The organism is Paenibacillus sp. FSL P4-0081 (assembly GCF_000758565.1).
Taxonomy (GTDB): Bacteria; Bacillota; Bacilli; order Paenibacillales; family Paenibacillaceae; genus Paenibacillus_AQ; species Paenibacillus_AQ phytohabitans.
In genome coordinates, this window is sequence record NZ_CP009280.1 from 3457617 (window position 1) to 3688302 (window position 230686).

The 230686-nt window shown below is 49.9% G+C and carries 237 protein-coding genes, 1 tRNA gene and 1 other annotated feature (2 of these 239 only partly in view); of the genes, 194 read left to right on the forward strand and 44 right to left on the reverse strand.

What is annotated here, in order from left to right; translation table 11 throughout:
• From P40081_RS14520 to P40081_RS14605, 19 genes are all read left to right on the forward strand, one after another.
• Positions 1–238, forward strand: the 3' portion of a protein-coding gene (locus P40081_RS14520) for a YopX family protein (RefSeq protein ID WP_042136381.1). It extends 134 nt beyond the left edge of the window; the window shows 238 of its 372 coding nt (coding positions 135–372); its start codon lies beyond the left edge, outside the window; it ends in the stop codon at positions 236–238.
• A 15-nt stretch (positions 239–253) separates the two neighbouring features.
• Positions 254–565, forward strand: a complete 312-nt coding sequence (locus P40081_RS38485; RefSeq protein WP_156118612.1) for a zinc-finger domain-containing protein — start codon at positions 254–256, stop codon at positions 563–565.
• A gap of 539 nt (positions 566–1104) precedes the next feature.
• Positions 1105–1320: a hypothetical protein gene (locus P40081_RS14530; RefSeq protein WP_042136384.1), complete on the forward strand. Its 216-nt coding sequence runs from the start codon at positions 1105–1107 to the stop codon at positions 1318–1320.
• Between the two features lie 104 nt (positions 1321–1424).
• Positions 1425–1778 carry a hypothetical protein gene (locus P40081_RS14535; protein ID WP_042136386.1) on the forward strand — a complete coding sequence of 118 codons (354 nt, stop codon included), beginning with the start codon at positions 1425–1427 and terminating at the stop codon, positions 1776–1778.
• Complete coding sequence (locus tag P40081_RS14540; protein ID WP_042136388.1) at positions 1750–2100, forward strand: hypothetical protein; 351 nt, start codon at positions 1750–1752, stop codon at positions 2098–2100. The genes P40081_RS14535 and P40081_RS14540 overlap by 29 nt, the downstream gene beginning before the upstream one ends.
• Positions 2101–2122: 22 nt before the next feature.
• Positions 2123–2284 carry a hypothetical protein gene (locus P40081_RS38490; RefSeq protein WP_156118613.1) on the forward strand — a complete coding sequence of 54 codons (162 nt, stop codon included), beginning with the start codon at positions 2123–2125 and terminating at the stop codon, positions 2282–2284.
• Between the two features lie 24 nt (positions 2285–2308).
• On the forward strand, positions 2309–2962 hold the full coding sequence (locus tag P40081_RS14545) for a hypothetical protein (protein ID WP_052421832.1): 654 nt from the start codon (positions 2309–2311) through the stop codon (positions 2960–2962).
• Positions 2963–3281: 319 nt separating this feature from the next.
• The gene (locus tag P40081_RS36410) at positions 3282–4025 is read left to right on the forward strand and encodes a hypothetical protein (protein ID WP_052421833.1); all 744 of its coding nucleotides are present in this window, start codon (positions 3282–3284) and stop codon (positions 4023–4025) included.
• A gap of 55 nt (positions 4026–4080) precedes the next feature.
• Positions 4081–4308, forward strand: coding sequence for a hypothetical protein (locus tag P40081_RS14555; protein ID WP_042136389.1), 228 nt, complete (start codon positions 4081–4083; stop codon positions 4306–4308).
• A gap of 112 nt (positions 4309–4420) precedes the next feature.
• The gene (locus tag P40081_RS14560; protein ID WP_042136391.1) at positions 4421–4675 is read left to right on the forward strand and encodes a sporulation protein Cse60; all 255 of its coding nucleotides are present in this window, start codon (positions 4421–4423) and stop codon (positions 4673–4675) included.
• 99 nt (positions 4676–4774) lie between these two features.
• Positions 4775–5098, forward strand: a complete 324-nt coding sequence (locus P40081_RS14565) for a hypothetical protein (RefSeq protein ID WP_042136394.1) — start codon at positions 4775–4777, stop codon at positions 5096–5098.
• An 80-nt stretch (positions 5099–5178) separates the two neighbouring features.
• A complete protein-coding gene (locus tag P40081_RS14570) occupies positions 5179–5733 on the forward strand; it encodes a site-specific integrase (RefSeq protein ID WP_042136395.1) in 555 nt (184 codons plus the stop codon).
• Positions 5734–5995: 262 nt separating this feature from the next.
• Positions 5996–6736, forward strand: coding sequence for a phage terminase small subunit (gene terS, locus P40081_RS14575; protein ID WP_042136397.1), 741 nt, complete (start codon positions 5996–5998; stop codon positions 6734–6736).
• 121 nt (positions 6737–6857) lie between these two features.
• Entirely contained in the window at positions 6858–8492 is a 1635-nt protein-coding gene (locus tag P40081_RS14580) for an AAA family ATPase (protein ID WP_042136398.1), read from the forward strand.
• Positions 8489–9403, forward strand: a complete 915-nt coding sequence (locus P40081_RS14585; protein WP_042136400.1) for a hypothetical protein — start codon at positions 8489–8491, stop codon at positions 9401–9403. The genes P40081_RS14580 and P40081_RS14585 overlap by 4 nt, the downstream gene beginning before the upstream one ends.
• Before the next feature lie 154 nt (positions 9404–9557).
• Complete coding sequence (locus P40081_RS14590) at positions 9558–10982, forward strand: DEAD/DEAH box helicase family protein (protein WP_042141090.1); 1425 nt, start codon at positions 9558–9560, stop codon at positions 10980–10982.
• A 145-nt stretch (positions 10983–11127) separates the two neighbouring features.
• Positions 11128–12228, forward strand: coding sequence for a PDZ domain-containing protein (locus tag P40081_RS36415; RefSeq protein WP_052421834.1), 1101 nt, complete (start codon positions 11128–11130; stop codon positions 12226–12228).
• A 146-nt stretch (positions 12229–12374) separates the two neighbouring features.
• Positions 12375–13067: a DUF4145 domain-containing protein gene (locus tag P40081_RS14600; RefSeq protein ID WP_081969958.1), complete on the forward strand. Its 693-nt coding sequence runs from the start codon at positions 12375–12377 to the stop codon at positions 13065–13067.
• Positions 13068–13180: 113 nt separating this feature from the next.
• Complete coding sequence (locus P40081_RS14605) at positions 13181–13942, forward strand: hypothetical protein (protein WP_042136402.1); 762 nt, start codon at positions 13181–13183, stop codon at positions 13940–13942.
• Positions 13943–14104: 162 nt separating this feature from the next.
• Here P40081_RS14605 and P40081_RS14610 read toward each other — a convergent pair whose 3' ends face one another.
• Entirely contained in the window at positions 14105–14284 is a 180-nt protein-coding gene (locus P40081_RS14610; protein WP_042136404.1) for a hypothetical protein, read from the reverse strand.
• A 90-nt stretch (positions 14285–14374) separates the two neighbouring features.
• On the opposite strand from P40081_RS14610, the gene P40081_RS14615 reads away from it, so the two are divergent.
• The 26 genes from P40081_RS14615 to P40081_RS14735 all read left to right on the forward strand — a co-directional run bounded on the left by P40081_RS14615 (position 14375) and on the right by P40081_RS14735 (position 37114).
• Entirely contained in the window at positions 14375–15835 is a 1461-nt protein-coding gene (locus P40081_RS14615; protein ID WP_042136405.1) for a hypothetical protein, read from the forward strand.
• 5 nt (positions 15836–15840) lie between these two features.
• Positions 15841–16053 (forward strand): hypothetical protein, encoded by a 213-nt coding sequence (locus tag P40081_RS37555; RefSeq protein ID WP_042136406.1) that lies wholly within the window; start codon positions 15841–15843, stop codon positions 16051–16053.
• A gap of 72 nt (positions 16054–16125) precedes the next feature.
• The gene (locus tag P40081_RS14625) at positions 16126–17430 is read left to right on the forward strand and encodes a hypothetical protein (protein ID WP_042136407.1); all 1305 of its coding nucleotides are present in this window, start codon (positions 16126–16128) and stop codon (positions 17428–17430) included.
• A gap of 3 nt (positions 17431–17433) precedes the next feature.
• Positions 17434–17814 (forward strand): head decoration protein, encoded by a 381-nt coding sequence (locus tag P40081_RS14630; RefSeq protein WP_042136410.1) that lies wholly within the window; start codon positions 17434–17436, stop codon positions 17812–17814.
• A 14-nt stretch (positions 17815–17828) separates the two neighbouring features.
• Positions 17829–18842, forward strand: coding sequence for a major capsid protein (locus P40081_RS14635; RefSeq protein WP_042136412.1), 1014 nt, complete (start codon positions 17829–17831; stop codon positions 18840–18842).
• Positions 18843–18856: 14 nt separating this feature from the next.
• The gene (locus P40081_RS14640; protein ID WP_042136414.1) at positions 18857–19267 is read left to right on the forward strand and encodes a hypothetical protein; all 411 of its coding nucleotides are present in this window, start codon (positions 18857–18859) and stop codon (positions 19265–19267) included.
• Positions 19257–19694 (forward strand): hypothetical protein, encoded by a 438-nt coding sequence (locus tag P40081_RS14645; RefSeq protein ID WP_042136416.1) that lies wholly within the window; start codon positions 19257–19259, stop codon positions 19692–19694. Before P40081_RS14640 ends, P40081_RS14645 begins: the two co-directional genes overlap by 11 nt.
• The gene (locus P40081_RS14650; protein WP_042136418.1) at positions 19694–20263 is read left to right on the forward strand and encodes a hypothetical protein; all 570 of its coding nucleotides are present in this window, start codon (positions 19694–19696) and stop codon (positions 20261–20263) included. Before P40081_RS14645 ends, P40081_RS14650 begins: the two co-directional genes overlap by 1 nt.
• 47 nt (positions 20264–20310) lie before the next feature.
• Positions 20311–20838, forward strand: coding sequence for a hypothetical protein (locus P40081_RS14655; RefSeq protein ID WP_231575357.1), 528 nt, complete (start codon positions 20311–20313; stop codon positions 20836–20838).
• Positions 20835–21269: a hypothetical protein gene (locus P40081_RS14660; protein WP_042136421.1), complete on the forward strand. Its 435-nt coding sequence runs from the start codon at positions 20835–20837 to the stop codon at positions 21267–21269. Before P40081_RS14655 ends, P40081_RS14660 begins: the two co-directional genes overlap by 4 nt.
• A gap of 69 nt (positions 21270–21338) precedes the next feature.
• Positions 21339–21524, forward strand: coding sequence for a hypothetical protein (locus tag P40081_RS14665; protein ID WP_042136422.1), 186 nt, complete (start codon positions 21339–21341; stop codon positions 21522–21524).
• Between the two features lie 31 nt (positions 21525–21555).
• Positions 21556–22338 carry a hypothetical protein gene (locus P40081_RS14670; RefSeq protein WP_042136425.1) on the forward strand — a complete coding sequence of 261 codons (783 nt, stop codon included), beginning with the start codon at positions 21556–21558 and terminating at the stop codon, positions 22336–22338.
• Between the two features lie 49 nt (positions 22339–22387).
• On the forward strand, positions 22388–22717 hold the full coding sequence (locus P40081_RS14675; RefSeq protein ID WP_042136427.1) for a hypothetical protein: 330 nt from the start codon (positions 22388–22390) through the stop codon (positions 22715–22717).
• Positions 22718–22763: 46 nt separating this feature from the next.
• Entirely contained in the window at positions 22764–22967 is a 204-nt protein-coding gene (locus P40081_RS14680; protein ID WP_042136429.1) for a hypothetical protein, read from the forward strand.
• A 126-nt stretch (positions 22968–23093) separates the two neighbouring features.
• Positions 23094–28514, forward strand: coding sequence for a transglycosylase (locus tag P40081_RS14685; RefSeq protein WP_231575420.1), 5421 nt, complete (start codon positions 23094–23096; stop codon positions 28512–28514).
• Positions 28515–29318 carry a phage tail domain-containing protein gene (locus P40081_RS37560; protein WP_081969959.1) on the forward strand — a complete coding sequence of 268 codons (804 nt, stop codon included), beginning with the start codon at positions 28515–28517 and terminating at the stop codon, positions 29316–29318.
• 14 nt (positions 29319–29332) lie between these two features.
• On the forward strand, positions 29333–30160 hold the full coding sequence (locus tag P40081_RS14695) for a hypothetical protein (protein WP_042136434.1): 828 nt from the start codon (positions 29333–29335) through the stop codon (positions 30158–30160).
• 15 nt (positions 30161–30175) lie between these two features.
• Positions 30176–31216 carry a hyaluronate lyase N-terminal domain-containing protein gene (locus tag P40081_RS36420; protein ID WP_052421837.1) on the forward strand — a complete coding sequence of 347 codons (1041 nt, stop codon included), beginning with the start codon at positions 30176–30178 and terminating at the stop codon, positions 31214–31216.
• Between the two features lie 15 nt (positions 31217–31231).
• Entirely contained in the window at positions 31232–32461 is a 1230-nt protein-coding gene (locus tag P40081_RS14705; RefSeq protein ID WP_042136435.1) for a hyaluronate lyase N-terminal domain-containing protein, read from the forward strand.
• Between the two features lie 20 nt (positions 32462–32481).
• Positions 32482–32994 carry an XkdW family protein gene (locus tag P40081_RS14710; protein ID WP_042136437.1) on the forward strand — a complete coding sequence of 171 codons (513 nt, stop codon included), beginning with the start codon at positions 32482–32484 and terminating at the stop codon, positions 32992–32994.
• The gene (locus P40081_RS39005; RefSeq protein WP_197074358.1) at positions 32994–33101 is read left to right on the forward strand and encodes a CD1375 family protein; all 108 of its coding nucleotides are present in this window, start codon (positions 32994–32996) and stop codon (positions 33099–33101) included. Before P40081_RS14710 ends, P40081_RS39005 begins: the two co-directional genes overlap by 1 nt.
• A 58-nt stretch (positions 33102–33159) precedes the next feature.
• Entirely contained in the window at positions 33160–33300 is a 141-nt protein-coding gene (locus tag P40081_RS37045) for a CD1375 family protein (protein WP_231575358.1), read from the forward strand.
• Positions 33301–33405: 105 nt separating this feature from the next.
• Positions 33406–35649, forward strand: a complete 2244-nt coding sequence (locus P40081_RS14720; protein ID WP_331281720.1) for a phage tail spike protein — start codon at positions 33406–33408, stop codon at positions 35647–35649.
• Positions 35650–35713: 64 nt separating this feature from the next.
• The gene (locus P40081_RS14725; RefSeq protein ID WP_042136441.1) at positions 35714–36271 is read left to right on the forward strand and encodes a hypothetical protein; all 558 of its coding nucleotides are present in this window, start codon (positions 35714–35716) and stop codon (positions 36269–36271) included.
• A 22-nt stretch (positions 36272–36293) separates the two neighbouring features.
• The gene (locus P40081_RS14730; protein ID WP_042136443.1) at positions 36294–36689 is read left to right on the forward strand and encodes a hypothetical protein; all 396 of its coding nucleotides are present in this window, start codon (positions 36294–36296) and stop codon (positions 36687–36689) included.
• 182 nt (positions 36690–36871) lie between these two features.
• The gene (locus tag P40081_RS14735) at positions 36872–37114 is read left to right on the forward strand and encodes a hypothetical protein (protein WP_042136445.1); all 243 of its coding nucleotides are present in this window, start codon (positions 36872–36874) and stop codon (positions 37112–37114) included.
• Here the strand turns inward: P40081_RS14735 and P40081_RS36425 are convergent.
• Positions 37086–37904, reverse strand: coding sequence for a DUF4393 domain-containing protein (locus tag P40081_RS36425; RefSeq protein ID WP_052421838.1), 819 nt, complete (start codon positions 37902–37904; stop codon positions 37086–37088). The genes P40081_RS14735 and P40081_RS36425 overlap by 29 nt on opposite strands.
• 215 nt (positions 37905–38119) lie before the next feature.
• Here P40081_RS36425 and P40081_RS14745 point away from each other — a divergent pair, with 215 nt between their 5' ends.
• From P40081_RS14745 to P40081_RS14790, 9 genes are all read left to right on the forward strand, one after another.
• Positions 38120–38329, forward strand: coding sequence for a hypothetical protein (locus P40081_RS14745; RefSeq protein ID WP_042136447.1), 210 nt, complete (start codon positions 38120–38122; stop codon positions 38327–38329).
• Between the two features lie 18 nt (positions 38330–38347).
• Positions 38348–38647 (forward strand): hypothetical protein, encoded by a 300-nt coding sequence (locus P40081_RS14750; protein WP_042136450.1) that lies wholly within the window; start codon positions 38348–38350, stop codon positions 38645–38647.
• Positions 38648–38832: 185 nt separating this feature from the next.
• The gene (locus tag P40081_RS14760) at positions 38833–39201 is read left to right on the forward strand and encodes a hypothetical protein (RefSeq protein ID WP_042136453.1); all 369 of its coding nucleotides are present in this window, start codon (positions 38833–38835) and stop codon (positions 39199–39201) included.
• Positions 39198–39479 (forward strand): ubiquitination-like system serine protease family protein, encoded by a 282-nt coding sequence (locus P40081_RS14765; RefSeq protein ID WP_042136455.1) that lies wholly within the window; start codon positions 39198–39200, stop codon positions 39477–39479. The genes P40081_RS14760 and P40081_RS14765 overlap by 4 nt, the downstream gene beginning before the upstream one ends.
• The gene (locus P40081_RS14770) at positions 39479–40279 is read left to right on the forward strand and encodes a M15 family metallopeptidase (RefSeq protein WP_052421839.1); all 801 of its coding nucleotides are present in this window, start codon (positions 39479–39481) and stop codon (positions 40277–40279) included. Before P40081_RS14765 ends, P40081_RS14770 begins: the two co-directional genes overlap by 1 nt.
• Before the next feature lie 2 nt (positions 40280–40281).
• Positions 40282–40497, forward strand: a complete 216-nt coding sequence (locus tag P40081_RS14775) for a phage holin (protein ID WP_042136461.1) — start codon at positions 40282–40284, stop codon at positions 40495–40497.
• Between the two features lie 132 nt (positions 40498–40629).
• On the forward strand, positions 40630–43224 hold the full coding sequence (locus P40081_RS14780; protein WP_042136463.1) for a lipase/acyltransferase domain-containing protein: 2595 nt from the start codon (positions 40630–40632) through the stop codon (positions 43222–43224).
• 24 nt (positions 43225–43248) lie between these two features.
• The gene (locus tag P40081_RS14785) at positions 43249–43806 is read left to right on the forward strand and encodes a hypothetical protein (RefSeq protein WP_042136464.1); all 558 of its coding nucleotides are present in this window, start codon (positions 43249–43251) and stop codon (positions 43804–43806) included.
• 651 nt (positions 43807–44457) lie between these two features.
• Complete coding sequence (locus P40081_RS14790; RefSeq protein WP_042136466.1) at positions 44458–44991, forward strand: hypothetical protein; 534 nt, start codon at positions 44458–44460, stop codon at positions 44989–44991.
• 55 nt (positions 44992–45046) lie between these two features.
• Here the strand turns inward: P40081_RS14790 and P40081_RS14795 are convergent, their stop codons facing one another.
• Positions 45047–45274, reverse strand: a complete 228-nt coding sequence (locus P40081_RS14795; protein WP_197074359.1) for a hypothetical protein — start codon at positions 45272–45274, stop codon at positions 45047–45049.
• Positions 45275–45492: 218 nt separating this feature from the next.
• Here P40081_RS14795 and P40081_RS39355 point away from each other — a divergent pair, with 218 nt between their 5' ends.
• Together P40081_RS39355 and P40081_RS14805 are read left to right on the forward strand one after the other, a co-directional pair.
• Positions 45493–46353 (forward strand): hypothetical protein, encoded by an 861-nt coding sequence (locus P40081_RS39355; RefSeq protein WP_231575359.1) that lies wholly within the window; start codon positions 45493–45495, stop codon positions 46351–46353.
• Between the two features lie 254 nt (positions 46354–46607).
• Positions 46608–46826 carry a hypothetical protein gene (locus P40081_RS14805; RefSeq protein WP_042136472.1) on the forward strand — a complete coding sequence of 73 codons (219 nt, stop codon included), beginning with the start codon at positions 46608–46610 and terminating at the stop codon, positions 46824–46826.
• 36 nt (positions 46827–46862) lie between these two features.
• Here the strand turns inward: P40081_RS14805 and P40081_RS38495 are convergent, their stop codons facing one another.
• From P40081_RS38495 to P40081_RS14820, 3 genes are all read right to left on the reverse strand, one after another.
• Positions 46863–48053, reverse strand: coding sequence for a hypothetical protein (locus tag P40081_RS38495; protein WP_156118619.1), 1191 nt, complete (start codon positions 48051–48053; stop codon positions 46863–46865).
• A gap of 170 nt (positions 48054–48223) precedes the next feature.
• Positions 48224–48895, reverse strand: coding sequence for an SOS response-associated peptidase (locus tag P40081_RS14815; protein ID WP_042136476.1), 672 nt, complete (start codon positions 48893–48895; stop codon positions 48224–48226).
• A 36-nt stretch (positions 48896–48931) separates the two neighbouring features.
• Entirely contained in the window at positions 48932–49795 is an 864-nt protein-coding gene (locus P40081_RS14820) for an ATP-dependent DNA ligase (RefSeq protein ID WP_042136478.1), read from the reverse strand.
• A gap of 158 nt (positions 49796–49953) precedes the next feature.
• Here P40081_RS14820 and P40081_RS14825 point away from each other — a divergent pair, with 158 nt between their 5' ends.
• From P40081_RS14825 to P40081_RS14835, 3 genes are all read left to right on the forward strand, one after another.
• Entirely contained in the window at positions 49954–50151 is a 198-nt protein-coding gene (locus P40081_RS14825; protein WP_042136480.1) for a hypothetical protein, read from the forward strand.
• A complete protein-coding gene (locus tag P40081_RS14830; protein ID WP_042136482.1) occupies positions 50148–50366 on the forward strand; it encodes a LexA family protein in 219 nt (72 codons plus the stop codon). The genes P40081_RS14825 and P40081_RS14830 overlap by 4 nt, the downstream gene beginning before the upstream one ends.
• A gap of 306 nt (positions 50367–50672) precedes the next feature.
• Positions 50673–51152, forward strand: a complete 480-nt coding sequence (locus tag P40081_RS14835; RefSeq protein WP_042136484.1) for a YhjD family protein — start codon at positions 50673–50675, stop codon at positions 51150–51152.
• A 16-nt stretch (positions 51153–51168) separates the two neighbouring features.
• On the opposite strand, the gene P40081_RS14840 is transcribed toward P40081_RS14835, so the two are convergent.
• A complete protein-coding gene (locus tag P40081_RS14840) occupies positions 51169–51393 on the reverse strand; it encodes a helix-turn-helix domain-containing protein (protein ID WP_042136487.1) in 225 nt (74 codons plus the stop codon).
• Positions 51394–51521: 128 nt separating this feature from the next.
• Here P40081_RS14840 and P40081_RS38500 point away from each other — a divergent pair, with 128 nt between their 5' ends.
• From P40081_RS38500 to P40081_RS14865, 9 genes are all read left to right on the forward strand, one after another.
• Positions 51522–51692 (forward strand): hypothetical protein, encoded by a 171-nt coding sequence (locus tag P40081_RS38500; protein WP_156118620.1) that lies wholly within the window; start codon positions 51522–51524, stop codon positions 51690–51692.
• Between the two features lie 29 nt (positions 51693–51721).
• A complete protein-coding gene (locus P40081_RS38505) occupies positions 51722–51892 on the forward strand; it encodes a hypothetical protein (protein ID WP_156118621.1) in 171 nt (56 codons plus the stop codon).
• Between the two features lie 36 nt (positions 51893–51928).
• Positions 51929–52096, forward strand: coding sequence for a hypothetical protein (locus P40081_RS39010; protein ID WP_197074360.1), 168 nt, complete (start codon positions 51929–51931; stop codon positions 52094–52096).
• A 137-nt stretch (positions 52097–52233) separates the two neighbouring features.
• Entirely contained in the window at positions 52234–52479 is a 246-nt protein-coding gene (locus P40081_RS14845) for a DUF7667 family protein (protein WP_042136489.1), read from the forward strand.
• Positions 52480–52684: 205 nt separating this feature from the next.
• Positions 52685–53224: a hypothetical protein gene (locus P40081_RS14850; RefSeq protein ID WP_156118622.1), complete on the forward strand. Its 540-nt coding sequence runs from the start codon at positions 52685–52687 to the stop codon at positions 53222–53224.
• Positions 53217–53732, forward strand: a complete 516-nt coding sequence (locus P40081_RS14855) for an accessory gene regulator ArgB-like protein (protein WP_042136492.1) — start codon at positions 53217–53219, stop codon at positions 53730–53732. The genes P40081_RS14850 and P40081_RS14855 overlap by 8 nt, the downstream gene beginning before the upstream one ends.
• A 4-nt stretch (positions 53733–53736) precedes the next feature.
• Positions 53737–53862, forward strand: coding sequence for an AgrD family cyclic lactone autoinducer peptide (locus P40081_RS38510; protein WP_156118623.1), 126 nt, complete (start codon positions 53737–53739; stop codon positions 53860–53862).
• Between the two features lie 9 nt (positions 53863–53871).
• Positions 53872–54264: a LytTR family transcriptional regulator DNA-binding domain-containing protein gene (locus P40081_RS14860; protein WP_042136494.1), complete on the forward strand. Its 393-nt coding sequence runs from the start codon at positions 53872–53874 to the stop codon at positions 54262–54264.
• 565 nt (positions 54265–54829) lie between these two features.
• Positions 54830–55246, forward strand: a complete 417-nt coding sequence (locus P40081_RS14865) for a LytTR family transcriptional regulator DNA-binding domain-containing protein (RefSeq protein WP_042136495.1) — start codon at positions 54830–54832, stop codon at positions 55244–55246.
• A 473-nt stretch (positions 55247–55719) separates the two neighbouring features.
• Here the strand turns inward: P40081_RS14865 and P40081_RS14870 are convergent.
• Positions 55720–55791: transfer RNA gene (locus P40081_RS14870), tRNA-Val, on the reverse strand.
• Between the two features lie 363 nt (positions 55792–56154).
• Here P40081_RS14870 and P40081_RS14875 point away from each other — a divergent pair.
• The 5 genes from P40081_RS14875 (at position 56155) to P40081_RS14895 (ending at position 60137) form a co-directional block, all read left to right on the forward strand.
• A complete protein-coding gene (locus tag P40081_RS14875) occupies positions 56155–56631 on the forward strand; it encodes an NUDIX hydrolase (protein ID WP_042136496.1) in 477 nt (158 codons plus the stop codon).
• 26 nt (positions 56632–56657) lie between these two features.
• Complete coding sequence (locus tag P40081_RS14880; protein ID WP_042136497.1) at positions 56658–57140, forward strand: NUDIX hydrolase; 483 nt, start codon at positions 56658–56660, stop codon at positions 57138–57140.
• Positions 57141–57166: 26 nt separating this feature from the next.
• A complete protein-coding gene (locus tag P40081_RS14885; protein WP_042136498.1) occupies positions 57167–57937 on the forward strand; it encodes a creatininase family protein in 771 nt (256 codons plus the stop codon).
• Positions 57938–58196: 259 nt separating this feature from the next.
• A complete protein-coding gene (locus P40081_RS14890; protein WP_042136499.1) occupies positions 58197–59012 on the forward strand; it encodes a helix-turn-helix transcriptional regulator in 816 nt (271 codons plus the stop codon).
• 174 nt (positions 59013–59186) lie between these two features.
• Positions 59187–60137 carry an aldo/keto reductase gene (locus P40081_RS14895; RefSeq protein WP_042136500.1) on the forward strand — a complete coding sequence of 317 codons (951 nt, stop codon included), beginning with the start codon at positions 59187–59189 and terminating at the stop codon, positions 60135–60137.
• 538 nt (positions 60138–60675) lie between these two features.
• On the opposite strand, the gene metG is transcribed toward P40081_RS14895, so the two are convergent.
• Positions 60676–62337, reverse strand: coding sequence for a methionine--tRNA ligase (gene metG, locus P40081_RS14900; protein WP_042136501.1), 1662 nt, complete (start codon positions 62335–62337; stop codon positions 60676–60678).
• Positions 62338–62453: 116 nt separating this feature from the next.
• Positions 62454–62723, reverse strand: a binding site (T-box leader).
• A 122-nt stretch (positions 62724–62845) separates the two neighbouring features.
• Between metG and P40081_RS14905 the strand changes: the two genes are divergently transcribed.
• The 6 genes from P40081_RS14905 to P40081_RS14925 all read left to right on the forward strand — a co-directional run bounded on the left by P40081_RS14905 (position 62846) and on the right by P40081_RS14925 (position 66270).
• A complete protein-coding gene (locus P40081_RS14905) occupies positions 62846–63883 on the forward strand; it encodes a site-2 protease family protein (protein WP_042136502.1) in 1038 nt (345 codons plus the stop codon).
• 67 nt (positions 63884–63950) lie between these two features.
• On the forward strand, positions 63951–64166 hold the full coding sequence (locus tag P40081_RS38515; RefSeq protein ID WP_144026120.1) for a hypothetical protein: 216 nt from the start codon (positions 63951–63953) through the stop codon (positions 64164–64166).
• 122 nt (positions 64167–64288) lie between these two features.
• Complete coding sequence (locus P40081_RS14910; RefSeq protein ID WP_042136503.1) at positions 64289–64732, forward strand: GNAT family N-acetyltransferase; 444 nt, start codon at positions 64289–64291, stop codon at positions 64730–64732.
• A gap of 92 nt (positions 64733–64824) precedes the next feature.
• Positions 64825–65061 (forward strand): DUF3892 domain-containing protein, encoded by a 237-nt coding sequence (locus tag P40081_RS14915; RefSeq protein WP_039297904.1) that lies wholly within the window; start codon positions 64825–64827, stop codon positions 65059–65061.
• A gap of 246 nt (positions 65062–65307) precedes the next feature.
• A complete protein-coding gene (locus P40081_RS14920) occupies positions 65308–65862 on the forward strand; it encodes a hypothetical protein (protein WP_042136504.1) in 555 nt (184 codons plus the stop codon).
• An 84-nt stretch (positions 65863–65946) separates the two neighbouring features.
• A complete protein-coding gene (locus P40081_RS14925; protein WP_019911532.1) occupies positions 65947–66270 on the forward strand; it encodes a DUF1292 domain-containing protein in 324 nt (107 codons plus the stop codon).
• Between the two features lie 118 nt (positions 66271–66388).
• Here P40081_RS14925 and P40081_RS14930 read toward each other — a convergent pair whose 3' ends face one another.
• Positions 66389–67864 carry an aminotransferase class I/II-fold pyridoxal phosphate-dependent enzyme gene (locus tag P40081_RS14930; RefSeq protein WP_039297911.1) on the reverse strand — a complete coding sequence of 492 codons (1476 nt, stop codon included), beginning with the start codon at positions 67862–67864 and terminating at the stop codon, positions 66389–66391.
• Positions 67865–68053: 189 nt separating this feature from the next.
• On the opposite strand from P40081_RS14930, the gene P40081_RS14935 reads away from it, so the two are divergent.
• The 4 genes from P40081_RS14935 (at position 68054) to P40081_RS14950 (ending at position 72637) form a co-directional block, all read left to right on the forward strand.
• Complete coding sequence (locus P40081_RS14935; protein ID WP_042136506.1) at positions 68054–69343, forward strand: MFS transporter; 1290 nt, start codon at positions 68054–68056, stop codon at positions 69341–69343.
• Between the two features lie 321 nt (positions 69344–69664).
• The gene (locus P40081_RS14940) at positions 69665–70261 is read left to right on the forward strand and encodes a hypothetical protein (protein ID WP_039297913.1); all 597 of its coding nucleotides are present in this window, start codon (positions 69665–69667) and stop codon (positions 70259–70261) included.
• A gap of 267 nt (positions 70262–70528) precedes the next feature.
• Entirely contained in the window at positions 70529–71941 is a 1413-nt protein-coding gene (gene gndA, locus P40081_RS14945) for an NADP-dependent phosphogluconate dehydrogenase (protein WP_042136508.1), read from the forward strand.
• Between the two features lie 147 nt (positions 71942–72088).
• Positions 72089–72637: a shikimate kinase gene (locus P40081_RS14950; protein ID WP_042136510.1), complete on the forward strand. Its 549-nt coding sequence runs from the start codon at positions 72089–72091 to the stop codon at positions 72635–72637.
• Positions 72638–72668: 31 nt separating this feature from the next.
• Here the strand turns inward: P40081_RS14950 and P40081_RS14955 are convergent, their stop codons facing one another.
• The gene (locus P40081_RS14955; RefSeq protein ID WP_042136512.1) at positions 72669–72977 is read right to left on the reverse strand and encodes a rhodanese-like domain-containing protein; all 309 of its coding nucleotides are present in this window, start codon (positions 72975–72977) and stop codon (positions 72669–72671) included.
• A 117-nt stretch (positions 72978–73094) separates the two neighbouring features.
• On the opposite strand from P40081_RS14955, the gene aroA reads away from it, so the two are divergent.
• From aroA to P40081_RS14995, 8 genes are all read left to right on the forward strand, one after another.
• A complete protein-coding gene (aroA, locus tag P40081_RS14960) occupies positions 73095–74387 on the forward strand; it encodes a 3-phosphoshikimate 1-carboxyvinyltransferase (protein WP_042136513.1) in 1293 nt (430 codons plus the stop codon).
• Complete coding sequence (locus P40081_RS14965; protein ID WP_081969962.1) at positions 74375–74926, forward strand: GNAT family N-acetyltransferase; 552 nt, start codon at positions 74375–74377, stop codon at positions 74924–74926. Before aroA ends, P40081_RS14965 begins: the two co-directional genes overlap by 13 nt.
• 167 nt (positions 74927–75093) lie before the next feature.
• Positions 75094–75528 (forward strand): CoA-binding protein, encoded by a 435-nt coding sequence (locus tag P40081_RS14970; protein ID WP_042136517.1) that lies wholly within the window; start codon positions 75094–75096, stop codon positions 75526–75528.
• 234 nt (positions 75529–75762) lie between these two features.
• The gene (locus tag P40081_RS14975; protein WP_042136519.1) at positions 75763–76431 is read left to right on the forward strand and encodes a PDDEXK family nuclease; all 669 of its coding nucleotides are present in this window, start codon (positions 75763–75765) and stop codon (positions 76429–76431) included.
• A 648-nt stretch (positions 76432–77079) separates the two neighbouring features.
• A complete protein-coding gene (locus P40081_RS14980) occupies positions 77080–78966 on the forward strand; it encodes a glucose PTS transporter subunit IIA (RefSeq protein ID WP_042136521.1) in 1887 nt (628 codons plus the stop codon).
• Positions 78963–80729, forward strand: a complete 1767-nt coding sequence (ptsP, locus tag P40081_RS14985) for a phosphoenolpyruvate--protein phosphotransferase (protein ID WP_042136523.1) — start codon at positions 78963–78965, stop codon at positions 80727–80729. The genes P40081_RS14980 and ptsP overlap by 4 nt, the downstream gene beginning before the upstream one ends.
• A gap of 221 nt (positions 80730–80950) precedes the next feature.
• Positions 80951–81475 (forward strand): sigma-70 family RNA polymerase sigma factor, encoded by a 525-nt coding sequence (locus P40081_RS14990; RefSeq protein WP_081969963.1) that lies wholly within the window; start codon positions 80951–80953, stop codon positions 81473–81475.
• Between the two features lies 1 nt (position 81476).
• Positions 81477–82886 (forward strand): hypothetical protein, encoded by a 1410-nt coding sequence (locus P40081_RS14995; RefSeq protein ID WP_042136525.1) that lies wholly within the window; start codon positions 81477–81479, stop codon positions 82884–82886.
• Positions 82887–82988: 102 nt separating this feature from the next.
• Here the strand turns inward: P40081_RS14995 and P40081_RS15000 are convergent, their stop codons facing one another.
• Positions 82989–83513 (reverse strand): type 1 glutamine amidotransferase domain-containing protein, encoded by a 525-nt coding sequence (locus tag P40081_RS15000; RefSeq protein WP_042136527.1) that lies wholly within the window; start codon positions 83511–83513, stop codon positions 82989–82991.
• A gap of 283 nt (positions 83514–83796) precedes the next feature.
• On the opposite strand from P40081_RS15000, the gene P40081_RS15005 reads away from it, so the two are divergent.
• The 3 genes from P40081_RS15005 (at position 83797) to P40081_RS15015 (ending at position 86428) form a co-directional block, all read left to right on the forward strand.
• A complete protein-coding gene (locus tag P40081_RS15005) occupies positions 83797–84252 on the forward strand; it encodes a hypothetical protein (RefSeq protein WP_042136529.1) in 456 nt (151 codons plus the stop codon).
• Between the two features lie 375 nt (positions 84253–84627).
• Complete coding sequence (gene ccpA / locus P40081_RS15010; RefSeq protein ID WP_036695017.1) at positions 84628–85638, forward strand: catabolite control protein A; 1011 nt, start codon at positions 84628–84630, stop codon at positions 85636–85638.
• Positions 85639–85732: 94 nt separating this feature from the next.
• Complete coding sequence (locus P40081_RS15015) at positions 85733–86428, forward strand: 5'-methylthioadenosine/adenosylhomocysteine nucleosidase (protein WP_042136531.1); 696 nt, start codon at positions 85733–85735, stop codon at positions 86426–86428.
• Positions 86429–86453: 25 nt separating this feature from the next.
• On the opposite strand, the gene P40081_RS15020 is transcribed toward P40081_RS15015, so the two are convergent.
• Positions 86454–87086 carry a GNAT family N-acetyltransferase gene (locus P40081_RS15020; protein WP_042136533.1) on the reverse strand — a complete coding sequence of 211 codons (633 nt, stop codon included), beginning with the start codon at positions 87084–87086 and terminating at the stop codon, positions 86454–86456.
• A gap of 160 nt (positions 87087–87246) precedes the next feature.
• On the opposite strand from P40081_RS15020, the gene acsA reads away from it, so the two are divergent.
• Positions 87247–88971, forward strand: coding sequence for an acetate--CoA ligase (acsA, locus tag P40081_RS15025; RefSeq protein ID WP_042136535.1), 1725 nt, complete (start codon positions 87247–87249; stop codon positions 88969–88971).
• Positions 88972–89068: 97 nt separating this feature from the next.
• On the opposite strand, the gene P40081_RS15030 is transcribed toward acsA, so the two are convergent.
• Both P40081_RS15030 and rpsD read right to left on the reverse strand, forming a co-directional pair.
• Positions 89069–91987, reverse strand: coding sequence for a transglycosylase domain-containing protein (locus tag P40081_RS15030; RefSeq protein ID WP_081969964.1), 2919 nt, complete (start codon positions 91985–91987; stop codon positions 89069–89071).
• A gap of 244 nt (positions 91988–92231) precedes the next feature.
• On the reverse strand, positions 92232–92831 hold the full coding sequence (gene rpsD, locus P40081_RS15035; RefSeq protein ID WP_039297946.1) for a 30S ribosomal protein S4: 600 nt from the start codon (positions 92829–92831) through the stop codon (positions 92232–92234).
• A 391-nt stretch (positions 92832–93222) separates the two neighbouring features.
• Here rpsD and P40081_RS15040 point away from each other — a divergent pair, with 391 nt between their 5' ends.
• The 5 genes from P40081_RS15040 to P40081_RS15060 all read left to right on the forward strand — a co-directional run bounded on the left by P40081_RS15040 (position 93223) and on the right by P40081_RS15060 (position 98337).
• Positions 93223–95223: a sensor domain-containing diguanylate cyclase gene (locus P40081_RS15040; RefSeq protein ID WP_042136537.1), complete on the forward strand. Its 2001-nt coding sequence runs from the start codon at positions 93223–93225 to the stop codon at positions 95221–95223.
• A 171-nt stretch (positions 95224–95394) separates the two neighbouring features.
• Positions 95395–96261, forward strand: a complete 867-nt coding sequence (locus P40081_RS15045) for a hypothetical protein (protein ID WP_042136539.1) — start codon at positions 95395–95397, stop codon at positions 96259–96261.
• Between the two features lie 95 nt (positions 96262–96356).
• Positions 96357–97472: an aminopeptidase gene (locus P40081_RS15050; protein WP_042136541.1), complete on the forward strand. Its 1116-nt coding sequence runs from the start codon at positions 96357–96359 to the stop codon at positions 97470–97472.
• A gap of 138 nt (positions 97473–97610) precedes the next feature.
• A complete protein-coding gene (locus P40081_RS15055; protein WP_042136544.1) occupies positions 97611–97856 on the forward strand; it encodes an HPr family phosphocarrier protein in 246 nt (81 codons plus the stop codon).
• 178 nt (positions 97857–98034) lie between these two features.
• On the forward strand, positions 98035–98337 hold the full coding sequence (locus tag P40081_RS15060) for an Fpa/YlaN family protein (RefSeq protein WP_039297956.1): 303 nt from the start codon (positions 98035–98037) through the stop codon (positions 98335–98337).
• Between the two features lie 72 nt (positions 98338–98409).
• Here P40081_RS15060 and cax read toward each other — a convergent pair whose 3' ends face one another.
• Positions 98410–99480, reverse strand: a complete 1071-nt coding sequence (gene cax / locus P40081_RS15065) for a calcium/proton exchanger (RefSeq protein WP_042136546.1) — start codon at positions 99478–99480, stop codon at positions 98410–98412.
• Positions 99481–99634: 154 nt separating this feature from the next.
• On the opposite strand from cax, the gene P40081_RS15070 reads away from it, so the two are divergent.
• Positions 99635–100000: an Asp23/Gls24 family envelope stress response protein gene (locus tag P40081_RS15070; protein WP_019911482.1), complete on the forward strand. Its 366-nt coding sequence runs from the start codon at positions 99635–99637 to the stop codon at positions 99998–100000.
• A 105-nt stretch (positions 100001–100105) separates the two neighbouring features.
• Here the strand turns inward: P40081_RS15070 and ftsW are convergent, their stop codons facing one another.
• On the reverse strand, positions 100106–101374 hold the full coding sequence (gene ftsW / locus P40081_RS15075; RefSeq protein WP_081969965.1) for a putative lipid II flippase FtsW: 1269 nt from the start codon (positions 101372–101374) through the stop codon (positions 100106–100108).
• Positions 101371–101718 carry a YugN family protein gene (locus P40081_RS15080; protein WP_042136549.1) on the reverse strand — a complete coding sequence of 116 codons (348 nt, stop codon included), beginning with the start codon at positions 101716–101718 and terminating at the stop codon, positions 101371–101373. Before P40081_RS15080 ends, ftsW begins: the two co-directional genes overlap by 4 nt.
• Before the next feature lie 239 nt (positions 101719–101957).
• Between P40081_RS15080 and P40081_RS15085 the strand changes: the two genes are divergently transcribed.
• The 14 genes from P40081_RS15085 to P40081_RS15155 all read left to right on the forward strand — a co-directional run bounded on the left by P40081_RS15085 (position 101958) and on the right by P40081_RS15155 (position 117891).
• Complete coding sequence (locus P40081_RS15085) at positions 101958–103130, forward strand: amidohydrolase (protein WP_042136551.1); 1173 nt, start codon at positions 101958–101960, stop codon at positions 103128–103130.
• Positions 103131–103210: 80 nt separating this feature from the next.
• Entirely contained in the window at positions 103211–103642 is a 432-nt protein-coding gene (locus tag P40081_RS15090) for a CBS domain-containing protein (protein ID WP_042136553.1), read from the forward strand.
• A 173-nt stretch (positions 103643–103815) separates the two neighbouring features.
• Complete coding sequence (locus P40081_RS15095; RefSeq protein ID WP_042136555.1) at positions 103816–105528, forward strand: DNA repair helicase XPB; 1713 nt, start codon at positions 103816–103818, stop codon at positions 105526–105528.
• Complete coding sequence (locus P40081_RS15100; protein WP_042136557.1) at positions 105525–107690, forward strand: helicase-associated domain-containing protein; 2166 nt, start codon at positions 105525–105527, stop codon at positions 107688–107690. The genes P40081_RS15095 and P40081_RS15100 overlap by 4 nt, the downstream gene beginning before the upstream one ends.
• 46 nt (positions 107691–107736) lie before the next feature.
• A complete protein-coding gene (locus tag P40081_RS15105; RefSeq protein WP_042136559.1) occupies positions 107737–108174 on the forward strand; it encodes a YlbF/YmcA family competence regulator in 438 nt (145 codons plus the stop codon).
• 42 nt (positions 108175–108216) lie between these two features.
• Positions 108217–108480 carry a YlbG family protein gene (locus P40081_RS15110; RefSeq protein ID WP_020432997.1) on the forward strand — a complete coding sequence of 88 codons (264 nt, stop codon included), beginning with the start codon at positions 108217–108219 and terminating at the stop codon, positions 108478–108480.
• Positions 108481–109270: 790 nt separating this feature from the next.
• Positions 109271–110791, forward strand: coding sequence for an ethanolamine ammonia-lyase reactivating factor EutA (locus P40081_RS15120; RefSeq protein WP_052421840.1), 1521 nt, complete (start codon positions 109271–109273; stop codon positions 110789–110791).
• 21 nt (positions 110792–110812) lie between these two features.
• Positions 110813–112168, forward strand: a complete 1356-nt coding sequence (locus tag P40081_RS15125; RefSeq protein ID WP_042136564.1) for an ethanolamine ammonia-lyase subunit EutB — start codon at positions 110813–110815, stop codon at positions 112166–112168.
• A gap of 20 nt (positions 112169–112188) precedes the next feature.
• Entirely contained in the window at positions 112189–112899 is a 711-nt protein-coding gene (eutC, locus tag P40081_RS15130; protein ID WP_042136565.1) for an ethanolamine ammonia-lyase subunit EutC, read from the forward strand.
• 605 nt (positions 112900–113504) lie between these two features.
• Positions 113505–114413, forward strand: coding sequence for an EAL domain-containing protein (locus P40081_RS15135; protein WP_042136567.1), 909 nt, complete (start codon positions 113505–113507; stop codon positions 114411–114413).
• Positions 114394–115362 carry a GGDEF domain-containing protein gene (locus P40081_RS15140; RefSeq protein ID WP_042136569.1) on the forward strand — a complete coding sequence of 323 codons (969 nt, stop codon included), beginning with the start codon at positions 114394–114396 and terminating at the stop codon, positions 115360–115362. Before P40081_RS15135 ends, P40081_RS15140 begins: the two co-directional genes overlap by 20 nt.
• Positions 115363–115479: 117 nt before the next feature.
• The gene (locus P40081_RS15145; RefSeq protein WP_042136571.1) at positions 115480–115917 is read left to right on the forward strand and encodes a hypothetical protein; all 438 of its coding nucleotides are present in this window, start codon (positions 115480–115482) and stop codon (positions 115915–115917) included.
• Positions 115918–116037: 120 nt separating this feature from the next.
• A complete protein-coding gene (locus tag P40081_RS15150) occupies positions 116038–116937 on the forward strand; it encodes a selenium metabolism-associated LysR family transcriptional regulator (protein WP_042136572.1) in 900 nt (299 codons plus the stop codon).
• Between the two features lie 93 nt (positions 116938–117030).
• Positions 117031–117891 (forward strand): PHP domain-containing protein, encoded by an 861-nt coding sequence (locus tag P40081_RS15155; protein ID WP_042141104.1) that lies wholly within the window; start codon positions 117031–117033, stop codon positions 117889–117891.
• A 152-nt stretch (positions 117892–118043) separates the two neighbouring features.
• Here the strand turns inward: P40081_RS15155 and P40081_RS15160 are convergent, their stop codons facing one another.
• The gene (locus P40081_RS15160) at positions 118044–119930 is read right to left on the reverse strand and encodes an Rqc2 family fibronectin-binding protein (RefSeq protein WP_042136574.1); all 1887 of its coding nucleotides are present in this window, start codon (positions 119928–119930) and stop codon (positions 118044–118046) included.
• A 190-nt stretch (positions 119931–120120) separates the two neighbouring features.
• On the opposite strand from P40081_RS15160, the gene P40081_RS15165 reads away from it, so the two are divergent.
• The 5 genes from P40081_RS15165 (at position 120121) to P40081_RS15185 (ending at position 128548) form a co-directional block, all read left to right on the forward strand.
• Positions 120121–122931 (forward strand): calcium-translocating P-type ATPase, SERCA-type, encoded by a 2811-nt coding sequence (locus P40081_RS15165; protein WP_042136576.1) that lies wholly within the window; start codon positions 120121–120123, stop codon positions 122929–122931.
• A gap of 112 nt (positions 122932–123043) precedes the next feature.
• On the forward strand, positions 123044–123880 hold the full coding sequence (gene dapF / locus P40081_RS15170) for a diaminopimelate epimerase (RefSeq protein ID WP_042136578.1): 837 nt from the start codon (positions 123044–123046) through the stop codon (positions 123878–123880).
• A gap of 527 nt (positions 123881–124407) precedes the next feature.
• Complete coding sequence (locus tag P40081_RS15175) at positions 124408–126231, forward strand: spore germination protein (RefSeq protein ID WP_231575360.1); 1824 nt, start codon at positions 124408–124410, stop codon at positions 126229–126231.
• Complete coding sequence (locus tag P40081_RS15180) at positions 126215–127429, forward strand: Ger(x)C family spore germination protein (RefSeq protein WP_052421841.1); 1215 nt, start codon at positions 126215–126217, stop codon at positions 127427–127429. Before P40081_RS15175 ends, P40081_RS15180 begins: the two co-directional genes overlap by 17 nt.
• An 18-nt stretch (positions 127430–127447) precedes the next feature.
• Positions 127448–128548, forward strand: coding sequence for a GerAB/ArcD/ProY family transporter (locus tag P40081_RS15185; RefSeq protein WP_042136580.1), 1101 nt, complete (start codon positions 127448–127450; stop codon positions 128546–128548).
• On the opposite strand, the gene P40081_RS15190 is transcribed toward P40081_RS15185, so the two are convergent.
• A complete protein-coding gene (locus P40081_RS15190) occupies positions 128521–128778 on the reverse strand; it encodes a hypothetical protein (protein WP_042136582.1) in 258 nt (85 codons plus the stop codon). The genes P40081_RS15185 and P40081_RS15190 overlap by 28 nt on opposite strands.
• A gap of 156 nt (positions 128779–128934) precedes the next feature.
• On the opposite strand from P40081_RS15190, the gene P40081_RS15195 reads away from it, so the two are divergent.
• The 16 genes from P40081_RS15195 to spoVM all read left to right on the forward strand — a co-directional run bounded on the left by P40081_RS15195 (position 128935) and on the right by spoVM (position 146126).
• The gene (locus P40081_RS15195) at positions 128935–130809 is read left to right on the forward strand and encodes a bifunctional homocysteine S-methyltransferase/methylenetetrahydrofolate reductase (RefSeq protein ID WP_042136585.1); all 1875 of its coding nucleotides are present in this window, start codon (positions 128935–128937) and stop codon (positions 130807–130809) included.
• 38 nt (positions 130810–130847) lie between these two features.
• Positions 130848–131744: a YicC/YloC family endoribonuclease gene (locus tag P40081_RS15200; protein WP_042136586.1), complete on the forward strand. Its 897-nt coding sequence runs from the start codon at positions 130848–130850 to the stop codon at positions 131742–131744.
• Between the two features lie 51 nt (positions 131745–131795).
• Complete coding sequence (remA, locus tag P40081_RS15205) at positions 131796–132056, forward strand: extracellular matrix/biofilm regulator RemA (RefSeq protein ID WP_006209218.1); 261 nt, start codon at positions 131796–131798, stop codon at positions 132054–132056.
• An 18-nt stretch (positions 132057–132074) separates the two neighbouring features.
• Entirely contained in the window at positions 132075–132644 is a 570-nt protein-coding gene (gene gmk, locus P40081_RS15210) for a guanylate kinase (RefSeq protein ID WP_039298007.1), read from the forward strand.
• Positions 132645–132698: 54 nt separating this feature from the next.
• Positions 132699–132902 carry a DNA-directed RNA polymerase subunit omega gene (rpoZ, locus tag P40081_RS15215; protein ID WP_042136588.1) on the forward strand — a complete coding sequence of 68 codons (204 nt, stop codon included), beginning with the start codon at positions 132699–132701 and terminating at the stop codon, positions 132900–132902.
• Between the two features lie 312 nt (positions 132903–133214).
• Complete coding sequence (gene coaBC / locus P40081_RS15220; RefSeq protein ID WP_042136590.1) at positions 133215–134447, forward strand: bifunctional phosphopantothenoylcysteine decarboxylase/phosphopantothenate--cysteine ligase CoaBC; 1233 nt, start codon at positions 133215–133217, stop codon at positions 134445–134447.
• Positions 134447–136978, forward strand: a complete 2532-nt coding sequence (priA, locus tag P40081_RS15225; protein WP_042136592.1) for a primosomal protein N' — start codon at positions 134447–134449, stop codon at positions 136976–136978. Before coaBC ends, priA begins: the two co-directional genes overlap by 1 nt.
• 104 nt (positions 136979–137082) lie before the next feature.
• Positions 137083–137568 (forward strand): peptide deformylase, encoded by a 486-nt coding sequence (gene def, locus P40081_RS15230; RefSeq protein ID WP_042136593.1) that lies wholly within the window; start codon positions 137083–137085, stop codon positions 137566–137568.
• Between the two features lie 5 nt (positions 137569–137573).
• Entirely contained in the window at positions 137574–138515 is a 942-nt protein-coding gene (gene fmt, locus P40081_RS15235) for a methionyl-tRNA formyltransferase (protein ID WP_042136595.1), read from the forward strand.
• A 104-nt stretch (positions 138516–138619) separates the two neighbouring features.
• A complete protein-coding gene (rsmB, locus tag P40081_RS15240) occupies positions 138620–139996 on the forward strand; it encodes a 16S rRNA (cytosine(967)-C(5))-methyltransferase RsmB (RefSeq protein WP_042136597.1) in 1377 nt (458 codons plus the stop codon).
• Between the two features lie 151 nt (positions 139997–140147).
• Positions 140148–141188: a dual-specificity RNA methyltransferase RlmN gene (gene rlmN / locus P40081_RS15245; protein WP_042136599.1), complete on the forward strand. Its 1041-nt coding sequence runs from the start codon at positions 140148–140150 to the stop codon at positions 141186–141188.
• A gap of 6 nt (positions 141189–141194) precedes the next feature.
• The gene (locus P40081_RS15250) at positions 141195–141971 is read left to right on the forward strand and encodes a Stp1/IreP family PP2C-type Ser/Thr phosphatase (RefSeq protein WP_039298018.1); all 777 of its coding nucleotides are present in this window, start codon (positions 141195–141197) and stop codon (positions 141969–141971) included.
• A complete protein-coding gene (pknB, locus tag P40081_RS15255) occupies positions 141968–144178 on the forward strand; it encodes a Stk1 family PASTA domain-containing Ser/Thr kinase (RefSeq protein WP_042136600.1) in 2211 nt (736 codons plus the stop codon). Before P40081_RS15250 ends, pknB begins: the two co-directional genes overlap by 4 nt.
• Positions 144179–144295: 117 nt before the next feature.
• Positions 144296–145201: a ribosome small subunit-dependent GTPase A gene (rsgA, locus tag P40081_RS15260; RefSeq protein WP_042136602.1), complete on the forward strand. Its 906-nt coding sequence runs from the start codon at positions 144296–144298 to the stop codon at positions 145199–145201.
• Positions 145202–145205: 4 nt separating this feature from the next.
• The gene (rpe, locus tag P40081_RS15265; RefSeq protein WP_042136604.1) at positions 145206–145874 is read left to right on the forward strand and encodes a ribulose-phosphate 3-epimerase; all 669 of its coding nucleotides are present in this window, start codon (positions 145206–145208) and stop codon (positions 145872–145874) included.
• 171 nt (positions 145875–146045) lie between these two features.
• Positions 146046–146126: a stage V sporulation protein SpoVM gene (gene spoVM, locus P40081_RS15270; protein WP_020431362.1), complete on the forward strand. Its 81-nt coding sequence runs from the start codon at positions 146046–146048 to the stop codon at positions 146124–146126.
• 198 nt (positions 146127–146324) lie between these two features.
• On the opposite strand, the gene rpmB is transcribed toward spoVM, so the two are convergent.
• The gene (rpmB, locus tag P40081_RS15275) at positions 146325–146513 is read right to left on the reverse strand and encodes a 50S ribosomal protein L28 (protein WP_019911441.1); all 189 of its coding nucleotides are present in this window, start codon (positions 146511–146513) and stop codon (positions 146325–146327) included.
• Positions 146514–146704: 191 nt separating this feature from the next.
• Here rpmB and P40081_RS15280 point away from each other — a divergent pair, with 191 nt between their 5' ends.
• The 4 genes from P40081_RS15280 (at position 146705) to P40081_RS15295 (ending at position 151824) form a co-directional block, all read left to right on the forward strand.
• Positions 146705–148483 (forward strand): DAK2 domain-containing protein, encoded by a 1779-nt coding sequence (locus tag P40081_RS15280; protein ID WP_042136606.1) that lies wholly within the window; start codon positions 146705–146707, stop codon positions 148481–148483.
• 60 nt (positions 148484–148543) lie between these two features.
• Positions 148544–149404, forward strand: coding sequence for a DegV family protein (locus tag P40081_RS15285; protein ID WP_042136608.1), 861 nt, complete (start codon positions 148544–148546; stop codon positions 149402–149404).
• Between the two features lie 14 nt (positions 149405–149418).
• A complete protein-coding gene (gene recG, locus P40081_RS15290; protein WP_039298034.1) occupies positions 149419–151470 on the forward strand; it encodes an ATP-dependent DNA helicase RecG in 2052 nt (683 codons plus the stop codon).
• A gap of 66 nt (positions 151471–151536) precedes the next feature.
• Positions 151537–151824, forward strand: a complete 288-nt coding sequence (locus P40081_RS15295) for a stage VI sporulation protein F (RefSeq protein ID WP_039298036.1) — start codon at positions 151537–151539, stop codon at positions 151822–151824.
• A 112-nt stretch (positions 151825–151936) separates the two neighbouring features.
• Here the strand turns inward: P40081_RS15295 and P40081_RS15300 are convergent, their stop codons facing one another.
• The gene (locus P40081_RS15300; RefSeq protein ID WP_042136610.1) at positions 151937–152809 is read right to left on the reverse strand and encodes a YitT family protein; all 873 of its coding nucleotides are present in this window, start codon (positions 152807–152809) and stop codon (positions 151937–151939) included.
• Positions 152810–152901: 92 nt separating this feature from the next.
• Positions 152902–153261, reverse strand: a complete 360-nt coding sequence (locus tag P40081_RS15305) for a hypothetical protein (protein ID WP_197074362.1) — start codon at positions 153259–153261, stop codon at positions 152902–152904.
• 182 nt (positions 153262–153443) lie between these two features.
• Here P40081_RS15305 and P40081_RS15310 point away from each other — a divergent pair, with 182 nt between their 5' ends.
• Together P40081_RS15310 and P40081_RS15315 are read left to right on the forward strand one after the other, a co-directional pair.
• A complete protein-coding gene (locus P40081_RS15310) occupies positions 153444–153857 on the forward strand; it encodes a DUF2500 domain-containing protein (RefSeq protein ID WP_231575361.1) in 414 nt (137 codons plus the stop codon).
• 137 nt (positions 153858–153994) lie between these two features.
• The gene (locus P40081_RS15315) at positions 153995–156703 is read left to right on the forward strand and encodes a calcium-translocating P-type ATPase, SERCA-type (RefSeq protein ID WP_042141108.1); all 2709 of its coding nucleotides are present in this window, start codon (positions 153995–153997) and stop codon (positions 156701–156703) included.
• 100 nt (positions 156704–156803) lie between these two features.
• Here P40081_RS15315 and P40081_RS15320 read toward each other — a convergent pair whose 3' ends face one another.
• Positions 156804–157733, reverse strand: a complete 930-nt coding sequence (locus P40081_RS15320) for a C40 family peptidase (RefSeq protein WP_042136614.1) — start codon at positions 157731–157733, stop codon at positions 156804–156806.
• Positions 157734–158059: 326 nt separating this feature from the next.
• On the opposite strand from P40081_RS15320, the gene P40081_RS15325 reads away from it, so the two are divergent.
• From P40081_RS15325 to P40081_RS15335, 3 genes are all read left to right on the forward strand, one after another.
• Positions 158060–159133 (forward strand): ABC transporter substrate-binding protein, encoded by a 1074-nt coding sequence (locus tag P40081_RS15325; protein WP_042136616.1) that lies wholly within the window; start codon positions 158060–158062, stop codon positions 159131–159133.
• A gap of 67 nt (positions 159134–159200) precedes the next feature.
• Positions 159201–160127, forward strand: a complete 927-nt coding sequence (locus tag P40081_RS15330) for an ABC transporter permease (RefSeq protein ID WP_042136618.1) — start codon at positions 159201–159203, stop codon at positions 160125–160127.
• Positions 160114–160908, forward strand: a complete 795-nt coding sequence (locus P40081_RS15335) for an ABC transporter ATP-binding protein (protein ID WP_042136620.1) — start codon at positions 160114–160116, stop codon at positions 160906–160908. The genes P40081_RS15330 and P40081_RS15335 overlap by 14 nt, the downstream gene beginning before the upstream one ends.
• Before the next feature lie 110 nt (positions 160909–161018).
• On the opposite strand, the gene P40081_RS15340 is transcribed toward P40081_RS15335, so the two are convergent.
• Positions 161019–161504: a DinB family protein gene (locus P40081_RS15340; protein ID WP_197074363.1), complete on the reverse strand. Its 486-nt coding sequence runs from the start codon at positions 161502–161504 to the stop codon at positions 161019–161021.
• A 194-nt stretch (positions 161505–161698) separates the two neighbouring features.
• Here P40081_RS15340 and P40081_RS15345 point away from each other — a divergent pair, with 194 nt between their 5' ends.
• The 4 genes from P40081_RS15345 (at position 161699) to P40081_RS15360 (ending at position 166752) form a co-directional block, all read left to right on the forward strand.
• Entirely contained in the window at positions 161699–162490 is a 792-nt protein-coding gene (locus P40081_RS15345; RefSeq protein WP_042136621.1) for an SDR family oxidoreductase, read from the forward strand.
• Between the two features lie 224 nt (positions 162491–162714).
• Positions 162715–163440, forward strand: coding sequence for an MgtC/SapB family protein (locus P40081_RS15350; protein ID WP_042136622.1), 726 nt, complete (start codon positions 162715–162717; stop codon positions 163438–163440).
• 86 nt (positions 163441–163526) lie between these two features.
• Positions 163527–164516 (forward strand): aldose 1-epimerase, encoded by a 990-nt coding sequence (locus P40081_RS15355; protein WP_042136624.1) that lies wholly within the window; start codon positions 163527–163529, stop codon positions 164514–164516.
• A gap of 424 nt (positions 164517–164940) precedes the next feature.
• A complete protein-coding gene (locus P40081_RS15360; protein WP_042136626.1) occupies positions 164941–166752 on the forward strand; it encodes an LTA synthase family protein in 1812 nt (603 codons plus the stop codon).
• A 15-nt stretch (positions 166753–166767) separates the two neighbouring features.
• On the opposite strand, the gene P40081_RS15365 is transcribed toward P40081_RS15360, so the two are convergent.
• The 4 genes from P40081_RS15365 to P40081_RS15380 form a co-directional block, all read right to left on the reverse strand.
• Complete coding sequence (locus P40081_RS15365) at positions 166768–167754, reverse strand: hypothetical protein (RefSeq protein ID WP_042136628.1); 987 nt, start codon at positions 167752–167754, stop codon at positions 166768–166770.
• On the reverse strand, positions 167751–168743 hold the full coding sequence (locus P40081_RS15370) for a hypothetical protein (RefSeq protein ID WP_231575362.1): 993 nt from the start codon (positions 168741–168743) through the stop codon (positions 167751–167753). The genes P40081_RS15365 and P40081_RS15370 overlap by 4 nt, the downstream gene beginning before the upstream one ends.
• A complete protein-coding gene (locus P40081_RS15375) occupies positions 168733–169653 on the reverse strand; it encodes a helix-turn-helix transcriptional regulator (protein WP_042136631.1) in 921 nt (306 codons plus the stop codon). The genes P40081_RS15370 and P40081_RS15375 overlap by 11 nt, the downstream gene beginning before the upstream one ends.
• 125 nt (positions 169654–169778) lie before the next feature.
• Positions 169779–169967: a hypothetical protein gene (locus tag P40081_RS15380; protein WP_042136633.1), complete on the reverse strand. Its 189-nt coding sequence runs from the start codon at positions 169965–169967 to the stop codon at positions 169779–169781.
• 268 nt (positions 169968–170235) lie between these two features.
• Between P40081_RS15380 and P40081_RS15385 the strand changes: the two genes are divergently transcribed.
• The 10 genes from P40081_RS15385 (at position 170236) to P40081_RS15430 (ending at position 181737) form a co-directional block, all read left to right on the forward strand.
• Positions 170236–171249, forward strand: a complete 1014-nt coding sequence (locus P40081_RS15385) for a substrate-binding domain-containing protein (protein ID WP_042136634.1) — start codon at positions 170236–170238, stop codon at positions 171247–171249.
• Between the two features lie 30 nt (positions 171250–171279).
• Positions 171280–173145 (forward strand): cache domain-containing sensor histidine kinase, encoded by a 1866-nt coding sequence (locus tag P40081_RS15390; RefSeq protein WP_042136636.1) that lies wholly within the window; start codon positions 171280–171282, stop codon positions 173143–173145.
• 21 nt (positions 173146–173166) lie between these two features.
• On the forward strand, positions 173167–174402 hold the full coding sequence (locus P40081_RS15395; RefSeq protein ID WP_042136637.1) for a response regulator: 1236 nt from the start codon (positions 173167–173169) through the stop codon (positions 174400–174402).
• Positions 174403–174438: 36 nt separating this feature from the next.
• Positions 174439–174771, forward strand: coding sequence for a hypothetical protein (locus P40081_RS15400; RefSeq protein WP_042136638.1), 333 nt, complete (start codon positions 174439–174441; stop codon positions 174769–174771).
• A 201-nt stretch (positions 174772–174972) separates the two neighbouring features.
• On the forward strand, positions 174973–176061 hold the full coding sequence (gene chvE, locus P40081_RS15405) for a multiple monosaccharide ABC transporter substrate-binding protein (RefSeq protein WP_042136640.1): 1089 nt from the start codon (positions 174973–174975) through the stop codon (positions 176059–176061).
• A 153-nt stretch (positions 176062–176214) separates the two neighbouring features.
• On the forward strand, positions 176215–177744 hold the full coding sequence (mmsA, locus tag P40081_RS15410) for a multiple monosaccharide ABC transporter ATP-binding protein (RefSeq protein WP_042136642.1): 1530 nt from the start codon (positions 176215–176217) through the stop codon (positions 177742–177744).
• Between the two features lie 6 nt (positions 177745–177750).
• Positions 177751–178914, forward strand: a complete 1164-nt coding sequence (gene mmsB / locus P40081_RS15415; RefSeq protein WP_042136644.1) for a multiple monosaccharide ABC transporter permease — start codon at positions 177751–177753, stop codon at positions 178912–178914.
• Positions 178915–179064: 150 nt separating this feature from the next.
• The gene (locus P40081_RS15420) at positions 179065–179733 is read left to right on the forward strand and encodes a TraX family protein (RefSeq protein WP_042136646.1); all 669 of its coding nucleotides are present in this window, start codon (positions 179065–179067) and stop codon (positions 179731–179733) included.
• 93 nt (positions 179734–179826) lie between these two features.
• On the forward strand, positions 179827–181335 hold the full coding sequence (locus P40081_RS15425) for a copper amine oxidase N-terminal domain-containing protein (protein WP_052421842.1): 1509 nt from the start codon (positions 179827–179829) through the stop codon (positions 181333–181335).
• Positions 181336–181461: 126 nt separating this feature from the next.
• A complete protein-coding gene (locus tag P40081_RS15430) occupies positions 181462–181737 on the forward strand; it encodes a hypothetical protein (RefSeq protein WP_042136647.1) in 276 nt (91 codons plus the stop codon).
• 29 nt (positions 181738–181766) lie between these two features.
• Here P40081_RS15430 and P40081_RS15435 read toward each other — a convergent pair whose 3' ends face one another.
• Positions 181767–182120, reverse strand: a complete 354-nt coding sequence (locus tag P40081_RS15435) for a DoxX family protein (protein ID WP_042136649.1) — start codon at positions 182118–182120, stop codon at positions 181767–181769.
• Positions 182121–182256: 136 nt separating this feature from the next.
• Here P40081_RS15435 and P40081_RS15440 point away from each other — a divergent pair, with 136 nt between their 5' ends.
• From P40081_RS15440 to P40081_RS15455, 4 genes are all read left to right on the forward strand, one after another.
• Complete coding sequence (locus P40081_RS15440) at positions 182257–182601, forward strand: winged helix-turn-helix transcriptional regulator (RefSeq protein ID WP_042136651.1); 345 nt, start codon at positions 182257–182259, stop codon at positions 182599–182601.
• A 76-nt stretch (positions 182602–182677) separates the two neighbouring features.
• Positions 182678–183892 (forward strand): chromate transporter, encoded by a 1215-nt coding sequence (locus P40081_RS15445; protein ID WP_042136652.1) that lies wholly within the window; start codon positions 182678–182680, stop codon positions 183890–183892.
• A 278-nt stretch (positions 183893–184170) separates the two neighbouring features.
• On the forward strand, positions 184171–185100 hold the full coding sequence (locus P40081_RS15450; RefSeq protein WP_042141113.1) for a phosphotransferase: 930 nt from the start codon (positions 184171–184173) through the stop codon (positions 185098–185100).
• Positions 185101–185203: 103 nt separating this feature from the next.
• On the forward strand, positions 185204–185578 hold the full coding sequence (locus P40081_RS15455) for a hypothetical protein (protein ID WP_042136654.1): 375 nt from the start codon (positions 185204–185206) through the stop codon (positions 185576–185578).
• Between the two features lie 337 nt (positions 185579–185915).
• Here the strand turns inward: P40081_RS15455 and P40081_RS15460 are convergent, their stop codons facing one another.
• Together P40081_RS15460 and P40081_RS15465 are read right to left on the reverse strand one after the other, a co-directional pair.
• On the reverse strand, positions 185916–186131 hold the full coding sequence (locus tag P40081_RS15460; protein ID WP_042136656.1) for a helix-hairpin-helix domain-containing protein: 216 nt from the start codon (positions 186129–186131) through the stop codon (positions 185916–185918).
• Positions 186132–186160: 29 nt separating this feature from the next.
• Positions 186161–187537 carry a metallophosphoesterase gene (locus tag P40081_RS15465; RefSeq protein WP_052421843.1) on the reverse strand — a complete coding sequence of 459 codons (1377 nt, stop codon included), beginning with the start codon at positions 187535–187537 and terminating at the stop codon, positions 186161–186163.
• 313 nt (positions 187538–187850) lie between these two features.
• Between P40081_RS15465 and P40081_RS15470 the strand changes: the two genes are divergently transcribed.
• Positions 187851–188450, forward strand: a complete 600-nt coding sequence (locus P40081_RS15470) for a nitroreductase family protein (RefSeq protein ID WP_042136658.1) — start codon at positions 187851–187853, stop codon at positions 188448–188450.
• A gap of 79 nt (positions 188451–188529) precedes the next feature.
• On the forward strand, positions 188530–188724 hold the full coding sequence (locus tag P40081_RS15475; RefSeq protein ID WP_039298089.1) for a DUF2188 domain-containing protein: 195 nt from the start codon (positions 188530–188532) through the stop codon (positions 188722–188724).
• A gap of 97 nt (positions 188725–188821) precedes the next feature.
• Here P40081_RS15475 and P40081_RS15480 read toward each other — a convergent pair whose 3' ends face one another.
• Both P40081_RS15480 and P40081_RS15485 read right to left on the reverse strand, forming a co-directional pair.
• Complete coding sequence (locus P40081_RS15480) at positions 188822–190066, reverse strand: peptidylprolyl isomerase (protein WP_042136659.1); 1245 nt, start codon at positions 190064–190066, stop codon at positions 188822–188824.
• Positions 190067–190319: 253 nt separating this feature from the next.
• Positions 190320–190655 carry a LytTR family transcriptional regulator DNA-binding domain-containing protein gene (locus tag P40081_RS15485; RefSeq protein WP_039298093.1) on the reverse strand — a complete coding sequence of 112 codons (336 nt, stop codon included), beginning with the start codon at positions 190653–190655 and terminating at the stop codon, positions 190320–190322.
• A gap of 199 nt (positions 190656–190854) precedes the next feature.
• Between P40081_RS15485 and P40081_RS15490 the strand changes: the two genes are divergently transcribed.
• Positions 190855–191961, forward strand: coding sequence for a lactonase family protein (locus tag P40081_RS15490; RefSeq protein WP_042136662.1), 1107 nt, complete (start codon positions 190855–190857; stop codon positions 191959–191961).
• Positions 191962–192118: 157 nt separating this feature from the next.
• Here the strand turns inward: P40081_RS15490 and hfq are convergent, their stop codons facing one another.
• The gene (gene hfq, locus P40081_RS15495; protein WP_039298097.1) at positions 192119–192340 is read right to left on the reverse strand and encodes an RNA chaperone Hfq; all 222 of its coding nucleotides are present in this window, start codon (positions 192338–192340) and stop codon (positions 192119–192121) included.
• A gap of 111 nt (positions 192341–192451) precedes the next feature.
• Between hfq and P40081_RS15500 the strand changes: the two genes are divergently transcribed.
• Positions 192452–193132 (forward strand): phosphatase PAP2 family protein, encoded by a 681-nt coding sequence (locus P40081_RS15500; RefSeq protein WP_042136664.1) that lies wholly within the window; start codon positions 192452–192454, stop codon positions 193130–193132.
• A 32-nt stretch (positions 193133–193164) separates the two neighbouring features.
• On the opposite strand, the gene P40081_RS15505 is transcribed toward P40081_RS15500, so the two are convergent.
• On the reverse strand, positions 193165–193665 hold the full coding sequence (locus tag P40081_RS15505; protein WP_042136667.1) for a hypothetical protein: 501 nt from the start codon (positions 193663–193665) through the stop codon (positions 193165–193167).
• Positions 193666–193893: 228 nt separating this feature from the next.
• On the opposite strand from P40081_RS15505, the gene P40081_RS15510 reads away from it, so the two are divergent.
• Positions 193894–194949, forward strand: coding sequence for an FUSC family protein (locus P40081_RS15510; protein WP_042136669.1), 1056 nt, complete (start codon positions 193894–193896; stop codon positions 194947–194949).
• Positions 194950–195186: 237 nt separating this feature from the next.
• A complete protein-coding gene (helD, locus tag P40081_RS15515) occupies positions 195187–197544 on the forward strand; it encodes an RNA polymerase recycling motor HelD (RefSeq protein ID WP_042136671.1) in 2358 nt (785 codons plus the stop codon).
• A 227-nt stretch (positions 197545–197771) separates the two neighbouring features.
• On the opposite strand, the gene P40081_RS15520 is transcribed toward helD, so the two are convergent.
• The 3 genes from P40081_RS15520 to fsa all read right to left on the reverse strand — a co-directional run bounded on the left by P40081_RS15520 (position 197772) and on the right by fsa (position 200229).
• Positions 197772–198983, reverse strand: a complete 1212-nt coding sequence (locus P40081_RS15520; protein WP_042136673.1) for an MFS transporter — start codon at positions 198981–198983, stop codon at positions 197772–197774.
• 12 nt (positions 198984–198995) lie between these two features.
• The gene (locus tag P40081_RS15525; protein ID WP_042136675.1) at positions 198996–199433 is read right to left on the reverse strand and encodes a MarR family winged helix-turn-helix transcriptional regulator; all 438 of its coding nucleotides are present in this window, start codon (positions 199431–199433) and stop codon (positions 198996–198998) included.
• A gap of 148 nt (positions 199434–199581) precedes the next feature.
• A complete protein-coding gene (gene fsa / locus P40081_RS15530) occupies positions 199582–200229 on the reverse strand; it encodes a fructose-6-phosphate aldolase (RefSeq protein ID WP_039298111.1) in 648 nt (215 codons plus the stop codon).
• Between the two features lie 238 nt (positions 200230–200467).
• On the opposite strand from fsa, the gene P40081_RS15535 reads away from it, so the two are divergent.
• A complete protein-coding gene (locus P40081_RS15535) occupies positions 200468–200911 on the forward strand; it encodes a hypothetical protein (RefSeq protein ID WP_042136677.1) in 444 nt (147 codons plus the stop codon).
• Positions 200895–201449 carry a macro domain-containing protein gene (locus P40081_RS15540; RefSeq protein WP_042136679.1) on the forward strand — a complete coding sequence of 185 codons (555 nt, stop codon included), beginning with the start codon at positions 200895–200897 and terminating at the stop codon, positions 201447–201449. The genes P40081_RS15535 and P40081_RS15540 overlap by 17 nt, the downstream gene beginning before the upstream one ends.
• Before the next feature lie 61 nt (positions 201450–201510).
• Here P40081_RS15540 and P40081_RS15545 read toward each other — a convergent pair whose 3' ends face one another.
• Entirely contained in the window at positions 201511–201708 is a 198-nt protein-coding gene (locus tag P40081_RS15545) for a hypothetical protein (RefSeq protein ID WP_042136681.1), read from the reverse strand.
• 72 nt (positions 201709–201780) lie between these two features.
• On the opposite strand from P40081_RS15545, the gene rpiA reads away from it, so the two are divergent.
• The 8 genes from rpiA to P40081_RS15580 all read left to right on the forward strand — a co-directional run bounded on the left by rpiA (position 201781) and on the right by P40081_RS15580 (position 209192).
• Entirely contained in the window at positions 201781–202461 is a 681-nt protein-coding gene (gene rpiA, locus P40081_RS15550; RefSeq protein ID WP_179093556.1) for a ribose-5-phosphate isomerase RpiA, read from the forward strand.
• Positions 202430–202936, forward strand: a complete 507-nt coding sequence (locus tag P40081_RS15555; RefSeq protein WP_052421844.1) for a VanZ family protein — start codon at positions 202430–202432, stop codon at positions 202934–202936. Before rpiA ends, P40081_RS15555 begins: the two co-directional genes overlap by 32 nt.
• Positions 202937–203072: 136 nt before the next feature.
• A complete protein-coding gene (locus tag P40081_RS15560; RefSeq protein WP_039298121.1) occupies positions 203073–203513 on the forward strand; it encodes a GNAT family N-acetyltransferase in 441 nt (146 codons plus the stop codon).
• A gap of 211 nt (positions 203514–203724) precedes the next feature.
• Positions 203725–204177 (forward strand): MarR family winged helix-turn-helix transcriptional regulator, encoded by a 453-nt coding sequence (locus P40081_RS15565; protein WP_042136684.1) that lies wholly within the window; start codon positions 203725–203727, stop codon positions 204175–204177.
• The gene (locus tag P40081_RS15570; RefSeq protein WP_042136685.1) at positions 204174–207332 is read left to right on the forward strand and encodes an MMPL family transporter; all 3159 of its coding nucleotides are present in this window, start codon (positions 204174–204176) and stop codon (positions 207330–207332) included. The genes P40081_RS15565 and P40081_RS15570 overlap by 4 nt, the downstream gene beginning before the upstream one ends.
• 266 nt (positions 207333–207598) lie before the next feature.
• Positions 207599–207937 (forward strand): sigma-70 family RNA polymerase sigma factor, encoded by a 339-nt coding sequence (locus P40081_RS38525; RefSeq protein WP_156118626.1) that lies wholly within the window; start codon positions 207599–207601, stop codon positions 207935–207937.
• A complete protein-coding gene (locus P40081_RS39360; RefSeq protein ID WP_144026122.1) occupies positions 207934–208062 on the forward strand; it encodes a sigma factor-like helix-turn-helix DNA-binding protein in 129 nt (42 codons plus the stop codon). Before P40081_RS38525 ends, P40081_RS39360 begins: the two co-directional genes overlap by 4 nt.
• A complete protein-coding gene (locus P40081_RS15580) occupies positions 208059–209192 on the forward strand; it encodes a DUF4179 domain-containing protein (protein ID WP_042136687.1) in 1134 nt (377 codons plus the stop codon). The genes P40081_RS39360 and P40081_RS15580 overlap by 4 nt, the downstream gene beginning before the upstream one ends.
• Positions 209193–209276: 84 nt before the next feature.
• On the opposite strand, the gene P40081_RS15585 is transcribed toward P40081_RS15580, so the two are convergent.
• A complete protein-coding gene (locus tag P40081_RS15585; RefSeq protein WP_042136688.1) occupies positions 209277–209948 on the reverse strand; it encodes a tetratricopeptide repeat protein in 672 nt (223 codons plus the stop codon).
• A gap of 248 nt (positions 209949–210196) precedes the next feature.
• On the opposite strand from P40081_RS15585, the gene P40081_RS15590 reads away from it, so the two are divergent.
• From P40081_RS15590 to P40081_RS39015, 3 genes are all read left to right on the forward strand, one after another.
• A complete protein-coding gene (locus P40081_RS15590; RefSeq protein ID WP_042136690.1) occupies positions 210197–211198 on the forward strand; it encodes an aldo/keto reductase in 1002 nt (333 codons plus the stop codon).
• Positions 211199–211513: 315 nt separating this feature from the next.
• Positions 211514–211876 (forward strand): hypothetical protein, encoded by a 363-nt coding sequence (locus P40081_RS15595; protein ID WP_042136692.1) that lies wholly within the window; start codon positions 211514–211516, stop codon positions 211874–211876.
• A gap of 292 nt (positions 211877–212168) precedes the next feature.
• Positions 212169–212327 (forward strand): hypothetical protein, encoded by a 159-nt coding sequence (locus P40081_RS39015; RefSeq protein ID WP_179093555.1) that lies wholly within the window; start codon positions 212169–212171, stop codon positions 212325–212327.
• Between the two features lie 151 nt (positions 212328–212478).
• Here P40081_RS39015 and P40081_RS15600 read toward each other — a convergent pair whose 3' ends face one another.
• The 3 genes from P40081_RS15600 to P40081_RS15610 form a co-directional block, all read right to left on the reverse strand.
• Positions 212479–213381 (reverse strand): manganese catalase family protein, encoded by a 903-nt coding sequence (locus P40081_RS15600; protein WP_042136694.1) that lies wholly within the window; start codon positions 213379–213381, stop codon positions 212479–212481.
• A gap of 103 nt (positions 213382–213484) precedes the next feature.
• Positions 213485–213790, reverse strand: a complete 306-nt coding sequence (locus P40081_RS15605; RefSeq protein ID WP_042136695.1) for an HNH endonuclease — start codon at positions 213788–213790, stop codon at positions 213485–213487.
• 3 nt (positions 213791–213793) lie between these two features.
• The gene (locus tag P40081_RS15610; RefSeq protein ID WP_039298136.1) at positions 213794–214006 is read right to left on the reverse strand and encodes a hypothetical protein; all 213 of its coding nucleotides are present in this window, start codon (positions 214004–214006) and stop codon (positions 213794–213796) included.
• A gap of 329 nt (positions 214007–214335) precedes the next feature.
• Between P40081_RS15610 and P40081_RS15615 the strand changes: the two genes are divergently transcribed.
• From P40081_RS15615 to P40081_RS15670, 12 genes are all read left to right on the forward strand, one after another.
• Entirely contained in the window at positions 214336–215697 is a 1362-nt protein-coding gene (locus P40081_RS15615) for an ABC transporter substrate-binding protein (RefSeq protein ID WP_042136697.1), read from the forward strand.
• Positions 215698–215818: 121 nt separating this feature from the next.
• Positions 215819–216772 (forward strand): carbohydrate ABC transporter permease, encoded by a 954-nt coding sequence (locus tag P40081_RS15620; protein ID WP_039298140.1) that lies wholly within the window; start codon positions 215819–215821, stop codon positions 216770–216772.
• On the forward strand, positions 216769–217632 hold the full coding sequence (locus tag P40081_RS15625) for a carbohydrate ABC transporter permease (protein WP_039298142.1): 864 nt from the start codon (positions 216769–216771) through the stop codon (positions 217630–217632). The genes P40081_RS15620 and P40081_RS15625 overlap by 4 nt, the downstream gene beginning before the upstream one ends.
• Positions 217633–217716: 84 nt before the next feature.
• On the forward strand, positions 217717–219444 hold the full coding sequence (locus P40081_RS15630) for a cache domain-containing sensor histidine kinase (RefSeq protein WP_039298143.1): 1728 nt from the start codon (positions 217717–217719) through the stop codon (positions 219442–219444).
• Positions 219445–219458: 14 nt separating this feature from the next.
• Positions 219459–220826, forward strand: a complete 1368-nt coding sequence (locus P40081_RS15635) for an ABC transporter substrate-binding protein (RefSeq protein WP_042136698.1) — start codon at positions 219459–219461, stop codon at positions 220824–220826.
• Positions 220827–220847: 21 nt separating this feature from the next.
• On the forward strand, positions 220848–222443 hold the full coding sequence (locus tag P40081_RS15640; protein ID WP_042136700.1) for a response regulator: 1596 nt from the start codon (positions 220848–220850) through the stop codon (positions 222441–222443).
• A gap of 1491 nt (positions 222444–223934) precedes the next feature.
• Positions 223935–225140: an MFS transporter gene (locus P40081_RS15645; RefSeq protein WP_179093534.1), complete on the forward strand. Its 1206-nt coding sequence runs from the start codon at positions 223935–223937 to the stop codon at positions 225138–225140.
• 121 nt (positions 225141–225261) lie between these two features.
• Positions 225262–226329: a Delta(5) desaturase DesA gene (locus tag P40081_RS15650; RefSeq protein ID WP_042136702.1), complete on the forward strand. Its 1068-nt coding sequence runs from the start codon at positions 225262–225264 to the stop codon at positions 226327–226329.
• Between the two features lie 150 nt (positions 226330–226479).
• A complete protein-coding gene (locus P40081_RS15655) occupies positions 226480–227616 on the forward strand; it encodes a sensor histidine kinase (protein ID WP_042136703.1) in 1137 nt (378 codons plus the stop codon).
• Positions 227616–228218 carry a response regulator transcription factor gene (locus P40081_RS15660; RefSeq protein WP_042136705.1) on the forward strand — a complete coding sequence of 201 codons (603 nt, stop codon included), beginning with the start codon at positions 227616–227618 and terminating at the stop codon, positions 228216–228218. The genes P40081_RS15655 and P40081_RS15660 overlap by 1 nt, the downstream gene beginning before the upstream one ends.
• A 565-nt stretch (positions 228219–228783) precedes the next feature.
• Complete coding sequence (locus P40081_RS15665; protein ID WP_042136707.1) at positions 228784–230229, forward strand: SWIM zinc finger family protein; 1446 nt, start codon at positions 228784–228786, stop codon at positions 230227–230229.
• Positions 230230–230303: 74 nt separating this feature from the next.
• On the forward strand, positions 230304–230686 hold the 5' portion of the coding sequence (locus P40081_RS15670; protein ID WP_042136710.1) for a HEAT repeat domain-containing protein. 1465 nt of this gene lie beyond the right edge of the window; 383 of the gene's 1848 nt are visible here — the first part of the coding sequence; its start codon is at positions 230304–230306; its stop codon lies off the right edge, out of view.

Consider the following 230686-nt stretch of genomic DNA (forward strand, 5'->3'; position numbering starts at 1 on the left):
GAAAACAGTGGGTCAATTCATCGGATTTACAGACAAGAATGGACGAGAGATTTACGGCCGCGATTTGGTAGAAGACGAAAACGGAATCGGGGAAGTTGAATGGGTGCAGGAACACTGCTCTTACCTGGTGTTCACTCGCAACCCTAGCCAATACCATAGACTTGAATCAGATGGACAACTGAGCCGAACAGCGGTAATTGGGAATGCGATAGATAATCCAGAACTACTAGAGGTATAAGGGGGAGAAGAGGATATGAGCCGCAACCCTGAGATTGTCTACGAAATCAGCGACATTCTACAATGCTGTGCGGGCTGCCCGCAGCGTGTGGCGCTTATGAGAGAGTTTGGCAGCACGTTTTCACGGATTGATGGTTACTGTAACCGTGAATGTCCAGTAGGCGGGCTGCTGCAAATGCGAGGTAAAGAGTTAGAAAGGGGCGGGCGCGGTGAAGCGAATCATCTATGTAGCCGGAGTGAACCGGAAGCATCTGGCAGAACAAGCAAGCAGCGTCCCTTACTGGCTCCTGAGTGCTACGCTGCTGCGGAAGTACCCATCATGGCTTGAACCATACCTGAGATTCAGAACTGTAATTTGGGACCCTGGGACGTTCACAGAGGATTGTATCAGTTACCAAGGTTACCGAGCATTCATTGACCGCCATGTGAAATCCAGGCACCAATACATGCAGTATGACGAGATTGGTAACCCAGCGGCTACAGAGTGGTACCTGAAGGACATGCGGAGCCGTGGATATCGACCATTACCCATTCTGCAGCCAGGCGGCGATGAAAAGATGCTTCACACGGAGCCCTTACTCTTTATCGGCGGACTGGTCCCGATGAACGAACTTAGCCGCACGCAGTACCTGGACGGCCTGCTGAGTGGAAGCGTGAGAGCAAAGTTACACTTACTGGGAATGATGCGGCATGAATGGTTTTCACCATATTCAGCAGCAGTGCAGGGCGATAACACTAGTTGGATACCTCGCAGCGAATGGAACCGGCGCAAGACTCCGGCAGAGTGGATGCTTGAATACGGCGAGCAGTGGGTACCACACCAGCCGAACAAGACAGTGCAATTATCACTATTTTAGGAGGATCACAATGAAACTGCTGACTGACCTATACCCTATGGAATCCCTGCAATACAAAATCATTTATATGGCACTTTGCATCATGGCGCTTGAGATTGAAAAAGATGGGGAACAGGCCGGAATGGCTGCGGCTTGGGGAGTTACGGAACAAGAGATAGCGCACGAACTGGAAGAACTGTACACCAATAACCCAGACCCAGATCGAGAAGAAGAGGATGATTTGTAAAGGCCGGAGGCCATCGAAACTCGACCGAATAACCCAGCGCAGCGGGGGCCGGGTGAAGGTTTAATAGCCATCTGGCTCCCCATAAAGAAAGGAACAACAAACCTATGACAAATGAAGAAGCAATCCACGCAATCAAGTGCAACTATCCACATGAGCGTTATACGATGCTGCGGGAAGCATTGGACATAGCAATGGCGCTGCTGGCTGCTGAATCCAAACCAATGATTCCATGGATCAAGTATGACGAATACGACAGGGGCATCGAAAGCCATGTAACGCATTTGGTTGTCGGTGAAACCGGACCACAACTTGCGCAGCATGCTAAATTAATCGACAGACGCGGTTATGGCTGGCACAGATTTGGCGGTAACCGAATATACGGCGTTACACATTGGACGCCTATCAACCTACCAGGAGAGGAAACAGGCAATGCCTACACCAATCCTCCCTCCACTTAAACCCATCCCTAACTATCCGGGATACAGCGTAAGCCGGGACGGAGTGGTGTACAGCAGTCGGAACAGCCGGGACGGGACGCCGAAACTAATCAAAGTGAATTCCCGGGGAAAGGTGAACCTGAACGGGCTAGGCTGGCAGAAGGTCCGAGATCCTATGGAGGTAGCCAGAGAAGTATGGAAAATCAAAGATGAACCGGCAGAAATCAAAGTGAAGAAACCTAAGTATAGACGTATAAGGGTAGCAGCTCTGATCATGGAGGAAAAGGAAGGCATTTCAACCAAACTGATTATCGGCGGAAAAATATACGTATTGCAGACTTAATTAAACTCCCAGGAGGAAAACAATGCTAAAAGATAATCTTGCAGGGATAGATGATTACGACCTGATTGACAAAGACCCAGAGGAATGCAGACGCCGGGGCATGGAAGCCTACGGTATAACTGAAGCCCAATTATCCGTAGTAACTACGCATGAAATCCACTCTATACTAATCGTAAATATGTAAGACAAACGCAAGGAGGTTATGCCGATGATAGAGTTAATACCTGCACCGAATAAAGACTTCACTCCAAGGAATGATCTGGCAGATATAACGAGAGCATATCAGGTTCAGTTCTTCACCAACGCCGACCAAGAAGACATACGTAAAGCACTCTGGCTGTTAAGCAGTTACCGGACCATCAAGGGGCTGGTGGACAGTTATGAATTTGTCCTTAAGCAGCCGCAGGAAAACGGATTAAATGATTTTGATATGGCCGGAGTTGAGGGGGCTGTAAAACGTCTCAGCACAAGCGACCACGTATCCAATTTACCGGCTAACGTACTCATAGCTAAAGAGACACGCCATCTTAACTACATGCTATATAAACGAGTTACAGAAGCTGTAATGCACGCAGCAAATAACATCATTGATCCTCATGAGTACAAGATCGTAGAATTACTGTTCACCGGCGAAAGGAAATTTAGATACAAGGATGCCGTAGAGTATATGAGGCATGAAAGGAAGAAAGGAATATACAGCATCGAGGCCACCACGTTCGCTGAGAAGCGCCGAAAGGTCATTGCTTCCCTTGCTAACACGTTGTTGTTTAACGGTACGCTGGATTATGTAACGATCGATTACGGGCGGGGACGGAACAAAGAAGGTGAAATTGGATTAAGACAACTCAACCGCGAAGGGTAGATACCTGGAGCGGTATTTTTTTGCCCATTAACATAATAAGGCGTTATTTCCGTAGCGTAGCAGCACAACACCCCAAATATAATAAAGATACCGAGGCGAGAGCTTCCGTACTACTCCATATCTGGTTGCGGCAATCTGTGACGGGCATATCACACCGCAGCTCATACCTTCCACCTCCTGGGCAACCGTGATCTCAGCGGCTAAAGATATGGATCGAGAGCGCAACCCCAGCCGCGTAAGTGAGAGCTGGGTATCTTTTGAAGGAAATGCTAAATAAAGTGTCGAATCTCCTGAAAGAACATTTTTAGGGGGATGAAGAATGACGGAAGAAACAGAGGGAAAGAAAAAGAAAAGCGAGAGGGTTTCATTCTGGCCGATGATTGTATTTGTGGTACTTGTACTAGGATTATGGATAGGTAATATGTTCGGGGGATTATACGGGTTTAAACCAGATGAGAAGCTGGGAGTCTGGGGAGATCGAGGCACATTCGGAGATATGTTTGGCGCTGTGAACGCCCTGTTCTCGGGGCTTGCATTTGCCGGACTCATATTTACAATAATCCTTCAACGAAAAGACCTAAAGCTTCAGTTTGGTGAGTTGGCAAGACAAGCCGATGAAGCAGAAAAGATGGCTGCACAACTTGAAATACAACAGCAATTGACAAGTTATCAGTTAGCACAAAGCACAGTGAATGATTTAATAAGAGTTAAAAATATTACAATTGATCAATTTGAATATAGATGGAGAGCTACTGATACAAATCGTAAAGGTGATGGAATGATTGCACTTGAGGGGTTAGCGAAACAAGAACCGCAGATTATAAAGAATGAAACTAATAATAATCAAATCTTATCGCAGTATTGCAGCGTGTTATATTACATACTGGAATATTTAATAGATTCTAATCTAAACGAGCAGCAAAAGAAGGTACTAGCAAAAACACTGCAACTACAACTTACAAGATATGAATTGAAAATAATGCAAATATATGCAGAAAAAGATATGGATAGATTAAAACTTTGGGATTTCTTTAATAAAGCAACAGTAAAATTCAATAATTGATCAAGAGAAGAACCGACCTGATTTTAGCCGGTTTTTTTATTGAGGAGGTGAAAACATGAGCAATTCTAATTTTACTGAAGTATTACAAATAGGCATTCCTTATTCGGGTGAGTCATTACAAAAGTTCTCAGATGAAAAGAATATTCCTATTTCTATTTCTATCAATGGTTATGCATCGTTAAAGGCCGGAGAAACTTATAGGGTTACGGCGATACACCGTAACGATCAAACTATTACAGGCTATCTCGTTGAGCGGGTAAACAAGAGCTTCACAATAACATAGGCACTCTTATAGAAAATTCCACTTACGTCTGGGAGTCGCTGAAAGCGGCTCTTTTACATTTAGGAGGGTTTATCTTCCATATGTCGAATTATGGATATGGGAGGTGAAAAAGATGAAAAAATATATTAAAGGATTTGAGGGAGAGAGTATCTTCGAGCTTGAGGAAGAAGTTAATCTTTTCTTAGGTACCCTGGATGCGGAGCGAGTAATAGATATTCAACATTCTGGGGTTGCCGTTTCACATGACGGGGCAGCAATGAAGCTTTATACTGCAATTGTTACTTATCTGTTCGATGAAGCCCTAAATGACATTCCATTTAAACGGGATGAATTTGAAGAAAAAATAAAGAATAGACCTGTAGTTTAATGAATTAAAAGTTATAAATGAATACATAAAGCCATCCTTTGAACCTGGATGGCTTTTTCTGTTTCAGTTTAAACCAATAATCCTAAGGGAGAGATACTTATGAGATTAAATGAAATACGGCTGGAGTTGACAGACCATGCTCACCAGCAGTTCATGGAGAGGGCAGGACTGGCGACATTTGAAGAAATCAGGGATGCTTGCCGTGAGCAATTGGCAGCAGGGGACTACAAGCGAGACGGTGAGTTTATTAAAATCAATGATGCCTGGTGGATATTCACCATACGCGAAGAAATGATTGTGCTGATCACCTGCTATGGTAACAGTCATTTTGATGTTCCGAGGGCGTTAGCATGGGCAAGAAGACACGATGACCGAATTACCTTGGATAACTTCCTAAACCCGGAAGCACAACAAATTATATAGGCCACAACCGACAGCGCCGATGAAGGGCGTTTTTATTTGCTCAGGAAAGTTTTCCTTAATTCTATATTGGAGGCGATGAAATGAAGTTTGTACAACCCATTAGAGACCCAGTAAAGCTCAATTTAATCCAAAGGTATCTCAGGGACCAAAACCACCGGAACTACATCCTGTTTCAAATCGGAATCAATACCGGATTTCGTATTTCTGATATTTTACCTATCAAAGTGGCTGACGTTAAAGGAACTCACATCACAATTAGAGAGCAGAAGACAGGCAAAGAAAAGAAGGTTCTGATCCGCAAGACACTACGAAAAGACTTGGATGCATATATATCAGGTAAATCAGATGACGAATATCTCTTCCCGAGTCGAAACAAAAAAGGAAGTCGAAAACTTCATCCGATATCTCGAAGCATGGCTTATAAAATCGTCAGAGATGCTGCTGCAGAGTTCGGACTTACCGAGATTGGGACCCACTCCATGAGAAAGACCTTCGGGCACAACTTTTACACCAAAAAGAGAGACATAGTGTTACTAATGGACCTATTCAACCATACAGAGGAAAAAGTGACTTTACGGTATGTAGGCATCCTCCAGGACACCCTAGACGATGCTTTAGAGGATGTAGAACTGTAACGAATTCACCTTAAACAGGTAATGATGAACTCAAAATAGGGAAAAGAAAACAGAATCAATAAAATCAAGGGAAAGCCGCACTTTACGAGTTACACACAATATATATTAAAGTGAATTCAATTAACAAATATTAGTAGAATACAGCAAGTAGCCCAAGCCTGAGTTCAATCTAAGGCTTATTTTCATTAGTAACGTTTGACCAATGTAGACCTTTCAAAAGAGGGTCCAACTCAAATACGTAGTAAGGCCGAGGTGAAGTTAGTTGACAAGGGAGAAAAGCCCGGATCGTGAAAAGGCGCTGAAGATATGGCTGAAGAGTGGAAGGCAGAAGAAACTGAGTGAAATTGCGGCAGAACTTGGACTCAATCCTTCAATGGTTCGCAGATGGAAAAGCGCCGATAAGTGGGATGAGATACCGGCATCCGGCAGACCGAGAGGAGCTAAGAAGGGCAACCAGAACGCAAAGGGAAATAAGGGTGGTAAGGGTGGCCCCGAAGGGAATCAGAAAGCGCTCAAGCACGGATTCTTCAGTAAGTTTATGCCTCAGGACCCTGAGTTCATGGAGATACGCGAGATTGTGGAAACCATGAGTCCAGCAGATATGATCTGGGAGAACGTACTTAGTCTGTATCAACGGCTTATCTGGGGCCGCCGCATCACACATGTCAAGGATAAGGACGATCTTACAAAGGTCCTGAAAAAGAAGAAACCAGGAATGTTCGGAACGGAGCGAGAGTGGGAATATCAACAAGCCTGGGATAAGTACAATAGCGCCATAAAAGCAGAGGCTACTGTTATGAAGGAACTCAGATCAGCAATAAAACAGTTTATTGAGATTGCTCCAGAAAAGGATGAACGAAGATTAAAGCTGAATAAGATGAAGGCGGAGATTGAGAAGACCCGTTTAGAAATAGAGAAACTCAAAAACGGTGTAGGGGATTCTGAAGATGATTTAATTAAGGATTGGGTGAGTGGAGTCACAGAAAATATTCAGGGGTCATAATCAATATGAATTTTTGACTCTTTTACAGAAGTAAACTAATACTTATTTCAAGGCAATATGAAGGAATAAATGGAAAATGTGTCGAAATTCACAATATGAAATTATTTGGAGGTAGAAATAAATGGAATTTAAAGTCCTGTCAAACAATTCAAGTGTAAAGGAGCAACCTGGAGGATTTGTTTATCTTGTCGCTGATAATTGGAATGATTGGTATGAATTCTGGGTGCTGTATCAGGCTTATTATAAAAATGAAAGAGACGTAGTAACATACATTGGCCCAGTAAAGTTCGGTAACATAAATATGGTAAACGGTGTTGTGGATTTACCAAGAGAATTTAGCTCATTAGGCCAAACGTTTTTCTCTCTTGGACAAGATTCATTTTACTATGAAAATTTAAATCGTATTGGAGATAAATTTCGTGATGATTTATTAAGAAATCTAAAAGATGTAGCTCTAGATTTGGAGCTATTTTCAGAAATTCAATCACTTAGAGTAACTTACAAAGCTTTATTAAGAGATTTTAACTCGGACAAAGTTAGAGATACATTTCATTATTTAGCACTCGGAAACTCTTCTCTTACATATTATGATTTTGATTACCTGATCCCTAAGTCGGATGACCCTCAAGATGGTAACTACAAACTTGCCATAAAAGTAGTACCTGATTCCACACCGCCTACTAATATTCACGCAATTATAGGTAGAAATGGCGTCGGGAAAACTCACTTATTAAATCAAATGGCTGCTTCTTTGATGCAGGTCGAAGGTTCGGTAGGTACTTTTAAACACGATAACCCATTCGAAGATGAGGAAATCTTTAACCACATCATATATATATCATTTAGTGCTTTCGACGATGCGAAAATTTTAGAACATAAAAGGAATAATGACAATTCAGTAACCTATTCGTATATAGGATTAAAAGAAATGCGAAAGTTAAACGTTATTACGGATGAAATTACCAAAATGCCTAAACAAAGAGACTTTATTGAAACAAAAAGTACGAAAAGATTAAGAGAAGAATTGGTACAAAGTATATGGAGTTGTCGTGAAACTCCGTCCAAAAGAGCTCGGCTTGAACAAGCGATAGACATGCTTGGAACTGATCCTATTTTTGCTGTTGCAGGTGTACGGGAGTTATTGCATTCCTCAGAAACAGAGGAAAGACTTTTAAACAACGCTGTTGAAGTTAGAAAACAACTCACAAGAGAAGAAAGTGAGAGTATAAGAACTGATTTTTATAATCGTGCCATACTTGTTTTTGAGAAATTTAGTTCTGGACATAGCATTGTACTTTTAACCATTACTAAATTAATAGAAGAACTTAGAGAAAAAACACTTGTATTATTGGATGAGCCCGAATCACATCTACATCCCCCATTATTATCTACATTTACACGAATTCTATCTAGTCTATTGATTAAACAAAATGGTGTAGGATTAATAGCAACACATTCGCCTGTAGTTTTACAAGAAATACCACAAAAATGTGTTTCTATATTTAATAGAAGTGGAAGGAATTTGAAGTTTGAAACACCTTCAATTGAGACTTTTGGTGAAAATATAAATACTCTAACTAAAGAAGTTTTCTCATTTGAAGTAACCAATTCAGGATTCCATAGATTATTACAAGAAGCAGTGGATGCAAGTGAAACATATAAAGACGCATTAAATTTCTTTAATAATGAACTAGGCATGGAGGCTCGCGTGATTTTAAGTAGTTTAATGGATTTAAAGGAGACGAGAGGAGAATGAGATCTTTAGAAAAACCCAAAGAATTAGCGACTGAAGCTTTTGGAACCTGTATCAGTAGAGTTCGAAGCTCTGAATTAAAGGAAAGATTGGAAGAGTGTTATCCGGACATTGAATTGGCTGAGAATAGATTCGAGAAGCTTGTCCAATCAGCTTTATTACACACCTTTAAGGATGATTTATTAAATGTTAGACGAGTTAACCAAGAAGAAATGGAAGCTGTATATACTCAGAGGATGGTGGACGAAGATTCACCAGGGAGAGATATTTATGATCGAATAAAAAACGCACCTTATAATAGTACTTGTCCCATCTGTGGACAACGTAAAGTTACGTGTCTCGATCATCACTTACCTAAATCACTATATCCATCACTTGTTGTCACACCAATAAACTTAGTACCTGCATGTGATGAGTGCAATGAAACCAAAAGAGCAAAAATAGCAAAATCCAGCGAAGATGAAACAATTCATCCATATTTTGATGATTTGGGCGATGTGCGTTATTTATTTGCTCAGGTAGTTAGAAAAGAGGAGGGAAGACCACCGGCTTTTAGTTTCTATTTCAAAGCGGCTCCTGCTTGGAGTGCCCAGTTGACTGCACGTGTTACAAATCATTTTGATTCGTTTAGTTTAAATGAGTTATATAGAATTCATGCAGCAGATGAGATTTCAGGGCAAGTGGGTGATTGGAGTAAATTAGGATACGCTTCCCTAAAAAATAAACTTGATGAGCAATTCTGGACACGATATGAAGAACACCCTAATTCATGGCAAACGGCATTTTATGATGGGGTTCGTAATGATGAATGGTTTTGTAATGGAGGATTTTTGGAATTTTTAAATCCTGTTAGAAAAAAACTTTATGTCGAAAGAATGAAAATTGCTGCCACATTAGAAAAGTTAAGTGAATAGCAAGTGTCACTAGAGTAACTTAATACAAGATAGTAAATTTAGCACTCTTATAAAGAGTGCTTTCTCAGTTTAAATCAGCTTTTAAATAGAAAAGTTATTTTAATAATCTGGAGGGGGATCTATTTTGAATAATAAAGTTAGTGAAAATAAACGAATGGACGTATTTAAAAAGCGAATTACTGTATACCGAAAGAGTCCAAAAACATTCTTCAAAGAGATTCTTAACTTTACTCCGGATCAATGGCAAGAAGAGGTTTCAAATGATATAGCGAACAACAGGTTCGTCACCGTCAGATCAGGCCAAGGAGTTGGTAAGACTGCTCTTGAAGCAGCTATTGCCTTATGGTTCCTCTGTTGCTTCCCATATCCCCGAGTGGTTTGTACAGCACCTACAAGGCAGCAGCTAAACGATGTCCTTTGGGCTGAAATCAGTAAGTGGCAATCCAAGAGTCCGATACTAAAACGAATTCTTAAGTGGACCAAAACCAAGGTATACATGAAGAACCATGAGGAACGTTGGTTCGCCACAGCCCGGACAGCAACAAAGCCAGAGAACATGCAGGGCTTCCATGAGGACTACATGCTTTTCATAGTAGACGAAGCATCAGGGGTAGAGGATCGAATCATGGCTGCAATATTCGGTACGCTATCCGGTGAATATAATAAGCTCTTCATGTGTGGGAACCCAACTAAAACGAGTGGGTTCTTTTTTGATTCTCACAATAGGGACAGAGCTATTTATAAAACGCATCAGGTGTCATGCCTTGATAGTCCGCGCACCAGCAAAGAAAACATTGAAATGCTCAAGCGTAAGTATGGCGAGGGCAGTGACGTTTATCGCGTTCGTGTGCAGGGGCAGTTCCCACGCGGTGAGGCCGGCACATTCATAACGCTTGAAGCTGCGGAGCATGCAGCCAAAGAGGTGCAGATTAAAGCGACTGGAACAACATTGGTTGTCGGGGTAGACGTTGCCCGTTACGGTGATGATGAAACAGCAATGTATGCAGGCATCGGTAAGAAAACTGTTGGACAGCATAGCCACTTCAAAGAAAGCACTATGGTTACTGTAGGAAATGCTATTCTTTTGGCGAAAGATATGCTGCTGCAGCATCCAGAAGTTGAACACGTAAAGTTCAATGTCGATGATACCGGGGTTGGCGGCGGCGTTACAGATCGTCTTATTGAAGTGATTAACGAAGAAGGTTATGGCTGGGAGGTGGTGCCGGTCAACAATGGATCATCATCTTTGGATGAGTATTGCGCTAACCTGGTCACAGAGATGTGGCAGTCTATCAGAACGGACTTGGAAACCAATCTAACCAACTTCATAAACGGAGAACCTGGAGTTATGCAACTACCGGACGATGATACCTTAATTTCACAACTGGCTACTCGCAAATGGCGAATGACCTCGAAAGGGAAGATGATCCTGGAAAGCAAGGATGATATGAAGAAGCGAGGACTCAAATCACCTGATAGAGCCGATGCTTATGTTTTGACATTTGGAGAATTCATGGTTGAAGCACCGGAAAACATTATGCTGCCGACCATTGGTGGTGTAACCATTAGAAGGCATTAAACTTCTAGATACTTCACGGAGTTCAAACTTATAAGCTTTTTATACTAATGCAAATAATGCATCCTGCCGAAAAAAGTAATAGGAAAAGATTGTTAGTTCGACTGTTAGTCTATTTGCTAAAATGAAAAGATGAGGGGTCTGTATAGTGGAATTTACGCTAGCAAAGAAAGAAAAAAAGAAACGCCTTAATAAAGTAACTTGGGTCATGTTATTTATCATGATCATGCTCGTTTTATTTCGCTTTATCCCAGTAGAGCCCTATGCAGCACATGGATTAGGTGATTTAGAAGACACCAGTAAAATAGTTCAAATAAAGGAACTTCATATTCAAGACAGAGGAGCACATTTAGAGCCGTTTTATTATACGACAGTCAGGACAAGATACTTCGATAATCTTCTTGAAAAGATGTACTCATATTCACTAAAACATCGTACTGAGGAGCGTGTTAATCTTCCTACTAAAAATGGTCACGTTCCTCTGGAAACTTTTCCTGGGCTATCTGCAGAGGACGACCTGCAATATTCAATATCATTGAAATGGGATTCAGTTAATAATATCACTTCAATAGCTTTAAAATATGCTGGATATACATCAGCATTTCATGAAAAGGTTGAGATTACCAATGTTTTTGATAATTTCGAGGCTGCAAAGTTTCTTAAATTACACGATGAGATCCTTTCATTTAACCATCAATCAATTAATAGTGTTGAAGACGTTGTGAACGCACCTAAAAATGTTAAATTGGGAGATACTGTTCCAATCACTATCAATAGGGAGGGTAAAAAAGTAGAGTTTGCATTAACATATGCACAAACAGACGAAAGCGGTAAACCAATAATCGGTTTTCAATCCGGTATTATGCGTTATTATGATGATTTTGATATTAATAAACTGGTCGCGTTCCCTGAATCTTTATCAGGAGATTCCGCAGGAATGATGATCAGCCTTCAACTCATTCAATCAATAACCGGAGAAGATCTAACCAAAGGATATAAAATTGGGGGAACTGGTACCATAAATGCTGATGAGACCATTGGTGAAATTGGAAGCATGCCTCTAAAAATTAGAACAGCAGTAGAAGATAAGGCTGATATCTATCTTGTTCCAAAATCAAGTAATAATGATGAACAAAATGAATTTGAAGCTTTGAAAACGAAAGTGGAAATAAAAACTGATCTTAAGATTGTTCCTGTTGAGAATCTTCAAGAAGCTCTTGAGTTTTTACGTTCATTGTCTCCAAAATGAAATAATTTAAAATTCCTACAAAATGATGTAGATGAAAAATAGAAGGCTGGGGTTACCCTACCTTCTATTTTTTGTCTAATCGTTTGATGCTTCCTAGTTTTGGAGGTGTTACAATCAGAGGAGGATAAAATTAACAAGGAGAGAATATGATGACAAAAAAAGTTTCTTATTTAGAAGAAGGATCAAATACATTCAAGTATGCTGAAGTTAATGCTTTCTCTAAGGTATGCCCTTATTGTGATTTAGGTGTTGATGTTGTAAGTAGAGAAGGCTATCTAATTGAAGATACTTTGCAAATATTATTTATTTGTCCACGAAACGAGTGTAGACAAGCGTTTATAGGCGTATATAAAAAAATACTGGTAAAGGACCCCATTAAACCAGTGGATTATGTACTGGTTAGGACTGAACCACAAATAAAGTACATAAAAAAAGACATTGATACGAGAATTATGAGTATATCACCTGTATTCGCTACAATTTTCTCAGAAGCAGGAGAGGCAGAGGCACTTAATTTAGAAAATATTGCTGGTATGGGTTATAGGAAGTCGCTTGAATTTCTAATAAAAGATTACCTGATATCTAAAAATATTGAAGATAGAGAAAATATTGAACGCAAGAGTTTAGGACAATGCATTAATCAGGATATTGATAATCCAAATATAAAGAGTATGGCTGCAAGGGCTGCTTGGTTAGGTAACGATGAAACACATTATTCAAGAAAACATGCATCAATGTCTATAATTGATTTGAAATTATTGATTGAAGCGACTCAGTATTGGATTCTTATGGAACTAATAAAAGATGAATATCAAAGCAAACTTCCTAATGCTAGATAAAAAAATGATATAATGCATTTTTATGAACTTTATAATAACTTGAAAAACTTTATTGATATATGAACAAGCTGGAAATTATTTATAAGATAGTAAAGTATCGGAGGATTTTGGGGGTGTTTTCTATTTATAACGAGCATATTTTAAAGGCTTTTGAAGAATTAAATATTCTAAGCCAAGCTAATGAAATTGTGGATATATTTAACCGACAAGAAAAATTATTTATAGCAAGGACAATCAAAAATGAAGAACATAAAGGATTTTTAGCGGCTATAGGGTACATGTCTCATTTGTATTTGCAGAGTTCTTTATTCAGATCTCAGTGTTATATTTATGGATATATAACTTCCACAAATACGAATAATGTTTTAATGACAGCTCAATCTACGAGAGCTCATTTAGAGATCACTTCTAGTTTGTTGTTTTACTTTTTTAAGTTGAAAAAGTATATAGCTGATCCGACAAATGAAGATTTAAAAAATGAATTAAAAATTACGATCCAGAAATTGATGGCAGGCTCAAAAATAGTAATTACGGAAGACCGCGAAAAAATAGAAGCTATTAATGTTCTAACGATGATATCACATGCTGATAAAGGTATTTTGGAATTTGGTGGGAATAATTCCTTGATGGAATACTATGGACTCCTTTCAGAGTTTTGCCATCCCAATTCATATTCATTAGTAATGGCTTCCAATATTTCTGAAGATAAAGTCATCGATTACAACACTCCATTCAAAACAATAAATTTAGAAGTGATGGCCTTATTTCATGAATCAATTTACTTTACATCTAAGTTGTTTATAGATTTCTTTGAAATGTTAAAAGAAATGTTAGGAAAAGCATTTTTGATACCGACAGTAGACGAAATAAATTAATGAAAATCCGTAGTAACCTAGTATTAAGCCAATGATATTATTAATCCATAGAAGTATGAACGAATACAGAAGGTCAGGAAATTTTTCCTGCCTTCTATTTTTATGTCCAGGATACACAATAAACAAAAAGCCGCCACAATGGCGACTTAATGAGTACGTGACTTATTTCTTGTGTTTTGTAGGGTCTACCAACTTGTAACCTTCTCCAGGCTTTTGGGTTGGAGGCAAAGGATTGCCTTTCGTTGAGGTCACTTCTCTTCCTTTGTCTCCACCTCTAGGACCTACTACGCTATATTGTCCTGATTTAGGGGTAGGAGTGCCTGGTGTGAGTTTATCAGCCATGTCATCACCTCCTTTAGACCTAATTCTTTCGACATAATAACAGTTATTTCCTTCTATTATTTGTGTTTTATTTGGAAAGGTGGTGAAAACTTGAAGTGGTATCATAAAGCCATATATTCATTTGCTAATGCAGTCCTACCGGCATCCGTAAAGCGTCAGATGATGGGTGTAGGCAGATCGACAATACCCAGCAATAACAATGCCTGGGGCATATTCAACTGGCTTCCGAAGAAGTACCAGAGGGCTCACAATATCGATCTGACCAAACTACAGAGCTACACGGCTGAAGAGCTGCTGGAGCTGCTTATTTCCGTTCACCCAGACATTTCTCATGCTTTGTACACCTACTTGCGAATGGGAGATACGCCACTGACTTTCACAGCTAAGAAGAAGACAGGCAGTGACGACAAGGCTGGACAACGGGCTCTGGATGAGATCAAAAGCATGCTTGAGACTCCTTTGCCGTCTCCAGGATATCAGCATGGACGGTCCTTGGATAAGTTGGACACGATTCAGCGCATGATGATCATGGTACGAGGGGCCTGTGCTGGTGAAGTGGTCCTGAATGAACGCTGCAATGATGTGATTGATATCGTGCCAGTAGATCCGGCGTTGATCTGGTTTCGCAGGGAGCCGGTCACGAATAGATTGGTGCCGTGGCAGTATGTCAAGAATCCCGGCAGCAGGCAGACAGGCGAAGAATGGTTCGGGCAGTATAAGAAGATCGACACACCGACATTCATTTATGAAGAGTTTGACCCGATGGTTGATGATCCATATGGCCGGACCCCGTTCCTGCCGGTGCTACAAGTCGTATTCTTTCATCTGCAGGTGCTTCAGGATCTCAAGGCAGTCGTTCACAACCAGGGCTATCCGCGACTGGATATTTCGATGCTGGAAGAAATTATGCTGAAGAATGTTCCGCCCCAGTACAAGAACAATCCTTCAGGTCAACAGGCTTGGCTCAAGGAACGAATGGATGAAATGCTCAACCATTTCAATTCACTCAATCCTGACGATGCCTTAGTCCATTGGGATAGCGTAAAGGTCGAATACCTGAAGGGCGGCAACAGCGGCCCGATGATCGATATCAAGAAGCTGATCGACATCATTGATACGCAAATGGCTACAGGACTAAAGACGCTGCTCACCCTGTTATCCAGGCATCAAGGTTCCACAGAGACATACAGCTCAGTGGATACCCAAATATATATCAAGTCCGTAGAGTCCGCCCGGAGCGTAACCAAACGTTTCTGGAAGCGGGCTTTTTCTATGGCGGTAAGAGTGCGTGGAGTGCAGACACAGGTTGAAGCTGACTATGCTCTGATTGACTTACGTTCTGAAATGGAACGTGAGCGTGATCTACGGGCAAAGCTGAACAACTATGTGTTGGCTGAGAATAACTTCTACATCACTCCAGAAGAAGCAGCCAGTGAAGCTCGTTGGATAATGGGGCTTGACCCGAAAATTCCGGCTGAGTTGTTGCCGAAACTTGAAAAGAAACACGAACCCGAGCCGAACGAACAGATTCCACCGAATGGAGGTGAATAGCCAATATGCAACCAACAGTAGGACGTGTTGTACATTACCAAAGCTACGGTACGCCGGGCGGTGAGTTTAAAAGTGAACCGAGAGCGGCAATCATCACTCAGGTTCACAATGCAACATGCGTTGATTTGTGCGTACTTAACCCAACAGGATTGTTCTTCAACCAAAACGTTGTTCAGGGCCAAGACGGTGGCAAATGGGATTGGCCTGCAAGAGTTTAATCTGAGGCGCCAAGGCGCGAGAGGTGATCCCATATCTAATTTTCATTACGAGAGGGAGGTGAGTATAAGTAAATGGCAAAACCGACAGCTGAGCAATTGGCGAAGATTAATCAGAAAGCCCTAGTATCTCTTACTGATGAACAAGTCAATGTCTTTCAGGCTAGGATTATCGGAACCAAGCGGATAGAGAAGTACATGATGAAGGTAACTCCAAATTTCCTTCGGAAAATGGCCGATCAAGTTAAAGAAGGGGTCGCCTTACTGGTAGATCATCCTTGGCAAAAGTGGGATGCCTTATCATTTCCTTATGGACGGACCTTTGACAGCAAGATTGTTGAAGAAGGCGGCGAACTGGAACTATACGGCGACCACTACATGGCAAAAGGCCTTGAAGCTAACGGTATCTCGACAGACCAACTGGCTATAGGCATTGATGCAGGTACAATCTTTGATACGTCAGCCGGGTTTGTTTCCACGAAACACACTTGCAGTATCTGCGGCGGGGATTATTTCAGAGGTTCGGAATGCTCTCATATGAGAGGCCAAGAGTACGAAGGTAAGGAATGCCTTGTCCTCGCTGATGATGGATACATCATGGAGAACTCTATTGTGTTTGACGGTGGCTATGAGGGAGCTGGGATAACTCGCGGATCTCTATCAACAAAACCTCATGCTGAGGCAGATGATCAACAGCAAACTGAATACGAACCACTTCCCTTAGATGCGAAGTCGCTGAATGGCGATGGACGCGTCTTTTATTTTTTCAGCAACAAAGGCGGCATGAATGCTTTTGTATCCAAACAGCACCAAACATTAGAACAGGCCAAGATACAGGCCGAAGGAGATGACACTGTGACAGAAGAACAAAAGGCTGCTTTAGCAGCAGCGCAAACCCAAGCAACTGCACTGGCGGCTGCAAATGGTGTACTCGGACAAATCCGGGTGGCACTCGGTGTAGAAAACGATGCTGATATCCAGGCGAAGCTTACGGCGCTAAGCGCTCAGGCCGCAGATGGTGCAGCATATAAGGTCAAGGTTACTGAACAAGCCTGCGGAGCCGGTGTCCGGGCATTGGGTGATGCATTCAACGTTGAAGCAATGAAAACAGCGCTGTCCCATCTACCGGTATCTGAGATTGAGAAGATCAACGCTACTTATGAAGCACAGGCACAAGCTGCATTGGGTGGCGGTGGTCGCCACACCGAGGGCGATAATCTTGATCTTCCAGCAGGGGCGGCGAATGGAACACCACCTGCGAATGCACAGGCAAACGGCGCTCAGAAAACACCGGAACAGTTGAGAGAAGCGGCCAAGGCAGAAGCTCGGGCATCACTCTCTAAGACTGGATACGGCGGAATTATGAAGGAGGCGAAATAACGTATGAACGGAACTAATTACGGCGGATATCCCGGCCCAGGACAAATGTTTACACAGGAGTTCACAGAGGTCCTGCTTTCAACGGATCTCCAAGCGAAACTGCCAGGCGGAATCCTTTTGAAACAAGGTCAAGGCATTGTCAAAAAAGGGACAATCATAGGCAGGATTTCAACAGCCGGAGCAGACAAAGACAAAGCGGTGGCTTACAGTTCGGCCGCAACCAATGGATCAGAAGTTGCTCTGTGCATCCTTGATAACGACCAGGATACAACGCTTACTGACATGCCGGCTTCGGCATGGATTGCCGGTATTTTTGATTCAGCAAAATTGACAGGTCTTGATGCTGATGCAAAAGCAGCACTCAAGCTCTGCTACTTCGGTTAAGGGAGGAAAAACAATTGCCAAACGTACTTGATCCATACTACCAAACTGAGGTAGTACAGAATATCCGCACGGATATCAACTCCTTCCGTGGAGCGCAACTGCTTACTGGTGGCGTTGAACTCAAAACGGAAACCAGTCTTACCATTGAATATGACATTGTCAATGACGATACCGGCATGACACCACCTACTCAAATGAATGATCCATCGCCTATCCACTCTGCACCACCGATTGGTCACATGAATTTCACCAACCAGGAATGGCGTGAAAAAGCTATCATTGATCGTGAGAAGATTGCAAAGCTTCGCAAGCCTGGTGGTCCATTGGATGAACTCTGGGGCGAAGAATACATGGTTGAACAACTGGTCAATCTGAATGGCCGTCTGGAAACACGTTTCGAGTGGATGCGATGGAAGCCACTCTCGGGAACTCTTGTAATCCCAGCGACCAAAACTATGCCTTCAAGAACGATTGATTACAAAGTTCCTGCTGCAAACAAACCAACGGCCGCGACTCTTTGGAGCAACTTGGCTGCTGCTGATCCATTGTCTGATTTGGACCTTTGGAAGTTGCTATTCCGTGGAACCGGTGCAAGACCATATGGTTTCTTCGTAAATCAGAAGACAGACAACCTTTTGAAGCAGAATGCAAAAATCCGCGACTTGCTGAGAACACAGTATGGCCGTGATCTTATTGCTGCTGATTCATTGTCGTTCATCATTAAACAGCAGTTGGGCGGCTTGACGTATGAGGTTTATGACAGTGGATACATTGACGATGCCGGTAACTTCCAGCCATTCATTCCGGACGGCGTTGCAATTATGGTAGGTCAAGGCATGACCGGAAACATGATGGACTTGGTAACAAGCCCTAATAACTACGAGGACATTTTCAACGGCCATGTTGGCAAGTTTGCATTGACGAAAGAAATCGGTGATGATCCAAAACAATGGACCATCGTTAATGGTGCTACCGTGCTGCCTCGTATGCGTCATACAAACTGGCATGTTTACGCGACTATCGCGTAAGGAAGGAGGTTAACATGACCATTGTAAGAATACTGAATGGATACGTGGGCGGTTGGGCTCCGGGGGATATCGTAAAAGATGCCCCCGAAGGTCTTATTGAAATTGCTCGGGATGGAGTTAAAAACCTAGCAACTGGTGAACTCATTGCCGAGATTATCGAAGGCGACTCAAATGGTTCAGGAGATACATCGGAGAGAGAACAGCAGCTGCAAATCGAGTTGAACGAATCCAAGAATCGTGAAGCTGAGTTGTTAGCTCAAATTGCCGAACTACAATCCAAGTCTGATAACGGAGAAGCTGACGATGAAGTGAAAGAATTGAAGGCAACGGCTAAGGAGTTGAAAATCCCTGGCTATACCAAAATGGACGCTGAAGAGTTGAAGAAGGCTATCAGCGCTGCCGGTGGTGACGGTGATGGCAAATAAGATCCTCACTACGGAAACGTACCACGAGGAAATAAGAGGGCGTCTAGGAGTCGGTGAGGATGTAATATCCGATGCCGATATAGACGCCCTTTCTGTTTTAACTATTGCCGAAGCTAAGGTGATTGCAGCAGTGCCGGACTACGCCGAGTTGGTTGATGATGATAGGAACTATGTGTATGCAGCGGCTGTAACTATGGTCGCTGCTATGCTGGCTCCATCCATGACGGCCAGAATCGCCAAGTCCAAGAAAGACTTCGATTTCTCTATTGAGAATCAAGTTGTGGACTGGCGTGCATATGGAATCCAACTGGTTGACGATGCTTATGCACTGATTGATCTGATATCTACAGTTACACCGAGCGCTGATGCTCCGATATTCGGCGTTGCTGGTCCAACGCGATTCAAGGAAAGGTGGCGGAACTGCTAATGTTCAAACAATTTGCTCACCGCCATTCACCTTGTACTGTCAATGGATTGCCGGATGTCGTCATACTGTCCAGGGATACCCGAGCAACGACGATTGTCGGTAAGGAATACATGTATAATGGCGTGTTTGCGCCAACTTCCCCAGTGACTCCTGGAGACTTGATTGATAACGGGGACACGTTTCTTGTACAGACACTGCGTTTGACCACAGAGAGGGATAAATACTGTTCTTTAATCAAGACCAATGCAACAATCACCGTACAGCGCTATTCGCAAGAATACGACGATAATGACAATCCTATCGGCGATGAAGAATATAGACCCATTGCCGAGAATGTTATCGCCTTTGCTCAATACGTCACAGCGCGGCTTCGCCAGGATGATCCGGGCTTGCTGCCCTCCACATCATACACGTTGCAGTTACAAACAACGGTTGATATAAAAGATCCGCAAGATGCCATCCACCCCGATCAAGTCATTCTGCATGGCAAGGCATATCAGGTAGATGCCGTTGATGTGGTCAAATACCCCAATCTCCTGCATGTGCAGTTATCGGACAGTGTCCGATGATTACCGGATATGATGCCGTAAGGGCGTCTAAGGACCTCGAAAGCAAGTTGGCAGTTGAGATTACCGGACTCACGAAACTCGTGTTACTGACCGCCAAGGGCGGTATACGGTATTATCCAGCAGTAAGAGACAAGATACAGATGGAAATGTTCGTGCTTGCAAACAAAATGATCGAAGGCGACATCACCGCCGACTATTGGCAGGCATGGCTTGAACAGTTCGGTAAAGGTTCCTTAATGGCCGATACTTCGCAAAACCCTGGGTTGGTTACCTACATGAATTCCGATGCATGGAACCGTCTGAGATCGCGCGGTAGGAAGGTGGTTGTCGGGCGTGGGCAAGGAAATTACAAAAGCATTGATGGAACAATGCGATATTCAGGTGGTGGTTATGCTGGAGTGGACCTGGAGGAACTAGCTGAACGCGGTGATATTGATCCAAAGTTCAAGCCAACACCTCCAACCTATTTCCTGCGTATCGCTATCCAGTCCAACCGAACCCGAATCCTGCAAGGCATCGCAGAGGTAATTGAAAACTTCCCGTACCACCGGTACTTTCTGGAGGACAAGCAATGAGTTTACAACTGATTGACGCTATACAGAACACACACAAGGCTGACGCGGCGTTCATGGCTTTGCTTAAGCTTTTACCTACTGCAAACGGCGAGCAGATGGCGGCGCGATTTACAAAAGGCGTGGAGCCGGAAATTGTGGTCTCCAAGGATACAGTACCTCATATCTGTCAGTACATTATGCCGGGTCAATATGGTAGAAATCATCTTGTTTTTAAAGGGAAGTTTTGTTTGGACTTTTACGGAAAGACGGGATATGAAGCGAAACTGCTGTTCGAAAGATCATTCAAGCTTTTTCATGACGACCATATTATTCAACCGGGATTCAATTCCTTCCGTTGTAGTCTTGCTTATGATGGCGACTTTTCCACTGGCATAGCCGGCGTCAAAGGCTACAAAGGAATTTATGATGTCGATTATATCCGTACGAATTAAGCAGGATAGCAGGATAAACGGCAGTATAAAGTATAAGTGAAGAAATACGAGGAACGGGGTGAACCATTGATGGATAAGCCTGATCTCAAAAAAGATCCGTCTGAAGTTGAGAAGCTGGTGAAAGAAAAAGTTTCCCTAGCTAGAAAACTCGGCATATGGGAATCTTTTAATCCAGTTGAAGATTATCAAAACAAAGAAGAATTTGCTCAGATTACCGAAATTGACAAACGCCTATCCGTAATCATTAACGGCTAGGTTTTTTTAATGTCCTAAGGAGGGATAAGGAATGGGTATTTCACCGAAACAGTGGGTTGTAGATGACATTTCGAATGCAGCCCTGTTTGATCTTGCTACTGGAGATCCAATGGCTTACTTTGAACGGCTCGGAAAGTTAACGCTGACAATTGCCGCACCGCAGCAGCGTGTGTACGGCGGTACAAGCAAATATGCTTTTCACTTGACTGAACAGGACGCGGAATCAAGTGTGCAAATTGAAAACGCCGTCCTGGACCTTAACCAACTTGTCGCAGCGACAGGAGCAGAAATTACAACCGGCAGTACAGTAGTGCCGCGTGTCGAAAAACTCACAGTTTTGACTGGAGCAACCTTCACTTTGTCTAAAGGAGCAACTCTGGTTGCTGGCAGCGACCGAATCATCGTGGCAACAAAAGGTTTGACAAACTCAGGGGTGCAATTAACACGCGTTGCTTCTGCACCTACTGCACTTCAATATTCGATCACAGTAGCCGGTGTTGTAACTTTGGGCGATTCAACATTGGTAGGAAAAGACGTTCGTGCCTTTTACGACTCAACCTCTGCTACTGGTACGGCTACGTCCATCAAGACGGACACTAAAAATAAGGCATATAAATTCGTAGCTTACGGTAAAGCCTTGGATGATGAAACTAACGAATGGTTTGAATGCGTTATTGTCATCTATAAGTCTCAAATGCTGGGATCGTTCGTCATTGATCAGCAACGGAAATCGGCAACCACCAGTTCTATCGAACTTGCGGTGCTCGATCCAAGTCGGGCAGACAAAAAAGCGATTGATATTCTAACGGCCTAATTAATTGGGGGCGAAAGTCCCCATATCCTAATACATGGAGGCAAGCGTAATGGAAGATCAAGAAAAAATGGATTTGATTTTGGGCATTGGACCAAAAGTAACGCTGTCCCCGGATGTCACTAAGACTCTCCGAGTTGGCACGCTCAAGCAAATCAAGGAAGTTGGGGCGTTGTACAAAGACGGGCTTACCCAACTTAAATATGCGGCAGTGTTCCAAGAAGGAGATGAACAGAAAGCCACATACGACAAGTGGTCTGAAATTCTGAACATCGTGTTCATTGAGGGGTTCGACGGGGCAGAAATCGAAGAATATATTCCAGAGGTGTTGGAGGAAGCCGTCGATCGATTTCTCTTCAGTAAGTCAGGGGCCGGAGCGTAAGAGCCGAGGCAAAAGTAAGCCGGGGGAAGAAAGTGAGCCATTAACAATGTACGAACTTTACGGCAGGTTATCTCGCCGTAAACTCTCAAAGCCCTGGTATGATCATAATTGGTACGAAGTGATTGCTATATTTGACGACATGAACGAAGAAATGAAAGAGCAGATTCGTCTGCACGGTGGAGAAATTGAAGAACCCAAACCACTGACAAGAAGTGGCATCGCTGAAATTCTGAGCTTTTTCAACCGATAGATACACATTCCAAAGAGACCTCCGTCACCAAGCGGTAGGTCTCTTTTTCTGTATATACGGATCAAACCGAAGCTAAGGAAAATTTTCCTTATCAAACCCAAGAGGGGTGAAGATACATTGACAGATATGGGCAAGGATGTAGTTGGAGCAAGGCTTAAGCTGGATACATCTAAAATGCTGCCTGCATTTCAGGCGATTGATAGAGGAGCAAAAGGCAACGCCGAAACTTTCAAGGTACTCAATCAAGAAATTAACGTCACTACTAAAAATTATACCGCCTTGGCCGGAGCAGCAGATAAACTCGCGCTGACATCCGAAGATCGGCGAAAGAAGATCATGGCTGAGTCTGATGCTTTGGTTAAGCAGCGTAATGCTCAAACTGCACTGATCAAAGCAAAAAAGAGTCAACTAGATCAGACCAATCAATTGGTAGATGCTAAACTCGCCGCGCAAATGGCAATCGTAGTCAAGAGAGAGAACGCTATTGAGCAGCAAGAGCGGGAACACCTTAAGCGCATGGAGGCCCTTCAAAACCGGGCGAATAAAACTGCGGGGAGCAGTTCAACGGGGACATCAAGCACAGCTGACAGCACTCGGGAGCGCGTGCTAAGAGAAGAACAATCAATTCGGCAGAAGCTTGCTCAGATGGAAGAGAAAGAAGCCCAACTTGCTCGTAAGACTGCTGCAGAACGTGAAGCTGCGGTGCGTTCCCAGGAACAAAAGGAAATCCAGATGCGGGAACGGGTCTTGCAAGAAGAACAGAAGATACGCGCAGCCCTGAAAGCTAGAGAACAACAGGAAGCCAATATCCGGGAACGGATCATCCAGGAGGAGCAGAAGGTTCGCAGAGCGCTTGTGACCCGGGAACAGCAAGAAATCAAAATGCGTGAGCGTATACTCGCTGAAGAGAAGAAGGTATTACAATCCCTTATTTCAACCGAAAATCAAATGAATCACATGGGGAAAAATACGGGTTTTCTAACTCAAATTAAGGATGCAGCCATCCATGCTGCTGTTTTCCATACCGTTTTCCGTTCGATGATGACCGTTCAGGAAGCCATGAAAGAAGGTATCGTGGATATTGAATCCAACATGGCGGGGTACGTGCAGACCAACGAGCACTATTTCTTGGAATACAATCAAGGTACAGGCGAAATGGTAATGAACACAAAACTCCTGAATGCCGAAACCGAAAAGTTCATCCATACCACACATGACCTTGGATCTGAAATCACCGATGTAACCGAATCAGCGCGTCTATGGGGCCGTATGTACAAAGATGCTGGAATAGTTCAGGAAATGGTACGCAAGTCCACCATGCTATCTACAGTCGATCTTGTGAGTCTAGAAGATGCTACAAAGAGCATGGAATCTACACTTGCGCAATACGGGGTGCAGATCAAAGACGCAAATGATGCTGCTGTGCTAGGTGGACGTATCCTAGATTCTTGGTCTAAGGTAGCTCATGATACTATGGCTCCGGCACAGGACTTGGGAGCGGCGTTTGAACGGACGGGTAAAATAGCTGCGGAGACTGGCGTTAGTTTTGATGTAATGAATGGCTTAATCTCTTCCGGTATTCGTAATACTGCGCTATCCGGGGAGAACCTGGGTAACATGTGGAAGACGGTTCTAGGTACGATCCGGACGGATAAAGCGGTGGCTGAAATTGAAAGCCTGGGAGTAGCCACGAAGGAAGTTGTTGACGGTACTGAACAATGGCGCAGAGCGGATGATATCTTACTCGACCTGTCTACTAAAGTAATCGATAAGAACTATGATTTGACGAAGTCCTATGCGGATATTTCGCGCGGTGTCTATCAGTATGCCAAACTGGCAGCGTCCCTTAATGCTGGGGACATCCTCTTAGGCACAGCAGCATCCATCGGTTCTACTGGATCTACACTGGAATACCTGAAAGTTCAGATGGATACGATATCGCGGAAGGCGGCACAAGCAAAAGCTTCCCTTTTGGAGATATTTAATCAAGCTGGGGATGATGGACTACGAGCTGCCATTAAGAAATCTCTGGACGTTATCGATCAATTGCTAATTGGCCTCACCAAGATTCCTAAGGGGGCTTTTGCGGCAACCGCAACGCTTGGTGGGTTGCTGGGGCTATATAAACTAATCGCGCCATTATTGACCCAATGGAGAGCAGCGCAGACCGCACTGAACACAGCCATTGCGATGCATACAACTCTACAAACAGCAGCCACAGCCGAAATGGTTGTGTATACTGCAGCGGCTAAAGTAGCAATGGCTACAACGGCTGCTTGGACTGCCGGCCTTACCTTGTTAGTTGGCGCTATTGCTGTATTTGTATATCAAAGCGGAAAAGCCGAAAAGGCTCAACGTGAGCATGCGCAGGCTATGAAGGATGAAGATGCTGCCAGTCAGCAAATGATTAGTCAACTCCAACGGCAAATCGAATTGCTGCCCAAGCTTGTGAATGCTCATAAATCCTTGGAATCATCTCTACAGTCTGCGAACCTATCTGAGCAGAAACAAACGCAGATCAAGAAACAACTGCACGAAGTTTCTAAGGCGTTGGTCATTACATTGGGTGAAGAAGGGGCGAAGCAACTCGAAACAGCCGGATATACTGACGAGGCCGTACAGATTCAAGTAAAGGCTTTAAACCAACTCATCGAAAAGCAGAATGAAGCAAGAATGAACGTTCTTGCCGACCAGCAAAATCAGGTCAATAAGGACTTAGAAAAAAACCTTGCCGAGATCAATAAAGCCAAAGATAAACTGAATAATCTAAAAACAAGTCTACTTGCCCAGACGGGGCAATTTGTAAAGAATGTATTCACATTTAAGGATCTGGATGATTCCTCGAAATCCGTGAAGGCGTTGGAGGACAAAATAGCCAGTCTTACAGTCAAAAACAATGAGTTAAATGCCTCGTCTGCTGACTTAGGCGTTCAGATGTCATCATTAATTCTTCAAGAAGACCAGTTTGCAGGTAAAGCAGGGACGGCATCGGAATCCGCATCGGATCAAGCGGAAGTGCTTGCTGATTTACGAGAACAAATTGATGGTAACGGCTCTGCCATTAGTGAGATGAACACCCTCCTGAAAGAAATGACCGGAGAGCAGTCCATGAATGCTTCTGCGGCAGCTGAACTGATTTTGAAATATCCGCAGTTAGCCACAGAGATTTATAAAACGGCAGATGGATGGAAATTCGAGAAAGACGCTGTTGAAGTGCTGCGAAAAGCCAAGGTCCAGAAAGCGATTGACGATCTGAAGTCTGAAAAAGCATCCACATTCAACACCAGACTGGCAACTGACGAGCGCCTGAAGGCATACGGCATCGAAGCGGAGGCAATTAAGAGTCTGGCTGATCTGAAAGCGGCCATGAACGGAGTAACGTCTACAACCCTAACTACTGGAGATGATCTTAAGTACTTCAAGCCTTCGTTCAGAGATCAAGGCGGCGCGCTGGACGAGAAGGCCAAACAGGAAGCGGCGGCTAAAAGTGAGCTGGATAAAATATATGACTCCTACGCTAAGGAACAAATTGATTACCAAAACAAAATAAATGCCTTGAGCGGACTATATAAAGATCCGAACTTTGGTGTGAGTGCGGACAGCGATAAGAAAAGCAAGAGCGGAAAAAGCGATGCTGAAAAGGATGCTGAAACAGCTGCTAAAGAAGCCGCGACAGCACGAAAAGAAGCGTATTCTGAAGATTTGGATAACTTCAAATACATTGCCGAGCGGCAGAACTGGACCATCGATCAGCAAGCAGCTGGCTACGAACGATTGAAGAAGCGGCATGCCGCATACCTAGCCGAAGATAAAGATGCTATGAAACAGTGGAGCCGGGATGTTGTTGCTCTCAGCGATGCTCGGTACACCGAAGATGTGGCCAACTTGGAGAAGAAAACAGAACGCATGCGTCAGGCGAACCTTCAAGAAGTCGAAATGGTCAAGGCTTCGCTTGATTTTTACACTAAGGAAGCTAAGAAAACTTATCTGACCGCAGAGCAAAAAGCTGAAGCGGATAAGCAAGGTTATGACCTGACGAAGCAATACAACGAACTGCGTTATACCAACTCCACGAACTGGATAGACAAAGAAGCCAACAAAATGGAGATGGGTGGAAAGAAGAAAGTTGAAATTATCAATATGGAATTACAGGCATATGAACGAATGGCAAAAGATAAAAATCGATCTGCTGAAGAAAATTTAAAACTGGAACAAAACATTTACGAACAGAAGAAAGCCTTAATTGAACAGCAGTTTTCGGACAGTCAGAAAGATATTAGTCACCGAAAGGCCATTGGTGAACTTACTGCGGCTCAGGAATTGCAGGAGTGGCAAAAGATACAGGCAATGTACCGAGTAGGTACTGAGCAGCGTATGGAAGCCGATGAACAGGTATACGCATTACGGCAGAAGTTGATTGAAGATGAAACAAAGTCGGTCGAAACACTAGCATCTTCTTACAAATCCAAAATTGAAGCCACACGTGACGCAGCAGTGAAAGCAATAGAAGCGGAGCGCGATGCATATCTTGCGGGAAAGGACGCTGAGATTCAAGCGATTGATGATCTGCTAAGTAAGCAACAGGAACTTAATGAGGATCAAGATTATGAGAGTGCCTTAGCAGAGAAACAAGCGCGGTTAGCACTGCTGGCTTCGGCGGTTGGCCCGGACGGGATTGCCGAACGAGTGCAGGTCCAGAAGGACATTGAAAAACTGCAATTGGATCATGAACGGGAGTTAGCGAAACGAAGCCTTGAAGAACAGAAGCAAGCCCTCCAGGACGAGAAGGACGCAAAGAAGACAGCCTATGATAAGGATATCGAAACGGCTAAATCTCACTATGAGGATCTGATATCGGCTTTCGAAAGCTTTTCATCTGACACAGCAAACCGTGCTGAGGTTCTGAAGAACATCCAAGTGCTGAAGGAGTCCGAGAAGAACGCGGAGATCCTGAGTCAGTTAGATCAGTTCATTTCAGACTATCAATCCAAGATGAGTGCAATTACCACGCTGTCGCCTACTGTGAGCGGATCTGTGACACTGGCGGCATCAACAGGTGTAAGTCAGAAGGACGCAGACTTAATTGAATACAACTCAAATAAGGATGCCTGGGACGCAGCCAAAGCAGCAAAGAATACAGCCGAAATGGAAAGATTGGCTGCACGTAATGAGGAGTTACGGCAGAAATACGGCGTAATTAAAGACACTGGAAAACTTCAGACATTTCATGATGGTGGCGTAGTCCGAGGAGCGCGGCGCGGTGAAGAAACAACAGTCAATGCAAGAGTCGGAGAGATGTACATCAATGACCGGCAGCAGGACAACCTTTTTAGAATGCTTAACTTTAAAATGCCTTCAATTGATTTCTCTATGCCAAGTTTTTCTATGCCAGCAGCGTCAGGAGGTTCAAATCCGCAGCAGGTAAGCAGCACCAGCGTAACATTCTCAGGAGATACTTATATTACAGACGACGCCGTAGCAAAGGTTTATTGGACTGAAAGGGATAATTTCGTGCGGAGGTCGCAATCCAGATCGGGGGCGAAATAATTGATTACAGCAACAGCAGATGGTGTAACGTTTGAAAGTATCGGACTGGGGCTGAAATCTCACAATATCCCTGTTCTGCCCCCGACAAAGGATAACACAGTAGAACTGGCTGATCGTGACGGTGCCTTAGATTTTGGCAGTACCTACGGACCCAGACCATTCAACCTTGAGTGCATTATAATGGCTGACGATCCGACATTGGATTATCAAAGGAGAGTCGCTCTTGTAGCGGCTCTTTTTAACATTCAAAAAGGCGATATTGTATTTACCTTTGAGGATCATCCGGGAAAGAGATTCATAGGTAGGTACGCAGGCACTATGGATATCACAAAGCTGATATTTGATGGAGAGGTTACAATACCCATCAAAATGAACAATCCATATCCTGAGTCGATCCAGGATACAACCGTCCGAGAATATGGGCAAGGGTTGGAATATGGACAGGGATACTTGTATAGCGATTATGCAAATTGGATATCTGCAAATGGACAGAGCATTGTTATTCGTAATGAAGGCAGTGCCAAAGCTTTCCCTATCATACGAATTAGCGGATCTTTCTCCGATTTGCATCTCTCAGATGGAACTTCGACACTCATACTATATGGCACGAGTAGCGCTTCGGATGTGTGGGAGATTAACTGCGATATGGATGAATGCACCGTTCTCCTCAACGGACAGAACGCTTTTTCAAGAAGCAATGCTGTTTTCTTTAGACTCCAACCCGGGAATACAACATTCACAGTGTCAGGTGGATCATTGGCGGTTAACCTCGCATTTATATTCAGGTACAAATATCTCTATTGAGAGGAGGAATCGTTTTGGCATTTAATCGAAGAACAATCAACAAAGAACTCGACATAGCAAACCTTAATAAGCACAACGACAATTACGCGGATATCGAATCAACATTAGATGCGCATGATATTGCCATTGCAACATCAGCCAGCCATATAGCAGACGGTAACATCCATACTACCGCAGCCGAGAAGACCAAGCTTGCGGGGATCACGGCCGGAGCTGGTGGAGCGAACTCAGCTACGGATTCTGTGATTGGGAGCCGGACGGCAACGGACAGTGTGACACCCAGCCTGACAGGGACAATAACAGCGCTGTTCTCCAGTTTGTTCACCTTGATCAAAGGGATTACGGGCAAGTCCAGCGCTCTTACGGCTCCGGCTACTACGCTTGAGGCGGCCAAGGCTCATATGGATACTGCCAATATCCACACCACGGCAGCCGAAAAGACCAAGCTGGCTGGTATTGCTACCGGGGCAGAGGTTAACCAAAACGCTTTTGCTCAGGTCAATAACATCCCGGCGGCTGCGGAATCGGACGCGCTGACCGTGACGGGCGGCACGGGGATTACCATTACAAATAACCCAACCACCAAGACTCTGACGGTTACAGCAACCGGCACGGCCACCCCAGGGGCGCACGCCTCGTCCCATCTACCGGGCGGCAGTGATCCGATTGCTATTGCAACACCTTCGGCGGCAGGGCTGATGGCTGCTGCGGATAAAGTGGATCTGACAAATGTTAAGACGAAAGTGACGGCATTAGAGGATTTTTTGGGATACATGCCGATTGATGGCGGGGCATTCACGGGCAATCCTACGGGGCCTACTATTGACGGCGGAACTATATAAAGGGGGGATTAGTCCATGGCAGTAACGACAATTAAGATCAGACGGGGGCCAGCTTCTAACCTGGCCGGGCTAAGTTTACAAGAGGGCGAACCGGGGTTTGTAGTAGACACGGGTAAGCTCCTCATCGGGGATGGCCAGGGCAATAATGTCGTAATCAATCCGGACCAGGCGAACGCGACCACGGCAGATAAGCTCAAGACGGGGCGTACTATTGCAATCACAGGGGATGGTACAGGCAGCAGTGCTGCTTTTGATGGATCAGCCAATGCTTCTATTGCATTAGTACTTGCAAATACCGGCACAGCCACAGGTACTTTTACAAAATTCACGGTAGATGCAAAAGGCCGGATTACTTCTGCTGTGCTTCTCACTGCAGCTGATATTCCGACTTTGACTTTGGCCAAAATCAGTGATGCTGGGACAGCGGCAAGCAAAAATACCGGGACTGCCGCAGGTAATGTGCCTGTGCTGGACAGCGGCGGTAAGCTGGATACTGCTGTACTCCCTGCGTTGGCTATCTCGGATACCTTTGTTGTAGCTACTCAGGCGGCAATGCTGGCCTTGACGGCGGAAGTCGGGGATATCGCAGTCCGGACGGATCTCAATAAGACCTTTATCCTCCGGTTAGCAGGTGCGTCTACCCTAGGAAACTGGCAGGAAATCCTATCACCTACGGCAGCAGTATCCAGTGTAGCTGGTAAGACTGGAGCCGTGACGGTAACGGCGTCTGATGTAGGGCTGGGTAACGTGACTAATGAGAGTAAGGCTACAATGTTCGCGAGTCCAACGTTTACCGGTGCTCCTTCAGGACCGACAGCACTGGCAGGGACTAATACTACTCAATTTGCAACAACGGCATTTGTGGAGGCTGTCCGTGCCATCTTGGCTGCGGCTGATGCTCTTAAGGCTCCGTTAGCATCCCCTGCTTTCACAGGCAATCCAACAGTACCCACACAGGCTATCTCTGACAACAGCACAAAGGCTGCAAGTACCGCCTTTGTGCAATCTCAGGGATACCTTAAGGCAACCGACACCATTGACGGCGGTACATTTTAAGGAGGAGAGCGCACTATGGCAAATAAGATACAGTTAAGACGTGGCACTAAGGCACAGCTGGCAACGCTGGGTGCCTTATCAGCAGGGGAGCCGGGTTATACCACGGATAGCAAGGAGCTATTTATAGGTAATGGGGCCGGAGCCAATACACCTGTGGTTACAGCGACCTCTGCAGATATTACTTACTATGTCCGTACAGATGGTAATGATGGGAATACAGGGCTGGCTAATACAGCAGGTGGGGCGTTCAAGACTATAACAAAAGCTGTTTCTATGTTACCTCAGGTTATTAATCATTCATTGACATTGAATATTGCTGCTGGAGCTTACTCGGAAAGTGTGGTAATCACTGGTTTCACAGGTAATGGCCGACTGGATATTGTTGGCGACACTGTTGTAAGTGCAACCCGTACGGTAACGTCAATTGTCGTTACTAATAACACTGCTCCAATTTATATCAAAGGCATTCGAGCGCTTAACACGGCAGGTGCTGGATTTTACGGGGCAAGCAATACTAATTTTGGACTTGAGGTTTGCAGCATTATTGCATCTGCTCCTACACAGCCTGGATTTGATTTTGGCGGAGGAGGGATGGTTAGTTTAAACGGATGTTTGGCAAGCAATCGGAATGCCGCGCTGAATGTAAATGGTGCTGTTATGGTGGTATCGTATACTTGGCAAGCGGGATCAGGAAACTCCTACGGCGTATCCGTCTACTTTGGTAAGGTTGGTAAAGCGGGTACGCAACCAGCAGGGACCACAGCCGAATATGTAGCGGCAGGCGGAGAAATTAGTGATTCTGGTGTTCTTAACCCATGGGGAGATAATACGACCTCCAGCAGACCCGGTGTAAGTGCCACCTCTAACACCTCACAAGCATTAAGCGCAAATGTAGCAACAAAAGTGTTATTTGATGTAGAAAAAAACGATAACACTAATAACTTTACGAATAGCACATTTACAGCTCCAACATCAGGTGATTATCTAATCAATGCGTTTGTATCGATTTTGAGCCTTCAGGCTGGATCATCTGCGGATTTATATATTTATGTCAATGGTGCTATATATCGGCGAATTGGACTATATGTTAACCCGGGAGCTAATGGAGCTAATCATGGTATTGGTGGTTCTGCTGCGGTAAAACTTGTTGCTGGTGATACTGTAGAAGTTTACGCGAAGGCTGGAAACAACGCTAATATTGCCGTTGGAACTGATCGAGGATTTGAATGTGAGAGAATAGCCTAAGGATAAAGGAGGTAATCAAGTTGAATATAGCACAAGCAATCATGTACCTGCATCCGGGCGCTGACCCGATGCGGGATTTTGTTGTGCAAGACAACGGTCCTGAGCCAGTCTTGCGCCCCGGTGCCGAAGACAAAGGTCGTGTCCGGTACGAGATCAAGCTGCCGGACGAGGGCGAGGAGCCGGTTGAGGGCGTACACTATCGTTATGGCATCGACTATAACCTGCTGACAGAGGGCGAGGATTACGACCTTGTAGAGCGTGGGCCGTATATCGCAGTGTGGAAGCTGGACGAGCCGCAGCCCACGGAAGCAGAGCTACAAGCAGCATGGGAAGCATACCAGGAAGCCGAAGCTAACACTCCGCCGAAGCTGACGGAGATCGAGCAGGTCCGCGAGGAACTGGCACAAACTCAAATGGCCCTAACAGATACCTTTGAGCAATTGCTATCCGCCCAGGATGAAGCGACCAGCGCGCAGCTTGCCCTTGTTGATCTGTACGAGCTGGTACTGCCTCTGATTGGGGGTGACGTATAATGCCGCAAGTATATGCAAGCCTGATCCGCAAAGGATTGAAGACGATTGAACAAGTGCCTACTGTGATCCGTGATGAGGTACAGGCGCTCCTGGCTGACAATGCGTAGCTGGTTGGCCCGGCTGCTGGTCTCCGGTGGCCTACGCCTTATGAGGGGAGGTGATACCATGTCTGTTATCTATGCGCTGCTGATTATTAAGGGGCTGAAGAACTTTGCCCAAGTGCCGGTTAAACTGCAGCCGGAAGTAAAGTCATACCTGGCCGCATCTGATCTGGATGAGAGCGGCAATCCATTGCCTATAGAATAGATACTGCTGGCGCCCATAGAGGCGTTTTTATTTTGCCCTCGGAGCTGCTTCGGGGGCTATTTTTTGTTAAGGAAAATTTTCCTTGGCTAATAAGGAGGTTAGAAGTTGGATTTCTTAGAATCTTACGATAAGAATATGGTAGCAATCGGTGCTTTGGTTAAGTCCTATGATGTTACCAGAAAACGCCGCATTAACTCAGATTATGAATTGTCTTTTTTGGTACCCATGAATTCAAGGGACTATCTTGAAAAGATACAAATCAAAGGTCACATTAAAGATGAGCGCGGCCAGTTCTATGTAATTAACAGCCGATCCCGGGTCCGGGAGGATCGAAAGTTGACGGCATCTATCATGTGCACCCACGTAATGTTCAAGCTTACCGATTTCAAGTTTCCATACTCCTCGTACATTGCCGAAGCATATGGAGTGCATATTTCACAACTTACAAATCTAATCTCTGCTGCAACCGGTGGACGGTTTACGTTTTCGATTGATGATACGTTTGATCTTTCTGATGTTAAGGATTTCGGACAAGGAAATTGTCTTCAGGCGCTAAATAAGGTCATTGAAATGTACGGATGCGAGATAGAGGCGGATAACTTTGTCATTCACCTCAAAAAGCAAATCGGTAAAGATGAAGGCATGCAGTACCGAATACAGAAAAACATTGTCTCAGATCAATTTAAAGATGATGCTTCATCGCTTGTGACACGCCTGTTTTGCCAAATGAAGGACGGTAGAACGTGGATAGGTCAACCTGCATCGATCCTCACCAACGAAGAGAGAACACTGCTGGGGGATGTACCAGGGGCAATTGTTAACGGCATTCTGCAAGTCAATTATCTCATCTCTCCATATGCCGCGAGCTGGGGGAGTAATTCGGTTCCGTACTTTGATGGGGAAATAATTGAACAGGATATTGAATCAGTAGCCGATCTCTTAGAGGCCGGGAGAAAGACACTGAGAGAGAAGGAAATCCCAAGCTTTGAAGTTACAGCGGACAGCACAGACCTGTACAAGATTAGAAGCAATGCGGTAAAACCAAACCTCGGGGATACCGCCTATTGCTATGATCCAGATATCGGGCTGAACAATCTTAAATCACGGATCATGGAGTTAACGGAATACCCGTACACCAAGGAGAAACATGCACAAGCGGTGCTATCTAACGTTGAAATTAAAGATATGGATGATATTATTGCAGATCTGGATAAGAGCAAGAAACTCGTTGACAATCTCTATTCAAATGGACGTATCCGAACAGAATTGTTTGAAGCGGTGGCAAAGCAAGTCATTACAGATATCAATAATTCAAAAACGGAACTGATTTACCCGGAAGACGGCGGAATCCTTGCGCGTGAAAAAACAAACCACGATCGGCAAGTTCGTCTAACCTCAGTAGGATTAGGTATATCCACTGATGGGTGGCAGACCATCCGTTCAGCAGTGACGGCAGCAGGTGTGCTGGCAGAAACGGTTGTAGGCCAGTTTGGTAGCTTCGTATCCATGCTGATTGGCAGCGGAAATGCAGTTACCCAAATTAATACAAACGGGATAGCAGCTGGACATGCTAACTTCAATGAAGCACCCTTTCGAGTAGATATGAACGGGAATTTGGTCGCGAACAAATTAACGGCCAATTCAGCTTCCATCGCAAACTCAAACTTTTCAGGCGGGGCTATTGTAGGATCATCGATAAATGTGGGTAATGGCAAATTCACAGTGAACTCACAGGGGGACCTTTATACAAACGGAGGAATTTTGGTAGGGGGCTCAATTATCGGTTCAACTATAAATGTAGGCGGCGGTAGATTTACAGTAAGTTCATCCGGTGATGTTTACGCTGAAGGTGGAGTATTTGCTGGAGGAACAATAACAGGTGCGAAGTATCAAACCTCCAGTAATTTGTGGCCGAGAGTTGTTATTGATCCTTCTACCGTTGCGTTTGGGATTTATGCAGATGCTAATAATGGGATACTAATTCCTGCTTATGATGGGGGAGTAAGTAAGATCCGTTTTCTGGCAAACGGGAATGAGTCCACAATATACAACTCTCCCGGTGTTGGTCTTGCGTTAAGTGCTTATGGTAATTTGACATTAGGCGGGGATAATGTAGTTTTAGCTCCAGTTGGGAATGTGCGGATACCTTCTTGGACTAATCTGAGGAACATTTCAGGGACATCACTTCAGAGTGAACTTGACTACATTAGTAGCGCAATTGCAGCTTTGTGGAGTGCGCTGAACAATAAATCGAATGTCGGTCATACTCACAGCGTTGCTCTGGGAACGCACAATCACGGCATACCTGGCGCAGTTAATTGGGGCGGCACGTTCACCACTTCTTCTTAAGTTGAAACTTTTTCAGGTTTATGACGATAATAGAGGTAACAAATTCCAAAAAGGAGCTGTTACCTTGAAAAAGTTTATATCTGGTTTTGTCGTAGGCGCGTTGTTGTTTGGTGGAGTCTCAGCCTTTGCTGCTTCAGGGTTAATTGGACAGAAGGTGCAGGGTCTCTACAGTATCGAAAAGGCAGGGGTCAAGGTTGCTGATGCAGTTATTATAGACGGTTCAGCCTATGCACCTGTACGGGCTGTGGCAGCCGCTACAGGTACGGGGCTGACTGTAGAAGGGAAGAAGATCATTATGCAGGATGTGTCAACAGCCCAAGCGCCAGCTGCAACACCAGCACAGGGGAGCACAAAGACACTCGCGGAATTTCAGATTGAGCGTAACAAAGTTTCTGCTGAAATTGATCAACGGCAAACTAATATTATAGATTTAGAGAGTAGTCTCATTCCGACTTTTGAGGCTCAAGCGAAAGAACTAAGTGGAAATGGGAAACTGGGAGAAATGGCTCAGAAGACAGCCGATGAGTATAAAGCAGTAGTCGTTAAGCAAAAAGCAGAGATTGTTACGCTCCAACAACAACTTACTGATATAGATGCTCGAATCGCAGCTCTGCAAAAATAACATACCCTTTGGAGAATATTATATGAACAAAATATTAATTATCATCTTTTCAAGTACTCTCCTATTCGGAGGAGTCCATAGTATCTCTTTAGATAGCCTATCTTCATCAACGACTGTATCAGATTCAGATAAGGCTGGATTGAGTGATCGCTTAGTAATGTTAAGGATTGAGCGTGATGAATTGGAGTCTCAGATTTTAACAACAGAATCCTTCATAGACAGCTACAAGAAAAATCAGGTGGATAAATGGGGAAATGAAATAGAGAAAAACCCAGACTCTCCCATGATTCCGAAATGGGAAGAAGCATTTAATGACACTAGTGAATATTTGGAACAGCTTAAAGCTGATCTTGTCACGCTTCAACGACAACTCACTAATGTAGATGCACAAATAACAGCACTAAGCAATAAACCGTAGTACGAGGAAAAAGTAATATAAGCCACGAGTGATAAGCATTAACATATCATTCGTGGCTTTTTTTATTTTGTCCTAATTACCGTACTAATAACGGATAGTAGGAGTCGTTAATCAAAAGTATCCTATAACTAAGAAGGTCTCTCCTGTGGAGGGGCTTAGTTTGTTCATAGGAGGAATTAAGAATGGATGAGCAACGGATCAGGGAGATTGTGAGGGAGGAACTGGCTAGTTTTGCGGAACTTCAGAAAAAGATTGAAGAGCTGGAGAAAGATCTGATCTTGTCAAAGCAACAGATGCTCCAAACCCTTCAATTGATTAACGAAAATTTCTCTGAACAATTATCAAAATTAATGGACGATCAAAGAGATTCGCTTCTCAATATAGCACTGAACGAAATTAGTCGGCAGTTTGGTAGCAAGAATTAATAAACATGTCACCGTATACCGTAAATGCCCAATTTCCTTTTTTGAAATCTATGGATCTACCAGATATCCAAGGGAACCTTTCGGTGTTGCTATAAAGATTAATGCATTCTTCTAGAATTGGATGATTATCCAAAACTGAATAATAATCTGCTCCTTCAAATTTTTTATCGTAGTCTCCATTTATAAGTGATAATCTCCTAATATTTTGAATGGCAGAACGGTAATGGTAACTATTTTCTAAATTCATTTCTGGAAATGGCATGATATCATCCAACAGTAAACTATAAGATCTTGATATCCTTGTTTGGTCCGAATCTTCATATGCAACAATTGAGGCAATCGGTAAATTACGTTCTTGGGTTAATGTACTTAAAATTTTCGCATCAAAAGGAGAAAGCTGCTTTATCACTTCAACAAATGAAGGATGTGTAAGATCTTGCTTTTCGCTATCCATGGACGATGCAATCAATTGTGCGAAAAGATTACGTATTTCGTCATGTTCTATGTGATACTTAGCAGCCTCTAATGTAGGGCCAACTATATTTAATGGGGGCTCTACAAGTCTATCCGAGGGTATTTCTGCTACCTTAGATTCTATTTCTTCCTTAAACTTGTTAATTCTTGGCTCCAAAGAATTTCTTGCTGCATGAATGGGAGAAAAGACTAACCAGAATAGATTCCCGAGTCCTTCCCCAAGTTCAGTAGTTGGTTTCGATAAAACATTCTTGGATAATTCATTTACAGGGATTCCGAGAGCGCCCACTACTTCGGAAATTTTTTTAACATCCATAAACAAACCTCTCTTCTTTAGAAAATAGGCTAACATCCTACCTTTCGACAGAATGGGCGGTTTTTCCTGTGGAACACCAGTTCTAATAAACAGAGAAGTCAACTTCTGAATTCCCGTAGTACTACAGCATCCGCAATCAACTAAACTATAGATATAAGAAAGCCTCTCCAATTCATTGGAGGGGCTTTTACTCTTGTCTGAAAGGAGGAAACATATTGGTAGTTGTAAAGAAAGTGGAATTATCGATCGATCTCACCAGACCAGCAGAAGAGCTTGTTGATTCAATTATATCGGTTCTGAGCTTTTTCCCAGGTAGACAACAAGAAATCCTACAGCAGGTTGATCATACAGTCGGAGAAATGCTGGCAGCGATGCAGCCAAAAGAAGATTTGGAACCAGCAGAAAAGACAGAAGATTCACCATAGAGAGAAAGGAGCGGGGGAATGGATAGCAATGACGTATCTAATTTAGAGAAGCTGCTGCCACTGGCGGATAAGTATGGTCTGGCCTACATTGTTGCGCTGATTTTGCTGATCATCGTGGTAACCCTGGTCAGATCGATTGTAAAAGGCAACTTGGTTCCGCGTGAACTGCTGGATCGCGCTGAAGAAGATCGGGACCGGCTGCAGGCAATCTTGGACAAAGAGCGTGCGGATTTCATGGCTCCAACGCTGGAAGTGCTGCAACGCCTTAAGATTGATCACGCTACCACAAACGGTAGCGATGAGGATAGGGGAGGATAACGTGCTGTGTAATTGGATCAAACGGCTATCACCCCGGAACCGCGAAAAAGAGAGAGAGCTACACCAAGCGTCCGGCCGGGTGACTGTCTCTATTCGACGCTATAAAGATGCGTCAAAAGAGATTCAGGAGGAAATTGCGAATAACGGGTTTGCCGAATTTTTAATTTATGATCGGGGTGTTAATCATGGGGGGCATTGATATCTTGCTGCTGATTGCTTATTCTATATCGTTCATCTGTGCGCTGCTGCTTATGGCCGCGCTTTTTTTATACTTCCGGAAGAGATTCCGCGCCCGGGTGGTGAGTCTGTTCATGCTGGCCGCATTCTTCTTTCTGGGGGCTTATACGGTCAAGATGGCCGTAGCCTTCTGGATTCGATTCAGCAGTGTATCCGGCGACTCCGCTGTCTATGCTGCGCTGAAGTCGCAAGGCTGGGCTATTGCTCAGACCGGTACCACGCTGGGCTTGCTGATCCTGACCGTACTCATGTATACCCGGCGGCAGGATCTGTTTATGATCTTCCCGGCCGTACGGGAGAAAGAGGAAGAATCATGATTCTTCACCCTATAGAGTGGAGCGCTGGGGAGAAAGCCTGGCGCTTCTTTTGTCCGGGTTGCAAACAGTTCCATCCCATTGTTGAAGGTCAGTGGCAGTTTAACGGTGACATGGAGCGCCCGACATTCTCACCGTCATTACTTGTTGGAGCTGGCACAAATGAAGTGTGTCATAGCTTTATTGTCGATGGGAAAATTCAGTATCTCTCGGACTGCTTTCACGAACTGGCCGGGTCCACAGTTGATATGCCGCATTCAGAGCGGAAGGGGATGAAATAATGCTTACATTGGATCAAGTAAAGCTTAAATCCATGTCCAAGATTGAGAAGTTGCATCCGGTCCTTGTGGCGGCCACAATCGCGCTAATTGAGCGTTGCTATGCCCGGGGAGTCAATATAGTCATTACCCAGGGGCTGCGGACCATCGCGGAGCAGGATGCACTCTACGCGCAGGGTCGCACGAAGCCCGGGCAGATCGTAACCAACGCCAAAGGCGGCACCAGTTACCATAACTACGGGGTGGCTATTGATTTCGCGCTGCTGCTTAATGATGGCCGTGTCGTCTCCTGGGATACAAAGCTAGATGTCGATAAAGACGGCGTGTCGGATTGGATGGAAGTAGTAGACGAGGCTAACAAGCTGGGCTTTGAATGGGGCGGGGATTGGACCAGTTTTAAGGATCTCCCACACCTGCAGATGACATTTGGCTTGAGCACGGCACAGATGCGGGCAGGCCAACAGCCAGCGGCAGCAAAGGTAGCAGCGGCTTATGCCGTCATTGATAAATTACAAGGGGAGGTTGAAGGGGATATGAACAAGATTACTGAGCTGGAGGGTATTGTCACAAAGCAAGATGAACGCATATCCGCCCTGGAGAAGCGTCTGAACATCTCTGGCAAGGAAACATACGCCAAGGACTACGAGAAGGCCATACAGGCAGCTAAGGACGCAGGCATCATCACTACTTCGGCAGACAAGTCAAAGCTTGAACTAAATGTAATCACAATGCTGGTGAATGTAGGGCTGGCGAATAAGGCTCTGATTTCATTTTTCAAAAACTTTAAATCCGAGGTGAAGTAATCATGAAAAGCAAATGGCGCAACTATGGTATGTGGGTATCCTTGACGGCAGCCTTGTTGCTGGGTGTGCAGACAGTGGGGGCAATCTTCGGTGTGGAGTTTACTCCAGACAAATACGATCAAGTTACCGTGGCGGTGAATGCGATCCTTGGCGTGCTGGTTGTTCTGGGGATTGTGAGCAATCCAGAAGTGGGTAAAGGGTATGTGGATAAGGAATAAATATATTTGCCCACCGACTTCGGTTGGTGGGCTGTTACGCTTAGAATAAATGTATTTATTAAAAAGAAGGGAATTGATATAATATGGTGAATTATAGGAATATTTGAAAATGAATTTTTTAGGAGGCTTAATGTGGAAGCACAGCCATTCATTTTATTTGTGCCAGGTATAAAAGGTAGTGAACTGTTTGAGGGGGATAACAAAAGATGGTTTCCAAAAAACCTAGATGATTTTAATGCATTGAATTTCAATAATACCCTAGAAGCAAAGGGGCTCTTGAGTATTGTAAATGCATTCGGATTTTATAAAGCAGAGATCTATAAAGGCATGCTTGATCATTATTCCCCTGAGAATTTTGCATTTTTTGCGTATGATTGGAGACAATCGCTTATCGATATAGTTGACCAATTAACAAGAAAAATTGTAAACGAGAGCCAAGATCACGAATCGATTGTGCTGGTTGCTCATAGCATGGGCGGAATACTATCAAAAATGGCAATCCATCAACTAGATTCTCTAGGATTACATAACAAGGTGTCAAAATTTATAAGCGTAGGTACTCCTTGGCATGGATCTCCCGACGCTTACAAAAGTTTAGTTTTTGGTGAGCCAGGTTTATTCAGCAAGTTTTCGCAAGTTTTACAGATGTTTGATGATGAAAAAACTCGTTTATTAGCTGCTCAATTACCCTCTGTCTATCAACTGCTTCCAAGTAAACATTATTATAATAATTTGGAACAAGGAAAATTTTTGATAGGTGAAGATAAAGATGTGACGTATGAAGAAATGCTTTTAAAGGCGCAGTCGCTATTTAACAAACAATATTTTGACACATACGGAATCAGTGCTTCAGTTCCAAATATATGGAATGATATTATGAAACCTGTTCAAGATATTATTCAATTACCAATGCCTGATTATATAGATCATGATTGCTTAGTTGGGTGCGAGGTCCCAACAATATACAAAATCCCATTTACAACTGACAAAAAAAGGTTACCCTTTAAGAAAGATTGTGTATTTGATAATGGAGATGGCGTAGTTCCGTTAATGAGTGGAATTCCACTTCATCAAGCAAATATTTACTATTGCAAAGGCGAACATAAAAATTTAACTAATTTGGAATATGTGTTAAATTTTATTGATTGGTCAGCTAATGGTAAGAACAGTGAACTGCCACAAGATATTAGTCCCGAACCTTTATCTAATGTGTTTAATCGGAAAGTTTTAGCAAAAGTTCTTTGTCCAGTGGATTCAACAGTTATGGATTCGCAGCATAAGTATATAGCAGGAGTATTTGATACGAGCTTAGAAGATATAAGTCATTTAGCTAATGACGATTCCATTATGTATTTTAATGTTGGTGAGGCAAAATACATTTTCTTTAATGAAGAGGTAGATGAAGATATTATTATAAAAATAAATTCATATGATACAGGTGTGGCTGATGTCTCAGTTAAATATTTTGATGGCGATGAGGTCACGGAACAAAGTTTTGATCCTATTCCGGTGTCTGATGAGGTTGCGGCAATTGTACGGATACCATTATCACGTGAAAATAAAGATGCAGACTTAATTGTTAATGAGGTGAAATATGAATATAAAAAGCGGAGTTACACTAAGCAAATAAATACTGCTGAAGGTGAGGCAGTTCCTAAATTAACAATAAAGGTTCAAGGGGATGAACGTATTAAGTACAGACCCCTTTTTTCTGGTTCAATTGTAATGAAAATAACTGCAGATAATAATGACCTTGTCGAAAATATATATTATTCAGTAGATGATGGGGTTCCGAAAAAATATATTCAAGCTGAAGAACTTGTACTTGATTCTGGAATTCATAAAATTAAGGCTTTTGGGAAAGATATTTACAATCGCTCACTGTTAGCAAAGGACTATAATTTCACTATTGATAATAATAACCCAAAGACAAAAATAAATATCAACATTAATCCAGAAGGCATCATTGTTGTTTTTGACAGTATTTCACTGGGCGGTGCTTCAAAAACTTTTTACCGATTAGGTGATCAAGATTTTCAGGAGGTACCTCAAGGTGAAGAGTTAACTGTTCCAACAACTGAATTATTGAATGACATCAATTCATTCGTTAAATTGGATTACTATTCCGAAAATGAATTCGGAAAAACAGAGGACATCAAGAGTCTTAAATTAAGTTTGGGGAATATACCGATATTAATGTGGGAAGAAACAACATCAGCGATAACGCCAGATCTGATTTGGGGTAATATATTTAAACATGACTCTATAGGACTTGAAGAATTTAATATTAGTTTTATTGATGTAAAAGGCTCCAAAGTCACTACGGGCACAGTCGTTCCAGACAATGTTAAAGGCGTGTCTTTTAAGTCGGAACTTATTGAGATAGAAGCTCGTTACGCAGAAAAATATTCTCTCTATTTTGAGGGGGCACCAACAGAAGTATTAGAAGTTGGGCAGACATGCAACTTTTCATTTCAACTTCTTACTGAAAGAAGTAAAGAAATGATTACGAATACTTCACCTGTAGTTAGATTGAAAGCTTTCAGGAATAGGATTCCTGACATACTTGTTAGGGATTTAATTGAAAAAGACGGTATTTTTTATGGACAATTTGTTGTTGATGAAATCTTTAAACAACATAAATTCAAATTAGTAATTACTGATGTCAAAAACACTAATCCAGCATTACGTGAAATACCGCTTATAATGAAGGAAGATGAAGAATAGCTGAGAAGGAGGTGAAGTGAAAAGATGAAAACAATAATAATAATTCAAATGGCATTATTATTATTCATTTTTACATTCACCTTTCTTCTCTACAGAGCAAAGACTTGGAAGGCATCAACAATTATTAATAAAGGTGAGGCAATTTCGATCACTTTCCAGTTAGCACTTGTTGTTTGGGCTTTCTTGTCTCTTGTAACAGGGATTTTTTATTTCTTCCTAACTACAAAACCTGAATTATCAGGTTTTGTTTTATCTGTAATTTTAATACCGCTAATAATTTTATTTTATTTCGGTATTAAAGTTCTTGTTAATTCCAATAATACAAAAAAATCTATTTACGAAATTAACACTAAAAGTAAAGAGGTTATTTTATGGTCGAAATCATTCCCGTTTTTGTCAAAAGATCAAATTGAGTTGAACGTTTATTTATCAAAGGGAAAAGCAGTCGGGAGAGTAACCGTTCATGGGGTAAATGAACACGAAGCTAATCTTATTAAAATGAAAAAATCCGGCTTACCTCCTGAGATTTATTTAAATGTTATTATGGAAAACGATGAGAATAGCAATTTAAATAAACACTAATTAATAAAATATTACTTCGCATCCCCTGCAATTGACGGCAGGGGTTCTTTGTGTTTAGGAAAATTTTCTTTATCGCCACATAAACTAGAAATTTACGTGATTATATCCATAGCTTGTTTGCAGTAGCGGAATGTGATAATGTAATTTTGTAATGAGCTTACACTCCAAAAGCTCCTTGGTTAACGTATTAATACGTTGAAAAGGAGGTGAGTCATACCATGAAAATAGATCCGCGTTTTGTGTTGATTTGGATCTTGTTTGTGCTGTTAGTAATAATGTCATTTCTGATCGTTATGCTTAAATACTAAACTAATGATGCTTTTGGACCGGTATCTTTCCCTTTGGGGGAGGATATCCCGGTCAAAAGAATAAATATATATAGAAATTACGAAAAACCTCTGCTCGAAATAATTCGATGCAGAGGTTTTTTTGTTTAGGCTTGTAAAAAGGGAATGGTAGCGCGTCATAATGTGTCCAGGAAAATTTTCCTTATAGACACATACATAAAGCCCAGGATTTGATATCCTATGTAAGTTACACGAGACGGAGGAACCGGCAGTGTAATGCTCCGCGTACCATTATTTGTTCTGTAAATCTTTATTTCTTTTACGGTACCATGGTAAAATTTAGGTGAAATATTGGGGGATAAACATGAAAAAGAGTTTGTTGACTTTATTGTTTTTGGCTTTTCTCACTGCCTGCGGATCTTCAAAGAGTGGGATTAATGAAGATGATCTCGCTATTGTAAAAGTGGACAATGAAAAGGAAATTGTAAAGTATGGGATGAGCCAGGAGGAGGCTGAAAAGATACTTGGTACTGGAAAAAAAACCACCACATTTAGTACATATAGTTCAGGAATTTCAATCATGTACAGAGACGGTGCAGTAGTATGTATTTTTATTGACGAGGAATCCAAGGGGAAATATAAAACAATCCAAGGAGCAGAAGTAGGGATGTCAAAGAAAGAATTAATTGACTTGTACGGAGAAACTGGAGCATTCAGTTTATCAGAAATACAATTAGACTATGTTTATGATTCCACAAATAAAAAATACCTAACAATAGATGAACAGAGTTCAAATAATGATCTAAAAAGTTATCAAGTATCAGTAAGGTTTAAAATGGATGGTGGCGCTCGGTTAATTAGTTTGCTAGATCGTCAGTCCGCCATGCTTGGAAGATAATAAATGTTAAATTATAGTTCAAAATAACCGTCCCGACCATAACTGTGGGGACGGTTCATTCATTCGTTTCACCCTCAATCCGTAGCCTAATTACTCGTGAAATACTCTCCACATCAATGTATGGCACCCAAACTGGCCCCTCAATCGTATTGATCTTAACTCGCTCTGGATCAGCAGATACCTCTGCAATACCCTTTATCTTGTCCCCATTTAATAGCCATACAACAATCATTTCTCGTCTTACAGCTGCGATCTTCAAGCTTTGCTTAAGTTTTTTGTCCATGATCATACCTCGGGTCTTTTCTGATTATTATACACCTCGTCTGATATCGAAAGCAGAATTTTCCTTACCAGTGGTACGGAGTTCATGTCCTATTCTTCAATCCACATATTTCCTCATTAACCCTTAAGTGTATTGTAAATTCCTGTCGATAAACAGACTGTTTGTTCGCCTTTATATAGTGTAGGCTTGATGCATACATATTAAAGGAGATGGATTTTTTGAAGAAAAAACTACTTGGTTTCATAGTTCTATGTTTACTGGTCTTGAGCGTTGCACCTAATTTAACTAAGGCTGCTGAAAGTCCGATGGGATTATTGGATGGAAAGGTAATAGATACAGGTTCTAGTTATAATAATAAAAAAGGAACAACGACGGCTGTTACAGATAACAATGATTCCACAGTTTTTTCATTAGTAAGTGAGCGAAGTGACACGAGTGTAACAGATACATTGTTCTATACTTTCACAACTCCTCTTAGCATCAATTCATATAAACTTTATATTCCAAATTATACAGGTGGGACTGTATCAATTTTCTTTATTGACAATAACGGCACTACTATTGCACAAAGTATTTCCCATTCTGTGATTCCTGGTGATAATAATATCTATTCACTTTCTAGTCCTATAACCAATGTAAAAACAGTTGTAGTTTGGCAATACTCAGCACCTTCTTACAATGTTGCTGAGTTCAATTTATATAACATAGAACCTGAACCGACTGTAACACCAACTGTAGAGCCTACTTTTACACCAGAACCGACCATTGAGCCAACACCAACAGTTACTCCTGCACCTTCACCAACCGTAACTCCTTCTCCAACTCCAGAGCAGCCAACAGGCGACCGTGCAATCCTGGTTGTAACGATGAACACCGGACTTGAAAAAGAGTTTGACCTGAGTATGACGGAAGTGAATGCTTTCATTGCTTGGTACGAAAATAAGCAGTCCGGTTCAGGCACAGCCTCATACGCCATTGATAAGCATGATAATAATAAAGGGCCATTCACTAACCGGAAGGATTACGTGATATTCGATAAAATCTTAACCTTCAGCGTGGATGAATATTCTGCAGAATAGTATCTTCTCTTAGCTCACCCTGCCAGCAATGGTGGGGTGTTTTTATGCGTTCAGGATAATTTTCCTCACCCACATATACATAATGTTCCAAATGAATTATTCTATATTTATGAATAATGAAAATTATCAATATAGAGATACATACTTTTTGATTTGTCGTCCAGCAGCTTTATGGATTGGATTCTTTTTATTATTGTTGGTGTTTATTTTGTTTTACTGGATTTACAAATATCGAAAGAAGAGAAAAAGACAGCATGAATAATACATACAAAGTCCTGCGGAGTGACATTGACTTTCTAGCGGCAGCACTGGCTCAATCCAAGGTGTCTGTCTGGTACCGGGAAGATCCGGACCCTATCGGACACCTTATGGATTATGGGGGAATAGTAGAGGGATACACACCGGAATCGATTAAGATAGCCGGCGCTCGGTTTGTCCGGGAACGATTTGAATTTCGCGCATACATAAAATAACCCGCCGGGCTTATGCCTGACGGGTTTTGTTTTGGTTTACTCTGTTGTGTATTCATTTACTTCAAAGGTTAGAATCTTATCGTGTATCACGTATTCTGTTCGTTTGCTGAATGGGCCTTTGTTGTTATCATGCTTATCGATGCCATATCGGACAGATCCGTTCGCTGAATCGTACCAGTTCAAGAAAGCAGTTATCTCTTCTGATGTTAGGTCGAATTCTTTTTCTAGACCGGTGTTCATGGTTAGAACCAGAATAGCACGACCTCTTGACGGCTGTTCAGGAGATGGAGATGGAGTTGGAGACGGCGATGGAGACGGCGATGGAGTCACTATAGGCGTTGAAGTAGGAGTTGCCGAAGGAATGGTAGGCTCTCCATAAACATTTATAGTCATATAGTTATGTCCATCTCCTAAGCCGGTAACCTTCATTGATCTAACCCCAGGTATTGATAAACCAGTTTTGTTCTCCGCTGTTCCTGTTCCTGTAGGAGTATATGATTGGATTAAGTTTTTCTGATCGATATCTGAATAAAAATCATATCTTATTCTCTCAACGTAAAGTTGTCCTTTAGTATAGATTCTGGTAATAGTTGTTTCATTATCTAAATGAAGTATGAAATACGCATTATTAGAAAGGGTGTTGCCTGTACCATCAGATCCATCCGCAATTCTTGACTGCCAAGATTTAGCACTAATCGATCCGTCAGAATTATATATGGGAATATTAATAGGATTTAGTAATGTTTCCCCAGTATCCGTATCAGGGAATAAGTTGAATTCATATATTTTAACAGTCTGCCAAGAAGTTGTGTTAGATACAACCACTTTAGAGACGTTTTTCACATATACATTTTGTTTCGTCCCTGTATTTAGGGAGGCTTCGGTACTACCTATGTATGTATCGGTAGAGTCATAATAATCAATTTTAATATTTGCATAATCGGCTAATAATCTATATGAATTAACGGTAATTGGTGAAGAAAACTGATACCACAATGAATCTTTATTTGGAGCATAAGGTGATGATGTATCAAGTGTAACAAAAGTTGATTCATCGTTATCAGTGGCAAGTGATGTTGTATTTGATACAGAAGAACCATCAATTCCTTGATTCATCGTTTTTTCATTTAAGAAGCCATTAGTACTAGAAGAAGCATTGGTAACAGAGATTACACTTACTGCTGTGAAAATAAGAAAAAATACTAGCAATAATTTAATTTTTTTCATTAATTACACTCCTTATTATGTATTGTCGCTATTGAGTTTACAAAACTTAACAAGGATTGTCTAAACATATATGTCTATATCTGCAATAAAGTGAGCGAACAGTAGTATTTATTTTTTGATCCCATTAGAAAAAGAAACAACCCCGCCAGATTTGTTGCCGGGGTTGTTTCTTATCCGATATCTTCTAGTAATTCCTTAGTGTTATTCCGTACGTTGCCTACAGTTGAAGGGACCTTATAAGCCCTCATCATTGAAGCATCATATGGCTTCAGAAGCTTTAATAAGGATTCGACATCGTCATTGTCTTTCCCCAGCCAATCAGCTTCATCTTCAGGACGCAAGATCACCGGCATGCGGTCATGTATGTCCTCCATGAGACTGTTTGGGGTAGTGGTGATGATGGTGCAGGTGCTCAATTTCTTTCCTTCCGTATCTTCCCAAGTGTCATACAATCCGGCGAAGGAGAAGAGGCTGCCATCACTCATGAGGATTCGATATGGCTGCTTGCTGGTCCCGTCCTTTTTCCATTCATAAAAACCGTCAGCTGGTATAATGCAACGCTTGGATTTAAGCAGCCGTTTAAAGGCGGGCTTCTCAGCGACTGTCTCCGCGCGGGCATTGATCATCTTACTGCCGATCTTATCGTCTTTGGCCCAGAACGGCACCAGCCCCCAGCGCAGTTCCCCAAGGCGTTTTCCTTCGTCACTGGCGATCACTGCCGGGATATTATGCATAGGTGCGACATTATAGTTTGGCTTTAAAGTAGCTATTTTGGTGTCATCGATTAGGTAATGAGTAATTAACTCCTCAAGCGTGACTGTAATTGTAAAGCGTCCACACATATAATCAACCTCCAGATAAGGATGTTTCTATAATAATCAAGTTATGAACTGTTCAAACACTGGTGTTCTCAGCATGCCAGATTTGGTCCAGTTCCTCATACGAACCTTGGCCCGCAGCCGGGGCTCCAGGTGTACGAACTCCTTATCCTCCCCGGTAACGAGTTGGCCGGCCACTCCCCGGAATGCTTGCTTGTGGAGCGGGGATGCCCCAAACTCAATTATCCCAGCCGGACGCAGTTTACCGGACGTACCGGAAGGTACTGCAGCAAGCCAGCCAAATTCCTGCTTACGATAACCTGTGATATACACCTCTGCATACGTCCAGTTAATTACCTTCTGCCAGGCGTGGGAGCGGCGGCCGGTCTCATAGATGCTATTCTTGCGCTTAGCTACAACGCCCTCCATACCCCGGGCTTCTATTTGCTCAAACAGAGCCTCGCCTGTACCGTCTATATACGGCACAACGCCAAAGCTGGCAGAGGGGAGGGATAATCCTGCAAGGATCTCTTTGCGGCGCAGCAGCGGCAGCCCACGGAGGTCCTGGCCTTTGTATTGCAGGATATCAAAGATTGCGTAATAGGCTGGCAAGGTGTCCGTGAGTTTGAGAATCTTGTCTGCCCGCCGAGATTGGAAGCGGCTCATGACAGCCTCAAAATCTGATACGCCGGTTGCCGGATCTACGCAGGCGACCTCGCCGTCCAGGATTACATCATCTTCAAACGGCAGCTGCAGTTCAGGGTACTGCCGGGTGCAGTCGTTGTCATGCCGGGTGTACAACCGGACCTTTCCGGCTTGCTGGGAGTATATCAGCCGGTGGCCGTCTATCTTTGGCTCATATATAAAATCGCTGTGGCTAAACGGCCCGGGAGCCGTTTGCAGCAGCATAGGACTTTTAAACATAGTTTCACCTCTACGTTTATTATAAAGGCCATCATGGAGAAGATGGTCAGGTAAGTGCTGGAAGCATGGAACGTTTGTTCTATTTTTCCATTGCTTAAAAATCTTCGGCTCGGTTATAATACAAACAAACGTTCTTATTATACCGGAGGCGATCAGTCATGAAAATGAGTATCGGCCAAACGATTGAAATGATATACCTGGACAAAGCAGGCAAGATCACTCAGCGGAAGATTGAAGTAAATGGAATTCGTGACGGCCGTATCCGGGCTACCTGCCTCACTACCGGCGCGCCTCGGGTATTCCTGGTTGAGAATATTCTAGCGTGGAATCTTGTAAAGAGGGGCGTGGTGGCATGAAACCAATAACACAACGGCAACGCGCGGCATTGCATGCAATCATAAAACTCACGGAATCTCAGGGATATCCTCCAACCGTTCGAGAAATCATGAAAGAAATTGACCTTACATCCAGTTCAACGGTGCAAGTCTTATTAGATAAATTAGAGGAAAAAGGGTATATAAAGCGACAGGGCAATACTCCACGAGCCCTTAAGGTGCTGCGCCGTGCTTGATGATACACCTCGTAAGCTACTTCGGATCATCGCCCAATATCGATACCATTTCCGGCGGGTGCCGACAATCCGGGAGCTGGGAAAGTTAAGCGGGCGCAGGCCAGCGGATGTGATCAATGGTTTTAAGGTGTTGGCAGCAGAGCACTATATAGCATGGGACCCAGCCTAACCAATAGAGACGGCCACAATCATTGAGGGGTGGGAGCGGCACGTACCTTACGATACAGCACCGCAGGGAGGCGCACAGAGCCCCGGGCGCAGCACTAATATAGATTACTGGTTGTACCATTAAGGGGGCTTTACATAATGAGTAAATTGGACGGGAATGAGCGATGGAAAACTAAGATGGTTTTGACTGAACATGTGGATCAATACGATCAGGAGATTAAAGCGGAGGGGGCCGGTAACAAGATACTTACCGTAGAGGAGCGGACAATGGTGCGTGACCTCATATTACTGCCATATATCGAGACTATGGTCGATAAAAGCCTCCGGGAGATTGAGCTCTCTGGCAGCATACTGAAGAGGGCCTATTTAATGGCTGGACAAAGCATACAGCGCCGGATCACACAGGATACGTATCAGCTGAAAAAGGAACTGAAGCAGCGGAACATAAAAGTGGTGCCGGATGAACAGGAAGAGTTCTTGGTTTATCATAAAATCTTTTGCCGGGGGCGACAGGAGAGGTTTGGTCTTACCCGTGACGTTATGCGTACAGAGATAAGCCTGCGGTTGACCCAGTATACTGCTGAGCTGGGAATGACATTAAAAAATCATTTTAAATAACAAAGCCCGTCAGTGATTATACTGGCGGGGTTTCTTCGTCTTCAGGCGTGTATTCAAGGATGTCATGTACCGAAACATTCAAGTATTTGCAAAGCTTGTCCAGTACATCCCGGGGATAACGTTCCATTGTGTCATTGTACAAACGTCTTACTATTTCAAAGTGGCAATCAGCCTCACGAGCTAATTCTCTAATGGATAGACCACGTTCATCAGCAATTGCCTTAAGCCTGGAATTAATCATGGACAACCCTCCTGTAACAAAATTAGCATGACAAAGAAAAGTTGTCAAATTATTATTGACAAAGAAAAGTAGTCAGTATAATATTGGATTATCGACAAACAAAGTTAGTCAATGAGGGGGCTAAACAAATGTATGAAGAGAATGAATATGAATTTGAAGTTCATTTCAGGGATCAGCCATATCTGGAAATAACTCGACGTGGTAAAACGCAGCTGGAAGCATTATTCAACGCAGAATGTGACTACGAAAACGAACCAGGTTACTCTGCAGTGATCTCAATAGATCCAAATAAAATCTAAGCCGGCGGGCATACACGGGAGGAATAGGGATGTTGAATAGCATGACGGTATCTGACTCGGAAAAGAAAATGATTGAAGCTATGAGAGCAACCGGCGTTACACCACACAACATGGTACAGATGGCACGGTCTCATGCAATCAAAATCAAAAGTATGGAGATTCACCACTATGACCAGATCGTAGATTCGCTGGCACAATAAGGGGCTACGGTCCCTCTAAAGGAGGAAATAAAGTATATGGATCAATGGAGTAATAATGCCTGCCTGGGGTACATCAGGGCTGCACTAGAGCGTAAGGGGTGGAGTGATAAGCAGATCAGAGAAGTAACCGGAGCTGTATATCATGAATTTGATTTCAAAACAGTAGACGAAGCCAAACGGATCTACGAAAGATCATTTGATTAATCCGCCTGATGAGCGCTGTCAGCGCCTTGGACCGGCTGCGGGGCTGGTCGAAACCTACCGGATTCTTATTGCCGGGATGGTCGTGGAATCCGCCATACGAGGGCTGCGCGCGTCCTCAATGTATAGGAGTGATAGTTATGCTGTACGCACACGAACGCATGGCTGAATTATGGACTATTCAAAAGCAACGTTCTCTTAAGAATTCCGAACAATTAGAAATGGAAATCTGTCAGCAAGCGAATGCATTGTACTGCTGGGATTGGGCAAGACTTAAGCATTTTTCTGTTATTGCATCTGAGACTAATGATGTTGAACTTCACCATGAAATTTGTGCTCAGATTGAGGAATTACAACTTACCGGAAAGGTCTCTAAGAAACATTGAAAGATCGCCGCCTGATAGACCTATATCGCAGTAAATAAGTAGTATACGCTATACCGGGACCAGATATATAATTAACCTATTGAATGAAAATTATGTCAGGCGGTGTTGTGATTTGTCGTGGGAGCCAATTCTATTCATTGTTTTTTCAACAATTGAAACGTTCGCAGTTTACTATGTGATGATGTCAATTTATAGGCTAAAACCCATGGAATTTATATGGGAAGCTTTATTCACAATTTTATTGATGGATTTGCAAAGTTTTGTACTAAGAGAGGAACTGTCGCTTTCGCCTCTCGTACCGTTGATCAACATCTTTTTATTTACGTTATTATTAAAAACGGTAGTAAGAGTGCCGATAATTTGGTCAATAATCATCTCAATTACTGGATATTTTCTCATGGTTTTAATACAAGTTGGGATTGTAAATTTATCATTTGGTTTATTGACTGTCGATGAAATACACGCCAGTCCTGTGAGGGGTTACCTATTGCAAGTATTAAGCGGGGTTATAGGAATAGCAATATTAAAGATATACAACTTTTTTGGAGGCGGATTTGATTTTGAATTCGAAAAACTGAAATTCAAAAGTGAAACAGTGATTGTGTATTTAATGATTATTGGCACTTTGTTATCTTCCGCAATTCTATTAAGTAGAAATAATTCATTCCTTGATGTGATTTTTATATCTATAGCGGTGTTATTTTTCTTATTCTATGCAACCAGAAAGGAAAAAGAGAGTGATTGAACATCTCGCACGCCTAATTGCCAGAAAAATAAAAAAAGAAGTTCCAAATCATCATGCTTCAACGGAAGTGCTGGAGTTTTCCTTATCAATATTAATTAATGCAGCTATGATCTTAATTTCTACATTTCTCATTTCTATTTTTACAGGTAGGATCGTTGAGACTATTGTTGCTTTGATTGCATTTCCTATACTCAGACAAGTGTCTGGTGGGTTTCACTTAAAGACAGGGATGGGCTGTGTGTTATTTACAACAATACTAATGACGGCCATATCTTATTCTGATTTTAACAACTCTACGATAGTTGTTTTGGGCATAATCAGTCTTTTACTAGCAATATTTTATGCCCCGTCCGGAATAGAAAATCAATCAAGAATACCAGAAAAGTATTATCCATTGTTAAAAGTGATCTCAATATTTATTATCAGTATTAATTTTTTCATTCTTTCACCTGTAATAGCATCGGCATTTTTTGTGCAAACTTTGACTTTAATTAAATTGAGGAGGTGATTTTATGAAAAAGGGAATATATAACATGGCGGCTACTGTTCTAGGCGTTCTTGCTGTAGGGTTTGTTTCCCCAGCAAGTATCTGGTATGTCTATGGGGGAGCAGTACCTAAGGAACTATTGAAAAAATAGGAGGTTTACATGACCTACTTCACAGTAACAAAAGATCCAGAAGGGGATACGGGTCTACATACAATAACAGTTGACGATATATTAATGTTTGAGTATTCCCGTAGATATAATAAAATTCTAATGACAACTGCAGAAGGTGTATTCTATACAGGCGGAACCTTGGCTTATTGGACGAATGCTTTCATCAATACCGGCAAAAACTTTATCCAGTCTGATAGAGGAACTTCGATAAATTTAGACAAGGTTATTTCAGTAGATACAATCTTGAGGGTTGTCTATTTTGATTATTATCATAACGGTAAGCAATTAAGGTGTACGATGTCTGAAAAGAGAAGCCCGTCAGTAATAAGGGAGCTTAGGCTACTTGAAGCAAGTGTCGATTTTATTAAAGAGCGCTTATAGCGCTCTTTTTTGTGTTCTCAGAAAAGTAAATAGGAGAAAATGTAGAATTATGTCGGTTTGTGAGTAATGTGAAAATATTTCGTCTGACGAATATGGATGTACATGGAATCTATGGAAGGTGTATTATTGAATTAAATAGAACGGGGGAAAATTTCTTGACATATACTCTTTAAACTCCTTCATTGCACGTTAGCTGGCGGGGAGTAGTAATCTACTCCATCTTGTTACGTTCGAGGATACTCATAAAGATCAGCTTCAACACATCCCAATACAAGACAGATGCCCCTGCTCAATAGAGGACCTGGTTGCTTGATCCCTCGTTCAATAAGAGATATCAAAGTATGGGAAGCTGATATATCATGGTTCTTCTTTAACTCAAAGGACAGTTGCTCTTGAGTTAACCCTCTGGATAACCTAAGGTCACGTAACAAGCACTCCCCTAAGCTGAGTGCCATAAATCCTCCAATTATTAAAATTTATTTAAGAAGGTGATTTTAATAGATTATAACACAAGGTTTAATTGATGGCACAATGTAAGGGCGAAGGAGTAAAGGAGGTTAAGTGTGTGATCTATATTACGGTGACTGAGAGCGAAGATGGGGCGGGAATACAGCAAATATTGGTTGAGGATATACTTTATATGCAACTGGACAATCAGCTGATAATTTCAGTATATACTCAAACCGCCAAATACTTTACTGTTGGGAATTTGAGATTTTGGGCATCGGCATTTGAAAAAGCAGGATTAAATTTTTTGCGGTTAGATCGTGGGGTCTTGGCAAACTCTGAGAAGATCAGAGCGATAGATTCTTATTACAAAATGGCGTACTTTGATGTTGTTATTAATAAAGACACTATACGGTGTACAATGTCTATCACAGGTTACAAGGCATTTTGCGAGATATATAACATTACTCAAAAAGGTAGCAAGACCGCTGCGAGCATAATGTTTAAAGGCTTGTCCTGGCAGACAAGCCTTTAAGAAAAAAACATATTCAAAATTTCACTTATAATGTACCACATTTTAAATCAAAAGGTAACGGTTTTGGACCGCCAAATTACTATTGACAAAACGCATTCAATTTTTTATTTAATGCTGACTGATTAACGATATGCATTTCGGAAGGGGAATAACCCATTGATTAAAACGTACACCATAACATACGACAAACCAATATCAAAAAAATACTTAGAGCATAAAGTAAGGAGTACACTCTCTTTCATGAATGGTACGCTTCCGGCGAAAGTCAAAGTCATTACTCCGGATAAGATGTACGAACTTAATTTATCTAAATAAACGAAACGGCTGCCCAAATTGTAAATAGGGTAGCCGTTTTTTGGTGGAAAAAAATCTCGTCCCCAATCCGTCCCCAATCTCATAAAGTTGAAGGGATGCTACAATCAAAAAAAAGACAAAACCCTTATAAAATAAGGGTTTTGTCAGGTGATGCAGTATAGGACGGATGGGGTTCGAACCCATGACCCCTACCCTGTCAAGATAGTGCTCTCCCGCTGAGCTACCGTCCTGCAACGAAATTTATAATACCATACGATGTGAGGGAATGGCAAGAATTTTTTATAACGAAGAAATAGACTGGATGTCATATGGGGTTTAATGGAAATAAATAGGAGGTATTGCTATGCTACTCTGGGGAAGCGGATCACGGCGGAAGAGAAGAAGGCCGGCCGTGATTTGACAGGTTAGATTAATCCCTTTACTGGCGGCAGATGATAAGTTAAGGTGCAGGTCCCGCTGAATGTGAGCGGGGCTTTTTTGCAGCGAAAAAGTTGAGCGACACAGAAAAGATTTTATAATATAATGATGGCAATTGTCTGGGAATATCTCTCAATCATTCCATTATACATAATGAAGCCGAAGGAGTTCTTCTAATGATCGTAACTTTGCATGAATCTGAAATGCCTGAGGTTAGTCTTAAGTATGTTGTGATTGTCATGAAGCAGGGTGAGGACTGGGTTCTGGTGCGGCACCGCGAGCGGTCCACATGGGAATTTGCCGGAGGACATATTGAAGCAGGAGAGAGTTCTGATGAAGCTGCCGCCAGGGAGTTGTATGAGGAAACAGGCGCTGAGGCGTACAAGTTATACCCTATATGTGTATATTCGGTCAGAAGTGAAGAAGTACCCGCGAACTACGGGATGCTATACTTTGCAGCTGTAGATAAGTTCGGCCCCCTGCCCCCATATGAAATGGAGGAGATTCGCAGATTCAGAGAAATTCCGGAAACGGTTACGTATCCGGGGATATATCCGACGCTAATCGCGAGAGTAACTGAATATATCAAGCAACTGAGCGGAAATGCCAATGAAAGCAGATCTATTGAACAAGTGGAATTTGGTGCGCAATAATCATACCATTGAACGGAGTGATTGCCGTGTCTATGCCTACTCATATTGTGGCGGTCGGCGGGATTGTTGAGAATGGGCAAGGAGAAATTTTGCTGGTCCGAACGTTTCATGGCGGTTGGGTGTTTCCTGGAGGGCAAGTGGAGGCGGGAGAGAATCTGATGGATGCGCTAACCCGTGAAATACAGGAGGAAAGTGGCATCCTCACTGTGGTTGACCAGCTGATCGGCGTGTATTCCAATACGGGGATGTACAAATGGCATGACGGTGTAACCGATGTCCCGACCAAAGTGATGCTGGACTATGTGTGCAGGCCAATCGGCGGGGCATTAGCAACATCGGATGAAACATCGGAGAGCTGTTGGGTCAGCCGGGATAAAGTGCTTGAGATGATTACCAGCCCTGCTATCCGCACCCGTTATGAAGCTTATCTGGCATTTGACGGTACAGTCGCTTATATGGCCTACCAGACCAAGCCCGAATTTACAGTAAGTCTGAGCAGGAAGATATGATGCAGTACCATATAAGGAGATTATAGATGAACGTAGAATATGGGAAATTAACTTTTCTGGAGATTAAGCAAAAAGCAGCCGAAGGCTATATGGCTATTATTCCAACTGGCTGCACGGAGCAGCAGGGGCCGCATGCGACGGTGGATTTTGATATCTGGCTGGCTACCGAGCTGTCTATTGAAGCAGCAACTATGGCAAATTTGAGCTACGGTGTGAAGTCGCTGGTAATTCCGACGATTCCATTTGGTCCAACTCCCGAGCACCGCAATTACGGCTATGGCTACATCGACATCCCGCAGAAGGTATATGAGGATGTGATCTATGCGGTTCTGGTTTCACTGGCTGACCAGGGCTTCAAGCAGCTGGTGATTATGCGCGGCTGCGGCGGACATATGCTGAACCAGGTGGCTGTGAAATTTAATCAGGAGTATGCAGGAAAAGCCAGGGTTCATCTTCCGCATCATCCGTTCCATGGTGTCTGGTGCACACATGCCGATCCGCATATTCCGGGTGGTCATGCTGATAGCTTCACCACATCGCTGGGACTCTATAAACATCCTGAGTGCATCCGTGAGGAGCTGATTGCCAATCCCGGCAGCAGTGAACCGGACTGGGATGATCCCGGACTCGACTTCACCAGGTACTCGGCAACGGGTGTCATAGGTGATCCGACTCATGCCAGTGAAGAATTAGGCCGCAAGCTGTGGAAGGGCTCTGTGGAGGCTATCGCAGCCGAGCTGCAGAAGATTGCTGCGCAGGCTGTTGAAATTACTACGGCTGAAGCTTCCAGGCTGTAATGCAAACATAGGCAAGCAGCAGAGAGACACATGCGAGATAGTTAAGCCCCGTAAGCCTCGTCCATGTTACCGCACCAGCGGCTTGGAGAAGCCAGCGGGGTTATTTCTATTGATCGCGGTGCGAAGCGAAGGGTGTTCTACAGCTTTTTATGCGAGAGATTATGGTATAGCTTCTCAGGTCCGAATTCCGTGTGAGTTTGTGAACGGCAGAGAATAAGGTAGAATAGGGACACCAATTGCTGTGAGAAGAGGTTAGTTTATGAGCGATGAGAATTCGAAGTTTAAGCGGCTTGGAGAGTATCTGAAATCACGCCGGGACCGGCTGCAGCCTGAAGCTGCCGGGCTTAAGGAAACGAACAGCCAGCGCAGAACACCCGGACTACGGCGGGAGGAAGTGGCGATTCTGGCGGGTGTCAGCAGCACCTATTATACGTGGCTGGAGCAAGGCAGAGAAGTTACTGCTTCCAGAGAGATTATGGAGAGTCTCAGCCAGGCCCTGCGCTTGACCCCTGATGAGCGGACGCATCTGTTCGAGCTGTGGAATCCAGGGAACCCAGATACAGTTCCTTCTATTAATACGGTGAGTCCCGGGCTGAATCCGCAGTGGCGGGATATTATCAGCCAGCTGTCTTATCCGTCTTTTATTACGAATGAGCGGTCCGAGGTTCTGGCCTGGAATGATAAGGCGGGTGAAGTTCTTAGCAATTTCGGGAAGCTGCCCGCTTCCGAGCGCATTATGCTCCGTCTATTGTTTCTCGATCAGGGGCTGCGCCGCCGGATGCTGAATTGGGAGGAGTTCGCGCTCTATTCAGTAGCTGTGTTCAGAACCTATTATGACATGCATCTGCACGATCCCTGGTACAAAGACATGGTAGTGAAGCTCTGTGAGGACAGTATGGATTTCGCAGAGATGTGGAAGCTGCACAACATTCAAGGCAAAAAAGTAAATCGCGTAGTCATACAAAGTCTAAGCACAAATCAGTCTGTGACCTATGACATTAACTCCGTTGCGAGTCTGGCCGATCATCCGGGTCTGCATATCTGTATTTATACACCTGTGGTGGCAGAGAGCTGAGAATCGAAAGGAGTCACCTGGACGGCCGGTCTGTTTCTATTTCTGTTCTGTGCTGTTCTGTTACCTGGTAATGATCTTACTAGCATAAACGTACTGTGGCTGCTCCATGGCAGGAAGGTTAGAATAGGGACATATCCGAAGAATCTTTCACCGGGAAAAGAGGGAGACAACCAAATGCAGACAAGAACACTCGGAAACGAAGGGCTGACAGTATCGGCTCTGGGACTAGGAACGATGATGATGCCGGAGAACGAAGAGTCGGTAAAAGTGATCCATGGGGCACTCGACCTGGGAGTAACCCTGCTGGACACAGCAGATATCTATGGAGATTTCGCGCAGCAGCGTTTTGGCAGCAATGAGAGGCTCGTGGGCCGCGCACTTAAGGGTAGACGGGATAAAGCGGTTATTGCGACCAAATTTGGCATTACGCATACTCAGGGCCCCAAGGGTGATCCGGCTTATATCAAAAAATCCGTAGATTCCAGCCTATACCATCTCGGTATGGATTATATTGATCTGTATTATCAGCACCGTCCTGATCCGAACACACCTATCGAGGAGACTATAGGCACGCTGGCTGAACTGGTCAAGGAAGGGAAGATCCGCTACATTGGCTTATCGGAAGCTTCACCTGAGCTGATACGCCGCGCACATGCGGTACATCCCCTTACGGCACTGCAGACAGAATATTCGCTCTGGAGCCGGGAGGTGGAGGATGAAATACTGCCGCTGGTCAAAGAACTGGGCATCGGATTCGTTCCTTATAGTCCGCTGGGCCGCGGATTTCTGACCGGTCAGATTAAAAGCTTCGACGACCTGCCGCCGGACGATTACCGCCGTAGCTACCCGCGGTTCCAGGGAGCGAATTTCGCCAGGAATCTCGAAGTGGTCTCGCTGATCGGGCAGATGGCAGCCGAGAAGGACTGTGCTCCTTCGCAGCTTGCGCTGGCCTGGCTGCTTGAGCAGGGTGAGCAATTTGTGCCGATCCCGGGAACAAAGCGGCTGGATCGGGTGCAAGAGAATCTCGGCGCGTTGCAGGTAGTATTGTCAGCGGATGATCTGGCCCGGATCGAGCGGATCTCCCCGCAGGGTGTTGCAGCCGGAGGGCGCTTTCCCGGCCATTAAGGGCTGAAGGGTTAAGAATTGCAGCAGCATCAGCTACGCATTGAAATCCAAAAGCGTTCTTATCTGCACCGCTTGTTTTGTAAGCGGTGCGGATAAGGATGCTTTTTTGAGTTGCGCCGGCATATCACCAGTGTTCGGAATCTTGTGAAAACGGAAATAGGTAACAAGTAAAAGGTAGTAGGTAGCAGGTGACAGGTAGCAGGTGACGGGTGATAGGTGACAGGCGACTGACGACAGGCGACAGGTGACAGGTGACAGGTGACAGGTGACGAGTAACAGGTAGCAGGTTTACTGGAGCAAGTGTTCATCGCAAAAGTGAAGCGGACTGAGAGGACCCTATTTCCCGAAAAAGCCGCATTTTGAGGCTGCAACGGACTGAGTGCGTTATTTTGTTCATCCGGCCCCAAAATGAGGGGCGGCCGGGCATATAAGAGATTCTCAGTCCGATTGACCCGGGAATCTGCCTGATTTGCAGGAATAGAGGAATCTCAGTCCGCCTCATCAGCCAGCTGACGAGGGGATGATGAAGTTTTCCGCCTCAGCGCTGCAAGCTCTTAAGCCGCTCGGTCTCCTCCTCAATCCGCGCCACATCAATCCGTTCGAACAATAATTCCAGCCCCTGCACCCGCTGATGCGCCGGAACGGCTACCGGCTGCCAGACAGGCTGTTCAAGGGCCAGAAACCCCCTGATCTTGCCGCAGGAGAATGGAATGAACGGGTTCAACAGGTTGGATAGATTAGCAATGATTTGTACACAGGTATACAGCGTGCTGGCACAGGCGGCGGGGTCATTCTTAATCTGCAGCCACGGCTGCTGCTGATCGAAATATTTGTTGGCCTGGCGGATATGGGTGAAGACATGCTCGAGCGCTTCTTTGAAGCTGCCCCCCTCAATAAGTCTCCCGGTCTCACTGTACAATGTATTAATGCTGCCGGCCCATGCGGCATCCAGTGTGCCCTCAGGCACCTCGCCATTCCAGAACTTATTCACGAATACCAGACTGCGGTTGACGAAATTACCGAAGGCACCCAGCAGCTCGCTGTTATGGCTGTAGATGAATTCTCTCCACGAGAAGTCGGCATCCCGTTTCTCAGGACCGTTCGCCGTCAGGAAATACCGGATGGAGTCCGGATCGTAGCGGCAGAGAATATCCGGCACCCAGACGGCCCAGTTACGGCTTGTGGAGAATTTCTCCCCTTCGAGAGTCATGTATTCACAGGAGAAGATACGGTCCGGCAGATGAAGGTCTCCAGCACCCAGCAGCAGAGCCGGCCAGATCAGGCTGTGAAAAGGCACATTATCCTTGCCATGCACATAATAGGCTGTAATGGGAGGGTACCCGGCGTCCTTGTTCTCAGTGGATTCAAGCCAGAAATCCTCCCAGCGGTTGCCAGTCCCGGCAGCCCACTGCTTGCTGGCGGACAGATAGCCGCTGACCGCTTCAATCCACACATAGATTTTTTTGTCCGTGAAGCCATCTACAGGAACATCTACCCCCCAATCCAGATCCCGCGTTGCGGCGCGGTCCTGCAGTCCTTCCTGCAGATATCTGCGGGTTAAACGCACAGCATTGTCTCTCCAGCCCTGCGCAGAATCCACATAATCTGAGAGTGCGCATTGGAAGCTGGACAGTGACAAATAATAATGCAGGGTGGAACGCAGCACCGGCGGGGTTCCGCAGATTTTGCAGGTACGCTCCAGCAGGTCAACCGGGTCGAGTATCGTAGAACAGTAATCACATTGGTCACCCCGGGCCTGCTGTCCGCAGACCGGGCAGATTCCCTCTACATAGCGGTCCGGCAAGTAGCGCTGATCCTGCTCACAGTAGCATTGGAGCGTAGACTTCTGGTACAGATGGCCGTTATCCAGCAGCTTAAGGAACAGCTCCTGCACCACACTGTGGTGATGCTCCTGATCGGTCCGGGTGTATAAGTCATAGGTGAATCCAAGCGAACGGAAGCAATCTGTGAATTCCTGATGATATCTGCTGGCGAATTCACCAGGGGATACACCTTCCTGCGCCGCCTGCACAGCGACGGGAGTGCCATGGCAGTCACTGCCGGAGACATACAGCACAGCGTCGCCTTTGGCACGGTGATAGCGGGCCAGGATATCTCCCGGTAGAATACTCGCAAGCCTGCCCAGATGCAGGGAGCCATTGGCATACGGCCAAGCCCCTCCGATAAAAATGTTTGTCATGTCATTGTCCTCCTATAAGTTTTGTTGACAGATGTTTCCTTGAAACGGATTCGGACAAAACCCGTTTCGGAAAACATGTTTAGATTTCTAAGCGCACAAAAAAGACTCTCATCCCCAAAAGGGACGAGAGCCTGTGCTCACGTGTTACCACCCAAATTCATCAATGCCTTGCGGCATCCACCTCTTCAGGTACGTCCGCATAAGCCTGCGGGTATACCCTAGCATGGTAACGGATGCGGGTTCCGGCGCAGCCTACGTCCCGTTTATGCGGGCTTCGATGCGCAGCTCTGAGACCATATTCCCGTGGGTTTTCTCTGCTCCTTTTCAGCGGCCGGAGCTCTCTGTGAAAGAATTGCCAAGGTACTCTTTCTCTTCATAGCTATTGTGGTTATCCTAATTACTGGATATCATATATGCAGGTGATGGCTTATGTCAACACCAGATATAGAGATAAAGGAGAATGAGACTTTTGCCGGAAAAATAGCAGGAAAAGAAAAGCTCAGGCATAATGGGATGGCTTGGTAGCGCGGGAGTACTGCTGCTGCTGAAGGGCAAAACCATTCTGTCTCTGCTTAAGCTGGGGAAGATTGCGGGACCGCTGATTTCGATGATGGTGTCTATCTGGGCCTATGCACTGATCTCACCATGGCAATTTGCAGTGGGCTTCGTTGCCTTATTATTCGATCATGAGATAGGCCATGTTATCGCTGCCAAGCGGATCGGGCTGCCGGTGAGCGCACCGCTGTTTGTTCCTTTTATGGGCGCATTAATTACGATGAAGAAACAACCGCTGGATGCCAGAGAGGAAGCCTACGTTGCTTTTGGAGGTCCCATTCTGGGGAGCATTGGCGCGGCCGCCGTCTTCGGAGCAGCTTATTACTATCACAGCCCGCTGCTGTATTCACTGGCTTATGTCGGATTCTTTATAAACCTGATCAACCTGCTGCCAATTCATCCGCTGGATGGGGGAAGAATTGCAACTGCGGTTACCCGGTGGTTATGGCTGGTGGGTCTGGTTGGAGGTCTGGCTGTGATCATCTATCTGAAATCTATTCTGTTCGGTATTATCTGGCTGTTATTTGCCTATGACATGTACAAGAAATATATCAGCCGGCGCACGAAGAATCAGATGCATGCCGTATTGAAGAGCTTCCTGATACCGATTGAAGATTTGCAGGATCAAGGGTATCTGATTCCCGGACCTGAGCACAAAAGGGAACTGCCTTTTACCACCTACAGTGATTTGAACCGCCAGCAATATCTTGGTGTCCGCTGGGACAATCTGGACTACTACGGTACAACGACTATGCCTGTGCAGTCCATTATCGATAAAGTCCGGATCGTACAGCTGGACCAGCTGTATGTGGATGCTAAGCTGCAGCTGAAGATGCAGTGTGAGATCAGTTTTACAGTGTTTGATAATGATAAATATTATGATGTGCCGGCCGCGTTACGCTGGAGATATGGTATTGCTTATTTTGTACTCGCAGGCTTTCTCGGCGGCATGATGTACCTTGTGCATATCGTTGGCAATGTAAATCTGTAAGAAATCGTTTATGAAGCCCCTGATTCGTCAAAGCTGTATAGAGCCAAGAAGAACAGGGGGTACAATTATGCGCAGGTCAATAGTGTGGAGCGGGGTCATTGGAGTATGTGTGATGCTGGGGACGGCCGGATGTGCGGCTGGCGGTGAGTCTCCCGGGTATACGGGGATTCATAAGATGAACGGGCTGGATGGCAGACTGGATACACCGGATAGTCTTATATCACCGGTTATGCAGGATGTGTACGACCGTTCGATTCCGGAAGAGGTGTATTCCATTCAGTAGTCCGGCGGAAGCGGCTTATCCGTCTTCCCTATCCCTGAAGACCAGAGGCTCTATACAGGATATTAAAAATTCTGTATAATGGCTCAATGTTGATTGGACCTATAGAGAGGGGCTAGAGGAGAATGGCAGTGGAAATCGTACATGTCACTACAGAGGAGCAGCTCCAGATGGCGCTTGCGATCCGCAATAAGGTATTTGTGGAGGAACAGAAGGTGCCGGCCGAAGAGGAGATTGATGAATATGATGTGATCGGTGACAACGCGCATCATTTCCTGCTTAAGGACAACGGGGAGCCGGCAGCTACCGGAAGACTGATTTATTACAAGGCAGAGACCGCTAAAATGCAGCGGATTGCTGTTCACGAGCATTACCGGTCCAAGGGTTTCGGACGGATTTTGCTGCTCGCTATGGAGGGGCATGCCCGTGAACTCGGCCTGGTAGCCTCTATTCTCGACGCCCAGTGTCATGCAGAAGCCTTTTACAGCAAACTGGGCTATGAAGTAATTTCCCCGGAGCCCTTCTATGATGCCGGTATTCTTCACGTGAGAATGCAGAAAACGCTGTAATCAGCCCGGGTACATACTCTTTCGATTCTATGGACAAGCTATCTGTGAGCCAGATTGATGGCTAATCCCAGGCGCGAAGGAGAAGATCCTAAGTGATGAACAACGAACGTGAACGCTTTATTGCAGCCCAAAGAAACGGTGATGGTGATCTGACCAAGTTCCAGACCTCTTCCGGCCGTGTGCTGGATTATCAGCAGGCACTTCAGGAGGTTCAGTCCGGGAGTATTGCCGGAGTCAACGCATTCAAAGGGAAAGACGGCGAAATGTATATTCGCGGCGATGCAGATGGGGATCCTACCAACAATCTGGATCAGCTTCCGCAATTTTAACCAGGCATAGATAACAGGATGAAACGGCCGGGCAAGCATCTATTTTGATGCTAATGTCCGGCTTTTTTTGTTTTGTGGGGAGGGCACATTTCCCTGAAATTCCATAGATTCCATACCGAAACCGGTTGCATAATGATGCATGTTTCTTTTCTACTGCAAAAAGAAATAATTCCCTGAATTCTGCGCAACTTGTCGAAGGGTTGGTAGTATACATTAACAGCATGAATTATTTGGAGGGGCTCTACAATGAGATGGAAAAAAATTGCTCTATGCGTGGTTGTGTTTTCCATGATGGGAAGCTCATATTTGTTCGCTGACGCTGTAAACCAGAAAATCAAAGTGTGGAGCAATGGAAAGGAAATAGCCGATGGGGGCTATTTGATTGACGGCAAGGCCTATATCCCTGCGAGAGAAGCGGGAGGTGTCGTCAGCTGGGACGGTTCAGGCAAAGTGACGATCCTCAAGCCTAATGTGCATATTGTGCTGTTCAAGGGCGATACGGTATTCGGCAATGTAAATACAGGCAAGCTGAAGATGAAGATCCTTACCCAGGTTGACAGCCTGAAGGACAGCGTCTCAGCTGTGAAGGTGTCAATCACCGATCCGTCAGGGAATGTGAAGGATATTCTGGAGGATGCCGGCGGCTCGAAGAATGAGGACTTCTGGTTCTCCACCCCGGAATTCACCTATGATTTCAAAGAATCCGGCAAATACAGTGTAGGGTTCTTCATCAAGTCATCCAAGAGCGGAGATTACGTTCTTGTGTCAGAAAAGGTGGTTACGGCTTCGGCCAAGAATTAACCGGGGTCTGCAAATTGACCTGAACTTATCTTACGTGTTACGATACCAAATGTAGGATAATTCAATTTAAAGTGAGGTATTTCAATGAGCGATCACAAACATGAGCATGGCCATGAACATGGTGAAGCATGCGGTTGCGGACATGATCACGACCATGAGCACGAGGAGTTTGTGCTGACCTTGACGAACGAGCAGGGCGAAGATGTAGAAATGGTGCTGGTAGAAACGTTTGACGTAGGCGAGAAGTTATACGCACTGCTGCTCGAGCGCGAAAACCCTGAAGCAGACGGCATCATTCTGCGTATGGAAGAAGAAGACGAAGAAATGGTTCTCTACAACATTGAAGATGAAGCTGAATGGAAAGCTGTTGAAGAAGCTTACAACGAGCTGCTGGCCCAGCAAGAATAGATTTCAGTGAATCAAGTACTTAGGCTTACTGTCTTGGACAAGACAGCACCGCCTAATACCAAAACCCCGATACTGTAACAGTATCGGGGTTTTGTATTGCTGCAGGGACCTGAGCCGATTAAGAAATCGGCTCAGCCTCTACAATTACTTTGATGTTGGTGATGCTGCGGTCCTCAGGGCCTTTGACCGGCAGGCCGATTTCCACATGGTCGATGATATAGTCAATGTTATCTTGGGTAATAACTTCACCAGGGAGAAGAATCGGGATGCCCGGCGGATAAACATAGATGAATTCTGCAATAATGTAGCCTGCAGACTCCCGGAAGGGAACCAGCTGTGTATCGGCGTAGAAGGCATCTCTCGGAATCAGGGCCAGCTGCGGAATATTCGGCACCTGCACCTTCATCTCATAGATCTCACCTTTGCTGTAATGGATCGCTGAGAGCACGCGCAGAGCGGCTAACAACTTATCTACCGATTCCTGGGTATCTCCAGGGGTAATCAGGCAAAGAATATTATACATGTCGCTGAGTTCTACTTCGATGTTATACTTCTGACGCAGCCAGTTCTCGGTTTCGTATCCGGTAATGCCCAGATGGCGGACGTGAATGTTAAGCTTGGTCGGGTCGAGATTAAAGGTTGCCTCTGTACCGAGAATTTCTTTGCCGAAGCTGTACAAGCCTTCAATGCTGTTAATAGCGTCCCGGGCATAGTTGGATAAGGCGATGGTTCTGGAGGCCATCTCATGGCCGTTTAGCGCCAGGTTGCGTCTGGAGGTATCCAGAGAAGCAAGCAGAATATATGATGTTGAAGTTGTGGTCAGCATGCTGAGAATGGTTTGTACCCGCTGAGGGTTAACAAGACCTGTCTTGGCATTGAGATTCAGTACCGAGCTCTGCGTCATGGAGCCGCCCAGTTTATGCACGCTGGTTGCTGCCATATCCGCACCGGCCTGCATGGCCGATACCGGTAATTCCTCATGAAAATGAATCAATACTCCATGTGCCTCGTCCACAAGTACGGGAACCCCGTAACTGTGGGCCAGGTCGACAATCGAACGCAGGTCGGCGCACACGCCAAAATACGTCGGATTGATAACGAGGACACCTTTGGCATCCGGATGGCGCCTCAAAGCCCGTTCGAGCGAGCTTGTGGTTATGCCGTGGTCTATCCCAAGATTCTCATCCTGTACAGGAGAGACGAAAATAGGCTTGGCTCCGGAGAAAATAATGGCCGACATCACTGATTTGTGAATATTGCGCGGCACAATAATTTTATCTCCTTCTGAGCAGACAGAGAGGATCATAGTCATGATGGCATTGCTCGTGCCTTGTACACTGAAATACGTGTAATCGGCGCCGAAGGCCTCTGCAGCCAGCTTCTGAGCTTCAAGAATAACCCCGGTGGGCTGATGAAGGTCATCAAGCGGTGCAATATTGATCAAATCTATGGATAGAGCGTTATCGCCGATAAACTCACGGAATTCGGCATCGGTCCCTAGCCCCTTCTTATGTCCCGGAATATGAAATTGAACTGGGTTTCCGGCGGCATGCTTTTTGAGAGCTGTGAAGAGGGGAGTTACATGTTGATCCATTTAATGCTGTCACAACCTTTCGCGAAGAGTCGATTTTTCAAAATATAAGGAAGTATTAGTTTACACTAAACTTCATCCTTATATTTCTCGCTGAAACGGATACCGTCCATTTGAGGACGGACTAGCCATTTCTGCTTGAGCAAGCATCAGTATAACAAATCAATCAACATAATACTAGGATGTGATGAAATGTCTGGCAAAGTAGCGCAGCGTATGCATATCAATTTGGCCTCACCGTTCATTGTGGAGATGTGGGTCATTATTTTTCTGGTCGAATTCGTCAAAGGATCGCTGCTGGTAGCCCTGCTTCCAGTCTACATGGAGAATATTCTGGGCCTGTCGGTGACGGTGGTCGGCTTCGCCTTTGCCCTGCAGTATCTGGGAGATAATCTGTTCCGCAGCCCGTTCGGCTGGGTGATGGAGCGGATTGGCTACCGCTGGACGATGACAGGTGCGCTGCTGCTGATTCTGGTGGCTGTCGGAATGATTATCTATGCCAAAGATGCAACCACATTGTCTATTGCCTGTCTAGTCCTGGGCATCGGAACTTCGCCGCTATGGCCTTGTACTATGACCGGGATTACCGAACTTGCCGGTTCTACGGAAAGCGGCAGCAGCGGGGCGGCTATGGGTGCTGTGGAGATGGCGTCGCTGGCCGGTACCGGGATTGGCCCGATTATCGTCAATTTCATGATGGACCATGGCGGACAGAGCTACCGTACAGTATTCCTGGTGCTGATGGGCTTCGCCGCTGCCGTAGTGGCTGTAGCACTGCTGCTGCCTTCTAGAATTGGCGGCCATGCGCCTCATGTCGTCCGTGAGATGAATCCCGAAGGGACTGCAGTGCCGCGCACGCCGCTGCGGCCGCTGCAGAGCCTGAAGCGGACCTGGCATCAGGTCAGAACTTCCCTGAAGGTAAGCCGGCTGCTCTTCCCGGCGCTGTTCCTGCAGGCTTTTGCCATCGGGCTCATGACCCCGGTGGTTACTTTGTTCGCCCGCTCCGAGCTGCATGTGACGCCTAACCAGTTCAGCCTGCTGCTGATTGCCGGCGGGGGCATCACGGTGCTGGCGCTGATTCCGGCGGGCAAGCTGGTTGATAAAATCGGGACATCGGTCTTCCTCAACATCGGCTTCCTGCTGGCAGCCTGTTCCCTGGCGTTCTTCTCGCAGGTCCGCTGGCTGCCGCTGGCCTTCGTTGCCGTGGCGCTGGTCGGAATAAGCTATGCGCTTATTCTGCCGGCATGGAATGCCTTCCTGGCCAAGCAGGTTCCCAAGGGAGAGCGGGGGACGGTCTGGGGCCTGTTCCTGACGCTGCAGGGCTCGGGAATGGTTGCAGGTCCCGTGTTGTCCGGCAAGCTGTGGGATTCCGTCAGCCATAGTGCGCCTTTTCTGGCCAGTGCAGGTGTAATGGTCCTGCTCTTCGGCCTGCATTTGCTGATTGTCCACCGGACGAAGCTGAAGCAAGGAAGCGCGCATTAAGTGCTGCTTATATTAAAGTATTAGGAAATACTAAAGCCGCAGACAGACCGGTAAACCCGGCTGCCTGCGGCTTTTATATATTTATTTTGCACAATAGACCGGGGAATGACTTCAAAAGTAGGGTCTGGCGTTTGGAAAAGGCGGAAAGCGGGTAAAAATAGTCAATAAACCAAGTTACCGCTACATAAAATGAAGTATAAAATAAGTGTAAGACGAAGGCAAAATGATGGGGCGTATGTGGAGGTCCGGCAGTCAGTTCTACTTCTAAAGTTAGGCCATGAAACTGGCTATGCTGTAACCAAGCAGTTAGGGGGGAGTGCCGTGAACAAAAATGACGAAGTGGAGTACTGCAATCTGGAGCTCCGGTTTGACAGACAACATATCCAGGACTTGATCAAGGATCTGATAAAGGAAGGCTATTCCCTTTACTGGAGTGAGAATGAGAATGTTTTTCTTATTTCGGTGCGCACCGGACGCAAGCTTGTGAAGCTGCGCTTCCAGCGGATTAAGGATGGCTTCAAGCTGGTGGGAGATTATATGATCCGTGATGCGCGCCTGGCTGAATGGATGGAGAAGCTGATTGGTGATATGCGCGGCCATGCCGTAGTCAAACGTTTCCGCGACCGCCAGATTATTATTGAGAATATTCTTTTCGGCGAAGTGATCCGACTGGTGGAGATTTCCGGATATCAGCAGCGTGTGCTGTATCAGAAAGGTCCGCTGCTATCCGACCAGGAACTGACGAAACTGTTCTACTCTATTGAAGGCGAGGAGCGGATCCGTGACCGCCGGCTGGAGGTTGATGAGCAGCTGGACCGGCTGAGTGAAGCCATGCGCAATAAGGATTCTGCAGAGGTGGAGGCTTGCACGGCCAGGCTGAACATTCTGACCAGGGAGCTTGCCGCGCTTGAATGGTGAAATTGAATGAATTATCTTCTGTTCAAGGCATCCCGCTATGGGGTGCCTTGAACTTTGTAATGCAAGTTGCGTGCAGGGGTTCACTTCTGCGCTCAAAACCGTTAAAATAGTCATTGTGAGCAATTTCCCTGATTCTTAGGACTTTGTCAATGAAATTGATCTCTCTTTCGCAGGCGGAACTTTGCTGTCTCTGACAAAGGGTGGTATTCTTATACTGCGAGAAATGGATTTCACAAAAAATACAGGGTGCAAAGGGTGGAGAACCAGATGTCAAAACAACAAATCGGCGTCATTGGCTTGGCGGTAATGGGCAAAAATTTGGCTCTTAACATCGAGAGCAAAGGCTTTAGCGTATCCGTGTTTAACCGTTCCCCGGAGAAGACACATGATCTGGTCGCAGAAGCAGCAGGCAAGAACCTGGTAGGTACTTTCTCAGTCGAAGAGTTTGTACAATCCCTGGAAGTGCCGCGCAAAATCCTGATTATGGTTCAGGCGGGCAAAGCAACCGATGCTACCATTGAGCAGCTGCTGCCGTTCTTGGATCAGGGCGATATTATTATCGATGGCGGTAACGCTTATTTCCCTGACACTGTTCGCCGCAGCAAATATCTTGAGGACAAAGGCTTCCGTTTCGTAGGTACTGGCGTATCCGGCGGCGAAGAAGGCGCACTGAAAGGTCCTTCCATTATGCCTGGAGGTCAGGAAAGCGCGTATAAGCTGGTTGAACCTATTCTTACGGCTATTTCTGCCAAAGTGGACGGAGAGCCTTGCTGTACATATATCGGACCGGACGGTGCCGGGCACTATGTAAAAATGGTGCATAACGGCATTGAGTACGGCGACATGCAGCTGATCGGCGAAGCGTACCATTTGCTGAAAGATGTGCTGGGCCTGGATGCCAAGGAACTGCACAACACCTTCGCAGAGTGGAACAGCGGCGAGCTGGACAGCTACCTGATCGAAATTACTAAGGATATCTTCGCGCAGTATGACGAAGAAACCGGCAAACCCATGGTAGACGTCATTCTTGATGCTGCCGGACAAAAGGGTACCGGCAAATGGACAAGCCAAAGTTCGCTGGATCTCGGCGTGCCACTGTCCATGATCACCGAATCCGTATTCTCCCGCTTCCTGTCTGCAATGAAGGAAGAACGCATTGAAGCCAGCAAAGTGCTGAGCGGTCCTGCTGCTGTAGCCTTCGATGGTGACAAGGCTGAATTCATCGAGAACGTGCGTAAAGCATTGTTCGCCAGCAAAATCGTATCGTATGCACAAGGCTTCGCACAGCTGCGTGTAGCTTCTGATGAATACGGCTGGGATCTGAAATATGGTGAACTGGCCAAGATCTGGCGCGGCGGCTGCATTATCCGCTCCCGGTTCCTGCAGAACATCACGGATGCCTATGCCAATAATGCAGACCTGAAGAACCTGCTGCTTGATCCGTTCTTCAAGGATGTTATGGATAACTACCAATCCGCATGGCGCAAAGTTATTGCTTCGGCCGTAACCCTGGGTATTCCGGTTCCAGGCTTCTCCAGTGCGCTTGCTTATTATGACAGCTACCGCACTGAACGCCTTCCGGCGAACCTGCTGCAGGCACAACGCGATTATTTCGGCGCCCACACCTTCAAACGCGTGGACAAAGAAGGGGTGTTCCACCACAACTGGCTGGCTGAGTAATTGTAACCGCCCAGCTTAGGCTATAGAGAGCCCGAAATGCTTTTCGCTTCCTGCGGAGAGCTTTCGGGCTTTTTTGCACCTCTGCTGCATTGTGCAAACTTTTCACCCTGTGTTATGATATGACAAATGTCGCGGTTGGAGGTAGTTATGGCTGGGGATCAGGAAGAACGGCAGAATATACGGGAAATAACAGAGAACAGAAATATCATACTCGTCGGAATGATGGCTACGGGGAAGTCAACGGTAGGCGCTATGCTGGCTGAGGAGCTTGGATATGAACTGGTTGATCTGGATGCAGTGATTACGGAGAGTGAAGGCCGGAGTATTGCGGAGATTTTTGCCGCAGGCGGCGAAGAGGCTTTCCGGAAGATTGAATCGGCCGTACTGAAGCGGATGCTGCAGGGTGAGCGCAGAATTATCTCTACAGGTGGAGGCGCAGTGCTGGCACCCGGTAATGCGGAGGTTATGCTCGAGCAGGGGCTTGTTGTGGCGCTTACAGCCACTGAGGAAGCGATTATCGCCCGTGTCAGCGGGGATGAGAACCGGCCGCTGCTCGCCGGCAATGCCGAAGAACGGGTCCGCGCTATTATGGAGCAGCGTAGGGAGGCTTACCGTTTCGCGCACTGCACGGTCGATACAACGGAGCTGAATGTGGCCGAAGTCTCACAATATATTTTAATGCATTACCGCGCTTGAGCTTTTAAGTGTGTTTGCGTTCGTGCTTAGACTAGGCTTGTCCGGTTTCATTCCATTCAATCATGCCGCCGCTCAGATTCGAGCCCTTAATGCCGAATTGCTGCAGATATTCGCAGACACGCTGGCTGCGGTTGCCGGAACGGCAAATGAAGATGATCTCAGTATCAGCCGGAAGCTCATCAGTCTGCTGCGGGATCTGGCCCATTGGGATATGCTGCGCACCGGGAATCATGCCGAAGGCAACCTCATCATCTTCGCGGACGTCGATCAGAACAAGCTCTTCGCCTGAAGCGAGCCGCTCACGCAGTTCCTGTGGTGTAATCTGTGGGATTTCATTCATGGTTGTACCCTCTTTTCTGTCCTAATAGAATGTATCAATGATAACACAACTGCGGATTACCCTGTCAAACGGGGCCGTACATACAGAAACTATATTACTTTAAGGAGCGCTTAGATTATGGACGTTATTGTTAGGCCAACGCCGGCACTGCAAGGAGAATTCGGAGCTCTGTCATCCAAAAATTACACAACACGCTACCTGCTGGTAGCTGCCCTGTCGGAAGGAGTCAGCACGATTTATCATCCCGCGCACAGTGAGGACAGCGATGCCATCCGCAGATGTATCGCCGATCTCGGGGCTGTACTGACCGAAGATGAGGAGAAGATTGTAGTTCAGGGGTTCGGGCGTCACCCGCGTGATGTCAAAGAGCTGAATGTCGGGAATGCCGGCGCCGTGCTGCGTTTCCTGATGGCGGTTGCCGCGCTCAGCCCGGAGGTCACTTTCGTGAATACGTATCCGGATTCACTAGGCAAACGCCCGCATGATGACCTGATTCAGGCGCTGGGCCAGCTTGGTGTAGAGGTGGAGCATAATAATGGAAGGCTGCCGATCACTATTCGCGGCGGTAAACCGCAGGGCGGACGGATTACCGTATCCGGTGCTGTAAGCTCACAGTATCTTAGTGCGCTGTTGTTCCTCACACCGCTGTTAGAGGAAGACAGTGAAATTATTGTACTGGATGATCTGAAATCCAAAGTGGTCATTGGCCAGACACTTGAAGTCATGGAGCAGGCAGGCATTACTGTACATGCTGCTGACGATTACATGTCCTTCAAGGTGCCGGGTAGGCAGGCTTATGCGGCCAAGTCATATACGGTTCAGGGGGATTACCCGGGTTCGGCAGCCGTACTTGCTGCCGCAGCGGTGACGAAGTCGGATGTGACGATTCACCGTCTGGCTGAGAAGAGCAAGCAGGGGGAACGGGCGATTGTTGATGTGCTGCGGATGATGGAAGTGCCGCTCACGCATGAGAATGGTACCGTGCATGTGCAGGGCAACGGTATTCTGAAGGCAGTAGAATTCGATGGTGATGCAGCTACGGACGCTGTGCTGGCCATGGTGGCCGCTGCCGTATTTGCTGAAGGAACCTCACGCTTCTACAACGTTGAGAATTTGCGATATAAGGAATGCGACCGCATTACCGACTACCTGGCCGAGCTGACCCGTGCTGGTGCGAAGGTGGAGGAGCGCCGTGACGAGATCATTGTCCATGGCACGCCCGAGGGTGTTGAAGGCGGCGTAACCATTAACGCGCATTATGATCACCGTGTAATTATGGCGCTTACTGTAGTGGGCCTCAGAGCCCGTCAGCCGCTGCGGATCAAGGATGCCCATCATGTCGCGAAATCTTACCCGCAATACTTCGATCACCTGCGTTCGCTGGGCGCGAATGTGGAATGGGTAGAATAACAAAGGTGGGTCCGTTAAATATCAATCCGCTCAAGGAGGATGATATTTCTCCGGTATCGGATCTTTATAGGCTTGCGATTACGGATGCTTTTGAAAGCGACGGACTGGGTCACCTGCAGGGTGACATTCAGCAGGAGATTGAATCCAAGATACGAATGGCAGCAGCGTCTCTTAATCCGCTGAATTCAGACATCTGGTTCTGGGTCGCGAGAATTGACGGTAGGGTTGTCGGCACCATTTCTTATGCTCCATGCGGAGAAGACATCAGGGTCTGCACCGGGAATCAGCTTGATGCTGTAGGCGAGCTGGGCAGTCTGTATGTTTTGCCTGAATATCAGGGGCAAGGGATTGGGTCGGCTTTGATTGCAATGCTCATGGTATTTCTCCGGGAGCAGGGTATTGATCGGTTCTGCCTGGACAGCGGCTACAGACGTGCACAAACCAGGTGGCTGCGGAAATTCGGAGAACCCTATGTGATAGTTAAGGATTATTGGGGTCCGGATTCTGTCCATATGGTCTGGCTGTGTACGGTAAGCTGAGGGTTCTGCCGCACTAACGGCACCGCATCTCCGGCCGCACGGCTTCAAACCGGCCTGTTTAAGAATGGATTCGGCCGTTGCGGGAGTCATGTGAATTTGGAACTTGGTACGCTCCGCTGTATGATGTATTTATAACGAACATCTAACCACGGGAAGGGGAAATACACATGAGCTTTGAGAATCCAAGCAGGGAAGAAATCGGAGATATTCTGGCTGGAGCAGGCAATATTGCCGTAGTTGGCCTATCTGACAAAACGGACCGCACCTCGTATATGGTCGCAGGCGCTATGCAGAGCCGGGGGTACCGGATTATTCCGGTCAATCCATCGGTAGACGGGGAGATCCTGGGTGAGAAATGCTATCACACGCTGGCGGAAATTCCTGAGCCGGTGGATATTGTGAATGTATTCCGCCGCAGTGAATACTGCGCGGCAGTAGCGCAGGAAGCCGCAGATATCGGAGCGCGCGTGCTCTGGCTGCAGCAGGGCATCATCAGCCAGGAGGCGGCGGACATCGCCGCTGAACACGGCATGATCGCCATCATGGACCGCTGCATCAAGGTGGAAGAGGCGATTACGATGAAGGGCCGGAGCCGGGGGTAAGTGCTCGGTTGCAGCCGGATGAAAGAGCTCATAGGGGAGCCGGAGTAAGCTCCGGCTTCTGGTTTTCATAATCCGGAATGCTGGAACGGTGCGAAGCCTTGGAATCCGAATGTTGCTCATGCAGAATATAGATTTTATTGATTGCGATTGCTATACTTGAAACAGACGAAGAACGTCCTTTACTCCATTTCATGGGGGAAGGGCGTTTTTTTTATTTTACAGGAGGTCATTCATATGGACTTTGAACAGGCACATTGCACGTTTATTGAGATGCATACTAATGAAAGAGCTGGTGAACGGCGGGGGAGGCTGGTGCGTGGACACAACTATGCGGAGAAACTGTTTTTACAGAATGTATGGTGGCCGTTGTTTGAGTCGCTGGAGCATCTGCATCCGGAATACGAAGTGTATGACTGGAACCGCAAGTCGCAATTTTTGGATTTTGCTTTTCTGCCTGCAAGCGGCCGTCGTTTCGGAATTGAATGCGATGGTTTTCAGAGTCATGTTAAAGACGTGGACCGCGAAAAATTCAGCTATGCACTTAACAGGGATACCTTCTTAACGGGAATGGGCTGGAAAATGCTGCATTTCTCATTCGACGATATCCGGCAGCGTCCGGAGGTATGCCGGATGCTGCTGCAGCTGGCGTTGGCACCTTATTTAGCCCGGAGTACAGCCGCTCAGCATTTGATTTCTGAAGAGATGGATGTGTTAAGACTGGCATGGCGGATTGCACGGCCGCTTCGTCCCAAGGATGTGACTGAATATTTACACATCAATTTCCGGACGGCGCGCAAGCTGCTGATTGCCTTGAGCGATAAAGGACTGCTTAAACCTGTATTTTCAAAGGAACGGGTGCGGTACTACGAGGTTAGCACAATGCGGTCCGATATCGTATGGTGACTTCAGAACACTCAGAACACTCAGAACACTCAGAACACTCAGAACACTCAGAACACTCAGAACACCCTTCCTTTGCGTGACAACTAGTAATGTTTCAGATTAAGGTTGCGCCAATGACAGCTGATCAATGCTGAAGTTCCTACTTTTACTGCTAAAGTTTTTAGGCCATCCGGTGTAGTAGGAGATAAGTGTATTTAGTACAACTAAAATGTGCTCTACAAGGGGTTTTTCAGGAATAACTGCACTTCGTACAATTAAAAAACAGATTTTTGCGATTTAAGCGGAATTGAACCTGAATAGTTGTACAGAATGCAATTAAAATAAAATATAAGATCTCCTAGTCAATTATAGTTGTACAAACTACACTTATTCAGTCGCAGGAGTCGCAGGAGTCGCAGGAGTCGCAGGAGTCGCAGGAGTCGCAGGAGTCGCAGGAGTCGCAGGAGTCGCAGGAGTCGCAGGAGTCGCAGGAGTCGCAGGAGTCCTGCGACTGACCTGCATTGCAGAGGATAGTTTGTGTCAGGTAAAAGTATCCTGGTAATCGCCCCCGAGCCAGGCTATCCTTGCTGTGTTTGTTTACACGTATTCTTTTGACAAAAACTGCTGCAGCGCTTACCATTCAATATAGAAAGAAAGGAGAGGGTCACCTTGAATTGGCTCGGATCTTTGCAGCAGTTAGGCAGAGCCATTATGCTTCCTACCATGGTGCTTCCGGCGGCGGCCATCCTGCTGAGTCTGGGCAGCTTACCGTGGTCTGCATGGGGACTTTCTTCGGTATCCGAAGTGACGACATACGCTGGGCAAGGAATATTCTATTTCATGCCTTATTTGTTTGCTGTCGGTGTGGCGTGGGGATTGTCCAATCAGGCCGGACCTGCCGGACTGGCAGCGCTCGCAGGGATGTTCACTTATGACCGGATTGTTTCCAACATGGGAGACGGGGCTGTACAGCCTGCAACATTAATTGGTATTATCCTTGGGATTGTAGCCGGCGTAGCGCATAACCGGTTTAAGAATATCAAACTGCCGGAGGCGATCCAGTTTTTCGGAGGGTCGCGTTTTGTACTGCTCTTTATGGGTTTGTTCTCGGCGCTGTTCGCCTGGGTGATGCTCGGCGTATCACCGCTGCTCCAACAGCTGCTGAATGATCTCTTCCGGGTCGTGCAGGTTACCGGCGGATATGGAGTATTTGTCTACGGGGTATTATACAGGGTGCTGACGGCCTTTGGCCTGCATCATATTCTCAATAATGTATTCTGGTTTCAGCTGGGCTCCTTCACGACGCCTGACGGAAGTGCAGTCGTGCAAGGGGATTTGCCGCGTTTTTTTGCCGGTGACCCTACAGCGGGGATCTTCATGGCCGGGCTGTTCCCGATCATGATGTTTGCCTTGCCGGCGATTGCCTTCGCGATTATCCAGGAAGCGCGTGAGGACCTCAAGCCAAAGATCAAGAAGACTTTTTTGCGTGCCGCTTTGGTCTGCTTTCTGACCGGGGTGTCGGAGCAGATTGAGTTCGCCTTCCTGTTTGCTTCACCCTATTTGTTCGCGCTGCATGTAGTCATGTCCGGCCTTGCCATGGTACTGACCTACTCGCTCGGCATTCATCACGGGTTCTCGTATTCGGCAGGTGCGATCGATTTCTTCCTCAATCTGCATCTGTCCCAGCGGGCCTGGCTGCTGATTCCGATCGGGATCGGCTATGGCATCGTCTACTATAATGTGTTCCGCTGGGCGATACGCCGCTTCCAGATTCCTACACCGGGCCGCGAAGAAGGGTCCGAGCTAGGGGACTGGGCGGGGAATATACCTTATCAGGCTCCGCTGATTCTGGAGGCGCTGGGCGGCAAAGAGAATATCGTACAGGTACAGGCCTGCATCACCCGGCTAAGATTAACTGTGCATAACGACCGTTTGATAGATACAGGAGCACTCAAGGGGCTTGGCTCCGCAGGCATTATCAAGCTGGGCGGCGGCAACGTGCAGGTCGTCTTCGGCACATACTCGGAGCTGATCCGCGAAGAGATTGACAAGCTGATGCTGCGCGATTTGCCGCAGGTGCTGTTCAGCTCGCCCATCCAGGGCCGGATGATGCCAATCGAAGAGGTGCCGGATCATATTTTCGCCGCGAAGCTGGTCGGGGACGGAGTAGCCTTTTTCCCGGAAAAAGGAGAGCTGGTCTCGCCCGTATTCGGCAAGGTGATGCATGTATACCCTACAATGCACGCAGTGGGTATTTCTACACCCGAAGGGCTTGAGGTGCTTATGCATATAGGGATTGATACTTCGCAGCTTAAAGGGCCGTTTGAGGCGCTTGTACAAGAGGGTGACAGCGTGGAGCCCGGGCAGCTGCTGGTCAGATTTGATCTGGCTTTCTTGAAGGAGCATGCCGCTTCACTCGCTACACCTATGGTCATTACCAATCCGGACCGCGTAAAATCCTGGAGCTATGCTCCATTTAAAAATGTTAAAAAGGGGCAGTCGTCAGTCATGTCCGTTGTTCTACACGAAAGTAATGTTGGAGGGATCGAAGCATGATACAAGGCATAGGCGCCGCAGCAGGTGTTGCCATCGGGAAGGCCTTTGTCTTGCCGAACTGGGAATGGAGTCTGCCGGACACTCAGGTGAATCCGGTGGATCTGGCTAAGGAGTTTGAACGTTTATACGAAGGGATCCGCACCTCCAAGGATGAGATCGAATTTATCAAAAGAGAATTCCGGGAGGTCGTCGGGCCGGAGGAATCGAGTATTTTTGATGCCCATCTGGCGATCCTGGACGACCCTGTGTTCATGAGCGAAATCCGCGGCATTATCGAACGCCAGTATAAAGCGGCCGAGGTGGCGGTTAAGGAAGCCATTGACCATTTTGTAGCTATGTTCGATCTGCTGGACGATGAGTATATGAAGGAGCGGGCGGTGGATATCAAGGATGTCGGCAACCGTCTGCTGAAGCATCTGCTGGGTGCGCCGGAAGTTACCCTTCCGTCCGATACACAGCCTTATATTCTTGTGGCGAAGGAGCTCTCTCCGTCCCAGCTGGCGCATTTGAACCCGGCCTATGTGCTGGGCATTGTCACGATGATGGGCGGCAAGACTTCGCATTCCTCCATCATGGCCCGGGCGCTCGGCATTCCGCTGGTCGCGGGCCTGGAGAACAAAATCATTACCCCCATTCAGACCGGGGACATGCTGGTGCTCGACGGGGAGACCGGAGCAGTGATGCTCCATCCGGATGAGTCCACCGTGCGGGATTTCACCTCCAGACGTGCCAAGCAGCTCAAAAAGCGGGAACAGCTGGAGCTGCTCGCTACCGTTGAAGCTTTCACCAAAGACGGCGTATCTCTTCGTCTGGCCGGCAATATCAGCTCTGTGAAGGAGCTCAATATGGCGCTGAAATATGGAGCCGAAGGTGTGGGACTGTTCCGTACGGAGTTTCTGTATATGGACCGTAATACGTTCCCGACGGAAGATGAACAGTTTGAAGTCTATAAGCTTGTAGCTGAAAAAGTCGGCAAGGAGTCTGTAGTCATCCGCACTCTGGATATCGGAGGAGACAAGCATCTGGATTACTTCCAGCTGCCGGAGGAGCAGAATCCGTTCCTCGGCTACCGCGCGATCCGCATCAGTCTGGACCGCAAGGACATGTTCAAGACGCAAATGACGGCAATTCTACGGGCCAGCCATTACGGCAATGTCCGGATGATGTTCCCGATGATCTCCTCCGTAGAAGAGGTTCAGGCTGCCAAAGCCGTGCTGGAGGAAGTGAAAAGCGAGCTGGACAGCCGTGGGATTCCATATGACCGCAAGCTGCCTGTGGGCATTATGATTGAGGTACCAGCCGCTGTTATGATTGCCGATCTGCTGGCGGAGGAAGTGGATTTCTTCAGTATCGGCACGAATGATCTGGTGCAGTACGTACTCGCTGTGGACCGGATGAATGAGCAGATTGCCCATATGTATCATCCCTACCATCCGGCAGTGCTGCGCATGATCAAGATGACCGTGGATGCGGCCCGCAGCGTAGGGATCGATGTCAGTGTGTGCGGTGAGATGGCCGCAGATGAACGGTCATTACCGCTCTGGCTGGAGCTCGGAATCAGTGTGCTGAGCATGTCGCCTCAGGCGCTGCTTAAGGTGAAGCACCGTACCCTGAACACGCTGGCTTCCGAAGCCAGAGAAGTTGCTAAGCTCTGCTTCCGTAACCGGACCAGCTCGGAGACAGAGGAGCAGCTGAGTGCCTTTGCAGGGCGCAGCGGAATTACGCTGGGTGCAGGCGGGGATTCCAAAGAAAAAACGTCATAACCATTAACGGGCACACATAATGAGCTTATCTAATATAAAGTCCGGCGTGGTGGTCAACCCATACACGCCGGGCTTTTTGCTGTGAATCACAGCTGTTACAGACTCCTCAAAGAGAGAATTTCTAACCCGTTTATCTTATTTGTCCCAAAAAAGTAAAACCGTTTGCGGCGCTGTGCAGTCAGTATATACAGAAATCAAAAAAAGCAGAGGGAGGATGCGGGATGGAGAATGTTTGGGAAGGCGAGCGGATGCGGGTCTTAAATGAGCAGGAACAGCTGTTCATCAGCCGGGTGCTAGAGCAGAAGAAAATACTCTACAGCATAGCCTATAGCTACTTGCGGAGCGAGGCGGAGGCACTTGAAGTTGTGCAGGAAACTACATATAGAGCCTGGGTCAAGCGTGGGAGCCTGAAGGATACAGAGCGATTTGCACCATGGCTGACAAGAATTCTGATCAACTGCTGTAAGGATGAATTGAAGCGGAGGAAACGTCTGGCGTCTCCTGGTCCGGTTCAGATTAGCGGCGGCCTGCAGGAGATGACCAGTGACCGCAAGCTGGATATGGAGCAGGCGCTGAATGGGGTCAAGCCGAAATACCGCCAGGTGCTTGTGCTGAAGTATTACCGGGATATGACACTGACCGAAATCGCCGAGGTGCTGGGCAAGCCTGAAGGGACGGTCAAAACTTGGCTGAACAAGGGACTGAAGCAGCTGCGCGACAAAATGAGAATTAGAGGGGGACTATAGGATGGCTACGAGTGAAGAAACACTGCTGAAGGAGTATTATCACAGTCTGTCAGTCGAAGCGGATGAAATTGCTGAGCTGAAGCTGAATGCTGCAATTCGCAAGGGGATAACCCGGTCGCAGAAATTCAATATGTCTCTAAAAGCGCGTTATGTTTTAGGTTCGGCGGCTATGCTGGCGATTCTGCTGCTGTTCGTTTTTCCTTGGGGGAGCGAGGCTTTGAAGCCGCGAAGTGGTGCTTTGAGTTCGCAGGTAACGGTGCAGGATATGAAGTGGTTCGAAGCTTACAGCAAAGTTGCCGGAAGTGATTCTACAGTTAATTCAGCATTGGCGGCAGGTCTCATTAAGCCGATAAGCGGTGCAACAGCAGAGACGGATGGATATGTTCTGACAGTGGAAGCCGTTGCAGCAGACCGGATGGGAATCCTCTTTTTCTATAAGCTGGAGAATAAGAACTTAAGTGCATCTGCTTATTCGCTCTCAGTGACTACAGTTGCAGATATAGAACTAGGACAAGGGGCTTACTTCAGCAGTAATCCGAAAGCTGTATCTGGAGTAACACGAGGATACCAAAAAGCACTTTGGAACCGCAATTATACGAAGCTGCCGGAGCGGATGGCGGTAAAGCTGAGTGTGGTGGGTCCGGTAGGCGGGGTGGTCGATGGCATACAGAACTTTGCGACAACCACTGAGGTGTATGTCCCGATCACCATTGAGCAGAATGCTGTTGCACAGTCCGGAGAGACTGTATCCATTAACCGGACTATGGAAATCGCTGGCCAGGATGTTGAGATCGGGGACGTATATATAGCTGCAACTGGCATCTATGTGGAAACTGCATACAGCCCGCAGAATTCCGTGGAAATATTCGGTCTGAACAGCCCGCATATTCTGCTTGGAGGCGGTAATGATTTCACTGCATTGTATTCAAAAGCATCGATTAATGTTGAGGGGAAACAGTTCCTCGTATTCCCTGGCAGTGAATTGTCACCTGGAACCATGAAGCTGCAAATTGATGGTGTCGTCGGTCTTGAGAAATCCGCCCAGGAGCTGATAGTAGATACGGATAAGAAGCAAATAATCAAAGGACCTGACGACCGTCTGCGGATAACCGCTGCGTCTAATACTCATAGCTTGATTATGGAATACCAAAGACCCAGCAATAAAAGCGCTGGTTATACTGCAAATGTAATTCTGGATCAGACATTCAAGGACGGAGCAGGCAAATTGCATACGGCTACGTATAATCCCGCGGTGCCTGTTATTGATCCTGCTCATGCTGACGACAAGGTTCCTCCCTTTCAACATGCTTACAAGCTGGGCACGGCCGAGCTGCAGCAGCCTTTGACATTCAAGATCATTAGTTACCCGAACCTGATTTCAGGTTCAGCAGAGCTTACTCTTCGCAAATAACACAATGTAATTTAAAAAGCCCTGCTCGCCGCTACAGCGGAGAACAGGGCTCTTCATGTATCTTCACGTATTAGTTTTCACTTAATATCAATATGTTACGGCTTATTCCCCCGCCAGCGCATCGCAGAAAGCCTTGCCGTAAGGCGGCAGATCCGGCGGACGGCGGGCGGAAATGATATGTCCGTCGGTTACCACAGGCTCGTCCTTCCAGATGGCTCCGGCATTCTCCATATCATCACGGATGCCTGGAGTGGAGGTGACGGTTACACCCTCCAGTATTTTGGCAGAGATCAAGACCCAGCCGGCATGGCAGATCTGCCCGATCGGCTTCTTGGCGTCGTTGAAATCCTGCACCAGCTTCAGTACTGCGCTGTAACGGCGGATTTTGTCGGGAGCCCAGCCTCCGGGTACCAGGATGCCGTCATAATCGGCTGCGTTCAGTTCATCCCATGAATATTCAGCAGTGGCGGGTACGCCGTATTTGCCCACATAGGTCTTATTTTTCTCCAGCCCGGCCAAATGAACCTCGGCGCCCTCTTCCCGCACGCGGTACACAGGATACCAGAGCTCCAAATCTTCAAACTCATCATCTACAAGCGCTATAACCTTTTTGCCAGCCAGTCTCATTCCATGCAGCTCCTTCCGGTTAATAACATCTCGGTTCTAAGCCATTCTATCAAAAGAAAAAGTTGAAGTCACTTTTCATATGGTAAAGTCTAAGCATTTTGCCAATTAAATCATTATATGCAAAACGGCAGGGATTCGCAGGAGTAAGGTCGAATATAGCATCTGAACAGGTAACCATACGTGTTTTTTGAAAGATAATGGATAGGCTTCACGCAATAATTGTTCCAGGACGGCGTAGCTGTTTCTGCTTGGATTATTAAAAGATCATTCTGAGGTGTGGGAGATGTATAAAGATAATTTAATGAAGAAGTCATGCGGCTGCGGCGGGATCATGACCATACATATGCATACGCTGATTTATAGTGCAAAGATCAAAATTACTCATGTACCGGTATATACCTGCAGGCAGTGTGCCCGCTATGAACCTTTGCCCGTGATCAAACGGGATCTGGGGAAGCTCATCGGTGAGCTTGCTGCTACTCCGCCTGGCCGGAAGCAGCTTTCGTTTGCGGAGCGCAATGAGTGGGCCAGTGTGCTGAAGGAAACGTTTGCTTCCGGTTTATTTGCCGGCGGGTTGCCTGAACTGGAAGAGTCCATCCGGAGTGCGATTCAGGGGCGGATTGATCTGCTATTGGACATTTACCGCTTAGCTGCAGATATGTCCGACAGGTCATGGATGGGTGAAACTGGACTTAGACTGTCCCAATTAACGGCTCAATCGGCAGAAAGTGCCAAATAAATGGCGTTTTTTGGCGTTTTGAAAAATTTTTCTGCAAAATCAATGAAAATATTTCAGCAAATGTTGGATTTTTCACGCACTTTTTGATACGATAGAAAGAGATTACAGGATTGCTGCAGCTGTCCGGTGGTTGGAGCGCAATATCGGCTTTGATCCGCCGCTGCATTTCTGAAATTTAAAGCGTTTTACGGCTGGGAGTTATTGGAGTATCAGGAATTGGCGGAAGGCGTTAAAGCCGCGCCAGGACTGGCGTTTCAACCTTTGAAAGAAATTTTGAAAGGAAAATGAAGCGTTATCATTGCACAATTGTACAAAGTGTCGTATCATAATTTTAATTAGTCGAACGATAAAATTTATCGCAATGGAGAGAGTAATTTGACGGTAACCATTTACGATGTAGCTCGAGAAGCAGGCGTATCTATGGCTACGGTATCACGGGTTGTGAATAATAACCCGAACGTGAAACCGCAGACCCGGAAGAAGGTTTTTGAAGCGATTGAGCGTTTGGGCTATCGTCCAAATGCCGTGGCGAGAGGTCTCGCCAGCAAGAAAACGACAACCGTTGGGGTTGTTATCCCTGATATCTCCAACTCGATTTTTGCGGAAATTGCACGCGGGATTGAAGATATTGCCAATATGTATCACTACAATATCATTTTGTGTAATGCGGACAAGCGCAAGGAGAAGGAAATTCGTGTTATTAACACGCTGCTTGAGAAACAAGTGGACGGGCTGCTCTTCATGGGCGGAACCGTTACGGAGGAGCATATTCAAGCCTTCCAGACCTCAGCAGTTCCAATTGTGCTCTGCGCCACTCGTGATGAGAAGGGCACCTACCCTTCCGTCGATATCGATCATGAGACGGCTGCGTTTGATGCAGTGAACACGCTCATCCGTCACGGCCACCGTGAGATTGCAATGATCAGCGGAACACTGCAGGATCCCGCGAACGGCTATGCCCGGTTCCACGGCTACAAGAAAGCGCTGGAAGCGGCAGGCATTGAGTACCAGGAGGATCTGGTCCGCATCGGTAACTATCGTTACGAATCCGGTGTCGAAGCCATGAAGTATTTCCTCGGTCTCAAGAAGAAACCAACCGCTATTTTTGCAGCAACCGATGAGATGGCCATTGGGGCAATTCACAGTATTCAGGATGAAGGATTGAAGGTTCCAGACGATTTCTCGATCATCAGTGTCGATAATATCCGGATGGCATCTATGGTTCGTCCTTTGCTCACTACTGTGGCACAGCCAATGTACGATCTGGGCGCGGTAGCGATGAGACTGCTGACGAAACTGATGAAGAAGGAAACGGTGGAGAACCCACGGGTTATTCTGCCGCATGAAACCATTCTTCGCCTGTCCGTCAACCATGTGAACAAATAAGATTTGTCCGTTCAACAAGTGAATATAAGGTACGTAGAAAGCTCCTTCGGGAGCTTTTTATGTTTCAGGGAAGTTATAAATGGGAGGGTTAAGGATGAGTGAAGTTCTGGGTCTGATTGGCGCAATGGATGAAGAGATTATGCTGCTGCTTGAGGAAATGGAGAATAGACAGACAACCGTGAGGGCGGGGATTACCTTCCATTCGGGAACTGTATTCGGCAAAACAGCGGTGCTCTGCAAATCGGGGGTCGGCAAGGTGAATGCTGCAGTAACAACGCAGATTCTGCTGGACAGCTTCGGCGTTTCGCGGGTATTGTTCACTGGTGTGGCAGGTGCAGTGCATCCCGATTTGAATATCGGGGACATTGTCATTTCATCGCAGTGCATCCAGCACGATATGGATGTGACAGCACTCGGTTACGCCAGAGGGGTGATTCCTTACCAGGAGACCTCTTCATTTCCGGCAGATCCGCAGCTGGTGAAGCTGGCGGAGCAGGCGTGCCGGGAGCTGAAGCAGAAGTCTGTGACAGGGATAGTACTATCCGGAGATCAGTTTATTGCAAGTAAGGAGACCGTTACCGTGCTGCGTGAGCAGCTGGACGGAGCTTGTGCCGAGATGGAGGGGGCCGCTGTCGCCCAGGTCTGCAATATGAACGGAACGCCGTTTGTGATCATCCGTTCCATGTCTGACAAAGCGGATGGTTCGGCCCATGTCAATTACCGTGAGTTCACGGTGACTGCTTCGGAACGTTCACACGCCATACTGGAGTATATGCTGAAGGCAATGTAAGCTCTGTGTAATGCAATCCCGGCCCTCAATACATGAACCGCTGTCTGAAGCGGACCCGGTCGAAGGTCTCGCGGGAGGACAGCGGAACAGCCTGGCCCATGCGGACCATCAGGCAATTGGCCGGATGGGAGCAGATTTCCGGGTCATCCGTGGCATACCACACCATATCTACGGTCTTCATCAGCTTCTCCATCATCTGCCTGTATTCCCAGACCGTGAGGCCGCTGCCCTTCAGATCCCAATGCCAATAATATTCCGTAGTGAATACGATGCAGTTCTCCAATTGCCCTTCTTCAAAAGCACTGGAGACCAGTAGCTTCGCAAGCCCGCATCCCCGGTATTCATCCGCGACTTCGATGGCCCCCAGCTCTACGAGATCTTCCATCCCTCCCTGGGACCACAGCTCCAGCTCATCCGGATAATGAAAGGTGACATACCCTACTATAACGCCTGAGACCACTGCAGCGACGACCCGGCCCTCCGGCAGTCCTGATATCTCGATCAATGCTTCCAGCTGCTCCTGCGGCTTCCGGAAGGCATCCAGATCGCGGTGCATAGCCAGGAGCTTGAGAGTATCCGGAGATAAAGGTCCTTCAACGGATATAAGCCTTTCTTTATGCTCTAAGGTATGGGACACGGGGATTTTGCAGTGCTCCATGATTGGGCTCCCTCCGGTTCACTATATTATGGAATGTAACCGCTTCCTGTGATATACTGGTTCCGACACGAAAAATTCACATTTGGCGCGTTGACATCATTGCAGTTAAGAGATTCTTACCCTTAAAGCTTAAATCAAACCAGTAGGGGAGGCAAGAGTAATGGGGCAAGTCCACAGCGAAATTTTGCCGGGCCGTGTGCAGCACTCGAATATGAAGGATTATTCAAGGGCTGTTGACGAATTCCGGTGGGAGGATGTCGAGAGAAGCTTCTCCTGGCATGGGACAGGTAAGGTGAATATGGCTCATGAAGCCGTAGACCGTCATGTGCAGGAAGGGCGGGGAGCAGCTACTGCTTTGATCTATAGTGATACTGTGCGCGAGGAGAGGTACACCTTTGCCGACTTGCGTGAGCGGTCGAACAAGTTCGGTAATGTGCTCCATAAATATGGGATTGGCAAAGGGGACCGGGTATTCATCTTCATGCCGCGCACACCGGAGCTGTACTTCAGCCTGCTGGGCATTCTGAAGGTGGGAGCCGTAGCAGGACCGCTGTTCGAGGCGTTCATGGAAACGGCAGTGAAGGACCGCCTGGAGGATAGCGGAGCGGTGGCTCTGGTGACTACGCCGGATCTGCTGCAGCGGGTGAAGCGCGACCAGCTTCCGGGGCTGCGCCACATTATTCTGGTCGGAGGTTCCGCATCTGAAGATCCGGGGCTGCTGAGTTATGAAGCGGAAATGGCAGCAGCTTCGGCAGAGCTGGAACCGGAATGGTTGAGTCTTGAGGATGGTCTGATCATGCATTATACCTCCGGGTCCACAGGCAAGCCTAAGGGCATCTATCATGTGCAGCGGGCAATGATTCAGCATTATTATACAGGCAAGGTTGTACTGGATTTGCGTCCGGATGATGTGTACTGGTGTACAGCAGATCCCGGCTGGGTGACCGGAACCTCCTACGGGATCTTCGCTCCCTGGCTAAACGGAGTAGCCAACGTGATCCGGGGAGGCCGCTTCAGCCCGCAGGACTGGTATAAAACCATTGAACGCTATGGGGTAACGGTGTGGTACAGCGCGCCTACGGCTTTCCGTATGCTGATGGGCGCAGGGGAAGGAAGCCTTCAGGATATTGATCTGAGCAGTCTGCGCCATGTTCTGTCTGTAGGGGAACCGCTCAACCCGGAAGTCGTGCGCTGGGGGGATAAATTCTACCAACAGCGGATTCATGACACCTGGTGGATGACGGAGACAGGTGCGCAGCTAATCTGTAATTATCCGGGGATGGATATCAAGCCCGGCTCCATGGGGCGGCCGCTGCCCGGAATTGAAGCCGCGATCCTGGATGATTACGGCAATATTCTGCCGCCGTATTCGATGGGCAATCTGGCGATCCGCACACCCTGGCCGTCGATGATGGGCAAGGTATGGAACAATCAGGCCAAATATGATGAATACTTCCGGATTGCCGGATGGTATATTTCCGGGGATTCGGCTTATATGGACGAAGACGGTTACTTCTGGTTCCAGGGCAGGATTGATGATGTAATCAATTCTTCCGGAGAGCGGATCGGTCCGTTCGAGGTGGAGAGCAAACTGGTTGAACACCCGGCGGTGGCTGAGGCAGGAGTGATCGGCAAGCCGGATGTGATGCGCGGAGAGATTATCAAAGCGTTCATTTCACTGCGGGATGGCTACTCCCCGACTGCAGAGCTGAAGGACGAGATTGCTGCTTTTGTCAAAGCGGGCCTGTCTGCCCATGCTGCGCCGCGTGAGATTGAATTCAAGGAGAAGCTTCCGAAGACCCGCTCCGGCAAAATTATGCGCCGTGTCCTAAAGGCCTGGGAGCTGCATCTTCCGGCAGGCGATTTATCTACGATTGAGGATTGAAGCCTATATCAGCCAGCTTATAGAAAAGACCGTTCCCTCAGATACAGGGAACGGTCTTTTACAGTTCATTCAATGGGTGCCATCCATAGACTTTAGCTTATGGCGTGGTTGCACCGGTATTGCCGCCGGCTCCGTTACTGCTGCCAGACGGCGTTGCTTCATTGCCGCCCGGCGGCTGGACAATGATCATTCCCGGATCATCGCTGCTTTCCGGGATGATTCCCGGATCCGGCGTTGGCTCCGTACCGTCAGAGCCCGGCACTTCCTCCGGAGGCAGCGTCGGCTCTGGTGTAGGCTGAGTCCCGGCTACACTGCCGGAGGCTGTCTCATGCCCTGCAACGTCTACAGCAGCCACATAGAAGGTGGCATTGGCGCTGGCAGGCGTACCGGGCTTGAAGACGGTACTCTCACCGGCTGAGAGCACAGCCTGCTTTTGGAAGGAGCCGCCGTTCAGTGAACGGTATAACCGGTAACCCGCAACATCGGATGATCCGCTTGGAGTGAAGGTAACTACAGCTTTGCCTGTACTGTAGGAGACCATCACTTCACCCGGAGCACTAGGCGCGTTGCCGTCATCCACCCGGGGGTCCACCTCAGTCGGGAAGTCAGTCTTGGCATCTTCCGGCATGTAGTAAGACAGAGATTCATGTTCTTTCATGGCCGGGAAGGCCGCAAGCAATTCTTTGACCAAGCTCTGAATCGGCTTCTCGCGCTTGACGACAATCTTCTCTTTCAGGAAATCCTCCGGCGTTCCTTCCAGCGGAAGGTAATTCACCCCGTTGTAGGTGATATATTTGGCCCTGGAGATTCCGTCATCACTTTCTGTGGGTACGAACTTGGCGTTGAACAGGTCCGTGGTGAATTTATCCGTCAGCTCTGACGGCTTCTTGCCGCTGTAAGCGGAGACCGTTGCTTTGACGATGCCCTCCGGCTTCGGGAATTCCTTCGTCACGAACAGCTCCGGACGTTTGTTGATCACGGTATTCATAACCTTGGTCCACAAAGTCTGCGCCTGCCGTTTCTGCGTATCTCCCTGCAGAGTGTTTATCTGTTCTTTGTATCCAACCCACATGCCCAGGGTAACATCCGGGGTATAGCCCATGAACCAGACATCCCCGTAGTTCTGCGTAGAACCGGTTTTGCCGACAATCGGAACTTCTTTGAAGTGCTCATATTTGCTTTTGACTGTACTTGCTGTACCGTCTGTTATTACTGTGCGCAGCATATCCGTCATCAGGTAAGCGGTCTGCTCGGAGAAGACCTGCTCCGGATTCACTTTGTGCTGATAGATGATCTTGCCTTGGGAGTCTACAATCTTCTCAATCATATAAGCATCATTGAATGCGCCCTGATTGCCGATTGAGGAATAGGCATTCGTTAATTCTTCAACGGAAACCCCGTAACGCAGCCCCCCGATTACTCCGGTCTGTGCGTTATAATCATCGTCCTGAATCGTAGTAATCCCGAGCTTTTTGGAAAAAGTCCAGGCATTCTCAATGCCAACCTTGTCATTGAACAGCTTCAAGGCCGGCAGGTTGAGGGATTTATTCAGGGCATAACGGGCGGTAACCAGCCCCTGATAGCGGTTATTGGCATTCTTCGGAATGTGGAAGCCCTTGCCGCCGTCCTTCATTACAATCGGGGCATCATCCAGGATGCCGGCAGGCTGGATTAATCCGGCATCCAGCGCAGGCAGATACGCGGCAATCGGCTTCATAGTGGAACCGGGCTGGCGGACCATCTGGGTAGCATAATTCATTTGCTCGATGTTGAAGTCACGCCCTTCAATCATCCCGAGAATCGCTCCGGTCTTGTTGTTAATCATGATGCCGGCCGTCTGTTCCTTGCCTCTGGCCTTACTGTCCTTCGTGAAGTTATCACTGTCTTCCGAGATGCTGTGCATCGCGCTGTACACTTTCTTATCAATGGTAGTGTATACCCGGTAGCCACCGGTCATCAGCTGCTGGCGGGCTTCCTCGAGAAGCAGCGTGTTGTCGGTGGTGGTGGCGGCGGCAGAATCCGAAGCAGCACCTGTGTTGTCTTCGTTCAGCGTCAGCATAATTTCAGCCGCTTTGCGCTCTGTCTCCAGCATCAGATAAGGGAAGGTAGCATAAGCCTTCTTCGTATGCGGAGCAAGCGAGCCCTTGATATCAAAGAGCAGGGCTTCATCATATTGCGACGTAGTAATCTTGTTCTCTTCCAGCATCCGCCGCAGCACCAGGCGCTGGCGGTCCATGGCCCGGCCAAAGGCAGTTTCATTGAATTCGCCTACGCCGTTAAACGCGGAGTATTTGGAGGGGAGCTGGGGCAGGCCGGCCAGATAAGCCGCTTGTGCCACGTTCAGCTTTTCCAGATCATCAAGACCGAAGATGCCTTTGGCGGCAGCCTTGATGCCGAATACATTATAACCGTTCGAGCCGTTCCCGAAAGGAACCTTATTTAAGTATGCCGTTAAAATTTCCTGCTTGGACAGAAAACGTTCCAGCCGCAGCGACAGCAGGATCTCCTTCACTTTGCGGTCTTCTGTACGGTCCAGATTCAGGAACACGCGGCGTGCCAGCTGTTGGGTCAGCGTACTGCCCCCGGTCTGAACGGATTCGTTCAGCAGCCTCTGCTTGACTGCACGCAGGGTGCCGTTGAAATCCACCCCTTTATGATTGTAGAAATTATTGTCCTCTATAGCGAGAACGGCATCAATCACAAGCTGTGGAATATCGTTGAATTCAATAAGTCTGCGGTCTTCTTCCGTCCGGAGCTGGCCGATCGGCTGCCCGTCACTGAAATAGGCAAAGCCGGTAATGGCGTTCTGGCTGACTTCCTGTTGAATTAATTCTTCGGTGCGGACAGGGTCATCTTTCACTATCGAAGTCACGTAGCCTGCCACAGCGCCACCGGCAAACAGAATGCCGAGTATACCGAGTATAAACATCCACTTCACGACTGAACCGAACCTGCGGAGCCAGGATCTGCGCGGTGGACGCTGTTTTGCGGTCTTCTTCTTATTCTCCTCAACCATCGACGATTATCCTCCTTTTAACGGAACTATTATAGCACAATTTGGCGATTTTGAATGCGCTTCTGCCGCAGGGGATTTACTCTTATGCTGCTTTTGCCAAAGATTCTGAGTAAGGAATAGTCCTAAGCGTTGTTTCAGGGAGCAAACTATAGGAGTAACGGCAAGCGGGGAGAGGGTATAGAACAAAAAAAGCTCCCGGATAAAGTATCCGGGAGCTTTAATCAGATTCGCTGGAAGCAGAATCTTAACGGTTGTAGAATTCGACGATTTGTTTCTCATCGATATCTTGGGACAGCTCGGCACGTTCCGGCAAACGAATGTATTTGCCTTCGAATGAACCATCAGCATATTCCAAGTAGCCTGGAAGGTGGGAGCGGTTGTCAAGAGCTTCTTTGATAGAACCCATAGCGCGGCTTCTTTCACGAAGTCCGATAACGTCGCCCACGCTTACGCGGTAAGAAGCGATGTCGACTTTTTTGCCGTTAACGGTTACGTGGCCGTGGGATACCAGCTGACGTGCGCCTGCACGGGAGTTAGCAAATCCAAGACGGTAAACCAGGTTGTCCAAGCGGCTTTCGAGCAGGAACATGAAGTTTTCGCCCGCGATACCCTGGAGCTTTTGTGCTTTGGTGAAAAGAGTTTTAAACTGCTTTTCGCCCAAGCCGTACATGTGACGCAGTTTTTGTTTTTCCAAAAGCTGCATTCCGTAGTTACTTACTTTTCTGCGTTGGTTAGCGCCGTGCTGTCCTGGTGGGAAAGGGCGTTTCAGGTCTTTGCCTGTACCGCTTAGGGAAATGCCCAGACGGCGGCTGAGTTTGAATTTAGGTCCGGTGTAACGTGCCATTATAGTAGACTCCTTTTAATTTGCAAATGTATTGTAGGGCCTATTTGCGCCGCAAATCGTATCCGTGAAAGCGTTAGATGGTTTCACACTGCCGAGGGAAGTTCAGCCGCTGCCCTGGCAGTAACGAAATGCGTAGAGGGTGACACAACGTTACGCCCAATTAAGACTTGTTACAGTCTTGTTCAACAATAAATATTATATGAAAATGACAGTCAAAGTCAAGCGCAACTTAAAAGAGTTTTTGTCTATCTTTGTCGTTAGTTCTTTGGTCCTAAAAAAAATCCCGGTTTTGAGGAAAATATAATGCAATACCTAAGAAAAGGGAGTAAAATATAGCTAATTAGATGTTATCGGGAAAATTTGATATCAAATAGCAAAGGGGATCCTCTTTATGTCGGAGCAGGAAGCATACGACCGCAAGGGCAGTCGTATGCTGTTACAGGACACCAAGCAATCAGGCGGAGATTATGAAGATCCCGCTGCTTGGCTGAGGGAGACGGACATAGTGTCCCATGATTTTCCTTATGCAGCCAACCTGATTGCCGAGAGTTTCAATGAATGGCTGGGACAGGCCGTACCGTCCTTCGCCAAGTCATGGAACTGGTGTGTACTGAACTATGAAGCGGAATGGATTGATCCCATATACGAATTCCGGCAGGGGCGCTGGAAGTCAGAATGGGAAGAGGCGGCGGGAGCCTGTCTGCGCTCTGGCGGGATGCATGCCATTGAGGTTCAGGAGGATGGACAAGCGCAGACATTATTAGCTATGCCGATCTTTACACGCGGACACGGGGAAATATTCGCGGTCCTCGGCTGTGAGATGCCGTCAGAGCAGTATGCCGAGGGTGGAAGACATACGGCAGAAGCGATGTCGATGCACTTCCAGACCTGCTTTTATCATAAATTTGAGCATGTATTTGTTTCGGATCTTGCAGGTGTGCACCTGCATGCCGAGCGGGAGAGCAGCCGCCGTTCACTGCTCTTTCAGATTGTCCAGCGGATGCATGACAACATAGATGTGGATGCCGTGCTTACCGAGGTGATCGACAGTATTGCGGCGATGTATCCCGGGGCGCGGCTGGACCTGTTCATGTCGCAGGACCACCGCAGTACACATCCCCAGGTCAAACCGCTGCCGCTCCACTGGGCCATTAATGACGTCTGTGCCAGAGCCTTCAAGGATGGACGGGTTGCGCTTCATGCCGGACGTGAGGACAGCTGTACGGTCGAGGTAGGTCTTCCGCTCGGAGGCAAGCAGGGTGTCTATGGTGTCTTTCATATGGTAATGGACAAACCCTCCTTCCGTGAAGTGGATCTGCGTTTTCTGACCATGGTTGCGGATACGGCCGGCACGGCATTCGAGAACGCCAAGCTGTATGAACGCTCCAACCAGCTTATCCGGGAGCTGCGTATGAGTAATGAGCTTACGCAGCGCCTCAATCAGAGCCTGCGTCTTGGGGATATTTTTCAATTTGCCTTTGAGGAGCTTCTGGGGATGTTCGAGGCCGATTATTGCTGCATCCTCCATATGAATGAAGAAAGAGGCGGACTCGAAGTCATTGCCTGTAATCATATCCCGCTGCTGGGGGAATTGGTGGAAGCCGGGCAAGGACTGGGCGGGAAGGTCTATACTTCAGGCGAGCCGCTTCTTCTATCCGACTATAAGTACGCCGCCGGAATGACCTCTAAGCTTTTGGATGCGACCGGCTCGCAGTCGCTGATCGCCACTCCGCTAAATGTAGGGGGAGAAGTCCGGGGGGCTATTATGCTTGCCCATAAGGACGCCCACTTCTTCTCCTACGACAGCTACAGGCTGCTGCAGGCTATGGCCGGGCATATCGGGCTTGCGGTCGGAAACGCGCGGCTGCATGCTGAAGTGCGGCGCCTGGCGAACCGCGACAGCCTGACCGGACTCTTCGCCCGGCATTATCTGGATGAGGAGATCAAACAGCGGCAGTCTACGGATTTCTGCGGAACGCTGATTGTTGTTGACATCGATCAGTTCAAGGCGGTCAATGACACTTACGGCCACCAGAAGGGTGACAAAATACTGAAGCAGGTAAGTGAAATTGTGAAGTCCTCGATCCGCCAGGGGGATATCGCGGCCAGGTGGGGCGGAGAAGAGCTTGCCGTGTATCTGCCCCAGCTTGGGGTGCAGCAGGCAGTATTTGTGGCCGAGCGCATCCGCAAGCGGGTGATGGGGGAGACGGAGCCGCGTGTAACCGTGTCCTGCGGTATTGCAGAGTGGAGCTGGACAGATGAGCGGGTGAGTGTAGAATCGCTGTTCTACCGGGCGGACATGGCGCTGTATGAAGCCAAGAACAACGGCCGGAACCAGGTAGTGATTGATAACAAAATCGTTGAGAATACCGCTAAGAATCCTTGGGCCTAAGCCTCAAGGGTTCTTTTATTTAGTTGGGGCCCCCGCAAAGTACTTGGGTCATCATCGAAGCCTAAGCTCCACTTTGTGGGGTTGTTTGTGGGGTTAATTTGCGTATAAGCCCTGCAATCAGGGAGACCCTAGGAAGAATGAATGATAATCCGACCGGAGGTCTTGAATGCCATGGTGAAATTATTGCTGTCCCGTGCAGGAATCCTCTCCCTTGTCCTGCTGATCTGCTTGATTCCTGTAAGCGGCTGCGGCGTCATGAATGACAGGCCGGCTGACGAGGATCTGAGTCTCGTGCTGGCCGGGATGGACGGCAGTGACGGCGTTTCCTTCGAAGGGGCGGTAGCGCTGCTGGTCGGCGGCAAGGCGGTTCCGGAATCCTCACTCTATTATGGAGGAAAGGTGGCTGACCATAACAAAGTCAGCTTATATTCCCTGCTGCCGGACGGGAGCCAGCCGGGTGCCGCCGCCGGATCAGCTCCGCATCCTCTTGAGCAGGGCTCAGGGGATGTTCCGGTCTACTACACCAGACTGGTGAAGGAAGACGGTGAATGGAAGACGCAGCAGGCAGCGCCGGCTCTGCAGGAGAGCAATCCGCTGGAGGCGCTGAACCCGCTCCGGCAGCTGGAAGAGCTGGAGGGGCTGGAGAAGACGGTAACCGAGGAGGCGGGGAGTGCCAGGGGAACCCGCGTGCTGCGCATTGAACTGACGCCGGAGGAAGCGCGCAGCCAGCTGTCGGCGGAGCTGGAACGGGAGATGCAGGCGATAAGGCCGGCTAGCCAGGTTGCCGCTGGAACGGCTGCTGGGGAGCCCGCTAAGGAGCTGGAGGCACGCGAAGCATTATGGGAGCAGAAGCAGGCTGAACTGCAGCAGAGACTGAAGCAAGCCAGTATCAGGACGGTTTATTATCTCAAGGTAGATGCGAAGCGCAATCTGCCCGCGCGGCTGACCTGTAACCGGACGACAACCTCCCCCGGCAGTGCGGGAGTGGTTACTGAGGAAACCTACATTACACAGGTTGATTTCTATGGCTATCAATGAAAGCTCACATGCCGTAAGAGCTTGCGCTCTTTAGCGGGCGTGCTACAATATAACGGTATATTTATTTTCAGCATGAGGAAGGAAGAGAGAGAAACATGAATGATCCACGAATTCAGAAGCTTGCGGCGAACCTGGTAGGGTATTCCGTAAACGTACAACCCGGCGAGAATGTGCTCGTCGAAATGATCGGCAGTGAAAGAGATTTAATTAAAGCAGTAGTGGAAGAAGTGGGCAAAGCCGGAGGCCGTGCATTTGTACAGCTGACGGATCGTACCGTTCTGCGCAGCATGCTTAAATATGCTACACCTGAAGGCATCCAAACCTGGGCAGAGATCGATCTGAACCGGATGAAGCAGATGGACTGCTATATCGGCATCCGTGCCGGTGAGAATGTCAATGATCTGGCTGATGTGCCGGAAGAGAACATGAAGCTCTACAATTCACTCTATTCCCACCCGGTACATAGCGAACAACGCGTCAAGCATACCAAATGGGTAGTATTGCGTTACCCTAATGCCAGTATGGCGCAGCTTGCCAATACAACAACCGAGGCTTTTGAAGACTTTTACTTTGCGGTCTGCAATCTGGATTATGCCAAAATGGACAAAGCCCAGGATTCGCTGGCTGAGCTTATGCGCAGAACGGACAAGGTGCGGATTGCCGGTCCCGGAACGGAGCTTACCTTCTCCATCAAAGGCATCGGCGCAGAGAAATGCTCCGGCCAGAAGAACATTCCCGACGGTGAAGTCTACAGCGCACCAGTGCGTGACTCTGTGAACGGGACGATCAGCTACAATGCTGCGACGCTCTATAACGGCGTGACTTTTGAGAATGTGAAGTTTACGTTTGAGAACGGCAAAATCATCGAAGCCTCCAGTAATGACACGGTGCGGTTGAACGAGATACTCGATTCCGATGACGGCGCGCGCCATATCGGTGAATTCGCCATTGGCTTCAACCCGTATATTCTGCATCCGATGAAGGACATTCTGTTCGATGAGAAGATCGCAGGCAGCCTGCACTTTACACCGGGCCAGGCTTATGATGTTACGGACAACGGCAACCGTTCGTCCATTCACTGGGATCTCGTGCTCATTCAGCGTCCGGAGTACGGCGGCGGAGAGATTTACTTTGACGATGTGCTGATCCGCAAGGACGGGATTTTTGTGCTGCCGGAGCTTGAAGGTCTGAATCCCGAGAATCTGAAATAAAATGTAATACAAAGCTCTGAAATGCAAGCCTGTAAGCTTGTTTTCAAGAAACACCTTGCGTGAGTAAGCGGATTCAATGTATCATGGAATTGGTTACAAATGAACTTAAGTTTATTATCAAGTTGCGGAGGGATTTCTATGTCCAGTAACAATGCGGCAATCGTGGATATTGCACAAACAGCCAGCCAGTTTAATTCATCTATCGTTCTTCAAGCGGACAACAAGTACATTGATGTTAAGAGTATCCTTGGTCTGTTCACTACTCTGGTATCGAGCCAAAGCTACGAGCTTCATGTACATGGCACAGATGCCGAGGAAGCCAAGAAAGCAATGAGCGAAGTGTTTGCTAAGCACAATTTGAACTTTACAGTTGTAGCGGAGTAATCCATTATTTCCGAAGACGTCCGGCCTTGCGGCAGGGCGTTTTTGCTGTGTGACCCGTAATATTTGTCCGTTCTTCACGAATCGTAAACTGAATTCTTGTATTAGGTCCTGATTTCGACTAATATTAAGTATAATAAGCAGTAGAAGCTGTAACTTTTGGACATAGGGGGGATAATGCATGACTTCATCGGATTTGCAGGAACAGCTTAATATCAAAGCAATCAATCTTCTACAAGAAGATGCCAATAAAATTGAGAAGCTTATTGAAGTGCAGATGGAGAATTTGGCGACTCGTTACTGCCCTCTCTATGAGGAAGTGCTGGATACCCAGATGTATGGTTTCTCCAGAGAGGTTGATTTTGCGGTCAGAGCCGGGCTGGTGCCTGAATTCACAGGCAAGCAGGTCCTGAGCAAGCTGGAACGCAACTTGGCTGTACTGTACGAAGCACTCAATAAGAAGGCTGAGGAGCGGGAGATGTAATTCCGGTCATTCATAAAAACGCACACGGGGACCCGGGAGGCCGCTCATGTGCGTTTTTTTTGTGCAGAGTTGTTATACCAGATAGAACGATACACCGAGAATCAGATATACCGCGAGCAGCAGCAGACCTTCGTACCAGTTGGTTGAGCCGTCCTGAATAATCGACTTGGCGATAAATACCGATACAGCAATAGCTACAATCTCGATGGTGGTGAATACGATGGACATGGTGTTGCCCATGAAGTAGCTGGCAAAGATCAGCACCGGGGCAACGAACAGGGCAATCTGCAGACTGCTTCCTACGGCAATCTCTACCGCAGCGCCGATCTTGTTCTTCATGGCCAGCATAATGGCTGCACTGTGCTCGGCGGCATTACCTATGATTGCCACCAGGAATGCACCGACGAACAGCTCACTGAAGCCGAAGCGTTCTGTCAGGGTCTCCAGGGTGCCGACCAGCCATTCGCTGACGAAAGCGACCATAACCGTAGCGACCACCAGGTAGAGGATCGAACGGTTTCTGGACCAGACCGGAGCATGCTCATTAGGCAGCTCTTCTGCACTGTCATCCGTTACATCAGCGAGATATTTCTTGTGCGTAATCATAGAGAAGACGAGCCAGGCCATGTAAGCGGCAATCAGGAGGCCGGCGACGACAAGGCTGAGTACATCTGTATCCTTCTCTGTGATAGAGTGGGTGTTGAAGAACATGGCGGGCACGAACAGGGCGATGACGGCAACAATCATCAGCGATCCGTTCAGCCCGGCGAGCGTGACATTGAAGTTCTGAACCTTGAACTTCATACCGCCGGCAAAAATACTGAGTCCCAGCACCAGCAGGAGGTTACCGATGATCGAGCCGGTGAGACTGGCTTTGACCATGTCGAAAAGTCCTTCTTTGACCAGGAAGAAGGCAATGATCAGTTCGGCAGCGTTGCCGAATGTGGCGTTAAGGAACCCTCCAAGCCGCTGACCGGCATAGTGGGCTACGCTTTCTGTCGCCCGGCCGAGGAAACCGGCCACGAAGATAACCGAGATAGCGGATAATACGAACTGCAGGGTATGGTCCCAGTCCGCATAATGTCCGATGGCGCTGAGGAGGAAGGTGATGACCAGCAGCGCCGGCGAGATCCATTTTTTCAAGGTAAAGCACACTCCAGTCTCTGTATGTAGGTTGAATTCATAATCAATATACCCAAATTGTTCCTGACTGTAAACGGGAATGCGAGAAAGTCATTTGCTTTTTAGCCTGTTTTCGAATTACAATAATTGATAATGAGTGTAGGGGGGATATGGCATGGCAGAACAACTTCAACTAGAAATGGGAAATATACGGATATCGAATGATGTTGTCTCGAAAATTGCCGGATTGGCAGCTTTGGAGACTCCCGGAATTGCAGCCATGTCTGGCGGTTTGTCTGAGGGCTGGGCGAAACGCCTGAGCGGTAAGAATGTGCAGAAGGGCGTTACTGTTGAAGTGGGCCAGCTGGAAGCGGCAGTGGATTTGCGCATTATTGTTCTCTATGAAACGCCGATTCATGAAGTGTGCCGGATGCTGCAGCAGAATGTCCGCGAGGCTGTGGAGAGCATGACAGGGCTTCATATCGTAGAGGTAAATGTTAAGGTAGAAGGCGTGGCCTTCAAGAACGATGAGATCTCGTAAGCGCTAACTGCATAAAGCGCATGACGGGTACACAAAAGGCAGTCCGGGGAATTTATCCGGACTGCCTTTTGTTATACCTTATTCAACCGGTCAGGATGCAGCCTCTTAACGGGCACGCGTGCTGGCACGGCTATTCGCACGTACCTGTCTGACGGTAGTGACGGACTTGACGACTTCCTCTTTGGAGGGACGGTTGGTTTCCCTGGAGATGCTGAGCATAATCCCCATACAGAGCATGGTGACCAGCAGGGAAGAGCCCCCGTAGCTGATGAAGGGTAACGTAACTCCCGTAAGCGGAATAGTGTTGGTCACACCGCCGATATTGATAAAGGCCTGAATCGCAATCAGCCCCATCACACCTATGCCGACCAGTGTGCCGAAGGGGTCTGTACACCGCAGCGCGATCAGAATGCCTCTCCAGATGAAATACAGATAGAGCAACAGGAAGATGGAGGTTCCTACAAATCCGAGCTCTTCACCGATAATGGCAAAAATAAAATCCGTATAAGGGTACGGCAGATAGTGCAGCTTCTGGATGCTTTGGCCGAAACCGGAGCCTTGTGTCCCGCCTTCTCCCAAAGCGATCAGTGACTGCATAATGTTATAGCCGCTGCCTTCCGAGTTATTCTCGGGGTCCAGGAAGGCCTCGATCCGGCCTTGTCTGTAATCCTGATTGGCCGCTGCCTTCTCGGTCGGCGGCGACAAGGAGTCGATGGCTGTCTTGGCTCCCATGACAAGAGCGACACCCAGGACCAGCAAGCCGATTGAGCCAAGAATATGCTTCATGCTCGCGCCGCCGGCATAGATAACAAGACCGCTGGTAGCCACGAGAATCAGACAAGAGCCCAGATCCGGCTGCATCATGATCAGTCCGGCCACAATACCGACGATGATCATCACAGGAATGTATCCGGTGCGAAGATCCCGCAAACGTTCGCCTTTTTTGGTGATGAGTGCAGACAGGTACAGAATGATAGAGATCTTGGCCAGCTCGGTAGGCTGGATGCCAAGGCCTCCGATGTTCATCCAGCTCTTGGCTCCGTTAATTCTCTCGGTGGTAGCCACGAAGAGCAGGAGCACCAGCGTGATGACGAAGATCGGAGCGTACCATTTCTTGAACTTGCTGTAATGGATATTCATCACAGTGAACATGACGAAGCTTCCCAGCACGGCCCAGACTAACTGGCGTTTCACGAAATAAAAAGCGTCATAGCTGAATTTCTCACTGGCCAAAGTTAAGCTGGAGCTCGCGCTGAAGACCATGACCAGACCGAAGCCGACGAGCAGCAGGGTAAGAATAAGCAACTGGAAATCGGGCGTTCCTCTTTTGGGCAGGCTGGCTTTGGAGGCTGTTTTTCCCTTCGCGGTACTCAAGCTTCCAGCAGCTCTTTCAATTGATGAATATGCTCTGTTGCGGTATCCAGTACCGCCTGAGGCACCTTAGATTCATACTCCAGACCGTGGGGGAAAGTGGCTTTGCCCAAGTAGACGGCTTCAATGGCCAGTATGGCATCCGCCTTTTCCAGCTTCCCTTCCACAGCGCGGGTGTTGATCCGCAGGAAGTACTCGCCGCCGTTCTGGCGGTCTTCTATCTTGCAGTCGTATGTAGCGCGGTAGTATTCCCACTGCCAGCGGATAAACCCGGCTTTGGTTGCGCTCTCGTCCAGATAAAGAAGGTCACTCTTCAATCCTTCGAGGCCCGTGTTCTCAAATATCATAGCGCACAACTCCCCTGTATGAAGTATAATGATACATTTGTAATTAAAATTTGCGATGTTCCTCCTCATGATAGTATGTTTCACGGGGTTGTGCAAGGTAGAGCGGGCCTATTGATACCCACTTTTTTGTGTTTCTGCTACAATAAAAGATATATGGCATGCTGCGGCCGGTCTTTACATAGAAGAGTCAGACTGCAGGCTTGTCCGAAGTATGCTGCCGGAGAAGGGAATGGAGAATTATGGAGAGGTTAGCGGTAGAGGAGCTGCTGCCGGAGATGGTGAAATGGCGCCGCCATTTACACCGCCATCCGGAGCTGTCTTATCAGGAGAAGGAGACATCCGCCTATGTCGGGGCAAGACTGTCCGAACTTGGGATTGAAGTTAGAAGAAGCGGGTCCGGCTACGGACTGACAGGTATACTTACAGGGGCACTGCCCGGCAGAACAGTTGTTCTGCGTGCAGATATGGATGCCCTGGCGATAACTGAAGAAAATGGACGGGAATATGCTTCGCAGAATCCCGGGGTTATGCATGCCTGCGGACATGACGGGCATACGGCTATGCTGCTGGCTGCGGCTGCCTATTACAGTGCACGCCGTGAAGATATCCGCGGCGAGATCCGTTTCCTGTTCCAGCCGGCGGAAGAGGTCTGTCCGGGCGGTGCAATGGGGATGATCGCAGAAGGTGTGCTGGACGGTGCAGATGCCGTCTATGGACTGCATCTGTGGACGCCGTTTCCGCTAGGAACCGTAGGCAGCGCGCCAGGCCCGCTGATGGCCTCCGCCGATGAATTTTTCATCGATATTATCGGCAAGGGCGGCCACGGCGGCATGCCGCACCGTACGGTGGACAGCATTGTGGCAGGGGCGGCCCTTGTCACCCAGCTGCAGAGCATTGTCAGCCGGACTGTAGATCCGCTGCGTCCTGCAGTGGTCAGCGTAGGAACGATTCAAGGCGGATCTGCCCAGAATATTATTGCCGAGCGCTGCCGGATTACCGGGACTGTGCGTGCGTTCGATGAAGAGACACGCTATCTGATCCGTCGCAGAATCGAGGAGATGACGGCTTCCATCGCAGCAGCGTATGGTGCAGAGGCGACTGTCGAGTATCTGATGGGTTACCCGCCGCTGGTGAATGATGAAGCGGAATTTAACCGCTTTTACCGTGTCGCCCCGGAGGCGCTGGGAGAAGGCGCAACTGTTATGCTGATGGAGAAAATTATGCCTGCGGAGGACTTCTCCTATTATGTTAAGGAAATCCCCGGCTGCTTCATCTTTGTGGGCGCTGGCAATCCTGCCAAGGATGCCGTCTATCCGCATCATCACAGCAAATTTGATTTTGACGAGGATGCCATGCTCTATGGGGCGAAGCTTCTGGTAGCCATGGCCGATTCCTGTCTGAATGAACAATAATGTATTTGTATAATATTTGACGCTTGAGGAAAAACTACTCACAAATGGCATGGTGACATGGCAGACAGGAGGGTTCATTCTTGAAGACAGTCAAGGAAGTAATGACCGCCAATCCGGCTTCGGTCACGCTGCTCGATAATATCTATGAGGTTGCCGTCAAAATGAGAGATTACGGGACGGGCTTCATTCCTGTAGTAGATTCGGCCGACGGGGCAACGCTGCTGGGTGTAATCACGGACCGTGATCTTGTATTACGAGGCTATGCGGACAAGCATCCCGGCTCCACAGCCGTTGAAACCGTCATGAGCCGGGAGGTTATCTCCATTTCGGAGACGGCTTCTGTTGATGAGGCAGCGGAACTGATGGCTTCAAGGCAAATCCGCCGTATTCCGGTGACCCGTGACAAGAAGCTGATCGGAATTGTGTCGCTTGGCGACTTGGCGGTGAAAAGGATTTATGCGGATGAGGCAGCAGAGGCGTTAAGCGGAATCTCCCAGCGGCAGCTGCATTAAATAGGGTTATGGGAAGCTCATGTCCGTTAAACGGAGGTGGGCTTTTTCAAAATTGAAATTAATATGCAGAAAGCCCCACGTTGTGGGGTTATTTTGTGCTACCTGTTTATGGGGATAATCCATTTCCTGCTGTATTAAAGCTTATACACTGTAGATCACAAGGAGGGAATACTATGAATGCTGATGGAAAGGGTGCGTGCATTACCAGAAACGACCGGACCATTCTGCTGGAATGCGGCCATCCCGGATATGAGGAAGCCCGGGCAGTCCTGGCTGATTTTGCCGAGCTTGTCAAAAGCCCTCCGGTCTATCACACCTACCGGATAACGCCGTTGTCCCTGTGGAATGCAGCGGCTGGAGGCCAGGAGGCAGAGGCGGTTATTGCTAAGCTCCGCATGCTGTCACGCTGGGGAATTCCCTCCGGCCTTGAGGGTGAAATCAGGCAGCTGATGGCCCGGTACGGAAGATTGCAGCTGCGCACGCATGAAACTGATCCGCTGCTCATTACGCTCTCGGCTGATCAGGCCGGACTGCTGGATGAACTGGAGGGCAGCCTGATTCTGAAAGAGCTGGGCTGGTACAGGGCAGGCTTTTTGCAGAGCCATTGTCCGAAGAGCAACAGGGGGCTGCTCAAGCAGGAATTAACAGGACTTGGTTATCCTGTACTCGATTATGCCGGTTTCCGGGACGGGCAGGAGCTGAAGCTTGCCTGGACGGAGGAAGCGGGGAAGGGGGCCGGAATTAGCGGCGAGGCTTTCGGGCTCCGGGATTACCAGAGAGATGCTGTACAGCAGTTCCAGGGGATTGGGGGCATCGGCGGCAGCGGTGTTGTTGTTCTGCCTTGCGGTGCGGGCAAAACGGTAGTAGGGATTGCAGTACTGGAGCATCTGCAGTGTGAAACGCTGATTCTTACCTCCAGCACGACCTCGGTCGAGCAGTGGCGGGGTGAGCTGCTGCAGCGGACGACCCTGAACGTGGATGAAGTCGGGGAATATTCCGGTGAGAAGCGGGAGGTACGGCCTGTCACGGTCGCCACCTATCAGATTCTGACCCACCGTACAGCCAAGGGAGGGCCGTTTGTCCACATGAATCTGTTCAATGAGCGGAACTGGGGACTCATAATTTATGATGAGGTCCATCTGCTTCCGGCTCCTGTCTTCAGGGCAACGGCAGACATTCAGGCTACGCGCCGGCTGGGTCTTACAGCAACACTGGTCCGGGAGGACGGCAGGGAAGGTGATGTGTTCTCCCTGATCGGGCCCAAATGTTACGATCTGCCCTGGAAGGTGCTGGAGAGGCAGGGATGGATTGCGGCAGTGGATTGTACAGAAGTGATAGTCCCGATGGATGAGCGGCTGCGGCAGCAATATATCTATGCCGGGGCGAAAGAACAGTTCCGCCTTGCGGCCGGCAATCAGGCTAAGGCTGCGGCCGCGGCATCGATTGCTGCGACACATGCCGGGGCGGCGATCTTGGTGATCGGCCAGTACCTGGACCAGCTGGAGCAGCTGGCGGAGACTCTGGGCGCACCGCTTATTACCGGCAAAACTACACAGAAGGAACGGAGCGCATTGTATGCCGCCTTCAACGAAGGGCGGTTGCCCCTGCTGGTCGTTTCGAAGGTGGCTAATTTTGCCGTCAATCTGCCGGATGCCTCGGTGGCGATTGAGGTATCCGGAGCCTTCGGCTCACGGCAGGAGGAGGCTCAGCGGCTGGGGCGTATTTTGCGGCCTAAGCCGGGCGACAACAAGGCGTATTTCTATACGCTGGTCTCGGGGGACAGCAGGGAGCAGGAATTTGCCTTGCGGCGCAGGATGTTCTTAACCGAGCAAGGCTACGATTACGCAGTCAGTATGCTGGAATCCGCGGAGGAGGCTATTCTATGATGAGGCAGGAGCCTGATGCAGATATTCAGAAGCTGACGCCGGAAGCGCAGGCAGTGCTCCAGGCGATTTGTGCGGAACACGCAGCCAGCCCTTGTGCGGCGGATAGCATTGAACGGCTGCGGCCGGCATTCCTGTGCCGCGCTGAGCAGGAGCTGGCGCTGAATGAGCTGCTCATGGCAGGGATGCTGGAGCTGCGCCAGAAAATGTGGGGAGAGAAGCTGTATCAGATCCCGCAGCAGAGGTTCCCCCGGATCGGGCGGAGCTTCTGGCCTGCCTGTCCGCAGAGTCTTGGAGAAACAGATGTACAGGCCCAGCTTGCTGCCTGCACGGGTCTGGCTGCCGAGCTGTTCCGGGGACTGTTATTTACAGCGCGGGAGGGCTTGCCGCTGACGGCCAAGGGACTTATACACAAGAAGCAGCTCGGTCTGCTGGCAGGCCAGCTGTCGATGCAGGAGGAGCATCTTGCTGGACTTAAGCTCAACCAGGCCAGTTCTGAGCCTTACCCGCTTCCGGTAACAGTTATCTTAGATTTGATGGCTGTTCTGGGTCTGATCGGCCGCAGCAGCAGCGGATATTTAATAGACATAACGAAGCTGCAGTGCTGGCTGGCGCTGACTGAGCAGGAGATGACCGATACGCTATACCGCATTGTAATTAGCCGATACGGCTCTCCGGAGCCTGCCGGACAGCATTTCAGACATCTGATCTCCACGGCGGAATTCCCCCCGGGAGAATGGTTTGCCGTGCCGCCTCTTCTGGAATGGATGATACAGAGCGGCCTTGCCAAAGAGCAGTCTGTTGCTGGGCCGGACGGTCCGGAGCTGCATGCGTCCGCCATGGCCTGGCTCCGCTGCCTGGCAGGCTTCGGCTGGTGTGACCTGGGTTATTCAGCCAAGGGAGAGCCCTGCTTCCGGTGGAAGGCAGTGAAGCCGCAACTGGACGGAGCTTCGGCAGGTACAATAGAGCCGGAGATAAGCGGAGAAGATACAGGTATAGTGAAAGCGGAGGAATCGCAGCCAGATGAAGCCTGCGGCGGATCTGCTGTACCAGAAGGCCGGCCAGAACATGAGCATGATTATGAGCAGGTGCAGGAGCAGGAACAGGAGCAGGAGCAGGAGCAGGAGGAGATACTCTCCGGCAGCTCATTGAAGTCAGGGGAGACTGGCGCGGACTGGGGTTTGCCTGCAGAATCTGCTGTACCTGCGGCCGGCAGGTTCGTTGTCCAGCCGGATTTCGAGGTGCTGGTCCCGCCTGAAGTTCCGTATACCATCCGCTGGACCCTGGCAGGATACGCCGAGCTGCTGCATAATCAGGACCTCTGGAGCTTCCGGCTGACCCGGGAAATGCTGGAGTCCGCAGCGGAGCTGGGGTGTCCTCCAGGGAATGCCATTGCTTGGCTTACCGCGAATGCTCAAGGGGGGCTGCCGGAGCAGGTGGAGCTGTCGCTTCGGCAGTGGGTTAAGGGAATCGGGCGGACATCATTGTCTGAGGTTATTGTGTTGTCCTGTGCAGGTGAACAGGAGAGCGGAGATATTGCTGCGCATCCCCGGCTGCAGGATATTCTGACCCGGATTGGCCCGCTCCACTTCATCGTTCGCCCGGAATCTGTTGGCCAGCTGCGCAAGGAGCTGGCTGCAGCCGGGCTGGCTCCGCCAAGAATCATCGGCGGCCGGGAGGATGCCTTGCAGCCTTACAACCCGTTCGGACCTTTTGAACGGCCCGCAGCATCACTCCGTTATGAGCTTCCTTCTCCCGTCGGGGAACGGGGACTGCTTGGTGCTGCAGCGTATCCGAAGCTCCTGCCATTGGCGGGGACAGCGCAGGATCAGGAGCTGCTTCCGGGTGAAGATGCCGTTCCGCAAATGTGGTTCAACCAGTGGAGGCAATACCATGTGACTACGGCGCAGAAGGTGATGGAGCAGGCGCTGGGCTGGGGAATCAAGGTTAGAATTTCTATGCAGGGCCAAACTGCAGACTTCATTCCGGAGCAAATAAGCGGGCGCCCGTGGAGAGTTCGGGGGAATCTGCTGCGTTCAGGTTCAGGGACTGTAGAGCAGATTCAGCTTGCCGCCGAAGACTGGCAGGAAATGAAGCTGCTGCATCCTGTCAAACAGAGAAATTCCTCTTCTTCTCGAGCAGCCGGATATGTTATGATAAGGTAGTCTACCGTTTGCGGTAGAACATTAATGCAGAAAAGAGTTGAAGTTCATGAGCGTAGCGGAATTAAATACGGTCGATATGGCCGAAGTGCTGACATACGCCTATGAATTAGGCGATATGATTAATCAATCCGCCGAAGTGTCGGATTACTTATACTGGAAAGGGCGGGTCGATCAGAGCCCCGAAATCCAGGCCATGGTCAGACGGCTGCAGAGCAAGAAGGAGCTGTTTGAGGAGACACAGCGGTTTGGACATTTTCACCCGAACTATCATTCGGCCAAGGATGAGGTTGAGTTAGTAGAGCGGGAGCTGGAACAGTTCGAAGAGGTTGTCCGCTTCAAGAATGCGGAGAAGACGCTGGATGATATTCTTCACTCCATGTCTGAAGCAATCGCCTTCTCGGTATCGGACAGCATCAAGGTTCCGAGCAATGACCCGTCCCCCAAAGGCGGATGCGGCAGCGGAGGCAAATGCTCTTGCGGATAAGCTGGCCGTATAGAGAATAGAGAAAGAAAGGCGGATGAGCTTATGTTTGCGGAACGGACAGGTTATATCGTTTGGGTTAGCGACGTCAAGGCAGCGCGTAACCTGGAGAAATACGGAACACTGCACTATGTTTCCCGAAAGATGCACTATGCGGTAATGTATGTGAACGCGGAACGCGCCGAGGAAGTTATGAAGAATGTCCGCAGACTTTCCTACGTGCGTAAGATTGAACGTTCCTACCGCAATGAACTCAAGACTGAATACACCAGCAATGGACCGGACAAGTCCCGTTATTACGGTTTGTAAATTTAAATATAGCCATTTTGGACAGGCGCCGCTGGCGTCTGTTTTTTTGTATTTAATATATTTTATGATCACATAAACAATTTGCCAGCGGTAGGGCAGACGAGCCGAATGTAAGCGAAAAACCGAATACAATGTGCCAATGATAGGGTAGATGAGCCGAATGTAAGCGAAAAACCGAATACAATGTGCAAATGATAGGGTAGATGAGCCGAATGTATGCGAAAAACCGAGTACAATGCTCCAATGATAGGGTAGATGAGCCAAATGTATGCGAAAAACCGAATACAATCTGCCAATGATGGGGTAGATGAGCCAAATGTATGCGAAAAACCGAATACAATCTGCCAATGATGGGGTAGAAGAGCCAAATGTATGCGAAAACCGAATACAATGTGCCAATGGTAGGGCAGACGAGCCAAATGTATGCGAAAAACCGAATACAATCTCCAGCGATAGGGAAGACGAGCCAAATGTATGTGAAAAACCGAGTACAATACTCCAGCGATGGGGCAATGAACCGAATGGGGTATGATTACCTTGGAATCTGCCAAAAGCGGGACGGATGACATTTTCCCGGGGGAATGTTAACTAAATTGACAGCTAATCGCCGGTGACTTACTATATCCTCAAGGAAAGCAAGCTGATCCCGCTGGGATTATCTGCAATAGATCTATACAATAAATACAATACAATACAATAAATACAACACAATGAGTTCAACAGAGGTCTCAGACGTAATAGCCACGCATGGCAGAGCGGTGCAAGTCTGATAAGGCGTCTTTTTTATACTTTGGCATTTATTTTGGCACTGCAGCAGGCGGGAGGGAACGGCATAGAACCGAAGCGCGAGATCACCAGTGTCGGAATTGATATTGGAACTAGTACGACTAAAATAGTCTTCAGCAGACTTACGGTCGGACGGAGATATGGTCTGTCCATGCTACCGCAATATCAAATCACGGAGCGGAATATTATATATGAGAGCCCGATGCATCTAACACCGCTAATAGGCGAATCGCAAATCGATCTTCCGGCGCTACAGCAGATCCTGTCGGCAGAGTACCACAGCGCGGCACTGAAGCCTGAGGAGGTAGATACAGGGGCTGTCATTATTACTGGAGAAACGGCGGTAAGACCGAACGCGGATTCCATCCTCCATCAGCTGGCGGGGGAGTCGGGAGAGTTCGTGGTTGCCCAGGCAGGCGGGGATCTGGAGGCTGTCCTTGCAGGTAAAGGCGCTGGAGCGGAAGCTCATTCGCAAAGAGCGGCGGGGACAATAGTCAATGTGGATATCGGAGGCGGTACGGCAAACGCGGCATATTTCAATAGCGGAAGTTGCAAAGGAACCTTGAACTTTCATATCGGCGGCCGGCTGATCATGCTGGATAAGGCTGGAACCGTAGCGAAAATATATCCCGCAGCCCGGCAATGGCTGAACCGTGAAGGGCTGTGGCTGCAAGAGGGGGAGCAGGCGGACTGGCCTGTGCTGCAGGAGGTCACCCGGAGATGGAGTGAACTGCTGCTGGAGGTCCTGCTTAAGGGCAGTGATCCGCAAGCCTGTCCATTAATCTATGGTCACCCGGACCTTCCGGCTGCATTTGCAAGAGAGGCTACAGTTACGGAGCTTTGGATCTCCGGGGGTGTGGGTGCATTAATGGAGCAGGCCGCTCCCCGCAATATCGCGGAGACTGCAAGGTATGGGGATATCGGGCCGCTGCTGGCTCATGCCATTAAAAAGGCGGCCGAACACTACCCGGTGAAGCTGCAGGCCGCTCCAGGCGCGCAGCGGGCTACAGTGATTGGTGCCGGTGTTCATACCCTGCAGCTCAGCGGTTCAACGGTTTATGCAGACCCCAACCTGCTGCCGTTGCGGAATATTCCCGTAATAGAGCTGGTCTGGCCCGTACAGATCCAGGACGTTGAGCAGCCGGATGCGTTTTTAGCCTCTATACAAGCCGCTTTTGCTGCGGGAGCCATAAGGCACGGTTCAATTGAACCGGAAGCAATGCAGTTTGCAATCGCCATCCCGGAAATCACCCCCTGTTCCTATGCTGTGTTACGCCGGATTGCTGAAGCAGTGACCGGGTGCTCCCGGAGGTATAAGCTGAAGCTTTGCATCCTGATCTGTGAGAATGACATTGCCAAAGCTTTGGGCAATTGTATCTATCTGCTATCCCAAGGCCGGCAAGCCTGCGTCTGTCTGGACCAGATTACAGTGGCGCATGGCGATTATATTGACATTGGAATCCCGGCGGACGGGAATTATATACCGGTTGCCGTTAAGACCCTGGTTTTCAATTCAACAAATTAGGCGGAAAGGAAGTGATAACCGATGAAGCTGACAGTCTCCCTGCTTGGCGAGAGCTACCGGTTTCATGATCTGAAGGAGCTGTTTGCCAAGGCAAATGAAGAAAAGTCAGGGGACCAGCTTGCCGGAATCGCTGCAGCGGACGACCGCGAACGGATGGCAGCCAAGCTTGTGCTGGCCGATTTGACCCTTGCGGATATCCGCAGCCACCCGCTGCTGCCTCCAGAGACTGACGAGGTGTCCAGAGTGATCGAAGAGGGAGTCGATGAAGCGGTCTACGAAACGATCCGCAGCTGGACGGTTGGAGAGCTGAGAGAACAGCTGCTCGCTGCATCTGAGACTGAGGTGCGCCGGATCGGCAGAGGCCTGAATAGTGAGATGGCCGCTGCGGCGGCCAAGCTGATGTCCAATCTGGATCTGATCCAGGCCGCGGCCAAGTGTGAAGTGATTACCCGCTGCAATACTACGCTGGGAGAACGCGGGCGGCTCGGGAGCCGGGCCCAGCCCAATCATCCTACGGATGATCCGCTGGGGATGAAGGCTTCCATCTATGAAGCATTGAGCTACGGCATCGGGGATGCGGTAATCGGTATCAATCCTGTCATTGATACAACAGACAATATTATCCGCCTCCTCCACGAAACCAAAGAGGTCATTCACAGATGGGGCATACCAACGCAGAACAGTGTGCTTGCCCATGTGGCCACCCAGATGAGAGCCATATCCAAGGGGGCTCCGGCGGATCTGATCTTCCAGAGTCTTGCCGGTACAGAGAGCGGCAACCAATCCTTCGGGATTGATCTGCGGCTGCTGCAGGAGGCGGATCAGCTGATCCGGGAGTCCGGCACGGCCAGCGGGGAGAACCGCTGGTATTTCGAGACGGGCCAGGGGTCTGAGCTGTCAGCGGGCAGTCATCACGGTGTGGACCAGCTTACACTGGAATCCCGCTGCTATGGTCTGGCCAAAGCATTCAAGCCGTTTCTGGTGAACACCGTCGTCGGTTTTATCGGACCTGAGTACCTCTATGACAGCAAGCAGGTAATCCGGGCCGGACTTGAGGATCATTTCATGGGCAAGATCCAGGGACTCCCGATGGGTGTGGATGTCTGTTATACGAACCACATGAAGGCAGACCAGAATGACATGGATAACTTAGCTGTCCTCCTGGCGGCCGCCGGAGTAAACTTCTTCATCGGGGTTCCGATGGCGGATGACTGCATGCTGAATTACCAGTCGACCAGCTTTCATGATATTGCTACTGTACGGGAGCTGCTGCGTCTGCAGCCGGGGGCAGAGTTCTCAGCTTGGGCGGAAAAAATGGGTATCCTGAAGAATGGCCGATTGACTGCACTTGCCGGTGATCCGACGCGGTTTATCTAAACAATGAAGGAGGAGCAAGCATGGTATTCCACGATCCGGATGGAATGGAAAGATTGCGTAAGGCTACACCGGCGCGGATCGGCACAGGCCGGGCAGGAACACGGCCGACGACCCGTGAGCAGCTGCAGCTGCGCCTGGATCATGCGGCTGCAGTCGATTCAGTATACGGCAGCGTCAGCAGCATCTTGCTGGATGATCTGGAGCTGTTTGCGGTTAACTCAGAGGTGACGGAGAAGGAGCTGTACCTGAAACGGCCGGATCTGGGCCGGCAGCTGCCAGAGAGCAGTATCCGGCTTCTGCGGGAGCGCTGTATCCAGGCTCCGCAGGTGCAGATTGTGGTGTCGGACGGACTAAGTGCCGATGCCATTGAGAGCAACCTGCGGGATATTTATCCGGCGCTGCTGGACTCTCTGGCAGTTCACGGGCTGGCTGCGGGGACGCCATTTTTTGTACGGAAGGCCAGGGTCGGCTGTATGAATGCTATTGGCGATATTCTGGAGCCCGAAGTGATTGTTCTGCTCATCGGGGAACGTCCGGGGCTGATCACCTCCCGGTCCATGAGTGCTTATCTTGGCTACAGGCCGCGTTCCGGAATGACAGATTCCCAGCGGATGGTTCTATCCAACATTCATCAGGGAGGCACTCCTCCGGTTGAGGCCGGAGCTCATCTGGGCAGCCTAATCGCCAGGATGCTGGAGCTCAGAATGAGCGGAGTGGGCCTTGAGCTGTAACTGAGCTTTAATTCTAACGTACCTATAAGTCTCATGCTCTTTTGTGTTTCTAACCTAACCTCATTCCGCCAATGCGGGCCTGAGGTTATTTGCTGTACCCGGAAATACCTTGAGTATGTTCCGGTTAGTACAACAGCTCATTTAATGCAACAATTTGTGTATCCAGTATCAATTGGGTATTCAGTGATAGTTGTAGTTTGTGCAGTTAAAAACAGCGAAAAGATGTGCTTGCATCGTTTTACTGTATTCTGTACAACTAAATCTGCCAAAATGGGTGGAAACCTTCTGCTACAGTCACTTTAATTGCACGAAATACAACTAAAAGTTGAGGGGGTTCAAAGTCAGAGGATTTAGTTGTACAAAGTGCAATTAAGCATACCGGATACTCCTAGGCACATATCATGTCCGGGTCATTGCAGACCCTCAGCAGGCGATTTACCTAAGTGATTTTCACTAGTGTGAATTGGACGTTATACCAGTCCGGGCCTGTCCTTAATTACTGCCGGAAACCGTTGACTGCCGCCCATAGTTTATACCTGCTTAATACTTCCGGACTATGCTGGAGAGAGTGACAAAATTCACGAAGAAAACATACGGGTGATAAAATGAATAAATCAGGGACACTGTCCCGCAAGCTGGCGGCGCTGCCGCAATACTTTCAGCATCTGAGCGGAAGATTCAGGGAAGAAGCCAGGGAGCTGGGCAGATTATCGATGCTGCTTGATATTATGGATAAGGAGATGCTGGATACGTTCTTTCAGCCGATTCTGCATTTGCGGAGCGGGATAACGATCGGACATGAAGTGCTGAACCGTCCGCCCAGGTCCCCGCAGTTCCCGAGCACCGAGCATTTCTATGATTTTGCCGGAAGGACAGAGCAGATGTTCAGATTCGAGCAGTATTGCCGGAGAATGTCCTTGTCCCGTTATATGGAGAGGCTGCCGGAGGCGGATGCTGCGGGAGATAAAATGTTATTTGTTAACGTGCATCCGGGGGTGCTGAATGATTCCCGTCACAAAAGCGGTGAAACCCTTACCCTCCTGAAGGAGCTGGGACTTGCGCCGGAGCGTGTGGTGTTTGAGCTGACGGAACGTCAGGCGGTGCAGGATTATATCGGATTCGAGAAAGTGTTGTCCCATTATCGTGAACAGGGCTTCCGCATTGCCGTTGACGATGCCGGCTCCGGTTACAATAGTCTCAAGACGCTGGTCTACCTGAAGCCGGAGTTCATTAAGCTGGACAAGTCGCTGATCCGCGGAATTCACAGCAGCAGGGAACAGCAGGAGCTGCTGGAGCTGGTCCGGGAATACGCGGACCGCTCGTCTACCCGGGTGATTGCCGAAGGCATCGAGACGGCGCATGAGCTGCTTTTTTTGCAGATGGCAGGAGTGGAGTTTGGTCAAGGTTATGCGCTTGGAAGACCGGCCCATCTGCCTGAGCATGGAGGATTTCCGTCTTCGGCACTGCCGTTTCCAGTAAGAGGAGGGTATAGGCATGTTTCTTCAAATTGGTGAAATCGCCGAACAGATTCCGGAAATTACGATCCATCACAAATGTGAGTACGTAGATCAGATTTTCAAAAAGAATCCACAGCTCCAGGGCGTCGCAGTAACTGACAATGGCTGTACGGTAGCGCTCATCATGAGAATCCGTTTTTATCAGCAGATCGGTACGCTGTATGGTTATACTCTGTATATGGGCAGATCCGTGGAGCTGGTGATGGATAAAAATCCGCTTGTGGTGGATTATAAGACGCCGATCATTGAGGTGAGCAGGCTGGCTATGGCCAGGAACGAAGAGAATCTGTATGACTATGTGATCGTCACCCACGGAAACGCATTGTTCGGAGCGGTGAGCGTGCGGGATCTGCTGCTTAATTTTGCGGAAATTCAGGCGGTGGCAGCCAGCTTTCTGAACCCGTTAACGGGACTGCCGGGCAATGTCAGTATTACAGAGTGGATGGTTAAATCGCTGCTGCAGGAGCAGTTCAGTGTTCTTTACATTGATCTGGATCACTTTAAGGCCTACAACGATACATACGGGTTTAAGGAAGGCGACCGGATGATTCAGGCTACGGCGGAGCTTCTGAAGCATGAGGCGCTGCGTCTGGACGGTTTTTTGGGACATATCGGCGGGGATGACTTTATTATCTTCATCAGCCATTATCAATATGAGGAGTGCTGCAGGAGCATCATCAGGGCGTTCGATAGGGTGGTACAAGATTTCTATCATGCCGGGCATCTGGCCCGGCAGTTTGTGCTGACCGAGAGCCGTTCAGGACGGATGGAGGAGATTCCGCTGGTCTCAATCTCCATCGCCGTTGTAACCAACCGCAGCCGCAGATTCGCTTCGGTTGAGGATCTGTCCGAAGAAGCGGCCCGCTTCAAAAAAAACTGCAAAATGATCAAAGGCAGCAGCTATGTCGATGATAGCGATATCAGCCTGCACAAGATCGGACACTAAGACTCACGCCTGTACACTTCACAGGGAGGGCGGAATGCTTGAACAACAGACATCAATGCGGTAAGATTGACAACAATAAGAGCATGCCAAGACCCTTTTACGTGGAGTGTGATGACAATGCATGGCAAGGGGATGGAATGGTGGGGGGCGTATGAGCCCTTCCATATCGTGCTGAATAACTACGGGATTGCCGATATCGTGCTTACCCAGCATGCGAAGAGCCGCTATGCGGACCGGGTCGCTGAGGAGAATAACGGGAACGGCGACGTGACGGCATGGATCTGGCAATGCTTGAAGCAGAACAGGGTTAGACCCTATTCGCACAGTGAGTATAATGCCTATCTGATCGATGATGATACGGTGATTGTGGTCGATTTCAGGCAGCTTGAGGGCGTAACCACGCTCTCCGGTGAGCCGCTGTACGTCATGGTGGTGGTGTCGTTTCTCGGCCGGATTTCGGCGACTCCCCAGCTGCGGGATCTCAAGAAATACTATTCGTGGCTGCGTCACTCCCGCCGTATGAAGCTGATGAAGAAGCGCCGCAGACGCAAGTAGAAGAGAGTATGGCAACGAAGGCATGCGGCTTATGGCTGCGTGCCCTTTTTTGAAGAATTGCCATTCATTCGAAGCAAATCGCCACTTTGAGTGGTTATTTTGAAAAGGAGTCAGAAAAGCATGAACTTTCACCAGCTACATATTTTTTATACCGTATCCGAACGGGGCAGCTTCTCGGCGGCGGCACTGACGCTGCATATGACACAGCCCGCAGTGACGATGCAGATTCAGGCGCTGGAGGATTATTTCGGAGCCAAGCTGTTTGACCGGTCGACTAAAAAAATAATGCTCTCCGAAGCCGGCCGCACGCTGATGCCATTCGCGCTGCGCAGTATGCAGCTGATGCGGGAGACGGATCAGGCGATGTCAGCCTTCACCCATATGCTGGAGGGCCGGCTGCAGCTGGGCGCGAGCCTGACGATCGGCGAATATGTGCTTCCGCGCCTGCTCGGCCCCTTCGGCAGGGAATACCCGAACATCTCAATCATGATGAAGGTGATGAACACCACGCAGATTATGGAGGAGATTAACAAACACCAGCTGAACTTCGGGCTGATCGAAGCGCCGGTGTCCCATCCGGATATGGTCATCGAGCCCGTTATGGGCGATGAGCTCAAGCTAATCGTTCCGCAGGGTCATACGCTGGCGGACCAGGCTGAAGTTACCCTAAGCGATGCGCTCGGCTATCCGTTCGTGCTGCGTGAGCAGGGCTCAGGGACACGGAGAGTGATGGAAGAGCAGCTGTTAGCGAAGGGGCTTGATCCCGGCGCCATGCGGATTGTGATGGAGCTGGGCAGTACAGGCGCTGTGAAGTCGGCTGTGGAGGCCGGGCTTGGAATTACGATTATTTCAACATCATCGGTTAAGCATGAGGTGGCGCTCGGACTGCTGAAGATTGTCAATCTCACAGATGCCACGTTCAAACGGCAGTTCTACGCGATTCATCTGAAGTCGACGCTGCTGCCGATTTCGGCTGTAACGTTCCTGGCCTTCCTGCGCCAGCATGCGGACGGGCAATAGCTGAATAAGAACGCCGCAGACAAGATATAACTTGGAGAATGGAGGGGGATTCATATGGAAGAGAAGAATAATAACAGTGAACATACGCAGGGAATCGAAGAGGGGCCCGCGCCGGGAAGATGTGATCTGCATAGCCACACACAGGCTTCGGACGGTATGCAGCCTCCGGCTGAGAATGTGCGTCTGGCTTATGAGAAAGGGCTGGCGGCGGTAGCCATTACCGACCATGATACCGTAAGCGGTATTGCAGAAGCGCTGGAAGCCGGTAAGCGGCTGGGAATTACGGTGGTTCCCGGTGTAGAGATCAGTACGCGGGCCGGAGGGAAAGAGATTCACGTGCTCGGCTATTATATCGATACAGAGCAGGAGCTGTTCCTGTCCCGGCTGGAACAGCAGCGGAATACCCGCCTGGGGCGAAATGAGGCAATAATAGACAAGCTTCGCGGGCTGGGGATTGAGATCAGCATGGAGCAGGTGTTATCGGGCATGGGCAGAGAGCTGAAGCCGGATGAGAGTGTTGGCCGGCCGCATATTGCCGATGAGCTAGTGCGCCTGGGAGCGGCAGCGGACATGCGGGATGCGTTCGATAAATATCTGGCTGAAGGTGCAGCGGCGTATGTATCGCCTCCGCGCATCACGCCGGAAACCGCTTGCCGTTGGATACAGGAAGCGGGCGGTGCAGCGGTGCTGGCCCATCCCGGTATTTACGGGGATGATGAACTGGTGCGGAAGATCCTGGAGACCGGTGCTCTGCGCGGAATCGAGGTCTACCATTCCGATCATGGTCCGGCGGAGCATGAGCGTTATCTTGCGCTGGCTGAGGAATTCGGCCTGCTGGTCACCGGCGGCTCGGATTTCCATGGGGCGCGGCATGGCGTGATTTTCCACGGGGATATCGGCAGTGTCCATGTATCCACAGCTGTGCTGGAGCAATTGAAGGCAGCCCGAAGCTGAGCCTGAACCTGAATGAAGCGATCCGCCCTAGGAAAGGCCGGTAGCCTGTGATAATACCTGCCCTATGAAACTTGTAGGGCGGCAATACCAAAAACAACCTCCATTCCATTGGCGATGATGCCAGTGGCTGGAGGTTGTTTGGTTTCCCGGGGCTAGCTTCGCAGAACGCTTGCCAGACCTTTGATACGCTCTTCATCCGGTGTGACGAATAGCGTCCGCTGATGATCGTAGATGACGAAGCCCGGTTTAGCCCCGCTTGGCTTGCGGACGTATCGGATCAGGGTGCTGTCTACCGGAACGCTGCTCGACTGCTTCGCCTGGCTGAAGTAAGCGGCGAGCTGTGCAGCTTCTTCTAAGGTGGCATCGCCGAATTCCTCGCTGCGGATAACCACATGCGAACCCGGAATGTCTTTGGTGTGCAGCCAGGTATCGTTCGCCGAAGCCAGACGGTTGGTGACATATTCGTTCTGCAGATTGTTTTTGCCTACATAGATGTCGATGCCTTCGGAAGAGGTGAACACCTGCAGGGTAGGGCGGGTCGCCTTCTTCTTCTTTTTGCCCTTTTTGCTGCGGTCACGCAGGTAGCCCTGGCTTACCAGCTCCTCACGGATTTCCTCGATATCATTCAGGGAGGCGTGGGCGAGCTGCTGCTGCAGCGTCTCCATGTAGGCAATCTCCTCATGGGTCTTGAGCAGCTGTTCGCCGATGACCCGCAGGCTGTTCTTATATTTGTTGTATTTCTTGAAATAGCGCTGCGCATTGTCCGTAGGGCTTAAGAGCGGATCTAGCGGAACAGTGATTTCCGCCTGATTCTCATCGTAATAGTTTACTAGCTTTGCCGTCTTATCCCCTTTGTTCAAAGTGTGCAGGGAAGCGAACAGCAGCTCGCCCCAGATCCGGAACTGGTCGGCGTCCTGGGCCTCGTCCAGATCCTTCTGCAGATTGGCAAGCTTCTTGATGTTTTTGCCGCGCTCATTGCCGAGGAAACGGATCAGGTCGCTTACCCGCTGCTTCACGGTATCCTTCTCCGCTTTATCCCCGTAATAATCCTCCAGGCATGTGCTGATGGAGCTGTACTGCTTCACATTCCCGCCCATCAGCTTCAGCGGTATGGCGGAAAAGATCGGTTTGCCTTTGGCATTCAAGCCGGAGACCGGCGAGAACCGGAGCTCCCTAACCGGCTCCATTACAGAATTGAAGGCTTCCCACAGCTGGTCCGGGTGGTTTACCCCGCTGCTGAACTCCTGAGCATCGCCCCCGAGTACCTTGTAGCGGTGGACGATCTCACCGGCAATGAGCGGACTCAGGCCGTTAAAAGCATGCACCAGCCAGCCCGCAGGGTCGTCTGATGGGGAAGGGCCGCCGGAGCCGTCGGCTTTCGGTTCTTCCAGTGAGGCTAGAAGCCCCGCAATCTCGCCCTCGATCATATCCTCCTCAGGCTCCTCCGGATGCTCCGCAGCATACAGGGCAGCTTCTTCTGCCGAAGCCATCAACGAGATGAAAGCGGCCTGGCTTATGCCGAGTGGATTCAGCTTATGCTGCTGCGGCGGCTCGGTATAGGCTGCTCCCGGCATAACGACCCGGTAGCTGCTGATCGACGGGGTGACATGATGAATCCCGTCAATAATCGTGCCGGTGGACAGCTCGGTCAGAATGATGTTGCTATGCCGTCCCATCAGCTCAATGATGATCTTTTTGGCGGAGACATCTCCCAGCTCATCCCGGGTCCTGATAGTGATATGAATGATCCGCTCCATGCCTACCTGCGTGATGCTCTCAATGGTGCCGCCTTCACAATGCTTGCGCATCAGCATGCAGAACATGGGCGCTTCCGCCGGATTGATAGTGCTTCTCTCGGTCAGATGCAGCCGGGGATAGGTCGGATTCGCTGACAGCAGCAGCTTGCCGCCGCCGCCCGCACCGCGAAGGGTGAAGATCAGGTCATGTGTGCTGGGTTGATATATTTTGCTGACGCGTGCACCAATGAAGGATTGAAGCTCATGCACGATCGCTTTGGTAACGATACCGTCTAATGCCATGATAAAGTTCTCCTGTCGCCTAAAAATAATGTACTCCCTCTATGATGCCATACTTTCACTCGTTCGCGCAAAAGGAGAAACCGGATGCGGTGATAATTTGGGACGACCATGAATACACTTGGACATGAACAGGTGGAAAAGCTGTGCGCCGCCGGAAGTCAAGAAACGACCGGGAGGGGAAAGATAAGTCATGGAACAAAAAAGTTGGCACCGCCTCGGTGCAGAGGAGCTGCAGGAGATGTTCAGCGTTCATCCGGGAGAGGGTCTGAGTGCTGAGGCTGCTGCAGAGAGACGTAAAGAGAGCGGGTACAATGAGCTGTCGGAGGGCAAAAAGGTATCGCCTGTTATGCTCATGCTCAATCAGTTCAAGGATTTCATGGTGCTGGTGCTGATGGGTGCGACACTGGTATCCGGCCTGCTCGGCGAATATCTCGATGCGATTACGATTATTGCCATTATTCTGCTTAACGGGGTGCTCGGTTTCGTACAGGAGTTCCGCGCCGAGCGTTCGCTCCGGGCACTGAAGCAGCTGTCTGCCCCGTCTGCCAAGGTATTGCGCGGCGGGAAGCAGGAAGTGATTGCAGCCAAAATGCTGGTCCCCGGTGATATCGTCCTGCTGGAGAGCGGTGACCGTATCCCTGCGGATGTCCGCTGGCTGCAGTGCAGCGCCCTCTACGCCGAAGAATCGGCACTGACGGGGGAATCCTTACCGGTCTCCAAGCATGCGGAGGCGATTCATGCCGAAGAGATTCCCCTTGGCGACCAGAAGAATATCGGCTTCATGGGCACGATGGTGACCCGGGGAACAGGCCGGGCAGTCGTCATCCGCACCGGCATGAATACCGAGATGGGCAAGATTGCTGACCTGATCCAGAATACAGAAACCCAGGAAACGCCGCTGCAGCACCGCCTGGAGCAGCTTGGTAAGATTCTGATCTATGTCTCCCTGGGCCTCACGATTGTCGTTGTTCTTGCAGGGATTCTGCATGGACAGCCTGCACCGGCGATGTTCCTGGCAGGTGTCAGTCTGGCCGTAGCAGCCATTCCGGAAGGTCTTCCGGCGATTGTAACCATTGCTCTTGCCCTGGGTGTCCAGCGGATGATCAAGCGTAAGGCTATCGTCCGGAAGCTGCCGTCCGTAGAGACCCTGGGCTGTGCCTCGGTCATCTGCTCGGATAAGACGGGGACCCTCACTCAGAATAAAATGACGGTAACGCGGGTGTGGAACGGCGGACGGAGTCTGGAAGTGACCGGAGAGGGTTATTCGCCTGCGGGACATGTACTCCATAAAGGCAAGCCTGTAGATCTGAAGAATGACCAGAGTCTGCGGCGGATGCTGCAGGTGGGCGCTTTATGCAGCAATGCTGAGATTTTTGAGACTATTGCTGATACACGCGGCAAGAAGAAGGGCAAAGGCGCGGAAGCCGAAAAGGTTGCGGACACCCAGTCTGTGTGGGAGCTTAAGGGAGATCCGACAGAGGGTGCGCTGGTAACCCTGTCTGCCAAAATGGGGTTAACTGCACAAACGCTTGCTGTTACCTATACCCGGGAAACGGAGTTTCCGTTTGATTCAGAACGCAAGCTGATGTCTGTAATCGTCAGCCATCCCGGCGGACGGATGATCTGCACCAAGGGCGCACCTGATGTGCTGCTGAATTGCTGCTCCTATATGCTGTGGGAAGGCGGAGTAGTTCCTTGTACGCCAACCTTGCGCCAGAAGGTGCTGGAGGCCAATGAGGAAATGGCCGGAGGTGCGCTGCGCGTACTGGGGATGGCATACCGCGAGATGCGTACCGGAGAAGTGGCCGGCAGCGAGAAAGAAGCGGAGTGCCAGCTTGTCTTCGTAGGGCTTGCCGGAATGATTGACCCGCCGCGCCGTGAAGTGCGCGATGCGATTCAAGTTACCCGCCGGGCCGGAATCAAAACCGTGATGATTACCGGAGACCATGGAACGACTGCGGAAGCAATTGCCCATCAGCTCGGCATTCTGCAGCGTGGGGGAACTGTCCTGACCGGCAGCCAGCTTACCCGGATGGACGATGATGCACTCGACAAAGTATCCGATAACGTCTATGTATACGCCCGGGTATCTCCTGAGCATAAGCTGCGGATTATCAAGTCGCTGCAGCGCCAGGGCCATGTGGTAGCGATGACCGGGGATGGTGTGAACGATGCTCCGGCAATCAAGGCGGCCGATATCGGAATCTCCATGGGTATCACCGGCACGGATGTAACCAAAGAAGCATCATCACTTATCTTAGGGGATGACAATTTCTCGACGATAGTTGCAGCCATTGAAGAAGGCCGGAATATCTATGAGAACATCCGCAAGTTTATCCGCTATCTCCTGGCTTCGAATGTCGGCGAGATTCTGACGATGTTCTTCGCCATGATGCTGGGGCTGCCGCTGCCGCTGGTGCCGATCCAGATTCTCTGGGTCAACCTGGTCACGGATGGACTGCCGGCGATGGCGCTGGGGGTAGACCAGCCGGAGAAGGATTTAATGGAGCACAAGCCCCGCGGAGCCAAGGAAAATATCTTCGCCCGCCGTCTGGGCTGGAAGATCGTCAGCCGCGGTCTGCTGATCGGCCTCTGCACCCTGGCCGCATTCTGGCTGACGCTGCGTATTGCTCCGGATAATGCACAGCAGCTGGTGCGGGCGCAGTCGGTTGCTTTTGCCACACTGGTTATGGCCCAGCTCATCCATGTCTTCGACTGCCGCAGCTCCCGGTCGGTATTCCACCGGAATCCGTTCCAGAACAAAGCACTGGTGCTCGCCGTTCTGTCATCCGTGATCCTGATGCTGGCCGTTATGTACCTGCCGTTCCTGCAGCCGGTATTCAAAACCGTTCCGCTCAGCTTCCGCGAATGGTGCCTGGTGCTGGTGATGGCCGGCGTCCCGACTTTCCTGATGGGTGCGGGCAGCGTCTGGGGCGGCAAGAAGAACCGCAGCCGCAGCGGCGGACGGCAGATGATAAAAAGTACAAAGTTTTCGGCATAAAATCAATAGCATCACTCCACTCCTTTAAGGTATGCTGGTTACACTGGGAAGCTTGGTTTACGATGAACCGGCTGGCATATTTCAAACAAAACTTTTAGGAGTGGACGATACAATGGAATTTACTAAGATGCACGGACTAGGCAATGACTTTATAGTTGTATTCGGCGAAGAGGAGCTGCCGGGCAATGCTTCGGAGCTGGCAGTTACGCTGTGCAACCGGTTCTTCGGCATAGGGGCTGACGGGCTGGTGTACATTCTGCCTTCAGAGCGCGGTGATTATATGATGCGTATCATGAACTCTGACGGCTCGGAAGCCGAGCAATGCGGCAATGCCATCCGCTGTGTCTCCAAATATGTGTATGAGCACGGACTGGTGGAATCGGAGCAGATTGTGATTGAAACGATTGGTGCCGGTGAACAGAAGGTGTCCCTGAAGGTAAAAGATGGTGTGGTGGAGACTGTTACCGTGGATATGGGCGAGCCGGTTCTGTCCGGACTTCAGATTCCTGTAGCGATCGATGCAGAGCCAGTGCTGGATCAGCCGATCGAGGCGGACGGAACGGAATTCAAATTCACCGCCGTATCCATGGGCAATCCGCATGCGGTTATTTATGTAGACGATGCTGTATCCTTCGACCTCGGCACGTGGGGACCGAAGCTGGAAGTACATCCGCTCTTCCCGCGCAAAGTAAATGTGGAGTTCGCTACCGTTGTGGACCGCGGACATGTGGATATGCGTGTCTGGGAGCGCGGTGCCGGACCTACGCTGGCCTGCGGAACCGGAGCCTGTGCCACTCTGGTCTCCTCCGTACTGAACGGGGTAACGGACCGTTCAGCCTGGATCAGCCTGAAGGGCGGCGACCTGTTCATCGAGTGGAATGAGGAAGATAATCATGTGTATATGACCGGTCCTGCACAGGTGGTGTATACCGGTTCGGTGGATATTTAAGCCGGATTAAACACCAATAGCAATAGATATGGAATCCCCCGCGAGCTGCGAGCTTACGGGGGATTTCTGCATCCGCCGGGCCTTCACCCGGTGGAATTTGAACTTTTCGCTGCGGCTGGAGCACGATTTCCCTGATGAACTCCGCCAATTGCACCATAGCCCGCCATTTTTTAAAAATCCTGCCCGAAATACAACATTTCCTACTTTAATCAGCTCCAAATCCGGAATTGTTGTACGAAATACAGCATTTTTCCTCCTCTAAGCCACTTAGCGAGATAATTCCTGTATTTCATACAACAATCCTCTAGAATGCCCGGTTATCTATGAGCCAAAGCTGTAATACGTACAACATTTTGCCGGTGTGGCGTGGATTCAAGTGACGTGAATTTAAGCGGCGTGAACTTAAGAATCTCCATTCAGAGCATGGATACCCGGGAGCTCCAGCCCGAAGGGAACCCAGCCGAATAATGGCAAGGATATCCGCGAATAATAGAACTCTGCATGAGCATGGGAGGGATGAGGCGGATATGAAGTCATGGTCCAATAAACATAAACAGACAACAGCTGCAGCTCCGGCGAACCGGCCAGCTGAAGGCGGAACTCCTGATCTGTCCGATAACGTTGCCCGGAATCTGGATAATATGCAGTCTGAGCTTGGCGGCAGTCCGGATCTCAAAGTCCGCAGAATCCAGATCGGGGGAGAACGCCGGATTGAAGCGGCGGCAATCCACCTCAGCGGATTGGCCGATACGGTGGCCGTTAACGAATTTGTGATTGGCTCGCTGCTGGGCAATACGGAGGACCTGTTCCCGGACGATTCGGACGATATGGTAACAGCCAGCGATCAAGCCGCACCGGAGACCAGCCATGGCGGTGCAGCAGCTTCCGGCACCGCCGCTCGGGCGGAAGCTGCAATTAACGCCACAGCTGAGTCTGCTGCTAACTCCGCTGCTAAGTCTGCCCCCATATTCACCGCAGAGCCCGGCACCGGACGCTCCACCCTTCCGCAGCTGATTCTAAACCGCGCCCTGGAAATCGGCGACGCGGTACTTCAGGAGGGATGGAAGGATATCATGTTGGCCGTTCTCTCAGGCGACACCGTTATATTGCTGGAGGGATACCGGACAGCTATTATCTGCGAGACCCGGGGCGGAGAGCAGCGCTCGGTCAGCGAGCCTTCCTCACAGCTTGTGGTCCGGGGGCCGAAGGATGGTTTTGTAGAGTCAGTGGCCACGAACATCTCACTGATCCGCCGCCGGATCAAATCGCCCAAGCTGCGTCTGGAATACATGAAGATAGGTACAGAAACACAGACCCATGTGGCTCTGATGTATATGAAGGGGATAGCCGGAGAAGATCTGATCCGGGAAGTCAGGGAACGTCTGCATAAGATAGCCCTAGATGAAGTGCTGGAGTCGGGCTTCATTGAAGAATTAATTCAGGATAAGACGTTCACACCGTTTCCTACCATATACAATTCGGAACGGCCGGATGTGGCGGCAGGTAATCTGCTGGAAGGCAGAGTGGTCATTATTGTCGACGGAACCCCGTTTGTCCTGATCCTTCCGGCAGTGTTCACACAGTTTTTTCAGTCTGCAGAGGATTATTCCCAGCGTTTTGATATCGCCATTTTGATGCGGGTCATCCGTTATGTCAGCTTTCTGGTCCTGATTCTCGGCCCTTCCGTTTATCTGGCACTGACTACCTATCATTATGAGATGATACCGACAACACTGCTGATCAATCTGCTCTCGCAGCGGGAAAATGTACCTTTCCCGGCTTTTGTGGAGGTGCTGCTGATGGAAACGGCTTTTGAGATTCTCCGGGAAGCCGGAGTGCGGATGCCCCGTGTCATCGGGCAAACGGTATCCGTTGTCGGTGCGCTTATCCTGGGAACCGCTGTGGTGGAAGCGGGGATCATTACACCGATCATGGTTATCGTGGTAGCGTTGACCGGGATTGCCAGCTTTGCCATTCCGGCGTATAACATGGCGATTGCCGGTAGGCTTATCCGGTTTGCTTTTCTGATCATGGCAAGCATGTTCGGCTTCTACGGGATTACGCTGGCACTGATTGTACTAGTGGCACATATGAACAGCCTGCGTTCCTTCGGCATTCCCTATCTGTCCCCGTTCGTGCCTCTTTCGGTCAAAGGGCAGAAGGATACGATTCTCAGGCTGCCGCTCTGGCTGATGGGCCCCCGCAAATCACCGCAGCAGATGCGCGCAGAGCTGCCTGAATACATGCAGCTAACAACGGGCTATGACGAGCAGCTGTCTCCGCTCATTCTCAAGAATAATACCGCTGCCAGGCAGCAGGCCGAAGGTGAACAACATGAAACTGATGAATAAGATAACCGTCATCCCTGGACTGCTGCTGGCTCTTCTGCCGCTGCTCCTGCTTACCGGCTGCTGGGACAATGTGGAGCTTAACCGACGGGCCATTGTCTCAGGGGTAGCCATCGACCGGGGGCCGACCGAGGCCGAGAAATACCGGCTGTCTTTTCAGGTCATCGTTGCTGAGGAAATATCCGGGGAGAATGCCCGGGGGATTTCCCCGGTTGCCATGTACACAGGTACCGGCCGGACGATGTTCGAGGCACTGGCCGATGCTTCCCGGCAAACAGCGCGTTTCTTATCCCTGGGGCATGTACGGGTGCTGGTGGTGTCCGAGGAGCTTGCCCGTGAAGGAATCAAGGATATCCTGGATGTGCTGGAGCGGGAGAGTGATACCAGGCTCACCAGTCTGATCTTTATCGCCAAAGGACAGCCGGCGCATGAACTGATGTCGACGATGACTGTGTTCAGCAAAATCCCCGCGAATGATCTGGTGGAGAAGCTGGAGACGACCTCGAAGCAGTTCGGCTACAACTTCCGGATGGAGGTGGATGATGTGATCCGCGGGGTTCAGCTCACAGGAGGCGGACCTATTATCAATGGGGTGTTTACGAGCGGAAGCAGGGAGGGCGCAGACACCAACGATAACCTGAAAAGCATTTCACCCAAGAACATTCTGAGAATTTCAGGACTGGCAGCGTTCAAGGACGATAAGATGAAAGGCTGGCTGGACGGCGACGCCGCGCTGGGCACCGTTCTTTTGCATAACAAAATCAAAGAGTTTCCCGTTGTAATCAAGGACAAAGAAGGCGGCTATCTGTCTTTCAATGTCTATCAGTCCCAGGTAACCTTGAAGGCGGCTGTTACAGATCCGGAGCATCCGGTCATTATCGTGAAAATCAGACAACAGGCTGCGATTAAGGAATCTGCCAATTCCCTGGACCTTACTTCACCGGAGGTACTGGAGGGATTGTCTGAACAGCTGACCGAGGAAACGATCAAGCAGATTAAGGCAGCAATTGCTTCAGCCCGGGAGTTCAAAAGCGATTATCTCGGCTTCGGCCAGGTGCTGCAGCGGACCCATCCGCGCGGCTGGAAGCAGGTCAAGGATCATTGGGAGGATATTTTTGCAGCCTGTGAAGTCCAATTTGACGCAGATGCCGTCATCCGGCATACGGATATGCGCAGCAACTCTTTTCAGATCAACAAATAAATCCGGGGAGGTCTACATATGGGGACGATCAAAATTGGACTGGGCCAGTTCTTCTGCTTGACCGTTTTGTTTGAGCTGGGAACGGCACTGGTTGTCAATCTGGGCATGGAGTCCGGCAGGGATGCCTGGCTCTCGATTCTGGTCGGCTGTGTGGCCGGTCTGATCGTGTTCACGGGTTATGCCTATCTGTACCGCAAGCACCCCGACATGCCATTTACCGCCTATACGCGGCAATTGCTCGGCAAATATATCGGAACCCCGGTGGCCATACTGTACATCATTCTCTACATTAACCTTGCCGCCCGGGATTTGCGCGATGGCAGCACTATGCTCGCTATGGCAACCATGCACAACACTCCGCTGTTTATTCTCAGCACGCTGATGGTGCTCTCGGGGGCGTATGTGCTGCATAAAGGCGTGGAGGTGCTGAGCAGGACTTCGGTGGTTTTTGCGCTTGTCGTGATGCTGATCGGCTTGTTCGGCACAATTATGCTGGTGCTCTCGGGGTCTATCAATTTGCACAGACTGCTGCCCGTGCTCGAGAATGGCCTCCAGCCTGTGCTGGTCTCGGTGGCGCATCAGAATTACATGTTTCCGTTCGGTGAGATGGTTTGCTTCACCATGCTGATGCCCTATTTGTCCAGTGTCAAAAAAGGACCATGGGTCATCGCCGCCGGTATCCTCTTCTCCGCCATTCTGCTCAGCTTCACTATGGCCTTGAATATTTCAGTCCTGGGTGAGGATATTGTGGAGCGCTCGCCGCTGCCGCTGATGCCGACGATCAGCAAGATTTCGATCTCGGATTTCATCCAGCGTGTGGATATATTTGTAGTGATGGTGCTGATTATCGGGGTGTTTTTCAAAATGGCTGTGTTCTTTGCCGCTGCACTGGTCGGTATTTCGGAGCTGTTCCATATGCCTTTCCGCCGGATGCTGTATCCTTGTGCGCTGATTATTCTGTTCACCTCCATGCTGGATGCCCGCAGCTTTACAGAGCATCTGGATGAGGGCGGAGGTCTTTTATATTTGGTGTATCCTTTTTTCATGCTGGTTGTTCCGGCGGTGCTGGTGGTGATGGCGGCAGTCCGGGCTCATTTCTCTGCACCGCGTCCGGGCTGAGTTCCGCGTATCCAGTAGACGGCATCCGGCACGATCATGCAGAGGATCAGCACTGTTGCGGTCAGCTTCTCGGAAGCAGTATAGAGCAGGTAATCGAAAATGTAGCCGATATTATCCAGCCCGTACCCGAAAAGCCAATCCCCCAGATACAAATACAGCAGCGAGAGGGCGGACAGCAGCAGGATGACAGCATATTTGCGCAGCAGCAGCTTACGGGTGTTTTTTTTCATTGGACAGGCTCCTCTGTAAAAGAATAGGAGTAGTATGAATCATTTGCCGGTATGCCATGCAAAGGGCGTCTGTTTCCGCTGATCAAAGCTTATCATCCATCCCGTTTTATGTTACATTAGTATGAAACTAATGACAAAAAAGGGGAGGTTCTTGCGGTGAAGCCGGATTTGCGCTCTGCATGGGAGAATAACGTATTGGTCGGAGACGGAGCGATGGGAACCTTTTTATATCAAAAGGGTTTCCCTGTAGGCATCTCCTATGAGGAATTAAATCTGACCTCTCCGGAGGTGATTGAGGATGTGCACCGGAGCTATATGGAGGCCGGTTCTGTCCTGCTGGAGAGTAACACATATTCGGCAAACTATGATAAGCTCTCCAAATTCGGGCTGGAATCGAAGGTTGCCGAGATCAACCGTGCCGGGATAAGAATTGCCCGTACTGCCGCCGGAGAGAACGGATATGTAGTCGGGGCTGTGGGCTCGATACGCGCCGGCAAACGGGCTAATTTGTCCTCGGCCGAACTTAAACGGTTTTTCTCACAGCAGATTGCCGCCCTGCTGGAAGAGCAGCCGGATGGTATTATGCTGGAGACCTTCTATGATGTGGAGGAGCTTCACCTGGCGCTTAGAACCGTCCGCAAGCTCAGTGAGCTTCCGGTAATCTGCCAGCTGGCCGTGGATGATTCGGCGCGCACACTGGACGGGCTGACACTGCCTGAGGCGTTCCGCATTCTGGAACAGGACGGGGCAGATGTCATCGGCTTCAACTGCAACACCGGACCGAACGGCATCAAGCGTGCGCTGGGCACTCTTCAGGGGCGGCTTGTGCTTCCGGTATCGATCTATCCCAATGCGGGGGTAGCAGATTATGTGGACGGCCAGTACCGCTATGGGGCATCACCGGAATATTTCGGCCAGATGGCTCCGGTCTTCGCGGATATGGGCAGCCGGATCATCGGAGGATGCTGCGGCACCACTCCCCGGCATATTGCGGAAATTTCCGCTGCACTCAAGGAGTACACGGTTACGCCGCTTCCGGAGCCTGATGAACATAGAATGGCAGAACGGATTTCTGTACATGAGCATTTGAGCGAGGATGAAGGACAGGGCGGAGCTGAACCGACACTTGTGGATCTGGTCAAGGAACGGCATACGGTAATCGTAGAGCTTGACCCGCCGCGTGATTTGGACATCGCGAAGTTCATGCGGGGAGCAGAAGCGCTGCGTAGAGCCGGTGCGGATGCGCTGACACTGGCAGACAACTCGCTCGCTGTTACCCGGATGAGCAATATGGCACTGGGACATCTGGTTCAGGCACGTACGGGCTTGCGGCCGCTGGTGCATATTGCCTGCCGGGACCGCAATCTGATTGGTACCCAGTCGCATTTAATGGGCTTTGATGCCCTTGGCATTGACCATGTCCTGGCGGTAACCGGTGATCCTGCGCGTTTCGGTGATCTGCCCGGGTCCAGCTCGATTTATGATCTGACTTCTTTTGAAATCATACGTATGATCAGGCAGCTGAATGACGGTGTGGCCTTCTCGGGCAAGCCGCTCAAACAGAAGGCGAAGTTCGTGATCGGTGCTGCGTTTAATCCCAACGTCAAGCATTTGGACAAGGCGGTGGAGCGGCTGGAGAAGAAGATCGCATCCGGTGCGGATTATATTATGACCCAGCCTGTCTATGATCCTGAATTAATTGCCCGGATTGCCAAAGCCACAGAGCATCTGGATATCCCGATCTTTATCGGAATCATGCCGCTGGCCAGCGGCCGGAACGCTGAATATCTCCATAATGAGGTTCCGGGAATTCAGCTCTCCCCCGAGGTCCGCAGCCGCATGCAGGGACTGGAAGGCGAAGCGGGGCGCGCGGAAGGCGTTCTTATCGCCAAGGAGCTGCTGGATGCGGCGACTGCGCATTTTAACGGCATCTATCTGATTACACCCTTTATGTTCTATGATATGAGTGTACAGCTGCTGGAGTATGTCTGGGAGAAGCAGGGACGCAGATTGTCCCCCTTGTTTCGCTAGTAAGAATCAATTACAATAGTGTAATGGATGTGATTCCGTTGTCATTTAGTATGACCGGATACGGTCAGTCATCCCTGCAATTCGGTGGACACAAGATTAGTTTCGAAGTCAAATCGGTGAATAACCGTTACTGCGAAGTTGTGCTGCGGATGCCCCGGGATTGGACGGGTTATGAGGATATGGTGCGGCGGCTGGTTCAAGCCCATATCAAACGGGGACGGGTAGATGTCATCATTAATAGGGAACTCACCGAGGGTGCTGCTGAAGCGCATGCGCTGAACCGCACGCTGGTGAAGTCCTATCTGGACGCAGCAGAGGCCTTAAGACGGGAGTATGGATTCCAGGGAGAGTTGACTCTCCGTGATATACTTTCTATGCCCGGTGTTATGGAATTCAAGGAAGAGATTCCGACTGCTGCTGCGTCTCCCTCTGAAGAAGTTGCAGAGCTCCTCGAGAAGGGGCTCCGCCTTAGTCTGGAGGCCCTGCTGGAGATGCGTGCCCGCGAGGGCGGGTATCTGGCTGCTGACCTGTCACGCCGGCTTGACCGGCTGGAGGAGCTGCATGCCGGGATAACCGGGCTTGCGCCTATGGTTGTGCATGAATACCGCGAGAAGCTGCGGCAGCGGCTCAGCGGACTGAATGACGGGAACTTCCCGTGGGATGAGCATAAATTCGGCATGGACATTGCTATTTTCGCCGACCGCTGCAGTATAGATGAGGAGCTTACCCGGCTGTACAGTCATTTCGGGCAATGCAGGGCTTTGCTGCTTGGCAGTGAACCTGCAGGGCGCAAACTTGATTTTCTCATTCAGGAGATGAACAGGGAGACCAACACCATCGGGTCCAAGTGCAATCATCTGGACATCGTGAATCTCACGCTTGACATGAAGGCGGAGCTTGAGAAGATACGCGAGCAAGCGGCGAATTTAGAATAACAGGGACCTGAAACAAGCAAAGATGTAACTTATGGGGGGAACAACCGGAACATGGCAATCAAATTAATCAACATCGGCTTTGGGAATATCGTGTCGGCCAACCGCATTATTTCCATTGTCAGCCCGGAATCTGCACCGATCAAACGAATTATTCAGGAGGCCAGAGACCGGCATATGCTGATCGACGCCACCTACGGAAGACGGACGCGGGCCGTCATTATTACAGACAGCGACCACGTCATTCTCTCGGCCGTTCAGCCGGAGACCGTTGCTCACCGCCTATCCAGCAAAGATGACGATAACGACGAATAACAACAAATGGAGTGTACTATGTCAAAAGGATTGCTGATCATACTATCCGGCCCATCCGGCGTCGGCAAAGGTACGGTATGCACTGCGCTGCGGCCGAAGATGCCTGAACTCGTCTATTCCGTTTCCGCCACCACGCGTTCACCGCGTGCAGGTGAAGAGAACGGCGTCAATTATTTTTTCAAATCCAGAGAGCAGTTCGCGGACATGATTGAAGGTGACCAGCTGCTCGAATATGCGGAGTACGTAGGCAATTATTACGGTACTCCGCGTGACTTTGTGGAGAGAACACTCGAGAGCGGAAGAGATATTATTCTGGAAATCGAGGTTCAGGGAGCTCTCAAAGTCAAAGACAAATTCCCGGAAGGTATCTTTGTCTTCCTTCTTCCTCCGTCGATGGACGAGTTGAAGGACCGTATCCGCGGACGCGGTACGGAGCATCCTGATGTGATTAATCACCGCATGTCTGTTGCAGAGGATGAAATCGGCCTGATCCGGCATTATGATTACGCAGTAGTGAATGACGAGATCGATCTGGCCTGCAAGCGAATAGAAAGCATTATTATCGCCGAACATTGTAAGGTGAGATGATAGGTTCTACAGGATTGGTTCATATTTATAGTAAAAGATGAAGAGGTGTTCTGCATGCTATATCCATCCATTGACGAACTGGTGACCAAGGTCGACAGTAAGTATTCCCTGGTTGTCGCTTCAGCCCGCCGGGCTAGAGCGCTCCGTGAAGGCGGAAAGACTGATATCAAGAACCCGAGATCGCACAAGTTTGTTGGTGTTGCGCTTGAAGAGATCTATGAAGACCGCATTATCGTAACACGCGGCGACGAAGAATAGTCTCAAGGTTCCGGCTCAAGGCTCACAGCAGAAACGGAAACCATCCCGCTTAGGGATGGCGCAGCCGTTTCTTCTTGAGTTAAGCCAGTTAAGCTGCACAATGAAATAGATAATAGCCCGCACCGGGCTGTTCCTGACAACCGGAAGGTTGTTATTTTTTTCTCTATTTATAAGGGAATTTAGTTCCTTTATTCAAAAAACTAAATGAAATCTATACAGCTTCCTTTTGACGTAAATATGAAGATTTTCATTTCTTCTTTTCATAGCGGCATATACAATGGGCACAGATTGAGGTACAGGGGGGAGATCAGTTTGAAGAGTTTACAAGGAAAGTCGATTATACTCGGAATTACAGGAGGCATTGCTGCCTATAAGGCGGCGGCCCTGACAAGCAAGCTTACCCAGCAAGGCGCCGAGGTTCATGTCATCATGACAGCGTCGGCCAAGCAGTTCATTACGGAGTTGACACTGCAGTCATTGTCGAAGCAACGGGTATACAGCGATACTTTTCAGGAACGCGACCCGTCCTCCATCTCACATATTGATCTGGCGGATTCGGCCGATCTGGTCCTGATCGCACCGGCTACCGCGAATATTATTGCCAAAATGGCGCATGGACTGGCAGATGATATGCTGTCTACTACACTGCTTGCCGCTACAGCTCCTGTAATGGTAGCCCCTGCGATGAATGTTCATATGTATCAGCATCCGGCGGTATTGAGCAATATCGATACACTCTACAACCGGGGGGTACACTTTATTGAACCGGGCGAAGGACTGCTGGCCTGCGGTTACGTGGGCAAAGGGCGGCTGGAAGAGCCGGAAGCGATCGTGAAGGTTGTGGAGAACTTCTTTGCGCTGCAGAACGACAAGAAATCCGGGCCGCTCGCTGGTAAAAAGGTAGTTGTTACCGCTGGCGGTACGGTAGAACGTATCGATCCTGTCCGTTACATTTCCAATGATTCCTCCGGAAAAATGGGCTTCGCGCTGGCACGGGCAGCACGCGCCATGGGGGCAGAGGTTACCTTGATCGCCGCGCGTACGGATGAAGCGCCGCCGCGCGATGCCGATATCCGACTGGTCCGCGTGGAATCGGCGCAGGATATGTATGAAGCGGTCACGGAGCGCTGGGCCGATTGCGACATCCTCATTAAAGCGGCAGCTGTCGCAGATTACCGCCCGAGACACAGCGCGGAGTCCAAAATCAAAAAGAGCGGTGACACCATGACCCTTGAACTGGTGAAGACTACCGATATTCTGGAGAGTCTCGGCAAAATGAAGGATAAGCAGTTCCTGATCGGGTTTGCCGCCGAAACCGGAAATGCGGAATATTACGCCAAAGACAAGCTGGTGCGCAAGAATCTTGACCTGATCGTAGCCAACGATGTTGCAGTGGAAGGTGCCGGATTCGGCACCGATACCAACATTGTGTCAGTCTATGATGCAGACGGTCTGGTACTGGATCTTCCCTTAGCTTCCAAGGATGAGGTAGCGCGCCGGGTGCTGCAGCTCGCCGCTGAGCGTGTTGCCGGAGCCTTGTTATAATGGATATTGCTAAGGTCATTGTCGATGTTCCTGTGCGCAGCACCGACCGGCCGTTTGATTATTTGATTCCCGATTCACTGAAGCTTTGGATTGAAGTAGGCAGCAGAGTGGCGGTTCCGTTTGGACCCCGGACCGTTCAGGGCTTTGTTGTATCCCTGGAGTCGGGAGAGACCGGCAGTGTATCAAGAATGAAGCCGATTGTGGAAGTGCTCGATCTGCTGCCTCCGCTGTCGCCGGAGCTGGTAGAGCTGGGCGACTGGATGAGCCAAAGATATGCCTGCAGACGGATCTCCGCACTGCAGGCTATGCTTCCGACTGCCCTGAAGGGCAAAGCCGAGCGGCTGATCTCGCTGGGTGATGCAGAGGCAGCAGCCCATACTCCCGGAGATGAGCTGTTTCCGCTTTTCCTGGAGGCTGACAACGAAGAGCAGGAGATTACTGACTTCGTCAGACGCCATGGGGAAGTATCGATGAAGCTGCTGACCCGTACCTTCCCGGAGGCTGCTGAGACTGTAAAGTTCATGGTGCGGCGCGGTGTGCTGGCGGAGAGCCAGTCGATCAAGGACAAGATGGGCAAGAAGAAGCTGAAGGCCGTTGATTTGGCCATCGGCCTCTCTGCAGCACGCGAATCCCTGTCCGGCTTCCCGGCGCGTTCGGCGCGCCAGAAGGAAGTGCTGTCCTTCCTGATCGATATGGAGGCAACACTTCCCATGCCGCTCAAGGATGTGCTGTCGGTTCTTCAGGTTACGGCCGGCACGGTGAAGGCACTGGAGGACAAAGGGTATATTGAGATTAGTGAAATTGAAGTATACCGTGACCCCTATCAGGGACGCGATTTCAAGCCGAGTACACCCTTGCCGCTGACAGCGGAGCAGGAGGTTGTGTATAAGCGGATTGTGGGAACTGTAGAGCAGCAAACGCATGAAGTCTTCTTATTGCACGGGGTAACGGGCAGCGGGAAGACGGAAATTTATCTGCAGTGCATTCAGCGCTGTGTGGAGCAAGGGCGTCAGGCCGTAGTGCTGGTGCCGGAAATTGCCCTGACTCCACAGATGGTTGAACGGTTCAAAGGCCGGTTCGGCAGCGGGGTGGCGGTAATGCACAGCCGGCTGTCTGTCGGCGAACGTTACGACGAATGGCGCAAGATCCGTGAGGGCAAAGCGATGGTTGCTGTCGGCGCACGCTCGGCAGTGTTTGCTCCGTTCGCCAATCTGGGCCTCATTATCATGGATGAAGAGCATGAGGGCTCCTATAAGCAGGAAGAAAATCCGAAATACCATGCCCGTGATGTCGCGGTCCGCCGGGCTGAACAGGGCGGGGCAGTAGTGATTCTGGGCTCGGCTACGCCTTCGCTGGAGAGCTATCACGCAGCCAGATCACAGAGCGACATTCATTTCTCCCCTATTCTGCTGGAGATGCCTAGCCGCGCACTCGGTAACGAGCTGCCCAAGGTGGCAGTGGTTGATATGCGCGATGAGCTGAAGGAAGGCAACCGCTCGATGTTCAGCCGCAGGCTGCATGCTGCGCTGGTGAGCAGGCTGGAACGCGGAGAGCAGACGGTACTTCTCTTGAACCGCAGAGGGTTCTCCACCTTCGTCATGTGCCGGAGCTGCGGATATGTTGCCGGTTGTCCCGAATGCGATATCTCGCTGACCTATCATAGCCGCAGCGACAATCTGCGCTGCCATTACTGCGGCCATGCCGAGCCTGCACCTAAGCTGTGCCCCGAATGCGGCAGCGAGCATATCCGCTTCTTCGGGACAGGGACCCAGCGGGTCGAAGAGGAGCTGGGCAAGCTGTTTCCCGGTATCCGCGTCATCCGTATGGATGTGGATACAACCACGGAGAAGGGTTCACATGAGAAGCTGCTGAACCAGTTCAGAGACAAGAAGGCCGATGTACTGCTGGGAACGCAGATGGTGGCTAAGGGACTTGACTTCCCCGATGTTACACTGGTCGGTGTCATCACTGCGGACTCGGCGCTGAACCTGCCGGATTTCCGGGCGGCGGAGAAGACGTTCCAGCTGCTCACACAGGTAGCCGGAAGAGCGGGCAGACATCAGCTGCCCGGCGAAGTGGTTGTGCAGTCTTATACACCTGAGCATTATTCGATCATCCATGCCAGCGGACATGATTACAGATCGTTCGTGCGTGATGAGCTTAAGCACCGCAAGGAGCTGCATTATCCGCCCTATTGCCGGCTGATTCTGGTTACGCTGTCGCATGAGCAGCTTCCGCTGCTGCTGAAGCTGGCGGAGAATTATGCCCTGAATATCCAGGGCAAAGCAAGGCAGCTGCGCTGGTATGGCAGTCTGGACAAGCTCTCCTCGGATGCACTGGATCTGCTGGGTCCTGTAGCGTCACCCTTGCCTCGGCTCAAAGGCCGTTACAGATTCCAGTGTATTATCAAATGGCGCGGTGCGATTGATGCGATCGGACTGGCCCGTCAGGTTGCCGAGGAGCTGGAGGACTCTGTCCGTGACAAAGGACTGCAGATCAGCATTGATGTGGACCCGCAGATGTTGATGTAATCTCCCGGCGTGTTACAATGGGTAAGGTGTTTTACTATGAAATGAAAGAATGATTTCATTTTATATACTATAGACATGTTCAGAACAAGGATGGTGTTTTTGTAATGGCAATCAGGCTGATCGTGAAAGAACCGGATGAAGTATTACACAAGAAAGCTAAGACCGTAACAACCGTAACCCCGAATGTGCAAAAACTGCTCGACGATATGGCAGATACGATGTATGACGCGGAAGGTGTTGGTCTCGCAGCTCCGCAGGTTGGAATTCTAAAGCGTCTAATCGTAATCGATGCCGATGAAGAGCATGGATTGATCAAGCTGATTAACCCTGAGATTGTCAGCATGGACGGGGAGCAGTTCGGACCTGAAGGCTGCCTGAGTATCCCCGGCCTGAACGGCGATGTACGCCGTGCAGAGACAGTAACCGTACGCGGTCTGGACCGTGAAGGCAACGAAGTTACAATTACCGGAAGCGGATTGCTTGCACGGGCATTTCAGCATGAAATCGATCACCTGAACGGTGTGCTGTTCACGGATATCGCCGAGAAGGTATATGAGTATACAGCTGAACGCAGTGAAACTGAGGAGTGAATGAAATGAAGATAGTGTTCATGGGAACGCCGGCTTTTGCGGTACCCTCCCTGCGGATGCTGCTGGAGGAGGGCTATGAGGTAGTCGCTGTGGTTACCCAGCCGGACCGTCCGCAAGGCCGCAAGAAGACGCTTGCCCCTTCACCTGTGAAAGAGGCTGCACTTGAACTGGGCTTGCCGGTTCTTCAGCCGGAACGGATGCGGCGCCCGGAGGCGGTAGCTGAACTGGCTGCCTATGAGCCGGATCTGATTGTTACAGCGGCTTACGGGCAGATTCTGCCGAAGAGTGTGCTGGAGCTGCCGAAGAACGGATGTGTGAATGTTCATGGCTCACTGCTGCCGAAATACCGCGGAGGCGCCCCGATCCAGCGCTGCATCATTAACGGTGAGAAGGTAACGGGTGTGACGCTGATGTATATGGCGGAAGGACTGGATACCGGAGATATGATCTCGCGGGTAGAGGTGCCGATTGAGGACGAGGATACCTCAGGCACCATGTTCGGGAAGCTGAGCATTGCCGGACGTGATTTACTGAAGGCGGAAATGCCGCGCCTCGCGGCTGGACGTGTAGAGGCGACGGTGCAGGATGACAGCGAAGCAACTTATGCGCCAAATCTCAGCCGCGAAGATGAACGGATCGACTGGACGGCCGGGTCACTGGCAACCTATAACCGTATCCGCGGGCTGGTACCATTCTCGGGTGCCTTCACCCTATGGAATGACGAGACCTTCAAGGTATGGGCGGCGGCGAAGCCGGATAACGGCAGTTCCGCCGGCGGCAATGCTGCTCCGGGTACAGTGCTGTCTGTAAGCGAACGAGGGGTTGAAGTGAAGACCGGCGACGGGATTCTCCTGCTGACAACCGTACAGCCTGCCGGCAAAAAAGCGATGAGTGCGGCAGATTTCAGCCGCGGCGCAAGTCTTAAGCCCGGCACGGTGCTGGGGTGAGCGCGGGCGGCAAAGGCGGCGGACCGCGTAATCCCACTGGCGGCAACAGGTCAGCGGCTTCCGGGAGCTCAGCTCCGGGTGGTCAAGCCAGAGGAGCAGGCAAGATGAAGCCGGGCGGCAAACCGCCGGCGGCAGCTTCTGCACGCGAGGTTGCGCTTGATGTTCTTGTCCGCGTAGAGCAGCAGGGGGCCTACAGCAATCTGCTGCTCGGCAGCAGCCTGCAGAAAGGCGCTCTCAGCCGTGAAGATACCGGACTGGCTACGGAGCTTGTGTATGGCACGATCTCACGGATGATTACTCTGGATTATGTTCTGGAGGGTTTTGTGAGCAAGGGAGTAGCTAAGCTTCAGCCTTGGGTACGTAATCTGCTGCGTCTGAGCCTGTACCAGATCATGTATCTGGACCGGGTTCCTTCGCATGCAGCCGTTAATGAGGCTGTGAATATAGCCAAGAAACGCGGCCATCAGGGTATCTCCGGCATGGTTAACGGCGTGCTTCGCAGCGTGCTGCGGGCCGGGGAACTGCCGGTGTTGCCGGAAGGGCTCAGCAGGGAAGAGCGGATCTCTATTGTTCATTCCCATCCGCTCTGGATGGTGCAGCGCTGGTCTGCGGAATATGGCACAGACACGGCGGAGGCCATGTGTGCTGCGAATAACGAAGCGCCTGCGGTCAGTGTCCGCGTCAATACAACTATGATCAGCCGTGAGGCGCTGCTGGCCGAGATGCTCGAAGCGGGTCTTGAGGCCTCTGAATCGAAGGTTAGCCCCTTCGGGCTGATTGTCAAGGGCGGCGGCAATATGGCTCTGACTTCCTGGTACAGGGACGGATATCTCTCAGTGCAGGATGAAAGCTCCATGCTGGTGGCTGAAGTTGTTGACCCTGTAGCAGGAATGAAGGTGCTGGACTGCTGCGCCGCTCCCGGAGGCAAAAGCGCGCATATGGGCGAGATGATGAAGGACGAAGGATCTATACTGGCCAATGATCTGCATGAGCATAAGGCGAAGCTTATCGCAGATCAGGCGGCCCGTCTGGGTCTGGAATGCATTGCTACCTTAAGCGGCGACGCACTGCAGCTGGGTGCTGCTCTTCAACCGGAATCCTTCGACCGGATTCTGCTGGATGCCCCTTGCTCGGGGCTTGGGGTGATCCGGCGCAAGCCGGATCTGAAGTGGCGGAAGCAGCCCGGAGATGTGGACAGCGTAGCTGCGCTGCAGCATGAACTGCTGCAGTCGGTCGCCGGGCTCCTGAAGCCTGGCGGTGTGCTGGTCTACAGCACCTGCACTACCGAGCAGGCGGAGAACAGCCGGATTGTCAGGGATTTCCTGGAGCATAATCCCGGGTTCGCTCCGGTCAGCTTCAAGACCGCCGTCTGGGAACGGCTTGAGGGAACCGCAATTGCCGCAGGCGATGGAATACAGCTGCTTCCCCATCATTTCGGAAGCGACGGATTCTATATTGCCCGGCTGAAGCGACTCTCGTAATATAGTGATTTCTGCATGGAATTACAGCTTCCCGCCCCGCAGAGGTTTTGCGCGGCGGGCTTTTCTTTTACCGGCTCTGGAATTTGTGTTAAAATAGGAAGAATGAGAAATAATACGCATATAATTTACGAAAGAACAGGTGCTAATAACAATGAAACCTTTAATATATGATTTTTCTTTAGAAGAGTTGCAGCAGTGGGCCAAGGATAACGGAGAGCCGGCTTTTCGCGGCGGACAGATTTTTGACTGGCTGTATGTGAAGCGGGTCAATGATTTTGAATCCATGAGCAATCTCTCCAAGGCACTGCGCGGCAAGCTGGTGGAACAATTCAGTATTTCGGCTCTGACTGAAATTACGAAGCTGGAATCCAAAGACGGTACTGTGAAATTCCTGTTCGGTCTGCATGATGATCATGCGATTGAGACAGTTATTATGAAGCACAATTACGGCAACAGCGTATGTGTAACTACCCAGGTTGGCTGCCGGATCGGCTGTACCTTCTGCGCGTCTACGCTTGGAGGTCTGAAGCGCGATTTGACCGCAGGGGAAATTGTAGCCCAGGTAGTGCGTTCCCAGCAGATTCTTGATGCCCGCGGCGAACGCGTCAGCAGCATTGTTATCATGGGCACCGGCGAACCTTTCGAGAACTACGACGCAACCATGAGATTCCTGCGCCTCATGATCCATGAGAAGGGTCTGAATATTGGCCAGCGCCATATTACAGTATCGACCAGCGGGATTGTGCCGAATATTTACAAGTTTGCTGATGAGGATACGCAGATCAATCTGGCGATCTCGATTCATGCGCCTAATGATACGCTCCGTTCCAAGCTGATGCCGGTTAACCGCCGCTATCCTTTTGATGATGTAATCGAGTCATTGCGCTATTATCAGGCCAAGACAGGCCGCCGGATCAGCTTCGAATATGCCTTGATCGGCGGCGTGAACGATCAGCCCGAGCATGCCGAGGAATTAGCGGGTGTGCTTAAGACCATGCTCTGCCATGTGAACCTGATTCCGGTTAACCATGTGCCTGAGCGCAAGTATGTACGGACTTCCCGCAATGATATCTTTGAATTTCAGCGTATACTGGCCGATCATGGCGTGAACGTTACGATCCGCCGTGAGCAAGGCCATGATATTGCGGCCGCATGCGGTCAGCTGCGTGCCAAACATATGGAGTTGGGGTGAGGATATTTGATCAGAACAGTTCAAGCCAGCGACATTGGCCGGGTACGTACCGTCAATGAGGATTCGGTCTGGATCGGCGCTACGCGCCACGGTTATACCCTCGGCATTATAGCCGACGGGATGGGGGGACATTTGGCTGGCGATACCGCGAGCAGGATTGCGCTGGAGACGGTCAGGAACATTCTGGACCAGCTGCAGCCTGATCTTCCGGAGGCAGAGCTGAAGGAGGCACTGTCAGCCGCCATATTGGAAGCCAATCACACGGTCCACAAAGAGGCTCAAAGCGATGAGAAATACCACAACATGGGGACTACCATCGTAGCTGCTCTACTGAAAGGGTCAGCGGGATACATCGGCCATATCGGAGACAGCAGGGCATATCTCATTCAGGACGGTGCTGCAATACAACTAACCGAGGACCATACGCTGGTCAATGAGCTGTTCAAGAACGGCCAGATCAGCCTGGAGGAGCTGGGCAGCCATCCGCGCCGAAATGTGCTGACCCGGGCTCTGGGGACGGATGCCGTGGTGTCTGCGGATCTGGCTTCTGTTACGCTTGCACTTGGGGAGCTTCTGCTGCTGTGCAGCGACGGACTCAGCAATTTCGTCAGCCCCGAGCATATGGCCAAGGTAGCCGGAATTCATGAGATTTCTCTGGAAGAAAGAGCGGATCGTTTACTTCAGCTGGCTTTGCTTGCCGGCGGCAACGATAATATCAGCGTTGCTATGTTAGAACACCAAGGAGAGGCCGCAGTGCCCGAGACAAAGGAGTGGGATAGATGATCGGTCACGAATTGGGCGGCCGCTACCAAGTCATCGAACGGATCGGTGGAGGTGGCATGGCGCTTGTCTACAGAGCCCATGACATTCTGCTCAACCGGAATGTTGCTATCAAAGTATTGCGCAACCAGTTTGTGCATGATGAGGAATTCATCCGCCGGTTCCGGCGGGAGGCGCAATCAGCTGCATCGTTATCTCATCCAAATGTAGTCAGCATTTACGATGTCGGCCAGGAAGATGAAGTCCATTATATTGTTATGGAATATATTGAAGGCAAGAATCTTAACGAAATCATTAAAGAGCGGGCTCCGCTGCAGGTTGACGAGTCCGTGCGGATTGCATCACAAATTTGTGATGCACTTGATCATGCGCATTTGAACCAGATTATTCACCGCGATATTAAACCTCATAATATTCTGATCGGCCGTAATGGCCGGGTTAAAGTAACGGATTTCGGGATTGCCCGGGCGGTTACGTCCACTACAATAACCCAGACGGGTTCCGTGGTCGGTTCCGTACATTATTTCTCGCCTGAGCATGCCAAAGGCGTGACCACAGGAGAGAAGTCCGACCTCTATTCTCTGGGGATCGTGCTCTATCAGATGCTTACCGGGGTGCTGCCTTTTCTGGGGGAAAGCCCGATTAGTGTAGCACTGAAGCATCTGCAGGAGGAATTTGAGGAGCCGCGCCTGCTGAATCCGCTGATTCCGCAAAGCGTGGAGAATGTAATCCTGAGATCAATGCGCAAGAATCCGGAAGAACGGTATCAGTCCGCCAAGCAAATGCTGCAGGATCTGGAGACCTGTCTGCTGCCAGAACGGCGGAGCGAGTCCAAGGTCTTATTCGATGACGAAGAGGACGAGGACAGAACACGGGTAATTCCTGCAATCAAACCGCTCCAGCGGGGGCTGGGCAGCCGTGGCGGCGGGGGAGAGGAACGTGTCCGCAGTATGGAGGATGCTCCGCCTCCTCCACCCGGCAAGCGCAAATCGGGCCGCGCGGCGCTGTGGATCAGTCTTACCCTGATACTGCTGATCGCCATGGGCGGGGTCGTCTGGTATGTCAACTCCAAATTGTCCGTGGATGAAGTGGCGGTGCCGGTTGTTACCGGTATTTCTTTTGAGCAAGCCAAAGCTGCCCTTGAAGAGGTAGGCTTGTTCGCAGAAGAGCCGCCGGTGCAGGCATACAACCCGAATTTTGCAGAAAATATCGTCTGGAAACAGAGCAAGACTGACACGATGGTCAAGGAAGGGACGCATATTATTCTGACGGTAAGTACCGCCAAGGTTCTGCCTAAGCTTAAGGATGTTTCTAATATGAGCTATGATGATGCAGTCAAGGAACTAATTGCACTGGGAATTGCACAGGATAGAATCACTCCGGACGAACGTTTCAGTGAGGAATTTGAGAAGGGCAAAGTAATCAGCTCTGAGCCTGAGGCAAATAGTGAGTATGATCCTGAGACTATAACGGTTAAGCTGATCGTGAGTAAAGGGAAAGAGAGCACCAATATGCCGGGCCTCCTTGGAATGACGGAGAAGGAAGCGAAGGCAGCGATTGAGAAAGCCGGCCTTGTGCTGGATGAAATTAAGGAAGAGCCCAGCTTCACGTATGAGAAGGGCAAAGTCACGAAGCAATGGGCGTATGAGGAAGGAGATCAGGTTACTCCCGGGGAGAAAATAACCATTTACCTCAGTACAGGTTATCCTCCGGAAGCACTGGAATATACCTTTAACGTACCGGTTGCACCAGCAGTGGACGGACAGAAGAGCAAAATCCGCATTGTCTTTGCAGATGCGCGTAATAATGGCGAGAACCAGGAGTGGGGCACACGCACAATTGGCAAAAGTCAGACCTTATCCGTGAACATGTTGCTTGCTCCTAACAAGGATGGGATGGTATCCGTATACCGGGACGGGGATTTCCTCGAGACTTATCCTATAACTTACGTGGATGTCAAGAATAATAATGTGCAGACGCCTGAACCGCCTCCGGTTCAGACACAGACACCTGAGCCGACCGTTGCACCGACCGAGACTCCTGTTGAGCCGACAATCGAACCGGAGATTCTGCCGCCGGGCACCGGAGAGGGCGAAGAGACAGGTGCAGGTGATCAGACGGGCTTCGTACCAGGTAAAGACAACAATAATAAACTGATTGCCGCTTCCCCTGGAAATGGCAAGGGCAAAGGCAAGGACAAGAATAAATAAAAAGAGATAAGCTTCAGCGGGGCGGTGGCAACACCATTACAGCTGGAGCGGCGAAATGACCCGGGGATATAATCTTGGGTCATTTGCGCAAAATCAGGAGAGGAAGGCTTAATATGTATGCCTGAAGGAATCATTATCAAAGCGCTGAGCGGATATTATTATGTGAAGCCGCTTAAGGATGGACTCATCGCAACGGAGGAACAGGCTGTACAATGCCGGGGACGCGGAATACTTAAGAAAAGAGGAATAGCTCCTCTGGTAGGTGACCGGATTATCTATATGCTGACCGAGAACGGGGAGGGGATGGTGGATGAACTGCTCCCCCGTGATTCTGAACTGATCCGTCCGCAGGTAGCGAACGTGAAGCTGGCCGTACTGCTGTTCTCTGTACGGGAACCGGATATGAACCTCAACCTGCTGGACAAATTCCTCGTTCATATCGAGCATTCCGGACTGGACACGCTGATTGTACTGACCAAGCAGGATCTGGCGGATGATGAGGGCCAGGCTACAGAAGCAGTCAAAGCTCTCTATGAACAAATTGGCTATGAAGTAATGGTTACGAGCTCACTAAACGGATCAGGCGCCGATGAGCTGCGGAAGCGATTGGGCGGAATCATCAGTGTATTCTCAGGCCAGTCCGGCGTAGGGAAGTCAACCCTGCTGAACCGCCTCGTACCGGGCCTTGAGCTGGAGACAGGTGAAATCAGCATGCGGCTTGGCCGCGGGCGTCATACGACACGTCACGTTGAATTGATGGATATCGGGAATGGCGGTTTCGTAGCCGATACACCGGGGTTCAGCCAGCTGGACTTTCTGGAGCTGGGTGTGGATGAATTGTCCGAATGCTTCCGTGAGTTCGCTTCCTATGCGGAGAATTGCAAATTCCGCGGCTGCAGCCATCTTCACGAACCGGGCTGCAAGGTGATAGAAGCATTGCAGGCTGGAGAGATTGCGGACAGCCGCTATGAGCATTACAAGCTGTTCTACAACGAAATGAAAGATAAAAAGCGGAGGTACTAAACACATGGTTATTATTGCTCCTTCCATATTGTCAGCAGATTTTGCCGCACTTGGCGCAGAAGTCACGGAAGCCGAAGCCAGCGGTGCAGACTGGATTCATGTAGATGTGATGGACGGTCATTTTGTGCCGAATATTACCCTGGGTCCTGCCATTGTGGCAGCGGTCAAAGCCCATACTTCCCTGCCGCTTGATGTTCATTTGATGATCGAGAATCCGGAACGGTATATTGCTGATTTTGCCGCCGCAGGGGCGGCTGTAATTACCGTCCATGCAGAAGCTTGTGTACACCTGCACCGGGTGGTTCATCAGATCAAGGAGCTCGGCCTGATGGCCGGTGTGGCGATTAATCCGGGTACTCCGGCAGCTGCTGTGCGTGAGGTTCTCGAGGATGTTGATCTGGTGCTGGTCATGACAGTGAATCCGGGGTTTGGCGGACAAGCCTTCATTCCGCGTACGCTGCATAAGATTACACAGCTTAGAGAATGGGCCGGTGAGATCAATCACAAGGGGCTGCGTATTGAGGTGGACGGAGGAATTGCCGAAGCTACAGCACCTCTCGTGGCTCAAGCAGGGGCTGATGTATTGGTAGCGGGCAATGCGGTCTTTGGACGCAGTGACCGCGCAGGTGCAATCCGGGCGATCCGCGAGGCGGCGGATGGTGCTGTCCTTTAATCGCGAGTGCTTAGGTATAGGCCAAGTTATACCCGCATAAATATGGTTACATGAGCAGAAATCTCATGTAGCCTTTTTTTGTACAATAAGGGAGGTCTGCAGTTCGTTGGCATACACATCATGACAGGATAGTCTCCTACTGCATGGCATGAATTGATGGGAGGGTTAATCATGAAATTTTACACGTTCAAGCTGCCAAGATTTTTGGGAGGTTTTGTTAAAGCGATTTTGAACACTTTTCAGAAGAGCTGAGCGAGGCAGAACAGAAAACATGAAAAAAAGCACCTTACGAATGTAAAGGGTGCTTTTTGCTTCAAATATAAGACTTTATATGCTTTGCACTATAAAGTGTCCTTCTATTTCTCGCTGAAACGGATACCGTCTATTTAAGGACGGCATGTCCGTTTCTACTTGATATGAGATATCGCTAGGCCCTAGAATAATCCAAGACTAAACGCGTTCAACTTTACCGGCTTTCAAAGCACGGGTGCTGACGTACACGCGTTTCGGTTTGCCGTTCACTAGGATACGGACCTTCTGAACGTTAACTCCCCAAGAGCGACGGTTGCGGTTGTTTGCGTGAGACACGTGGTTGCCGCTGCCCGGTTTCTTGCCTGTTACTGTACATTTGCGGGACATAGATTACACCTCCTTGTTACTTACACCTGCGTAAAACAATACTTAAATATAATATCACAGCAAAATTTGCTACGTCAACCGATTCAAAAACATTTATTTCTTTAGACTCTTATAGTACAATATAAATTAGTGCATTATGTCCAGTTAATCATAGAATTGATTAGGCATGAAGTTAGGAAGGGGAATTCTCATTGAGTAAGCGTTCTATAAACGGGACAGATTTTACCGCAATGGTACTCGCCGGTGCGGAAAAGCTGCAGCAGCATGCGGAGCATGTCAATTCTTTAAATGTTTTTCCGGTTCCGGATGGAGACACGGGAACCAACATGAATTTGACGATGACCGCTGGCGCGAATGAATTGAAGAAAAATAATACTGCCTCTGTAGGCCAATGTGCAGGAGTACTCTCCAAAGGACTCTTGATGGGCGCGCGGGGGAACTCCGGCGTTATTTTGTCGCAGTTATTCAGAGGTCTTGGACGTTATGCAGCCCAATATGAAGAATTGAACACGCAGCAGTTCGCTGCAGCACTGCAGACTGGCGTTGATACAGCCTACAAAGCAGTGGTTAAACCGGTTGAAGGCACGATTCTTACCGTCGCCAAGGAAGCTGCGAGACATGCAGTGTATTATGCGCGCCGTACAACGGATGTTACTGAGCTTATGACCGAAGTATTGGCCAAAGCCAAGGAAGCGCTAGCTAATACACCTGAACTTCTGCCTGTGCTCAAGCAGGTCGGTGTTGTGGATTCCGGCGGTCAGGGTCTGGTCTACATCTATGAAGGTTTCCACCAGTATCTGACCAGCGGATCAGCCGCTGTACAGACACCTGTACAAGGACAAGCCTCAGTTCCTGCACCAATTCCTGCAGCAGTACTGACTAAACCTGAGAACGTATTGTCCTCCGTACAGTCTTCCGCCCAATCCCAGCTTTCTACGGAAGACATCGAATTTTTATATGATATGGAATTTTTCATCAACCGCCAGCTTGGCGCATCTGTGAAATCAGATTTTGATGAGGAAGTTTTTCGGAAAGCGTTGTCAGTTAACGGTGACTCCATTATCGTAATTTCGGATGATGAGACCATCAAGGTGCATGTGCACTCGAAGACTCCCGGCGAGGTGCTTAACCTGGCGCTGCTGCATGGTGAGATCACACAGATTCACATTCTTAACATGCGTGAGCAGCACCGCGATCTGTTGACAGCCGGAATGGATATTGCTCCAATGCCGGATGTATTCGCCGATATTCCGGAAGAGAAGGCCAGCGTACAGTCGCCTGCAGTTCCTCCTGCGGATGATCTGGCGCCATACGGCTTCATCGCAGTCTCTTCGGGAGATGGAATCTCTGATATCTTCCGCAGCCTTGGCGTGGATGCCATCCTGGCCGGCGGCCAGACGATGAATCCTAGCACGGAGGATTTCGTTAATGCGATATCTTCTATTTCAGCGAAGCATATCTACATTTTGCCGAATAACTCCAATATAGTACTGGCTGCGCAGCAGGCCAAGGAGCTGCTGGAGGGCGAACGTGACATCACGGTTATCCCTAGCAAGAGTATTCCCCAGGGAATCTCGGCCGCCTTTGCTTTCCAGGAAGAGGAAGCGGTAGATGCCAACACAAGCAATATGCTGGAGGCAATCGCACAGGTCAAATCGGGACAGGTTACCAATGCCGTGCGGGATACAGTCATTGAAGAGCTGGAGATCAAAGCCGGGCAGTATATCGGAATCTCGAACTCCAAGATCGTTGCTGCCGCCGATGAATTGCTTGCTGTAAGCAAGCAGCTGCTGGCTAGCATGCTGGTGAACGGTGACGAGATTGTGACAGTGCTGACAGGTGCAGATGCCGAAGCAGACGTTACGGATTCCATCAGCACATGGCTGGAAGAAACGTACCCGCAGGTTGAAGTAGAAGTTCATGATGGAGGCCAGCCGCTGTATTACTATCTTTTCTCAGTGGAGCCATAGACATCTTAGACCTAAGCAAGCAGAGTGGATCAGCTAAATCATAGTATGGGGAGGAAATCCATGAATCGTACCGTAATCGTTACCGACAGCACATCCGATATCCCGCCAGCCTTGGCGGATCAGTTCGGCATTGAAGTCGTTCCGCTGACTCTGATGTTCGGCGAAGAGGCTTTCCGGGATAATCTGGATATGACTCCGGAGCAGTTCTATGAGCGTCTTCCCCGCTCGCCGCAGTTGCCGACCACCTCACAGCCGTCGCCGGTCGAATATATGAACGTGTACCGCAGCATTCAGGAACGTTATCCGGGCAGTCCGATCCTGTCCTTCCATATCTCCTCCGGTCTTAGCGGAACCTATCAATCTGCTGTCCTGGCCAAATCCATGCTGGAAGAGGAAGGGGAGTCGGTCACCGTGGTTGACTCCCTGTCCGCTTCCTACGGATTCGGTTTCATGGTAGTGGAAGCCGCTAGATTGGCCGGGCAGGGTAAGGCGCCGGAGGAAATTCTGGAGCAGGTAGAGAGTATGCGCAAGTCGCGCAAGCTGTACTTCCTGGTGGATACGCTGGAATATCTCCAGAAGGGCGGCAGAATCGGCAAAGCGTCCGCCATCCTGGGTACGCTGCTCAATATCAAGCCGATCCTGTCGATCGATGCAGAAGGAATCATCTATGCGGTAGAGAAGGTTAGAGGCCGCAAGAAGGCAGTTGCCCGCATGATCGAGCTGTTCAAGGCAGATCTGCCGGGTGTGAACAAAATCAATGTGGCCGTGGGTCATACGGCTGAACCGGCTTCCGGCGAAGAATTCCTGAGGGAATTGTCCGGGCATTTCACCTTGGAAGAGAAGGTACTGACCAACATTGGACCTGTCGTAGGCAGCCATGTCGGCAACGGGACCTTAGCCGTATTCATCTGGCCCGCCTAGTATAGGGGATGAACATGGTGCTGGCTTTGGAATCAATTGAAGTGAAACAAATAACTGGCGTGAGCGCTCAAAAGCAAGGCGAGCTTCACGCCTTTGGCGTCTTTACAGTGAAGGATTTGCTGGAATACTACCCGTTCCGTTATGAGGATTTCCGGCCAAAGTCTCTTAGTGAAGTTAAGCATGGCGATAAAGCAACCATTGTAGCTAAGGTAATCGGCATTCCGGTGCTGCAGCGCTTCGGGGGCAAATCACGAATGAGCTGCAAGATGGTGGCTGAGCCGTGGATGTTCACGGCAACGTGGTTCAATCAGCATTATGCACGTGAGCAGCTGACAGTGGGCCGCGAAGTAGTACTTACCGGGAAATGGGACCAGAAACGGAATCAGATTACCGTAACCAATTATGAATTTCCGGACCGGGGGGAAGGCAAGACGGGAACCTTGCAGCCGGTGTACTCTGTAGGCGGCAAGATCACACAATCCTGGATCCGCAAAGTCATAGGCCAGGCCCTGCAGCAGTATGGAGAGCTGATTCCGGAAATCCTCCCGCACAGTATTATGCGCAAGTATGATTTCATGTCGCGTAAAAAGGCTATTGCCACGATCCACCAGCCGGAGGATACACGCGAAGGACAGCAGGGAAGGCGCAGGATGGTCTATGAAGAGCTATTCTTGTTCCAGCTCAAGGTACAGGCCTTCCGTGTACTGAACCGCGGCAGAATGGACGGTGTGGTCCATACAGTGGATAACGCCACAGTCCGCCAGTTTGTGCGGAGCCTGCCGTTTGAACTGACGGACGCCCAGAAGCATGTGGAGCTGGAGATTCTGCATGACATGCGCTCAGGGTACTGTATGAACCGGCTGCTGCAAGGGGATGTAGGCTCCGGCAAAACCGTGCTGGCGGCTATTGCACTGTATGCGACTGTAAGATCGGGATTTCAGGGGGCACTGATGGTGCCGACTGAGATTCTGGCCGAACAGCATATACGCTCGCTCACCAGAATGTTTGAACCGTTCGGCATTACAGTCGGTCTGCTGACCGGCAGTGTGAACGGACGCAAACGTAAGGATCTGCTGGCTTCTCTGCAGCTGGGAATGCTGGATGTGGTCGTCGGAACCCATGCCTTAATTCAGGATGATGTCTTCTTCCGCAGTCTGGGACTTGTTGTCACAGATGAGCAGCACCGGTTCGGGGTGAACCAGCGCAGTGTCCTGCGGCGCAAGGGCTACAACCCGGATGTGCTGACGATGACGGCCACCCCGATTCCGCGTACGCTGGCGATCACTGTTTTTGGCGATATGGATGTGTCTACGCTGTCCGAACGGCCAAAAGGGCGTGTACCGATTACGACCTACTGGGTGAAGCCTGATCTGATGGAGCGGGTATTGAATCTGATCAGCCGTGAGATTGACCAGGGGCGGCAGGCCTATCTGATCTGCCCGCTTATTGAGGAGTCGGAGAAGCTGGACGTGCAGAATGCGATTGATCTGCATGTTCAGATGTCGCAGGCGTTCCCGAACTATAAGGTAGGGCTGCTTCACGGGCGGATGACGCCTGCAGAGAAGGATGAAGTGATGCGCGCCTTCTACAGCAATGAGCTGCAGCTGTTAGTCTCTACTACAGTCGTAGAGGTAGGTGTGGATGTACCGAATGCCACATTGATGATCATTATGGATGCCGACCGCTTCGGCCTGTCACAGCTGCATCAGCTGCGCGGACGGGTCGGCAGAGGGGAACATGCGTCCTACTGCGTGCTGATGGCAGATCCCAAATCGGAAATTGGCAGAGAGCGGATGACGGCGATGACGGATACGGATGACGGCTTCGAGGTGTCCCGGCGTGATCTGGAGCTGCGGGGACCGGGGGATTTCTTCGGGACGAAGCAGAGCGGGCTGCCGGAATTCCGGCTGGCGGATATGACGGCTGATTTCGAGACGCTGGAACTGGCGCGTGATGACGCGGCAGAGCTGCTGCGGGATGCCGCGTTCTGGACATCGGCGGATTATGCTCCGCTGCGCGGGTATTTGCAGCAGGAGCAAATATTCCAGGGAGATTTAATTGACTGATTAGGCACATGCGGAGACCGGCCCTCATATACTGTGAATGATTGGATATGACGGGAGGTGCTATGCTTGGGTTATCAGCAATTCGGAATCAGTCCTGCGCTGGTGGATCGCATTAAGCTGAAGATGAAGAATCCGGCGGTTAAGGAACGCATCAAGAATATGATCAACGGAATTTCCAAGCAAGAGCTGCAGGACACTGCCGTTGTGCGCAGGCTGGTGCGCAACGCTTCTGCAGTGATGAATGAGAAGCTGACGTCCTCGCAGGAAGAGCAAATTGTTAAATTTGTGATTGCCCAGAAGATTGATCCGGGCAACACCTTTCACCTGATCCGCTTATGGGGAATGTTCCGCTGAAAGAGCGGAGCCTGCCCTTGCCTGATCTAACCAAAAAGCGTTCCCGCAACTAAATGCGGGAACGCTTTTTGGTTAGATCAGTGGCTATAAGCTGTCCGCTGAATACCATCGGTCAACCAGGCGGGTGATTACGGAAGAGCGCGGAAATCCGGCTGTTCCGGGCCGCATTGATGACGATCTTACTGTCCTGGTCGCATCCGTGGACGATGGAAGCCAGCTCCTCTTCCTCCAGCCTGCTTGCCAGGCAGAAGACGGTGCCGGGCTGTCCCTCAGGACCGGTGGACCTGACGAGTTTAACTTCGCGGTCAAGTGACTGCTGGAGCCTGCGGCGGATCTCTTCACAGTTGCTGCTCGTAATCCAGACAGCCTGGGAGAGGGATAGGTCTCTTAACGAGAAGCGCAATGCTTCAAAGGCCAGCAGGTAAGCAATGATGCTGTACATAGCCTGATCCCAGCCGAACAATGAACCGCCGAAGAGCAGAATGGCACAGTTGAACAGCATAATGCCCATTTCAGCAGATTTGGGCGGACCGCCGTTCAGCAGCCGGACTCCCTGCTTCTCGCTTCCGCTGGTAATGCCTCCGAAGCGGACAGAGATGCCAAGCCCAAAGCCCAGGCACAGACCGCCGGCTATTGCAGCAGGCAACGGTTCGCTGGTGGCTGCAGGGAAGTGGTGAAGGGCCAGCGAGCCCGCCGTCAGACAGATTAATCCAAGCATCGTATATAGGGCAAACCGGAGATTAATCTGCCTGCGCGACATTAGAATGAACGGAAGGTTGAGCAGGAACAGAAATAAGCCAAGACGCATTTCGGTTAAATGTGACAGCAGAGCAGACAATCCGGCGATTCCGCCAGGCAGCAGCTTGTGCGGCATCAGGAACAGTTCCAGTCCTACAGCAGCGAGCAAGCCCCCGCCTATAACAGAGAGCAGGCGCAGGATTTTGGAATGGCGCAGGGGGGCAGCCCCTCTATATCTGATTTTCAATGGATTTCCTCCTTTCAGCAGGAAACCTGAATTTGTAGGTTCGTTTGCTATAGATAATGCGTTGTGCGCTCAAAGGATTTATTGGAGAGCCTTTACCTTATAAAGTGTGATGTGCATTTCAGCGGATACAGCAGCAGCCGCTTCAGAATGATGTAAATGATGGGGAAGAACGACACACAGAGCAGAGGCAGGGACGCTTCCGGATGAAGCGCCAGCAGGTTCTCAGGATGGGCCAGCCGCGCGGAAGGAATGTAATGGAACGTTGTGCTGTGCACCCGTACCGGCTGAGCCATTTTATGCTCATAACGCTCCAGTCTGGCATGCTGCACTTCGGAAGCCTCCTGTTCGTTCAGCAGCTGGGAAGAAGCAGCCAGAAATGTCAGGAGAAGCACCGGTATGAAGGCCGCCTTCAGGAGCTTAGAAATGGGTAAGCGCGCTAGATATGTCATCAAGAGAACACATCCTTACTGTATATTGTAGTTAAAGCATAACATAGGATTCTGGGCAGGACCAAATTTCCGGAGCTGTTTTTTTGGGGTAAATGTCATGAAAATACGAAACCGGAGCCGTTACACCGCGTATTCTCTAGTAAAATGAACATTTTATAATTATTTTTACCAAAGGAGCGTTTAATTTGCATAAAGAGGGCATTTTTAACGGATTTCTGAATTCGGCTGTAGCCAGTTCCTCCCGCGGCTTCTTCTCCGAAGGGCCTTATTTATTACAGCTTGTGCTGCTGCTGATCGCAGTTTTTGTTGCTTACACTATTGCCAGAGCCCTGAAGATCTGGATGACCAATAATGCCAGTCCGCTCGAGTCGAGGGTGGCGACAGCTGTTACGAAACGCACAGAGGTCTGGGGCGGCAGAGGGCATGCGGGCACACACACCAGCTACTATGTAACCTTTGAATTCCAAAACGGGAGCCGGAGGGAGCTGGAGGTGAAGGCCAAAGCGTATGGTCTGATCGTTGAGGGAGACAGGGGCGAGCTGTCCACCAAGGGGACCCGGTTCAAAGGATTTGCCCGTTCGGGCAGGCACAACCTTTGATAAATCTACATATGTTTTTAGAATTCTCCTGCTATTTTTGGGTAAAACTCCATATAAGGGTTTGAACTAAATAAATTATAGAAGGAGCGGATGAATTGAACTCAGATTCTGCTAAAAGCAAAAGTAAAGAAGGTGTATTGTTCCATACTCTGGATACGGCCGAGGTGCTGAAGCAGCTGGAGAGCAGGGAAGCCGGACTGACTGCAGAAGAAGCGGCAAGGCAACTGGAACGTTACGGCAAAAACATGCTGCAGGAAGCCAAGTCTAAATCGCTGCTGGCTAAATTCATTGAGCAGTTCAAGAATGTAATGATCTTCATCCTGCTGGCGGCTGCCGTGCTCTCGGGAATCCTCGGAGAGTGGACGGATACCGTTATTATTTTGCTGGTGGTGATCCTGAACGCGGTGCTGGGTGTCATCCAGGAGAACAAAGCGGAGCAGGCACTGGAGGCTCTCAAAAGCATGTCCTCTCCGCAGGCGAGAGTCCGCCGGGCCGGGCAGGTCACAGAGATCAAAAGCGAGGAGCTGGTGCCCGGCGATATTGTGCTGCTGGAAGCCGGCAACGTGGTGCCTGCTGATCTGCGGCTGCTCGAAGCGGCGTCACTGAAGACCGAGGAGGCGGCGCTGACGGGTGAATCACTGCCCTCGGATAAGCAGTCGGGAGTGCTTGCGGGCAATGATCTTGTGATCGGTGACCGGACGAATATGGCTTATATGAGCAGCAGCGTAACCTATGGCCGGGGTGTGGGTGTGGTAACGGCTACGGGGATGCATACCGAAGTGGGCAGGATCGCCGGATACATCTCGGAGGCGGAGAATGAAGTTACCCCATTGCAGAAAAAGCTGGATGAGCTTGGCAAATATTTCACCTTCATTATTCTGGGTGTCTGTGTCGTTATCTTCGTGGTCGGCTGGCTGGAGGGCAGAGAGCTGCTTGATATGCTGCTGACCTCCATCTCACTTGCGGTAGCGGCGATTCCGGAGGGTCTTCCGGCCATCGTAACCATCATTCTGGCGCTAGGCGTGCAGCGGATGGCTAAGCGCAAGGCAATTATCCGCAAGCTGCCTGCGGTGGAGACACTGGGCAGTACAGAGATTATCTGTTCTGACAAGACGGGCACATTAACACTTAACAAGATGACCGTGGAAAAGCTGTATGTGGGCGGAGAGACTATCGAGGCCGATTCGAAGCTTAACGAAACGCCGGGCGGTGATTTGCTGCTGCAGGCGATGACCCTGTGCAATGATTCCAGCATAGACGAAGGCAAAAGTGCTGGAGGGAAAGCTACGGATGGAGCCCGGGCAGAGGCGAAGCCTGGTTCAGCAGGCGGGACCCGGAGCGGTAAAGCCCTTATCGGCGACCCTACCGAAACGGCGCTGGTTGACTTCGCACTCAGCATCGGGACTGACAAACGGGAGCAGGAGCAGCGTTATCCGCGGGTGAATGAGCTGCCTTTTGATTCGGACCGCAAGCTGATGACGACGATCCATAAGCTGGATAACGGCGGGTTCCGGGTGCTGACCAAGGGAGCGCCGGATGTGCTGGTGTCCAAATGCAGCCATATTCAAGAGAATGGCACTGTAGTGCCCTTAACGGAGGCACATATCAGCCGGATCACAGCCAGCAACAAAAGTCTGGCAGACGAGGCGCTGCGGGTGTTGGCGTTTGCTTACCGCGACCATGCAGAGCAGCCCTCCGATCCTTCAACGGAGGGGACGGAGAAGGATCTGGTGTTCATCGGCCTGACCGGGATGATCGATCCGCCGCGTGAGGAGGTCCGGGATGCGGTTGCCGTATGCAGACGGGCGGGCATCCGGCCGGTGATGATCACCGGGGACCACCGGGACACGGCTGCAGCGATTGCTAAGCGGCTTGGAATCATCGATGATGACAAGGCAGTGCTGACCGGCCGCGAGCTGGATCAGATCAGCGAGGCGGATTTTGCCACAAGAGTGGCCGATTATTCCGTGTACGCCCGTGTATCGCCTGAGCATAAGGTGCGGATCGTCAAGGCATGGAGACAAATGGGCAAAATCGTTGCTATGACCGGAGACGGAGTCAATGATGCGCCTGCGCTCAAATCAGCGGATATCGGCGTTGGTATGGGCATCACAGGAACAGATGTGGCCAAAGGCGTATCCGACATGGTACTGGCCGATGATAATTTCACTACGATTGTCGTTGCTGTCGAAGAAGGACGCAAGGTATACAGCAACATCCGCAAAGCGATCCAGTTCCTGCTGTCGGCCAATTTGGGGGAAGTGGTGACCCTGTTCATTGCGACGCTGATCGGCTGGCGGATTCTTGAACCGATTCATATCCTGTGGATTAATCTGGTCACAGATACCCTGCCGGCGCTCGCGCTCGGACTGGAAAAAGCGGATAATGATGTGATGTCGAAGAAACCGCGTAAATCAAGCAGCAGTATTTTTGCCGGAGGCGTGGGGATCGGAATCATCTATCAAGGGCTGCTTGAGGCGGCACTGACCCTGCTGGTGTATTACTGGGCACATACCCATTACGATGAAGGTGTTGCAGTCACGATGGCCTTTGCTACGCTGGGACTGCTGCAGCTCACCCATGCATTCAATGTCAGATCCAATACCAAATCATTGTTCCAGATCGGCTTGTTCAGCAACCGCTACATGCTGGGGGCTTCGGTCATCTCGGGACTTCTGCTGGTGCTGGTTATTATCATTCCGGGGCTGAATGAATGGTTCGGAGTGGAGCATCTGAGCGGTCTGCAGTGGGGAATTGTCTGCGGGGCTGCAGTGGCGATAGTGGTGATTGTGGAGCTGGTGAAGCTGGTTCTCCGCTTAAGCGGGCGCAGTAAGAACTGGGAATAGTATACTGCCGGACAATGGCGGTGGCATAAAAAAATGCAAGGAGGGTACGGCGCTTCGGCAGAAGCCCGTAACTTTCCTTGCATTTGTTATATTTAGGGGATTATAACACCCGCTGCATGTGCAGAATAACATTACTCCAGTACCCGCTGTCCAGGTCACTGATCTGTACTCCGGGATCGCCCCAAGTATGAATGAAACTGCCGCCCCCCATGTAGATGCCTACATGACCGGGAATGGCGTCGCTCTCGAACCGGCCGGGTACCGTGAAGAAAATTAAATCCCCGGGCTCCAGCTCGCTTCTTGATATGCGTCTGCCGATATTATCCTGATCTTTGGCCAGCCGCGGGAGATCTACGCCAAATTTCTTGAATACATGACGGGTGAAGGATGAGCAGTCAAACCGTTTGGTCTCCTCATAAGGTCCGGCACCGAAATCGTAGGGTACGCCGAGATACTTCTTGGCATAGGCGATCAGTTCACCGGTATCCACGTTGGAGACACTCAGGATCCGCAGCGGCTTAGCTGCTTCACCTGCACTTGCATTGGCGGTAGTATCCCTGTCAGAGGGGGCAGCAATATTGATCTCTCCGGTGCTTGGATTCCAGCCAACCTCGGTCTGCAGCAGCTTGGACAATGCATTAGGCGTGATGTAGATCTGACCTTCGCGGCGGATGGGAACGTCCGGCAGGGTGATCTTCTCCCCCAGGGAGAAAACCTGGCTGGAATCCGGACGGAGCATGTACATTACATCGCTGTAGCCCAGCTTGGTATATCCTCCGCTTGAGGTGTCGTCTTTCATTCTGTATCCTATGGAGGCAGCGGCCGGCTTCAGCGGAATCCAATACTTGCCTTCTTTGTCCGTGATGGAATTCTTCTCATAGTAGCTTCCGGCAAATGTTCCGGTTGGCGTAACCGAATTCACCTTCGGGGTAGTGTCCTTGCTGGAATAGCTGCAGGCGGTTGAGCCAAGAATGACGGCAGTAAGCAGTGCGGCTGTGGCCGCAGTTTTGGATGAATTGATTATTGGCATTTGGCACGCTCCATCTTCAAACTTTAAGTAAAGTTTGTGCAGGGCGGCTTTTTTTATGTGGAAAAGGGTTTAGCAATCAATGTCAAGAGCAACAGGCTTGTTCTTGTCGAAACATCAGCCCATTGTGCGTTTTTTGTAAAATATGGAGCCGTGATAAATGATTGACGGAAAATCAACCTACATATAATATATGTTTAATAGATTGCGGCAGTGGATGCGGAAATGGTGCGGGCTTTTGCTTTAATGCTTTCAAAGATGAAAGCGATAATGCTGAACCGCTAACCCAGGTTCGCGCGCTGAATCCGTAAAAGAAGAGGGGTTATCTGATGAAGAGAAAGAACATTTGGCTTGGCCTGAGTATGTCCTTGATGCTGGTAGCAGCAGGTTGCGGTAACAATAATGCAGCCGTAAATAATGGATCCAATGCAGGAAATGCTCCGGCAAACGCAACCAGCGCTCCGGCAGACACCGGTTCTGCGGACACCAAATCCTACACGATTGCCATCTCACAATATGTAGAACATCCGTCGCTGGATGCTACTCGGGAAGGCTTCCTGGCGGCACTGAAGGATGCCGGAATCGTAGAAGGTGAGAACTTGAAGGTGGATCTGGAGAATGCCCAGGCGGATCAGGCGAACAACCTGTCCATTGCACAGAAGATTGCGGGTGACAAGAATGATCTGGTGCTGGCGATCGCCACTCCGTCCGCACAATCCATTGTCCAGAAAGTGAAGGATACGCCGATTCTGTTCGCGGCAGTCACTGATCCGCTGGATGCCAAGCTCGTAAGCGACCTGGAACATCCCGGCGGCAATGTCTCCGGCGCATCGGATACGAACCCTGAGTCAATTACACGACTGATGAATTTCATCGCAACGCAGTTCCCGGATGTGAAGAAGCTGGGCCTTGTCATTAATGAAGGTGAACCTAACGCAGTAGTTATGGCGGATATCGCCAAGGAAGAATTGGACAAGCACGGGATTGAGCTGGTGAAGGCAGCCATCACGAATACGTCGGAAGTGAAGCAGGCGGCTGAATCCCTTGTAGGTCGTGTGGATGCCCTTTACATTACACTTGATAACTCCGTCGTAAGCGGTGTGGATACGATTATTCAGACAGCCAATGACAACAAACTGCCGTTCTTCTCGGCAGACCGTGATACGGTTGAGAAGGGTGCTTTTGCCACTGTGGGCTTCAAATACTATGACCATGGCTACCAGGTTGGCGAAATGGCAGTGGAAGTACTTAAGAACGGCACAAGTCCAGGCGACATGAAAATAACGATGCAAGAGAAGCTGGACCTCATTCTTAACCTCAAAGCGGCAGCAGCACAAGGCATTGAAGTAACGGATGCTATGAAGGCTGAAGTTGCAGATCCTGACAATAACATTATTCAATAACATACAGATATCATAACGGGGCGTTTCCATGCGGGCGCCCTTTGCCGCTTGAGGGAGGAAGTCATCTATGTATAGTTCATTAATCGGCGCCCTGGAAATGGGCCTGCTGTACGCTTTTATGGCACTCGGGGTGTATATTACCTTTCGTATTCTTGATTTTCCGGATTTAACTGTAGACGGGAGCTTCACCACCGGCGGCGCGATTGCCGCAGTCATGATCACCCACGGATATTCTCCCCTGCTGGCAACAGTATGTGCCCTGCTCGGAGGGATGGCTGCAGGCATGTGTACAGGTCTGCTGCACACTAAAGGGAAGATCAACGGCCTGCTATCCGGGATTCTGATGATGATTGCGCTATATTCCATCAATCTGCGGATTCTCGTGCGGCCGAATGTTTCCTTAATGGGTGAGGTATCCCTCTTCAGCTCTATTAATCCTTTGCTGGTTATGCCTTTTGTGGTTCTGCTCGTCAAGATTCTGATGGATCTGTTCCTGCGTACAGACCTTGGACTTGCCTTGCGTGCTACAGGAGATAATTCCCGGATGATCCGCAGCTTCGGTGTCAATACGGATACTACTACGATTCTCGGCATCAGTCTTGCGAACGGAATGGTGGCCCTCTCGGGTGCGCTGATCGCCCAATATTCTACGTTTGCCGATTCATCCATGGGTATAGGCATGATTGTTATCGGGCTGGCTTCGGTAATTATCGGGGAAGCGATATTCGGTGCGGGCAACGTCTTCCGCGCTACATTGGCCGTAGTGCTCGGCTCCATCGTCTACCGGATCGTTGTGGCGCTGGCTCTGCGGGTGCCATGGCTTAAGGCTTCGGATCTCAAGCTGATTACGGCTATTATCGTTATCATCGCCCTCGTCTTCCCGTCCGTTCAGCGGTTCCTGAAGCAGAAGACGATGGCCCGCAGACGGACTGAAGAGCTTGCGGAGCTGACGCGCAGCAGCAAGAAAGGAGGGGCAGCCGATGCTAAAGCTTGATAATGTATCCAAGCTGTTCAACCCGGGTTCACCTGACGAGAAGATTGCCCTGCTGGGCATCGATCTGGAACTGAGCGCCGGAGATTTCGTGACCATTATCGGCAGCAACGGGGCCGGTAAATCGACACTGATGAATATTATCTCCGGTGTCATGAAGCCGGATCTCGGTGAAGCGCGCATTGAAGGCAGCTCGATCAGCAATCTGGCCGAGTACCAGCGCGCACGCTGGATCGGCCGGGTCTTCCAGGACCCGATGGCCGGTACGGCGCCTCATATGACCATTGAGGAGAATCTGGCCATGGCTTATAAGCGGGGCCAGAGCCGCGGGCTGTCCTTCGGGGTGAATGCGTCCAGACGCACGCTGTTCCGGGAGCAGCTCAGCAAGCTGGGCATTGGCCTGGAGAACCGGCTGCGCGCCAAGGTAGGGCTGCTCTCCGGAGGCGAGCGGCAGGCGCTTAGCCTGCTGATGGCGACCTTCACCCAGCCGCAGATTCTGCTGCTGGATGAGCATACAGCTGCGCTGGACCCTTCGCGCGCTGAACTGATCACGAAGCTTACGGAATCCATTGTCCGTGAGATGAAGCTGACTACACTTATGGTCACCCACAACATGGATCAGGCCATCCGTTTAGGCAACCGGCTGATTATGATGGACAAAGGATCGATCATTCTCGATTTTGATGAATCCCGCAAGAAGGATCTGACGGTAGAACGGCTGCTTGGTGAGTTCGAAGCCATCAGCGGCCATAAGCTGGCGGATGACCGGATGATGCTGGGATAAGCAGGGATTGAACTGAAGAAGGCTTGAGTGCTGTCTGTTAGCTGGACAGCTGCTCAAGCCTTTATTGTTGTGTCTTTGTCTTTACATTTTTAATGATGCAGAGAATGGGGTCAAATTCCATCCAGGGCTTCCTTCAGCTGAGCCAGATGACGTTCTTCATGAATGCCGATGAAATCCACCCACTGGGCGACATCCATCGGGCCGAACACCGGGTGGGGATACAGCTTGCGGTTCCACAGGCTCTCTTCACTCTGGGCCAGCACCGTCTTCAGGTCAGAACGGGACTGGTCCAGCCGGGCCCGTACATCGCCAAGCGGGATGAATTCCTCGGACGGCACAAGATGGGGCGGGGCATCAATGAACCGGTTGCGGTCCAGCGTCAGCTGATAGGGCTTCGGCTCTGTGACAGCTTCTTCCGTGGCAGCAAGCGCCTGCATGATCCCGGCGGTGATCGCTTTTTCCATCAGATACAGATGCTCCAGTACTTGCACAGGTGACCATTTGCCTTCGGCTTGCTTCCGGTTCAAAGTCTCGGAAGAGAGTCCGGAGACTGCAGCGCAGATTTGATCACGAATCTCTTCATTATGGTTCATCATGAGTAATAATCTCCTCTGTGTAGAAAATAAAGTCATGTCTAAAGTCAATTTCATTATTGCTTCTTAAATTATATCCCCAAATGAGGATTGGCAAAACAGCAGGGCAGCCGATTCACTACGCGGTATGAGAGGTAAAGTTTAAGGAGAGAACTTGACTTGAACAATAACAACGACCTTGGGAGGAGACTACACTTATGACCACTAAGAAACTGGAAGGCAAAGTAGCAATCGTAACCGGAGGCGGATCGGGGATCGGCCGGGCGTCGGTGCTGGAGTTCGCCAGAAACGGAGCCAAGGTGGCACTTCTGGACCGCACTGTGGAGAACGCAGAGAAGGTCGCACATCAGGTGGTGCAGGAAGGCGGAGAAGCCGCTGTGTTCGAATGCGACATCGCCGAGCCGCAGCAGGTGGAGGACGCCGTGAAGCAGGTGGTTGCCAAGTGGGGACAGCTGGACATCGTGTTCGCGAATGCCGGAATCAACGGTGCGATGACACCAATTGAGACGATGGATATCGAGTCCTGGGACCAGACCATTCAGATCAATCTGCGCGGTACGTTCGCTACGGTTAAATATGCCATCCCCCATTTGAAGGAGCAGGGCGGCAGTATCCTGATCAACAGCTCCATCAACGGGAACCGGGTATTCTCCAACATCGGATTCTCGGCATACAGCACCACGAAGGCCGGGCAGGTCGCTTTTATGAAAATGGCGGCGCTGGAGCTGGCCCAGTACAAAATCCGCGTAAACGCCATCTGTCCTGGTGCGATCACCACCAACATTGATGACAATACGTACCCTTCGGATGATCTCAAGGAAGTGCAGATCGAGGTTGAATTCCCGGATGGCGGACAGCCGCTGGAGAAGGGGCCCGGGCGACCTGATCAGGTAGCCAAGCTGGCGCTGTTCCTGGCTTCTGCGGATTCGGATCATATTACAGGAACCGAGATTTATTGCGATGGGGCAGAGTCGCTGCTGCATGGCTGATTCTTCTAATCGTACTTTAACACTCATATAATGTGTGAAGTGCAGCCTTTAACTGAAGCGGACGTTGTCCCTTTGCCGGAGCTCATCAGAAACCGTTTGATGACCGGCTGCAGAGGTGCTGACGTCCGTTTATTCTTTTGAAATCAGCTTGCGAAAAATTACAGTAAGGATTGCAGTGATTTTCAGGTATACTGATTCTATCTGTCATGGAGAGGAGGACAACAATGAACATTGATTTACACACAGAATCGATTGTGAAGCTGCTTGTGGCCATGCTGTTCGGGCTGTTCATCGGGATTGACCGGCAATTAAAACAGAAACCGCTGGGAATCCGGACCAGTATGGTCATTAGTATCGCCAGCTGTCTGGTGACACTGGTCTCGATCCATGCTTATGATAAATTCGGCGGGCCGGAGCATCCCAACATGGACCCTATGCGGCTGGCGGCGCAGATTGTCAGCGGGATCGGTTTTCTCGGGGCAGGCGTCATTCTGCGCAGAGGCGGAGATGCGATATCGGGACTGACATCAGCGGCGCTCATCTGGACGGCTTCCGGTATCGGGATTGCGGTTGGCGCGGGATTCTATGTAGAAGCGGGTTATGCAGTGGTGCTGCTTATGTTCGCGGTAAATGCGGTGCCCCTGCTAATTAAGGCCATCGGCCCGGAGGTGCTGAACAAACATGAGATATCGATTAAAATCATCATGGAACCGAACTATATTCTAACCGATGTGATCCAGAAAATTGAGCAGCGCCATATCATTGCCGAGCAGCGTAAAACACGTAAAACCGGCCGGACGATCCGGCGTATGAAGATCAAGGATCTCGAAGACGGGAGACAAATGATTGATATGGTGATCTCCGCACCGGACCGTGATTATGCTACGGAAATCTATTATGATGTGAAGAAAATTGAGCATGTCATGAGCGTCGAAGTAGAACAGCTGTAAAATTGACATGTTGCCGATCCGGCAGATGTGGTACTCTATCTATGAGAGAGTCATTATGAGCTTATGGAAGGGAGATTAAAATTATTATGTCGATTACTGCATTTGAAGGACAATATGAGGGAGAAGCCGCAGTCTGGCTCAAGGCCGGACGTTATGAGGCAGCCGTTCTGCCGGGCATCGGAGGCAACCTGATCTGCTTCCGTGATACTGAGAGCGGTTACCGTTTCCTGCATGAGCCAGGCGCAGAGGAAATGGAAGCCTTCAAGGCAAGCCCCGGGATTCACGGTATCCCTGTACTGTTCCCGCCGAACCGTTATGAGGATGGAGAGTTCCCGTGGAATGGACAAACCTACCGTTTCCCTGTTAATGAAGCCAAGACTGGCAACCATTTGCACGGATTCCTACATACAGCAGCCTGGGAGGTCGAAGAATTCGGCAGCGGCAAAAGCGAAAGCTTCGTCACTGTAGCGATTAAGGTGGATGAGAACCATCCTTCTTATCAATATCTGCCGTTCAAATATACCGTCAAGCTGCGCTATACTCTGGGAGAAGGCGGCCTGTCCCAGCAGTTGCTGGTCCATAATGACGGCGCAGAGCTGATGCCTTGTCTGCTGGCGTTCCATACTGCCATTAATGCACCGTTCGCACCAGGCAGTACGCCGCAGGATTACCGCGTGAAGCTGACTATCGGCGAGCGTTGGGAGCTTAGCGACCGGATGCTGCCGACCGGCAAATTCCAGGAGCTGACTGCGGATGAAGTGGCACTGCGTGATGAGGGCTTGTATCCGTTCTATGCGCCAATGGACAACCACTATACCGCTGTAGCCCAGAACGGCCGCAACCGCATGGAGCTTACCGACAGCAAAGCCGGCGTTACGCTGGTGTATGATGTGGGAACCTCGTATAAGCAGTGGATGATCTGGAACAATGGAGCTACTGAAGGATTTTTCTGTCCGGAGCCGCAGATCAACCTGGTTAATGCACCGAAGGTAGATCTTCCTGCCGATGACATCGGATTGTTTGGTCTGGAGCCGGGAGAGTATTGGGAAGAGACTAGCCGCCTGTATGTGAAGTAGGGGGGGATAAACTGAATTTCAGAGGTTAACATAAAGCTTCGGCGTCACTGCGGTGAAGATTTGGACTTCCGGCCGCTGTTGTCCCCAGATTTCTTGATATATACCGCTGCCCGCGGTTGAAATCCGGTGACAAAGGCGGACGCTACCGCTCCTACAGTTCCAAATTTCCCCTCCGGTCCTTTTGCTTATTGTTTATTCTTTTTTTCAGTTTATATAGTTGTAGAGATAGCAGAATGAAGAGCAGCGAAGTTCGCTGCTCTTTTTTGCGTGAAATACCATGCTGATAATCTCGCATCAGGGGATTATAGAAGAGGCTGTGAGGTGCATAATACGAAGATGTACTTCTTTTGGATACTGAATTTTAAGGCGGCTTTAAGCTAAAAGGCGTATACTACTCCTTTAATCCAGTTAGGAGTGAATCCATTTGTCGCGGTTATTGCCTTCCAAACGTTTCTCTTATTTGCTGTTAGTCCTGCTGGCCGGGGGATTTGTGCTGAATTATTTCCTGCAGGCGGCTTCCTTTAGTATGAATTTGACGGGGGCACTGCAGTGGATCGGCAGGTACCCATGGCTGTATGGTGCAGGAAGCCTGTTCATTTTCTTCATCCTGCTCTTAAGTTCAGTGATCTTGCCTAATACATATGCGGGGCCAGCGGTTGTCAGTGTACTATGTCTGCTGCTGGGTATTGCCGATTATCAGAAGCTTGTTACGAGGGGCGAACCTCTTTTTCCATGGGATCTCATGCTGGTCAAAAATGCCGGTGAAATGAGCAAGATTACCAAAGGAATGATCTCACCGCTGGCGGTAATAGCCGCAATATTAGTGGCTGTTGGTCTGGCGTACATGATCCGCAAGCTGCCCAGGAACAGAATCAACCTGCCTTTGCGCTTAAGCCTGGGCGGGATCTCTGTGGCGCTGAGCGCAGGTTTTCTTGTGCTTGTCTCGGGCCATTCATCTGTTGTTACGGCTATGAACTACCAGAACATCTTCTGGAACCAGAAGGTGAACTATACGCAGAACGGATTCATATTTGCTTTTGCCGGGAATTTGCGCCAGAGCCTGCTGGAGAAGCCCGAAGGGTACAGCCGTGAAGCGGTTGAAGCGGTGTCAGCCAAGTATTCGGCATTGCCGGATGAACCGGCGGCAGCCAGTCCTGAGGAACAGCCGAATATGCTGTTTATGATGGATGAGGCTTTCTTTGATCCTACGCGTCTGCCGGGGTATGCCTTAAGCGAAGATCCGCTGAAATTCATTCATGCGGCGGCGGGGGAGACTCCATCTGGTTATTTGCTGTCACCGGAATTCGGCGGCAATACGGCCAATGTTGAATTCGAGGCCCTGACCGGGCTGTCGATGTATTTCCTTGGAGACGGAACCATTCCCTATCAACAGCGCATTGTCAAAATGTCCTCACTGCCGTCGATCGTCAGTATTCTGAAATCGCGGGGCTATCAGGCACTGGCGCTGCATCCGTTCGATGAGACCTTCTATAACCGCAACCGTGTCTATCCGGTACTTGGTTTTGACAGCTTCATCAGTGAAAAGGATCTGCCGGAGGCTAACCGCCTCACCCCGGATGGCTATATCTCCGACAAGGCTGCTGTACAGGAGGCTGTCCGCGAGCTTAAGTCGGCGTCCGGGCCGGCCTTCCTGCATCTGGTGACGATGCAGAATCATTTCCCGTTCACCAAAGGTCTGAATGGACCGAATACGATTACCGTAGAAGGCGGACAGCCGGGACAGAAGGACGAGATGGAAACCTATGTGCAGGATACGAAGCTGACTGACGAGGCACTGGCTTATCTGCAGCAGGAGCTGCTGACGATTGAACGTCCGACCATTGCTGTATTCTGGGGTGACCATCTGCCGGCGCTGACCGCCGGGATCTATACAGAGGCTGGCTGGGATCAGGAGCCTAGGCTGAAGCACGAGACACAGCTGCTGATTCTGGCTAACTATGAGATCGGTAATGAGCCGCTGGGCACACTTAGTCCGGCCTTCCTTGGCCCGACCGTCTTTAGACTATCCGGCCAGCCGCTGCCTGCCTATTACAAGCTGCTGAAGCAGGTGCAGGAAGAAATCCCCGGTCTCAGCAAGAATGTGCTGGTCGGGACCGGCAGCAGCGGAATCCTGAGTGAATTGACACCCGGGCAGCAGGAGCTGCTGGATGACTATCGCCTGATCGAGTATGACCTGCTGGAAGGGGAGAAGTATGCCGAGGGCTTAATGTTCTAACCGGATTGGCTATAATCAGCGCAGCCCCACATCATGGAAGCGGTTCTCGATCGGCTCGCGCAGCAGCAGGCGGATAGACTGGATCGCTTCGGTCTCGGTATGCTTAGCCTCTCTGACGAGAGGAAGCAGCCTTTGTTGCCGTAGAGTTGGAGCAAGTGACGCGTTCGGGCTTAATAGAGCTGTGATTTCACCGTAGACAGCGGAGAGATGCTCATAATGGCTGGCGGTGGACTCGAGCTCAGGCCAATATTCGCAGGCTGCTCTGGTGTAGCTGGACGCGTCCTTCTTACTGGCAGCATAGAACACCAAGGTTTCATATGCACCGGCAGCATCATATGATCTGCCTGTCAAGGCATCCAGCATGGCATCATAAGCCTGCAGTCCGCAGGCATACTGCGATTCCGGCAGCATCGGATCGTGTACCTCTGCCTTGTATACAGCCTGAATGAAGGATTCTCTGATCACCTGCCGTATGTCCTTCCGGATCTGTCCTTCGATGATCTGACAGTGCCAATAAGGGCCCGCATTTCTTCCCAGCTGCTCATAAGGCAGCTCCAGCTCTGCTCTTGAAGATATTTCGTTGTAGCAGAATACCTGCTTCTGATCATCGGAGCGGGTTATCACCACAAAGTTATCTTTCCAGCAGATGACGCCTGTGCCTTGCTCAAGCGATTTGCGGATTGCCAGGATAGCCTGTCTCTGATAGAGCGGAAACGTAGGGGTGAAATGAAACCCTGCCGCTTGTGCAGTAACAATGCCGATTAAATCTGCTGCCACCGTGTGCTCAGCCATCCAGTTATAAGCCGTAGGTGAGTCACGGTGAAGCTGCCTATGCACGGACAGACGGAAACAGGAGGCAGTCATTCCGGATAACATATATTTGGGCATTGTGAACCAGCCGTTAGCCGACAGAACCTGGTACATGGCATCTACATAAGAATGAGACAATTGCGGAGGATGCACGGCCGCCGGTACTGAATCCAATTCTGTTCTGTTCATCATCTGGCCGTATGCGCCCCCCATCTTGGAATAATTGAACGTTTCCGGTCCGGATACCGCCCGGAGATAATTCTAAGCTGCTGCATCGCGCGTTCCTCCAGCTCAAACGCCTGCTGCAGGGTGGTACAGAGTGAGGGAAGCTGCTGGTGTACCAGCGCCCGGTTGCTGTTAGTCAACGGAAGTGCAACCTTCAACTGCCCGCGCACCATCTCTTCCAGCTCAGCATAAATACTGTGTACCTCATTCAGGCCCGGCAATACGGACTCAACCTCCTGCAGATAACTCGTGATCTCTGAGCGCGCCGTCAGGTAAGATTCGAGAATATAGACGGCCCCGCTGCTGTCGAACTCTCCCTGCTGAAGAGCCCGGATCAGGAAGCTGTAAGCCAGTCTGCCTGATGCAATGCTTGGATCGGGGAGTGTTTTGTACGGAGTCTCCCAATCCTCAAGGGCGAGCCTCAGTGATTCCAGTACTGCGTCACGCAGCGGAATATCCACCTTATCTCCGATATACTGGCAATACCAGAACGGGGTAATGTTGAGGCCGAAATTATCATAGAGCACATAACGGGTCTCGATGGACGATCCATCCTGCACATAGAACACCCGGTCGTCCTCATCATAGCCGTGAATAACACCGAACTCCGGTATCCAGTAGACACAGGCGAGTCCGCGGTCCAGACTATGCTTCACATCTTCAATGGCGGCCTGCTGATATACGGCGAACGAATCATGTCTTGTTCTGCCTCCGCTATGTCCGGTAAGGATGCCGAGGTTATCGATGGCAGGTCCATGCTCTTTGCCCCACTGTCCATAAGCAGTAACGGAGAAGGGGAAGAGCTTCTCATGTACAGAGAATTTGAAGGCCATACCGCTGAGCCCGGAGAGCATGAATGTGGGTCCATGGAATAACCCGGCGGCAGTGAGAACGGCATAGAGGGCATCGGTAAAAGATTTGGATTCGCGCTTCATTTGTATTCCGTTAATGAGCACTCCGGCCCTCCTGTTCATTCAGCAGATTCAGTACGTTCTGGCATCTGATCCTTACTTTCTCTTTCAGCCATTTGGGGGACAGAATTTCAGTCCATTCCGAGCTGAACAGCTGCCCCACAAAGGCCTCCGTATCAAAAAATTCAATTTCATAGACTTCTCCATCAGCGGACCGGATCGTATACCCTCCCCATGAGGAATCTGCAGGCATCCCGCTTAGCCGGATTCTGGCTGTGAACGGCTTCAGCTGTCTATTCTGTTCCGGCGGAGCGGCTGAGAATTCATCGTCCGCTGCGAAATATCTGTCCGTCAGCTTCAGCTGCAGGATTTCAGTCAAGTTAAAAAACTCTGTCCGGGAATTCCCCTCTATGGCAGCAAGCACATAATCTTCATCCAGACGGCGGCTCAGTTTCAGGGGACAGAGATATAGCTCCTGCGGTTTGTCCGGCTGTTTCCGGCAGAGGATGTGAATTACATTACGGGCCTGAATGGCTTGTTCCAGGAGCCCGATAACCTGCAGACGCCGGGCATTTACTTCAAACAGAGGCAGCCTGTATTCTCCAGCCTGCAGGGGCTGGTCTGTGAACCGTTCCAGCAGGCCACCGACTCTCCGGATAGTCTGGCCGTTCTCATAATCATAATGGCTGTACCGGTAAGCCAGATATTTCAGTACCTGCTGCTCTTCGTCTGTGATGTAGAGATGAGGCAGCACAAAGCTGTTATCCTCGTACATATACCCGCGCTGGCTGGCCACGTACCGGAGCGGAGCCCGCAAAGATTCCGCCATATATTCAATATCCCGCTGCGCCTGGCGCCTGGAGATTTCGAATTGCTCCGCAAGAATATTGCTGTTCGGATAACAGGCATTTCTGATTTGCTGGTCAAACCACTGAATACGGTGAATATGGCTCATGCGGCTCCGCTCCTTTCTGTCAGATTTCAGTATAGCGTCTGCTGAACTTCCACCGCAACAAGGCAAAGATGCCGCCCGGACATCCATGCATGAAGCATGAAGCCGGGCGGACATCCGGGTTGTGTTTACTTGGCTACGGCATCTACTTTGGCTTGTGGCGCCTTGTCACAGCGCTTGCAGACCTTCAGGGTTCCCCCATCAGACTTTACTTTTGTGTAGAGCAGCTTAATTCTGGTTGTTCCGCAGACCGGGCAGGTGCCGCGGCCATGGGAGGGCAGGGTCCAGAGTACCCGTCCGCGCTTTGTTTTTACCATTTGTGTTGTCCTCATTTCAGCAATTTGAATGTTACTGTTCCAGTATAAAACAGCTGGTACGACATAAAATGTCGCATCAGATTCATAATTCTAAGAGCAAGGCTTCCGGACCGCCTAACCGATGCTCAAACTGATGCTCCAGCCGAAGCAGATCAAACAAGCGGATCGTAATTGACGGAAAGCCTGCTAAGCCTTTAGACTAGACTGGACATCGGTCAGGGCAAGCGGACGATGTCCTTTACTTCTTTTTTTGAAAGGGGTTACATATGTGAAAAAGCTCTGGCTAGTCTATGTACTGCTAATCGGTATCTTCCTGATCTATGTGCTGAATTACAAGCAGCAGGGGGATTCGGCGGACCCGTGGGAGACAGCCGGACTGCGCGGGAATATTGAAGATAAATATGTGATGGTCACGTTCCAGATCGGCATCGACTACTGGAAAAGCGTGCTGAAGGGCTTCGAGGATGCGGCAGAGGAGCTTAATGTGTCCGTGGAATACCACGGCTCGACCCAGCATAATGCCAATGAACAGATGACCGTGCTGGAGCAGACCATCGCCAAGAAGCCGGCAGGGATTGCGATTTCGGCGGTGAATTCCAAGCTGCTCACGGCGACCATCAACAAGGCGGTGGAGGCCGGCATTCCGGTGGTATTATTTGATTCGGGAGCGCCGGACAGCAAGGCTTATTCCTTCCTGGGAACGGATAATTACAATGCCGGGACCCAGGCCGCACATAAGATGGCTGAGCTGACCGGCAGCAAAGGCGAAGTGGCCATCATCACCACACCGGATCAGCATAATCATCAAGAGCGGACCGATGGCTTCCGGGATACTATCCGAAACGAGTATCCGGAGATGACGCTTGTAGCCGTCAAAGATGGCCGGGGAGACCAGGTGGCCTCGCGGGAAGCTGCCGAGCAGCTGCTGGCCGGGTACCCGCAGCTGGCCGGGATTTTTGCCACGGAATCCAATGGCGGGATCGGTGTGGCAGAGGCGGTGGATGCTGCTCTAGGCAGCGGCCTTGCACCGCAGATTATCAGCTTCGATACCGATAAGGGCACGCTCGATCTGGTGAAGGAAGGCAAGATTGCGGCAACCATGGCGCAGGGGACCTGGAATATGGGCTACTGGTCGCTGACAGAGCTGTTTCATCTGCATCGTGATCTGGAAGCGGACCCTGAAGCGTATGCGAACAATAAGCCCGTGCCCGTGCCGGATACGGTCGATACAGGGATAGACGTGGTCACACGGGTGAACGTGGATAACTATTATGCCAAGTAGGCTGCTGCTGCGGCAGAGGGGGAGCATGTGATGCGCAAGGGCAGCCTGAACATGGAGAAGCTGAAGCTGAATAATATGCCTATCCGCTACAAGCTGATTATTCATTTTTTGCTGATCAGCATTCTGCCCTCCATCGGGCTGGGGCTGCTGATTGGCTGGACGGTTGACCGGATCGTGGAGGAACAGAGCAACGAGAACACGGTGCAGCTGATCGGCAAAGTGAATACGGCCATAGAGAGCGATGTAGAGAATCTGCAGAAGATCACCTATCTGATTTCGTTTGACCCCGGTGTGCAGAAATTTCTGAAGGGGAATGTGACGGGTAACGGGCAGCGAGGCAGTACTGAGGGCAACGGGGAGTCGACGGAATATAACATCCGCAAGTTTCTGCAGGGCTTCACTACACTCAGCTCCGAGATTGCCGGGATAATGCTGGTCAATAGTGAAGGCGATTTCATCAGCAATGAGATGTATACCCGTTCCGGTACCCGGCTGACGGAGGAGGCCTGGTACAAGCAGGCAGCGGAGAACAAGGGGATCTTCAAGATTGTCGGGCATCCTTACGGCCGCGCTGTAATGTCCCATGTGGATTATAAGGAGAGCGAGGTGGTCTCTGCCGTAAGGGCAATTGTTGATCCTGAAACGCAGGTTGTGCAGGGAGTGGTGCTGGTCGACCTGAAGCTGCGGGTCATTGCCGAGACAGCCAGAGATGTCACACTGGGCAAGACAGGCTACCTGACGGTGGTGGACGACAACGGGGAGATGATCTACGCGCCGCAGCACCCTTTTATGCAAAAGATTCCGGCAGGCCTGTTCACCGAGTCTTCGGGCATCACCTCGGAAATCGTGGACGGCCGCCATTTGCAGCTGATCTACCGGACCTCTCCCTTTACAGGCTGGACAACGATGGGCGTATTTCCGATGGATGAGTCAGCCTTTGGGGTACGCGAGATTACCTTCAATGTCGTAACCTTTGTGTTTGTAGTCTGTATGCTGGGGATGACGGCTTCCTTCTATCTCGCATATTCCATTTCACGTCCGATCGGACAACTGGCTTCCTTCATGAGCAAGGCGCAGTCGGGCGATCTGACGATCCGCTACTGGGGGAACCGTTCTGATGAGATCGGACTGCTCGGGCGCAGCTTCAATACCATGCTGGCCCAGATTGGCCGGCTCTTGTCCCTGACAGAACTGCAGGCGCGGCAAAAGAGGGAAGCGGAGCTGCGCAGTCTGCAGGCGCATATCAAACCGCATTTTCTCTACAATACGCTGGATACGATCCACTGGATGGCCCGCAGCAAGGGGGCGGAGGATATTGCCGAGGTGGTGCAGTCCCTGTCCAAGCTGTTCCGGCTGGGCTTAAGCAAAGGGAGCGATATGATCCCGCTCTCCGATGAGCTGGAGCATATCGTCAGCTATCTGAAGATCCAGCATGTCCGCTACAGCAGCAAGCTGACGTATTCCATCGAAGTGGAGCCGCAGCTTCAGGAGCTGTATGTGCTTAAGCTGCTGCTGCAGCCGATGGTGGAGAATGCGATTTATCACGGCATTAAGGAACGCCGCGGTCCCGGACATCTATCTATTGAGGTCGTGGAAAGGGAGAATGAGCTATACCTTACAGTTCGTGATGACGGTGCAGGGATCACTCCGCAGCGGCTGAGTCTGCTGAAGCAGCGGCTTGAGGCTGTAGGAACACAGGACAGCGGGCATATGGAGACAGAAGCGCCGCTGCCGGACAGCGCGGGAAGCGGCTACGGAATTCTGAACGTGCAGGCACGGATTAGACTGACCTACGGGAAGCCGTATGGAATTACACTTGAGAGTGAACCCGGAAGCGGCACGGTCGTAACTGTCCGGCATCCGGTGGTCCGTGACAATTATCCTGCGAAGGATTAAGGAAGAGGAGGATATCCGAACATGCTGGACATATGGAAAGTAATGATTGCCGATGATGAGGGGATCATCCGCGAAGGCATCCGGCAATGTGTGGACTGGGACAGTCTGGGTATGACTGTGGTTGCTGAGGCAGAGGACGGGGAAGAGGCGCTGGAGCTGGCGGTGCAGCATTCCATTCATATTGCGCTGGTGGATCTTAATATGCCGATTATGCATGGCATGGAGCTGATGAAGCGGCTGAGGGAACAGCTGCCCGGCTGCAAAATCATTGTCATCACCGGCCATGATGAATTCTCATATGCCCAGGAGTCGATACGTCTGCAGGTGAATGACTACATTCTGAAGCCAGCCGAGCCGAAGCAGCTGATGCAGGTGCTCCGGGGTGTCAGGGATGAGCTGGAATCGGAGAAGCAGCAGAGCCAGCATCTGCAGCAGGCCTCCCGGCAGCTGCAGAAGAATTTCCCGCTGCTGCGCGAGCGCTTCTGTCAGGAATGGCTGGACGGGAATCTGAGCCAGGCGGAGATCAGGGAGCAGCTGCAATTCCTGCAGCTGCCGCCGCAGCGGCCGGAGCGGATCGGCATTATCCGCTGGAGATGGGAGGGCCAGCATCCGGGGATGAAGGAGAACGAACGCCAGCTGTTCCTGTTTGCGATCGAGAATATCATCACGGAGCTGCTGGAGCCGTATATCAAGGTGATCTTCCGGGACACCGCCGGACTGGTCGTTGCACTGCTGTGGGATGACGCAGGCGAGCAGGTATTTGCCGGGGTAGAAGGTGCTGTGCGAAGCAATCTCAAAATTGCTGTTGAAGTCGGCACCAGGCTTGTACAGGGGGAGATTACTGAGCTGGCTTCAGCCTACCGGAGCTGCCGGGTGGCGCTGGCCAAAGAGCAGCCGCTGTCACCGCTCGTCCGCCGGGCGAAGCAGTATATACAGGAGCATTACAGCGAATACGGGCTTACCCTGGAGGGGATGGCCGGCCAGCTTCTGGCGTCACCTGTATATCTCAGCCGCCTGTTCAAGCAGGAGCTGGGCGAATCCTTCGGCATGTATTTGACGCAAATACGAATCCGCCGGGCCGCCCAGCTGCTGCATTCAACAGAGCTGAGCATCCATGAGGTGGCTGAGCAGTCGGGGTATGAGACACAGCATTATTTCAGCACAGCTTTCAAGAGGCAGACCGGAGTGTCGCCCCTGCAGTTCCGCAAAGGGGTGCAGCCTGAGAATGGGAGTGACGGCAGGCCCAGAAAAGAGTAGGATATTCATATATACATACCGCAAGGGGTGCGCAACTTGGAAGAAGTCAATGCTGTGAGCAATGCCGGAACAGCCGGAGAATATAGACAAGCTGCACTGGGCAGCATCGCAGTTCTGGAGTCGTGTCTGGAGAAATTTGCGTTCACCGAGCTGACCAGACAGCAGATGAATCAGTTTTTCAGGCTGTCCTCAGGGCCTGCGGAAGCGGAGAATATCACCAGAAGAATTTCGGGTGTTTATATGGCCTTTTTGAGCAAGACCAATTTCAAACTCAAGACTGCAGAGAGTAACCGTCTTCTGTTCACCCAATTGAAGCAGGAGCTGGAAGAGATTAAGCAGGCATTAAGCGATTTGAATCAGCCCGTATAACTCTATTGCTTCAACCCTTAACCGTGTGCGCCTCCGGGCTGCATGCGGTTTTTTGTTGTGCCCTCGGATTACAAAAGTTGGATTTTTATAAAAACAGTAGTCTGAGTGTAAATACGCCCCATGGCCTCCGTTGCTATACTCAACATGTCACACGGGAGCACCCGTGGAAGACATCAGAATAGTCCAGGGGGTAGTGCAGGAATGAAAAAATATTCAGTGATCACATTGCTACTAACACTCGTACTTATCTTATCCGCATGCGGCAGCAACGGGAATTCATCAAGCGGCACAGATGCGTCCAAAGGCAAAGTAGGCATTGCAATGCCTACGAAATCCTCGGAACGCTGGGTAAATGACGGCAACAACATGGTGAAGGAGTTCGAGAAGCTGGGCTACGGCACCGATCTGCAGTATGCCGAGGATGTCGTGGAGAACCAGGTATCCCAGATTGAGAATATGATCACCAAAGGTGTGAATGCGATTGTAATCGCTTCAATTGACGGAGAGGCCCTGACGGATGTGCTGCAGAAGGCGCATGATGCGGATGTCAAAGTCATCGCTTATGACCGTCTGATCAAAAAAAGTGAATATGTAGACTACTATGCAACCTTCGATAATTTCAAGGTGGGCGTGCTGCAAGGCTCCTACATTGAAGAGAAGCTGGGCCTGAAAGACGGCAAAGGCCCATTCAATATTGAGCTGTTCGGCGGATCGCCGGATGACAACAATGCCTACTTCTTCTTCGATGGGGCGATGTCCATCCTGAAGCCGTATATCGATTCCGGCAAGCTGGTCGTCCGCAGCAAGCAGCTTACGATGGATCAGGTCGCTACGCTGCGCTGGGACGGTGCCGCTGCCCAGGCGCGGATGGATAACCTGCTGAGCGCCAACTATGCCAGCGATAATCTCGACGCTGTATTGTCTCCTTACGATGGTATCAGCATCGGAATTCTCTCTTCCCTGAAGGGCGTGGGCTACGGCTCGGGAGACAAGAAGCTTCCGGTAGTTACCGGACAGGATGCCGAGCTGGCTTCCGTGAAATCCATTCTGGCCGGAGAACAGACGCAGACGGTATTCAAGGATACCCGTGAGCTGGCCAAGAAGGCGGTGGAGATGACCGAAAGCGTGCTGAAGGGTACGGAAGCTGAAGTCAACGATACCACAACCTACGACAATGGTGTCAAAATCGTTCCGTCCTACCTGCTGGAGCCAGTGTCTGTGGATGCAAGCAACGCAGACAAGGTGCTGGTAGACGGCGGCTACTATACTAAAGATCAGCTGGGAGAGTAACCGGCTGCACAGAGTGAACTTAAGAAGCAGGAAGAGATCCTTCTTAAGTTCAGCTTATATGGCAGTTATTTAGCGGCTGACGGCGGCAGCCAGGATTCAGGGCAGCCGCCGTCAGCCGCTGCACAGTCACAAGGAAAGCTGGGTGAGAGACACTTGAGTGAATATATCTTGGAGATGAAAGGCATTACGAAGACATTTCCCGGCGTTAAAGCGCTCGCGAATGTCAATCTGCAGGTTAAGGCAGGCGAGATCCACGCCCTCTGCGGGGAGAACGGGGCCGGCAAGTCCACGCTGATGAAGGTGCTTAGCGGAGTGTATCCGCATGGCACCTACGAAGGGGATATTTTGTATCAGGGGCAGGTATGCCAGTTCAAGGATATTAAGGACAGTGAGGGCCTGGGCATCGTCATTATCCACCAGGAGCTGGCGCTGATTCCGTATTTGTCGATTTCGGAGAACATCTTCCTCGGCAATGAGCAAGCGCGGCGCGGGGTGATCAACTGGAACGAAACGACGGTGAAGACCAAGGAGCTGCTTACAACCGTCGGTCTCAAGGAATCGCCGTTTACCGGAGTATCAACGATCGGCGTCGGCAAGCAGCAGCTCGTAGAGATCGCCAAGGCGCTCTCCAAGGAAGTGAAGCTGCTCATTCTCGACGAACCGACGGCGGCGCTGAACGAGGATGATAGCGAGAACCTGCTGCTGCTCATTCTGGAGCTGAAGAAGCGGGGGATTTCCTCGATTATCATTTCCCACAAATTGAACGAAATCGAGAAGATAGCGGATTCTGTAACGATTCTGCGGGATGGGCAGACCATTAAGACGCTGGATATGAAGCGCGATGCAGTCACTGAAGATGTGATTATTAAGGGCATGGTCGGGCGCGATCTGACGAACCGTTATCCGGAGCGGACGCCGGAGCTGGGGGAAACCATCTTCGAGATCCGTAACTGGGAAGTATATCATCCCACCCAGCAGGACCGCAAAATGCTGGATCAGATCAATCTGCACATCCGGCGCGGCGAGGTTGTCGGCATTGCCGGGCTGATGGGCGCTGGACGCACGGAGCTGGCCATGAGCGTGTTCGGGAAGTCTTACGGCAAGCGGATCAGCGGACAGACCTTTATGCACGGCAGAGAGGTACACCTTAACAATATTACCCAGGCAATAGAAAGCGGGCTAGCCTACGTCACTGAAGACCGCAAGCAATACGGCCTCATTCTGATTGACGATATCAAACGTAACATTTCACTCAGCAATCTGAAGAAGCTCTCACGCCGCGGGGTGATCAATGAGAATGAGGAAGTGCTGGTCGCCGAGGAATACCGCAAGAAGCTGAACATCAAGACGCCGAGCATTCTGCAAAAGACCGTCAATCTCAGCGGCGGCAACCAACAGAAGGTGGTGCTCAGCAAATGGATCTATGCCCAGCCGGATATTCTGATCCTGGATGAGCCTACACGCGGGATTGATGTTGGCGCCAAATACGAAATCTACTCGATTATTAACGGTCTGGCGGCAGAAGGTAAAGGCGTGCTGGTCATCTCGTCCGAGCTGCCGGAAATTATCGGGATGTGTGACCGGATCTACACGATGTGCGAAGGGCGCATCAGCGGGGAAGTGGAGCGGAAGGATGCATCGCAGGAGCTGTTGATGAAATTTATGACACGAAGCAGGGGGTAACACCGCATGGGAGCCATTACTGAACTTTTCAAAAAGAATATCCGCCAATACGGCATGATTATTGCGTTGATCTTTATTTCTATTTTCTTTCAAATTATGACGGACGGCATTCTGCTGAAGCCGCTGAACGTAACCAATCTGATTCTGCAGAACAGCTACATTCTGGTGCTCGCCATCGGGATGGTACTCGTCATTATCACCGGGCACATTGATCTGTCAGTAGGTTCGGTGGCCGCCTTCATCGGCGCACTTTCGGCCATTATGATGGTCGATATGAAGATGAATCCTGTGCTAGCTGTGATTCTCTCGCTATTGATGGGCGCTCTGGTCGGTGCATGGCAGGGCTTCTGGGTCGCTTATATCAAAATCCCCGCGTTTATCGTCACCCTGGCAGGGATGCTGCTGTTCCGGGGCCTAACGATGATCGTGCTTAATGGACAATCCATTGCACCGTTTCCCAAGGCTTTTCAGAAGATCAGCTCGGGGTTCCTCCCCGATATTGCCGGCGGCAGTTCGCTGAATGTGCTGACCCTGGTCATCGGAGTCATCCTGTCCGTTCTGGTTGTCTATCAGGAATACCGCAGCCGCCAAATCACACTTAAATACGGCTTCGAACAATCCCCGGTGTGGATTTCGGTTGGCAAGGCGGCGGCACTGGTCATTGTAATCAACCTGTTCACTTATGTCATTGCCCAATATAACGGGATTCCGAACATCCTCGTCATTCTGCTGGTGCTGATCGCGATTTATTCATTCGTCATGAATCACATGACGATGGGCCGGCATATCTACGCACTTGGCGGCAACGAGAAGGCGGCAAGCCTCTCCGGGGTCAAAACCAAACGTGTCACCTTCTGGGTATTCGTTAACATGGGGGTGCTTGCCGCATTGTCCGGGCTCGTGTTCGCTGCACGGCTCAACTCGGCTACACCCAAAGCCGGCACCAACTTCGAGCTGGATGCCATCGCCGCCTGCTTCATCGGCGGAGCATCCGCTTCCGGCGGGATCGGGACCGTGGTCGGCGCAATCATCGGCGGTCTGGTCATGGGGGTTATGAATAACGGGATGTCGCTCGTCGGCCTCGGCGTAGACTGGCAGCAGGGCATTAAAGGTCTGGTGCTGCTGCTGGCAGTAGGTTTTGATATTTATAATAAGTCGAAGACAGCTTAGGCTTGAATTACCGCCAGAATTGCTCCCAGGCAGGGAGCATTCTGGTTTTTTGACATAAAGATCCCATGCAACACTTGCAGCATCCCGCCCGGCCATGGATAATAGCATCTAAGGCGTAAACTAATACATAACTGTGACAGGAGGCCACAGATGCAGATTATTGCCATGCTGACCATGCTGATCGACCACATCGGCTATATTTTTTTCCCGGGCGAGCTTGCCTGGAGGGTAGTGGGGAGAATTGCTTTTCCGATTTACTGCTACGCGCTGGTGCAAGGGCATATACATACTTCATCGAGACCCCGCTATCTGCGGCGGCTGCTGGTGATCGCCCTGCTTGCCCAGATTCCGTACAATTTGGCGCTGGACCCCGGCGGATGGAATGTGGTGTTCACCCTCCTGCTGTCTGCTGCCGTGCTGACGCTGCTCGATAAGCTGCCGAAGCTGTGGTACGGGATTCCGGTAATTATCCTTGCGGTGCTGCTCATGGATATTCTGCCGCTGGATTATAATGCGTACGGGCTGCTTCTGGTTCTGATTTTCCGTTATACCCGCTCGTATTGGCTTGTGCTGGCACATTTTGCGCTGAACCTATTCTATTTGTTCTATTATAACTGGCTGGTGCAGATGGCTAGTATTGTGCCTACCATCCTCATTGCGCTGACTCCGGGCTTCTGGATATTACTGGAGCGGAAACGGCTGCCGCGCTGGGTCTGGTGGTCATTTTATCCGGGACATTTAGCGGTACTTGCGTTGGTAAAGATTCTCTTTTTCCAAGATTGGGTATCTATAGAGTGGCGGAGTTTATTTACCCTATGAAGGGGGAATAGAATCTGACCTCTACATTTACAAATCCTTCCTCCTTTGAGATGATGGATACGTTACCACATTATGAGCTAGAGGAGACATGCTATGAAGAAAATGAAAGCAAGAACTAAATGGCTGGTGCCGTTTCTTGCACTGCTGCTGATCCTGGCAGGCTGCCAAACCGTCGGCGGATTTGATGTCAACAAGGCATTGCTTGGGGATCTAGATGTGAAATCCTCAGAATCAAGCACAACGCTTAGCTTAAGCGCTGTTCCGGCAGTAGGCATCCGTGCGGAGGATCAGGAGATTGTTGATCTTATTAATTCATTATCCCTTACGCTTGGAAGTGTGAAGCTGCAGGACAACGGCAATGTCTCGGCATCGGGAATTGTCGGGTATAAGCAATCCAAAATTCCATTCTCCTTGTTCATGGATCAGGCGAATATTGTGTTTACCGCTGAAGGTGCGAAGCAGCCGTTCTACTTCCCGATTCAGGGATATGAAGACACACTCGGCATAGAAGGTCTGGATCAGACGAAGACACTGGAGCTTTCCAAGCTGATCTCCCAGTTCGTGGTGAAGAATCTGCCGAATCCTGGAGCAATTACGGTTGCCTCAGTATCGGAATCTGTATATGGCCAGCAGACGAGCTTGACGAAGCTACATACCGAAATTACGGGTGAAGAGCTTCCGGTGCTGCTGAAGAGCTTCCTGAGATCGATCTCCAAAGACACAGAAGGCTTCACTGCCCTGATCAGCGGCCTCTATGATTATCTGTATCCGCTACTTGAGGCTTCAGGTGAAGATCTGAACAGTCTCGGCTTTGGAGAGATTCCGCTGGATGACAAAGAAGGCGTAGTTACTGTAGCGCATGATGCTGCCAAGCTGGCAGTGGATGCTCTACTGCTGGTCTACGACAAGCAGCTCGAGAATCTCTATGAGAGCACTCCTGAACTGAAGACTGTTCTCGGCAAAGATACGAAGCTGACCGTGGACCTGTTCGTGGACAGCGGCTTCCATGTCCGTAAGCAGAACATTGATCTTAAGGTTGCTCTTCCGGCCAGTGAAGATCTGCCGCTGCAGAGTATCAATGTGAAGCTGGTTTCGGAGACCTGGAACGTGAATGGTCCTGTAACTGCTGATCCGATCAGCACAACCGGCGGCATTGATTTCTCCTCAGCGCAGCTTACTCCGGGTGAGACGCTGAGAAGCTTTGAACAGGGTTCTGCGGTCTACAACCTGCTCAAGGATGATATGGGGATTACGTCCAAGAGCCTGATGATGGCACCGGATGATGATTATTATTATCCTATCGTGGACAACGGCACCACTTATGTTCCGCTGCGCTATATTGCAGAGGACCTGGATGCTTCTGTTGAGTGGGATGCGGCTAATCGCGCGATTAATGTAACCGATGATGTCTACGGCGATCTGCTGGTATTCAAAATCGGCTCCGCACAGGCACAGATTGCCGGCGCTACCGTTAAGCTTCCACAGCCTGTATTCGTGGATGAATACGGAGATGCTTATGTGCCGCTGCGTGTTCTGGCACAAGGTCTACATGCTACTGTTGAAGTGGATGAAGACGGATATATCTGGATTGACCGTCCGTAAGGTTTAAAGAGGTAAGCATGAAGCCGGAACACCTAAGAAATTAGGTGGTTCCGGTTTTTTTTATATTCAGGTATAGTGAAATTAAAGAAAAGGATAAAATTTCAGATAAATGAAAGGGCGGCTAGCATGCAGCGGATCATTCTAATCTACAAACAATTCTTAACAGAACCACTGTGGTTTAAGATTCTTATTATTACCACATTGCTTGCGGCCGTTATATTCAGCAGCTCCTCTTTTCCGCAAAATGGTTATTATCAGCTTACCTCTAAATTAGCAGCAGCAATCTTTTTTACAGCCTATGGCGTTAATTTCCGTTCAAACACCCGGGTTTCTGCTGTTTTTTTTGTAATGGCGGCGGTTTGCGTTTTTCTGTCCTGGAATATCTGGATGGATCATCTGTAAGCTGAGTAGGACTATCTTGACTTTCTCGTTCAGAACCGTCCAGCCGCGACAATTAGAGCCAACACGATAAAGAAGATGTTCACGCCGATCTCCCGGTATTCCTTGCGTCTGATATGAAAAAGGGCGCCGCACAGGACAGTCACTGCAAGGGCTGCTGCGGCAGCCGGCGTTAACACAGGTACAATATTCAGCGCATAAGGAAGTATCAATCCAAGTGCGCCCAATAGTTCGGCTACCCCTATAAAGACCACTAATGCCTTGGGAACATCCGATACCCATCCCCAGGATTTTTTCGCCTGCCCGTACCGAAAGGCCTTAAGCCAGCCCGAATATACAAAACCTGCTGCTGCAATTCCCTGTACAATCCATAATGCAGTATTCATAAATGACTCCTCCTGATACGTTTTTGCTGTCTGTTACTGGTATAATAGCCCCAATGAAGCGATACGCGAAAGTAGGCACTTTTAATAAACATAGTTAAGAATAAGTAACCATACGCAGGATAAGGAGCTGGAGGCTATGGAATCGTATTGTAAGTTTGAATCAGCACTGGACATTCTGATCGGGAAATGGAAGCCTGTTATTCTGCTGCAGCTAATGAACAAAGGCACCATGCGATTCGGAGAACTGCAGAAATCCATTCCGGATATTAACAAGAAGATGCTCACCCAGCAATTAAGAGAACTTGAGTATAACGATATCGTTCACCGTGAAGTGTACAATCAGATCCCGCCAAAGGTTGAATATTCAATCTCGGAATATGGGAAAGGATTAAGTTCTGTGCTGCAGGTATTGAATGATTGGGGAGTTTCTCATATTGAGCATATGAAGAAGCTGTATGGTGTGGACCGTTCAGGGAGTTAAGCGGACGCAAGGAAATGCTGGATACTCTAATCAGTAAAGTTTAGCTGTGCAGTTCAAAATCAAGGGGGCAATGTAAATGCAGACGGATGAGCAGAGGGTACCGGAAGATATTCAGAAGGGGAGAGCGGGGGCTCTTCTTGAAGTACTGCTTGTATCTGCTAAACTGGGTCTTACTTCGTTTGGAGGACCGATCGCTCACCTGGGTTACTTTCACAATGAGTATATACGCCGCCGGAAATGGATGGATGAACGGAGCTACGCTGATCTGGTAGCTCTTTGCCAGTTTCTCCCTGGTCCGGCGAGCAGCCAGGTTGGTATCGGTATCGGTGTTGTAAGAGCAGGTTTGCTGGGAGGGGTTGTTGCGTGGCTAGGCTTTACTTTACCTTCTGTCATTGCGCTGGTTGCCTTTGCCTTTTTGCTTCAAGGATATGATATAGGCAGTGCAGGCTGGATTCATGGACTGAAGATCGTTGCTGTGGCGGTTGTTGCCCATGCTATTCTTGGAATGGGGCAAAAGCTGACACCTGACCGGGAAAGAGTAACCATCGCTGTTATTGGAGCAGCTGTTACATTGTCCTGGCAGACAGCCTACAGCCAGGTACTTACAATTGCTGCAGCTGGCATAGTTGGGGTTTGGCTTTATCGCAAAAAAACTGCGGAAGGCACAGCAAACCTTCACGTTTCAATCAGCCGAACCTTTGCTATTCTCTGTTTACTATTATTTTTTGGTCTCTTAGTAGCTCTCCCTTTATTAAGAGGAACTGCAGAGACCGGAGGGTTGGCGATATTTGACAGCTTTTATCGTTCCGGTTCTTTGGTATTCGGCGGCGGACATGTTGTGCTTCCGCTTCTGGAAAGAGAAGTAGTTCCTTCAGGCTGGGTTAGCCAAGCAGATTTCCTGGCGGGGTACGGAGCCACGCAAGCAGTTCCGGGTCCGTTGTTCACTTTTGCAAGTTACCTTGGGGCCCTGACCGGAGGTGTTACCGGGGCAATCGTTGCCACGTCCGCCATCTTCCTGCCGGCCTTTCTTCTCGTAGTCGGCGCACTTCCTTTTTGGAACAGCTTAAGAAAAAACCTGAAAATTCAGGGAGCCCTGGCCGGAATTAATGCAGCTGTTGTTGGGTTATTACTTGCTGCCTTGTATGATCCCCTGTGGACTTCTGCTATTGTGGAGCCGATGGATTTCGCGCTGGCCGCCATTCTATTTATTATGCTGGTTTTCTGGAAGCTTCCGCCTTGGGTAGTCGTTGTAGCTGGTTCAGCGGGCGGAATGTTACTTGGAGTATATTAGTCAGCGGGGAGATTAGCACATGAGCACTCAAACCGAACAGGGGCTATATCCGGGAAAATACAGCAAATACAAAACAGTCTCTGGAATGATTCCAGAGACTGTTTTGTATGCCGATTTTATTCAAGACCTAATTCAACATAATAACAGAAACGAAAGAAACAGTCTATATTTTTTCCGGTAAATATAATACAGTGGGGTAGCCGGCAATAAATGAAGAAGCGGAGTGTTGTTCCTTGGAAAATTATTGTCATCTCGATCCTGCTGCCTTACAGGCGTATGTGGAGAAGGTCTTTGGCACAAGTTATGCTGTTGCAATGGTTACGAAGCTGCATGGAGGCGCGCAAAAGGTGGTCTATAAGATAGACTGCACTAATGGATTTTCCTGCGTTCTGTATGTGTGGGATATTACGATGAATTATTTTCAGGAAGAAATTGTGAATCAGAATACGAATGTGCAATCCTACGGCAGTGAACAATTTGAGATAAACAACAGATACTTACTAGAACAATCTATCCGGACGCCTGCCCTCTATGATATGAATATGGACAGGAATCCTTATGATTTTGATTATGCGCTTATTGAGTATGTAACCGGGCAAGCTGCCGAGGCCTATTTCAATCATTCTGATTCCAGGGTTAAGGATACTATCTTCCAACGCCTGGGAGACATGATTACGGGCATGCATACGGGGGAAAGCGATATCTACGGGAAGCCGGATCAAACAGAGCGAAGTTCGGGACAATGTCATCTTATCCAATTGCAAAATGCTATAATTCAGTTGTCATATGCCTCTGAATATATTGATGTTATCCGCAGGAATCAGGGTAAGCTGCTCGATATGCTGTACAAACTTGAATCAAGAGTAGAACGCAGAAGCCGTTATGGATATATCCATGGAGAGCTCGGTCCTAACCATGTGCTGGTTACGGATCAGCTTGAACCCTGTTTGATTGATATTGAAGGAGCCGGATTCTACGATATTGAGCACGAGCACAGTTTTATGGAATTCCGTTTTGGTGATTTCTACCGGTATCTGAAGAATGATAATCTCGATGTAAACAGGAAGCTGTTCTATCAATATCATCATCATCTTTCGTTGATCTCGGCTGGCTTAAAGCTGGTCCAGAGAGGTTATCCGGATCAGCAGACTGCAAAGGGAATCTCTGATTATCATACCAGACGTGCTTTGCAGTTTATAGAATCTTGAGGGGAATCAAAGATGTAACCGCGAAATAAATAATACTGCGGACTTCAGAAAGAAAGTCTCTCTCCACGATGTGGATGAGAGACTTCTGTTAGGAGTTTAGAACATGGACAAAGCTAAAAGAGAACTTTTAATGAATATCTGCCTCATCTCGCCAGTGTTAAGTGTGTTATACGGCATAATGGTCACGGGCATCGATAATTCATTAGTGTCTGAGACCACATATATCAGTGGCCCCGGCGGATTCGTCGTGTTTGTGCTGTTCTTTTTAATTCTATACCCTCTGCATATCCTGCTTAGTATTTTTCAATTTGCAGTCATCAGATTTGCCGGGGAATCGCTGGTAAAGCGGCTTGTTATCTCCAATGCAACGGGGCTTGGGGTTGTCGGAGCCATCTATTATATTACACAAGAAATTGAAGCGCTCTGCCTGATTTTCTCTCTGGCGGTTTTCTCTGTGGCAGCGCTTATAAGTAAATGAAGAATTCAAGCAGGCGGTACGGAGCGCATGGCAGATAACTGTATTCTGTACAATTAAAAGGCGGAGAAAACCCGGATGTGCAGGAATAACTGTATTCTGTACAATTAAAATTGAGCAAAATATTCTTCTTCGGCAAAAAAGAATTATATAAGTGTACAGAGTGCAATTAAAACTCCTTCTGAGGCATGTGGGCAAGCTTTAGTTGTACAAAATACAGTTAAAGCTGGCTCATGTCTCTAGCTAAGCCAGTACAACATAACAGCGGCAGCTCAGGACTTCATCCCGTCCATGGCTGCCGCTGTTTGATGTATCACGTTGAGCGTCACACTACACCAGCTTACTTGGCAAAATCAAGCCCTTTGTCTGCAAGCGCCTGCCGGAGGATACGGATGCCCTTAGGACCCATACCGTGCAGCTTCAGCAGCTCTGCTTCTGTAATTGTGGTTAGCTGCTCCAGGTTTACAATACCGGCTCCGGCCAGCGCCCGGTGCGCCGGCTTGGAGATTATCTCAGGCAGGCTGCTGCCTGGAGGGGATTCATGAGTATCTGCCACTAAGCATGCTCCTCTCTAAATAATGTCGCTTACTGTGTAGTCAGAACCATCTCCAGCGATACATTGCTCTGTCCGGAGTGTTCGGCCATACTGCGGATATACCCGGACATGAATCCGCCCTCCATACTCTCCCACAGCTTGTACCCCGGCATGGCTTGGATCTCGTCCAGTGAGTCAGCGGCGGTGCCGGCGAAATATTTCACGTTCAGCTTGGACATGACCTCAGCCATTGACTGCTTCTGAGCTTCTGTAAAGGTGCTATCCTTCAGTCTGGTCATTGCCTTCTCATAAGATTCACCTGCAAAGGTATCTTCAGCATACGATTTGAAGTTCAGCAGATGAGGATCGGTAATATCCTTCGCTTGAGCCCAGCCCTCCACGTCGACTGCGGCCGTATTATAGGTAAAAGCACGGGAGACCGGGTCAAACGTCATCGCGCCGTACTGATGGGGATTAACCGCCATTGCGCTTGTAGCAATATCGTATACAGGCATGGCCGGATCAATAGAATCCTCGGCAGGGTCCCGGCGGATATCCTGCATATGGATATGCCCGGATAAGACCAGATTGAGGCCATCCTTGCGGAGTGTCTTCATGGTTTCCTGGCTGTTGTTAAGCTTGAAGCCGGATACCGCCATGGAGGTGTGGCTTAACAGATTATGATGCATTACGGTAATGATCGAGGCATGCTCCTGTGCGGCCAGCTTCACATTCTCATCCATCCAGGACAAGGTTGAAGGTAAGATCCGCCCGTCTGTCTGCGGGAAATTGTATTCTTCATTATGTGCATACTGGGCGCTGTCAATCATCAGAAGCCAGAGGCCTGGAGCGGCCTTAACCACATAGCTTAGGCTGTCAGCATCCCGGGATAGCGCCTCATGGTAACCGAAGTCCTCATAGGTCGCGAGGAAATCCTCTACATTAATATGATCTGCAACTACCTGCTTGTCACCGTCAAAGGATCTGGCCCAAGGGTTATTGATATCGTGGTTGCCGGGAATAACATATACGCTCGTACCCATTGCCTCAATCCGGTGCAGCTTCGCGGCTAACTCTTTATGGCTGCTTGCTTCACCATTGTTGGTGAGATCGCCGCTGAGAATGAGGAATCCAGGCTTCTTTTGTTCCACATCATAGACAAGAGCCTCAGTTAATTCATCACTGTAGGGAAGCATCTTACCGTCTCCGCCCGTGACATAGGTCTGGAAGGCTTGGCCGCCATCCTCAAGCGCCTTATCCAGATAATGTGTATCGGTAGCGACCCAGAAGGACACAGGCGCAGTGGAATCTATAGCTGTCTCAGGTTCTGTAACCGCGGCCGCTGCATTTAATGATGTCGAAGCTGTGTCTTTGCAGCCGCTTAGAATCAAGGCTGAACTTAGCAGTATTAATAATGTGAATTTCATTGTTCGTTTAGTTCCATCCTTAAGAGGGGAGCTCATAAATGACCTTCTTTCTGCACTTTTGCTGAATCATTGTAGCGTATTTATTGACAGGTTGTATATACGAAAAGTTAGTGCCATGTTTCTAAACGTGAAGATCAGCTTATAGAAAATAGTGGAAGGCGCATAATTACTGTGAATACTGCGACACTAAGAGCTGATATATAAGCATAAGTAAGCTGACAGGGAAAAGTTGTGAATAAGAGTTGTATTCCGGTAGGAAAAGTGTTAATATTTATAAAAGTAAGTTACTTAATTAAATGGAGGTAGTTATTTTATGTCTAAGAACTTTTTCGAAGCGGTAAAAGGCAGACGTTCCGTATATGCAATCAGCAAAGAATCCCCAATCTCTGATGAACAGATCCAGAAGATCGTTGAAGAGGCAGTATTACATAGCCCGACTTCCTTCAACTCCCAGAGCTCCAGAGCCGTGGTCCTGCTGGGTGAACAACATGATAAACTGTGGGATATCACTGCAGAAACCTTGCGTAAAATCGTTCCGACTGAACAATTCGAAGGCACTGCCCAGAAATTAGCTTCTTTCAAAGCCGGTTACGGCTCCGTGCTCTTCTTCGAAGACCAGGCGGTGGTGAAGCATCTTCAGGAGAACTTCGCGCTGTATGCAGAGAATTTCCCGATCTGGGCCAACCAGTCCTCAGGAATTCTGCAGTTCGTAGTGTGGACAGCATTCGCAGAACAGGGTCTGGGCGCTTCGCTTCAGCATTACAATCCGCTGATTGACGATGAAGTCAAAGAAACATTCGGTATTCCGGCAGAGTGGAAGCTGATTGCACAGCTGCCGTTCGGTACCATTGTAACCCCTCCGGGAGAGAAAGAATTCCAGCCGATTGAAGAGCGTGTGAAAGTCATTAAATAAGGAAACATTACAATAAGTGGTTTAGAACCTCCCTGATCCGGCTAAGTATGAGTATAGTCAGATCAAGGAGGTTTTTGTTATGCCATGGAATAAAGGAGACTATCCGGATTCTCTGAAGAACTTCACTGCACCTGTGCGCAACAAGGCTGTGGAAATTGCCAATGCGCTGCTTGAGGATGGTTATGAGGAGGGGCGGGCGATTGCCATTGCAACCGCACAGGCCAAGGAGTGGGGCGAGAATCACGACAAACAGATCCGTAAAAAGAATCATTGACGGCTGCGTCCGGGCCTAAGGCCGGACAAGCAAAGAGGACAGGCGGGAATCCGCCTGTCCTCTTTAGGTATGTGTGTATTATGCAGGAATGAATAGATTACTTGGCTGGAGCTTCTGTTGCAGCAGCAGCAGGGTCTGCACTGGCATCTGGTGCGGCAGATGCTGCCGGAGTAGCGGATGCATCAGGAGTATCGGTCAAAGTATTGGTGATGGTGGCATTCTTGGTCAAATCAGCCAGCCAGGTAGAAGACATTTCCGAGACTTTTTGCGCTTTCAGAGTCTTGGTGATTTCCTCTTTTTTCTCAGCAAGCGTGTATTCATGTGCTTCTTTACGGTCAGTAACCTTGATAATGTGGTAACCGTAATCGGTCTTCACAGCACCGCTGGTTTCACCAACCTTCATGTTGAAGGCCGCATCGGAGAATTCAGCAACCATATCGGCACGTTTGAAGAAGTCGAGGTCTCCGCCTTTGTCTTTGGAACCGGTATCTGCAGATTTCTCTTTAGCGAGTATGGCGAAGTCTGCTCCGTCTTTCAGCTGTTTGACGATGGCATCAGCTTCTTCTTTGGTTTCAACGAGGATGTGGGAAGCGCGAACTTCTTCTTCCTGATTGAAGGTAGCTTTGTTCTCATCGTAGTATTTGGAGATGTCCTCATCCGTAATGGTAACCTTCGGTTCAACCAGCTTGCGGATCTCAACCTGCAAAGGCATTTGCTTCTTCAGGTCATCCAGAGTCATGGAGCTCTGCTGCAGAGCAGAATTCAGGGCTTCCTCACCGCCGAACTGGGTGGTCAGATCTGCGATCTCCTGGTTAATGTCTTCATCGGTTACGGTAATGTTGGCTTTCTTCGCTTCCTGATCCACGAGAGTGGTAGTAATCAGGTTCTGCAGCGTGGATTCGCCGCCTGCTTCAACCAATTTATCGTAAAGCTGTGCTTTCGTGATATCCGTTCCGTTAACGGTAGCAACAGCGATCTTGCTGTCGTCTTTCTTGAAAGGCTGCACAATCAGGACTACAATTAATGCCGCTGCCAATATGATGGAGGCGATCATCCAGCCTTTGCCGCCTGCAGGTGCTGCCGGCTTCGAAGGAGGAGTACCGTCGCCTACCTTGTTCATCACGGGAACGCTTTCTTCAATTTTCGGAGAGTGCACGCTGCTGGAGCTTTCTGTTGCAGCTTGTACAGGTTCTGCCGGAATAATTACTTCAGCCTGAGGTTCAGATACGGCCTCCGCACGTTCAATTCCATCTTCCGGGGTAACTACAGAAGTGTCGTTCTCTTCCGGCGGCGTTCCGCCGTTTTCAAGCTGTCCATTTTCGTTGAAATCTTTTTTGTCCATTATAATTAATGACTCCCTTCAATATAGGTGGTGCCTGTCTTTCTACAACTTTACCAGAAAACAGAATTCCAAACCTTAAGAAAGTATAAAAAAGCATAATAACTTTTTAATATTCCATTAAGAAACAGGAAAAAGCCGGAGCAGCAATAGGTTTCCCCATGCGCGCTCCGGCCAGATGAGAGAGACATTGAATGCGTAAAAATAATTCTGTGCTGTATTCTACGGATTAGCAGGCAGCGGATATGTATCCGCCTCAGGAGCTAAGCCCTCTCAGCAGATGGCGGATGCTTTCCTGTTTGCGTCTGGGAACGCGTACAGATTTCGCATACAAGCCCATTTCACCGAAATAGATACAGTCATCTTCGATGGAGCTGATCTTGTTCAGGTTAACGTAGCAGCCCCCGTACACATGATAATAGCTGTTACTCGACAATAAGCGGTTCAGTTGCTCGGCAGTCATTCTCTTTTTAATGTTGTAGTTTCTGCCGTGAAAAATGACAAGGTCATGGTCCCCGACCTTAAAGAACAGAATGTCTGTCTCCACCTCGAAGTCCTCATATACATTTCTGGCTTCCAGCAGGCTGCTCATTCGTGTTCCCCCTTTATACATAATTAACATTGATGTTAGCGCTTTCATTATAGCATACTCTTTTTGCTTTGAGAAGTCTTATTTTTGAAATGTTTTTTGTCATTTTTTCCGTTGCATTTGTCATACCTCACGAAAAACTGTAAATTATATAGATGGCTGATATGCATCCATAACCACAAGTTGGAGGAGGATTACCCAGATGAATGAGAATACGAAGCTGCTGTTGTTTACCGGCTCTTATGCAACGGCTGAGGAGAGCGGAGTTCAGGTGTTTGCTTTTGACGGTGAAGCCGGAGGTACACTTGAGAGGCTGGATACAGCTGATGGCATAACGAACCCGACGTTCGTAAATGTGGACCCTTCCGGGCTGAAGCTGTATGCGATTGGCGAGAAGCCAAGTGGGGAGGGCGGCAAAGAGGGAGAGATTGTAACCTTCGCGATTGAGCCGAAGACCGGCAAGCTGACTGAATTGAAGCGGACTCCGACGATGCCTGCCGCAGGCACGGGTCAAACCACGACCTGTAATATCAATAGAGATGCTGAAAGCGAACATATTGTAGTATGCAGCTATCACGGGGGAACGGTAGGACTGCTTACTCTGGATGCAGACGGGATACCCGAAGCCCTGACGGATATTGCAGTACATACCGGACATAGTGATCTTCCGGGCCACGACCGGCCGCATCCGCATTCGGCCATCTTCAGTCCGGATGAGCGCTTCCTGTTTGTATCTGATCTGGGGCTGGATCTGATCCGGACCTACCGGATTAACAAAGAAGCGAAGAAGCTTGAAGCGCTTGGAGATACTGTACTGCATGAAGGAGCGGGACCACGCCATTTCGTGTTCCATCCGGATGGCAAATCCGCTTATGTGATCAATGAGCTGGATTCCACCGTAACTTCCTTCCTATATGATGCTGATGCAGGGACTCTGCAGACGGCATTTACGGTATCGACACTTCCGGAAGGTTACCCGTCAGAGAATAACAGCTGTGCCGAAATTGCATTTTCCAAGGATGGCAGATATCTGTACGGCTCTAACCGCGGCCACGACAGTATTGTGGTCTACGCTGTAAATCCGGCATCGGCTGAGCTTACATTGGTGGAGCATGTATCCACAAGAGGGGGGCATCCGCGCCACTTCACGGTCACGCCGGACGGAGCCTATCTGATTGTAGCCAACCGGGACGGCAATAATCTGGTGGTCTTCTCACTGGATGCTGCCGGCGGGCGGTTAACCTTCACAGGAAATACGGCGGAATTGTCCAAGCCGGTCTGTGTAATGCCTGCAGTATTTGCCGGATAATTATTTCGGACCGGTTACTAACTGCAAAGTGTAATGCTTGTCCTGCCAGGCAACAATGGCAAAAGGAACACCGGAATGGCTTGCTCCGGTGTTCCTTTTGAATTCGGGACGGTTAATTTGTAGGTGTTAGGCCCAGAGATGCGCCGGGCGGGACTGCTTATTTGAGTGAGACGGGCTTCAGCGGCACTACCGTGGAGACTGCCGATTTGAAGAGTACGTTCTGTCTGCCGTCACCTTGACCCTGCAAGGTGATAGTATAAGCGTCATAAGAGGTTACGAGTCCCTGCATTTTGACTCCGTTAGTTGTAAAAATGGTCACGGGCACTTTTGTTGAGATACACTGGTTCAACAATCGTTCCTGTAATTTTAGACTTTCCACTTTGGCAGCACTCCATCTTTAGTATGAATTAACTTCTTAGGCAATTATAACACGGGAGAGACTCTTCCAGGAAATCTGTCATCAGGCGCGGAAATAGACAAGGGGGTAGTTATGCTTTATTATCATTACTGGTCCGGCGGATTTCGCCGTTTTATATGGTTTTTGCTGGGATTTATCCTGATCGCTGTATTGGTGAAGCAGGGCGGAGCTGCAGGCTTTGACCGTGCCGTTATACATATCGTGCAATCTGTGGAATCGCCGCCGCTCACTGCGCTGGCCAAAAGCTTATCGCTCGTCGGCTCCTCGAGGCTGGCTATCGGGATTTCGCTGCTGACTATGACTATATTATTCTTCGCCTTGAAGCACCGGATGGAGCTGGCTTTGTTTCTGTGGGTAGGCTTAGGCTCGCAATTGCTGAATACACTGCTGAAGCTGTGGTTCCACCGCGAACGTCCCAGTATACACAGACTCATTGAACAGGCCGGGTACAGCTTTCCGAGCGGACATTCTATGGCTGCCTTCTCTTTATACGGAGTGATTGCCTATCTTCTCTGGAGGCATATGCACAACAGACGTGAGCGGTTCATCCTGATTCTGTTCACCGTGCTGATGACCGGCGGGATCGGCTGGAGCCGGATTTATCTGGGCGTGCATTATCCCAGTGATGTGATCGGCGGCTACGCAGCCAGCGGCGCATGGCTCATGCTGTCTGCCGCCTGCTTCGAGGCTTACCGGAACTCCAGGGAGCGCAAAGGGGGAGGCCCGCAACGCAAAAAGGATGCCCGCAAATAATCTGCAGGGCATCCGCATCATTGACTGGTGCTTTAGCGTGTCTTCGGCGCAGCAGGCTGCTGTGAAGGCTTGGCCTGATGAAACTGAGCCGCACGGCTAAGGCTCAGCTTGATCATTACGGGCAGCCCGGCCTTCAGCTTGTCGGCGTCCTCTTTCGTAATCCGGCCGTCCTTGACCGACTCGTCGACCTTGAGGCTGGCGGCTTCACTCAGCTTCTGGATGTACTGATCTTCGCTCCAGCCCTTTTTCTCCTGGGCGAGGGCAGAGAGTGTCTTGCCTGCCTTCAGGCTGTCAATGAGCTCTGAACGGTCCATCTCAAGCAGCTTAGCCGTTTCATTGATGATGAAATGGCCTCCGGCCCGGAAGTTCTTGTTCCCGCCGTGAGGATGCCCATGCTCCCTGCCGGCGTGTATGGAATCCGGTGCGGAAGTGGCTGTGCCGGCAGACGGATTCTCCGCAAAAGCGGCAGCCGGTGCCATAGTGAGCATTACGGCTGCAGTGAATGCAGTAATTCTTTGGATAGGGTTGTTCATGATTCACCTCTTCTGAGTTGTATGTTGGCTGACATGTACCCAGTATTCCCCGAAAGCTGAAAGAATCCTTAAACCCGGCTTAAGCCATACTAAAATTCGCCAGCGTGCTTCATGGGTAATAATGTGTGTGCAATTATTAGAGATTTACCGAATACCTTCAGGATATACATAAATTTTTATTCACAGCATCTATATTGAAATAGATCAAGCTCTTTAGGAGGGATGGATTTGGCTTTTGGTGCCCGCATACTCAAAACAGGAATGGCAGTCACGCTCGCACTTTATCTGTCCGTTCTATTTAATTTCGCCTCCCCTGTCGGTGCGGCTATAGCGGCTATTTTTGCCATGCAGCCATCCATATACAGATCATGGAGGTATTTCCTCGATCAGATTCAGACCAGCACCATGGGAGCTGTGATAGCACTGCTGGGCGGAATGCTGCTGTCCAATGAACCGATTGCGGTCGGGCTGGTATGTATTCTGGTGATTATGATCAGCATGAAAATGAACCGCGCTGATACAATCGGCCTGACGCTGGTTACCGTAATCTCCGTAATGGAGGCTTCCGGGCAGTGGCAATTTGCGCTCACCCGTTTTCTGCTGACGCTGACCGGTATTCTGTCGGCATTCATTATTAATATCGCTGTCTTTCCGCCGAAGCCGCGCAAGCAGTACATCCAGCAGATTGAGAATGTGTTCACCAGCCTGTCGCTGCTGCTAAGGACTGCGGTATCGCATGAAATGAAGGAAAGTGTATTCCGGGATGAGAAGAACGCTCTGGAGGGTTCCATTAAGGCATTGGCTGACAAGTATGCATTGTTCGAAGAGGAGCAGAAGCAGCTAAGAAGGGCGAAATACAGTCAGACAAGGCAGATGGTGGTGTATAAGAATCTGCTCAATTCTCTGCAGAAGGGGTTTCAGGTGCTGGAGGCTATAGACCGGCATTACTTCCAGGCCGAGCGGACAGAACGTACCGATGAGCTGTTTGACCGGCATCTGGAGCAGCTGATTAAATATCATGAGTACATCCTGCTGAAATTCGAGGATAAGCTGAAGCCGGGTGCGAATGATTCTGAACTTCTGGCAGAGGACAACGACCGATTTCTGGAGGCGGCCATCCACGGATATGATCCTGAGAAATCCGGGCAGCTGCGGTTGTCCGTGGTGGCAGCGGCAATATATGATTACGGCTATCAGCTGGATCGTCTGGATAGGGTGGCTGATCAGATTAACCGGATGAACACGGACGAGAAGGACACTGCCGATATGACGGGAAAAATATAAAGAACAAAAAAATCCGGTCCCAGAGGGACCGGATGAATATATACATCATAGGGTTATGTATTGCGTGAAGCAATTCTTATCTTAGAAATAAATTGTGCCGGAAACTTGTAAAAGCGCTAAAGAGTTGGTAATATAAAAAGATATCAAATAAAGCCTAATTCAAAAAAACATAGTTATTCAATTTAATTATAACATGTAGAATTATGAATGTCAACCTTCTGAAGGGGATGAAATGCATTGGATAAACATGATCACGAGTGGCAAGAGGAGCAGGAGCGGGTAACCGGAATTACCAGGCAGTTATCTACCCACATCCGGCTGCTGTCGGAGGAGCTTGGACTCCACCGTACGGATGTCGTGGATATGCGTAAGGACTTCTGGGAAGAAGTTACCGTGAACTTCAGCAGTCCTGACGATCTGGGCGAGACCTCAACAAGCCTGCGGCAGCAGGCGCAGATCCTGAACGAACGCGAACGCCATCATCTGCAGTCCAGTAAAGCACTCAAAAAATATAAAAAGCTGGTCGTATCCCCCTACTTTGGCCGGATTGATTTCTCGGAATCAGCTGATGCTGCGGCAGATAAAATCTATCTGGGCATCGGTTCACTGATGGAGGATAACGGAACCTTCCTGATCTACGACTGGCGGGCCCCGATATCGAGCCTGTATTATGACGGTGCGCCGGGTCCGGCGTCCTATGACACGCCGGGCGGACTAATTACGGGGAACATGGAGCTCAAACGCCAGTTTGTAATCGATAATGGAGAGATCGAAGTGATGTTCGATACCGGCGTAACGATCGGCGATGAGCTGCTTCAGCAGGTGCTGAGCCACAGCGCCGATGACCGGATGAAGAGCATTGTTGCGACCATCCAGAAGGAGCAGAATGCGGTGATCCGCAACGACAGAAGCCGGATGCTGGTTGTGCAGGGTGCGGCCGGAAGCGGCAAGACCTCAGCGGCGCTGCAGCGGGTAGCTTACCTGCTCTACAAATACCGCGAGGTATTGCAGGCAGACCAGATGCTGCTCTTTTCACCGAACCCGCTGTTTAACAGCTATGTATCAACCGTTCTGCCTGAACTCGGTGAAGAGAATATGCAGCAGACCACCTTCCAGATGTATCTGGAGCACCGGCTCGGACAAGAGTTTCAGCTGGAGGATGTGTTCAATCAGACGGAGAGCCTGCTGAACGCGCCGGATGGGCCGGAAGCCTCCATACGCAGAGCAGGGATCACCTATAAATCCTCCGTATCGTTCCTGGATGTCATCCGGCGGTATGTAAACCTGCTGGAGCACGAAGGCATGATGTTCAAGCCGCTGATGTTCCAGGGGCGTGCGGTTGTCGGCAAGGAAGAGATGGAGCGCCAGTTCTATAGCTATGACCCGGGTATCAAGCTGGCTAACCGGATCGAACTGATGACCGGCTGGCTGCTCAAAAGAATAGCAGCATTTAGCATTGAGGAACGCAGTGCATCATGGGTCGATGACCAGATTGAGCTTATGGACAACAGCGACTATCAGCGTGCTTATAATATGATGCGCCGCAAGGGCGGAGGGCATAATGATAGCTTTGATGATTTTGAAACGGAGAAAATCATGCTCGCCCGTTATATCGTCAGCCAGCGCCTCAAGCCGCTGCGCGGCTGGACCAAACGCGGACGGTTCGTTGATGTGAAGGGGCTGTACAGCCGGCTGTTTACCGACCGGGAGTTAATGGACAGCCTGAACAGCAGCCAGGTTCTGCCTGATGTATGGGATGACATCTGCAGCTTCACGCTGGCTACCATTGCCGGGAACGAACTGGCCTACGAAGACGCGACACCATTTCTGTATTTGAAGGAGCTCAGTCAGGGCTTCCGCACCAATACACTGATCCGTCATGTGATCGTCGATGAAGTGCAGGATTATTCGCCGTTCCAGCTGGAATTCATGCGCCGGCTCTTTCCGCGGGCCAAAATGACTGTGCTGGGCGATCTCAACCAGGCAATCTATGCGCAAGGTGAGGTGCTTGGGGATTTGGCCGGGCTGGTCAGCATCTATGGCGAAGAGAACACGGAAGTGATCTCATTGACCCGCAGCTACCGCTCTACCTATGAGATTGTCGAGTTTACACGGGCGATGATTCCCGGAGGGGAGAAAATCGTACCGTTTAACCGGCGCGGCGAGGAGCCTTTGCTGACAGTCGTGGACAGTGAAGACGACCTGCTGGCCTCGGTGGAGCAGGATGTGCTGAGTCTGCATGCACAGGGCTATCATTATGTAGCTGTTATCTGCAAAACAGCGGAAGAAAGTGCACGGGTGCATAATGAACTGCAGAGCAGGCTGCCGGTTAGGCTGGTTACCAAGGAAACGCCTAATTTTCAAAAGGGCACTCTGGTGCTGCCCGCCTATCTGGCTAAAGGCGTGGAGTTCGATGCCGTAATTATCTACGATGGCTCCGCAGAGAAATATGGCCGTGAGCATGAACGCAAGCTTTTCTATACCGCCTGTACCCGGGCGATGCATCTGCTTCATATCTACAGCCTGGGTCAGCCTAATCCGTTCCTTCCGGCTGCGGTGCGCGAGACTGTATCGGCAGGAGCTTTACAGGACTGAGAGCAATGGATTGTCTGCAGAACCGTCTACGCGTGTAAACGCCGGGCGGTTTTTTTGACGCTGGCGAATATCAGACTCCAGAAAAAACCACAATAAAAGGTGTTGTGAACGATGAGTGCCGCCCTGTACAGCAGCATTGGATTCACCGGAGTGGCACTTGGACCGCCGCTGGTTCGCTGCTGCTGATGTCATGGGGGCATTGGAAGGTATTTGAACTATAGCGTGGGTTACGTGTGGCTGATCACTTCCTGTGCAGGGGAGTGGCGTCTTCTGCTGCGCTGTGATGCATAGACGAAGAGGTAGATTACGAGCAGCAGGACAGGTGCGATTATAGAATATCTGTACATAACCGTATAGCTTGTATATAAGGCAATTGCACCAAGCAGCAAGGTGCCGATGGCGACTCCGAGATCAAGGGAGTTAAAGAACATGCCGTTAGCCAGCCCGCGCTGGCGCGGTTCTACGGATTGGATCATCCAGGTCTGGAGTGCAGGCTGCATCGACCCGAAGCCGAAGCCGTAACATAGGGCGGCTGGGAACAGGGCAGCTGTCGTTGTTGCAAAAGAGAGCAGCAGCAAACCGCCGGCGATAAACAGGCTTCCCGGGATAAGCAGTGCTGCCGGGCCAAAGCGGTCATAAATCTTGCCGGACAGCGGACGGATAATCACAATCGACACGGCATTGAACAGGAAGAAGTAGGCTACGTGGGGCAGGCTCTTTTCAGCTCCGAAGAGCGCCAGGAAGCCAATCAGTCCGCCATAGGAGATGGATAACAGGAAGTTAAGCAGGCAGGGAAGAAACAGCCTGCGGTACGCCCCGCCCCCGGAGGCAGCAACGGGTACTCCTGCGGGCTCTTTGTGCTGCGGGGGCAAGGTCTTGGCCAGGCGGTAGCCCAGCGGGAAGATAATGGCCAGCGCAGCTCCTGCGCCGAGGAGCAGGGAGCCAAAGCCGGGTCCCTGCAGCAGGCTGAGCCCGATCAGCGGACCGGCGGACATTGCCAGACTGGTGGACAGCCCGAAATAGCCCATGCCTTCACCCATCCGGCGGACAGGAATTACGTCGGATGCCATAGTCGGAAAGGCAGTACTGGCCATTCCGAAGCCAACGCCGAATAACATCCGGAGCAGCAGCAGGGCAGCGATACTGCCTGCAAAGTAATAGCCGGCTACGGCCGCGAGTGAAACGGACAGTCCGAGGAAGATCAGCAGATTACGGCCGCCCTTCTCCATGGCTTTGGCCGAGAATAGACGGGAAGCGATAGCGCTGAGTGCGAACAGGCTGGTTACGAGGCTGACCTGCACGGAAGTTGCATGCAGTGTGCCTTCCGCATACGCCGGAAGGGTGGATAAGGTCATCTGCAGGCCGGTGAACAGCAGCAGATTGCATAGGGTGAGAGTAATGAAGGACTTGGTCCATAGACGTTCTGTTGAATTGCTCAAAGGTGTGTGCTCCTATTCTTGATGGTTAGTGTTGTGGTAGATCAGCTCCAGCATGCTGCGGAGCTCTTCAAGCTGCTGCGGATTCAGCCCGGCCACAGCAGTATTAATGGTCTGCTGCTCCAGCCCGAGCGTATTTCCGATTAGCGACTGCCCTTCTTCTGTGGCGTAGAGCTGAAAAGCCCTGCGGTCACCGGGATTCATGGACTTGCTGATGAATCCTTTCTTGAGCAGGAGCTCAACGATCCGTGCAGTGGTCGGCTGGTCCTTGGCGGCAGCAGCGGCTACCTCCTTCTGGCTGATCCCGCTGCGGTCACAGATCATGAGCAGGACCGACCATTGCTCGGGAGTAATATCATAAGGCTTCAGAGCCCTGGCAAAGCCGGTGGTAATCCTGCGGTGGGTGGAGCCCAGCAGGAAACCGAGAAATTGCTGCGGAGAAGAATGCGGCATAAAAAAATGCTCCTTCGAAAAATTAGTTGTTATGACAATTATAATTACAACAAGCAAATTGGTCAAGGCATTTGCGGGACGCCAAATAACAAAAAGCCCCGCTCCGCGTTTCGCGGAAGGGGGCTTAAACTAATAAACCTTTATGATTTTAAACTTGCGGCACTTTCTCCCAATCCTTCAGGAAACGCTCAATACCGTTGTCTGTCAGCGGGTGCTTCCAGAGGGAAGGCAAGAGTGAACCCGGGATGGTAGCAATATGAGCGCCGGCAATAGCTGCTTGCTCTACGTGGGCGATATTGCGGATGCTGGCTGCAATGATTTCGGATTTCAGGCCATAGTTAGTGAGAATGGTCTTCAGATCCTTGATCAGCTTCATGCCGTCAACACCGATATCGTCCAGACGTCCGACGAACGGGCTGATATAAGTAGCTCCCGCTTTGGCTGCCATGAGGCCTTGAGCAGCGGAGAATACGAGCGTAACGTTAGTTTTGATGCCTTTCTTGGTCAGTTCATAACAAGCTTCAAGACCATCTTCAGTCATTGGCAGCTTGATTACGACGTTCGGAGCCCATTCAGCGATTTCGTAAGCTTCCTTAAGCATTTCTTCCGCTGTGAGACCGATAACTTCGGCGCTGACCGGACCGGGTACAATCGCCACGATCTCTTGGATAACATCTTTAAACAATCTGCCTTCCTTGGCGATCAGCGACGGGTTCGTCGTTACGCCATCCACTAATCCGAGGCGGGTAATACGTTTGATTTCCTCAATATTTCCGGTATCCAAGAAAAATTTCATTTCCAGGTATCCTCCCTTGATTTCGTATGGATTGACAAATCAGTTTGCTCCACTTCATTATGAGACATGCCACGGGAAGTTTCAACTGTTAATTTGAATATCTCAAAATAACTTTATAGATGAAACGCTTAAATAAACATTTCTTGCCTCCGGGCCATTCACGGCAGACTTCTCTACATGATAATATAGAAACGGTATTGTCCATTTCATGCGATTGGCGGTGAAGGGAATATTTACTTTGATTGGAAGTGTGGTGCTGTTTCTGCTGTTCGCCGCCGGAATTATTGCCTTTCAGAACAGCAGAATGCTTGCTGAACGGGAGAATGATTCATCCAGAGCCTATACCGGCCATTTGATGTATTCTGTATATCATCAGACTTTCTCTCCGAATGAGGAGTTGCCGGAAGCAGTCCCTTTGTTTCAATTCACGCTGTTTGACGGGGCGGACAGAGAGTCCTTCATCACGCATGCGCTGTGCAGGGTTGCTGCCGGACGGGGCGAGATGGTGTTGTCCGACGCGCAGAATTATATGCTCAGCAATCTCCGCCAGGCCGCGATGCAGGGAGTCCGGTTTGAACATTTATCTTTTCCGGGCAAGGCTGTCCGCAGGGGGGAGAAGGAATTGATTAAAGCGCTGGAGACTGCGGCGAAACAGGAGGCCGAACATGCAAATCACAGTTAACAATGTAGTGATTTCAGTAAGTGAAGGCGATATTACCGCCTGGCAGGGTGAGATGATTGTGAACGCATCCAACTCAGGCCTCTACGGGGGCGGGGGAGTGGACGGTGCGATTCACCGGGCAGGCGGCCCCCGGATTGCAGAAGAATGCGTTGTAATCCGGCAGAAGCAAGGCGGGATACTCCCGGGACAAGCCGCGGTAACCACAGCAGGTCTTCTCCCGTTCCGGGGAGTCATTCATACCGTAGGACCGATTTGGAAAGGGGGCGCTGCAGGCGAGACGGCTATTTTATCCCAATGTTACAGCAGCAGCCTCAGTCTGGCATGCTCTTACGGGGCACGGAGTGTCGCCTTTCCGAACATCAGTACAGGAATCTATAACTTCCCCAAAGAGCTGGCCTGCAAGACGGCGCTGGATTCAGTCGTGACTTATGTGCGTGAACGGACATCAGCGGAGCTCCCGCTGCAGCGGATTGAATTTATCTGCTTTGAACATGACAATGCCATACTATATGAGGCCATGCTCAAAGATTATAGCTGAGCTGACAGTGTAGGCCTGCCTGCTGATCTGTTCGGGCTTACATATTGTCCTTAACTACCCGTTAGGCGTGATATTTACCCGTGGGTGCGTTCAGTACCCATTCGAGCATCATCATCATATCTTCCAGCCGGGTCAGCTGGGCATTCAGCGCTGCCCGCTGCGGATCTTCGGCAGACAAGGGTGCCAGACGCGACTCCAGAGATCTGCGCTGAAGCGTCAATTCGTTGATTTTGGATTGAATCTGATTTTCGGTTCTCATCCGGAATCCTCCTGGTGTGCATTATTGTACTTGGTTCATTATAACGGATAACATGGGGGTAATAAAATGAGTATCAATGTTAAGCAGCTGGCAGCAGAGAAAGCCGTCGAGTACGTACAGGACGGAATGAAGGTAGGACTGGGTACAGGTTCTACGGCTTACTGGGCCATCCGCAAGCTGGGTGAACGTGTTAGTGAAGGGTTGAAGATCACGGCAGTGGCTACCTCGCAGGCTTCGGAGGATCAGGCCCGTGAGCTGGGAATTCCGCTGGTTGCCTTTGGCGAGGTGGATTCTCTGGATCTGACCATTGACGGTGCGGATGAGCTTGATGGTGCACTGCAGCTGATCAAAGGGGGCGGCGGCGCGCTTCTCCGCGAGAAGATTGTTGCGATGGGCAGCACCCGTATGATTGTGGTCGCAGATGAGAGCAAGGCCGTGACCACACTTGGCAAATTCCCTTTGCCGGTTGAGATCGTGCCGTTTGCCTGGGAGTGGACTGTCGCTGACCTGGCCAAGCTTGGCTGTAAGCCGGAGCTGCGCCGCAGCGGCGGTGAGCTGTATAAGACGGATAACGGCAACTATATTGCCGACTGCCGCTTCGAGGCTATTGACTCGGCTGCTGATCTGGCGCTTGCCCTCCAGCGTATTCCGGGAGTCGTGGAGCACGGGCTGTTCATCGGCATTGCCGATATGGCAGTGATCGGCAAGAATGACGGCACCATTGAAATCATTGAAGGTGAGAGCAATCTCTAACACGCGTAAACACCGCCGGAAAGGAAAACCGGCGGCAAATAGACAGAAGCTGCCCCCGGGGCGGCGGATACTGGCCTGGCTGCTGCTACTCATATACAGTGCAGTGCTGATCTACTGGATGTTTCTCGGCTTTGGACGGACGCTTCAGACAGAGGGGCCGCTGCGCTACAATCTGGAGCCGCTGCGCACCATGCGTCTGTATTTTGATATGAGTAACGGAGTGTCTTACTCGGGGCGGCTGGTTAACCTGCTGGGTAATGTTGCCGTGTTTGTGCCTTTTGGCATCCTGCTGCCTCTGGTTAGCACCGCTTACCGCTCATTGCTGCGGTTAACGCTAGTATCCGTTCTATGTATAATAGTGCTTGAGCTGATGCAAATGCTGCTGCGGGCGGGCAGCCTGGATATTGATGATCTGCTGCTTAACCTGCTGGGGGTATGGGCGGGATATGCACTGCTGCGGCTGGTGCGGGGATAGGCGGAGGCTGCTCTGAACCTTTGGTCTCACCGGCAACAGGAGAACATTCCCCACTTAAGCATGTGCTTTCGAAGCAGGCTTGCAGGAAGCCGCTTTATGGTGGGAAGTGCTAAACAAACTTTTAGGAGGTCAAATAATGTTGATTGATTTGAAGCCGCTTGTCGGAACCCCTGAGGTGAACGAACTGCTGGCTTATGCGGTTATAGATGATCCGGATGCGCTGGAGCGCACTTCGGCAGAATACCGGGAGCAAGCGGCACTGCAGCTATGCGGCTGGGAGGAGGAAGGGCTGCTGCTCGGCCTCACCGGCTTTGAAGAGACTGAGGACGGATCGCTGGATATCCGCCATATTGCAGTGCTGCCGGAGAACCGGGGCAAGGGCTATGCGCGGGGGATGATTCTGGAGCTGGTGACGACCCGTCAGCCGCGTTATCTGGTGGCGGAGACCGAAGATGAGATTGCCGCGGATTTCTACCGCAGCCTTGGATTTATGGTATACAGCCTGGGCGAGAACGCAGCCGGAATCGAAATGTTCCGCTGTGTGTACGAGGTTGAAGAGACCGAGGACGAGGAGTAAACCGGAAGGCTGGCCTCAACGTAACAGAAAATTACTGACAGATTATATGGGAAGAGATCAGCCATTCAGCACTTTACGGTGCAGGGTGGCTGTTTTTACGCTGGAATGTAAAATTCATGATCAGCGGTTGACTTTTTAAGAATAGGACAATATAGTTTTATTGTGAAACTGTTCTACACGTGAACTATTATTTCGTAAAGGAGGAACCCGCATGAAAAAGGATGCAGAGGAATGGATCAACCGTTACGTGGACGCTTATATGGTTGTGACCAGGCAGATTAATGCCAGACTCAGGGATATTTTTGGCGAAGGGCTGACGAATGACCAGTTCCTGATTCTCCGGCTGATTGCCGGACAGGAGAAGTGTACCTCCACCTATTTGGCTGAGGCAGTGGCGGTGGGCAAGAGCTCAATTACGGCTATTATCAACCGGCTGGACGAAGCTGGAATGATTGAGCGGACCCGTGATGAGAATGACCGCCGGCAGGTGTATCTGACGATGACGGAGCATGGCAAAAGTGTCTACAGCACTTCCGAGAAGCAGATGCAGGAGGTTATCTCCCCCTACTTGTTCCACTTCGAGGATCACGATATCGAGCGGTTCATTACGATGTTTGAGAAGCTGGCATTTCTGATGCAGGAACCAGGAGGTAGAAACAATTGAGAACCATTTTAAAAGCAAGATGGGCAATTATCGCTATATGGCTGGCGGTGGCAGTAGTGTTATTCCTGACCGCCCCGGCTATGTCCGATCTGGTACGGGAGAAGGGGCAGATCTCGGTCCCGGCAGGATACACTTCGTCAAAGGCCGCCGAGATCATGAAGGAAGTGGCAGAAGCCAAAGGCGGGGAAACGGTACATCAGGTTGCGCTTGTGTTCAACAAGCCGGAGGGCCTGCAGGCTGCGGACACCGAGAGTATTAAGCAAGGCGTTGAGAAGCTGGCCGCGAATAAGGATTCCCTGAATCTCAGTGCGATTACCGATCCTTTTACACAGCCTGAACTTAAGGATACCCTTATTGCCAAAGACGGCAATACGATCATGGTTGCTTTGTCGGTGCAGGGCGGAGAGGAAGAGGTTAAAGAGCTGCCGGCCAAGGCCGGGGCATTGCTGGGTGACGTCACTGCTGATCATTATATGACCAGTGAAGGGCTGATTACAGAAGATACGATTGCCAGCTCGGAAGCCGGGCTGAAGAAGTCGGAATACATTACAGTTGTCTTTATTCTGCTCATTCTGTTCGTTGTGTTCCGCTCATTCGTAGCGCCGTTTGTGCCGCTGCTTACCGTGGGGCTGAGTTATATTGTGTCACAGTCGGTTGTGGCTTTTCTGGTGGACCGGTTTGATTTTCCCCTGTCCACGTTCACACAGATATTCATGGTCGCAGTTATGTTCGGGATCGGGACGGATTACTGCATCCTGCTGATCAGCCGGTTCAAGGAAGAGCTTGCCCATTCCGAGGATACACAAAGTGCTATTATCTCAACTTACCGTAAAGCGGGCGGTACCGTATTCTATTCAGGGCTGGCGGTGTTCGTCGGATTCCTGGCGATCGGCCTGTCCAAATTCATGCTATACCGTTCAGCCGTCGCGGTGGCTGTCGGGATTGCCGTGATGCTGCTGGCGCTCGTGACGATTGTACCGTTCTTCATGGCGGTGCTGGGCCAAAAGCTGTTCTGGCCGTCACGCGGCAAGCTGGAGCACAGCGAGAGCCGGATTTGGGGGGCGGCAGGCTCCTTCTCCCTGAAGAGACCCTGGGCTGCGCTGCTGATTGTGGCAGTCATCGTTGTACCGTTCCTGCTTACATACAGCGGGAAGCTGAGCTTCAACAGCATGGATGAAATCGGCTCGGATTACGCGTCGGTCAAAGGCTTCAACATTATCTCGGAGAGCTTCGGTCCGGGTGAGTCGATGCCGGGCAAGATTGTCATTAAGAATGATGACAGGATGGATACGGCTGAATATATGGGCCTGGCCGAGAAAATCAGCCGTGAGCTGGAAAAGGTGGACGGAGTCCAGGCTGTGCGCAGCATGTCCCGTCCGACCGGGGAGCAAATTAATGACTTCCTGATCCCTACTCAGGTCGCTACGCTCGCCGACGGGCTGGATCAGAGCAATGAAGGCTTAAGCAAAATTCAGAGCGGGCTTGCAGAAGCAAGCGAGCAGCTGAAAGAGAATGGGCCGAAACTTACAGAGGCCGCATCCGGGAGCGCCAAGCTGACGGAAGGTACAGCTGAGCTCAAGGAAGGCATCGTTGCGCTGGGTGACGGCCTGTCGCGTATTGAGAACGGCATCCGCAGCGGATCAGCCGGAGCCGGAGAGATTAAGGCCGGCCTCTCGCAGGCGGCGGCAAGCGCGAAACAGCTGGCAGCGGCCAATACGGCGCTGCTCGAAGGCTACAAGAAGATCGGCAGCGGCCTGACGGCGCTGGATGGAGGGCTTGCCGGCCTGCAGACACAGCTTCAGGGTGTTGCAGATGCTCTGACAGGTCTGGAAGGCTCCTTCGCAGGACTTGAGACTGCACATCCGGAGCTGCTGCAGGATATCAATTACCAGACGATCAAAGGTACAGTGACGCAGAGCGGCGCTGGAGCTGCAGGGCTGGCCGGAGGGCTGGGCCAGATATCGGCCCAGCTCAAAGGTGCGGCAGCGGGCCTGAGCGAAGCCAATGCCGGTTATGCCAAAGCGGCAGCAGGCCAATCCGCGCTGGCGAAGGGGCTGGATCAGCTGGTGGCCGGTATCGGCCAGCTGCAATCCGGCCTGAATCAGGCGGCAGACGGACAGGGGCAGATTGTCGGCAAGCTTCCGTCCATCACCAGCGGGCTGGATCAGCTGCAGGGCGGACAGCAGCAGCTCGCGGACGGTTTCGGTGAGCTTACAGGCCAGCTCGGCCAGCTGACAGATGGTCTTACACAAAGTGCGGATGGCCTGGGACAAATCACAGGCGGCCTGAGTTCCGCACAGGATTACCTTAAGCAGATTCAGGATGCCAAGGATGACGAGCTGAGCGGGTTCTTCGTACCGGCAGAGGCGCTTGAAGCTGACGGCATTCAGCAGGTATTTGATACCTATCTGTCCGGAGACCGGAAGGTCATGACACTGGATGTTGTATTCGCTGAGAATCCATACAGTGCTGAAGCCATTGACAGTGTCGGGGATATCCAGGCGGCGGTGGACCGCGCCGTGGCCGGTACGAAGCTGGAGAATGCGGAGACAGCCATGAGCGGCGTGACCAGCACCTACAGCGATTTGCAGAAAATCTCTAATGAGGATTACACGCGGACGGTGATTCTGATGCTGGGCGGTATTTTCATCATATTGGTGCTGCTGCTCCGGTCAATCATTATGCCGCTGTATCTGATTATCTCCCTGCTGATTACCTACTTTACAGCACTGGGCGTAACGGAGGCGATCTTCGTCCATCTGCTGAACTATTCCGGGATCACCTGGACGACTCCGTTCTTCAGCTTCGTCATGCTGATTGCCCTCGGGGTAGATTATAGTATCTTCCTGATGGCCCGGTTCAATGAGAATAAAACATGGGATGTGCGTGAAGCCATTCTGCATGCCATGCGGAATATGGGAACGGTAATTCTGTCAGCCGTTGTTATCCTGGGCGGTACATTCGCCTCGATGTATCCTTCAGGGGTGCTGTCGATGATGCAGATTGCCACCGTGGTGCTCTCGGGTCTGGCCCTGTACGCATTGCTGTTCCTTCCGTTCTTCGTGCCGGTAATGGTGCGGCTGTTCGGGCGGGCCAACTGGTGGCCGTTCAGTACGGCAGCTGCAGAGGAAAAGCCGAAAACCCTGAATCTCTAAGGTTCAGTATTATCTGATAGGATACAATAAAGAGCAGGCTTCCAGTTTAATGGAGCCTGTTCTTTGCTGTTTACATAAGAAAAGAAAATAATGTTCGTACTGAGGTAACCTTATGCGCCTGTGCTTCATCTAAACAGATATATACAAACTAACAAGCGGGAAGCAGCAGCATCCCGAAGGAAGGGAGGAGATCTACCCTGGATACCGTACAAGAGGATCTGGTCCAGCGTGCACAGGCAGGTGACAGTGAGGTCTTCATCCAACTGGTGAAGAGTCTGGATAAGCGGATGTACAGTATGGCGAAGTCCATGGTCAGGAATGACGAGGATTGTGCGGACGCCATGCAGGAGACTGTGCTGAAGGCATTTAGAGCAATCTCCGGATTGAAAGAGGCGGCCTATTTCAACACTTGGCTGTTTCGTATTCTGATTAATGAATGCAACATGATCCTGCGCAGACGGGACAAGGTGGTAGTGATGTCCGATCCGCCGGAGAGCATAGAGTCCTCTTCTTCATCCGCCGAAGATATAGATCTGCGTCAGGCGATCAGCGGGCTGGAAGAGGTATCGCGGACGATTGTTAAGCCGCATTATTATAGGGATTGAGGCTACAGGAGATTGCAGAGCTGCTTGAGCTTTCAGAGAGCGCAGTCAAAACCAGACTGCACAGGTCCAGAAAAACCTTATATCAAGCTCTCGCGCAACCCGTAGAAAGGAAGGTGAACGAATGAGTCAGCAGCCATTGGAGAGCAGGCTGGAAGGCCTCAAGGAAGAGCGTCTTCCTGAACTGCCGGAAGTTGTGCACACACGTATGGAGAAAACTTACCGGATGATCGTTGAACGGGATGAGGCAAGCTTGGAGGAGACTCCAGACAAGGACATCTCCAAACACAGGAGCAAACGTAGCTGTCTGTCCCGGGTGATAATCAGTGCAGCGTCAGTGGCTGCGGGGCTTGGGATCATCATTAGCCTGGGGTTCATCTCTCCGGTAATGGCAGAGACCCTGAAGCAGCTGCCCTTCATGGAAAGTGTGTTTAATCTTGTAGGAGATGCCGGGCTTCAAAAAGCAAATAAAGCAGGTCTAACCACAAATATTCAGCAGAGCGTTACTCAGGACGGGACGACGATCAGTGTGTCGGAACAAATGTATGACGGAAGCCGCTTGTCAGTGGTGCTTACCCGTGCTCAAGCAGACGGTGGTGACAAGGGGAAATGGTTAGATTTGACCCGTATGGGTGAGGAAGCGGGAGGAATCAATAATATTGAGTTTCGGGTGAACGGAAAATCGGTGAATACGGGAAATGCCATGGCTTCGGGAGGGACGGGTGCACCTGACTCTGTCATCGTTACAGCACTGAGTGGAGTTAATCTGCAACTCCCTGAGCAATTTGATCTCACCATGTTGGTCTCTATTAATGGAATTGATCAGCCATTCCGCTTTGAGTTTCCGGTGAGCAAGAATACATTGGGCGATCTTGTGATTGTTCCCGGAGAGGTCAAGGTACATGACCATATTCATTTGCGGGTCACGCGGCTGGAACTAAGCCAAACATCGACCCGGCTGCTAACTGAAGTTACGGGAGACCCCGGAGCGGATATCAAGGCTATAGAGGAAGCCATTCCAGATAAATACAAGCAACAGGGGAGTTTCATTTTTTGGTTCGAGCTGTGGGATGGGCAAGGGCAAGAGGCCGTTATGGTAGATGGCAGCAGTAGCGGTAACGGGCATACGATATCACAGAGCAGTGTCTTTGAACCTTTTGAGAAGAGGCCGGAGAGTATCATAATCAAACCTTACGTCTGGAAAGACGGGCATAAGCTATATATTCCTGAACTTGAAATAACGGTTCCTGTAAAATAACCCAAACAACCTCCGGGGCACGGTAACGTGCAGCGGCCGGAGGTTGTTTGCGGTAAAGGTCCTGTATCATTAATAATATGCCGCTCAGCGCAGCTTGGCGAAATAACTGCGCAGCGCCCAGCCGCGTTCCTGTCGTTTCTTGTATTTGGGTAATGAACGGTAAATGGCAAGCGATTCGGCAAAAGCACGCTTGGCATCTTCCTCGCGCCCCAAAGCCTTGTACATGGAACCCGCCAGATAATAAGCTTCGCTGGAGGAGGTCTGAATCTCCTGGAATTGGCTCACATAGTAGAGGGCCTTATCGTGGTCCGTATGCCGGAAGGTTTCGGCGAGCCGAAGGTAGGGCTGCCCGTATTGCGCCCTGCGGTTGATCTCCAGTCCCTTGAGCATCTGGGACTCTCCTTCGGGAAGCTGGCCAAGCTTGAGGTTGGCGTACCCCAGTTCTACCCAGTATTCAGCGGAGGTCTCATAACGGTCGGCGATGGCCATCAGCAGTTCCTTGGACTCGCTGTAGCGTTTGCGCTCTGTCAGCAGCCGGGCAAGGTCGAATTTGGCGGTTACATCATTCGGGTTCTGTGCAATGGTCAAGCGCAGTTTGGAAATCTGGCGGCTGCGGCGGAAAGGCTTGGAGAAGCTGGGCAGAATGCCCACATAACGGCGGTCTACGAAATATAGAACGACGAGCAGAATGATCAGAGCCAGAAATGGATTGCCGAGCAGACGGTACAGCAGCAGGAAACCTAGAATTTTAATCATGGATAATGAATTCCCTCCGTTATAGTTGTGTTTATGTAAGCTTCCTGCAAAAATTAGAGCAGTATGGCAGGGCAATTATACCATATCCTCCTTTTTTAAGGCCATGGCCTTATTATGCAGTGTTTAATGGCACTACAATTGACAGCCTGTAGGGTAAGACTTAAGCTTTGTGTACAGTTATATTGTCTCATAGCTATATAAGCTCTTACATATTGTATTCAATTAATTCTCTGAGAGAAGGATGAAATATGGAGACACTCGCTAGCAAGGTCAATTTACGCCCGCTGGGACAGTCAGATTTATCCGTATCGCCGCTTGGACTCGGCTGCTGGCAGTTCAGCCGGGGAAGCGGCATTGTAGGCCGCTACTGGAGCAATCTTACCGATACGGATATTCTAGAGATCGTGAAGATCAGCTTGGAAGGCGGTATGAACTGGGTTGATACAGCAGAAATCTATGGAGGGGGCAAATCGGAAGAGGCGCTGGCTCATGTGCTGGATCAGCTCCGGAAGGAGGGCAGTCCGCATGCCGCACCGCTGATCGCTACCAAGTGGTGGCCGCTGCTGCGGACAGCCGGCTCCATTACCGCAACGATTGACCAGCGTATCGCCTGTCTGGGAGGAAGAGGAATTGATCTGTATCAGATACACCAGCCGTTCTCCTTATCCTCCATTGCCAGCGAGATGAAGGCCATGGCAGGACTTGTGCGGGCAGGCAAAATCCGTTATGTAGGCGTAAGCAACTATTCGGCCAAGCAGATGGTTGAGGCACACCGGCTGTTGAAAACCTACGGGCTTCCGCTTGTTTCCAATCAGGTCAAATACAATCTGCTGCACCGCAATATCGATCAGAACGGGACTCTGGCCGCTGCCAAGGAGCTGGGGATTTCCATTATTGCCTACTCTCCATTGCAGCAGGGCATCCTGACCGGACGCTTCCACAAGGATCCGTCGCAGATTGCTGCAGTCTCCCGGATCCGGCGGATGCAATCGGGTCTGGACGATGCCAGTCTGACCCGCAGTAAGCCGTTGATTGATTCTCTGGGTAAGCTGGCAGAGAAATATGAGGTGACACCGGGCCAGGTTGCCCTTAACTGGCTGATTCACTATCATGGCGACACCGTAGTTGCCATCCCGGGAGCATCCAAAGCCCGCCATGCCCGGGAGAATATCGGAGCCATGGCCTTCCGGCTAAACCCGGAGGAGCTGGAACTGCTGGATGAAGCGTCCTGGGCAGCAGTGAAGAAATAATGCGGAATTAGGGGCGTTTTAGCTGCATTTCGTACAATAAAATCAACTGATTATCGAATGACTGGGGGGTTAACTGTATTTCATACAGCTAAAACCCCTTCTTTCGTTAAATATGGACTTTCGGCCATTTTTAATTGTACAGAATACAGCTAATCCGGCACATTCCGTTTTTTGCTACCTTTTAATTGTATGAAATACAATTATCCGCCGTTTGGGACTTCTGAGAGTTCACATACATAATCAGGCAGGTGCGGGTGCTGGCTTTTTCTGCGTAGGACATGTTGAGGGCTAATCAGACCGAGGGAGTGAACTGGAATGAATGAGAAATGCTGGGTAGTCGTACAATATCCCTTGAAAAGCATTAAAGGGAGCCAGCGCGATGAATGGTTGAGGGATAAAGTAACGGAATATCTGAATAAATACTTGGCTGATGCTGAACTCGGCTATGTGGATGGTTATGAGTTGGGCAAAACGGTGTCAGACCCGCATCAATTTGCGCTTAACATCTTTTGTGTCGTTACAAATGAACAACGGGGTATGGCTCTGATCAAAAAGGTATTAAGAGAGCATAGGCTTGATTATACCCGGATAAAAATGGCCACGATGCCCTTTGAGGGCGGAGGAACCTATACGCTGAAATATGCCTCTAAGAAAGGCGTGACTGATTTTTCGTTATAATGCTTTCATCCTACCATTCAGGGCTTGTGTATCAACGTAACGTGATGGAATAAGATTGGTTCATGAGGTGAAGATCATTACAGGTTGTTCGCTGCTCTCCTCCATTAATGATGTTAATGCAAAGATAAGCCTCAGCGGCGGACCCGGACTTTATTTTTCAAGTCTGGGTCCGCTATTTCCATTTTTCTGAGATAAAACTGTTTAGGAATTGAAAGAGCAGGTTATATAAGGGATAAGATATTTCGCACTCACGCAAACTAAGGTGAAGATTACAGAAGGAGGTTGAACTTCAATGAGTATGAGCGTACATAATCTTATGGCTTTTAATCATCAGTTTTTTAGACCTCAGCCCGTTCTCAATCCTAAGCCGCAGAGATCAGAAGACAAAGTCCAGAGCTTCCAGGAAGTTCTCAATGAGAAGCTCAGTGCCTATGGCGATAGGAAGAAATGAATCTTTACTAGGAACCACCAGATGCAGAATATATCGCAGCAAACTATAGAACCAGCAGAAGCAGGTGCCTTCCATCATAGGAAGGCACCTGCTTTTTTTGCAATATTTATCTGTTAACTCTTCTTGCTTGTGTTGGTTAAACCTTCAATTTCTATTCTCTTATATTGGCGGCTGACTGCAGACGTGCTGCAATAGCCAGAAATTCCTCTTCGGAGAATCCCGGTGCGAATTCTTCCGGTACTTCAGGTGCATCGGGAACCGGAAATCCCTTAGGCGAGCCTTCGATGACTTCAAGCGGCTGGCCATCCTCCGGATGCGGTCCCTTCCAGATCTGCTTAATCGCCGTGAAATCACCTTCACTGTTCGTGTACAGCTTCGTGTGCAGTCCGCGTGATTCGTATTTGCGTGTCTCGTTGAAGGCTTTGTTGCTGAGGGAAGGGATGGGGACGAGTTTGCTTACATCAACTCCCGTAGCCATCTCCAGCGCTTTGGCATAAGCCACGACATGGACTCCGCCGCGGACGAGCAGATAGCCTACTACTTCACGTGCTGCCGGATGATCCGTTAATTCGTACACCTTCATTTTGTGCGCACGGGCTCCGCATTCCAGGAAGAAGTTGTGCAGCAGATCGAGAATCAGGTTCCCGCTGTTGAACACATATTCCCCGCTCCAGGGACGGCCCATCGAGTCAAAAGGCATAGACGACTGCGCACCGCTGAGCGCAAAATAAGTGTTTCGCGCATCTTTGAAAGGTTCAAGCGGAGTCTGATCCGGGTCCTTGTACGATGTCGATCCGAACAGGCATTTATTGACCGCATGTGACACCAGCTCTACATGCCCCAGCTCTTCGGCAGTGATGCTCGTAACGAGGTCATAGAAGGGCTTGAGCTTTTTTTTGCCGCGGAAATTGAAGGACTGGAACAGATAGTTGTTCAGCGTCGACATCTCGCCGAATTTACCGCCCATCAGCTCTTGAACTGCAGCCGCGGCATTCGGGTCTGGACGCTCTACTTCGGGAATCTCAATGGCAATTTCGTCAAAGCGCTTGAACATAAATGCACCTGCCTAACTATAGATTATGGTTAGCCTGTCGGCCATTCTCCGCTCTATAGTGTCTCTATAACAGGCAATCTATTCATGCCTAATGCGAGGCGGCCTAACGCCCGCCCCGCACATGCTTGGATTTGCGGAGCCTGGGCTCGGAACCTGGCGGCTGCCTGGTAATCCATTTGAGATAAGCGGCAATCTGTGAATCACGCCTCAGGTTGTCCAGCGTGGTCAGGTTAAGAACAACCAGATCGCTGTTGGTATACAGGGCATGAATCTGCCGGTGGCAAGCCTTGCAGAGAAGTGTGGTAGGCAGCAGCGCTCCGCCTTTCTCCCGGGGAGTCAGATGATGGACGGTGGTTGCGAGAGGGGAACGGCCGCATAGCTCACACTTGCCCAAGGCTTGTTCTTTCATGGGCTACGGCCGGACTTCGAAGAATTCGCAGCGGCTGCGCGAATAATAGGTTAAATCGCTGACCCGGGACTGGATAACAACATCCGAGTCAGTGAAACGGACCACCGTCGCACCTGAATTCACCAGATGGTCATCCTGGAATACACGGACGGGCAGCTTGCGGTCAATCGCTTCCTGCAGATCGCTGTCGGTCAGCAAAGGACGGTTGATGGGCATGGGGTAATTCTCCTTTATATCGGGATAACTGCTGTACAGCAAATACAATTAGTATAACTGGGTCCAGGCTTCAAATCCACTTCGGCAGCTTTAGTCACCGGATCTCCACCGCGAACAGCAGATGAGATGAAGAAATCTGGGGGCGGGCAGCGGCCGGAAGTCCAAAGGTTCACCGCAGTGACGATGAAGCTTCAAGTTCAAACTTAAGTGCGTCTTATATGAATCATAAATATTTCCACCATAAACCGGGAGTTTGCCTCCTCAAAAAAAACATCTGCCTACTGTACACTAAATCTTGTAAGAGAAACCTTTGAGAGGGGTACAGAGGAATGAAAAAAGTAAAAAACCTGGCGCTGACGCTGGTTTCCATCATGCTCATGAGTTCGCTCGCGGCATGCGGAGGAAACAACAACGGCGGCAACAAGGCTGCAGAAGGAAATACAGGCGGCAACGCAGCAAGCACTAATGCACCGGCAACTGAAGGGGCTAATACAGAGCCAGCAGAGAAGGTAGAGCTGTCCTTCTGGACACTGGGTAACGTGAACTATGAAGAGCTGGCTACTGAATACACTAAGGAACATCCGAATGTAACCATCAAGGTACAGAACACCGGTGACCAGACGGCCCACCACAACAACCTGACCACAGCGTTGTCGGCCGGTTCGGGCGCACCTGATATTTTCCAGCTTGAAATCGGTTTCATGGAACGCTTCCTGGGCGCACAGGACAAATTCTACAACCTGAACGATCTGGGTGCCAAAGACATCCAAGCCAACTATCTGGACTGGAAATGGAAACAGGCATCTTCTATTGACGGCAGCTTCCAGCTTGGACTTCCGACAGATATCGGACCAACTGTAGTCTATTACCGTACCGATCTGGCTGAAGCAGCCGGCCTGCCAAGCGATCCTGAAGGATTCAGCGCAGCGATCGATACCTGGGATAAATTCGCTACTGTAGCCAAAGCCTTCAAAGATAAAACCGGCAAGTACTTCTCCGATCTGACGGATCTTACGTACAACGCGCTGCGTGACCAGTCGGCTGACGAAATCTACTTCAGCAAAGCGGACGGAACCTTCATCGGCGACACCAATCCGCAAGTGAAGAAAGCCTATGATTTTACAGTAAAAGGCATTCAAGAAGGCTGGATCAGCAATGTTATGCTCTGGTCGCCTGAATGGGGCCAAGGCATGAACGACGGTTCGTTCGCAGTGGTAATGGGCCCGGCATGGATGGCTGGTAACATCAAGAGCAACGCACCTGATTCCTCCGGCAAGTGGAAAATTGCCCAGCTTCCTGAAGGAGCCGGCAACTGGGGCGGTTCATTCATCACCCTTCCTAAGGAAGGCAAGCATTCGAAAGAGGCATATGATTTCATCCAATGGCTTGTTAACAAAGACAACCAGCTGGAATCCTTCAAGACCAAAGGTCTGATGCCTTCTATCCCTGCACTGTATGAAGATCCTGCATTCGTAGACTTCAAGGATGAGTTCTTCGGCGGTCAGCAGACAGCTGTTGAATTCGGTAAAGCGGCTAACCGCGTTAAACCGGTATACTACGGACCGCTGCATGACCAGACGGATACCTTCTTCAAGAATGCGCTCAAGAACGTACTTGAGAAGAAAGCTGATCCGGCAAAAGAGTGGGAAGATGCTGTAAAGCAGTCGAAAACTCTGGCAGAGCGCGGCTAAATTCCTGGTGACGCTAATCTTAGTCTATTGAGGAAGACGATTCCTCAAATGTCCGGATTCACGGAGAGCTTCATCCTCTGTGAGTCCGGATTTATATTTACGAATTCACTGGAGGTGTGACATGGCTGAGCCCGTATTAGCGAGTCCGCATGCCGAGAGCAAACGTCCTTTTTTGACCGAACAAAGACGGAGCCGCTTCACTGCGTATACATTTATTTCACCGTTCTTTATTCTGTTCTCGATATTCGGACTGTATCCGATCTTCTTCACATTCTATTTATCGTTCTTCAAGTGGGATGCACTGGGTCCCATGAAATACGTGGGCTTCAAAAACTACGATCTGATCACCAGCGATCCGACCTTCTGGATCTCATTCAGCAACACGCTGATCATGGGCCTGATGGGTACTGTGCCGCAGGTGTTCCTGGCGCTGCTTCTGGCTGTGCTGCTCCACTCGGGCATGACCCGGTTCAAAAAGACTTTCCGCATTCTCTATTTCATGCCGAATATCACTTCCATCGTTGCCGTTACGCTCGTATTCAGCACCTTGTTCGGTAACAACGGAATGATCAACTGGCTGCTTAACGGAATCGGTGTAGAGAGCATGGCGTTCAACTCCGGCTGGTGGGGAGTAAAAATCGCCATTTCAACGATGGTGATGTGGCGCTGGACGGGCTATAACGCGATTCTGTTCCTCTCCGGACTGCAGAGTATTCCGATGGATCTGTATGAATCTGCCCGGATCGACGGGGCTAACCGCAGACAGCAGCTGTTCTCCATCACCTTGCCGCTGCTTAAGCCGTTTATTATTTTCGTAACCCTGCAATCGACAATCGGTGCCCTGCAGCTCTTCACAGAGCCGTATGTTTTCCTCGGCCAATCCGGAACCGGATCTACCCGGCAGGAAGGTATCACAATGGTTACCTATTTGTATAGCGAAGCATTCCGCAACGGATTCTTCGGTACTGCGGCGGCTACAGCAGTTCTGCTGTTCCTCGTTACGATACTGTTCTCTGTCCTGAATATGCTGATTTCCAGAAGCGGCAGCAGAGAGACTGGAGGGAAAAAAGCGTGAGCACACTTCGTATGTTCAGAAAAAAACCGGATGATCTCGGCTTTTTCGGCAAGCTGGGCTTCTATTGTCTGCTGATCCTCGGGGCACTGGTCTCTATCTTCCCGTTCTATTGGATGTTCGTCGTTGGTACGAATGACAAGGGAGCCGTGTTCCATGTACCGCCGCTATTGACGGTTGGAGACCAGTTCTTCGACAACTTCAAGCGTGTGCTGGAAAAATCGGACTTCTTCCAGGCGCTAGGCAACTCGCTGTTCGTATCGTCCATGGTGACGATCTCGGTCGTGTTCTTCTGTACACTGGCCGGTTATGCGTTCGCCAAATATGAATTCCCGGGTAAAAATATGCTTTTTGTATTCGTAATCGCTACACTGATTGTTCCGCAGCAGCTCGGGGTATTGCCGACCTATGTTATTATGGCTAAGCTGCACTGGATTGACAGCTTCAAGGCGCTGATTGTGCCGGCGATGGTTAATGCCTTCGGGATTTTCTGGATGCGCCAGTACATATCCGCTGCGGTTCCAACCGAGCTGATTGAAGCCGGACGGATCGACGGAGGCGGGCACTTCAGAATTTTCTGGAAGATTGCGGTGCCGGTAATTACACCTGCAATGGCTACACTGGGTATTCTCAACTTCATGACCGTATGGAATGATTTCTTCTGGCCGCTGGTGGTGCTGAAGAACAAGGAGCATTATACAATACAGATTGCTCTGCAGCAGCTGTTCACTACCCGTGACGGTCTGGATTATGGAATGATTATGTCCGCAACCTTCACGGCAACCTTGCCGCTGCTGGTCGTATTCCTGCTGTTCAGCCGCTGGGTTATTGCCGGTCTGACCTCAGGCGCTATCAAGAGCTGATGAACTGTTATTGGCTGTAACAGGAAATATAGAATGCTGTGAAGAATAATAATGGACAGAGTCAGCAGGAGGAAGGGACCATACATGAAGCTCCGCCGCAAGATCTTGTTCGCTATTATTCTTCTCGTATTCATTCCCGTGATCGTTATGGGGATTGTTACGTATGTCAATTTCTCCAATGCCATGGAGAAGAAATCAAGCAATTTCTACTGGATTTCATTGCTGGAGACGGACCGCAAGCTCAAGTTCGCGCTCAGCGAGATTTCATCGATTACCAATTCTGCGATCACGCAGCCGGCGATTCAGCAATCGCTCAAGCAGCAGAACTTTGTGCTTACCTATGACCGCAAGCAGGAGATTAACAATCTGCTGATCAATCATCCGATGGTCACATCCTTCAGTCTGTACGGTAAAGACCGGCTGCTGTATCAATATAATGCGCCGATGTCTTTTGCCGATATGCACAAACAGGTCTGGTTCGGAGCGATGGAGAGCGCTGAAGGGCGTCCCGTCTGGTCCGGTCCCGGAGAGAACGGCTCGGCAAGCGCGGGCAAACCGGTGCTGGTACAGGCCAGAGTCATTAAAGATTATTATTCACTGGAGGATATCGGCTATCTGGTTGTGTATGTCAAGCCGGATTTGCTCGATCAGATCTTCTGGGAAGCGGCGACCCTGAAAAAAGGGGATATTCTGCTGGTGAACAAGCAGGGCAATATCGTCTTCAACAAGTCCGGAGAGTATATTGGACAAAGGACGGATTTTCCTTTTTTGCAGGAGAATTATACCCAGGAGCAGGACTATTACATTGACAATTATCAAGGAGAGCGGTCTCTGATCACTTTCCTGCCTTCACATAATACAGACTGGTATCTGGCCGCGATTACCCCGATGAATCTGATTTCATCGGAATCAGTGTCCATCCGCAATATCGCAATTATTCTTGGGATGGTATCGCTGCTGTCTGCTTTTCTGTTCGACCATTATTTCATCCGCAGGCTCGTCCGAAGCATTAACAGTGCGGTGAACGGGATGAAGCGGGTCAAGCAGGGGATATTCATGCCGATCACGGTGCCGCTCCGTGCCAATGATGAGAGCGATTCGCTGATCGACGGCTTCAACCGGATGAGCTCGCAGATCAATGAGCTGATCGAGCAGGTGCAGACCGAGCAGGGGCGCAAGAAGGAAGCGGAGATGCAGGCGCTGATGGCGCAGATTAACCCGCATTTCATCTATAATTCACTGGAATCCATTAACTCGATGGCGGTGCTGGCCGGCAACAGGGATATCAGCAAAATGGTCATCTCGCTCGGCAGGCTGCTGCGCATCAGCATCAGCCAGAATCAGGAGCTGATTCCGCTGCAAATGGAGTTCGAGCATGTCCGTCACTATCTTGATATTCAGAAGTTCCGTTTCGAAGAGAAATTCTCGTATGAGCTGGACCTGCCCGATTCCCTGAAGATGGTGATGACCCAGAAGCTGATTGTCCAGCCAATCGTAGAAAACGCTTTATATCATGCCATTGAGCAGATGGAGGAGCATGGCACCATTACGGTCAAAGCCCAGGAGAACGGCAAGGATATCATTATAATCGTCAAGGATAACGGGCCGGGCTTTGACCTTGCCGTGCTGATGAGCCAGTGGAACAAAGAACGTGCCAATCTGAGAAAATACAGCGACAGCGGGGTGGGGCTGAAGAATGTACATGAGCGCCTGAACATCCGGTTCGGCAATCCTTATGGCATTCTGGTCTGCTCATCCCCCGGCTTCGGATCAGCGGTTTGTATCCGCATTCCGAAGATTCAGCCATCATGAGAAGGAGAAACGGAATGAAGGACCAGCGGAACGTTGCGAGATGGTTGACCAACTGGGGGTGGATTCTGCTCTACATCGTGCTGATGTCCGGTGCGGTCTGGTTCATTATGCAGGAGGACCGGGAGCCGATTGAAGATAACTCTCCCGAGAAAATCACCTTGACCTTCCGGCACTTCTGGAACAAAGAACATGACCGGCCGCTGCTGGCCATCTTCGAGGAGGTTGTGCGGAGCTACCAGGAGAGCCATCCGAACGTGAAGGTGAACTTCGAAGGACTGGACCAGAACATTCACCGGGAACAGAAGCTTAAGAGCGAGATGGTGACGGGTACGCCGCCGGATATGTTCGTTTTGTTCGGCGGGGCGGAGATTGAGCCCTATGTCCGCTCGAACCGGCTGATGGATCTGACCGAGTTCACGGACCAGAACGGACTAAGCAATCAGTTTAAGGACCTGCATCTGTGGACCTTTAACAAACATATTTATGGCCTGCCCATCGAAGGCAATGCAGAGCCGCTCTATTACAACAAAACTATTTTTCATAAGCTTGGACTGGAAATTCCGGAAACAGTGGCGGAACTGGACGAGACGATTGTGAAGCTGAAGCAGGCGGGCTATATCCCGTTCGCCCTGGGGAATGAGGACCGCTGGCCTGCCGGGATCTTCGCCCATTACTTAATGGACCGCTATGCCGGGCCGGAGCTGATTCAGGAGCTGGTGACAGGCGAGAGTGAAGCCGGATTTCAGAACAGCGGCTATATGAAGGCCTTCCAGCATCTGAACCGGTGGATCGGCGAGGGCGCTTTTAGCAGCGAATCCAACGATACGTCAACCGAGAATGCAGTGCGTCAGTTCACTGACGGGAAGGCGGCGATGTATCTTAACGGTAACTGGGACATCAACCTTTTCTCAGGCCAGACAGCCCCGGCGGAATTCCAGAATCAGGTGGGTGTGATTCCGTTTCCGGCAATGGTCAAAGGGGCGGAGCCGTCGATTGCCGGCGGCTACACCATGGGGATCGGGCTGTCATCGAGCCTCACCGGTGCGAAACGGGAAGCTGCGCTGGAGCTGATGAAAGGCTTTTATACCAAGGAAATCCAGACGCGTATTGTGTATGAAGGCCTAAGAATACCTTCAATGCGGATTGCCTTCGATCCGGATAAGACCGGACCGGTATTCGCCCAGGTGATGGAGCTGATGGAAGAGAGCCACCAGAGCTTCGTACCCTACGATAATCTGTTGTCTCCTGAAGTGAAGAAGACATTCTTAAGTGTGATTGAAGAGATGATCGGTGGAGGAATGCAGGCCGGTCAGGCTCTGCAGGAGCTGCAAGACGCGTCCAAGCAATACTGGAATCTGATCCGGAGCTCGGACGTTCAATAAAGCCTGGGGGGGTGCAATAAAATGAGTGAGCATCAGGAGAAATATAAAGTATTGCTCGTGGATGATGAGCCGATTATTCTGCGCAGCCTGAAGGTTGCGATTCCTTGGGAAGAGCTGGGTTTGACTATTGCTGGTGAAGCGAAGAACGGGGAGGCCGCTCTGCAGCTGATTCAGGAGACCTCACCGCAGATCATCATCAGTGATATCCGCATGCCGGTCATAGACGGGATTGCTCTGATGAAAGAGGTGCTGCCGCGCAGCTCCAAGCTGATCTTCATCTTCATCAGCGGCTACGGTGAGTTCGAGTATGCCAGGGAAGCCTTAAGGCTTGGCGCGTTTGATTACCTGCTGAAGCCGATTGATCATGAGGAGCTGGCGGTGATGCTCACCCGGGCCAGAGAACGGCTCGACCGCCAGAAGGAGAATGAGCAGCTTATGCTCTCCGTCCAGACCTTGTCGCTGCTTGCCCGCGAGCGGATGCTGGCCGAGTTCATGCTCGGCAATCCGCGCCCGCTGCAGCATCTGAAGTGGCTGGAGAACAGTGAGCTTGAGGAAGAATATTTCATGGCCGTTGTCCGTCTGGACGACTATGCCGGCCTCACGGCCAAGTGGAGTGCAGAAGAAAAGCATCTCTGGCTGTTCGCGGTCCGCAATATCCTGGAGGAATGGTCGCTGGAGAACGGGGCGCTGTCGATCTTCCCGTTCTATAACGGGGAGTGGATTCTGCTCTTCCCTGCCGCCATCAGCACCGGCAAAAGAGCGCTCGGTGAACAGCTGATCAACGGTATCAAGCGTTACTCTAAGCTGAACTGCTCTGTGGGCATCAGCCGCACCACCCGGGGGATAGATCAGTTAAGCACGGTGTATCCCTTGGCCGCACAAGCCTTGTATCAGCGTTTCTATTCCGGCCAGGCGGGCGTGTTCATCGAAGAGGAGACTGCGGCAGCCGGCAGCCGTGAGGTGAAATATCCCAAGGAGCTGGAGCTCTCGCTGATTGAGAGTATCCGCACACTGAATCTGGAGCGTATGCTTGCCCTCTTTGATGAGATGTCTGTCTTCATAGAATCCCAGGCCCTGCCGCAGCAGCTGGCGGAACGCCTGATTATTGAGATGAGTGTGGTGCTGTACCGGCAGTTCGAGCATCTGAACACGCATAATGAATGGTCGGTAGAGGGTCTCTTAAGTAAGCTTCACGGCTTGGGAACACTGTCGGATATGATTGAAGCGCTCAAGACGGAATTCCGCGAATGGCTTCAGCAGAGTCACAGTACGGCAGCCCGCGAAGACGGGCGCAGCATCATTGAGAAAGTCAAACGGTACATTGAATCCAATTACCACAAGGATCTCAGCATCGAGGAAGTGTCCGAGGTGGCCGATCTCAGCATCAGCCATTTCTGCACCCTGTTCAAACAAATCTCGGGCTATACCTTCCTGGAATTCGTCACCCACTGCCGGATGGAGAACGCCAAGTACATTCTGCAGAACAGTACGGTGAAGGTCTATCAGGTGGCTCCAATGGTCGGTTATCAGGACCCGCGGTATTTCACGCAAGTGTTCAAGAAGGCTACGGGCAAGACGCCGACGGAGTATCGTGAGGAGCATGTGAAGCAGGCATGATGCAGCGGGGCGGCTCTAACTGTAAAGAGCAGATAAGGAAAATAGGAAGTTGGAACATTGGAACATAGGAACGTAGGAACATAGGAACGTAGGAACGTAGGGAAATAGGAACATAAGAACATAGGAATATAGGAACATAGGAATATAAGCATAAGAATATAAGAATATAAGCATAAGGACGAGCACAAGCACATTGAGCACCTTCGGGTGCTTTTTTTTATGGGTATATAACTGAAGATAATTGCAGTATCCCCTCTGGTTTCACCGGACGCGATCCAAGGGAGTGCCAATGTATGCGAAAAATCGAATACAATGCGCCTCAGCGAAGGTAATCAGACCAAATGTATGCGAAAAACCGAATACAATGTGCTATCGCGAAGGTAGACGAGCCAAATGTATGCGAAAAACCGAATACAATGTGCCTCCGCGAGGGTAATCAGGTCAAATGTATACGAAAAACCGAATACAATGTGCTATCGCGAAGGTTATCGGGCCAAATGTATGCGAAAAACCGAACACAATGTGTTTCCGCGAAGGTAATCAGACCAAATGTATGCGAAAAACCGAATACAATGTGCCTCCGCTAGGGTAATCAGACCAAATGTATGCGGAAAATCGAACACAATGTGCTTCCGAGAGGGTAATCAGGACGAATGTATACGAAAAACCGAATACAATGTGCTTCCGAGAGGGTAATCAGGCCGAATGTATGCGAAAAACCGAATACAATGCGCCTCAGCGAAGGTAATCAGACCAAATGTATGCGAAAAATCGAATACAATGCGCCTCAGCGAAGGTAATCAGACCAAATGTATGCGAAAAACCGAATACAATGTGCTATCGCGAAGGTAGACGAGCCAAATGTATGCGAAAAACCGAATACAATGTGCCTCCGCGAGGGTAATCAGGTCAAATGTATACGAAAAACCGAATACAATGTGCTATCGCGAAGGTTATCGGGCCAAATGTATGCGAAAAACCGAACACAATGTGCATCCGCGAAGGTAGACGAGCCAAATGTATGCGAAAAACCGAATACAATGTGCTTCCGCGAAGGTTATCGGGTCAAATGTATGCGAAAAACCGAATACAATGTGCCTCCGCGAGGGTGTTAGGGCCAAATACATGCGAAAAATCGAACACAATGTGCCTCCACGGAAAAATGAGGAGGATAAGGGGAGTTTGTTTGCTGGAGGCAGCCCAAATGTAATCTAAATGAAGTAATGTGCGGTGGTCTTCTTAATATCTTATAAGCTGAACAAGCCGCACAAGCTCTACAAGCTCCAGGATCTTTCACTTGATCGGAGCTTTTTTATGGAACAGTGTCCGTCTGTGACGTTATAGGATTCGAGCTACATTCACAGTTTTGAATTAGATCAATGAAATAATAATCTATTTTATAACTAGACAAAATAACTTAATATCTATATGTTAATAAACAGATTAGATATATATCTATTTAGTCTATATTAATGTATGGGGGATAGGATCGTGTTAAGGAACAAATATGTAAGAACGATTATTATGTCAAGGGTATTGCTGCAGCTCGGAGTATGGGTGAGGAACTTTGCGATTCTGCTGTATGTGACGGATATTACGCATAATGATCCCTTCTATGTCTCGCTCATTTCGGTGGCCGAATATGCTCCGATCTTTCTGTTTGCCATTATAGGCGGTACCTTCGCGGACAGGTGGCTGCCCAAACGGACGATGATGATCAGTGATGCGTTATCGGCATGTTCCGTCTTTGTAGTGCTGGTAGTTGTCATATCCGGATCGTGGAGAGCACTGCTGCTGGCCACCCTGGTATCAGCTATATTGTCACAGTTCTCGCAGCCTTCTGCGATGAAGCTGTTCAAACAGCATGTGCCTGAAAATCAGCTGCAGAGTGTGATGGCCATGTTCCAGTCGCTGTCTGCTTTCTTTATGGTAATTGGTCCGGTAATCGGCGCTTTCATCTATAATCATTACGGGATTGAGGTATCGCTGGCTGTAATGGGCGGTATGTTCATTGGCTCTGCGCTCATACTGGGCCTGCTGCCCAAAGACGCGCCGCAGCAGGCCGGAAAGACACGGAACGGGATCATGGCTGAAATGAAATCCGGACTGGATTATGTGCGTTCGAGCCGGGTGCTGAGGAATCTGGGCGCGGCTTTTGCGTTTGCGGGGCTTGCCGCAGGGCTGATTCAGCCGCTGGGGGTATTCGTAATCATTGAGAATCTGGGCAGGGACAGAGGGTTCCTGCAATGGATCATGATGGCGAACGGGGCATCGATGCTGCTCGGCGGAATGCTTATTATGAGCAAAGGCAAAGCCGTGAAACCACAGACAATGCTGGCCTTCGGCCTCCTGGTCAGTGCGGCTGGAACGGTCGGCGTGGGGTGGTCGCATCATACAGCATTGACGATCACACTGCAGACGCTGACCGGATTCTTTTACCCGTGTATCCATATCGGCATCAACACACTGATTCTGCGGAATACCGAGGCCGGCTTTATGGGCAGGGTTGGCGGTATTATGGGGCCGATGTTCATGGGCTTTATGGTGATCGGAATGTCTGCGGCAGGTTATTTGAAGGAAGCCTTCTCGCTGTTCACGGTATTCACCGGAAGCGGCATACTGTTCCTGATCGCGATGCTGATTCTGCTGCCGATGGTCAGGGCGAAGGAGTCCGGACGGCAATCTCTTCAGGGGTGACTATGACATATGTCATACACCGGGGTTGATGTTTGTGACTTACAGGGGTGACACTTTCTTCTCTATAATGTAGAGAGATAAGTATCCTTGAATGGATGCATCCGAGGAGGAAACGATCCCGATGACTACAAACCAGACATCCCAGCTCTCCAGCTTGAAGAAAAGCGTAGCCCCTTACGAAAAAACAGACCGTAAAGCGAGCATCTACCAGCTCATTAATACACTTGGACCACTAGTGCTCCTATGGACTGCTGCTTATTTCAGCTTATCCGTTTCCTACTGGCTGACGCTGCTGTTCGCCATTCCGGCTGCAGGTTTTGTCATCCGCACCTTTATTATTTGTCATGACTGCTGTCACGGCTCATTCTTCAAGAACCGCAAAGCGAACGATATTTTCGGAACAATAACCGGTGTGCTCACTCTGGTCCCTTACCGCCAGTGGAAGCACAGCCATTCGATACATCATGCGGGAAGCAGCAACCTCGACAAAAGAGGCACCGGCGACATCTGGATTATGACCGTGGATGAATATGCAGCCGCGAAACCGCTGCAGCGACTATACTACCGGATCTATCGTAACCCTCTGGTTTTGTTTGTACTCGGACCCATTGCCGTCTTCGTGATCCAGTACCGTTTCAACGCCAAAGGTGCCAGACGCAAGGAACGCATGAATACGTATTTGACGAATGTCTCGATAGTGGCCCTGTACGGTACGATGATTATGCTTGTCGGTTGGCAGGCATTCCTGCTGGTGCAGCTGCCGGTTGTGTTCGTCTCCGGTTTTCTCGGCATTTGGCTGTTCTATGTGCAGCATCAGTTTGAAGATACCTACTTCGCGCATGATGAGGAATGGAGCTATGTCAACGCCGCAGTAGAAGGAAGCTCCTACTATAAGCTGCCGAAGCTGCTGCAGTGGATTACCGGCAATATCGGTTTTCATCATGTGCATCATTTAAGTCCGAAGGTGCCTAACTATAACCTGGAATTGGCCCATAATGCCACCCCGCCGCTGCAAAAAGCGACAACCATTACGCTCAGCACCAGTCTGCAGGCCTTGAAGTACCGTCTGTGGGATGAGGAGCACAAAACGTTCGTCAGCTTCAAGGAAATGAAGCAGCGGCTGCAGCAGAAGAAGCCTGCGGCAGCAGAGGTGCTGAAGGTAATCAAACCGGGATTCCAGAGTAAATAGTAGCCGCCACAGAAGAGGAAGGCAGGACCGGGAGTGCAGTTGCCGGGCCTGTTCTTTCTTTTTGTCCGAAACATTGCGCGGAATTGCCGGTTGCAGGGTGGTTTATGCTAAAATGGGGGTATAATCTTGCTGGCAAAAAGGATGGCTAACATGCAGAAGTGGCATCATATTTTTCATAAAAGCACGGGACTGAGCCCTTATGTATGGGTCGTTTTTTACATTCTTCCGTTCTATTCGATCTTTCGCTCGGCCTCGGCAGGCCGCTGGGTATACGGAATTCTGATGATTATCGTCTTCTTCGCCTGCTATGTGCTGGCGTTTAAGTCGAAAGGGTGGGTAGTCTATTTCTGGACCAGTGTGCAGATTGTTGTCTCGATAACGATGACGCTGCTCTTCGGGTATATGTACTTTGCGCTGTTCCTGGCTTTTTTCATCGGAAATATCCAGAAAAGGGCCGCTTTCTTCACCCTATACTCGATTCATCTGCTGACAACGATCGTGGCCATCAACTATGAGCTGATTACGCGTAATCCCGTGTTCCTCTCGCAGCTGCCGTTCGTGCTGGTCAGTATCATTGCCGTGGTGCTGCTGCCGGTCACGACCTATAACCGCAACAATCAGGATAAGCTGCAGGGACAGCTGGAGGATGCCAACAAACGGATTTCCGAGCTGGTCATTATGGAGGAGCGCCAGCGGATCTCCCGTGATCTGCATGATACGCTGGGGCAGCGGCTGTCGCTGATTGGCCTTAAGAGTGACCTGGCAGGCAAGCTGATCACCAAGAATCCGGCGCAGGCCCAGATCGAAATTAATGATGTCCGGATGACGGCCCGCAGCGCCCTCAAGGAAGTCCGGGAAATGATTACCCAGATGCGGGGCATCCGGCTTGAAGATGAGCTGATCCGTATCCGGCAATTACTCCAGGCGGCAGAGATTGGCTACATGCTGGAGGGTGACCCTAACCTGACCAACACTTCCCTGATTACCGAGAATGTGCTGAGCATGTGTATGAAGGAGGCCGTGAACAATGTGGTCAAACATAGCGGTGCCTCGCTGTGCCTGATTCAGATCGAACCTTCCCGGACCGACCTGATCATCAAGGTGAAGGATAACGGCGCGGGAATTGAAGGGACTAATCACTACCATAAAGGTCATGGGCTGCAGGGGATGAGGGAACGGCTTGAATTCGTCAACGGCAGTATGGAAGTGGTGCGTGACGAAGGAACAACGATTGTCATTAAGGTGCCCAATGTTGCACAGCGGCCGGAAATGGAGGTAAACGTGTAATGATTACGATAGTGATTGCCGAAGATCAGCGCATGCTGCTGGGGGCGCTCGCTGCCCTCCTGGATCTGGAGGAGGATATGAAGGTTGTGGGCCGGGCAGGCAACGGGGAAGAGGCCGTGAAGCTGGTGAAGCAGCATCAGCCGGATATTTGCATCATGGATATTGAAATGCCGGCCATGACAGGTCTCGAAGCGGCGGAAGCACTGAAGGGATCGGGCTGCAAAATCATGATTCTGACCACGTTTGCCCGGACCGGTTATTTCGAACGTGCGGTCAAAGCCGGAGTTGATGCCTATCTGCTCAAAGACAGTCCAAGCGAAGAGTTGGCCTTGTCGATCCGCAATGTGATGGACGGCAGACGGATATATGCGCCGGAGCTGATGGATGAGGCTTACAGCAGCGAAGCTAATCCGCTCACGCAGCGTGAGAAGGAAGTGCTGGGGCTGATCGCAGACGGCAAGAATACGAAGGAGATCGCCAGCCAGCTGTATATTACGACCGGAACGGTCCGCAACTATATCTCTGTGATCCTGGACAAGCTGGATGTCGGCAACCGGATTGAAGCGATCACGCGCTTTAAGGAAAAAGGCTGGTTTAAATAAAATAACTTGCTTGGAATATTGAAACGGCAGCTGTCTTCTGTGACAGCGGGCCGTTTCTTTTTTTTGCAGACAGAGACAAGGCTTATTCTAGTGGTAGGGCAGACGGGCAGACGTAAGGAGTGGAGCAGACCCGGACTTTGCTTGAAGCAGAGAAACCAGCCTGGCTCTAACTGCATTTAGTGCAACTAAAATCGCCTGAAAGTACGAGTTAAGCAGGATAACTGTATTTTATACACTTATATAGACTGCCTTTCGTTGAATGATCACTTTTCGTAATTTTTAGTTGTACAGAATACAATTAACGGAACAAATCCGCTGGAAAGCCTGTTTTTAACTGTACGAAATACACTTATTCCCTGCCTGCGCTAACTGGATAAGTAAGCTAGGTCATATTAACTATTTTAACCCTGTGACAGTCTTCTGGATTGGATCGGTGGAATATTTTTGCTAAGATAAATGCAAACATGTGATCTTATCCGTTGAAGTTGGGTAATAACTTGCATGTGTCATAACCGCACTCCTATTTATGCCGCGTACATCCTATTTCAGCCGGGAGGAATCTGATTTGCCTGAACTTACTTCATCATACGTTGATTCACTTGCACCCAATGCTGCAGCCATCAAGAACGGTCAAGGTCTGGTCCGCAAAAAAAGCTTCATAGAGCTCCATCAGTCGGAGGACGGAGAGCTGCTGTTTGGAAAATGTGCAGGGAGCGGCAAGACTCCCTATGAGTGTTCTGTGGATTTCATCGTGCCGGACAATCCGGTATTCCGCTGCAGCTGCCCCAGCCGCCAGTTTCCCTGTAAGCATGCGTTAGGGCTGCTCTATGCCAAGGCCGAAGGTCAGACGTTCAGCCCCGCCCCCGTCCCTGAGGACATAGCCTCCAAACGTGAGAAGGCTGAGAAGCGGGAAGAGAATAAGGTGAAGCAGGCGGCCGAAGGGGCAGACCCTAAGCCAAAGAAGGTTAACAAATCCGCGCTTAAGAAAAAAATTACCGCCCAGCTTGAAGGGCTCGATATGCTTGAGAAGCTGGTGCTGGGGTTCGTCCGCGGCGGACTGTCCACCATTGACCGTTCGAGCATGAATACGATTCAGGAGCAGGTGAAGCAGCTTGGCAACTATTATCTGTCAGGAGCACAGATTGAGCTGCGACGGTTCACGATTCTCATGTTCGGCGGCAAGGACCAGGAACAGAACTATACATATGCGATGGAGCAGCTGTCACGGCTTCATGCATTTATTAAGAAGGGCCGGGCGTATCTGCTGGCCCGGAGCGAGGACCCGGAGCTTGCACTCGACCATGAATCGACCATCGATGAGTGGCTGGGGCATGCCTGGCAGCTGAGCGAACTGAAGGAATACGGGCTGGTGAAGGATGGGGCAGAGCTGCTGCAGCTCGCCTTCTACAGCTTCAATGATATGGCCCGGCTGGAATATGTAGATCTCGGGTATTGGGTGGACCTCACTGCGGAAGGCGGGAGGATCCACCGGACGGTCAATTACCGGCCGTACAAGGCCGCTAAGCTGATGCGGGAGGAAGACAGCTTCTTCGAGATTGCTGTGGTCCCTCAGCTATATACTTATCCGGGAGATATGAATGCCCGGGTCCGTTTTGAAGCCATGTCTCCAAGAACAGTGCAAGGCCCGGATATAGAACGGGCTACTGCCCAGGCTCACCGCTCCTACGCGGAAGCTGTCAAGATGGTGAAGAACCAGATCAAGAATCCTCTCAGCGACAAGCTGCCGGTGATGCTGCTGCATGCCGCCAGTCTGGGCATTACGGAGAGCGGCCAATATGTCATAACGGATGAATCCGGCAGCAGGCTGGCGCTGGAGGATATTCCGTCCCTGCCGCAGGGAACCGTGCATATGCTGCCGTTTGTGCCGGCTGCCGCGCATACGGATTGCTACCTGCTGGTGATGTTCGAGCATAACCTGGACAAGGGAAGGCTGACTGCCCAGCCGCTGACAGTCATTAAGGGTGAAGAAATCATCCGGTTGCTGTATTAGAAGTTCAAGGAAGGACAGCGGCGAGCATCTGAATTCTAAGTAAACTCAAGTTCATTCATATAGGAGGACAGTCCATGAGCACAGCGTTATTACAGGAGCTGCATCAGGAGATTAGAAGACTGTATATTGCCGGAAGCGGGTTAGCGGCTGGAGACTTCCGCCTGAAACGACTGCTTCCGCAGTTTCAGCAGCTGGGGGAACGCGCACCGGTCTTTAAGAAGCTGGGCGAGGGCGTGGCTTCATTGCTGGAGCCTGACGGTGCTGAAGAGGCCGCTCCCGGTGTTCAACTGCAGGAGCTTACGCTGCTGCTGGAGTCGGTGCTGTATACCCAGGGGACAACAGCAGTTGACGGAACCCCCGGACCTTTGCCGGCCTTGAGCTTTGAACTTAAGACGAATCAGCCCTACCGCAAGATTGGTGCCGTTCAGCAGGCGCTCAGCACAACGGGAAGCGGAAG

Bases quoted from the DNA above. Each gene is read 5' to 3' on its own strand.
- P40081_RS38485 (WP_156118612.1), top strand. From the start codon at position 254: ATGAGCCGCAACCCTGAGATTGTCTACGAAATCAGCGACATTCTACAA.
- P40081_RS14530 (WP_042136384.1), top strand. From the start codon at position 1,105: ATGAAACTGCTGACTGACCTATACCCTATGGAATCCCTGCAATACAAA.
- P40081_RS14535 (WP_042136386.1), top strand. From the start codon at position 1,425: ATGACAAATGAAGAAGCAATCCACGCAATCAAGTGCAACTATCCACAT.
- P40081_RS14540 (WP_042136388.1), top strand. From the start codon at position 1,750: ATGCCTACACCAATCCTCCCTCCACTTAAACCCATCCCTAACTATCCG.
- P40081_RS38490 (WP_156118613.1), top strand. From the start codon at position 2,123: ATGCTAAAAGATAATCTTGCAGGGATAGATGATTACGACCTGATTGAC.
- P40081_RS14545 (WP_052421832.1), top strand. From the start codon at position 2,309: ATGATAGAGTTAATACCTGCACCGAATAAAGACTTCACTCCAAGGAAT.
- P40081_RS36410 (WP_052421833.1), top strand. From the start codon at position 3,282: ATGACGGAAGAAACAGAGGGAAAGAAAAAGAAAAGCGAGAGGGTTTCA.
- P40081_RS14555 (WP_042136389.1), top strand. From the start codon at position 4,081: ATGAGCAATTCTAATTTTACTGAAGTATTACAAATAGGCATTCCTTAT.
- P40081_RS14560 (WP_042136391.1), top strand. From the start codon at position 4,421: ATGAAAAAATATATTAAAGGATTTGAGGGAGAGAGTATCTTCGAGCTT.
- P40081_RS14565 (WP_042136394.1), top strand. From the start codon at position 4,775: ATGAGATTAAATGAAATACGGCTGGAGTTGACAGACCATGCTCACCAG.
- P40081_RS14570 (WP_042136395.1), top strand. From the start codon at position 5,179: ATGAAGTTTGTACAACCCATTAGAGACCCAGTAAAGCTCAATTTAATC.
- P40081_RS14580 (WP_042136398.1), top strand. From the start codon at position 6,858: ATGGAATTTAAAGTCCTGTCAAACAATTCAAGTGTAAAGGAGCAACCT.
- P40081_RS14585 (WP_042136400.1), top strand. From the start codon at position 8,489: ATGAGATCTTTAGAAAAACCCAAAGAATTAGCGACTGAAGCTTTTGGA.
- P40081_RS14590 (WP_042141090.1), top strand. From the start codon at position 9,558: ATGGACGTATTTAAAAAGCGAATTACTGTATACCGAAAGAGTCCAAAA.
- P40081_RS14600 (WP_081969958.1), top strand. From the start codon at position 12,375: ATGATGACAAAAAAAGTTTCTTATTTAGAAGAAGGATCAAATACATTC.
- P40081_RS14610 (WP_042136404.1), bottom strand. From the start codon at position 14,284: ATGGCTGATAAACTCACACCAGGCACTCCTACCCCTAAATCAGGACAA.
- P40081_RS37555 (WP_042136406.1), top strand. From the start codon at position 15,841: ATGCAACCAACAGTAGGACGTGTTGTACATTACCAAAGCTACGGTACG.
- P40081_RS14625 (WP_042136407.1), top strand. From the start codon at position 16,126: ATGGCAAAACCGACAGCTGAGCAATTGGCGAAGATTAATCAGAAAGCC.
- P40081_RS14630 (WP_042136410.1), top strand. From the start codon at position 17,434: ATGAACGGAACTAATTACGGCGGATATCCCGGCCCAGGACAAATGTTT.
- P40081_RS14640 (WP_042136414.1), top strand. From the start codon at position 18,857: ATGACCATTGTAAGAATACTGAATGGATACGTGGGCGGTTGGGCTCCG.
- P40081_RS14645 (WP_042136416.1), top strand. From the start codon at position 19,257: ATGGCAAATAAGATCCTCACTACGGAAACGTACCACGAGGAAATAAGA.
- P40081_RS14650 (WP_042136418.1), top strand. From the start codon at position 19,694: ATGTTCAAACAATTTGCTCACCGCCATTCACCTTGTACTGTCAATGGA.
- P40081_RS14660 (WP_042136421.1), top strand. From the start codon at position 20,835: ATGAGTTTACAACTGATTGACGCTATACAGAACACACACAAGGCTGAC.
- P40081_RS14665 (WP_042136422.1), top strand. From the start codon at position 21,339: ATGGATAAGCCTGATCTCAAAAAAGATCCGTCTGAAGTTGAGAAGCTG.
- P40081_RS14670 (WP_042136425.1), top strand. From the start codon at position 21,556: ATGGGTATTTCACCGAAACAGTGGGTTGTAGATGACATTTCGAATGCA.
- P40081_RS14675 (WP_042136427.1), top strand. From the start codon at position 22,388: ATGGAAGATCAAGAAAAAATGGATTTGATTTTGGGCATTGGACCAAAA.
- P40081_RS14680 (WP_042136429.1), top strand. From the start codon at position 22,764: ATGTACGAACTTTACGGCAGGTTATCTCGCCGTAAACTCTCAAAGCCC.
- P40081_RS14685 (WP_231575420.1), top strand. From the start codon at position 23,094: ATGGGCAAGGATGTAGTTGGAGCAAGGCTTAAGCTGGATACATCTAAA.
- P40081_RS36420 (WP_052421837.1), top strand. From the start codon at position 30,176: ATGGCAGTAACGACAATTAAGATCAGACGGGGGCCAGCTTCTAACCTG.
- P40081_RS14705 (WP_042136435.1), top strand. From the start codon at position 31,232: ATGGCAAATAAGATACAGTTAAGACGTGGCACTAAGGCACAGCTGGCA.
- P40081_RS39005 (WP_197074358.1), top strand. From the start codon at position 32,994: ATGCCGCAAGTATATGCAAGCCTGATCCGCAAAGGATTGAAGACGATT.
- P40081_RS37045 (WP_231575358.1), top strand. From the start codon at position 33,160: ATGTCTGTTATCTATGCGCTGCTGATTATTAAGGGGCTGAAGAACTTT.
- P40081_RS14730 (WP_042136443.1), top strand. From the start codon at position 36,294: ATGAACAAAATATTAATTATCATCTTTTCAAGTACTCTCCTATTCGGA.
- P40081_RS14735 (WP_042136445.1), top strand. From the start codon at position 36,872: ATGGATGAGCAACGGATCAGGGAGATTGTGAGGGAGGAACTGGCTAGT.
- P40081_RS36425 (WP_052421838.1), bottom strand. From the start codon at position 37,904: ATGGATGTTAAAAAAATTTCCGAAGTAGTGGGCGCTCTCGGAATCCCT.
- P40081_RS14750 (WP_042136450.1), top strand. From the start codon at position 38,348: ATGGATAGCAATGACGTATCTAATTTAGAGAAGCTGCTGCCACTGGCG.
- P40081_RS14760 (WP_042136453.1), top strand. From the start codon at position 38,833: ATGGGGGGCATTGATATCTTGCTGCTGATTGCTTATTCTATATCGTTC.
- P40081_RS14765 (WP_042136455.1), top strand. From the start codon at position 39,198: ATGATTCTTCACCCTATAGAGTGGAGCGCTGGGGAGAAAGCCTGGCGC.
- P40081_RS14770 (WP_052421839.1), top strand. From the start codon at position 39,479: ATGCTTACATTGGATCAAGTAAAGCTTAAATCCATGTCCAAGATTGAG.
- P40081_RS14775 (WP_042136461.1), top strand. From the start codon at position 40,282: ATGAAAAGCAAATGGCGCAACTATGGTATGTGGGTATCCTTGACGGCA.
- P40081_RS14785 (WP_042136464.1), top strand. From the start codon at position 43,249: ATGAAAACAATAATAATAATTCAAATGGCATTATTATTATTCATTTTT.
- P40081_RS14790 (WP_042136466.1), top strand. From the start codon at position 44,458: ATGAAAAAGAGTTTGTTGACTTTATTGTTTTTGGCTTTTCTCACTGCC.
- P40081_RS14795 (WP_197074359.1), bottom strand. From the start codon at position 45,274: ATGGACAAAAAACTTAAGCAAAGCTTGAAGATCGCAGCTGTAAGACGA.
- P40081_RS14805 (WP_042136472.1), top strand. From the start codon at position 46,608: ATGAATAATACATACAAAGTCCTGCGGAGTGACATTGACTTTCTAGCG.
- P40081_RS38495 (WP_156118619.1), bottom strand. From the start codon at position 48,053: ATGAAAAAAATTAAATTATTGCTAGTATTTTTTCTTATTTTCACAGCA.
- P40081_RS14815 (WP_042136476.1), bottom strand. From the start codon at position 48,895: ATGTGTGGACGCTTTACAATTACAGTCACGCTTGAGGAGTTAATTACT.
- P40081_RS14820 (WP_042136478.1), bottom strand. From the start codon at position 49,795: ATGTTTAAAAGTCCTATGCTGCTGCAAACGGCTCCCGGGCCGTTTAGC.
- P40081_RS14825 (WP_042136480.1), top strand. From the start codon at position 49,954: ATGAAAATGAGTATCGGCCAAACGATTGAAATGATATACCTGGACAAA.
- P40081_RS14830 (WP_042136482.1), top strand. From the start codon at position 50,148: ATGAAACCAATAACACAACGGCAACGCGCGGCATTGCATGCAATCATA.
- P40081_RS14835 (WP_042136484.1), top strand. From the start codon at position 50,673: ATGAGTAAATTGGACGGGAATGAGCGATGGAAAACTAAGATGGTTTTG.
- P40081_RS14840 (WP_042136487.1), bottom strand. From the start codon at position 51,393: ATGATTAATTCCAGGCTTAAGGCAATTGCTGATGAACGTGGTCTATCC.
- P40081_RS38500 (WP_156118620.1), top strand. From the start codon at position 51,522: ATGTATGAAGAGAATGAATATGAATTTGAAGTTCATTTCAGGGATCAG.
- P40081_RS38505 (WP_156118621.1), top strand. From the start codon at position 51,722: ATGTTGAATAGCATGACGGTATCTGACTCGGAAAAGAAAATGATTGAA.
- P40081_RS39010 (WP_197074360.1), top strand. From the start codon at position 51,929: ATGGATCAATGGAGTAATAATGCCTGCCTGGGGTACATCAGGGCTGCA.
- P40081_RS14845 (WP_042136489.1), top strand. From the start codon at position 52,234: ATGCTGTACGCACACGAACGCATGGCTGAATTATGGACTATTCAAAAG.
- P40081_RS14850 (WP_156118622.1), top strand. From the start codon at position 52,685: ATGGAATTTATATGGGAAGCTTTATTCACAATTTTATTGATGGATTTG.
- P40081_RS38510 (WP_156118623.1), top strand. From the start codon at position 53,737: ATGAAAAAGGGAATATATAACATGGCGGCTACTGTTCTAGGCGTTCTT.
- P40081_RS14860 (WP_042136494.1), top strand. From the start codon at position 53,872: ATGACCTACTTCACAGTAACAAAAGATCCAGAAGGGGATACGGGTCTA.
- P40081_RS14875 (WP_042136496.1), top strand. From the start codon at position 56,155: ATGATCGTAACTTTGCATGAATCTGAAATGCCTGAGGTTAGTCTTAAG.
- P40081_RS14885 (WP_042136498.1), top strand. From the start codon at position 57,167: ATGAACGTAGAATATGGGAAATTAACTTTTCTGGAGATTAAGCAAAAA.
- P40081_RS14890 (WP_042136499.1), top strand. From the start codon at position 58,197: ATGAGCGATGAGAATTCGAAGTTTAAGCGGCTTGGAGAGTATCTGAAA.
- P40081_RS14895 (WP_042136500.1), top strand. From the start codon at position 59,187: ATGCAGACAAGAACACTCGGAAACGAAGGGCTGACAGTATCGGCTCTG.
- metG (WP_042136501.1), bottom strand. From the start codon at position 62,337: ATGACAAACATTTTTATCGGAGGGGCTTGGCCGTATGCCAATGGCTCC.
- P40081_RS14905 (WP_042136502.1), top strand. From the start codon at position 62,846: ATGGGATGGCTTGGTAGCGCGGGAGTACTGCTGCTGCTGAAGGGCAAA.
- P40081_RS38515 (WP_144026120.1), top strand. From the start codon at position 63,951: ATGCGCAGGTCAATAGTGTGGAGCGGGGTCATTGGAGTATGTGTGATG.
- P40081_RS14910 (WP_042136503.1), top strand. From the start codon at position 64,289: ATGGCAGTGGAAATCGTACATGTCACTACAGAGGAGCAGCTCCAGATG.
- P40081_RS14920 (WP_042136504.1), top strand. From the start codon at position 65,308: ATGAGATGGAAAAAAATTGCTCTATGCGTGGTTGTGTTTTCCATGATG.
- P40081_RS14925 (WP_019911532.1), top strand. From the start codon at position 65,947: ATGAGCGATCACAAACATGAGCATGGCCATGAACATGGTGAAGCATGC.
- P40081_RS14930 (WP_039297911.1), bottom strand. From the start codon at position 67,864: ATGGATCAACATGTAACTCCCCTCTTCACAGCTCTCAAAAAGCATGCC.
- P40081_RS14935 (WP_042136506.1), top strand. From the start codon at position 68,054: ATGTCTGGCAAAGTAGCGCAGCGTATGCATATCAATTTGGCCTCACCG.
- gndA (WP_042136508.1), top strand. From the start codon at position 70,529: ATGTCAAAACAACAAATCGGCGTCATTGGCTTGGCGGTAATGGGCAAA.
- P40081_RS14950 (WP_042136510.1), top strand. From the start codon at position 72,089: ATGGCTGGGGATCAGGAAGAACGGCAGAATATACGGGAAATAACAGAG.
- P40081_RS14955 (WP_042136512.1), bottom strand. From the start codon at position 72,977: ATGAATGAAATCCCACAGATTACACCACAGGAACTGCGTGAGCGGCTC.
- aroA (WP_042136513.1), top strand. From the start codon at position 73,095: ATGGACGTTATTGTTAGGCCAACGCCGGCACTGCAAGGAGAATTCGGA.
- P40081_RS14965 (WP_081969962.1), top strand. From the start codon at position 74,375: ATGGGTAGAATAACAAAGGTGGGTCCGTTAAATATCAATCCGCTCAAG.
- P40081_RS14970 (WP_042136517.1), top strand. From the start codon at position 75,094: ATGAGCTTTGAGAATCCAAGCAGGGAAGAAATCGGAGATATTCTGGCT.
- P40081_RS14975 (WP_042136519.1), top strand. From the start codon at position 75,763: ATGGACTTTGAACAGGCACATTGCACGTTTATTGAGATGCATACTAAT.
- ptsP (WP_042136523.1), top strand. From the start codon at position 78,963: ATGATACAAGGCATAGGCGCCGCAGCAGGTGTTGCCATCGGGAAGGCC.
- P40081_RS14990 (WP_081969963.1), top strand. From the start codon at position 80,951: ATGGAGAATGTTTGGGAAGGCGAGCGGATGCGGGTCTTAAATGAGCAG.
- P40081_RS14995 (WP_042136525.1), top strand. From the start codon at position 81,477: ATGGCTACGAGTGAAGAAACACTGCTGAAGGAGTATTATCACAGTCTG.
- P40081_RS15000 (WP_042136527.1), bottom strand. From the start codon at position 83,513: ATGAGACTGGCTGGCAAAAAGGTTATAGCGCTTGTAGATGATGAGTTT.
- P40081_RS15005 (WP_042136529.1), top strand. From the start codon at position 83,797: ATGTATAAAGATAATTTAATGAAGAAGTCATGCGGCTGCGGCGGGATC.
- P40081_RS15015 (WP_042136531.1), top strand. From the start codon at position 85,733: ATGAGTGAAGTTCTGGGTCTGATTGGCGCAATGGATGAAGAGATTATG.
- P40081_RS15020 (WP_042136533.1), bottom strand. From the start codon at position 87,086: ATGGAGCACTGCAAAATCCCCGTGTCCCATACCTTAGAGCATAAAGAA.
- acsA (WP_042136535.1), top strand. From the start codon at position 87,247: ATGGGGCAAGTCCACAGCGAAATTTTGCCGGGCCGTGTGCAGCACTCG.
- P40081_RS15030 (WP_081969964.1), bottom strand. From the start codon at position 91,987: ATGGTTGAGGAGAATAAGAAGAAGACCGCAAAACAGCGTCCACCGCGC.
- rpsD (WP_039297946.1), bottom strand. From the start codon at position 92,831: ATGGCACGTTACACCGGACCTAAATTCAAACTCAGCCGCCGTCTGGGC.
- P40081_RS15040 (WP_042136537.1), top strand. From the start codon at position 93,223: ATGTCGGAGCAGGAAGCATACGACCGCAAGGGCAGTCGTATGCTGTTA.
- P40081_RS15045 (WP_042136539.1), top strand. From the start codon at position 95,395: ATGGTGAAATTATTGCTGTCCCGTGCAGGAATCCTCTCCCTTGTCCTG.
- P40081_RS15050 (WP_042136541.1), top strand. From the start codon at position 96,357: ATGAATGATCCACGAATTCAGAAGCTTGCGGCGAACCTGGTAGGGTAT.
- P40081_RS15055 (WP_042136544.1), top strand. From the start codon at position 97,611: ATGTCCAGTAACAATGCGGCAATCGTGGATATTGCACAAACAGCCAGC.
- P40081_RS15060 (WP_039297956.1), top strand. From the start codon at position 98,035: ATGACTTCATCGGATTTGCAGGAACAGCTTAATATCAAAGCAATCAAT.
- P40081_RS15070 (WP_019911482.1), top strand. From the start codon at position 99,635: ATGGCAGAACAACTTCAACTAGAAATGGGAAATATACGGATATCGAAT.
- P40081_RS15080 (WP_042136549.1), bottom strand. From the start codon at position 101,718: ATGATATTTGAGAACACGGGCCTCGAAGGATTGAAGAGTGACCTTCTT.
- P40081_RS15085 (WP_042136551.1), top strand. From the start codon at position 101,958: ATGGAGAGGTTAGCGGTAGAGGAGCTGCTGCCGGAGATGGTGAAATGG.
- P40081_RS15095 (WP_042136555.1), top strand. From the start codon at position 103,816: ATGAATGCTGATGGAAAGGGTGCGTGCATTACCAGAAACGACCGGACC.
- P40081_RS15100 (WP_042136557.1), top strand. From the start codon at position 105,525: ATGATGAGGCAGGAGCCTGATGCAGATATTCAGAAGCTGACGCCGGAA.
- P40081_RS15105 (WP_042136559.1), top strand. From the start codon at position 107,737: ATGAGCGTAGCGGAATTAAATACGGTCGATATGGCCGAAGTGCTGACA.
- P40081_RS15110 (WP_020432997.1), top strand. From the start codon at position 108,217: ATGTTTGCGGAACGGACAGGTTATATCGTTTGGGTTAGCGACGTCAAG.
- P40081_RS15125 (WP_042136564.1), top strand. From the start codon at position 110,813: ATGAAGCTGACAGTCTCCCTGCTTGGCGAGAGCTACCGGTTTCATGAT.
- eutC (WP_042136565.1), top strand. From the start codon at position 112,189: ATGGTATTCCACGATCCGGATGGAATGGAAAGATTGCGTAAGGCTACA.
- P40081_RS15135 (WP_042136567.1), top strand. From the start codon at position 113,505: ATGAATAAATCAGGGACACTGTCCCGCAAGCTGGCGGCGCTGCCGCAA.
- P40081_RS15140 (WP_042136569.1), top strand. From the start codon at position 114,394: ATGTTTCTTCAAATTGGTGAAATCGCCGAACAGATTCCGGAAATTACG.
- P40081_RS15145 (WP_042136571.1), top strand. From the start codon at position 115,480: ATGCATGGCAAGGGGATGGAATGGTGGGGGGCGTATGAGCCCTTCCAT.
- P40081_RS15150 (WP_042136572.1), top strand. From the start codon at position 116,038: ATGAACTTTCACCAGCTACATATTTTTTATACCGTATCCGAACGGGGC.
- P40081_RS15160 (WP_042136574.1), bottom strand. From the start codon at position 119,930: ATGGCATTAGACGGTATCGTTACCAAAGCGATCGTGCATGAGCTTCAA.
- P40081_RS15165 (WP_042136576.1), top strand. From the start codon at position 120,121: ATGGAACAAAAAAGTTGGCACCGCCTCGGTGCAGAGGAGCTGCAGGAG.
- dapF (WP_042136578.1), top strand. From the start codon at position 123,044: ATGGAATTTACTAAGATGCACGGACTAGGCAATGACTTTATAGTTGTA.
- P40081_RS15175 (WP_231575360.1), top strand. From the start codon at position 124,408: ATGAAGTCATGGTCCAATAAACATAAACAGACAACAGCTGCAGCTCCG.
- P40081_RS15180 (WP_052421841.1), top strand. From the start codon at position 126,215: ATGAAACTGATGAATAAGATAACCGTCATCCCTGGACTGCTGCTGGCT.
- P40081_RS15185 (WP_042136580.1), top strand. From the start codon at position 127,448: ATGGGGACGATCAAAATTGGACTGGGCCAGTTCTTCTGCTTGACCGTT.
- P40081_RS15190 (WP_042136582.1), bottom strand. From the start codon at position 128,778: ATGAAAAAAAACACCCGTAAGCTGCTGCTGCGCAAATATGCTGTCATC.
- remA (WP_006209218.1), top strand. From the start codon at position 131,796: ATGGCAATCAAATTAATCAACATCGGCTTTGGGAATATCGTGTCGGCC.
- gmk (WP_039298007.1), top strand. From the start codon at position 132,075: ATGTCAAAAGGATTGCTGATCATACTATCCGGCCCATCCGGCGTCGGC.
- rpoZ (WP_042136588.1), top strand. From the start codon at position 132,699: ATGCTATATCCATCCATTGACGAACTGGTGACCAAGGTCGACAGTAAG.
- priA (WP_042136592.1), top strand. From the start codon at position 134,447: ATGGATATTGCTAAGGTCATTGTCGATGTTCCTGTGCGCAGCACCGAC.
- def (WP_042136593.1), top strand. From the start codon at position 137,083: ATGGCAATCAGGCTGATCGTGAAAGAACCGGATGAAGTATTACACAAG.
- fmt (WP_042136595.1), top strand. From the start codon at position 137,574: ATGAAGATAGTGTTCATGGGAACGCCGGCTTTTGCGGTACCCTCCCTG.
- rsmB (WP_042136597.1), top strand. From the start codon at position 138,620: ATGAAGCCGGGCGGCAAACCGCCGGCGGCAGCTTCTGCACGCGAGGTT.
- rlmN (WP_042136599.1), top strand. From the start codon at position 140,148: ATGAAACCTTTAATATATGATTTTTCTTTAGAAGAGTTGCAGCAGTGG.
- pknB (WP_042136600.1), top strand. From the start codon at position 141,968: ATGATCGGTCACGAATTGGGCGGCCGCTACCAAGTCATCGAACGGATC.
- rsgA (WP_042136602.1), top strand. From the start codon at position 144,296: ATGCCTGAAGGAATCATTATCAAAGCGCTGAGCGGATATTATTATGTG.
- rpe (WP_042136604.1), top strand. From the start codon at position 145,206: ATGGTTATTATTGCTCCTTCCATATTGTCAGCAGATTTTGCCGCACTT.
- spoVM (WP_020431362.1), top strand. From the start codon at position 146,046: ATGAAATTTTACACGTTCAAGCTGCCAAGATTTTTGGGAGGTTTTGTT.
- rpmB (WP_019911441.1), bottom strand. From the start codon at position 146,513: ATGTCCCGCAAATGTACAGTAACAGGCAAGAAACCGGGCAGCGGCAAC.
- P40081_RS15285 (WP_042136608.1), top strand. From the start codon at position 148,544: ATGAATCGTACCGTAATCGTTACCGACAGCACATCCGATATCCCGCCA.
- recG (WP_039298034.1), top strand. From the start codon at position 149,419: ATGGTGCTGGCTTTGGAATCAATTGAAGTGAAACAAATAACTGGCGTG.
- P40081_RS15320 (WP_042136614.1), bottom strand. From the start codon at position 157,733: ATGCCAATAATCAATTCATCCAAAACTGCGGCCACAGCCGCACTGCTT.
- P40081_RS15325 (WP_042136616.1), top strand. From the start codon at position 158,060: ATGAAGAGAAAGAACATTTGGCTTGGCCTGAGTATGTCCTTGATGCTG.
- P40081_RS15330 (WP_042136618.1), top strand. From the start codon at position 159,201: ATGTATAGTTCATTAATCGGCGCCCTGGAAATGGGCCTGCTGTACGCT.
- P40081_RS15335 (WP_042136620.1), top strand. From the start codon at position 160,114: ATGCTAAAGCTTGATAATGTATCCAAGCTGTTCAACCCGGGTTCACCT.
- P40081_RS15340 (WP_197074363.1), bottom strand. From the start codon at position 161,504: ATGATGAACCATAATGAAGAGATTCGTGATCAAATCTGCGCTGCAGTC.
- P40081_RS15345 (WP_042136621.1), top strand. From the start codon at position 161,699: ATGACCACTAAGAAACTGGAAGGCAAAGTAGCAATCGTAACCGGAGGC.
- P40081_RS15350 (WP_042136622.1), top strand. From the start codon at position 162,715: ATGAACATTGATTTACACACAGAATCGATTGTGAAGCTGCTTGTGGCC.
- P40081_RS15355 (WP_042136624.1), top strand. From the start codon at position 163,527: ATGTCGATTACTGCATTTGAAGGACAATATGAGGGAGAAGCCGCAGTC.
- P40081_RS15365 (WP_042136628.1), bottom strand. From the start codon at position 167,754: ATGATGAACAGAACAGAATTGGATTCAGTACCGGCGGCCGTGCATCCT.
- P40081_RS15375 (WP_042136631.1), bottom strand. From the start codon at position 169,653: ATGAGCCATATTCACCGTATTCAGTGGTTTGACCAGCAAATCAGAAAT.
- P40081_RS15380 (WP_042136633.1), bottom strand. From the start codon at position 169,967: ATGGTAAAAACAAAGCGCGGACGGGTACTCTGGACCCTGCCCTCCCAT.
- P40081_RS15390 (WP_042136636.1), top strand. From the start codon at position 171,280: ATGCGCAAGGGCAGCCTGAACATGGAGAAGCTGAAGCTGAATAATATG.
- P40081_RS15395 (WP_042136637.1), top strand. From the start codon at position 173,167: ATGCTGGACATATGGAAAGTAATGATTGCCGATGATGAGGGGATCATC.
- chvE (WP_042136640.1), top strand. From the start codon at position 174,973: ATGAAAAAATATTCAGTGATCACATTGCTACTAACACTCGTACTTATC.
- mmsB (WP_042136644.1), top strand. From the start codon at position 177,751: ATGGGAGCCATTACTGAACTTTTCAAAAAGAATATCCGCCAATACGGC.
- P40081_RS15420 (WP_042136646.1), top strand. From the start codon at position 179,065: ATGCAGATTATTGCCATGCTGACCATGCTGATCGACCACATCGGCTAT.
- P40081_RS15425 (WP_052421842.1), top strand. From the start codon at position 179,827: ATGAAGAAAATGAAAGCAAGAACTAAATGGCTGGTGCCGTTTCTTGCA.
- P40081_RS15430 (WP_042136647.1), top strand. From the start codon at position 181,462: ATGCAGCGGATCATTCTAATCTACAAACAATTCTTAACAGAACCACTG.
- P40081_RS15435 (WP_042136649.1), bottom strand. From the start codon at position 182,120: ATGAATACTGCATTATGGATTGTACAGGGAATTGCAGCAGCAGGTTTT.
- P40081_RS15440 (WP_042136651.1), top strand. From the start codon at position 182,257: ATGGAATCGTATTGTAAGTTTGAATCAGCACTGGACATTCTGATCGGG.
- P40081_RS15445 (WP_042136652.1), top strand. From the start codon at position 182,678: ATGCAGACGGATGAGCAGAGGGTACCGGAAGATATTCAGAAGGGGAGA.
- P40081_RS15455 (WP_042136654.1), top strand. From the start codon at position 185,204: ATGGACAAAGCTAAAAGAGAACTTTTAATGAATATCTGCCTCATCTCG.
- P40081_RS15465 (WP_052421843.1), bottom strand. From the start codon at position 187,537: ATGAAATTCACATTATTAATACTGCTAAGTTCAGCCTTGATTCTAAGC.
- P40081_RS15470 (WP_042136658.1), top strand. From the start codon at position 187,851: ATGTCTAAGAACTTTTTCGAAGCGGTAAAAGGCAGACGTTCCGTATAT.
- P40081_RS15475 (WP_039298089.1), top strand. From the start codon at position 188,530: ATGCCATGGAATAAAGGAGACTATCCGGATTCTCTGAAGAACTTCACT.
- P40081_RS15480 (WP_042136659.1), bottom strand. From the start codon at position 190,066: ATGGACAAAAAAGATTTCAACGAAAATGGACAGCTTGAAAACGGCGGA.
- P40081_RS15485 (WP_039298093.1), bottom strand. From the start codon at position 190,655: ATGAGCAGCCTGCTGGAAGCCAGAAATGTATATGAGGACTTCGAGGTG.
- P40081_RS15490 (WP_042136662.1), top strand. From the start codon at position 190,855: ATGAATGAGAATACGAAGCTGCTGTTGTTTACCGGCTCTTATGCAACG.
- P40081_RS15500 (WP_042136664.1), top strand. From the start codon at position 192,452: ATGCTTTATTATCATTACTGGTCCGGCGGATTTCGCCGTTTTATATGG.
- P40081_RS15505 (WP_042136667.1), bottom strand. From the start codon at position 193,665: ATGAACAACCCTATCCAAAGAATTACTGCATTCACTGCAGCCGTAATG.
- P40081_RS15525 (WP_042136675.1), bottom strand. From the start codon at position 199,433: ATGCCGCATTCTTCTCCGCAGCAATTTCTCGGTTTCCTGCTGGGCTCC.
- fsa (WP_039298111.1), bottom strand. From the start codon at position 200,229: ATGAAATTTTTCTTGGATACCGGAAATATTGAGGAAATCAAACGTATT.
- P40081_RS15540 (WP_042136679.1), top strand. From the start codon at position 200,895: ATGCAAATCACAGTTAACAATGTAGTGATTTCAGTAAGTGAAGGCGAT.
- P40081_RS15545 (WP_042136681.1), bottom strand. From the start codon at position 201,708: ATGAGAACCGAAAATCAGATTCAATCCAAAATCAACGAATTGACGCTT.
- P40081_RS15560 (WP_039298121.1), top strand. From the start codon at position 203,073: ATGTTGATTGATTTGAAGCCGCTTGTCGGAACCCCTGAGGTGAACGAA.
- P40081_RS15565 (WP_042136684.1), top strand. From the start codon at position 203,725: ATGAAAAAGGATGCAGAGGAATGGATCAACCGTTACGTGGACGCTTAT.
- P40081_RS15580 (WP_042136687.1), top strand. From the start codon at position 208,059: ATGAGTCAGCAGCCATTGGAGAGCAGGCTGGAAGGCCTCAAGGAAGAG.
- P40081_RS15585 (WP_042136688.1), bottom strand. From the start codon at position 209,948: ATGATTAAAATTCTAGGTTTCCTGCTGCTGTACCGTCTGCTCGGCAAT.
- P40081_RS15590 (WP_042136690.1), top strand. From the start codon at position 210,197: ATGGAGACACTCGCTAGCAAGGTCAATTTACGCCCGCTGGGACAGTCA.
- P40081_RS15595 (WP_042136692.1), top strand. From the start codon at position 211,514: ATGAATGAGAAATGCTGGGTAGTCGTACAATATCCCTTGAAAAGCATT.
- P40081_RS39015 (WP_179093555.1), top strand. From the start codon at position 212,169: ATGAGTATGAGCGTACATAATCTTATGGCTTTTAATCATCAGTTTTTT.
- P40081_RS15600 (WP_042136694.1), bottom strand. From the start codon at position 213,381: ATGTTCAAGCGCTTTGACGAAATTGCCATTGAGATTCCCGAAGTAGAG.
- P40081_RS15605 (WP_042136695.1), bottom strand. From the start codon at position 213,790: ATGAAAGAACAAGCCTTGGGCAAGTGTGAGCTATGCGGCCGTTCCCCT.
- P40081_RS15610 (WP_039298136.1), bottom strand. From the start codon at position 214,006: ATGCCCATCAACCGTCCTTTGCTGACCGACAGCGATCTGCAGGAAGCG.
- P40081_RS15615 (WP_042136697.1), top strand. From the start codon at position 214,336: ATGAAAAAAGTAAAAAACCTGGCGCTGACGCTGGTTTCCATCATGCTC.
- P40081_RS15620 (WP_039298140.1), top strand. From the start codon at position 215,819: ATGGCTGAGCCCGTATTAGCGAGTCCGCATGCCGAGAGCAAACGTCCT.
- P40081_RS15630 (WP_039298143.1), top strand. From the start codon at position 217,717: ATGAAGCTCCGCCGCAAGATCTTGTTCGCTATTATTCTTCTCGTATTC.
- P40081_RS15635 (WP_042136698.1), top strand. From the start codon at position 219,459: ATGAAGGACCAGCGGAACGTTGCGAGATGGTTGACCAACTGGGGGTGG.
- P40081_RS15640 (WP_042136700.1), top strand. From the start codon at position 220,848: ATGAGTGAGCATCAGGAGAAATATAAAGTATTGCTCGTGGATGATGAG.
- P40081_RS15650 (WP_042136702.1), top strand. From the start codon at position 225,262: ATGACTACAAACCAGACATCCCAGCTCTCCAGCTTGAAGAAAAGCGTA.
- P40081_RS15655 (WP_042136703.1), top strand. From the start codon at position 226,480: ATGCAGAAGTGGCATCATATTTTTCATAAAAGCACGGGACTGAGCCCT.
- P40081_RS15660 (WP_042136705.1), top strand. From the start codon at position 227,616: ATGATTACGATAGTGATTGCCGAAGATCAGCGCATGCTGCTGGGGGCG.